This is a genomic window from Streptomyces sp. NPDC093598 (genome assembly GCF_044764825.1).
Classification (GTDB): Bacteria; Actinomycetota; Actinomycetes; order Streptomycetales; family Streptomycetaceae; genus Streptomyces.
The window spans coordinates 540,860-727,632 of sequence record NZ_JBIWIV010000003.1; the positions used below are offsets into that span (position 1 = coordinate 540,860).

General features: G+C 71.6%; 172 protein-coding genes, 2 tRNA genes and 3 pseudogenes. 108 read left to right on the top strand and 69 right to left on the bottom strand.

Annotated elements, in window-relative coordinates; genetic code table 11:
* Nucleotides 1–58 precede the first annotated feature (58 nt).
* From ACIRDU_RS14290 to ACIRDU_RS14305, 4 genes are all read right to left on the bottom strand, one after another.
* The gene (locus ACIRDU_RS14290) at nucleotides 59–724 is read right to left on the bottom strand and encodes a response regulator (RefSeq protein WP_403578552.1); all 666 of its coding nucleotides are present in this window, start codon (nucleotides 722–724) and stop codon (nucleotides 59–61) included.
* A gap of 18 nt (nucleotides 725–742) precedes the next feature.
* On the bottom strand, nucleotides 743–1,672 hold the full coding sequence (locus ACIRDU_RS14295) for a hypothetical protein (protein ID WP_403578555.1): 930 nt from the start codon (nucleotides 1,670–1,672) through the stop codon (nucleotides 743–745).
* 1 nt (nucleotide 1,673) lies between these two features.
* A complete protein-coding gene (locus tag ACIRDU_RS14300) occupies nucleotides 1,674–2,300 on the bottom strand; it encodes a hypothetical protein (RefSeq protein ID WP_403578558.1) in 627 nt (208 codons plus the stop codon).
* 103 nt (nucleotides 2,301–2,403) lie between these two features.
* Nucleotides 2,404–3,237: a PhzF family phenazine biosynthesis protein gene (locus ACIRDU_RS14305; RefSeq protein WP_403578561.1), complete on the bottom strand. Its 834-nt coding sequence runs from the start codon at nucleotides 3,235–3,237 to the stop codon at nucleotides 2,404–2,406.
* Between the two features lie 172 nt (nucleotides 3,238–3,409).
* Between ACIRDU_RS14305 and ACIRDU_RS14310 the strand changes: the two genes are divergently transcribed.
* Nucleotides 3,410–3,934, top strand: a complete 525-nt coding sequence (locus ACIRDU_RS14310; RefSeq protein WP_403578564.1) for an SgcJ/EcaC family oxidoreductase — start codon at nucleotides 3,410–3,412, stop codon at nucleotides 3,932–3,934.
* A gap of 6 nt (nucleotides 3,935–3,940) precedes the next feature.
* Here the strand turns inward: ACIRDU_RS14310 and ACIRDU_RS14315 are convergent, their stop codons facing one another.
* Nucleotides 3,941–5,299 (bottom strand): sensor histidine kinase, encoded by a 1,359-nt coding sequence (locus ACIRDU_RS14315; protein ID WP_403578567.1) that lies wholly within the window; start codon nucleotides 5,297–5,299, stop codon nucleotides 3,941–3,943.
* Nucleotides 5,296–6,006, bottom strand: a complete 711-nt coding sequence (locus tag ACIRDU_RS14320) for a response regulator transcription factor (RefSeq protein WP_403578570.1) — start codon at nucleotides 6,004–6,006, stop codon at nucleotides 5,296–5,298. Before ACIRDU_RS14320 ends, ACIRDU_RS14315 begins: the two co-directional genes overlap by 4 nt.
* A 234-nt stretch (nucleotides 6,007–6,240) precedes the next feature.
* On the opposite strand from ACIRDU_RS14320, the gene ACIRDU_RS14325 reads away from it, so the two are divergent.
* The 4 genes from ACIRDU_RS14325 (at nucleotide 6,241) to ACIRDU_RS14340 (ending at nucleotide 10,855) form a co-directional block, all read left to right on the top strand.
* A complete protein-coding gene (locus ACIRDU_RS14325) occupies nucleotides 6,241–7,518 on the top strand; it encodes an aspartate kinase (protein WP_031140483.1) in 1,278 nt (425 codons plus the stop codon).
* Nucleotides 7,518–8,603, top strand: coding sequence for an aspartate-semialdehyde dehydrogenase (locus ACIRDU_RS14330; RefSeq protein ID WP_403578573.1), 1,086 nt, complete (start codon nucleotides 7,518–7,520; stop codon nucleotides 8,601–8,603). The genes ACIRDU_RS14325 and ACIRDU_RS14330 overlap by 1 nt, the downstream gene beginning before the upstream one ends.
* A gap of 522 nt (nucleotides 8,604–9,125) precedes the next feature.
* Nucleotides 9,126–9,701, top strand: a complete 576-nt coding sequence (locus tag ACIRDU_RS14335; RefSeq protein WP_010032008.1) for a SigE family RNA polymerase sigma factor — start codon at nucleotides 9,126–9,128, stop codon at nucleotides 9,699–9,701.
* 116 nt (nucleotides 9,702–9,817) lie between these two features.
* Nucleotides 9,818–10,855: a hypothetical protein gene (locus ACIRDU_RS14340; RefSeq protein WP_403578577.1), complete on the top strand. Its 1,038-nt coding sequence runs from the start codon at nucleotides 9,818–9,820 to the stop codon at nucleotides 10,853–10,855.
* 57 nt (nucleotides 10,856–10,912) lie between these two features.
* Here ACIRDU_RS14340 and ACIRDU_RS14345 read toward each other — a convergent pair whose 3' ends face one another.
* Nucleotides 10,913–11,707: an SURF1 family protein gene (locus ACIRDU_RS14345; protein ID WP_403578580.1), complete on the bottom strand. Its 795-nt coding sequence runs from the start codon at nucleotides 11,705–11,707 to the stop codon at nucleotides 10,913–10,915.
* 426 nt (nucleotides 11,708–12,133) lie between these two features.
* Here ACIRDU_RS14345 and ACIRDU_RS14350 point away from each other — a divergent pair, with 426 nt between their 5' ends.
* Nucleotides 12,134–13,993 (top strand): prolyl oligopeptidase family serine peptidase, encoded by a 1,860-nt coding sequence (locus ACIRDU_RS14350; protein WP_403578583.1) that lies wholly within the window; start codon nucleotides 12,134–12,136, stop codon nucleotides 13,991–13,993.
* 199 nt (nucleotides 13,994–14,192) lie between these two features.
* On the opposite strand, the gene ACIRDU_RS14355 is transcribed toward ACIRDU_RS14350, so the two are convergent.
* A complete protein-coding gene (locus tag ACIRDU_RS14355; protein WP_403578586.1) occupies nucleotides 14,193–16,082 on the bottom strand; it encodes an NAD-binding protein in 1,890 nt (629 codons plus the stop codon).
* 176 nt (nucleotides 16,083–16,258) lie between these two features.
* On the opposite strand from ACIRDU_RS14355, the gene ACIRDU_RS14360 reads away from it, so the two are divergent.
* The 5 genes and pseudogenes from ACIRDU_RS14360 to ACIRDU_RS14380 all read left to right on the top strand — a co-directional run bounded on the left by ACIRDU_RS14360 (nucleotide 16,259) and on the right by ACIRDU_RS14380 (nucleotide 20,908).
* The gene (locus ACIRDU_RS14360; protein ID WP_403578589.1) at nucleotides 16,259–17,299 is read left to right on the top strand and encodes a permease; all 1,041 of its coding nucleotides are present in this window, start codon (nucleotides 16,259–16,261) and stop codon (nucleotides 17,297–17,299) included.
* Complete coding sequence (locus ACIRDU_RS14365) at nucleotides 17,296–18,000, top strand: TIGR03943 family putative permease subunit (protein WP_403578592.1); 705 nt, start codon at nucleotides 17,296–17,298, stop codon at nucleotides 17,998–18,000. Before ACIRDU_RS14360 ends, ACIRDU_RS14365 begins: the two co-directional genes overlap by 4 nt.
* Before the next feature lie 66 nt (nucleotides 18,001–18,066).
* Entirely contained in the window at nucleotides 18,067–18,474 is a 408-nt protein-coding gene (locus tag ACIRDU_RS14370) for a hypothetical protein (protein ID WP_403578595.1), read from the top strand.
* Between the two features lie 596 nt (nucleotides 18,475–19,070).
* Nucleotides 19,071–20,033 (top strand): annotated as a pseudogene (locus ACIRDU_RS14375) (site-specific integrase); the annotation flags it as partial.
* 221 nt (nucleotides 20,034–20,254) lie between these two features.
* Nucleotides 20,255–20,908 carry a hypothetical protein gene (locus ACIRDU_RS14380; RefSeq protein WP_403578598.1) on the top strand — a complete coding sequence of 218 codons (654 nt, stop codon included), beginning with the start codon at nucleotides 20,255–20,257 and terminating at the stop codon, nucleotides 20,906–20,908.
* A gap of 560 nt (nucleotides 20,909–21,468) precedes the next feature.
* Here the strand turns inward: ACIRDU_RS14380 and ACIRDU_RS14385 are convergent.
* Both ACIRDU_RS14385 and ACIRDU_RS14390 read right to left on the bottom strand, forming a co-directional pair.
* Nucleotides 21,469–22,566, bottom strand: coding sequence for a hypothetical protein (locus ACIRDU_RS14385; RefSeq protein ID WP_403578601.1), 1,098 nt, complete (start codon nucleotides 22,564–22,566; stop codon nucleotides 21,469–21,471).
* Nucleotides 22,567–22,774: 208 nt separating this feature from the next.
* Nucleotides 22,775–23,191 (bottom strand): hypothetical protein, encoded by a 417-nt coding sequence (locus ACIRDU_RS14390; RefSeq protein WP_403578603.1) that lies wholly within the window; start codon nucleotides 23,189–23,191, stop codon nucleotides 22,775–22,777.
* Between the two features lie 550 nt (nucleotides 23,192–23,741).
* Between ACIRDU_RS14390 and ACIRDU_RS14395 the strand changes: the two genes are divergently transcribed.
* The 3 genes from ACIRDU_RS14395 (at nucleotide 23,742) to ACIRDU_RS14405 (ending at nucleotide 26,262) form a co-directional block, all read left to right on the top strand.
* On the top strand, nucleotides 23,742–24,041 hold the full coding sequence (locus tag ACIRDU_RS14395) for a transposase (RefSeq protein ID WP_158012931.1): 300 nt from the start codon (nucleotides 23,742–23,744) through the stop codon (nucleotides 24,039–24,041).
* Nucleotides 24,038–24,910 (top strand): IS3 family transposase, encoded by an 873-nt coding sequence (locus ACIRDU_RS14400; protein ID WP_403578606.1) that lies wholly within the window; start codon nucleotides 24,038–24,040, stop codon nucleotides 24,908–24,910. Before ACIRDU_RS14395 ends, ACIRDU_RS14400 begins: the two co-directional genes overlap by 4 nt.
* Before the next feature lie 95 nt (nucleotides 24,911–25,005).
* Nucleotides 25,006–26,262 carry a pentapeptide repeat-containing protein gene (locus tag ACIRDU_RS14405; protein ID WP_403578608.1) on the top strand — a complete coding sequence of 419 codons (1,257 nt, stop codon included), beginning with the start codon at nucleotides 25,006–25,008 and terminating at the stop codon, nucleotides 26,260–26,262.
* Nucleotides 26,263–26,450: 188 nt separating this feature from the next.
* Here the strand turns inward: ACIRDU_RS14405 and ACIRDU_RS14410 are convergent.
* From ACIRDU_RS14410 to ACIRDU_RS14420, 3 genes are all read right to left on the bottom strand, one after another.
* A tRNA-Pro gene (locus tag ACIRDU_RS14410) sits at nucleotides 26,451–26,524 on the bottom strand.
* A 47-nt stretch (nucleotides 26,525–26,571) separates the two neighbouring features.
* Entirely contained in the window at nucleotides 26,572–27,342 is a 771-nt protein-coding gene (locus ACIRDU_RS14415) for a Pr6Pr family membrane protein (protein ID WP_403578611.1), read from the bottom strand.
* A gap of 82 nt (nucleotides 27,343–27,424) precedes the next feature.
* On the bottom strand, nucleotides 27,425–28,351 hold the full coding sequence (locus ACIRDU_RS14420; RefSeq protein WP_403578613.1) for a metallophosphoesterase: 927 nt from the start codon (nucleotides 28,349–28,351) through the stop codon (nucleotides 27,425–27,427).
* A 135-nt stretch (nucleotides 28,352–28,486) separates the two neighbouring features.
* Between ACIRDU_RS14420 and ACIRDU_RS14425 the strand changes: the two genes are divergently transcribed.
* Complete coding sequence (locus ACIRDU_RS14425; RefSeq protein ID WP_403578616.1) at nucleotides 28,487–28,951, top strand: GatB/YqeY domain-containing protein; 465 nt, start codon at nucleotides 28,487–28,489, stop codon at nucleotides 28,949–28,951.
* A 130-nt stretch (nucleotides 28,952–29,081) separates the two neighbouring features.
* Here ACIRDU_RS14425 and ACIRDU_RS14430 read toward each other — a convergent pair whose 3' ends face one another.
* Nucleotides 29,082–31,382 (bottom strand): transglycosylase domain-containing protein, encoded by a 2,301-nt coding sequence (locus ACIRDU_RS14430; RefSeq protein ID WP_403578619.1) that lies wholly within the window; start codon nucleotides 31,380–31,382, stop codon nucleotides 29,082–29,084.
* A gap of 408 nt (nucleotides 31,383–31,790) precedes the next feature.
* Here ACIRDU_RS14430 and wblA point away from each other — a divergent pair, with 408 nt between their 5' ends.
* A complete protein-coding gene (gene wblA / locus ACIRDU_RS14435) occupies nucleotides 31,791–32,129 on the top strand; it encodes a transcriptional regulator WblA (protein ID WP_352115483.1) in 339 nt (112 codons plus the stop codon).
* Nucleotides 32,130–32,257: 128 nt separating this feature from the next.
* Here the strand turns inward: wblA and ACIRDU_RS14440 are convergent, their stop codons facing one another.
* On the bottom strand, nucleotides 32,258–33,613 hold the full coding sequence (locus tag ACIRDU_RS14440; protein ID WP_403578622.1) for an ArsA family ATPase: 1,356 nt from the start codon (nucleotides 33,611–33,613) through the stop codon (nucleotides 32,258–32,260).
* A gap of 49 nt (nucleotides 33,614–33,662) precedes the next feature.
* Nucleotides 33,663–34,640 carry an ArsA-related P-loop ATPase gene (locus ACIRDU_RS14445; RefSeq protein WP_403578625.1) on the bottom strand — a complete coding sequence of 326 codons (978 nt, stop codon included), beginning with the start codon at nucleotides 34,638–34,640 and terminating at the stop codon, nucleotides 33,663–33,665.
* Nucleotides 34,641–34,747: 107 nt separating this feature from the next.
* On the opposite strand from ACIRDU_RS14445, the gene ACIRDU_RS14450 reads away from it, so the two are divergent.
* The 4 genes from ACIRDU_RS14450 (at nucleotide 34,748) to ACIRDU_RS14465 (ending at nucleotide 37,147) form a co-directional block, all read left to right on the top strand.
* Entirely contained in the window at nucleotides 34,748–34,906 is a 159-nt protein-coding gene (locus tag ACIRDU_RS14450) for a DUF4177 domain-containing protein (RefSeq protein ID WP_403578628.1), read from the top strand.
* Nucleotides 34,906–35,367 (top strand): RidA family protein, encoded by a 462-nt coding sequence (locus ACIRDU_RS14455; RefSeq protein WP_175433869.1) that lies wholly within the window; start codon nucleotides 34,906–34,908, stop codon nucleotides 35,365–35,367. The genes ACIRDU_RS14450 and ACIRDU_RS14455 overlap by 1 nt, the downstream gene beginning before the upstream one ends.
* A gap of 83 nt (nucleotides 35,368–35,450) precedes the next feature.
* Nucleotides 35,451–36,320 carry an NUDIX hydrolase gene (locus tag ACIRDU_RS14460; protein WP_403578631.1) on the top strand — a complete coding sequence of 290 codons (870 nt, stop codon included), beginning with the start codon at nucleotides 35,451–35,453 and terminating at the stop codon, nucleotides 36,318–36,320.
* A complete protein-coding gene (locus tag ACIRDU_RS14465) occupies nucleotides 36,317–37,147 on the top strand; it encodes an MBL fold metallo-hydrolase (protein ID WP_403578633.1) in 831 nt (276 codons plus the stop codon). The genes ACIRDU_RS14460 and ACIRDU_RS14465 overlap by 4 nt, the downstream gene beginning before the upstream one ends.
* Nucleotides 37,148–37,152: 5 nt before the next feature.
* Here the strand turns inward: ACIRDU_RS14465 and ACIRDU_RS14470 are convergent, their stop codons facing one another.
* A complete protein-coding gene (locus ACIRDU_RS14470) occupies nucleotides 37,153–37,974 on the bottom strand; it encodes a nucleotidyltransferase (protein WP_403578636.1) in 822 nt (273 codons plus the stop codon).
* 114 nt (nucleotides 37,975–38,088) lie between these two features.
* A complete protein-coding gene (locus ACIRDU_RS14475) occupies nucleotides 38,089–38,763 on the bottom strand; it encodes a Crp/Fnr family transcriptional regulator (protein WP_010031945.1) in 675 nt (224 codons plus the stop codon).
* Between the two features lie 335 nt (nucleotides 38,764–39,098).
* Between ACIRDU_RS14475 and nth the strand changes: the two genes are divergently transcribed.
* The 3 genes from nth (at nucleotide 39,099) to ACIRDU_RS14490 (ending at nucleotide 42,124) form a co-directional block, all read left to right on the top strand.
* Nucleotides 39,099–40,100 carry an endonuclease III gene (gene nth, locus ACIRDU_RS14480; RefSeq protein ID WP_403578638.1) on the top strand — a complete coding sequence of 334 codons (1,002 nt, stop codon included), beginning with the start codon at nucleotides 39,099–39,101 and terminating at the stop codon, nucleotides 40,098–40,100.
* Between the two features lie 115 nt (nucleotides 40,101–40,215).
* The gene (locus ACIRDU_RS14485) at nucleotides 40,216–40,911 is read left to right on the top strand and encodes an NUDIX hydrolase (protein WP_403579010.1); all 696 of its coding nucleotides are present in this window, start codon (nucleotides 40,216–40,218) and stop codon (nucleotides 40,909–40,911) included.
* Between the two features lie 13 nt (nucleotides 40,912–40,924).
* Nucleotides 40,925–42,124 carry a MarP family serine protease gene (locus ACIRDU_RS14490; protein ID WP_403578641.1) on the top strand — a complete coding sequence of 400 codons (1,200 nt, stop codon included), beginning with the start codon at nucleotides 40,925–40,927 and terminating at the stop codon, nucleotides 42,122–42,124.
* A 51-nt stretch (nucleotides 42,125–42,175) separates the two neighbouring features.
* Here the strand turns inward: ACIRDU_RS14490 and ACIRDU_RS14495 are convergent, their stop codons facing one another.
* The 6 genes from ACIRDU_RS14495 to ACIRDU_RS14520 all read right to left on the bottom strand — a co-directional run bounded on the left by ACIRDU_RS14495 (nucleotide 42,176) and on the right by ACIRDU_RS14520 (nucleotide 50,369).
* The gene (locus ACIRDU_RS14495; protein WP_403578644.1) at nucleotides 42,176–42,358 is read right to left on the bottom strand and encodes a hypothetical protein; all 183 of its coding nucleotides are present in this window, start codon (nucleotides 42,356–42,358) and stop codon (nucleotides 42,176–42,178) included.
* A 127-nt stretch (nucleotides 42,359–42,485) separates the two neighbouring features.
* Nucleotides 42,486–43,424, bottom strand: a complete 939-nt coding sequence (locus tag ACIRDU_RS14500; protein WP_403578646.1) for an alpha/beta fold hydrolase — start codon at nucleotides 43,422–43,424, stop codon at nucleotides 42,486–42,488.
* Nucleotides 43,421–43,909, bottom strand: a complete 489-nt coding sequence (locus ACIRDU_RS14505) for a phage holin family protein (protein WP_403578649.1) — start codon at nucleotides 43,907–43,909, stop codon at nucleotides 43,421–43,423. The genes ACIRDU_RS14500 and ACIRDU_RS14505 overlap by 4 nt, the downstream gene beginning before the upstream one ends.
* A 121-nt stretch (nucleotides 43,910–44,030) precedes the next feature.
* A complete protein-coding gene (gene nhaA, locus ACIRDU_RS14510) occupies nucleotides 44,031–45,467 on the bottom strand; it encodes a Na+/H+ antiporter NhaA (RefSeq protein WP_403578652.1) in 1,437 nt (478 codons plus the stop codon).
* Between the two features lie 198 nt (nucleotides 45,468–45,665).
* Complete coding sequence (gene acs / locus ACIRDU_RS14515; protein ID WP_403578654.1) at nucleotides 45,666–47,621, bottom strand: acetate--CoA ligase; 1,956 nt, start codon at nucleotides 47,619–47,621, stop codon at nucleotides 45,666–45,668.
* 378 nt (nucleotides 47,622–47,999) lie between these two features.
* Nucleotides 48,000–50,369, bottom strand: coding sequence for a bifunctional SulP family inorganic anion transporter/carbonic anhydrase (locus ACIRDU_RS14520; protein ID WP_403578657.1), 2,370 nt, complete (start codon nucleotides 50,367–50,369; stop codon nucleotides 48,000–48,002).
* A gap of 290 nt (nucleotides 50,370–50,659) precedes the next feature.
* On the opposite strand from ACIRDU_RS14520, the gene ACIRDU_RS14525 reads away from it, so the two are divergent.
* Together ACIRDU_RS14525 and ACIRDU_RS14530 are read left to right on the top strand one after the other, a co-directional pair.
* A complete protein-coding gene (locus ACIRDU_RS14525) occupies nucleotides 50,660–51,925 on the top strand; it encodes a hypothetical protein (RefSeq protein ID WP_403578660.1) in 1,266 nt (421 codons plus the stop codon).
* A 90-nt stretch (nucleotides 51,926–52,015) separates the two neighbouring features.
* Entirely contained in the window at nucleotides 52,016–52,840 is an 825-nt protein-coding gene (locus tag ACIRDU_RS14530) for an oxidoreductase (protein ID WP_403578663.1), read from the top strand.
* 336 nt (nucleotides 52,841–53,176) lie between these two features.
* Here the strand turns inward: ACIRDU_RS14530 and ACIRDU_RS14535 are convergent, their stop codons facing one another.
* On the bottom strand, nucleotides 53,177–54,010 hold the full coding sequence (locus tag ACIRDU_RS14535; RefSeq protein ID WP_403578666.1) for an HAD family hydrolase: 834 nt from the start codon (nucleotides 54,008–54,010) through the stop codon (nucleotides 53,177–53,179).
* 576 nt (nucleotides 54,011–54,586) lie between these two features.
* On the opposite strand from ACIRDU_RS14535, the gene ssd reads away from it, so the two are divergent.
* From ssd to ACIRDU_RS14570, 7 genes and pseudogenes are all read left to right on the top strand, one after another.
* A complete protein-coding gene (ssd, locus tag ACIRDU_RS14540) occupies nucleotides 54,587–55,699 on the top strand; it encodes a septum site-determining protein Ssd (protein WP_403578669.1) in 1,113 nt (370 codons plus the stop codon).
* A complete protein-coding gene (locus tag ACIRDU_RS14545) occupies nucleotides 55,696–56,916 on the top strand; it encodes a TadA family conjugal transfer-associated ATPase (protein WP_403578672.1) in 1,221 nt (406 codons plus the stop codon). The genes ssd and ACIRDU_RS14545 overlap by 4 nt, the downstream gene beginning before the upstream one ends.
* A complete protein-coding gene (locus ACIRDU_RS14550; RefSeq protein ID WP_403578675.1) occupies nucleotides 56,900–57,772 on the top strand; it encodes a type II secretion system F family protein in 873 nt (290 codons plus the stop codon). The genes ACIRDU_RS14545 and ACIRDU_RS14550 overlap by 17 nt, the downstream gene beginning before the upstream one ends.
* Entirely contained in the window at nucleotides 57,769–58,560 is a 792-nt protein-coding gene (locus tag ACIRDU_RS14555; protein ID WP_403578678.1) for a type II secretion system F family protein, read from the top strand. The genes ACIRDU_RS14550 and ACIRDU_RS14555 overlap by 4 nt, the downstream gene beginning before the upstream one ends.
* A 70-nt stretch (nucleotides 58,561–58,630) precedes the next feature.
* A complete protein-coding gene (locus ACIRDU_RS14560; RefSeq protein ID WP_403578681.1) occupies nucleotides 58,631–58,840 on the top strand; it encodes a DUF4244 domain-containing protein in 210 nt (69 codons plus the stop codon).
* Complete coding sequence (locus ACIRDU_RS14565; RefSeq protein ID WP_403578684.1) at nucleotides 58,827–59,186, top strand: TadE family type IV pilus minor pilin; 360 nt, start codon at nucleotides 58,827–58,829, stop codon at nucleotides 59,184–59,186. Before ACIRDU_RS14560 ends, ACIRDU_RS14565 begins: the two co-directional genes overlap by 14 nt.
* 77 nt (nucleotides 59,187–59,263) lie before the next feature.
* Nucleotides 59,264–59,632, top strand: a pseudogene (locus ACIRDU_RS14570) (Rv3654c family TadE-like protein); the annotation flags it as partial.
* On the opposite strand, the gene ACIRDU_RS14575 reads toward ACIRDU_RS14570, so the two are convergent.
* The gene (locus ACIRDU_RS14575; protein WP_403578687.1) at nucleotides 59,577–62,120 is read right to left on the bottom strand and encodes a DEAD/DEAH box helicase; all 2,544 of its coding nucleotides are present in this window, start codon (nucleotides 62,118–62,120) and stop codon (nucleotides 59,577–59,579) included. The pseudogene ACIRDU_RS14570 and the gene ACIRDU_RS14575 overlap by 56 nt on opposite strands.
* A gap of 78 nt (nucleotides 62,121–62,198) precedes the next feature.
* Here ACIRDU_RS14575 and bldG point away from each other — a divergent pair, with 78 nt between their 5' ends.
* The 12 genes from bldG to ACIRDU_RS14635 all read left to right on the top strand — a co-directional run bounded on the left by bldG (nucleotide 62,199) and on the right by ACIRDU_RS14635 (nucleotide 78,929).
* Complete coding sequence (gene bldG / locus ACIRDU_RS14580; RefSeq protein ID WP_003991900.1) at nucleotides 62,199–62,540, top strand: anti-sigma factor antagonist BldG; 342 nt, start codon at nucleotides 62,199–62,201, stop codon at nucleotides 62,538–62,540.
* Between the two features lie 120 nt (nucleotides 62,541–62,660).
* The gene (locus ACIRDU_RS14585) at nucleotides 62,661–63,098 is read left to right on the top strand and encodes an ATP-binding protein (protein WP_403578689.1); all 438 of its coding nucleotides are present in this window, start codon (nucleotides 62,661–62,663) and stop codon (nucleotides 63,096–63,098) included.
* A 273-nt stretch (nucleotides 63,099–63,371) separates the two neighbouring features.
* Nucleotides 63,372–65,777, top strand: a complete 2,406-nt coding sequence (locus ACIRDU_RS14590; RefSeq protein ID WP_403578692.1) for a sodium-translocating pyrophosphatase — start codon at nucleotides 63,372–63,374, stop codon at nucleotides 65,775–65,777.
* A gap of 193 nt (nucleotides 65,778–65,970) precedes the next feature.
* The gene (locus tag ACIRDU_RS14595) at nucleotides 65,971–66,561 is read left to right on the top strand and encodes a small secreted protein (RefSeq protein WP_403578695.1); all 591 of its coding nucleotides are present in this window, start codon (nucleotides 65,971–65,973) and stop codon (nucleotides 66,559–66,561) included.
* Nucleotides 66,562–66,635: 74 nt separating this feature from the next.
* Nucleotides 66,636–68,165 (top strand): methyltransferase, encoded by a 1,530-nt coding sequence (locus ACIRDU_RS14600; RefSeq protein ID WP_403578698.1) that lies wholly within the window; start codon nucleotides 66,636–66,638, stop codon nucleotides 68,163–68,165.
* 302 nt (nucleotides 68,166–68,467) lie between these two features.
* The gene (locus ACIRDU_RS14605) at nucleotides 68,468–68,665 is read left to right on the top strand and encodes a hypothetical protein (RefSeq protein WP_403578701.1); all 198 of its coding nucleotides are present in this window, start codon (nucleotides 68,468–68,470) and stop codon (nucleotides 68,663–68,665) included.
* A 246-nt stretch (nucleotides 68,666–68,911) separates the two neighbouring features.
* On the top strand, nucleotides 68,912–71,743 hold the full coding sequence (topA, locus tag ACIRDU_RS14610; protein WP_403578703.1) for a type I DNA topoisomerase: 2,832 nt from the start codon (nucleotides 68,912–68,914) through the stop codon (nucleotides 71,741–71,743).
* Nucleotides 71,744–71,897: 154 nt separating this feature from the next.
* The gene (tmk, locus tag ACIRDU_RS14615; RefSeq protein ID WP_403578706.1) at nucleotides 71,898–75,164 is read left to right on the top strand and encodes a dTMP kinase; all 3,267 of its coding nucleotides are present in this window, start codon (nucleotides 71,898–71,900) and stop codon (nucleotides 75,162–75,164) included.
* Between the two features lie 130 nt (nucleotides 75,165–75,294).
* Nucleotides 75,295–76,500, top strand: coding sequence for a DNA polymerase III subunit delta' (locus ACIRDU_RS14620; protein WP_403578709.1), 1,206 nt, complete (start codon nucleotides 75,295–75,297; stop codon nucleotides 76,498–76,500).
* A 108-nt stretch (nucleotides 76,501–76,608) separates the two neighbouring features.
* The gene (locus ACIRDU_RS14625) at nucleotides 76,609–78,231 is read left to right on the top strand and encodes an alpha/beta hydrolase (protein ID WP_403578712.1); all 1,623 of its coding nucleotides are present in this window, start codon (nucleotides 76,609–76,611) and stop codon (nucleotides 78,229–78,231) included.
* 107 nt (nucleotides 78,232–78,338) lie between these two features.
* Nucleotides 78,339–78,415: transfer RNA gene (locus ACIRDU_RS14630), tRNA-Thr, on the top strand.
* A gap of 361 nt (nucleotides 78,416–78,776) precedes the next feature.
* Complete coding sequence (locus tag ACIRDU_RS14635; protein WP_403578716.1) at nucleotides 78,777–78,929, top strand: hypothetical protein; 153 nt, start codon at nucleotides 78,777–78,779, stop codon at nucleotides 78,927–78,929.
* A 14-nt stretch (nucleotides 78,930–78,943) separates the two neighbouring features.
* Here ACIRDU_RS14635 and ACIRDU_RS14640 read toward each other — a convergent pair whose 3' ends face one another.
* From ACIRDU_RS14640 to ACIRDU_RS14650, 3 genes are read right to left on the bottom strand one after another with little or no spacing between them, the layout of a single operon-like run.
* Nucleotides 78,944–79,204: a hypothetical protein gene (locus ACIRDU_RS14640; RefSeq protein WP_403578719.1), complete on the bottom strand. Its 261-nt coding sequence runs from the start codon at nucleotides 79,202–79,204 to the stop codon at nucleotides 78,944–78,946.
* A gap of 55 nt (nucleotides 79,205–79,259) precedes the next feature.
* Complete coding sequence (locus ACIRDU_RS14645; protein ID WP_403578722.1) at nucleotides 79,260–81,761, bottom strand: FtsX-like permease family protein; 2,502 nt, start codon at nucleotides 81,759–81,761, stop codon at nucleotides 79,260–79,262.
* Nucleotides 81,755–82,513, bottom strand: coding sequence for an ABC transporter ATP-binding protein (locus ACIRDU_RS14650; protein WP_403578725.1), 759 nt, complete (start codon nucleotides 82,511–82,513; stop codon nucleotides 81,755–81,757). The genes ACIRDU_RS14645 and ACIRDU_RS14650 overlap by 7 nt, the downstream gene beginning before the upstream one ends.
* 250 nt (nucleotides 82,514–82,763) lie before the next feature.
* Between ACIRDU_RS14650 and ACIRDU_RS14655 the strand changes: the two genes are divergently transcribed.
* Nucleotides 82,764–83,546, top strand: coding sequence for a thioesterase II family protein (locus tag ACIRDU_RS14655; RefSeq protein ID WP_403578728.1), 783 nt, complete (start codon nucleotides 82,764–82,766; stop codon nucleotides 83,544–83,546).
* On the opposite strand, the gene ACIRDU_RS14660 is transcribed toward ACIRDU_RS14655, so the two are convergent.
* Nucleotides 83,530–84,168 (bottom strand): DedA family protein, encoded by a 639-nt coding sequence (locus ACIRDU_RS14660; protein WP_403578731.1) that lies wholly within the window; start codon nucleotides 84,166–84,168, stop codon nucleotides 83,530–83,532. The two genes, ACIRDU_RS14655 and ACIRDU_RS14660, sit on opposite strands and share 17 nt — an antisense overlap.
* Before the next feature lie 172 nt (nucleotides 84,169–84,340).
* Between ACIRDU_RS14660 and ACIRDU_RS14665 the strand changes: the two genes are divergently transcribed.
* On the top strand, nucleotides 84,341–85,612 hold the full coding sequence (locus ACIRDU_RS14665; protein ID WP_403578733.1) for a sensor histidine kinase: 1,272 nt from the start codon (nucleotides 84,341–84,343) through the stop codon (nucleotides 85,610–85,612).
* A gap of 24 nt (nucleotides 85,613–85,636) precedes the next feature.
* Nucleotides 85,637–86,302, top strand: a complete 666-nt coding sequence (locus tag ACIRDU_RS14670; protein WP_403579013.1) for a LuxR C-terminal-related transcriptional regulator — start codon at nucleotides 85,637–85,639, stop codon at nucleotides 86,300–86,302.
* Nucleotides 86,303–86,367: 65 nt separating this feature from the next.
* On the opposite strand, the pseudogene ACIRDU_RS14675 reads toward ACIRDU_RS14670, so the two are convergent.
* Nucleotides 86,368–86,537 (bottom strand): annotated as a pseudogene (locus ACIRDU_RS14675) (IS481 family transposase); the annotation flags it as partial.
* A 73-nt stretch (nucleotides 86,538–86,610) separates the two neighbouring features.
* Between ACIRDU_RS14675 and ACIRDU_RS14680 the strand changes: the two are divergent.
* Together ACIRDU_RS14680 and ACIRDU_RS14685 are read left to right on the top strand one after the other, a co-directional pair.
* On the top strand, nucleotides 86,611–87,615 hold the full coding sequence (locus tag ACIRDU_RS14680; protein ID WP_403578736.1) for a GlxA family transcriptional regulator: 1,005 nt from the start codon (nucleotides 86,611–86,613) through the stop codon (nucleotides 87,613–87,615).
* A complete protein-coding gene (locus ACIRDU_RS14685) occupies nucleotides 87,612–88,376 on the top strand; it encodes a DJ-1/PfpI family protein (RefSeq protein ID WP_403578739.1) in 765 nt (254 codons plus the stop codon). The genes ACIRDU_RS14680 and ACIRDU_RS14685 overlap by 4 nt, the downstream gene beginning before the upstream one ends.
* A gap of 54 nt (nucleotides 88,377–88,430) precedes the next feature.
* Here ACIRDU_RS14685 and ACIRDU_RS14690 read toward each other — a convergent pair whose 3' ends face one another.
* Nucleotides 88,431–89,312, bottom strand: a complete 882-nt coding sequence (locus ACIRDU_RS14690; protein WP_403578742.1) for a helix-turn-helix domain-containing protein — start codon at nucleotides 89,310–89,312, stop codon at nucleotides 88,431–88,433.
* Nucleotides 89,313–89,530: 218 nt separating this feature from the next.
* On the opposite strand from ACIRDU_RS14690, the gene ACIRDU_RS14695 reads away from it, so the two are divergent.
* Complete coding sequence (locus tag ACIRDU_RS14695; protein WP_403578744.1) at nucleotides 89,531–90,424, top strand: glycosyltransferase family 2 protein; 894 nt, start codon at nucleotides 89,531–89,533, stop codon at nucleotides 90,422–90,424.
* A gap of 334 nt (nucleotides 90,425–90,758) precedes the next feature.
* The gene (locus ACIRDU_RS14700) at nucleotides 90,759–93,719 is read left to right on the top strand and encodes a BTAD domain-containing putative transcriptional regulator (protein ID WP_403578746.1); all 2,961 of its coding nucleotides are present in this window, start codon (nucleotides 90,759–90,761) and stop codon (nucleotides 93,717–93,719) included.
* Here ACIRDU_RS14700 and ACIRDU_RS14705 read toward each other — a convergent pair whose 3' ends face one another.
* Both ACIRDU_RS14705 and ACIRDU_RS14710 read right to left on the bottom strand, forming a co-directional pair.
* A complete protein-coding gene (locus ACIRDU_RS14705) occupies nucleotides 93,720–95,426 on the bottom strand; it encodes a bifunctional 3'-5' exonuclease/DNA polymerase (protein ID WP_403578749.1) in 1,707 nt (568 codons plus the stop codon).
* Nucleotides 95,427–95,480: 54 nt separating this feature from the next.
* Nucleotides 95,481–96,221: a Clp protease N-terminal domain-containing protein gene (locus ACIRDU_RS14710; protein ID WP_403578752.1), complete on the bottom strand. Its 741-nt coding sequence runs from the start codon at nucleotides 96,219–96,221 to the stop codon at nucleotides 95,481–95,483.
* Nucleotides 96,222–96,318: 97 nt separating this feature from the next.
* Here ACIRDU_RS14710 and ACIRDU_RS14715 point away from each other — a divergent pair, with 97 nt between their 5' ends.
* On the top strand, nucleotides 96,319–97,419 hold the full coding sequence (locus ACIRDU_RS14715; RefSeq protein ID WP_403578755.1) for a DUF2786 domain-containing protein: 1,101 nt from the start codon (nucleotides 96,319–96,321) through the stop codon (nucleotides 97,417–97,419).
* Nucleotides 97,420–97,456: 37 nt separating this feature from the next.
* Here ACIRDU_RS14715 and ACIRDU_RS14720 read toward each other — a convergent pair whose 3' ends face one another.
* The 4 genes from ACIRDU_RS14720 to rpmB form a co-directional block, all read right to left on the bottom strand.
* Nucleotides 97,457–97,984 carry a DUF4232 domain-containing protein gene (locus ACIRDU_RS14720; protein WP_403578758.1) on the bottom strand — a complete coding sequence of 176 codons (528 nt, stop codon included), beginning with the start codon at nucleotides 97,982–97,984 and terminating at the stop codon, nucleotides 97,457–97,459.
* Between the two features lie 789 nt (nucleotides 97,985–98,773).
* Entirely contained in the window at nucleotides 98,774–99,319 is a 546-nt protein-coding gene (locus ACIRDU_RS14725) for a hypothetical protein (protein ID WP_403578761.1), read from the bottom strand.
* Between the two features lie 114 nt (nucleotides 99,320–99,433).
* Complete coding sequence (gene rpsN, locus ACIRDU_RS14730) at nucleotides 99,434–99,739, bottom strand: 30S ribosomal protein S14 (RefSeq protein WP_062928325.1); 306 nt, start codon at nucleotides 99,737–99,739, stop codon at nucleotides 99,434–99,436.
* A complete protein-coding gene (gene rpmB / locus ACIRDU_RS14735) occupies nucleotides 99,739–99,975 on the bottom strand; it encodes a 50S ribosomal protein L28 (RefSeq protein ID WP_403578764.1) in 237 nt (78 codons plus the stop codon). The genes rpsN and rpmB overlap by 1 nt, the downstream gene beginning before the upstream one ends.
* Before the next feature lie 65 nt (nucleotides 99,976–100,040).
* Here rpmB and rpmG point away from each other — a divergent pair, with 65 nt between their 5' ends.
* The 5 genes from rpmG to ACIRDU_RS14760 all read left to right on the top strand — a co-directional run bounded on the left by rpmG (nucleotide 100,041) and on the right by ACIRDU_RS14760 (nucleotide 102,999).
* Entirely contained in the window at nucleotides 100,041–100,205 is a 165-nt protein-coding gene (gene rpmG, locus ACIRDU_RS14740) for a 50S ribosomal protein L33 (protein ID WP_403578766.1), read from the top strand.
* A 2-nt stretch (nucleotides 100,206–100,207) separates the two neighbouring features.
* Nucleotides 100,208–100,456 carry a type B 50S ribosomal protein L31 gene (locus tag ACIRDU_RS14745; protein WP_403578769.1) on the top strand — a complete coding sequence of 83 codons (249 nt, stop codon included), beginning with the start codon at nucleotides 100,208–100,210 and terminating at the stop codon, nucleotides 100,454–100,456.
* Between the two features lie 4 nt (nucleotides 100,457–100,460).
* Nucleotides 100,461–101,663: a CobW family GTP-binding protein gene (locus tag ACIRDU_RS14750; RefSeq protein WP_403578772.1), complete on the top strand. Its 1,203-nt coding sequence runs from the start codon at nucleotides 100,461–100,463 to the stop codon at nucleotides 101,661–101,663.
* Nucleotides 101,664–101,667: 4 nt separating this feature from the next.
* Nucleotides 101,668–101,901: a 30S ribosomal protein S18 gene (gene rpsR, locus ACIRDU_RS14755; RefSeq protein WP_403578775.1), complete on the top strand. Its 234-nt coding sequence runs from the start codon at nucleotides 101,668–101,670 to the stop codon at nucleotides 101,899–101,901.
* Nucleotides 101,902–102,783: 882 nt separating this feature from the next.
* The gene (locus tag ACIRDU_RS14760) at nucleotides 102,784–102,999 is read left to right on the top strand and encodes a DUF397 domain-containing protein (RefSeq protein WP_283968392.1); all 216 of its coding nucleotides are present in this window, start codon (nucleotides 102,784–102,786) and stop codon (nucleotides 102,997–102,999) included.
* Between the two features lie 86 nt (nucleotides 103,000–103,085).
* Here the strand turns inward: ACIRDU_RS14760 and ACIRDU_RS14765 are convergent, their stop codons facing one another.
* A complete protein-coding gene (locus ACIRDU_RS14765) occupies nucleotides 103,086–103,580 on the bottom strand; it encodes an ATP-binding protein (RefSeq protein ID WP_403578778.1) in 495 nt (164 codons plus the stop codon).
* A 364-nt stretch (nucleotides 103,581–103,944) separates the two neighbouring features.
* On the opposite strand from ACIRDU_RS14765, the gene ACIRDU_RS14770 reads away from it, so the two are divergent.
* The 6 genes from ACIRDU_RS14770 (at nucleotide 103,945) to ACIRDU_RS14795 (ending at nucleotide 109,420) form a co-directional block, all read left to right on the top strand.
* Nucleotides 103,945–104,769, top strand: a complete 825-nt coding sequence (locus ACIRDU_RS14770) for a helix-turn-helix domain-containing protein (RefSeq protein WP_381037918.1) — start codon at nucleotides 103,945–103,947, stop codon at nucleotides 104,767–104,769.
* A gap of 96 nt (nucleotides 104,770–104,865) precedes the next feature.
* The gene (locus tag ACIRDU_RS14775) at nucleotides 104,866–106,329 is read left to right on the top strand and encodes an aldehyde dehydrogenase family protein (RefSeq protein ID WP_403578780.1); all 1,464 of its coding nucleotides are present in this window, start codon (nucleotides 104,866–104,868) and stop codon (nucleotides 106,327–106,329) included.
* A 105-nt stretch (nucleotides 106,330–106,434) separates the two neighbouring features.
* The gene (locus ACIRDU_RS14780; protein WP_403578783.1) at nucleotides 106,435–106,986 is read left to right on the top strand and encodes a DinB family protein; all 552 of its coding nucleotides are present in this window, start codon (nucleotides 106,435–106,437) and stop codon (nucleotides 106,984–106,986) included.
* 10 nt (nucleotides 106,987–106,996) lie between these two features.
* Nucleotides 106,997–107,638, top strand: a complete 642-nt coding sequence (locus ACIRDU_RS14785) for a PadR family transcriptional regulator (RefSeq protein WP_403578786.1) — start codon at nucleotides 106,997–106,999, stop codon at nucleotides 107,636–107,638.
* A 73-nt stretch (nucleotides 107,639–107,711) separates the two neighbouring features.
* Nucleotides 107,712–108,662 (top strand): ATP-binding cassette domain-containing protein, encoded by a 951-nt coding sequence (locus tag ACIRDU_RS14790; protein ID WP_403578789.1) that lies wholly within the window; start codon nucleotides 107,712–107,714, stop codon nucleotides 108,660–108,662.
* Entirely contained in the window at nucleotides 108,659–109,420 is a 762-nt protein-coding gene (locus ACIRDU_RS14795; RefSeq protein WP_403578791.1) for an ABC transporter permease, read from the top strand. Before ACIRDU_RS14790 ends, ACIRDU_RS14795 begins: the two co-directional genes overlap by 4 nt.
* Before the next feature lie 205 nt (nucleotides 109,421–109,625).
* On the opposite strand, the gene ACIRDU_RS14800 is transcribed toward ACIRDU_RS14795, so the two are convergent.
* On the bottom strand, nucleotides 109,626–111,032 hold the full coding sequence (locus ACIRDU_RS14800) for a glutamate decarboxylase (protein ID WP_403578794.1): 1,407 nt from the start codon (nucleotides 111,030–111,032) through the stop codon (nucleotides 109,626–109,628).
* 34 nt (nucleotides 111,033–111,066) lie between these two features.
* Complete coding sequence (locus tag ACIRDU_RS14805; protein ID WP_403578797.1) at nucleotides 111,067–112,353, bottom strand: ion channel protein; 1,287 nt, start codon at nucleotides 112,351–112,353, stop codon at nucleotides 111,067–111,069.
* A gap of 102 nt (nucleotides 112,354–112,455) precedes the next feature.
* Between ACIRDU_RS14805 and ACIRDU_RS14810 the strand changes: the two genes are divergently transcribed.
* Nucleotides 112,456–113,217 carry a MerR family transcriptional regulator gene (locus tag ACIRDU_RS14810; RefSeq protein ID WP_403578799.1) on the top strand — a complete coding sequence of 254 codons (762 nt, stop codon included), beginning with the start codon at nucleotides 112,456–112,458 and terminating at the stop codon, nucleotides 113,215–113,217.
* A 19-nt stretch (nucleotides 113,218–113,236) separates the two neighbouring features.
* Here ACIRDU_RS14810 and ACIRDU_RS14815 read toward each other — a convergent pair whose 3' ends face one another.
* Nucleotides 113,237–113,602: a YbjQ family protein gene (locus ACIRDU_RS14815; protein ID WP_403578802.1), complete on the bottom strand. Its 366-nt coding sequence runs from the start codon at nucleotides 113,600–113,602 to the stop codon at nucleotides 113,237–113,239.
* A gap of 135 nt (nucleotides 113,603–113,737) precedes the next feature.
* Here ACIRDU_RS14815 and ACIRDU_RS14820 point away from each other — a divergent pair, with 135 nt between their 5' ends.
* A complete protein-coding gene (locus ACIRDU_RS14820; protein WP_403578804.1) occupies nucleotides 113,738–114,622 on the top strand; it encodes a VTT domain-containing protein in 885 nt (294 codons plus the stop codon).
* 70 nt (nucleotides 114,623–114,692) lie between these two features.
* On the opposite strand, the gene ACIRDU_RS14825 is transcribed toward ACIRDU_RS14820, so the two are convergent.
* On the bottom strand, nucleotides 114,693–116,390 hold the full coding sequence (locus tag ACIRDU_RS14825; protein WP_403578807.1) for a threonine/serine exporter ThrE family protein: 1,698 nt from the start codon (nucleotides 116,388–116,390) through the stop codon (nucleotides 114,693–114,695).
* A 120-nt stretch (nucleotides 116,391–116,510) separates the two neighbouring features.
* A complete protein-coding gene (locus ACIRDU_RS14830; RefSeq protein ID WP_033310291.1) occupies nucleotides 116,511–117,002 on the bottom strand; it encodes an inorganic diphosphatase in 492 nt (163 codons plus the stop codon).
* Between the two features lie 79 nt (nucleotides 117,003–117,081).
* On the opposite strand from ACIRDU_RS14830, the gene dacB reads away from it, so the two are divergent.
* The 6 genes from dacB (at nucleotide 117,082) to folE (ending at nucleotide 124,868) form a co-directional block, all read left to right on the top strand.
* Complete coding sequence (gene dacB, locus ACIRDU_RS14835) at nucleotides 117,082–118,668, top strand: D-alanyl-D-alanine carboxypeptidase/D-alanyl-D-alanine-endopeptidase (protein WP_403578810.1); 1,587 nt, start codon at nucleotides 117,082–117,084, stop codon at nucleotides 118,666–118,668.
* Nucleotides 118,669–118,891: 223 nt separating this feature from the next.
* A complete protein-coding gene (locus tag ACIRDU_RS14840; protein ID WP_403578813.1) occupies nucleotides 118,892–120,019 on the top strand; it encodes a zinc-dependent metalloprotease in 1,128 nt (375 codons plus the stop codon).
* A gap of 196 nt (nucleotides 120,020–120,215) precedes the next feature.
* Complete coding sequence (tilS, locus tag ACIRDU_RS14845; protein WP_403578816.1) at nucleotides 120,216–121,280, top strand: tRNA lysidine(34) synthetase TilS; 1,065 nt, start codon at nucleotides 120,216–120,218, stop codon at nucleotides 121,278–121,280.
* Between the two features lie 62 nt (nucleotides 121,281–121,342).
* Nucleotides 121,343–121,903, top strand: a complete 561-nt coding sequence (hpt, locus tag ACIRDU_RS14850) for a hypoxanthine phosphoribosyltransferase (RefSeq protein ID WP_030845937.1) — start codon at nucleotides 121,343–121,345, stop codon at nucleotides 121,901–121,903.
* Nucleotides 121,904–122,089: 186 nt separating this feature from the next.
* Nucleotides 122,090–124,135 carry an ATP-dependent zinc metalloprotease FtsH gene (gene ftsH, locus ACIRDU_RS14855; protein ID WP_403579017.1) on the top strand — a complete coding sequence of 682 codons (2,046 nt, stop codon included), beginning with the start codon at nucleotides 122,090–122,092 and terminating at the stop codon, nucleotides 124,133–124,135.
* A gap of 127 nt (nucleotides 124,136–124,262) precedes the next feature.
* Nucleotides 124,263–124,868 carry a GTP cyclohydrolase I FolE gene (folE, locus tag ACIRDU_RS14860; RefSeq protein ID WP_403578819.1) on the top strand — a complete coding sequence of 202 codons (606 nt, stop codon included), beginning with the start codon at nucleotides 124,263–124,265 and terminating at the stop codon, nucleotides 124,866–124,868.
* Nucleotides 124,869–124,877: 9 nt separating this feature from the next.
* On the opposite strand, the gene ACIRDU_RS14865 is transcribed toward folE, so the two are convergent.
* The 6 genes from ACIRDU_RS14865 to ACIRDU_RS14890 form a co-directional block, all read right to left on the bottom strand.
* On the bottom strand, nucleotides 124,878–125,366 hold the full coding sequence (locus ACIRDU_RS14865) for a DUF3180 domain-containing protein (protein ID WP_403578822.1): 489 nt from the start codon (nucleotides 125,364–125,366) through the stop codon (nucleotides 124,878–124,880).
* A 59-nt stretch (nucleotides 125,367–125,425) separates the two neighbouring features.
* Nucleotides 125,426–126,037: a 2-amino-4-hydroxy-6-hydroxymethyldihydropteridine diphosphokinase gene (folK, locus tag ACIRDU_RS14870; RefSeq protein WP_403578825.1), complete on the bottom strand. Its 612-nt coding sequence runs from the start codon at nucleotides 126,035–126,037 to the stop codon at nucleotides 125,426–125,428.
* Nucleotides 126,034–126,393: a dihydroneopterin aldolase gene (gene folB, locus ACIRDU_RS14875; protein WP_403578828.1), complete on the bottom strand. Its 360-nt coding sequence runs from the start codon at nucleotides 126,391–126,393 to the stop codon at nucleotides 126,034–126,036. The genes folK and folB overlap by 4 nt, the downstream gene beginning before the upstream one ends.
* Before the next feature lie 236 nt (nucleotides 126,394–126,629).
* Nucleotides 126,630–127,136 carry a nuclear transport factor 2 family protein gene (locus ACIRDU_RS14880; RefSeq protein ID WP_366717884.1) on the bottom strand — a complete coding sequence of 169 codons (507 nt, stop codon included), beginning with the start codon at nucleotides 127,134–127,136 and terminating at the stop codon, nucleotides 126,630–126,632.
* On the bottom strand, nucleotides 127,133–128,014 hold the full coding sequence (gene folP / locus ACIRDU_RS14885) for a dihydropteroate synthase (RefSeq protein WP_403578831.1): 882 nt from the start codon (nucleotides 128,012–128,014) through the stop codon (nucleotides 127,133–127,135). Before folP ends, ACIRDU_RS14880 begins: the two co-directional genes overlap by 4 nt.
* A 73-nt stretch (nucleotides 128,015–128,087) precedes the next feature.
* A complete protein-coding gene (locus ACIRDU_RS14890) occupies nucleotides 128,088–129,923 on the bottom strand; it encodes a phosphatidylglycerol lysyltransferase domain-containing protein (RefSeq protein WP_403578834.1) in 1,836 nt (611 codons plus the stop codon).
* 232 nt (nucleotides 129,924–130,155) lie between these two features.
* On the opposite strand from ACIRDU_RS14890, the gene ACIRDU_RS14895 reads away from it, so the two are divergent.
* Nucleotides 130,156–131,274, top strand: a complete 1,119-nt coding sequence (locus ACIRDU_RS14895; protein ID WP_403578836.1) for an alpha/beta hydrolase — start codon at nucleotides 130,156–130,158, stop codon at nucleotides 131,272–131,274.
* A 134-nt stretch (nucleotides 131,275–131,408) separates the two neighbouring features.
* On the top strand, nucleotides 131,409–132,698 hold the full coding sequence (locus ACIRDU_RS14900) for a hypothetical protein (protein WP_403578839.1): 1,290 nt from the start codon (nucleotides 131,409–131,411) through the stop codon (nucleotides 132,696–132,698).
* 71 nt (nucleotides 132,699–132,769) lie between these two features.
* Here ACIRDU_RS14900 and ACIRDU_RS14905 read toward each other — a convergent pair whose 3' ends face one another.
* Nucleotides 132,770–134,104 (bottom strand): PH domain-containing protein, encoded by a 1,335-nt coding sequence (locus ACIRDU_RS14905; RefSeq protein ID WP_403578842.1) that lies wholly within the window; start codon nucleotides 134,102–134,104, stop codon nucleotides 132,770–132,772.
* Nucleotides 134,101–134,631, bottom strand: a complete 531-nt coding sequence (locus tag ACIRDU_RS14910) for a PH domain-containing protein (protein WP_403578845.1) — start codon at nucleotides 134,629–134,631, stop codon at nucleotides 134,101–134,103. Before ACIRDU_RS14910 ends, ACIRDU_RS14905 begins: the two co-directional genes overlap by 4 nt.
* Nucleotides 134,632–134,662: 31 nt before the next feature.
* Between ACIRDU_RS14910 and ACIRDU_RS14915 the strand changes: the two genes are divergently transcribed.
* A complete protein-coding gene (locus ACIRDU_RS14915; protein WP_030845901.1) occupies nucleotides 134,663–135,814 on the top strand; it encodes an NADH-quinone oxidoreductase subunit D in 1,152 nt (383 codons plus the stop codon).
* A gap of 16 nt (nucleotides 135,815–135,830) precedes the next feature.
* Here the strand turns inward: ACIRDU_RS14915 and ACIRDU_RS14920 are convergent, their stop codons facing one another.
* On the bottom strand, nucleotides 135,831–136,841 hold the full coding sequence (locus tag ACIRDU_RS14920) for an SAM-dependent methyltransferase (RefSeq protein WP_403578848.1): 1,011 nt from the start codon (nucleotides 136,839–136,841) through the stop codon (nucleotides 135,831–135,833).
* A 118-nt stretch (nucleotides 136,842–136,959) separates the two neighbouring features.
* Here ACIRDU_RS14920 and ACIRDU_RS14925 point away from each other — a divergent pair, with 118 nt between their 5' ends.
* Complete coding sequence (locus ACIRDU_RS14925) at nucleotides 136,960–138,150, top strand: sensor histidine kinase (protein WP_403578851.1); 1,191 nt, start codon at nucleotides 136,960–136,962, stop codon at nucleotides 138,148–138,150.
* A gap of 55 nt (nucleotides 138,151–138,205) precedes the next feature.
* Nucleotides 138,206–138,874, top strand: coding sequence for a response regulator transcription factor (locus ACIRDU_RS14930; RefSeq protein ID WP_033310325.1), 669 nt, complete (start codon nucleotides 138,206–138,208; stop codon nucleotides 138,872–138,874).
* Nucleotides 138,875–138,892: 18 nt separating this feature from the next.
* On the opposite strand, the gene ACIRDU_RS14935 is transcribed toward ACIRDU_RS14930, so the two are convergent.
* A complete protein-coding gene (locus ACIRDU_RS14935; RefSeq protein ID WP_403578854.1) occupies nucleotides 138,893–139,999 on the bottom strand; it encodes a DUF5937 family protein in 1,107 nt (368 codons plus the stop codon).
* Nucleotides 140,000–140,159: 160 nt separating this feature from the next.
* Between ACIRDU_RS14935 and ACIRDU_RS14940 the strand changes: the two genes are divergently transcribed.
* Complete coding sequence (locus ACIRDU_RS14940) at nucleotides 140,160–140,363, top strand: hypothetical protein (protein WP_403578857.1); 204 nt, start codon at nucleotides 140,160–140,162, stop codon at nucleotides 140,361–140,363.
* Here ACIRDU_RS14940 and ACIRDU_RS14945 read toward each other — a convergent pair.
* Nucleotides 140,356–141,555 carry a threonine aldolase family protein gene (locus ACIRDU_RS14945; protein ID WP_403578860.1) on the bottom strand — a complete coding sequence of 400 codons (1,200 nt, stop codon included), beginning with the start codon at nucleotides 141,553–141,555 and terminating at the stop codon, nucleotides 140,356–140,358. The genes ACIRDU_RS14940 and ACIRDU_RS14945 overlap by 8 nt on opposite strands.
* 181 nt (nucleotides 141,556–141,736) lie before the next feature.
* On the opposite strand from ACIRDU_RS14945, the gene ACIRDU_RS14950 reads away from it, so the two are divergent.
* The 10 genes from ACIRDU_RS14950 (at nucleotide 141,737) to ACIRDU_RS14995 (ending at nucleotide 149,993) form a co-directional block, all read left to right on the top strand.
* Nucleotides 141,737–142,666 (top strand): Rossmann-like and DUF2520 domain-containing protein, encoded by a 930-nt coding sequence (locus ACIRDU_RS14950; RefSeq protein WP_403578863.1) that lies wholly within the window; start codon nucleotides 141,737–141,739, stop codon nucleotides 142,664–142,666.
* Nucleotides 142,663–143,664: a pantoate--beta-alanine ligase gene (gene panC, locus ACIRDU_RS14955; protein WP_403578866.1), complete on the top strand. Its 1,002-nt coding sequence runs from the start codon at nucleotides 142,663–142,665 to the stop codon at nucleotides 143,662–143,664. Before ACIRDU_RS14950 ends, panC begins: the two co-directional genes overlap by 4 nt.
* Nucleotides 143,661–145,373: an L-aspartate oxidase gene (locus ACIRDU_RS14960; protein WP_403578868.1), complete on the top strand. Its 1,713-nt coding sequence runs from the start codon at nucleotides 143,661–143,663 to the stop codon at nucleotides 145,371–145,373. Before panC ends, ACIRDU_RS14960 begins: the two co-directional genes overlap by 4 nt.
* 5 nt (nucleotides 145,374–145,378) lie before the next feature.
* Nucleotides 145,379–146,353 (top strand): carboxylating nicotinate-nucleotide diphosphorylase, encoded by a 975-nt coding sequence (gene nadC / locus ACIRDU_RS14965; RefSeq protein WP_403578871.1) that lies wholly within the window; start codon nucleotides 145,379–145,381, stop codon nucleotides 146,351–146,353.
* A gap of 15 nt (nucleotides 146,354–146,368) precedes the next feature.
* The gene (locus ACIRDU_RS14970) at nucleotides 146,369–147,166 is read left to right on the top strand and encodes a type III pantothenate kinase (RefSeq protein ID WP_403578874.1); all 798 of its coding nucleotides are present in this window, start codon (nucleotides 146,369–146,371) and stop codon (nucleotides 147,164–147,166) included.
* Between the two features lie 231 nt (nucleotides 147,167–147,397).
* The gene (locus tag ACIRDU_RS14975; RefSeq protein ID WP_403579020.1) at nucleotides 147,398–148,018 is read left to right on the top strand and encodes a hypothetical protein; all 621 of its coding nucleotides are present in this window, start codon (nucleotides 147,398–147,400) and stop codon (nucleotides 148,016–148,018) included.
* 18 nt (nucleotides 148,019–148,036) lie between these two features.
* A complete protein-coding gene (locus tag ACIRDU_RS14980) occupies nucleotides 148,037–148,225 on the top strand; it encodes a hypothetical protein (protein WP_403578877.1) in 189 nt (62 codons plus the stop codon).
* A gap of 182 nt (nucleotides 148,226–148,407) precedes the next feature.
* The gene (locus ACIRDU_RS14985; RefSeq protein ID WP_403579023.1) at nucleotides 148,408–148,845 is read left to right on the top strand and encodes a BlaI/MecI/CopY family transcriptional regulator; all 438 of its coding nucleotides are present in this window, start codon (nucleotides 148,408–148,410) and stop codon (nucleotides 148,843–148,845) included.
* A 9-nt stretch (nucleotides 148,846–148,854) separates the two neighbouring features.
* The gene (locus ACIRDU_RS14990; RefSeq protein WP_361297564.1) at nucleotides 148,855–149,388 is read left to right on the top strand and encodes an amino-acid N-acetyltransferase; all 534 of its coding nucleotides are present in this window, start codon (nucleotides 148,855–148,857) and stop codon (nucleotides 149,386–149,388) included.
* A gap of 266 nt (nucleotides 149,389–149,654) precedes the next feature.
* Nucleotides 149,655–149,993, top strand: a complete 339-nt coding sequence (locus ACIRDU_RS14995) for an Lsr2 family protein (protein ID WP_403578880.1) — start codon at nucleotides 149,655–149,657, stop codon at nucleotides 149,991–149,993.
* 9 nt (nucleotides 149,994–150,002) lie between these two features.
* Here the strand turns inward: ACIRDU_RS14995 and ACIRDU_RS15000 are convergent, their stop codons facing one another.
* Complete coding sequence (locus tag ACIRDU_RS15000) at nucleotides 150,003–150,668, bottom strand: SCO3374 family protein (RefSeq protein ID WP_403578883.1); 666 nt, start codon at nucleotides 150,666–150,668, stop codon at nucleotides 150,003–150,005.
* 440 nt (nucleotides 150,669–151,108) lie between these two features.
* Here ACIRDU_RS15000 and ACIRDU_RS15005 point away from each other — a divergent pair, with 440 nt between their 5' ends.
* Nucleotides 151,109–153,634: an ATP-dependent Clp protease ATP-binding subunit gene (locus ACIRDU_RS15005; protein WP_403578886.1), complete on the top strand. Its 2,526-nt coding sequence runs from the start codon at nucleotides 151,109–151,111 to the stop codon at nucleotides 153,632–153,634.
* 68 nt (nucleotides 153,635–153,702) lie between these two features.
* Here the strand turns inward: ACIRDU_RS15005 and ACIRDU_RS15010 are convergent, their stop codons facing one another.
* Nucleotides 153,703–154,335, bottom strand: coding sequence for an HAD family acid phosphatase (locus tag ACIRDU_RS15010; RefSeq protein ID WP_403578889.1), 633 nt, complete (start codon nucleotides 154,333–154,335; stop codon nucleotides 153,703–153,705).
* 440 nt (nucleotides 154,336–154,775) lie between these two features.
* On the opposite strand from ACIRDU_RS15010, the gene ACIRDU_RS15015 reads away from it, so the two are divergent.
* A complete protein-coding gene (locus tag ACIRDU_RS15015; protein WP_403578892.1) occupies nucleotides 154,776–155,474 on the top strand; it encodes a M23 family metallopeptidase in 699 nt (232 codons plus the stop codon).
* 25 nt (nucleotides 155,475–155,499) lie between these two features.
* Here ACIRDU_RS15015 and ACIRDU_RS15020 read toward each other — a convergent pair whose 3' ends face one another.
* Nucleotides 155,500–156,096, bottom strand: a complete 597-nt coding sequence (locus ACIRDU_RS15020; protein ID WP_403578894.1) for a TetR/AcrR family transcriptional regulator — start codon at nucleotides 156,094–156,096, stop codon at nucleotides 155,500–155,502.
* Nucleotides 156,097–156,219: 123 nt separating this feature from the next.
* Here ACIRDU_RS15020 and ACIRDU_RS15025 point away from each other — a divergent pair, with 123 nt between their 5' ends.
* The 3 genes from ACIRDU_RS15025 (at nucleotide 156,220) to ACIRDU_RS15035 (ending at nucleotide 158,891) form a co-directional block, all read left to right on the top strand.
* Nucleotides 156,220–157,803, top strand: a complete 1,584-nt coding sequence (locus ACIRDU_RS15025) for an MDR family MFS transporter (RefSeq protein ID WP_403578897.1) — start codon at nucleotides 156,220–156,222, stop codon at nucleotides 157,801–157,803.
* Nucleotides 157,804–157,944: 141 nt separating this feature from the next.
* The gene (locus ACIRDU_RS15030) at nucleotides 157,945–158,379 is read left to right on the top strand and encodes a helix-turn-helix transcriptional regulator (protein WP_403578899.1); all 435 of its coding nucleotides are present in this window, start codon (nucleotides 157,945–157,947) and stop codon (nucleotides 158,377–158,379) included.
* 65 nt (nucleotides 158,380–158,444) lie between these two features.
* Nucleotides 158,445–158,891, top strand: coding sequence for a VOC family protein (locus tag ACIRDU_RS15035; RefSeq protein WP_403578902.1), 447 nt, complete (start codon nucleotides 158,445–158,447; stop codon nucleotides 158,889–158,891).
* A 15-nt stretch (nucleotides 158,892–158,906) separates the two neighbouring features.
* Here the strand turns inward: ACIRDU_RS15035 and cseC are convergent, their stop codons facing one another.
* The 5 genes from cseC to ACIRDU_RS15060 all read right to left on the bottom strand — a co-directional run bounded on the left by cseC (nucleotide 158,907) and on the right by ACIRDU_RS15060 (nucleotide 163,507).
* The gene (gene cseC, locus ACIRDU_RS15040) at nucleotides 158,907–160,262 is read right to left on the bottom strand and encodes a two-component system sensor histidine kinase CseC (RefSeq protein ID WP_403578904.1); all 1,356 of its coding nucleotides are present in this window, start codon (nucleotides 160,260–160,262) and stop codon (nucleotides 158,907–158,909) included.
* Nucleotides 160,263–160,270: 8 nt separating this feature from the next.
* On the bottom strand, nucleotides 160,271–160,972 hold the full coding sequence (gene cseB / locus ACIRDU_RS15045) for a two-component system response regulator CseB (protein WP_107460307.1): 702 nt from the start codon (nucleotides 160,970–160,972) through the stop codon (nucleotides 160,271–160,273).
* Between the two features lie 128 nt (nucleotides 160,973–161,100).
* Nucleotides 161,101–161,754: a hypothetical protein gene (locus ACIRDU_RS15050; RefSeq protein WP_403578907.1), complete on the bottom strand. Its 654-nt coding sequence runs from the start codon at nucleotides 161,752–161,754 to the stop codon at nucleotides 161,101–161,103.
* Nucleotides 161,742–162,281, bottom strand: coding sequence for a SigE family RNA polymerase sigma factor (locus ACIRDU_RS15055; protein ID WP_053673910.1), 540 nt, complete (start codon nucleotides 162,279–162,281; stop codon nucleotides 161,742–161,744). The genes ACIRDU_RS15050 and ACIRDU_RS15055 overlap by 13 nt, the downstream gene beginning before the upstream one ends.
* A 284-nt stretch (nucleotides 162,282–162,565) precedes the next feature.
* Entirely contained in the window at nucleotides 162,566–163,507 is a 942-nt protein-coding gene (locus ACIRDU_RS15060) for an A/G-specific adenine glycosylase (RefSeq protein ID WP_403578910.1), read from the bottom strand.
* 120 nt (nucleotides 163,508–163,627) lie between these two features.
* On the opposite strand from ACIRDU_RS15060, the gene ACIRDU_RS15065 reads away from it, so the two are divergent.
* Both ACIRDU_RS15065 and ACIRDU_RS15070 read left to right on the top strand, forming a co-directional pair.
* Nucleotides 163,628–165,202, top strand: a complete 1,575-nt coding sequence (locus tag ACIRDU_RS15065) for a sensor histidine kinase (protein ID WP_403578913.1) — start codon at nucleotides 163,628–163,630, stop codon at nucleotides 165,200–165,202.
* On the top strand, nucleotides 165,199–165,882 hold the full coding sequence (locus ACIRDU_RS15070; RefSeq protein WP_403578916.1) for a response regulator: 684 nt from the start codon (nucleotides 165,199–165,201) through the stop codon (nucleotides 165,880–165,882). The genes ACIRDU_RS15065 and ACIRDU_RS15070 overlap by 4 nt, the downstream gene beginning before the upstream one ends.
* A gap of 71 nt (nucleotides 165,883–165,953) precedes the next feature.
* Here ACIRDU_RS15070 and ACIRDU_RS15075 read toward each other — a convergent pair whose 3' ends face one another.
* The gene (locus ACIRDU_RS15075; RefSeq protein WP_403578919.1) at nucleotides 165,954–166,595 is read right to left on the bottom strand and encodes a phosphatase PAP2 family protein; all 642 of its coding nucleotides are present in this window, start codon (nucleotides 166,593–166,595) and stop codon (nucleotides 165,954–165,956) included.
* Between the two features lie 174 nt (nucleotides 166,596–166,769).
* On the opposite strand from ACIRDU_RS15075, the gene ACIRDU_RS15080 reads away from it, so the two are divergent.
* The gene (locus tag ACIRDU_RS15080; RefSeq protein WP_403578921.1) at nucleotides 166,770–167,624 is read left to right on the top strand and encodes a hypothetical protein; all 855 of its coding nucleotides are present in this window, start codon (nucleotides 166,770–166,772) and stop codon (nucleotides 167,622–167,624) included.
* A 118-nt stretch (nucleotides 167,625–167,742) separates the two neighbouring features.
* Here the strand turns inward: ACIRDU_RS15080 and disA are convergent, their stop codons facing one another.
* Nucleotides 167,743–168,867, bottom strand: coding sequence for a DNA integrity scanning diadenylate cyclase DisA (gene disA / locus ACIRDU_RS15085; RefSeq protein WP_361949538.1), 1,125 nt, complete (start codon nucleotides 168,865–168,867; stop codon nucleotides 167,743–167,745).
* An 80-nt stretch (nucleotides 168,868–168,947) separates the two neighbouring features.
* Complete coding sequence (gene radA / locus ACIRDU_RS15090; protein WP_107460301.1) at nucleotides 168,948–170,357, bottom strand: DNA repair protein RadA; 1,410 nt, start codon at nucleotides 170,355–170,357, stop codon at nucleotides 168,948–168,950.
* Nucleotides 170,358–170,554: 197 nt separating this feature from the next.
* On the opposite strand from radA, the gene ACIRDU_RS15095 reads away from it, so the two are divergent.
* On the top strand, nucleotides 170,555–172,279 hold the full coding sequence (locus ACIRDU_RS15095) for a hypothetical protein (RefSeq protein ID WP_403578925.1): 1,725 nt from the start codon (nucleotides 170,555–170,557) through the stop codon (nucleotides 172,277–172,279).
* Between the two features lie 8 nt (nucleotides 172,280–172,287).
* On the opposite strand, the gene ACIRDU_RS15100 is transcribed toward ACIRDU_RS15095, so the two are convergent.
* Nucleotides 172,288–173,085 carry a hypothetical protein gene (locus ACIRDU_RS15100; RefSeq protein ID WP_283967905.1) on the bottom strand — a complete coding sequence of 266 codons (798 nt, stop codon included), beginning with the start codon at nucleotides 173,083–173,085 and terminating at the stop codon, nucleotides 172,288–172,290.
* 71 nt (nucleotides 173,086–173,156) lie between these two features.
* On the opposite strand from ACIRDU_RS15100, the gene ACIRDU_RS15105 reads away from it, so the two are divergent.
* The 4 genes from ACIRDU_RS15105 (at nucleotide 173,157) to ilvD (ending at nucleotide 177,621) form a co-directional block, all read left to right on the top strand.
* Nucleotides 173,157–174,089, top strand: coding sequence for a Ppx/GppA family phosphatase (locus tag ACIRDU_RS15105; protein ID WP_403578927.1), 933 nt, complete (start codon nucleotides 173,157–173,159; stop codon nucleotides 174,087–174,089).
* A gap of 81 nt (nucleotides 174,090–174,170) precedes the next feature.
* Nucleotides 174,171–174,995 carry a sugar phosphate isomerase/epimerase gene (locus ACIRDU_RS15110; RefSeq protein ID WP_184560907.1) on the top strand — a complete coding sequence of 275 codons (825 nt, stop codon included), beginning with the start codon at nucleotides 174,171–174,173 and terminating at the stop codon, nucleotides 174,993–174,995.
* On the top strand, nucleotides 174,992–175,627 hold the full coding sequence (locus ACIRDU_RS15115) for a TetR family transcriptional regulator (protein WP_403578929.1): 636 nt from the start codon (nucleotides 174,992–174,994) through the stop codon (nucleotides 175,625–175,627). The genes ACIRDU_RS15110 and ACIRDU_RS15115 overlap by 4 nt, the downstream gene beginning before the upstream one ends.
* Nucleotides 175,628–175,767: 140 nt before the next feature.
* Nucleotides 175,768–177,621, top strand: a complete 1,854-nt coding sequence (gene ilvD, locus ACIRDU_RS15120; RefSeq protein WP_403578932.1) for a dihydroxy-acid dehydratase — start codon at nucleotides 175,768–175,770, stop codon at nucleotides 177,619–177,621.
* A 65-nt stretch (nucleotides 177,622–177,686) separates the two neighbouring features.
* Here the strand turns inward: ilvD and ACIRDU_RS15125 are convergent, their stop codons facing one another.
* The gene (locus tag ACIRDU_RS15125; RefSeq protein ID WP_403578934.1) at nucleotides 177,687–179,813 is read right to left on the bottom strand and encodes a PQQ-binding-like beta-propeller repeat protein; all 2,127 of its coding nucleotides are present in this window, start codon (nucleotides 179,811–179,813) and stop codon (nucleotides 177,687–177,689) included.
* A 181-nt stretch (nucleotides 179,814–179,994) separates the two neighbouring features.
* Here ACIRDU_RS15125 and ACIRDU_RS15130 point away from each other — a divergent pair, with 181 nt between their 5' ends.
* The 8 genes from ACIRDU_RS15130 (at nucleotide 179,995) to proC (ending at nucleotide 185,160) form a co-directional block, all read left to right on the top strand.
* Nucleotides 179,995–180,315, top strand: coding sequence for an SH3 domain-containing protein (locus ACIRDU_RS15130; RefSeq protein WP_386503403.1), 321 nt, complete (start codon nucleotides 179,995–179,997; stop codon nucleotides 180,313–180,315).
* 84 nt (nucleotides 180,316–180,399) lie between these two features.
* Entirely contained in the window at nucleotides 180,400–180,675 is a 276-nt protein-coding gene (locus tag ACIRDU_RS15135; RefSeq protein ID WP_403579026.1) for an SH3 domain-containing protein, read from the top strand.
* 55 nt (nucleotides 180,676–180,730) lie between these two features.
* Nucleotides 180,731–181,042 (top strand): SH3 domain-containing protein, encoded by a 312-nt coding sequence (locus ACIRDU_RS15140; protein WP_142166858.1) that lies wholly within the window; start codon nucleotides 180,731–180,733, stop codon nucleotides 181,040–181,042.
* A 42-nt stretch (nucleotides 181,043–181,084) separates the two neighbouring features.
* Nucleotides 181,085–181,597 carry an EamA/RhaT family transporter gene (locus tag ACIRDU_RS15145; protein ID WP_403578937.1) on the top strand — a complete coding sequence of 171 codons (513 nt, stop codon included), beginning with the start codon at nucleotides 181,085–181,087 and terminating at the stop codon, nucleotides 181,595–181,597.
* Between the two features lie 136 nt (nucleotides 181,598–181,733).
* The gene (locus ACIRDU_RS15150; protein WP_403578940.1) at nucleotides 181,734–182,573 is read left to right on the top strand and encodes a class I SAM-dependent methyltransferase; all 840 of its coding nucleotides are present in this window, start codon (nucleotides 181,734–181,736) and stop codon (nucleotides 182,571–182,573) included.
* 60 nt (nucleotides 182,574–182,633) lie between these two features.
* Nucleotides 182,634–183,467 carry an ABC transporter ATP-binding protein gene (locus tag ACIRDU_RS15155; RefSeq protein ID WP_403578942.1) on the top strand — a complete coding sequence of 278 codons (834 nt, stop codon included), beginning with the start codon at nucleotides 182,634–182,636 and terminating at the stop codon, nucleotides 183,465–183,467.
* The gene (locus tag ACIRDU_RS15160) at nucleotides 183,464–184,243 is read left to right on the top strand and encodes an ABC transporter permease (protein ID WP_403578945.1); all 780 of its coding nucleotides are present in this window, start codon (nucleotides 183,464–183,466) and stop codon (nucleotides 184,241–184,243) included. Before ACIRDU_RS15155 ends, ACIRDU_RS15160 begins: the two co-directional genes overlap by 4 nt.
* Nucleotides 184,244–184,347: 104 nt before the next feature.
* Nucleotides 184,348–185,160, top strand: a complete 813-nt coding sequence (gene proC, locus ACIRDU_RS15165; RefSeq protein ID WP_403578947.1) for a pyrroline-5-carboxylate reductase — start codon at nucleotides 184,348–184,350, stop codon at nucleotides 185,158–185,160.
* A gap of 45 nt (nucleotides 185,161–185,205) precedes the next feature.
* Here the strand turns inward: proC and trpS are convergent, their stop codons facing one another.
* A complete protein-coding gene (gene trpS / locus ACIRDU_RS15170; protein WP_403578950.1) occupies nucleotides 185,206–186,228 on the bottom strand; it encodes a tryptophan--tRNA ligase in 1,023 nt (340 codons plus the stop codon).
* Between the last annotated feature and the right edge of the window lie 545 nt (nucleotides 186,229–186,773).

Here is a 186,773-nt window from a genome sequence, read left to right on the forward strand (position 1 = left end):
CGTCCGGCGGGCCGGGTCGGGGCTCGGAAGAACACACCGCGGCCCCGTACGGCGGCAGTTACCCGTCGGCCGCTCCCGGGAACTCGCCCGCGTCGTGCAGCAGATCGAAGAGCTTCACCGGTGACCACGCCACCCCGTTGCCGCCCGCGGTGGCGATCTCCTCCTTCCTCGCCAGGGTCTTGGTGCTCGCGTAGACGAACACCGGTGTCGTGTCGTCGAAGCTCCGGATCTCGCGGATGAGGTCCAGTCCGGCGTCCGTGTTGTATCCGGCGGGTTCGCTCCGGCCCATGTCCGAGATCACGGCGTCGAAGGGGGGCCGTGCCTTGTGCAGCGCACGGACGCCCTCCCCGGTCGACGTGGCGTGCACCACCTCCACCCCCAGTGACTGGAGTTGGGCGGTCTCATAGGCGTTGTTTGCCGGCTGGTCGTCCACCCACAGCACTCTGCGCAGCACACCGGGCGGCCGCTCGGTCTGCTCGGACGGCTCCTCCTGCCCCTCGCTCGCGCTGACGGCCGTGAGCCGCTGCTGGATGTCCGCAGTGGCCTCCACCAGCTTGTCGGAGAACTGCTGCACGGTCAGCTCGGCGTCCCCCATGCGGACGGTGAAGTTGCCCCTGCCCGCGATGTTCTTGATCACGGGGAACAACCGCCAGACCACGACCGAGGCGAACAGCGGCCAGGCGAGACCGGTGAGGGCCCCGATCAAGGCGCTCGCTTCCTTCATGTCATCCTTCCGCAGGCGTTACAACGAGGGGTCGCGAGGAGGGCCGAGGTCCGGCCCTGGTGGCCCCGCCACCCGCAACCCGATGCTCAGGGGCACTCTGGCGAGGGCCGGCAGTTCACCGATGAACTCCGTCAGCAGTCGGCGCATCCTGAGCACGCCGAACCGCCGTGCCCCCATCGCCATCGCCCCGATCACGTCCAAGTCCGCGACATCGACGGGGGCCGCCGCCTTGAACCACGTCAGCTCGTTCGCCATGGCAAGATCGATCGACTTGGCGTACGCCCGGGACAGCTCGGCCAGCGTGGCGACGTAGGACCGCGCCGAGCGGTCGTCGTCCGCCTCCATAAGGTCCAGGGCCAGTCCCCAGAACATCCGAACGGGCATGGCCAGGGAGCCCACCGGGACCACGCCCACTCGGTGGGGCGACTCGGTGGCGAATCGAGTGAGTGCGGCCCTGGCATCCGAGTCGCGGCCGGCCAGCGAGGCGCATGCCAGCAGCAGATAGACCTGCTGCTGCGGATGGTCCAGAAGGCGGTCTGGCTCGCGTCTCCCAGCGCCGTTCAGGAGTCGTCGAGTCCACTGGGCGAGGGGGGACGGCTCGACATCCTCGCGTGTGACATCCCTGGGTGTGACGTTCTCGGGTACCAGCGAGGCCTGGAGGAACGCGCCGAACGCGAGACCGGCCCTGGTGAACAGTTGGGCTGCCACCGGGAGCGTCTGCAGACGGGCCCCGTCCGGATCGACCAGCAGGCGCCACTGGCCGGCCAGCCGGTAGGCCGAGGCGGCCTCGACCAGGGCACTCCTGCTCGGCCTTCCGGCCGATTCCGACTCCGCTTCCGCAAGGACGAGGCGAGCGTAGGCCTCGTGGAAGTCGGCGGCCATCTCGACCTGTCCGGAGGACAGTTGCAGGGCGCGCAGGGGCGAGGGATCCGACTGCGGAAACGTCATCTCAGACCAGATCCCGGACATTGCTCAGCGCCTCGGGCTCCGTGAAGTGGGGATTGAGGTACTCCCACTCCTTCCGGAGCACTCCCCCCGCGCGGTCCCAGGTCCACTTCTCGCAGCCGCGCACCTGCGTCGCGGGCACGTAGACCTTGGCCGTCACTTCGCCCTCGGTCTGGAACGGCGAATACCTGCGGTAGGTGTTCAGGTCCCGGACCTCCTCGGCGACCCCGGGCACCGACACGGCCGAACGTGGCGCCAACAGCACCCAGCAGGTGTACAGGTAGGCCTCCCGCTGAGTGCCGAACTGGGTGCCGAACCACAGCGCGGTGTGGCGGGCGGTGTGGACGAAGTTGGTCTTCGCCACCGCGTCCCGCTCCACCGTCCCGCACGAGAGGGAAATGAACGGGCTCTCCTCGCAAAACGGCAGACCGGTGGCCGGGTCCCGTCTCTCGAAGTGATTGACGTGCCGGTCCAGGTTCTGCTCGGTGAGCTTGGCCGCGAACTCGGACAGCGAGACCCGGCCGTACTTCAGCATCCAGCGGCTGGAGATCCCGGCCTGTCCGTCGATGAGCGCACGAGCCTCGTCGCCACCCGGCAGCGACAGCCCTTTGATGCACCACTGCACGATCATGGTCGCCTCCCCCGACAGCGATGTGCGCGAGCATTTCAGCGTAGGGCAACGCGCCCCTCAGAAGGGGGCGTTCAACTCGTATTGCTGGGGAGGCTTTCGGTGGTCAGAGGCGTACGGCCGTCCCCGTCACGCCGATTCCCGTGTCCCCCGCCGGTACCGTCACGATGATCGTGCTCGGGCGGCCCATGTCCACGCCCTGGTGGATGGTGAGCTCGGCGGGGGTGGTGACGAGGCCGAGCTCGCGCAGGTAACCGCCGAACGCGGCCGCCGCCGCTCCCGTCGCCGGGTCCTCGACCACACCGCCGGGCGGGAACGGGTTGCGGGCGTGGAAGACGGTGGGTGACTCCCGTTGGACGAGGTCGATCGTGGTCCAGTCCCTGCGGGCCATGAGGGCGGTGAGCGCGGCCATGTCGTAGTCCAGGTCCGTCAGCCGGTCCCGGGTCGCGGCGGCGACGACCGGGTGCCAGGCCCCGGCGAAGGCCACACGGGGCGGCAGGGCCGGGTCCAGGTCCCCGGCGGACCAGCCCAGGATCGCCAGCAGTTCGGCGAGATCGGCCTCCTCGAGCGGGGCGGTGCGCGGGGCGACGCTCACCAGGGTCGCCACGAGTGTGCCGTCCGCCGTCCGGTCCGTGGTGACGGTGACCGGGCCCGCCGCGGTGCGCAGCAGCAGCCGCCCGGTGCCGTGCCGCTCCGCGTGGGCGACGGCCGTGGCGATCGTCGCGTGGCCGCAGAACGGCACCTCGGCGAGCGGGCTGAAGTACCGGACGTCCAGGGAGCCGTCGCCGGACTCCACCGCGAACGCCGTCTCCGAATAGCCCAGTTCGGCCGCCGTCGCCAGCATCACCGCGTCGTCGGCGCCGCTCGCGTCGAGCACCACCCCCGCGGGGTTGCCCCCCTCGGGATCCGTGCTGAACGCCACGTAGCGCAATATCTCCATGGGCCGACGGTAGCGCCCGGCTCCCGGCCACGCAGCGTGATTTGGAGGCTCCTTGTACGGCCCCTGTACGCGGGCTGCACGGCCCCTAACCGGTGAGACGCGAGGCTGGAGTCACTTCCACCGCACAGAACGCGGAGGCAAGCCGACTCCCCACGATCTCACCGGAGATGTCATGAACCGTCGCCCCGCCCGCCGACGCATAGCCGTCGCCACCGCCACCGCAGTCCTGGCCGCCGGCACCTTCGCCCTCGGTGCCGGGGTCGCCGGAGCCGACGCCGGGAGCACGTCCGGGAAGCAGGCCAAGCCGGCGACCAAGGCGCAGGTGCTCGGGCTGTTCGACCAGTGGAACGCCGCGCTGCAGACCGGTGACCCGAAGAAGGTCGCCGACCTGTACGCGAAGGACGCCGTCCTGCTGCCGACCGTCTCCAACCAGGTCCGCACGGACAGAGCCGCCATCGTCGACTACTTCGAGCACTTCCTGCAGAGCAAGCCGAAGGGCACGAAGATCGAGTCCGTCGTCAACGTCCTCGACCGCGACACCGTCATCGACACCGGCGTGTACGAGTTCGCGCTCACCGACCACGACACGGGCGAGAAGAGCACCGTCAAGGCCCGCTACACCTACGCCTACGAGAAGCAGCCGAACGGCACGTGGCTGATCGTGAACCACCACTCCTCGAAGATGCCGCAGGGCTGAGCCGGGTCAGCCGCCGCCCCGGTGGGACGCCCGTAGCGTGATCGTCACGCACAGGCCGCCATCCGGAGCGTCCGTCAGCGCCACGGTCCCGCCGTCGTCCGTCGCCAGCTGTTTGACGACGGCGAGACCGAGGCCGGAGCCGGACTTCCCGGTCAGGCCCTGGCCCCGCCAGAAGCGGTCGAAGGCACGGGACTTCTCGGCGTCCGACATGCCGGGCCCCTCGTCCAGGACCGACACCCCCACCACATCGCCTCTGGGATCCACCCGCACGGTGATCGTCCCGCCGTCGGGCGAGACCTCCAGGGCGTTGGAGAGCACGTTGTCCAGCATCTGGTCCAGATGACCGGGACTGGCCAGCACAGACAGCCGGCCGTCGGCACTCCCCCCGAGCGCGATGGTGACTCCGCGTTCGTCGGCGGCCGGCCTCCACACGGCGAGCCGCTCCCGCACGATGTCCATCAGCGGGAGCGGCTCGGCCGCCGTCACCTTCGCCTCGGCCCGGGCCAGCACCAGCAGCCCGCTGACCAGCCGGCTCATCCGGACGACCTCCGCCGTCGCCTGCTCCACGTCCTCCCGTACGAACTCGTCGTCCACCCCGTCCGCGATGTTGTCCAGGGACAGCCGCAACGCCGTGAGGGGGGTGCGCAGCTGGTGGGAGGCGTCCGCGACGAAGATGCGCTGGGCCGCGATCAGGGTGTCCAGGCGTTCGGCGCCCTGGTTGAGGGTGCGCGCCAGGGTCTGGGTCTCCGGCGGGCCCGTCACGGGGGAGCGGGCGGTCAGATCGCCGTCGCTGAACCTGCTGGCCATGTCGTTGAGCTGGCGCAGCGGCCGGGTGAGGCGCCGGGCCACCGCGACGCCGAGCAGCGCGGCCACCCCGAGGACGAGCACGGCGAGGACCGCGCGGAAGCCCCAGATCCGCCACAGGCGGCTGGTCATCTCGCCGGTCGAGTACACGACCCGTACGGCGCCGACGACCCGGTCCGTGCCGGCCGCGCGGGCGGGCACGGTGATCACAAGCTCGGGGCCCCAGATGAAGGAGGAGCCCCAGTCGGTGGTGGGCCTGCCGTCCTTCAGGGCCCGGGTGAGCGCCGCGTCCGCCGTCGGCCGCGGCAGGTCCGCCGGGCAGCTCGCGGTGCGGGTCACCTGGATCTCGTCGTCGTAGGCCTTGGCCATCTCCTCCAGTGCCTGGCAGGAGGCGGCCCGGCCGTCGCCCAGCAGCAGGGCCATGGCATCGGCCTCGCGCATGACGGCCGACCTGGTGTCATCGCGCAGCTGGCCCGTGAGCGTGAACGCCACCGGCACGGTGAACAGGGCGATGGCGACCGCGACGAGCAGGACGTAGCTGCGGACGAGCTGGCGGATCATGAGGCGCCGCCGCTCCCGCCCGCGTCGGTGTCCCCGGTGATCTCCAGCCGGAAGCCGACCCCGCGCACCGCCTCGATGGTGATCGCCCCCGCGAGCTTGCGCCGCAGCGCCGCCACGTGCACGTCCAGCGTCTTCGTCGGCCCGAACCAGTTCGCGTCCCAGACCGCTTCCATGATCTGCTCGCGCGACATCAGCGCCCCGGGCTCCTCGGTGAGGAAGGCCAGCAGGTCGTACTCCTTGGGCGCGAGGGCGACCTCCTCGCCGTCCAGGCGCACCCGGGCCGCCTTGCGGTCGACGGTCAGGCGCGTGCCGTAGCGGTCGGGGCCCGCGGCAGGCGTGTCCGCGGGGGTGCGGGGCTGCATGCGGCGCATGACCGCCCTGATCCGCGCGATGACCTCCCGGACACCGAACGGCTTGGAGACGTAGTCGTCCGCGCCGAGCTCCAGGCCGACCACCCGGTCCGTCTCGTCGCTGCGGGCGCTGATCACGATGATCGGCACGTCGCCGCGCTCGCGCAGCGCCTTGCAGACGTCCAGGCCGTCGGTGTCGGGCAGACCGAGATCCAGCAGGACGACCTCGTAGGGGCCCTCGTGCCGCAGGGCCGCCTCGCCCGTGGTGACCCACTCGACCTCGAAGCCGTAGCGCCTCAGGCCACGGCGCAGGGACTCGGCGACCGATTCATCGTCTTCCACCAGGAGTACGCGCACATCCGCACCCTAATGCTTGAAAGTTGTCTGATCGGGAACTCGTGGGGGTCGACTGTGACGCCGGGCACTTTCTCGCGTGGCCTGTGCCCAGATGGGCATGAGCGACTCTGGACGGGCGGGCCGAGATCTCACCATGCGATATCGCGGAGGGGTTTTTCGGACGCTCGTTAGACTGAGCCGACCGCGGTACGAATGCGTATGAGCGGACAGAGACGGATTGAGCGAGGAGCGCACGTGGGCCTTGTCGTGCAGAAGTACGGAGGCTCCTCCGTAGCCGATGCCGAGGGCATCAAGCGCGTCGCCAAGCGGATCGTGGAAGCGAAGCAGAACGGCAACCAGGTGGTTGCCGTCGTTTCCGCGATGGGCGACACGACGGACGAGCTGATCGATCTCGCCGAGCAGGTTTCCCCGATGCCTGCCGGGCGCGAGCTCGACATGCTGCTGACCGCCGGAGAGCGGATCTCCATGGCCCTGCTGGCCATGGCGATCAAAAAGCTGGGCCACGAGGCCCAGTCGTTCACCGGCAGCCAGGCGGGTGTCATCACCGACTCGGTCCACAACAAGGCCCGGATCATCGACGTCACGCCGGGCCGGATCAAGACCTCGGTGGACGAGGGCAACATCGCGATCGTGGCCGGTTTCCAGGGTGTCAGCCAGGACACCAAGGACATCACCACGCTCGGCCGCGGCGGCTCCGACACCACGGCGGTGGCCCTCGCCGCCGCCCTCGACGCCGACGTCTGCGAGATCTACACCGACGTCGACGGTGTGTTCACCGCCGACCCGCGTGTGGTCAAGAAGGCCCGGAAGATCGACTGGATCTCCTTCGAGGACATGCTCGAACTGGCGGCGTCCGGGTCGAAGGTGCTGCTCCACCGCTGTGTGGAGTACGCCCGCCGGTACAACATCCCGATCCACGTCCGGTCCAGCTTCAGCGGACTTCAGGGCACGTGGGTCAGCAGCGAGCCGATTACGCAAGGGGACAAGCAGGTGGAGCAGGCTCTCATCTCCGGTGTCGCGCACGACACCTCCGAGGCCAAGGTCACGGTCGTCGGCGTGCCGGACAAGCCGGGCGAGGCGGCCTCGATCTTCCGCACGATCGCCGACGCCGAGATCAACATCGACATGGTCGTGCAGAACGTGTCCGCCGCCTCCACGGGCCTGACGGACATCTCCTTCACGCTGCCGAAGACCGAGGGCCGCAAGGCCATCGACGCGCTGGAGAAGAACAAGGCCGGCATCGGCTTCGACTCGCTGCGCTACGACGACCAGATCGGCAAGATCTCCCTCGTCGGCGCCGGCATGAAGACCAACCCGGGCGTCACGGCCGACTTCTTCACGGCCCTGTCCGACGCGGGCGTGAACATCGAGCTGATCTCGACCTCGGAGATCCGCATCTCGGTCGTCACCCGCGCCGACGACGTGCCCGAGGCCGTCCGGGCCGTGCACTCCGCGTTCGGACTCGACTCCGACAGCGACGAAGCCGTCGTCTACGGAGGCACCGGCCGCTGATGGCCGACCTCCGACAGGACGCCCGGACCGGACGGTCCGGGCGTCCGACGCTTGCCGTGGTGGGGGCGACCGGAGCCGTCGGCACGGTCATGCTCCGGATCCTGTCCCAGCGGGCGGACATCTGGGGCGAGATCCGGCTGATCGCCTCCCCGCGCTCGGCCGGCCGCAAGCTGGCCGTGCGCGGCGAGGAGACCGAGGTGGTGGCGCTCACCGAGGAGGCCTTCGACGGGGTCGACGTCGCCATGTTCGACGTCCCCGACGAGATCGCCGAGCGATGGGCGCCCCTGGCCGCCGCCAAGGGCGCGGTGGTCGTCGACAACTCCGGTGCGTTCCGGATGGACCCGGACGTGCCGCTCGTCGTGCCCGAGGTCAACTCGCACGCCGTACGGATGCGCCCGCGCGGGATCATCGCCAACCCCAGCTGCACGACGCTCTCCATGATCGTGGCCCTGGGCGCGCTGCACGCCGAGTTCGGGCTGCGCGAGCTGGTCGCCTCCTCGTACCAGGCCGTCAGCGGTGCCGGGCGCGCCGGCGTGGAGACCCTGCGGCAGCAGCTGTCCCTGGTCGCCGGAACGGAGCTGGGCACGAACCCCGGTGACGTCCGCCGGGCCGTCGGAGACCACACCGGGCCGTTCCCGGAGCCGGTCGCCCTGAACGTCGTGCCGTGGGCCGGTACGGCGCGTGAGGACGGCTGGTCGTCGGAGGAGCTGAAGGTCCGGGACGAGTCCCGCAAGATCCTCGGCCTGCCCCGGCTTCCCGTGGCCGTCACCTGTGTCCGAGTGCCGGTGATCACCACGCACTCCCTGACCGTGCACGCCCGCTTCGAGGGCGAGGTCACCGTCGACAAGGCACGCGAGATCCTCGCCACAGCGCCCGGCGTCGTGCTGTTCGACAACCCGGCCGCGGGGGAGTTCCCGACCCCCGCCGACGTGGTCGGCACCGACCCGACCTGGGTCGGGCGGGTCCGGCGGGCGCTGGACGACCCCACGGCGCTCGAACTGTTCGTGTGCGGGGACAATCTGCGCAAGGGTTCCGCGCTCAACACGGCGCAGATCGCCGAGCTGGTCGCGGCCGAGCTGACCTGAACCGGTGGCCGCCCCGGTTTTCGTGAAGTTTCGCGGCGCCGGAAACCCCCGGCCGATGTCATAGGCGGTTTGTAGGATCTACGGACGACATGTGAGCCGGTCGATGGTCCGGATCACTTGTCCACGGCGCTTCGGCATCAGAGGATTTATCTCCCCGCCCTCCGCAACCGTGCGGAGGGCGGGGAGCGTCTTTGCGGTCGCCCTTCGGCCGTGGGAGCGCTTCATCAGGCGTGGGGACGCCTGGAACCGGACGTGGGGACGTCCGTTCACATCTGGACATAGGGGAAGAGCGGGACGCATGAGGGCATTTAATGCACCATCGGTTGTGCTGCCTGACGCGGGTAGACCGCCGACGGCGACGGTCGGCGTGAAAGTGATGCCCGGCACGTACAACCCTCACGGGGGTCAGCGTGTCCAACAGGCGTGGCAGAGGTACTCGATTTCAGCGCGGCACGCGGCACGGTCCTTCGACCGCCCCGTCCGGCGGCTCTCCGACCCCGCATGCCCGGTACGCCCGGTGGCATGCCGGTGATCGCGCCCGTGCCCGCAGCGCGGCCGGCCCGCATACCCAACCAGCGCGATGGCGCGGAGGACGGCGTAGCGGCCGGCACCACCGTCGATCACCTCACCGAGACCTACCGGGCGCACTACCGCTCACTGCTGGGTCTCGCCGCGCTCCTCCTCGACGACACCGCCTCCTGCGAGGACGTCGTCCAGGAGGCCTTCATCCGTGTCCACTCCGCCCGCAAGCGGGTCCGCGACCCCGAGAAGACGCTGGCGTACCTGCGCCAGACCGTCGTCAACCTCTCGCGCTCGGCGCTGCGCCGCCGCATACTCGGCCTGAAGCTGCTGTCGAAGCCCATGCCCGACATGGCCAGCGCCGAGGAAGGTGCCTACGACCAGCTGGAGCGCGACTCCCTCATCAAGGCGATGAAGGGCCTGCAGCGCCGCCAGCGCGAGGTGCTGGTGCTGCGCTACTTCGCGGACATGACCGAGGCGCAGGTCGCCGAGACGCTCGGGATATCCCTGGGCTCGGTCAAGGCGTACGGCTCGCGCGGTATCGCGGCGCTCAGGCTGGCCATGGAGGCGCCGGCATGAGTGACGGAGACGGGGCGCGCCGTGACGGGCGCGACCGGCACGAGCCCTTCGAGTGGCACGAGCCGACAAGGCTGCACGGGCAAGATCCGAAGCAATCGCACGCTGGGAACGGAACTGTGAACCACGGCCCCGACGACCAGAGCCCCGACGGGTTCGACTCGGACGAGCTGGACCTGCGCACGATGCTGCACCAAGTGGTGCAGGAGGTGGAACCGCGCGACGGCACCCTGGACTATCTGCGGAAGGCGGTGCCCCAGCGGCGGGCCCGCAAGCGGCAGGCCGTCGTCGGCATGGCGGCCGCCGCCCTCTTCATCGGCACCGCCGTCCCCGCCCTCGTACACGTCTCCAACGCCACCGGCTCCGAGGCCAACCCGGCCGCCATCGGCCACACCTCGGAAACCCAGGGCGGCGCGAGCGAGGGCAAGGGCCCGGACGGCGGCGAGAGCACCGCGGGCGGCTCCTCCGGCAAGACCGAGGGCAAGGAGAAGGGCGACAAGAAGGAGAAGGACGAGGACAAGGGATCCGGCGCCTCCACCGGCGTCTCCCAGGGCGCCGACCCCTCCGCCACCACCGCCGCCGGCATCCCGGCGTGCACCCCGGCCCAGCTCGGCCCCGCCTCCGGAAGCAGCAACGCCCCCGACTCCACGGGCGCGGTCTCCGGCTCCTTCCGCGTCACCAACGTCTCCGGAGCGGCCTGTACGGTCACCGGCCCCGGTTCGGTGAGCGCGCTGCCGCAGGGCGCGGCCGACATCAGCAAGGTCGGTTCGGCCCGGCACACCGCCGGGGACGCGGCGGCCGGAATCCTGCCCGATCCGTCCCTCGAGGCCGCCCAGCTGGTGCTCCAGCCGGGCATCGGCTACGACGTGAAGTTCGCCTGGGTCCCCTCCGAGACCTGCCCCACCCCCGGCGGCAGCGTCGGCGGCCCCGACCCCAGCCCGGACCCGACGCCGTCGGAGGAACCGACGACCACGGCCGGCACCTCCACCGGCGGCGACACGGGCACGACCCCCCAGCTGGCCACGGAGGACGGCACGGTCGACGGCAGCGTGGCAGTGACGTACACCCCGGCCACGGGCTCGGGCGCGAGCTCGGTGACGGTGCCCAACGCGTGCGCGGGGACGGTGTACTGGACGGGAGTGCTGGCGGGGGCGTAGCCAGGGGTACGGCCCGCCCTGGGCCGCGGACCCGACGGGCCCGGGCGAAGGCGCCGCTCACTTCACCGCGGCGTCCACAGCGACAGGCTCCTCATCCGCGGCCAGCCCCAGCTCCGCGTCGCGCGCGAACTCCACCTCACGCCGCAGCAACCGGAACCACATGAAGATCACGAACCCCACGAAGGCGAACCACTCGGCGGTGTAACCCAGGTTCTGGAACGCCTTCAGATCCAGCCCCGAGTCCGGCGGGGCGGCAGCCGGAACCGCCTTCATCCCGGAGTCGGCCTTCGTCAGCGTGACCCACGCGTCGTACACGTCGTACGGCACCAGATTCACCAACGACGCCGCGCTGATCGCCGAGGTCTGGCCGGCCGGCAGCCCGCCCTGCGCGCTGACCCCGTTGTCCCCCGGCGTCTCCGACGCCTGCAACGCCCCGGTGATCGTGACCTCACCGGCCGGCGGGGCAGGGACCTTCACCGCGTCGGCGGCACCGGGCAGCCACCCCCGGACCACCGGCAGCGCCTCACCCGAGCCGGTCCGCAGCAGCGTCAGCACGTAGCAGCCCTGCTTGCCGTCGAGCTCCCGCCCGGGCACCAGCAGCTGCTTGCCGTAGCGCCCGGTCGCGGTGACGAGCTTCCCGGACGTCGCCTTGTCCACCGGGAGCATGTCAGCGAGTGGCCTGGGTGCCTCGTGCCGGGCCTCGGAGACCTGCTCGGTCGCGGTGCGATGGTCCTGCACACGGTCCTCGAACCGGCCCAGCTGCCAGGACCCCATGAAGATGCAGAAGGGGATGGACAACAGCACGAAGACGTTGATCCCCCACCATCGGGGCGTCAGCAGAAACCGGTACACACCCCCACGGTACGGGGCTGCCGGGCAGCCCCGGCCCGCGGGGTCGGCAACGGCGCGGGCCCCTCGGCCGGTTCCGGACGGCGGGGAAGCCGCGTGCTGTCAGCCCTTGGGGGCAACTCGGCGTCCTCGGCCGCGTACCACCCCGGGCCAGTGCCCGAGGCCGGGCAGCCGGCACAGCACGCCGCCGCCGGTGTACACGATGTCCGGCCCAGGACGGGGTGTCGAGGCCGATGCGGCACTGCGGGTGCGGCAGAGAGCGGTTGCCCGACATCACCGAAATCGGCGGGCTCGACGTCGCGCGAGGGGTCCTGACCGGACCGGAGGCGGGTGCGACTCCTGACCTGCTCGGAGGGGGACCGGTGGAGGTTATCCACAGGCTGGGGGCCTCGTCAGCGGATTGTCGGCCGGGGCGGGCACTATGGGGCCATGACTGAGAGCAACGGGCCCGAGGCGCGGGACCAGCACGAGCAAGCGGTACAGGCGGGACAGCAGGAGCGGATGCCGGACTGGGAGAAGCGCTTTCGGGCGCCCCGGGTGTCCTTGCCCGACTGGGCGGACGACGCGCCGGACCGCTCCCTGTTCGTCTCGAACGCGACCGGGACGTACGAGCTGTACGCCTGGGACCGGTCGACGGGCGAGCAGCGCCAGGTGACGGACCGGCCGAACGGCACGACGGACGGCGTGCTGTCCCCGGACGGCGCGTGGATCTGGTGGTTCGACGACAAGGACGGCGACGAGTTCGGCGTGTGGCGCCGCCAGCCCTTCGAGGGAGGCGCCGACGAACCGGCCGCGGCCGGCCTGGAGGCCTCCTACCCGGCGGGCCTCGCCCTCGGCCGCGACGGGCGTACGGCGGTCGTGGGCCGCTCCACGGACGAGGACGGCACGACCATCCACCTCGTGCGCACCGGCGAGGACCCGGTGGAGATCTACCGCCACCGCGAGTCGGCCGGTGTCGGCGACCTCTCCCACGACGGCTCGCTCATCGCCGTCGAGCACACCGAGCACGGCGACGCGATGCACTCGGCGCTGCGCGTCCTGCGCCCCGACGGCACGGCGGTCGCCGACCTCGACGACACCGAGGGCGGCACCCGCGAGCTGGGCCTGGAGGTCCTCGGCTTCGCCCCCGTCGACGGCGACACGCGCCTGCTCATCGGCCACCAGCGCCGCGGCCGCTGGGAGCCCCTGGTGTGGGACGTGGCCACCGGCGAGGAGACGGACCTGGCGCTGGAGCTGCCCGGCGACGTCAGCGCCGAGTGGTACCCGGACGGCAGCGGCCTGCTCATCGCGCACAGCTTCGAGGCCCGCAGCGAGCTGTTCCGCTACGACCTGGCCGGCCGCGCCCTCACGGAGATCCCCACCCCGCCCGGCACGGTCTCCGGCGCGACGGCCCGGCCCGACGGCAGCGTGGAGTACATGTGGTCCTCGGCGGCCGAGCCGTCGGCGGTCCGCTCCACGACGGGCGGTGTCGTGCTCGACCCGCCCGGCATGAAGTCGCCCGGCTCGGTGCCCGTGGAGGACGTGTGGGTGGAGGGCCCGGGAGGCCGCATCCACGCCCTCGTGCAGAAGCCGCAGGGCAGCACCGGCCCGCTTCCCACGGTCTTCGACATCCACGGCGGCCCCACCTGGCACGACAGCGACTCCTTCGCGGCGGGCCCCGCGGCCTGGGTCGACCACGGCTACGCGGTGATCCGTGTCAACTACCGCGGCTCAACGGGTTACGGCCGTGCCTGGACGGACGCCCTGAAGCACCGCGTCGGCCTCATCGAGCTGGAGGACATCGCCGCGGTCCGCGCATGGGCCGTCGGCTCCGGCCTCGCCGACCCCGACCGCCTCGTCCTCACCGGCGGCTCCTGGGGCGGCTACCTCACCCTCCTCGGCCTCGGCGTCCAGCCCGACGCGTGGACCCTCGGCATCGCGGCGGTCCCCGTCGCCGACTACGTCACGGCGTACCACGACGAGATGGAAGCGCTGAAGGCGATGGACCGCACGCTCCTGGGCGGCACCCCCGAGGAGGTCCCCGACCGCTTCGAGGCCTCGTCCCCCCTCACCTACGTCGACCGGGTCAAGGCCCCGGTCTACATCTCGGCCGGCGTCAACGACCCGCGCTGCCCGATCCGCCAGATCGAGAACTACGTCAAGCGCCTGGAGGCGAGGGGCGCGGTCCACGAGGTCTACCGCTACGACGCGGGCCACGGCTCCCTGGTGGTGGACGAACGGATCAAGCAGGTGAGGCTGGAGCTGGAGTTCGCGGAGAGGTACCTGAAGGGGAGGAGGAACGCCCAGTAGCTCGGGGGGCTGGGGTGGTGTGGCGGCTGCGGCTGCGGCTGCGTCGTGGCTGATCGCGCAGTTCCCCGCGCCCCTTGGGGCGTCGATCCGCGGGAGGGTGGGCGCGGGCGGTTTCACGCTGCGCCGGGTTGCGCACCCGAGCCGGCAGCAGCACAGCGCCGGGTGCCTCGTGACGCCGAGCCGCCCAGCGAACCGGCGTTCACGTCCCCGCCCGCTCCCGCCGCCTCCGCCCCAGCAGCTCCGCCAACCCCCGCCGGGTAGCGGCCAGTACCACCCGGTCCGCTGCGCCGAGCACATACGTAGGAGGCAGATCCCACACCAGCCCCGAAGCCGGCACCCGCTCCTCGCCCGAGGTGTCGCCCTCTCCCCGCCGCCCACGGGGAGGTGACGTATTGAGCGCCAGCACCCGCCAGGCCCCGGCCCGGAACGCCTCCGCCACGGTCCGCCCCTCCAACTGGGGATGCCCGGCCACATCCACCTCCGCGAACAGCAGCACCCGCCGCTCCACCGGAATCGCCCCCAGGATCTGCCGCCCCATCATCGCTCCGGCGAACGCGGGCGCGGCCAGATGCGACACACTCCGGCTCCGCGTCAGGGCGAGCGGATGCGCGGCCCGCAGTGTGCGGTACACGGCCGTCGCGAAGTCGTCGTCGTACAGCCGCAGCACGACCCGCAGATCGGGCCGCACGGACCGGGCGTACAGCGACGCCTCCAGATTCGTCGTGTCCGCACTGGTCAGCGCCAGCAGCGCATGCGCGCGGTGGATCTTCGCGGCCTCCAGCACCCCCTCCTGCGTGACATCCCCGAGCACCACCGGCACCCGCAGCCGCCGCGCCGTGGCCATCCCCCGGGCGTCCGGATCGGACTCCACGCACACCACCGGAATGTGCAGCTCCCGCAGCCGCGTCAGCACCCGCGTCCCGATCTTGCCGAGCCCGAGCAGCACCACATGCCCGCCGAGCCCCCGCGGCGGCTTCCGCAGCGCCGAGGCGCTGCGGAACGTGCCGAGTGCTTCCAGCACCGCGGCCAGCAGCACCGGCAGCAGCAGCAACCCGACCAGCCCGGACAGCAGTTGCAGCACCTGTTCCCCGGTCGACTCGTGGAACGCGGGATCGTTGATGCCGAAGAGGTCGAGGAGCGTGACGTACGTGGCGTACAGGGGATGCTCATCGGTCACGATCATCAACGCGACGGCGAGCGCGAGCACACACCCCACCAGCCCGGCCAGCGACCACCGCAGCCGCCGCGAGAACAGCGAGGCGAACGGCGGCACACCGCCCCGCCCGGCGGGAAGGGACGGCCCGGAGTACGACACCTGCTCCAGGACCACGGTCCCGCGCCCGGTCGCCGACGCCACCGCCGCCTCGTCCGGCAGCAGGTGCGGCCCGTGCTCCCCGCTGCCCTCCGAACCGTCCGCACCGGCCGGGTCGTTGCTCGTCGCGGACAGCAACGCCAGGGTGCACAGCCCCGGGTCGGCCACCTCGCCCGGCCGCGGCGGCTGCCGCTCCACCGCACGCAGCACCAGCCCTTCCGTCTGGACGACCTTGCTCGTACCGGCGAGGGCCGTGGCGGCCAGCGCGGGCGCGGCCGTGTCGGCGTCGGACAGTACGGTCGTCGACGCGTCGAGAGCCGGGCCCGGTCCCGTCCCGGTGGCCACCGCGGCCGTCTGGTCGAGCAGTTCCTCGATGTGCTGCCCCAACCGCCGGTTGTAGAGCCGCAGTACGAGGCGAAGGCGGGGGTTGAGCCGACGGGCGGTGAGCGCGGCCCGGATGTTGGTCTCGTCGTCGTCGTAGACGAGCGCCAGCGCGGCCGCCCGGTCGGCGCCCACCTCGGTGAGCACGGCCTCGGTGACCTCGGCGGCCTCCACGACCTGCTCGTTCGAGGCCGGTTCGCCGCTCGCGCCGGACCGGTTGACGGCCGCGCTGACCCGGTCGAGCAGGGCCGCCGAGGCGGCACGGGCCCGTCCGACCACGGGCTGGCGCACCCGCCTCCCCGAGGGTGGTACGACGAGCGTGACCTGCTCGGCGTAGACACCACGGAGTTCGGCGGCCAGCCGGTGCGCGAGACCGTCGTCACCGCACACGATCATGTGCGTGGCCGGATCACCTGGCTGACCTTGGTTCGGAACGCTCCCCACGAGGGAGAAGACTGCCTCACCGGGACGGCTGGTTCCAGAAGGGGACCACGGTGGCTGAACGCCCGCCGTGGCCCGGCCGTATGGAAGGGGAGGCAATGCCCGTGCGCACGAGCGGAGGTACCGGGCCCGTGGCCACCACGAAACCCGCCCCGCGGGCAACCGGCGAGACCCACGAGAACGAGGTCGGGAAGCCGGCCTCGGGCAACGGGCCGGAAGACGGCCGGCACCTCAGCTCGCCCCTCCTGCTGACGCTCCTGCTGCTCACGGCCGTGATGCTCCAGGACCCGATCCGCGGGGCCCTGTCGGCGCCGGTGATGCAGAGCTGGATGACGGTGTTCGTCGCGGTCATGGTGCAGGCGCTGCCGTTCCTGGTGCTCGGCGTGCTGCTGTCGGCGGCGATCGCGGTGTTCGTGCCGCCGTCCTTCTTCGCCCGGGCCCTGCCCGATCGCCCGGCCCTCGCGGTCCCGGTCGCGGGCGCGGCGGGCGCGGTCCTGCCGGGCTGCGAGTGCGCGTCGGTGCCGGTCGCCGGAGCACTGGTCCGCCGAGGCGTCACACCCGCCGCCGCCCTGGCCTTCCTCCTCTCCGCACCGGCCATCAACCCGATCGTGCTGACGGCGACGGCCGTGGCCTTCCCCGGGAACCCCGAAATGGTCCTGGCCCGTTTCGTCGCGAGCCTGCTGGTGGCCTGCGCGATGGGCTGGCTCTGGCACCGCCTCGGCCGCACGGACTGGCTGCGGGTCCCGGACCGGGCATCGTACGAGGGGCAGGGCAAGGGGGCCGCGTTCTGGGGGTCGGTGCGGCACGACGTGATGCACGCGGGCGGTTTCCTGGTGGCCGGCGCGATGGCCGCGGCCACGCTGAAGGCGGTGGTACCGGCGGAGTGGCTGCGCGCGGCGGCCGGGAACCCGGTGTTCTCCGTGCTGGCCCTCGCGGTGCTGGCCGTCCTGTTGTCCATCTGCTCGGAGGCGGACGCGTTCGTGGCGGCGTCCCTCACCCAGTTCTCCCTGACGGCCCGTCTGACGTTCCTGGTCGTGGGGCCGATGATCGACCTGAAGCTCTTCGCGATGCAGGCGGGCACCTTCGGCCGCGCCTTCGCCCTGCGCTTCGCCCCCGCGACCTTCGCCCTGGCCGTCGTCGTGTCGGCCCTGACCGGAACGGTCCTGCTGTGAACCGCACGGCCCAGTCGGCCCTCCTGTTCCTGCTCGGCGCGACGCTCCTGCACGCCGCCACCACCGACCTCTACCTCCGCTACGTCAAGGCGGGCCTGCGCCCGCTGGTCCTGCTCGCGGGCGTGGTGCTGATCGCGACGGCGGCGGCGACGCTCTGGTACGAACGCCGCCGCGCCGGCGCGCGACAGCACCATCACGAGCCCCGCGTCTCCTGGCTCCTCACCCTCCCCGTCCTGGCCCTGATCCTGGTCTCACCGCCGGCCCTCGGCTCCTACAGCGCGTCCCACACGGGCACGGCCCTGACCAAGCCCTTCGGCTTCGCCGACCTTCCCGCGGGCGGACCCCTCCGCCTCGGTGTGGCCGACTACGCCGGACGCGCGGTCTACGACGACGGGCGCTCCCTGCGCGACCGCGAGCTGAAGATCACCGGCTTCGTCACGCTGGACCGCGCGGGCACCCCCTACCTGGTCCGCATGGGCCTCAACTGCTGTGCGGCGGACGCCCAGCCGGTCAAGATCGCCCTGACCGGCAACCTCCCCCCGGTCCTCAGCCCGGACACCTGGCTGGAGATCAGCGGCAGGTACTCGCCCCGCCGGACCGAGGACCCGGTCAACGACGGCCCGATCCCCTACCTCGAGGTCACCAGGGCCAAGCCCGTGCCCACACCGCACGATCCGTACGACGAGACGTGGAACACGTGAGGGCGGCGTAGCGCAGCCCATTCCGGGTACTCGGAAAAGCCGCGGATCAGCGAGGGGGAGGGGACGATGACCACGCTCGGAGGCGGGCGCGCAACCGAACTGAACCGGCAACCCCTGACCGAGGCCCGCGAGGAACTCGCGAAGGCCGACAGCCGCGCCGCACTGATCCTGGCCACCCTCGGCGCGACCCTGACCGCCCTCCTCGTGGCGATCACCGCCGGCGTCATCACACCCGCTCAGTACGCCGTGATCCCCCAGCTCCTGGTATGGACCGGCTGCGCCGCCTGCGCCCCGTCCCTCGTCCTCCTGAGCCTGGCCGCGAAGCCCCGACCGGGCACCGAAGACGAGACCCGGCCGGAGACCCTCCCCCGCACCGCCTGGACCAAGTACCGCTGCATACGCCACGCGACGGCCTGGGGCGCCGCCTTCCTCACCCTGACCCTGGCGGGGACGCTGACCGGGCTGCTGTCCTAGTGGGTGTCGTCCGGCCCGGTGGGTCTGGAGCGTAACTGGAGTCTCGCTCGTGAGGGCAGCGTCTGTAACGCTCGGCAGAGAGACAGAGAGACCTCCCATGTCTCGAAACTCTGACGGGGAGTTCCGCATGCCCAATGCCGTTCCCTCCACCATGAGTCCGGCCGATTGCTCCGCAGTGCCTTCCTCCGAAACCGCCACCGGAATCACCCTGCGGCGGTTGGTGCTGGCGGCCGGGCCGCTCAACGTGCTCCAGATCGGCTGCCCGTACGAGTCGTCGACCGCCGGGCTCGGACGATACGCGCAGGTGCGGGTGGGCAGTCCCGAGCGGTCGCCGGCGACCGTCCCCGGGACTGTCGATCTGCTCCTGCTCGGTGGTCCGTCGAAGTCCTTCCTGACGCAGCGGGTCGTTTTGGGAGCCGTTTGGGAGCCGAGTCTGGTCCATCCCGGCCATCAACCAGGCTCAGGCCAAGGGACGGGACGGGTTCGAGTTCACCGCCCCGAGTTGTCGAGGTCGACTACCTCGCCCTCGGAGTCACCGGCGCGGCCCGCTGGTCGCCTACCTCTACCGCGTCGACCGCGCCAAGCCGGTCCGCCGGAACGCGCTGCGTGCCCCGGTCTACGCCGCACGGCTTGCCCTGCAAGCCCCGACCGGCGCCGCCCGGTTCGTGGGCGGCACGATGCGGTGGGTGGCCGACCGTGAGGGCGAGCCGGTCCGACTCGCCGCGGTCCGCCGCGAGGACGCAGCCGAATATCTGAAGCTGTCGCGGCAGCGCGACGGACGCGTCCGACTGCGCACCCTCGTGACCGTGCTCGCCAGCACTCACTTGGAGCAGGCGAAAGCTGTGCTCGCCGCCGCGCGTCCATCGCGGCTGTACGCCTATGTCGTGCTGTCGCTCCTCAGCGGTGTGCGCACGGAAGAGGCGCGGCCCCTCACTCGGGATCACGTCTTCCTGGAGACCACGGAAGGTATCCCGCCTCATGTCGCGGTCTGGCGTTCGGTGCGCAAGCGTGGCGAGACCAAGACCCGACGGAGTCGCAGGACAATCGCTCTGCCGAAGCAGGTGGTGGACGTCCTCGAAGAGCACATGCGATGGCAGAAGCAAGAGCGGGAAGCGCGAGGAATGGAGTGGAGCCCGGCAGGTCGTGTCTTCACGACTCGGAGCGGCGAGTCGCTGGACGCGGCCAATGTCCGGCGAGACTTCAAGGCCATAGTGAAGAGGGCCGGACTGAAGCCTGAGTGGACCCCGCGGGAGCTCCGGCACAGCTTCGTGTCCCTGCTCTCCGACCACGTCATCCCCCTGGAGCGGATCGCGCTCTTGGTCGGTCACAGCAGCCAGACGACCACAGAGGCTGTCTACCGCAAGCAGCTCCGGCCCGTGATCACGCAGGGTGCCGAAGCGATGGATGAAATCTTCGCTGTTGGCCGAGATGCCGCCACGTTGCTTGATCAACGTGATTCCTGTTTGACCCCTCCCTCACTCCCTTGCGTCGACCACCCTGGTGGTCGATTGACTCTGTGGGCAGTAAGTCGCGCACTGAATGCCGAGGGAGGGGTCTAAACGCACGCAGATGAGCAACTCTTATCGTCACATCTACTGCACGGTTTGTAGACGCAGGTAGTAGCCGAGTTAAGGGTTCGTGGATCTTTCTTGATGGCTTTAAGTAATCCTAGAATCCCTTGGCGGTTCCAATGCTCGGGAAGGCGGCAAATTGAATGTCTGTTCCAAGTCCTTCGGGTACTCCCGATCCTTCTCCGACGCCCATGCCGGACCCCGCGCCCATGCCGGACCCCGCGCCCACGCCGGACCCCGCGCCCACGCCGGGGCCCGGCGCGCTCTCCCTGCTCGAGCGATGGAGCCTTGGACTGCAGGGCATTGTGGGTGCATTAACACTTGTCACGCTGGTCTTCTTGGGTTTTCAGACGGTTGCTGCCATTGAGGGAGCCGAGCAGGCGACAAAGCAGAGCAAGGAGGCCGCTAGGCAGAGCGCGGAAGCTGCCAAGCAGAGTACAGCCCAGCGTCTTGATGGCACGTACGAGCGCCTGATGGAAAGGAAGCACTATCTCGCATCCCAAGAGAATGTAAGAGTTACTGACCATATATTCCGCGGAACGCCGCTAGAAGATATAAAGGATAAGGCTGAGCGGAGTCGAGTTGAAACTGCTTTAGTGTGGGACTTGGTGTATGTCGACTATCTGTATGAGATGCTGCCGGGTTTGATAGATTGTGCGCCCGAAGATCGGCATCTCGTATTGCGGAAAAAGTCTTCGGAAGAGGTCATCCAGTGCGATGATTGGGCTGCATGGAGCGAGTACATTGCCGCAGTCTTCGAAGACACGAGGCAGTGTCGGCTACTGAAGGATACTGAGGCTACTTACGGAGTCGGATTGGTCAGCGTACTTCGCAACGCAGGTTTGTGTAAGGGCATTCTTTGAGAGGGGCCCCTTGGGAATCCATGCGGCAATGTTGCGATCGCCCTGTCTCCCGGATCAGTGAGCGTCTGCCGCTGCACTGTGAGGTAAGCCACACAGTCACCGCAGTCTGTCGACCTCAGCGAGTTGTGTCGCAGTCTCGCGCTCCGTCGGCTCTGTCGGGTCCAGGCGAACAGGTCGACCTAAAAAGACGATCGATGTGGCCCGCTGGAGGGACTGCCGGCCGTTGGTCCTCAGGTGGCTGACAGATTGAGCTGCCCGGGGGAGGTGGCGTCGGGGCTGGATCAACTTCGGTTGGCCCCCGAGCACGACAGAGGCCCATTCGCGATCATGCGAATGGGCCTCTGACCAGCGTCGGGGTGGCGGGATTTGAACCCACGACCTCTTCGTCCCGAACACGATCAGTCCCCTTGTGACCTTGGCTCGGTGTCGCTGGCCTGCTCGTTCGTCTCCGGGACAGTCCACTACTGTCCGGGACTATCCATATGTGGCTGCACCGTTTGGCCCCCCGTTTGGCCCCTACTCAGGCGGCGCGCAAGAACGATGGCGCCTGACTGGCTGATTCAGACAGTCGGACACTGCTCCACATACGCCCGGACGTACGTCCAAGCGCTGTCGTTGCCCTGTACGTCGGTCGCGCGCAGGGCGTAATACTGACGCCCCTGATCTACCCTGGAGACGACGATTTCGTTCACCACAGAGCCGGAGAGCGGAATTGGGGACCATGTGTTTCCGTCGGCCGAGTGGTACAGGTTGTATTGGGTTATGCGGTTCACCGCGAAGGGCTTCCACGTCAGACTGATCTGCCCCGGCGCGGCGCCGCAATGCCAACTCGGATTCAGTAGGAACGGCGGCGTGTCCGCCAGATGCTGATTGCTGATTAGAAAGCTATTCAGCTGGCCGGCTAGGTCGTCCGCCTGCTCAGTGGACAGGTCCGGACACCTCTTGAGGGTCAGCGACATGAACGACTTGACCGTGGTCACGGCCCGGAGGTCCGCCCTGCCCAAGTGTGAGCTCAGCGCCACCTCGGGAGTACCGAGGCGGGTGGCTTGCGCGCACAGCTCGTCGGCTAGGTCGAGCACTCCTTGACGGGTGATCCCTGCCGCCCCACTGGTGTTGAAGCCGATCGCCGTAGAATCGGCGACTTTCTCGTCCGTGTCGATGGGTGGTGGGAACACCGTGTTGTCGTACACCTGGCGGCTGGGATACGACGTCTTGTAGTCCGGAGTCAGGTAGGGCAGCGACTGGACCGCAGGAAGTAGGGTGCTCATCCCACATTTGTTCTTGGCGAAGTCGAGAAGGGTGGACGATCCACTGCCGAAGAGATTGCCCAGTTGGCCGAGACCGGGTCTGCCGGATATCTTGGCGATGCCCTTGACGATCCCGGCCACCGTGATTTCCAAGGTTTTTTTCCCGGCGGGGTACCAACTGGAGTTACTCCAGGTCGTCACTCTCAGCTTCTCGCACGTGTCGGCGACCAGATCAGACGGCTCTGTCACCGCGGTCGCGCCAACTGGCGGCGCCAGCAGTGCATCAGACGGCTCTGTCGCCGCGGTTGCGCCGACCGGCGGCGCCAGCAGCGCCAACACAGCCGCTGTCACGGCAATTGGGCGACGGCGGCGGCAACGGCCCGAGACAGCGGTACGCATGTGGAAGGACATGGCTTCACGCCCCTTGGTCTTACTGAGCAGCAAGGGAGGGCTCAAACGTCCGCTATCAGTCTAATCCCGGCGGCCTACGACGGCGCGTCGACCCAGACGAACAGCTCCAGACGGACCAGTCTGCGACTTCTGCCGCCAGTCCTCCAGGGACGTACCAACTGCATCAGAGCCCCGTGTCGGCTGAGTGGAGCGGGATTACAGTAGTGACTCACGGGGGCATGAAGCCGGGTTTCTGCTCGGCTAGCGAGTGAAGCCGTGCCAGGTAGTCCTGTGCCGTCGGCTCCGAGCTGTACCGGCGCCGCATTTCGGCGGCCAGTTCGCGACTGGTCATGATGAGTGATGGCACCGACTGACGGTCGCCTTCAAGAGCGCGCTCTCCCATGGTGAGTGCCTGCTCCAAGTCACCCTCACGCGCCGCCGTGACTCCGAGCGTGACGCGCGCTTCCGCGTTGCGCATCCGTGAACGCTCGGTGCCGTCGAAGTCTGTTTCTGCCCTCAGCACCTCTTCGGCGAGTGTGCGCGCAAGCTTGTCTTCGCCGACCAGGCGATAGCAGTCCATCGCGTAGAAATCGAACTTGGCTGGGTCCACCACGAAGTGGTTGTCCAGGTTCTCGGGGTACGGCATCCCTTCGAGCAAACGCCGCCCTTGTCCAAGGCCACCTCGACTTGCCGGCGGTCCCCGATCCGCGCCCACGCTTTGGCCTCCTGGCCAGCGAGCTGTACGGCAATGCCAGCGTGCGGAGCCCTCTCGGCTCCGGCCTGGGCCGCTGCAATCACGCCCCGGTAGTCGCCGGTAGTGAGAGCGAACCAGGCCCGCATCTCGTGCGCCCACCCGGCGACCTCCGCATGGTCAGCCTCGGTCGCGAGCGAGAGTGCCGCCTGTCGCGTCGACTCGGCCGCGTGGCGGGCGCCCGTGTCGTACTCGACACAGCCGACGAGTAGGGCGAGCCAACCAGACAGTGCGAGCACTTCGCGGTGCTGCGCGAGCGTGAGGCTCTTCGTGTGGAGTTCGACGACACGGCGCAGCCACTGCCGCCCCTCGATAAGAAGCTGCTCGCTCGGCATGAACGGGTACTCCGAGGCGAGCCGGTCTGCCGTGATCCTGGGCTTGATCCGCTTTAACGGACATCCGAGATCAGGGGTTCAGCCCCGGGAGGATGTCCATCATGGGGAGCATGGGGAAGAAGAAGCCTCGCCCTCGCCGTTCGTTCACGCCGGAGTTCAAGGCGGAGATCGTCGAGCTGTGCCGACGCGGTGACCGTTCGGTCGGGCAGATCGCCAAGGACTTTGATCTGACCGAGACCGCGGTGCGTGACTGGGTGAAGCAGGCCGAGGTCGATGCGGGCGAGCGAGACGGCCTGACCAGCAGCGAACGGGAGGAACTGGCCGCACTGCGGCGGGAGAACCGCCGTCTGCGTGAGGACGTCGACATCCTCAAGCGAGCCACGGCTTTCTTCGCGAAGGAGACCCGGTGACGGTGCACCCGTTCATCGAGGCGGAGAAGCGTGCAGGTCACAGCGTCAAACGAGCGTGTGAGCTGTTGAAGGTCTCCCGGACCGCCTTCTATGCCCGCCGCGCTGCCAAGCCTGGTCCCCGCGCGGTCCGTGACGCCGAGCTGGCGGAACAGATCGCCGACGTCCACACGAGATCGCGGGGCACCTACGGCGCCCCGCGCGTCCATGCCGTGCTCAAGCGGGCAGGCGCCGGATGCGGCCGCCGACGTGTCGCGCGGCTGATGCGGGCTGCCGGCCTGCAGGGCCGACACCGCAGACGACGGCGCCTGACGACGATCCTCGATCCACGAGCTGCCCTGCGGCCCGATCTCGTCCTCCGGGACTTCCAGCCCGACCCCGCCAGCCTGGATGCCCGCTGGTGCGGCGACATCACCTACATCGCCACGGAGGAGGGCTGGCTCTTTCTGGCCACCGTCATCGACATCGCCTCCCGTCGCGTGGTCGGCTGGGCAACGGCCGACCACCTGCGGACCGATCTGGTCGCCGATGCCCTCACGGCCGCCTGCCGGAAGCGCCGCCCCACCGGTCCGGTGATCTTCCACTCGGATCGCGGCTGTCAGTACACCAGCCAGCAATTCGCCACGCTGGCAGACCAGTTGGGAGTGCGTCTGTCGGTCGGCCGCACCGGGCAGTGCTGGGACAACGCACTCGCCGAGTCGTTCTTCGCCACCATCAAAAGGGAGCTGCTCGACACGAGTTCCTGGCTCAGCCGGGCCGCCGCCCGCACCGCGATCTTCGATTTCATCGAGGGCTGGTACAACTTGCACCGTCTGCACAGCAGCCTCGGCTACCTCAGTCCCGCCGAATACGAGACCGCACTCGCAGCCTGACCATCACACCGATGGTGTCAAAGCGGTACAAGCTCAGAGGCAGCAGTCGTGGAGTGGCCGCAACCAAGGCGGCCACTCCCGGCATGTAGGCGGGTATGAAAAGAGTTGCCCTTCACAGGCGCCAGGTCCGCGCCCGGCTCCTCCGTCGCGCGAAGCGTATCGGTACCTGGGCTCTTGCCGCGGCCATCGGCGGTCTTGTGTTGATAGGCCTGCCCTGGCTTGTGTGGCGCGGCCCGTATCTCCTCGACGCCCCATACATCAACACCGACACCGTCGGTGACGGCACCGGATCCGCGGCGCTCATCACCGGGCTGCGCAATTCCATCGTTACGTGCGCAGCTGCCATCGGCGCTGGTGTCGCCCTCGTATACACGGCCCGCACCTACCGCCTGACACGCCGCGGGCAAGTCACCGAGCGGTTCATCAAGGCGTTAGAACGTCTGGACTCCGAGCAAATGTATGTGAGAGTCGGCGGGGTGGTGGCGCTTGAGCAAATTGTTCAAGACGACGCAGATCAGGCGATACATGCCGCTCAAGTTATCGGCGAATTTGTGCGTTACCGCGCCCCCGAGAGCAGAGCTGTAGCCCGATCGGGGGGATACCGGCCAACGATTGGGGAATTGCCCGACGCCCCAGACGCGGATGTGCAGATCGCGTTGAGCGCTCTGACGCGACCGCAATCACGCAGGCAGGTCGCCGGACGAGGAGTGCTTACCCTCACTGAGCTGCATCTTGAGGGAGCCAAACTATCCCAGGCAGACCTCACTGGCGCTCTCCTGCGTGAAGCAGATCTCAGTGATGCACAACTGATCCGAGCAGATATGACTGAGGTCGTAGCGCCACAGGCCCGCTTCTCGAACGCCGACCTGAGCGTGGCCAACCTCACGCGGGCAGTGCTATGGGAGGCCGATCTTTCCCACGCCGCACTGCTCTTCGCGGACCTCCGTCATGCCGTACTGCTCGGTGCTGACGTTTCGCATGCCGACCTACGTGCGGCAAAGCTGACCTCGGCCCTGCTGCACGGTGCCGACTTAACTGGGGCCGACCTGCGCGAGGCCGACCTGCGCGAGGCCGACCTGCGCAAGGCTGACTTCCGCAAGGCAGCAGACGCTGGCTTACCGCTATCGGACAGGCTCACGTGGACGCTGACAATCGGAGCGCGATCCGGTCCTGACGCGGACACCATCCTGCCCCGAGCAGACCTGAGCAAGGCGAATCTCACCCGTGCGAACCTAAAGGGAGTGGACCTCACAGACGCCAAGGGGCTGACCGCCGCTCAGGTCAGGTCGGCGTACACAGGCGCGGACACCAAATTGCCCCCTGACCTGCAAGCGGAGGTACGGTCACCCTGATCCCGAGCAGGGGGACGGTGGGTCTGGCTTGTCTCGCCCTCTCTCAGGAAAGCCACGGCACCTTCTACGGCTACCTGCCAGCCCTTAGCATGATCCACCCAGTGACCAAACACGTTTGGCCCCCCGTTTGGCCCCCAGAGCACAACAGAGGGCCAATCGCGATCATGCGATTGGCCCTCTGACCAGCGTCGGGGTGGCGGGATTTGAACCCACGACCTCTTCGTCCCGAACGAAGCGCGCTGCCAAGCTGCGCTACACCCCGATGTCGCTGCTGTCGCGGCGACGACGTTTACTTTAGCCCACCGGTGGCTAGAGACGAAATCCGGTTTTCCACCGGTGACGCAGGGGGTTCGGGCGGGCGTGGTCGAGGGCCACGAGGAGCACGGCCAGGGCGTAGAAGGAGAGGCCCAGGAGGAGCGCGTTGCCGAGGACGCGCTTGAAGCCGTCCTGGCCGACGTCCAGGAACGGGTAGAGGTAGCGGTCGGGGGTGCCCGGGAGGAGCAGCTCGCCTCGGAGGAGGCAGAAGGCCAGGTAGGCCAGGGGGTAGAGGAGCCAGCTGCTGGCCTGGCGGAGGTGCAGCCGGCCGGGGGCCGTGAGCAGCAGCCAGTCCAGTACCGCCGCTATCGGGGTCAGGGTGTACAGCACCCCCTGGGAGAGGGCGTGCCAGCCGGTCGGGGTGGCGGCCTGGCCCGTGAGGGAGAACGGGCTCGCCTCGTTCGCGAGGAGCAGGTGGTGCACCAGGGCCGCGATGAGGACGTAGAGCAGCGTCGCACCCAGGATGGCACCGGGCAGGGGGCGGCTGGCCGTCCACGCGCGGCGGGCCGAGAGGGCCATGACCAGCGCCAGCAGCATGTTGCTCTGGATCGCGAAGTGGCTGAGGGCCCGGGACGGGTCGCCCAGGAGCAGTTCGAGCGTCACGCCCCCGGCCGCCACGCATGCGACCAGGAGGCGGAAGGCGGCGGCCGCGGGGCGGCGGACCGGGGTGACGACGGCCGTGGCGGGAACGGGGGCGGGTCTCAGTGCCGGAGGGGACGGGATCGCTGGGAGGTCCGGGATGTCCCGGGGTATCGGGGCGGTCATGCCCCCACGCTGACAGAAAAGGACAAAGGGGGCGATGCGGCCGGGCTGTGTGGGTTACTCCCGGCCCGTTACTCCCGCCGCGTCACCCCCGGCCCACCAGTGTCAGCAGCGTCGCCTCCGGCGGGCACGCGAACCGTACCGGTGTGTAGCGGTTCGTGCCGCAGCCCGCCGACACGTGCAGGTACGACGTACGGCCCTCCGCCGTGTGCGTCGACAGGCCCTTCACGCGGTCCGTGTCCAGGTCGCAGTTGGTGACCAGGGCGCCGTAGAAGGGGACGCACAGCTGGCCGCCGTGGGTGTGGCCGGCCAGGATCAGGGGGTAGGCGTCGGCCGTGAAGGCGTCCAGGGTGCGCAGGTACGGGGCGTGTACGACGCCCATCGAGAAGTCCGCCGCCTCGGACGGGCCGCCCGCCACCTGCGCGTAGCGGTCCCGCTTGATGTGCGGATCGTCCAGGCCCGTGAGCTCCACCGAGACGCCCTCGAGCTTGAGCTCGCCGCGCGCGTTGGTCAGGTTGAGCCAGCCCGCCGCGTCGAAACCGTCCCGCAGGTCCTCCCACGGGTTGTGCACCACGCCCTCGGCGGGCGCGTTGCCGTTGAGTCCGTGACGGCCCTGGGCCTTCTCCAGCAGGTAGCGGGCGGGGTTGCGCAGCTTGGGGCCGTAGTAGTCGTTGGAGCCGAAGACGTACGCGCCCGGGAACTCCATCAGGGGGCCGAGGGCGTCCAGGACCTCCGGCACGCCCTCCGGGTCGGAGAGGTTGTCGCCCGTGTTGATCACGAAGTCGGGGCGCAGGCCCGCCAGGGACCGCAGCCAGCGCTGCTTCTTGCGCTGGCCGCCGACCATGTGGATGTCGGAGACCTGCAGCACACGCAGGGGGCGCATTCCCGGAGGCAGGACCGGGACGGTGACCCGGCGGAGGCGGAAGGAGCGGGCCTCGAAGCCCGCCGCGTACAACAGACCGGCGGCACCAGCCGCCGCGATTCCCAGGGGGACTCCGTATCGCGCGCGCATACGACCATCGTGTCAGACCGCGGCCGCCTCCCGTGCCCGGGCGGTGCCCGAAATCCCCTGACGACACCGGTTCTTAGGCGACGGCCCCACAAATCGAGGGGCGCCGGTCGTCCCGCACCTGCGACAATCGACCCCATGACCACGCTCAAGTCGAAGCTGCAGGATGACCTCAACGTTGCGATCAAGGAGCGCGACGAGCTCCGCTCCTCGACGCTCCGGCTGACGCTCGCCGCGATCACCAAGGAGGAGGTCGCGGGCAAGGAGAAGCGCGAGCTCTCCGACGACGAGGTGCAGAAGGTGATCACCCGGGAGGCGAAGAAGCGGCGTGAGGCGGCCGACGCCTTCGCGCAGGGTGGTCGTGCCGAGCAGGCCGAGCGGGAGAAGGCGGAGGGCGAGGTGCTCGCCACGTACCTGCCGCAGCAGCTGTCGGACGAGCAGCTCCAGGAGATCGTCGCCCAGGCCGTCGAGGAGGCCAGGGCGGCCGGTGCGGAGGGGCCGCGGGCCATGGGCGCGGTCATGAAGATCGTGAACCCGAAGGTGGCCGGGCAGGCCGAGGGCGGCCGCGTCGCCGCCGCGGTGAAGAAGCTGCTGGCCGGCTGACCCCTCGGCCGGACGGAGACGGCCGGCGGAGACGGTCGTACGGAGACGGTCGTACGGAGACGGCCCCCTCTCACCCGCGCGGGTGAGAGGGGGCCGTCTCCGTTCAGGCGCGTTCCGTCACGCCGACCGCTCAGCCGAACCGGCCGCCGTTGCCGTTCCCGCCGCCGTTGCCCTGGCCCCGGAAGAAGCCCTCCGGGATGGAGAACGAAGGCGTCGGGAAGGGCTCGCCGCCTCCGCCGTTGTTGTTGCCGCCGACCAGGCCACCGACGAAGCCGTCGCCGCCACCGTTGCCGCCATTGTCGCCGTTGCCCCCGTCTTCACGGTCGCCGCCGCCCCCGTCACCGCGGTCCCGGGGCTTGCTGTCGGGGATGTGGACGGTGTTGAAGTTCTCGACGGGCTTGCCCTCCAGCGCGCCGGACATCATGTCGCGCCAGATCGGGCCGGGGACCTCACCACCGAAGACCTTGCCGTACGACCGGCCGCCGATGGTGATGCCGGACATCTTCCGCTTGTGCGCGGGGTCGCCCACCCACACCGCGCCGGCCATGTTCGGCGTGTAGCCGACGAACCAGGCCGCGTAGCGCTCGTCCGTCGTACCGGTCTTGCCGGCGCTGGGGCGGCTGCCGAGGCCCGCCTTCGTGCCCGTACCGTCCTCGACGACGCCCTTCAGCAGCGCGTTGATCGTGTCGGCGGTGTTCTCCGACATGGCGCGCGAGCAGGTCGACTTCGGGACCTGGAGCGACGTGGTCTTGTCACCGACCCTCCGGCTGACCGACTCGATGGCGACCGGCGTGCAGTGCATGCCGCGCGCGGCGAAGGTCGCGTACGCGTTCGCCATGGTCAGCGGGGACATCTCCTGGGTGCCGAGGGCGATGGAGGGCACCTGGGGCATCTTGTCGCCGTCGGCCCGCACGACGCCCATCTTCTTCGCCATCGTCGTCACCGGGCAGATGCCGATGTCGCTGATCATCTGCACGTAGTAGGTGTTGACCGACTTGGCGGTCGCCTCCCGCATGTCGTACGGGCCGACCTCGGAGGAGTTCTCGTTCTCCAGCTTGGCCGGGTTGTTGGGGTCGTTCACCCACCGCTTGCCGTCGCAGGCCGAGACCGGGCTCGGGTACGGCATCTGGTACGGCGAGGAGTAGACCTTGTTCGCGGGCATGCCGTCCTCGAGGGCGGCGGCGGCCACGATCGGCTTGAACGTCGAACCGGGCTGGTAGCCCATGCCGCCGCCCATCGACTGGTCGACGGAGAGGTTGATCTGCGTCTCGTTCTTCTTGAAGCCGTACGGACGCGACTGGCCCATGGCGAGGATCTTGCCGGTGCCCGGCTGGACGAGGGAGACGGCGGTGGCCACCTCGTCGCTCTTGTAGACGTGCTCCTTGATGGAGCGCTGCGCCGCGTTCTGGGCCTGCGGGTCCATGGTCGTGCGGATGGTGAGGCCGCCCTGGTTCCAGATCTTCGCGCGCTGCTCCTTGGTCTTGCCGAAGACCGGGTCGGTCAGGAAGACCTCGCGCACGTAGTCGCAGAAGAAGCCGGCGCCCTTGACCGCGGTGATGCAGCCGTTCTTGGGCTTGCTGACCTTCAGGCCGAGCGGTGCCTTCATCGCGTCGGTGGCCTGCGCCTGGGAGATGTCGCCGACGGCCGCCATGCGCTGCAGCACGGTGTTGCGGCGCTTGGTGGCCTCCGCCTCGTCGTTGACGGGGTCGTACCGGCTGGGCGACTGGACGATGCCGGCGAGGAGGGCCGACTGCTCGATGCTGAGGTCCTTGGCGGACTTGGAGAAGTAGCGCTGGGCGGCGGCCTCGACGCCGTAGGCCTGCTGGCCGAAGAACGTGATGTTCAGGTAGTTCTCGAGGATCTTCTTCTTGCCCAGCTCCTCCTCGACCTGGATCGCGTACTTGAGCTCGCGGATCTTGCGGCCGATGGTCTGCTGGGTGGCCTGCGCGACCTTCGTCGGGTCGTCGCCCGCCTCCTCGACGAAGACGTTCTTCACGTACTGCTGCGTCAGGGTGGAGGCGCCCTCGGAGACTCCGCCGGTCTGCGCGTTCTTGTTGAGGGCGCGCAGGACGCCCTTCAGGTCGACCGCGCCGTGCTGGTAGAAGCGCGAGTCCTCGATCGCGACGATCGCCTTCTGCATGTACGGCGAGATGTCCTTGAGGGGGACCACCGTGCGGTCGCGCGAGTAGACCGTGGCGATCTGGCCGCCGTCGGCGTCGAGGATGGTGGTGCGCTGACTCAGCGGCGGGGTCTTCATGGTGGCCGGGAGCTCGTCGAAGCTCTCGACCGATCCCTTGGCCGCCAGCCCCAGCGCGCCCACGGCGGGGAGCGCGATGCCGGCCAGCACGGCTCCCGCGAGGACACTGACACCGAGGAACTTGGCGGCCTGCTGCGTGGGAGACAGACCACCGCCCGAGCGCTTGTTTGGCATGAGGGCAGCCTACGTTCTCATTCGCCGGACAGGCGTATAGGCCTTGGCCTAAGCTGCTCTCAACTGTCACAGCAGTGAGGCCACGTATCAATACGTCCGGCGACCCCGAATCGTTCCGGGTGTTCCCCAACTTTTTTGGTGGAGCCGTGTCCGAATCCGCCTTGTGTGTCATACGGCGTCCGTTGTGACGCAACTGAACTGTCCCGGTTTGCCGGGAGAGTTACGTATGTCGCCAGCTCACTCCCCCGGGTGATCTGCCGCTTACCCATAGTCCGTTCGGGCCATTCAAGATTGGGCCCGAAGGGGGTGTTGCGCTGTGCCCACCTTCCGTAACGTCCTCAACTGGCGGCGGTGCATATGCCGCTGCCGCCGTGGGGGAGCCTCGATTCGGGAGAGGACGGCGCCGGTATGGGCTGGGTAACCGACTGGAGTGCGCAGGCGGCCTGCCGCACTACCGATCCGGATGAACTGTTCGTTCAAGGAGCAGCGCAGAACAGGGCCAAGGCGGTGTGCACCGGATGCCCGGTGCGCACGGAGTGCCTGGCCGACGCGCTCGACAACCGCGTCGAGTTCGGCGTGTGGGGAGGCATGACGGAGCGGGAGCGCCGCGCACTGCTGCGCAGGCGTCCCACTGTGACCTCCTGGCGCCGGCTGCTGGAGACGGCGCGCACGGAGTACGAGCGGGGGTGCGGTGTCATGCCCCTCGACGACGACGAGATCTACGAGAACTACGCGGCGGTGAGCTGAGGGCTCCCTCCGGGGAGTTCCCCGGGTCCTCCGGGAGTTCCCCGGTCCTTCGGGAGTTCCCCGGTCCTCCGGGAGTTCCCAGGTTCTGCGGGAGTTCCCTCAGGTCACGTGCCCTCGCCGGATTGCTGTCAGGCACTCGCCTCGGGCGACTCCGGCTGGTCGGCGGGGTCGGGAAGCTCGCGTTCGTCGGCCGCGAGCCGGTCGCCGATGTCGCGCAGTCCCGCGAGGTCGTGCACGTCGCCGGGCAGCGCGGCCACTTCCGTCACGGCCACCTCGGGGTGGAGCGCGGTGAAGCGGTCACGCGTGCGCTGCTCACGGGAGAGCAGCTGCATGCGATCGGCGTGCAGCCTCAGCAGGCCTGCCGTGAGCTGGTCGACGGACCGCTCAGGGTCTTCGGCGAGCTCGGGGTCCTCGGTGCCTTCGGTGTCTTCGTCTGAACTGTCCTGTGCTTCGGGGGAGTTACGAAGTACTGCTTTCCCGCCCTCCTGATCCACAATGCGGGGCTCTTCAAGATTTTCCGCGGCGGCGAGCGCCCGCTCGGCCGACAGCCGGTCGGCGGCGCTGCCATGCACCCGGTTGAGCACAAGACCGGCGAGCGGCATGTCCTCCGCGGCCAGCCGCTCCACGAAGTAGGCGGCCTCGCGCAGCGCGTCCCGCTCCGGGGCCGCGACCACCAGGAACGCCGTACCGGGCGCCTGGAGCAGCTTGTACGTCGCGTCCGCGCGGGTGCGGAAGCCGCCGAAGGTCGTGTCCATCGCGGACACGAACGTCTGGACGTCCTTGAGGAGCTGACCGCCGAGCAGCTTGCCGAGGGTGCCGGTCATCATCGACATCCCGACGTTCAGGAACTTCATCCCGGCGCGGCCGCCCAGCTTCGCCGGCGCCGTCAGCAGCCGGATCAGCCGGCCGTCCAGGAACGACCCGAGCCGCTTGGGCGCGTCCAGGAAGTCCAGCGCCGAGCGGGACGGCGGGGTGTCGACGACGATCAGGTCCCACTCGTCCCGGGCGCGCAGCTGCCCGAGCTTCTCCATCGCCATGTACTCCTGCGTGCCCGCGAAGCCCGCCGAGAGCGACTGGTAGAAGGGGTTGCCCAGGATGGCGGCCGCCCGCTCGCGGTCCGCGTGCGCCTCGACGATCTCGTCGAAGGTGCGCTTCATGTCGAGCATCATCGCGTGCAGCTCGCCGCCCGCGGAGTCGTCGATGCCCTTCACCCGGCGCGGGGTGTTGTCCAGCGAGTCGATGCCCATGGACTGGGCGAGCCGGCGGGCCGGGTCGATGGTCAGGACGACCACCTTGCGGCCCCGCTCGGCCGCGCGCAGGCCCAGGGCCGCCGCGGTCGTGGTCTTGCCGACCCCGCCCGAGCCGCAGCAGACCACGATCCGGGTCTTCGGGTTCTCCAGCAGCGGATCGATGTCGAGCAGACGCGCGGGGGCGAGGTGCGGGCGGGCCGGGTCGTGGGTGTGGGCCGGGTCCGGACGACTCATGACATCCCCTGCTTCCGACTCGTGACGGGCCTTGCCTGTCTGTCCTGGCTCATGACACGCCCTGCTCCCGCAGCTCGCGGGCCAGCTCGTACAGCCCCGCCAGGTCCATGCCCTCGGCGAACAGCGGCAGTTCGTGCCGCTGCAGGCCCAGCTCGGCCAGGACCGCGCGCTGCTCGTGCTCCAGCGTGTACCGCTCGGCGTACTCCTCGGCCTGCGCGAGCAGCGGGTCCACCAGCCGCTCGGCGTGCCCGCCGCGCCGCGCGCCGCCGAGCCCCGCGGACGACAGGGACCGCGCGACAGTGGAACGCGGGACCGTGCGTACGAGTTCCAGGTCGGTCTCGTCCAACACCTCCGGCCGGACCATGTTCACGATGATCCGGCCCACCGGCAGCCGGGCCGAACGCAGCTCGGCGATGCCGTCCACGGTCTCCTGGACGGGCATCTCCTCCAGCAGCGTCACCAGGTGCACGGCCGTCTCCGGCGACTTCAGCACCCGCATCACGGCCTGCGCCTGATTGTGTATCGGGCCGATCTTGGCGAGGCCCGCGACCTCGTCGTTGACGTTCAGGAAGCGCGTGATCCGCCCGGTCGGCGGCGCGTCCATCACGACGTAGTCGTACGCGAACCGCCCGCTGCGCTCCTTGCGCCGCACCGCCTCGCAGGCCTTGCCGGTCAGGAGGACGTCCCTGAGGCCGGGCGCGATGGTGGTGGCGAAGTCGATCGCGCCGAGCTTCTTCAGGGCCCGTCCGGCGCTGCCCAGCTTGTAGAACATCTGGAGGTAGTCCAGAAGGGCCAGTTCGGGGTCGATGGCGAGTGCGTACACCTCCCCGCCCCCGGGAGCGACGGCGATCTTCCGTTCCTCATAGGGCAGCGCCTGTGTCTCGAAGAGCTGCGCGATGCCCTGACGGCCCTCGACCTCGACGAGAAGCGTCCGCTTCCCCTCCGTGGCGAGAGCCAGTGCTAGTGCGGCGGCCACCGTGGTCTTACCGGTTCCGCCCTTGCCGCTGACGACCTGGAGCCTGCTCACGTATTCGAGCCTAACCAGTCCGCGCCCGGGCTACGCGGGAGGCTGTGGACAACCCGTGCCGTGGTCGGCCGCGTGGCCTCCCTGGGGCAGCGGCTAGAGTCGGCCGCATGACTAAGTGGGAATACGCAACCGTGCCGCTGCTCGTCCACGCCACGAAGCAGATTCTGGACACCTGGGGCGAGGACGGCTGGGAGCTCGTCCAGGTCGTGCCGGGGGCGCACAACCCCGAGCAGCTCGTGGCCTACCTGAAGCGGGCGAAGCAGTAATGGGCGCCGTCGAGGCGAAGCTGGCCGAGCTCGGCCTGAGCCTGCCCGACGTGGTCCCGCCGCTCGCCGCGTACCAGCCGGCCGTGCAGTCCGGCCCGTACGTCTACACCGCGGGGCAGCTCCCGATGGTGGAGGGCAAGCTTCCGGTCACCGGCAAGGTCGGTGCGGAGGTCACCCCGGAGGAGGCCAAGGAGCTGGCACGCACGTGTGCGCTGAACGCCCTGGCCGCCGTGAAGTCCGTCGCCGGTGACCTGGACCGCATCGCGCGCGTGGTGAAGGTCGTCGGTTTTGTGGCCTCGGCCTCGGACTTCACGGGCCAGCCCGCGGTGCTGAACGGCGCGAGCGAGCTGCTCGGCGAGGTGCTCGGCGACAAGGGCGTGCACGCGCGCAGTGCGGTGGGCGTGGCGGTGCTGCCGCTGGACGCGCCGGTGGAGGTCGAGATCCAGGTGGAGCTCGCGTAGCGGCCTCTTCCGTGGCCTCAGCTGCGGAATCCGTCCCCGGGGGCCACTCGAACATCCGCCCGTCACCAGATAGCCTCGCGCCCATGGCGAACGGTCAGTGGTACCCCCCGGAGTGGCCGGACCGGATCCGCGCACTCGCGGCCGGCACCCTCACCCCGGTGACCCCGAAGCGCGCGGCCACCGTCATGCTCCTGAAGGACACCGGCAGCGGCCCCGCCGTCCACATGCTGCGCCGACGCGCCTCCATGGCCTTCGCCGGAGGCGCGTACGCGTATCCGGGCGGCGGTGTCGACCCGCGCGACGACGACCATCACGTCCGCTGGGCGGGCCCCACGCGCACGTGGTGGGCGGACCGGCTCGGCGTCGACGAGACGGCGGCCCAGGCGATCGTCTGCGCGGCCGTACGGGAGACGTACGAGGAGGCGGGCGTGCTGCTCGCCGGGCCGGCCTCCGACTCGGTCGTCGGTGACACCACGGGCGACGACTGGGAGGCGGACCGGGCCGCCCTGGTCGCCCGGGACCTGTCCTTCGCGGAGTTCCTGGACCGCCGCGGCCTGGTCCTGCGCTCCGACCTGCTCGGCTCCTGGACCCGCTGGATCACCCCGGAGTTCGAGGCCCGCCGCTACGACACCTGGTTCTTCGTGGCTGCGCTCCCCGAGGGGCAGCGCACCCGCAACGCCTCCACGGAGGCCGACCGCACGGTGTGGATCGCCCCGAGCGAGGCGGCGGACGGGTACGACAAGGGCGAGCTGCTGATGATGCCGCCGACCATCGCGACCCTGCGCCAGCTGACGGCGTACGAGACGGCCGCCGGGGCACTCGAAGCCGCCCCGGGGCGTGACCTCACGCCCGTCCTGGCCACCGCCCGCCTGGTGGACGGCGAGATCGTGCTCTCCTGGCCGGGCCACGACGAGTTCACCAAGCACATCCCGACCGGTGGAGCCACCGCATGACGGACGCAAGCGCCCTTCCCGGCCAGCCCCGCGGCGGGGTCCTCTCGGGACCCGCCACCGCGCGGGCCGTGAACGTCCTGGCGCCCAACGCGTCGGCGATGACCCTGGACGGCACGAACACCTGGATCCTCGCCGAGCCGGACTCGGACCTGGCCGTCGTCGTCGACCCGGGCCCGCTGGACGACACGCACCTGCGCCGGGTCGTCACCACGGCCGAGCAGGCCGGCAAGCGCGTCGCCCTCACCCTGCTGACCCACGGCCATCCCGACCACGCGGAGGGCGCCGCCCGGTTCGCCGAACTGACCGGCACGCGCGTGCGTGCCCTCGACCCGGCGCTGCGCCTGGGCGACGAGGGCCTGGCCGCCGGAGACGTGGTCACCACCGGCGGCCTGGAGCTGCGCGTCGTACCGACCCCGGGCCACACCGCCGACTCCCTCTGCTTCCACCTCCCGGCCGACCGGGCGGTCCTCACCGGCGACACGATCCTCGGCCGCGGCACGTCGGTCGTGGCCCACCCCGACGGCCGCCTCGGCGACTATCTGGACTCCCTGCGGCGGCTGCGCTCCCTCGCGGTCGACGACGGCGTCCACACGGTCCTGCCGGGCCACGGCCCGGTCCTGGACGACGCCCAGGGCGCCGTCGAGTACTACCTCGCCCACCGCGCCACCCGCCTCGCCCAGGTGGAGACGGCCGTGGAGGACGGCTACCGCACCCCGGCCGAGGTGGTCGCCCACGTCTACGCGGACGTGGACCGCTCCCTGTGGCCGGCGGCGGAACTGTCGGTGCGGGCGCAGATGGACTATCTGGTGGAGCACGGGCTCATCTAGAGCCCTCAGGGGCGCGGCGCTTTGACGCCGTGCACGCGCGCGTACTCCTCGGCGAGCCAGGGTCCGAGATCGCCGACGTACGACGCGAGCACGGCGGCGTCCCCGGTCGGCTCCCGCCCCAGGACGGCCGCGGCCCGCATCTGCTCGCCCCGCTCGGGGTAGAACCCGGCGAAGGCCTCGGCCATCTCGTGCAGGTCGCTGGTCCAGCCGTTCCAGCGGGGCATGACGAGCGTGAAGCCCGTACGGACCAGGTGCCGGGACATGAAGCGGACCAGGGGCCGGCGGGCCTCCTCCGTGTCGCCCGCCTCGGCGATCCGCCGGCGCCAGCGCGCCAGGAGCCGGGCCAGGTCGCCGTTGGTCTCGCGGGCCAGCAGCGAGTCGGGGCGGTAGCGCGGCAGGCACGTGGCCAGGTCCTCGCCCAGCAGCGGTGTGCACAGGCAGGCGACGAACCACCCCAGGTCGTACCTCTCCAGGTCGCTCAGCAGCCTCGCCCGGCTGAACAGCAGGGTGCCGTGCCCGTCGATCTGCTCGAACTCCTCGTCCAGGGCCGCGCCGAGCGCCCGGGCGTCGTCCCGGTCCGCCCCGGTCGGCTCCTCGTGCAGGGCGAGCAGCAGATCCAGGTCGCTGCGGCCCACGCGCGCGGTGCCGCGCGGTATCGACCCGTAGAGGTACGCGCTGTGCAGCCGGGGCCCGAACACCTCGGTCAGCCGGTCGCGCGTCGCGGTGACGACCGGGCGGAAGGCCCGGGGCACGCGTGCGAGGGAGCCCTCCCGGGTGAGGAAGCCCTGCGTGTCCAGTCCCGGGCGGTGGACGGCGCTGCCGGTCATGCGCTCACTGTGCCGCGAGCGGGACGCCCGGGGGCGCGTTTTCCGCTCCCTTTACGACGTCGGGCCCCGTCTCATGAGGAGACGGGGCCCGATGACGTACGGCCAGGTGTGCGGTCAGCGGGAGCGCTTGGCGAGGCGTTCCACGTCCAGCAGGATCACCGCGCGGGCCTCCAGGCGCAGCCAGCCGCGCTGGGCGAAGTCCGCGAGGGCCTTGTTGACCGTCTCACGGGACGCGCCGACCAACTGGGCCAGCTCCTCCTGCGTGAGGTCGTGGACGACGTGGATGCCCTCCTCGGACTGCACGCCGAACCGGCGGGACAGGTCGAGCAGGGCGCGGGCGACACGGCCCGGTACGTCCGAGAAGACGAGGTCGGACATCGCGTCGTTGGTCTTGCGCAGCCGGCGCGCGACGGCGCGCAGGAGCGCCGTGGCCACCTCGGGGCGGGCGTTCAGCCAGGGCTGGAGATCGCCGTGGCCGAGGCCGAGCAGCTTGACCTCGGTCAGGGCCGTGGCGGTCGCGGTGCGCGGGCCCGGGTCGAACAGCGACAGCTCGCCGATGAGCTCGCCGGGGCCGACCACGGCCAGCATGTTCTCGCGGCCGTCGGGGGACGTGCGGTGGAGCTTCACCTTGCCCTCCGTGACCACGTACAGGCGGTCACCGGGGTCGCCCTCATGGAACAGCGAGTCACCGCGGGCGAGGGTCACCTCACTCATGGAGGCGCGGAGCTCCGCGGCCTGCTCGTCATCGAGCGCCGCGAAGAGCGGATTGCGCCGCAGAACGTCGTCCACGAGTTCTCTCCTATTCGACCTGCTCAGGGGATCTTGCTCCCCCGTGTACCGAGGGACCGTGGTGCCCATTTTGTCGGGCGGTCCAAACAGTGTGATCTGTCACAAGGATGCCGCACACGTGTCCCGGGGTACGCGGCAGGGGTCCAATTGGGCGCCGATCTTCAGGGGCCGGGCCGGATGTCGGTGCCTGGCCTTAGGCTGGCCGGGTGTCCAAATCGCCGGTGAGAGCACAGGCCGAGGGGGCTGCGCGGGTGGTTGTACGTCGCGATTCCGCTGTGGGCGAACAGAGCCCCGATGGCGGTAGGAAAACGGCGAAAGAGAACAAGACGGAACCAGTGAAGAAGGCCGCTTCCGCGAAGAAGGTGCCGTCCGCGAAGCAGGCTGCCTCCAAGGCGTCCGCCGCGAAGAAGGCTGCCTCCAAGGCGTCCGCCGGGAAGAAGGCATCGAAGGGCGCCGCCGTGAAGAAGGCACCCGCGGCCAAGAAGGTCGCGGTCGCGCCCAAGAAGGCCACCGCCCGCCTCAAGGGCACCGCCCCCGCCAAGGCCGTCGTCCACCCGCCGGGCGACGAGTCGCCCACCGCCCTGGTCCGCCGGGCCCGCCGTATCAACCGCGAGCTCGCCGAGGTCTATCCGTACGCGCACCCCGAGCTGGACTTCGACAACCCCTTCCAACTGGTCGTCGCCACCGTCCTGTCCGCCCAGACGACCGACCTGCGCGTCAACCAGACGACACCCTCCCTCTTCGCCAAGTACCCGGCCCCGGAGGACCTGGCCGCCGCCAACCCCGAGGAGGTGGAGGAGATCCTCCGCCCGTGCGGCTTCTTCCGGGCCAAGACGAAATCGGTCATAGGGCTGTCGAAGGCCCTGGTGGAGGACTTCGGCGGTGAGGTGCCCGGCCGGCTGGAGGACCTGGTCACGTTGCCCGGCGTCGGCCGCAAGACCGCGTTCGTCGTGCTCGGCAACGCCTTCGGGCGCCCCGGCATCACCGTCGACACGCATTTCCAGCGCCTGGTGCGCCGCTGGCAGTGGACCGGGGAGAGCGACCCGGACAAGATCGAGGCCGCCATCGGCGCGCTCTTCCCGAAGAGCGACTGGACGGATCTCTCGCACCACGTGATCTGGCACGGCCGCCGCATCTGCCACGCCCGCAAGCCCGCGTGCGGCGCCTGCCCGATCGCCCCGCTCTGCCCGGCCTACGGCGAGGGCGAGACCGACCCGGAGAAGGCGAAGAAGCTCCTGAAGTACGAGAAGGGCGGCTTCCCCGGCCAGCGTCTGAAGCCTCCACAGGCCTACCTGGACGCGGGCGGCACACCGGCGCCGCCGCTGGGGGCCGGATGAGCTGCCCGAGCCGCCCGAACAACCCCACGCGCCGCCCTTTCAGGGGATCCCGGGCGTTCGAGGAACGATCTCGGGCCCGTCGCGCGTTGGATGCGGCAGGACGACGGGGGTGGCGATGAGGCGGGCGAGCGACACACAGGGCGGGCAGGTCACGGTGAGCAAGGAGGGCCTGCCCGGCTGGCTGGACCCGGTGGTGCACGCCGTGGAGACGGTCCGGCCGAGGCAGCTGAGCCGGTTCCTGCCGCCGGAGGACGGGGCGGGGCGGCAGTCCGCCGTGCTGATCCTGTTCGGTGAGGGCGCGCGCGGGCCGGAGCTGCTTCTCATGGAGCGCGCGAGCTCCCTGCGTTCGCACGCCGGCCAGCCCTCCTTCCCCGGCGGCGCCCTCGACCCGGAGGACGGCGACCCGTCCGGCGACGGCCCGCTGCGGGCCGCCCTGCGCGAGGCGGAGGAGGAGACCGGCCTCGACCCCTCCGGCGTCCAGCTCTTCGGCGCCCTGCCCCGGCTGTACATCCCCGTCAGCGGCTTCGTCGTCACACCCGTGCTGGGCTGGTGGCGCGAACCCACCCCGGTCGGGGTCGTCGATCCGAACGAAACCGCCCGGGTCTTCACCGTGCCCGTGGTGGATCTCACGGATCCCGGCAATCGAGCGACCGCCGTCCACCCCAGCGGCCACCGAGGTCCGGCATTTCTGGTCGAATCAGCCCTTGTCTGGGGTTTCACGGCCGGAATCATCGACCGGCTGCTGCATTTCGCGGGCTGGGAGCGGCCCTGGGACCGCGAGAAGCAGGTCCCGCTCGACTGGCGCGCATGACAGGGTGGCCTCCGTGAACGTGCTGGACATCTTGTTGCTGGTCGCCGCTGTGTGGTTCGCGGTCGTGGGGTACCGCCAGGGGTTCGTCGTCGGCATCCTGTCGGTGATCGGCTTCCTGGGCGGCGGCCTCGTCGCGGTCTACGTGCTGCCCGTCATCTGGGACGCGCTGACGGACAACGCGGAGGTGAGCACGACCGCCGCCGTCGTCGCGGTCGTCGTCGTCATCGTCTGCGCCTCCGTCGGCCAGGCCCTCACCACCCACCTCGGCAACAAGCTGCGCCGGCACATCACCTGGTCCCCGGCCCGGGCCCTCGACGCCACCGGCGGCGCCCTGGTCAACGTCGTGGCGATGCTCCTGGTCGCCTGGCTGATCGGCTCGGCCCTCGCGGGCACGACGCTGCCGACGCTCGGCAAGGAGGTCCGCAACTCCAAGGTGCTGCTGGGCGTCTCGCAGGCCCTGCCCGACCAGGCGGCCACCTGGTTCGCGGACTTCTCCTCCGTCCTCGCGCAGAACGGCTTCCCGCAGGTCTTCAGCCCGTTCTCGAACGAGCCGATCACCGACGTCCGGCCCCCGGACCCGGCCCTGGCCGACAGCCCGGTGGCGAACCGAGCCCAGCGCTCCATCGTCAAGGTCATGGGCACGGCCCCGAGCTGCGGCAAGGTCCTGGAGGGCACCGGCTTCGTCTTCTCCGACCGCCGCGTGATGACCAACGCGCACGTGGTGGGCGGAGTCGACGAGCCCACCGTGCAGATAGGCGGCGAGGGCAGGAAGTACGACGCCAAGGTCGTGCTCTACGACTGGCGGCGCGACATCGCCGTCCTCGACGTGCCGGATCTCAAGGCACCCGCGCTGCGGTTCACCGAGAAGGACGCGAGCAGCGGCGACGGCGCGATCGTCGCGGGCTTCCCGGAGAACGGGGCGTACGACGTGCGGGCCGCACGTGTGCGCGGCCGCATCACGGCCAACGGCCCGGACATCTACCACCGCGGCACGGTCCGCCGCGACGTCTACTCCCTCTTCGCGACCGTCCGCCAGGGCAACTCCGGCGGCCCGCTGCTCACGCCCGACGGCAAGGTCAACGGCGTGGTCTTCGCGAAGTCGCTCGACGACACCAAGACGGGATACGCACTGACCGTGGACGAGATCCAGCAGGACATCGCCAAGGGGCGCACCGCCGACCAGCAGGTGGGCAGCGACAGCTGCGCCCTCTAGAAGCGGCCCTGGAGCGGGAGGTGTCGGGGTGTCACTCGCGCGAGCGACACCTCAGTCGCGTGTATGACGCAGACGTACGGAGACCCAGCGGGCCCGGCGGCGGAGGATACGCGGAATCCCGACCCGGGGGTCCGCGGTCACCATCTGCGGTGCGCCGCTTCGCCGGTGGGGGTTCGCACCGCCCGCCGAGCGGCGATTGCGGGTTGCGTCACTGAAGTCGTGCGTCCAGCCCATACCCCGACGTGTGCCCCCGACCCATGGTCGATAACCGCTCCCGGGGCGTCCAATTGGCCTATGCGCCGGGCAAGTGGCCGTTCGTAGGACAAGCGTTCAGGTGCCGGTACCGCACGGGGTCGACCGGTCACCGGTCGGGTTCGGGATCCCGCAGCCAGTTGATGAGTTCCGAGGAGAACGCGACCGGGTCCTCCTCGTGCGGGAAGTGCCCGAGGCCGTCGAACAGGCGCCAGCGGTAGGGAGCTTCGACGTACTCACCGGACCCGGCCGCGCTGCGCGTGCGCATCACGGGGTCGAGCGAGCCGTGCAGATGGAGGGTCGGCACCCGCACGGGCCGCTTCATCCGCCGGTTGAACTGGATGCCGTCCGGACGGGCCAGGGAGCGCACCATCCAGCGGTACGGCTCGACCGCGCAGTGCGCCGCGGAGGGGATGCACATGGCGCGGCGGTACGTCTCGAGCGCCTCGTCCTCGGGCGGGCGCGGCCCGGACCACTCGTGGATCAGCTCCGCCACGAGCGCCCCGTCGTCGGCGGTGAGCTGCCGCTCCGGGATCCAGGGCCGCTGGAACCCCCAGATGTGTGAACCGGCGCGGGTCTGCTTGACGTCTCTCAGCATGGCCGAGCGCCAGCGCCGCGGGTGCGGCATGGACGCGACCGCCAGCCGCCGCACCAGCTTGGGGCGCATCGCGGCCGCCGTCCACGCGAGGTATCCGCCCAGGTCGTGGCCGACGAGCGCGGCGTCCGGCTCGCCGAGGGAGCGGATGACGCCGGTGACGTCGAGCGCGAGGTTGGCGGGGTCGTAGCCGCGCGGTGTGCGGTCGCTGCCGCCGACGCCCCGCAGGTCCATGGCGACGGCCCGGAAGCCCGCGTCGGCGAGCGCCACCAGCTGGTGCCGCCAGGTCCACCAGAACTGCGGGAAGCCGTGCAGCAGCAGCACCAGCGGCCCGTCGCCCAGCTCGGCGATGTGGAAGCGGGCGCCGTTGGCGGCGACGTCGCGGTGGCTCCAGGGGCCGTCCAGCAGGACGGCCGGAGCCGGGGGTTCCGAAGATGTGGCGGGGTCCGTCATGAGGACGAGCGTGCCACAGCCTCGATGGCCTCGGGGACCCGGTCCTGCGGGAGCTCCGGCCGCGGGTGCGGCTTGGCCTTCTGCAGCACGACCGCGGTCTTCTTCATCGACGCGGCGACCTTCTGCGGCCCCTTGCCCTTCTTGGCCTTCTTGGCAAAGGCCACGCCGACCAGTGCGAGGACGAGCGCGACCAGCACGTTCGCCGCGAACGACAACAGGAAGCAGACCGCGAGGTTCCAGTCGCTCCAGGTGCGGATGCCGTACGCCAGCGCGAAGTTCAGCATCGGCAGGGAGAAGATCAGCACCGCGCCGGCCGCCGAGAAGGCGCCTCCGCTGGTCGCGCCTCGCTTCACGTCCTGCTTGAGCTGCGCCTTCGCCAGCGCGATCTCGTCGTGCACCAGTGCCGACATTTCCGCCGTCGCCGAGGCGAACAGCTGGCCGATGCTGCGTTCGGCGCCGACCGGGTTGCCGTCGGGTGCGCTCATCGCGGTCTCCCTCTTCTGCGTACGGTCCGATGTCCGCGTCTTCTGCCTGACTTGTGCGCAGTCGTCCGACTGCGCACGGCATGACTGCGTACGGTCCCGTCTTTTGTACCGTCTCGTCAGATCATGCCGGACGGTGGTGGTCCTCGCCTGCCCCGCCCGGTACTTCGGCAAGCCCGTGGCGCGCGGCTGCCTTCTCCTGGGCGATCCGGCGGTGTTCGGCGGCCTTGCGCTCGTAGAGGGCGGCGAGCCGCAGGTGGTACGCCGGGTCGTCCTCCTCGTAGACGTCCGGGACGCCGTCGGCGTCCTCGTCGCGCTCTTCTTCCTCCCACAGACGGCGGTACTTGGCGTTCCGCATCTTCAGCAGAACGGTCGCGAGTGTCGCGGCGATGAGCGAGCCCAGCAGGACGGCGGCCTTGACCTGGTTCGTCAGCGTCTGGTTGTCGGCGAAGGCGAGTTCGTCGATGAGCAGCGACACCGTGAAGCCGATGCCGGCGAGACTCGCCACCGCGAACACGTCCGCCCAGGCGAGGTCGTCGCTGAGCGAGGCGCGGGTGAAACGGGCCGTCAGCCACGTGCCGCCGAAGATGCCGAGCGCCTTGCCGACGACGAGCCCGAGGACGACACCGAGGGTCTCGGGCGTGGTGAACACCTCGGCGAGCGCTCCGCCGGACACCGCGACACCCGCGCTGAACAGCGCGAACAGCGGGACGGCCAGCCCCGCCGACAGGGGGCGTACGAGGTGCTCGATGCGCTCGCCGGGGGAGCGGTCCTCGCCCTCGTGGCGGTGGCAGCGCAGCATCAGGCCCATGGCGACACCGGCGACGGTGGCGTGGACACCGCTGTTGTACATCAGCGCCCAGACGACGAGGGCGAGCGGCACGTACACGTACCAGCCGCGTACGCCCTTGCGCAGCAGCAGCCAGAAGACCACCAGTCCCGCGACGGCGCCGCCGAGCGCGGCGAAGTTCAGCTCGGCGGTGAAGAACACCGCGATGATCAGGATCGCGAAGAGGTCGTCGACGACGGCGAGCGTGAGCAGGAAGGCCCGCAGTGCGCTCGGCAGGGACGTGCCGATGACGGCGAGCACGGCGAGCGCGAACGCGATGTCGGTGGCGGTCGGCACGGCCCAGCCGGCCAGGGAGCCACCGCCGGCGACGGCGGTGACGGTGTAGACGAGCGCCGGTACGGCCATGCCGCAGAGCGCGGCGACGACGGGGAGCGCGGCGGCCTTGGGGTCGCGCAGGTCGCCCGCCACGAGTTCCCGTTTGAGCTCGATCCCGGCGACGAAGAAGAAGACCGCCAGCAGTCCGTCGGCGGCCCAGTGCGCGATGGACAGGTCGAGGCCGAGGGCGGCGGGGCCCAGGTGGAAGTGGGAGACGCTTTCGTAACTGTCACGCAGAGCGGGGATGTTCGCCCAGAGCAGCGCGGTGACCGCGGCGGCGAGCAGCAGCACCCCGCCGACGGTCTCGGTGCGCAGTGCCTCCACCACGTAGGTCCGCTCGGGCAGCGACAGCCGGTCGAGAACCTTGCGGGGAGTGGTGGAGCGGGGCGCGGTCACGAGGGAGACCTCCGGTCGGTGGGCAGGACGGAACACATGCCGACCAGACTTCCCGGCGCACCATGGAGCACTTGTTTTACTGAGTTTAGGTAAACGTGCGGCTGTGCGCATCCGGCGGTCTTCGCCGCCGGGGCGCCCTGACGGAGGGCACCCGGTGATCGGATGCCCTCCGTCAGCTCCGCCATGCCGGTGGCGCGATCAGTCCTCGCTGGGGGCGGCGGGCAGCTTGGCCTGGATGAGCTCCATGACCGTGGAGTCGGTCAGCGTGGTGACGTCACCCAGCTGGCGGTTCTCGGCGACGTCCCGCAGCAGCCGGCGCATGATCTTGCCGGAGCGGGTCTTGGGCAGCTCGGCGACCGGCAGGATCCGCTTGGGCTTGGCGATCGGGCCGAGGGTTTGGCCGACGTGGGTGCGCAGCTCGGCGACCAGGTCCTCGGTCTCCGATGCCGTGCCGCGCAGGATCACGAACGCGACGATCGCCTGCCCGGTCGTCTCGTCCGCCGCGCCGACCACGGCCGCCTCGGCGACCGAGGGGTGGGAGACGAGAGCGGACTCCACCTCGGTGGTGGAGATGTTGTGCCCGGAGACGAGCATGACGTCGTCGACCCGGCCGAGCAGCCAGATGTCGCCGTCGTCGTCCTTCTTGGCGCCGTCACCGGCGAAGTACTTGCCCTCGAAGCGCGCCCAGTACGTGTCGATGAAGCGCTGGTCGTCGCCCCAGATGGTGCGCAGCATCGACGGCCACGGCTCGGTCAGCACCAGGTAGCCGCCTCCGCCGTTGGGGACCTCGTTCGCCTCGTCGTCGACGACCGTGGCGGAGATGCCGGGCAGTGGCGTCTGCGCTGAACCGGGCTTGGTCGCGGTCACGCCCGGCAGCGGGGTGATCATCATCGAGCCGGTCTCGGTCTGCCACCAGGTGTCCACGACGGGGGTGCGGTCGCCGCCGATGTTCTTGCGGTACCAGATCCACGCCTCGGGGTTGATCGGCTCGCCCACCGAGCCCAGCACGCGCAGGCTGGACAGGTCGAACTTGGCGGGGATGTCGTCGCCCCACTTCATGAACGTACGGATCGCGGTCGGGGCGGTGTAGAGGATCGTCACGCCGTACTTCTGCACGATCTCCCAGAACCGGCCCTGGTGCGGGGTGTCGGGTGTGCCCTCGTACATGACCTGCGTGGCGCCGTTCGCCAGCGGTCCGTAGACGATGTACGAGTGGCCGGTGACCCAGCCGACGTCGGCGGTGCACCAGTAGACGTCGGTCTCCGGCTTGAGGTCGAAGACGGCGTGGTGGGTGTAGGCGGTCTGGGTGAGGTAGCCGCCGGAGGTGTGCAGGATGCCCTTCGGCTTACCCGTGGTGCCCGAGGTGTAGAGGATGAACAGCGGGTGCTCGGCGTTGAAGGCCTGCGGGGTGTGCTCGGCGCTCTGCCGCCCCACCAGGTCGTGCCACCAGACGTCGCGGCCCTCGGTGAAGGCGACCTCCTGACCCGTGCGGCGCACGACCAGGACGTGTTCGACGATGCCCGCCTTCTCGACGGCCTCGTCCACGGCCGGCTTGAGCGCGGAGGGCTTGCCGCGCCGGTAGCCGCCGTCGGAGGTGATGATCACGCGGGCGTCGGCGTCCTGGATGCGGGTGGCGAGCGCGTCCGAGGAGAAGCCGCCGAAGACGACCGAGTGCGCGGCGCCGATCCGGGCACAGGCCAGCATCGCGATCGCCGTCTCGGGGATCATCGGCATGTAGACGGCGACCCGGTCGCCCGCCTGGACTCCCAGTTCCAGCAGGGCGTTGGCGGCCTTGGAGACCTCGTCCTTGAGCTCGGCGTAGGTGATCGCGCGGCTGTCGCCGGGCTCGCCCTCGAAGTGGATGGCGACCCGGTCGCCGTGCCCGGCCTCCACATGCCGGTCGACGCAGTTGTAGGCGACGTTGAGCTCGCCGTCCTTGAACCACTTGGCGAACGGCGGGTTCGACCAGTCGAGCGTCTCGGTGGGCTCCTTGGCCCAGGTCAGCCGACGGGCCTGCTCGGCCCAGAAGCCGAGCCTGTCAGCCTTGGCCTGTTCATACGCCTCCGCGGTGACGTTGGCGTTCGCGGCCAGGTCGGCGGGGGGTGCGAACCTGCGCTCTTCCTTGAGCAGGTTGGCCAGGCTCTCGTTGCTCACGGCATCTGCCTTTCCCAGGGTGTCCGTTGTGTCCCAGGCCACAGCTCATCAGACCCGGGGGTGCGATGACAAGGGCCGACCGCCGATTGGTTTAGACCTGTCCGGCAGTACTGTCGGCGGCCGGGGTCATCCGTACCCACGGACGCCGACCAGGGAAAGTTCACCGTGTGTGCTGCCCGTCACCTGGGCCGCGGCGGAGCCGAGGCAGGCCGTTGGCGGTGTTCACGGTCCGGGCGAGCGGCCGGGCCCGGGCGGCGGTCGGCAGCCGCCCGGGGCGCGGTGCGGTCCGGCGGGCCACGGGGCGTGTCCCAGGGGGGCGATCGGGGACACGCCCTCATCCGGTGCCGGGCGGGAACACACCTTGGCCCGGCGCCGGGCTCACGCCGTCAGGTCCGATTCCCTTACACGGTCGAAGACGTGACCGGCGTCCGTCTCGGTGAGCAGGTACGCCTCGGCCTCGCCCACGTGGAAGTACATCCCGTGCAGCTCCAGGGTGCCCTCACGGAGGGCCCGGGCCACCGAGTCGTGGGCGCGCAGGTGCTCCAGCTGCTGGACCACGTTCGTCAGGCAGAGCTGCTCGACCGCGTCCTCGGGGGACCGACCGGCCAGGCTGCCCCCGGGCAGGCTGTCGTCGGACATGCGCTCCAGGCTCGGCAGCCCGTGCCGCAGCCACCGCTTCAGCGGGGTTCGGGCGCCGCCGGGCTCGGAGTTGAGCAGCGCGTGCATGGCGCCGCATCCCGAGTGCCCGCACACCGTGATGGACCGCACCCGCAGTACGTCCACGGCGTACTCGATCGCGGCCGACACCGAGTCGTCGCCGCTCTCCTCGCCCGGGCGGGGGACGAGGTTGCCCACGTTGCGCACGACGAACAGGTCGCCCGGACCACTGGAGGTGATCATCGATGTGACCAGCCGGGAGTCGGCGCAGGTCAGGAAGAGCTGCGAGGGCCGCTGCCCCTCACGCGCCAGCCGGGCCAGCTCGTTGCGCACCAGGGGTGCGGTGTTGCGCTGGAACGCGCTGATGCCACGCGCCAGTTCGTGCCCGCTGGCTCCGCCGGTGCCCGTCGGGTCCGGCTCGGAGCGGTCCGACCCGCCCGGGTTCTTCTCGGCAGGGGGTACGGACTGAGGGCCGTCGCACTGGTGGTTGCGCCAGGGTGTCCAGGGCCGGCAACGGCAGTCGGTGCGGGCCTGGGGCTCGGAGATGCGGGTGCCGGGGTGCCGGCCGGTGATCTGCACGGTGCCGCCCTGCGCGGTGTGCGTCTTCTGCCAGTCCTGCAATGTCTCGTACGCCGCGTGGTCCATGAACGAGCCGTCCAGCTCGACGACGGTGTCGGCGCCATGGGGCACGCGATGCAGGACCCGGCTGAGCCGTGGCACCGCGAGGAACGTCAACTGTCCTCTGACGTGTACGTGATGGACTCCTTCCCTCTCTTCGTGCGTGATGCGGGTGCGGGTGAGGCGGTGCAGGGCGACGCCGACGGCCGTGGCGATACCGAGCGCCACGCCCTCCAGGACGCCGAGCGAGACCACGCCGAGGGTGGTGACGGCGTAGACCCACACCTCCCGGTGGCGGGTCACCGTGCGGATGTGGTTCAGGGACACCATCTGGATGCCGACGGCCATCACCAGGGCGGCGAGCGAGGCGAGCGGGATGAGCTCCAGGATCGGGACCATCAGCAGCGCGGCGATCACTACGAGAACGCCGTGCAGCATCGTGGAGTTCCGGCTCACCGCACCCGCGTGCACATTCGCCGAACTCCGTACGGCCACCCCGGCGATGGGCAGTCCGCCGAGCGAGCCGGAGACGATGTTGGCGGCGCCCTGCCCGAGCAGTTCGCGGTCGAGGCGGGCGCGCCCGACCTGGGCGGACAGTCCGGGGCGGCCGGCCACCAGCTTGTCCACGGCGACCGCGCCGAGCAGCGACTGCACACTGCACACCAGCGTGGTGGTGAGCACGGCGGCGACCAGGCCGAGCACGGGGCCCTCGGGCAGCCCGGCCAGGGCGTGGTTGCTCCAGGACGGCAGGTCGACCTTGGGCAGGTGGAGACCGGCGAGGACGGCGACCGCGGTGGCCCCTGCGACGGCGACGAGCGCGGCCGGGACTTTGCGCAGCAGGCGTCCTGCCCGGCCGGGCAGTCTCGGCCAGAGCAGCAGCAGCACCAGGGTCAGTACGCTCACCGACACCGAAGCGGGACGCATGTCCGCCAACTGGGCCGGCAGCGCGCGCAGGTTGTCGGGTACGGAGCTCTGTGGTGTGCCGCCGAGCACGATGTGCAGCTGGGCGACGGCGATGGTGACGCCGATCCCGGCGAGCATGCCGTGCACGATGGCGGGGCTGACGGCGAGGGCGCCACGGGCCACGCGCAGGCAGCCCAGGCCGAGTTGGGCGAGGCCGGCGAGGACGGTGATGGCACACGTCGTCCGCCAGCCGTAGCGCTGGATGAGGTCTGCGGTGACGACGGTGAGTCCTGCGGCGGGTCCGCTCACCTGGAGCGGGCAGCCGCCGAGCCGCCCGGCGACCAGTCCGCCCACGGCGGCGGCGACGAGGCCGGCCTGCAGAGGGGCGCCGGTCGCGAGGGCGATGCCCAGGGACAGGGGCAGAGCGATCAGGAAGACCGCGATCGAGGCCGACACGTCGGCACCCGCGATGCGGAATCGGCGCGGTCCGGTCGGCGGCGGACTGTGGGGCCGGTGGGTGCGCTCGGTTCGGTTCGGGTCGGCGGCGCGTGTGGGGACGCAGGCTGACATGGTTTCCCGTCTCCTCCGGGGCTGCGCGGTCGCGTAACTGGGGGTCCCGCTCGGGGCGGGATTCGGTCGCGGCGGTCACGGCGTAAATCGGCGGGATGAATCAACGCTCGGTAAACGGATCGTAATGCAGAGTAAAGGACGAGCATAGACTTTACGGGCAAATGGGTGAATAGATCATCCCGAAGAGTGAAGTGGCCATTTGATCGGCTTGTCGTACTAATTCCTTCTCGGTCTCGTGCGAATTTGGCGGCGCTGTCCGCACCCCAGAGAAGGAAGAAGGTGGGCGGAACATGGCCGCCACCCACAGGATCACCGCGGGCTCCGTGATCGCCGTGGTCTGCGTCGCATCGCTCGCCGGTTGCGCGACCGGCACCCCCCGGCAGGAGAACCCCGCCCCGCGGAAGGCGACCCCGGCACAGGCGCCGAAGAGCGCGGTCCGGCTGATCGGGGACGGCTCCACCGCCTACACCGGTGCCCAGCCGCACCTGCCCCGACCCGAACGCCTGCGGCCCGGCCAGAAGCCCCCGCAGTTCGTCGTCTTCTCCTGGGACGGCGCGGGCGAGGACAGCCAGAAGCTGTTCTCCCACTTCCGCAAGGTCGCCAGGGAGAACAACGCGACCATGACGTACTTCCTGAGCGGCGTGTACATGCTGCCCGACGAAGAGCGTGACCAGTACCGGCCGCCGCAGCACTCCCCGGGCCGCTCCGACATCGGCTTCAACGACCGCCGGGGCATCGCCGCCACCGTGAAGCAGCTGCGCCTGGCCTGGCTGGAGGGCAACGAGATCGGCACCCACTTCAACGGCCACTTCTGCGGCAGCGGCGGCGGCGTCGGCGAGTGGTCGGTGCAGGACTGGAAGGACGAGATCTCCCAGGCCAAGCGGTTCGTGAAGACCTGGAAGACCAACACCGGCCTGAAGGGCGCGCCCCCACTGCCCTTCGACTACGACAAGGAGCTCATCGGCGCCCGCACGCCCTGCCTCGAGGGGCAGCGCAACTTCATGAGGGCGGCCCGCGACCTGGGCTTTCGCTACGACACCAGCGGCGTCAACGACCAGGTCTGGCCGAGGAAGAAGCAGGGCCTGTGGGACGTGTCCATGCAGCTCGTGCCGTTCCCCGGCCACTCCTTCGAGCAGCTCACCATGGACTACAACTTCATGGTCAACCAGTCGGGCACCAGAACCCAGGGCAACCCCGCCAAGTTCGACTTGTGGGGGGATCAGATGCGCGACGGCCTGCTCAGGGGCTTCTCCCGGGCCTACAACGGCAACCGCGCGCCTCTGATCATCGGCAACCACTTCGAGTCCTGGAACGGCGGCACCTACATGCGGGCCGTCGAGGAGGTCATCGAGACGGTGTGCACCAGGAAGGAGGTGCGCTGCGTCTCGTTCCGGCAGCTCGTGGACTGGCTGGACGCGCAGGACCCGAAGACGCTGGAGAAGCTGCGCACCCTGCGGGTGGGAGAGGCGCCGAGGGAGGGCTGGGCGTCCTTCCTGTCGGACCGGCCCGCCCCGGCGCCCAGGGGCGTGCCCGGGGCTCCGGCGGCCAAGGGGTAGTTCTTCGGGTGGACGTCGCCGGGCGCACGCGCGCGTGAAGAAGGCCACTCCGCCGTGGGGCGGGGCCCCGGGGTGCGTAGGGTCGTACTCATGAGTACAGCAGGCGCGAGCGCCGATCCTCTCGCGGCCCTGGGGGCGCTGCCCGGAGTGGCCGATTCCGTGGAGTCCGTACGCAGGGCTGTGGACCGGGTCTACGGGCACCGGGTCATGCGGCGGCGCAGCAACGCGATCACCTCCGAGGCCGCTCTGCGCGGCGCCCGCGGCTCGGCCGCGCTGGCCGGCGCGGACTGGGCCCTGGAGGAGGTGCGCCGCCGTACGGACTTCAGTGGCGACGACGAGGCCCGCACGGTAGGTGCCGCCCTACGGCTCACCGCGGAGGCGGGCCAGCTGCTGTCGATCTGGCGGCAGTCGCCCCTGCGGGTCCTGGCGAGGCTGCACCTGGTGGCCGCCGCGGACAAGGGCGACCAGGTGGGACGGCCCCGCAAGGAGGGTGAGCCGGTCGACGAGCCGCTCGTCGGGCTGCCGCTGCCGAGCGCCACCGAGACGCACGGCCGGCTGGACGGGCTGGCCGGGCTGATCATCGCGGGCGGCTCCGCACCGGCACTGGTGACGGCCGCCGTCGTGCACGGCGAACTTCTCGCCCTGCGCCCCTTCACGTCCCACAACGGCCTGGTCGCGCGCACGGCCGAGCGCATCGTCCTGGTGGGCAGCGGGCTGGACCCCAAGTCGGTCTGCGCGGCCGAGGTCGGCCACGCGGAGCTGGGACGCGACGCCTACCTGGAGGCCCTGGGCGGGTACGTCTCCGGTACCCCTGAGGGCGTGGCCGCCTGGATCGCCCACTGCGGCAGGGCGGTCGAACTGGGGGCCCGCGAGTCGATGGCGGTGTGCGAGGCGCTGCAGCGCGGAGCGGCCTGATGTCGCCCGGCCGGAAAAGTGATGCGGCGGTACGAGTTCTCGTACCGCCGCTGGCATGAGCATCTGGTTACCAAGCGTCCTCGATATATGCCCATCAGGCCGGGAGCTTTGCCCGTCACCTGGTGTGGCTGGCCCGTATTCGACGGGTCGACGTCGCGTGGGTGCCCGGTGTTCATGCTCGGTCCGTGGGGCCAAATGCGTTTAAAAGGTGATCCTCTCGGATGTCCTTGGTCTCGCGGGCCGTTGAGTCCTTTGTACTCCTGCCCCGGAGTAAGCGGAAGTCCAGGCTGCACTTCTTTACTTTTGGGTTCAAATAGGACGGTGCACCGTCGCAGGTCAAGCGACCGTCGTCCGGCGCCTGTTCGCGTACCAGACGAGTCCCGCGGTGGCCGCCGCGGCGCCTATCGCGGCGACCGCGACGAGCGCCGGGCGCGGCGGTACGGAGAACGCGGGGATGCGCTGCTTGAGCCGGACCGGGCGGTGGAAGTCCAGGATCGGCCACCCGCGTGCGAGCGCCTCGCGGCGCAGCGCCCTGTCCGGGTTCACGGCATGCGGATGGCCGACGGACTCCAGCATCGGCACATCGGTCGCCGAGTCGCTGTAGGCGTAGCAGCGGCTGAGGTCGTACCCCTCGGACTCGGCCAGCTCCCTGACGGCCTCGGCCTTGGTCGGGCCGTACGCGTAGTACTCCACCTCGCCGGTGAAGCAGCCGTCGTCGCCCACGACCATGCGGGTGGCGACCACGCGGTCCGCGCCGAGCAGCTCGCCGATCGGCTCGACCACTTCCGCGCCCGACGTGGACACGATCACGACGTCGCGGCCGGCGGTGTGGTGCTCCTCGATGAGGGAGGCGGCCTCGTCGTAGATGATCGGGTCGATCAAATCGTGCAGCGTCTCGGCGACGATCTCCTTGACCTGCCGCACGTTCCAGCCGCGGCACAGGGCGGACAGATAGGCGCGCATGCGCTCCATCTGGTCGTGGTCGGCGCCGCCGGCGAGGAAGACGAACTGGGCATATGCGGTTCGCAAGACGGCCCTGCGGTTGATCAGACCGCCTTGGTAGAACGACTTGCTGAACGTGAGCGTGCTCGACTTCGCAATGACCGTCTTGTCCAGGTCAAAGAAGGCGGCTGTGCGGGGCAACGAGTGGTTTTCCACGCCCCAGAGCATAGGGGCAGCCCATTCGGCGTAAGGTGGGGCGCGTGGGTTTGCCTGAGAAGGCTCTCGGGTACACCATGGAAGTCACGGATCGTTCGCGACCGTGCTAACCCGGCCCGACTCCTCCCCCCCCGAGTCGGCCGTGGGGACGACCCCCGCTCTCCCCCCCGGCGGGGGTCGTCGCATGTCCGGGTGGGTTTTCTCCTCCTTCGCACGGCCTGACAGCCGCTCCGATGTGGCTCCGTTGAGCGCATTGACATGTTCATGCTCTGTGACGGTGTGTAGTTGCCGGACTGCTCTGTGGAACTCGCACGGAGAGCCTGGGCGGCTCACCGGTGTGGGTGACGCCGATATTCACAACCCCCCGGGGCGTCCACAGTTATCGACCAAGATCCACACGATTTCCGGGATCGCTGCACCGTGATTCCAGCGCCTCCCGCTCGCGGCGAGTTCATGGCCGGTTCCGAGTACCCGGGGGCGTTTGGCCGGCTTCTGTCGGCCGTTCACAGGGAGGCCGCTTGCCGGCTCTTCCCACGTTTGGGAATCGCGGGGCCGCAGGGGCTCGCGCGAGTCACGCAGCGAAGGGGGATGGAAACCGTGGCCGGAACCGTCACACACGACCCGCCACCGGCCGCCGGAGGGCGGCAGGGCGGACCGCTGATCGTCACCGAGGACACCGACCTCCTCGACGATCTGCTGCGCCTGTGCGCGGCGGCGGGCGCCACACCCGAGGTGCACCACGGAGTGCCGGAGCGCAGAGGCAGCTGGGAGGCCGCGCCGCTGGTCCTGGTCGGCGACGACGCCGCGCGGCGGGTGCGAGGCGCCGTGCGCAGAAGGGGCGTCGTCCTCGTCGGCCGGGACCAGGACGACTCCGGGGTGTGGCGGCGGGCCGTCGAGATCGGCGCAGAACACGTCCTGATGCTGCCCGACGGCGAGCAGTGGCTGGTCGACCGGATCGCCGACGTGGCCGAGGGCGTCGGCCGGCCCGCCCTCACCGTGGGCGTCATCGGAGGCCGGGGCGGGGCCGGAGCGTCCACGCTCGCGTGCGCTCTCGCCGTCACCTCCGCGCGGGAGGGACTGCGCACCCTCCTCGTGGACGCCGATCCGCTGGGCGGCGGACTCGACGTACTCCTCGGCGGTGAGACGGCCGAAGGGCTGCGCTGGCCCGCTTTCGCCTCCTCGCGCGGGCGGGTCGGCGGGGGAGCCCTGGAGGAGTCGCTGCCCGAGCTGCACTCGCTGCGGGTGCTCAGCTGGGACCGAGGCGACCGGATCGCCGTCCCGCCGCAGGCGGTGCGCGCGGTGCTCGCGGCGGCCCGGCGCCGGGGCGGCACGGTCGTGGTCGACCTGCCGCGCCGGATCGACGACGGCGTCGCCGAAGTCCTCTCCCAGCTGGACATGGGCGTGCTGGTGGTCCCCGCCGAGCTGCGGGCCGTCGCGGCCGCGGGGCGGGTGGCCTCCGCGGTCGGCATGGTCCTGCGGGATCTGCGCGTGGCGGTCCGGGGGCCGTACCCGCCGGGGCTCGACGACCGCGAGGTGGCACGGCTGCTCGGACTGCCCCTGATCGGCGAGGTACCGGCCGAACCCGGGCTGTCGCGCCCGGACGAGGGCCCGGCGCCACCGGGTGCGGCCCCGCGCGGACCGCTCGCCCGGTTCTGCAGGGAGTTCTGGGAGCGGGCGCTCGTCGAGGCGGGTGCGGCATGAGCACCTCGGCCGGACTCGACGGCGCGGCGTTGCTCGACGGGGTGCGGCGATGGCTGGCCGAGAGCGGGGCCGAGCCGACCCCGTCGCGCGTGGCGCAGGCCCTGCGGGAACAGGGACGGGTCCTCGGGGACGCCGAAGTCCTGGGGGCCGCCGCACAGTTGCGGTCCGAACTGGTCGGCAGCGGGCCGCTGGAGCCGCTCCTCGCCGATCCGTCGGTGACGGACGTGCTGGTGTCGGCCCCGGACCGGGTGTGGGTGGACCGGGGAGGTGGACTGGAGCTGACGTCGGTGCGGTTCGCGGACGCGGCGGCCGTACGACGGCTCGCCCAGCGCCTCGCCGCCGTGGCCGGACGCCGTCTGGACGACGCCCGGCCCTGGGCCGACGCCCGGCTGCCCGACGGGACCCGGTTGCACGCGGTGCTGCCGCCGGTGGCCGTGGGCTGCGCCTGCCTGTCGCTGCGGGTCGTGCGGCCGCGTGCCTTCACGCTCGGCGAGCTCGTCGCGGCGGGCACGGTGCCGCCGGGCGGGGACCGCGTGCTGCGCGCCCTGCTCGACGCCCGGCTGTCCTTCCTCGTCAGCGGCGGGACCGGCACCGGCAAGACCACCTTGCTGAGCGCCCTGCTGGGGCTGGTGCGCCCGGACGAGCGGATCGTCCTCGCCGAGGACTCGGCGGAACTGCGGCCTGACCATCCGCACGTCGTGCGTCTGGAGACCAGACCCGCCAACCAGGAGGGCGCGGGCCTCGTCACCCTCGAGGACCTGGTGCGCCAGGCACTGCGGATGCGGCCCGACCGGCTGGTCGTGGGCGAGGTGCGCGGGCCCGAAGTGGTGCATCTGCTGGCCGCGTTGAACACCGGCCACGAGGGCGGCTGCGGGACCGTGCACGCCAACGCCGCCGCCGATGTACCGGCCCGGCTGGAGGCGCTCGGCACGGCCGCCGGGCTCGACCGGGCCGCGCTGCACAGCCAACTGGCGGCCGCCCTCTCCGTGGTCCTGCACCTGGTGCGCGACCGGTCCGGGCGGCGGCGGATCGCCGAGGTGCACGTGCTGGAGCGGGACCCGTCGGGGCTGGTGCGGACGGTCCCGGCGCTGCGGTGGGGAGCGGAGGCGTTCGTGCGTGAGCGGGGGTGGGATCGGCTGCGGGGGCTGCTTCGGGGTGAGGCGAGCGGGCCGGGTGAGGCCGAGGTGGAAGGGGTGAGTCATGACGGGGGTGCGTGAGATGTCGACGGGGGCGGCGGTGGTGTGCATGGGAGCGGCTGTCTGGCTGCTGGGCGAGCGGGAGGAGGCGGCACGGCGGGCGCGGTTGCTGCTCGCCGGTGGCGGAGCCGTCGCGAACGGACCGCCCGGGTGGCGGCGGCTGACCGGTGGGCTGCGGCGCATCCGTGGGCGGCTGGGGGCCGAGTGGTGGTCGCCCGTGGCCGGTCTGGTGCTGGCGGTGCTCGGGACGTCGGTGCTGCCGGTCGTGCTGGGGGCGGCCGGGGTGCCATTGCTGCGGCGGGCACGGCTGGCCGGCCGGGCGCGGCGGGACCGGGAGCACCGGGGCGACGCGGTGATCGCGTTGTGCGGCGCGCTCGCCGGGGAGGTGCGGGCCGGACGCCAGCCGGGTGAGGCGCTGCTGAGGGCCGCGCGGGACTGCGGCGGACTCGCGGACGCGCAGGCGACGGTCCTGGCGGCGGCGCGGTTCGGCGGTGATGTGCCGGACGCGCTCGCGACGGCGGCACGGCAACCCGGTGCCGAGGGACTGCGGGGACTCGCGGCGTGCTGGCGGGTGGCCGTGGACCAGGGCGCGGGGCTCGCGGCCGGACTCGACCGGCTCGCCGCCGCCCTGCGCGCCGAACGGGACCAGCGGTCCGATCTGCGTGCCCAGTTGGCGGGGGCTCGGGCCACGGCGGTGATGCTCGCCGGGCTGCCGGCCCTGGGCCTTGCCATCGGCACCGCCCTCGGCGCCGATCCCCTCCACGTCCTGCTGCACACCGGGGCGGGGCTGGGCTGCCTGGCGGCCGGCGGGGTGCTGGAGGGCCTGGGGCTGTGGTGGGTGCGGCGGATCGTGCGGAGCGCGGAGGAAGCGGCATGAGCGGGGAAGTCGTCCACAGGCTGGGGGTGGCCGTGGGGATCGCTTCGGCCTGCGCATGGCTGGCGCGCCGGCTGGTGGAGTCGCGGCGCAGCCGCAGGACGCGCCGGCGACTGACCGCGCTGCTGGGGATCCGGGAGGCGCCTGCTCCTGTCCCACGCCTGACCCTGCGCGGGGTCGCGCGGACATGGCCGGCCCCTGTGGGCGTGGCGTGCGCCGGATGGGCGCTGGTCGGGGGCCTCGCCGGTGTCGCCGTGGGGTTGGCGGGCGCGGTGGTGTGGTGGCGGTGGCGGCTGAGGCAGGAGACGGCCGGCGCGGACCCGCGGGCACCCGACCTCGCCGAGGCGGCACGGCAACTGCCCCTCGCCGCCGACCTGCTGGCGGCCTGCATCGCGGCGGGCGCCGGCCCGGTGATCGCGGCGCAGGCGGTGGGTGAGGCCCTCGGCGGCCCCGTGGGCGATGCCCTCGCCCGGGGTGCGGCGGAGGTGCGGCTGGGCGGCGAACCGGGCGTGGCCTGGCGGAGATTGGGTGCCCTTCCGGGCGCCGGAGGTCTGGCCCGGCTGCTCGAACGGGCCGATGTGTCCGGACTGCCAGCCGCCGCACCGGTCGCACGGCTCGCCGCCGAGGCCCGTGCCGACTGGGGCCGCGCCGCGACGGCCAGGGGCCGGCGGGCGGGCGTGATGGTCAGTGCGCCGGTCGGGCTGTGCTTCCTGCCCGCGTTCATCGCGGTCGGCGTGCTGCCCGTGGTGATCGGGCTCGCGGGCGGGGTGCTGGGCGGGGGTGGTGGATGACGCGGAGACGGACCGGAAGCAAGTGAGCGACACCAAAGAGAAGTTCGGACTCTTTCCTACGGGGGTTGAGATGTATCAGGCGGTACGGGCACGGCTGCGTGCCCTGGTGTGCGGGTTGCGTGCGGCGCGGAGGGACGCGGGGATGGTCACCTCCGAGTACGCGATGGGGATCGTCGCGGCGGTGGCGTTCGCGGTGGTGCTCTACAAGGTCGTCACGAGCGGCCCGGTCAGTGCGGAGCTCCAGAGCATCGTGAGGGGAGCCCTCGATGCGCGGATGTGAGCGGGGCGCGGACCGGGGGTTCGTCACGGCGGAGTCGGCCGTGGTGCTGCCCGTGCTGGTGATGTTCGCGATGGCTCTGGTGTGGGGGCTGCTGGTCGTGGCCGCGCAGATCCAGTGTGTGGACGCGGCGCGGACGGGGGCGCGTGCGGCGGCCCGCCAGGACCCGCCCGGCGCGGTCGTGGAGCTGGCCCGCGAGGCGGCGCCGCCGGGCGCGAAGGTGACCGTCAGCCGGGACGCGGAGCAGGTTCGGGTGGTCGTCGTGGCCGAGCCGCCGGTGCTGCGCGGTCTGTCCTTCGCCGTGCGCGAGGAGGCCGTGGCGTCGGTGGAGGAGGCGGTGGGCACGTGAGATGCCGCCGGGTGAAGAGCGGTTCGGGCCGGGGGCCGGCCACCGCCGGGAGGGGTGATTCGGGCCGGGCATCGGTCATCGTCGCAAGCCCCGGTTCGGACCGGGGATCCGCCACCGTCTGGAGCGTGGGGGCCATCGCCGTCCTGTGCGTGGTGTTCGGAGTGGTCCTCGCGCTCGGGCAGGCCGTCGTGATCCGGCACCGTGCGGCGGGCGGTGCGGATCTCGCGGCGCTCGCCGCGGCGGACCACTGGGCCGAGGGCGGTTCGGCGGCCTGTGCCCGGGCCGGCCGGGTGGCCCGGGCACAGGGCGCGCGGCTCGTGCGATGCGAGGTCGCCGGGGAGATCTCGGATGTGACGGCGGCGTCGGGACGGGGGCCGTTCACGGCGGAGGTCAGGGCGCGGGCGGGGCCTCCGACGGGTCTCCCGTCGGCTGCTCGGGCGGTCCCCCCTCTGCGTCCCCGTCCTCCGGAACCCCCGCCTCCTCCTCCTGGGGAGCCCCCTCCAGCAGCACCGTGAGGAGGCGTACCGCCCCCCTCTTGTGCAGCGGGTCGTTGCCGTTGCCGCACTTGGGGGACTGGATGCAGGACGGGCAGCCGGCCTCGCACTCGCAGGAGGCGATGGCCTGGCGGGTGGCGGTCAGCCAGGTGCGGGCCGTGTGGAAGGCGCGCTCCGCGAAGCCCGCGCCGCCCGGATGACCGTCGTAGACGAAGACCGTGGGCAGGAGCGTGTCGGGGTGGAGCGGGATCGACACGCCGCCGATGTCCCAGCGGTCGCAGGTCGCGAAGAGGGGCAGCAGGCCGATCGAGGCGTGTTCGGCGGCGTGCAGGGAGCCGCCGAGGATCTCCGGGTTGATCCGGGCCCGGTCCAGCTGGTCCTCGGTGACGGTCCACCACACGGCGCGGGTGCGCAGGGTACGGGGAGGGAGGTCGAGTTTGGTCTCACCGAGCACTTCACCGGTGATGAGCCGTCTGCGGAGGAAGGAGACGACCTGGTTGGTGACCTCGACGGAGCCGTAGCAGAGGCGGCCGTCACCCCAGGGGATCTCGACGTCGGTCTCCAGGACGGAGATCGACGTCGTGTCCCGGGCGACCGTGGAGTACGGCGGGGCGGCCTCCTCGACGAGGGCGACGGACTCCTCCAGGTCCAGCGACCGCACCAGGTACGTGCGGCCCTGGTGGAGGTGGACCGCCCCCTCGTGCACCGTCGAGTGCGCGGCGCCGGCGTCGACCGTGCCGAGCAGCCGGCCCGTGCCGGTCTCGACGACCTGGACCGGCTGTCCGCCCTCACCGCGGATGTCCGTCAGGTCGGCGGCGCGCTCGCGGCGGGTCCAGTGCCAGGCCCTGGTGCGGCGGCGCAGCAGCTTCGCGGCCTCCAGCTGGGGCAGCAGGCCCTCGCTGGCCGGGCCGAACAGGTCGAGGTCCTCCTCCGTCAGGGGCAGCTCGGCGGCGGCCGCGCACAGGTGCGGGGCCAGCACGTAGGGGTTGTCGGGGTCGAGGACGGTCGATTCGACGGGCTGGTCGAACAGGGCCTCGGGGTGGTGGACGAGGAAGGTGTCCAGCGGGTCGTCACGGGCCACCAGGACGGCGAGCGCCCCCTGCCCGGACCGTCCGGCCCGCCCCGCCTGCTGCCACAGGGAGGCGCGCGTGCCCGGATAGCCGGCGATGACGACCGCGTCGAGGCCGGAGATGTCGATGCCGAGTTCGAGGGCGTTCGTCGCGGCGAGGCCCAGCAGTTCACCCGAATGGAGGGCTTGTTCGAGTGCCCGGCGCTCTTCCGGGAGATAGCCGCCCCGGTACGCCGCGACACGCCGGGCCAGCGAACGGTCCACCTCGGCCAGGCGCTCCTGGGAGATGACCGAGATCAGCTCGGCGCCACGCCGGGAGCGGACGAAGGCGACGGAGCGCACGCCCTGCACGGTGAGGTCGGTCAGCAGGTCGGCGGCCTCGGCGGTGGCCGTGCGACGGACGGGGGCGCCTCTCTCGCCGTGCAGCTCGGTCAGCGGCGGTTCCCAGAGGGCGAACACCAGTTCACCGCGCGGGGAGGCGTCGTCGGCCACCTCCAGCACCGGCACGCCGGTGAGGCGGCGGGCGGCCACCGCGGGCTCGGCGGCGGTCGCGGAGGCCAGCAGGAACACGGGCGAGGCACCGTAACGGGCGCACAGACGCCGCAGCCGGCGCAGCACCTGGGCGACATGGGAGCCGAAGACGCCGCGGTAGGTGTGGCACTCGTCGATGACGACGTACTTCAGCGACTTCAGGAAGGAGGACCAGCGGGGGTGGGACGGCAGGATGCCGCGGTGCAGCATGTCCGGGTTGGTCAGGACGTAGTTGCCGTACTGGCGGATCCACTCGCGTTCCTCGAACGGAGTATCGCCGTCGTACACGGCTGCGCGTACCGAATGGCCCAAGGGTTGTGAAAGTTCCTTCACGGAACGGCACTGGTCCGCCGCGAGCGCCTTGGTGGGAGCCAGGTAGAGGGTGGTCGCGCCGCGGCCGTTCGGAGCCTCAGCGCCCTCCAGAAGGGTGGACAGGACCGGCACCAGGTAGGCCAGGGACTTGCCGGAGGCCGTGCCGGTGGCGACGACGACCGAGTCGCCGTCCAGGGCGTGCTCGGCCGCGATTGCCTGGTGGGCCCAGGGATGCTCGATGCCCGCGGCTCGCACGGCCGCGACGACCTCCGCGCGGATCCGGTCCGGCCAGACGGCATGCCGACCCGCACGCGGGGGCAAGTGCTCCGTATGAGTAATGCGCGAAGCCCTGCTCGGACCGGACGCGAGCCGGTCCAGGACCGCGCCCGGCGCGGGTCGGGAGGCGGGGTCCGTCGGGGTTCGATCGGATCGGTGATTCTTGGCCATCGGCACCGAGTGTGTCACTGGCGTGACGGACAATGGAGCCAAGGCGTCGTGCACGCCTGCCGGTAAGTGATTGAATGCCATCGCGGCTGGCGAAGCGTCCAGGGGCTGAAGCCGAATGCCCCTAGGGCGACCGCTCGATAGCAAGGTGCTGGAGGATCCGTGGACCTGTCCCTGTCGACCGAAACCATGGGCGATCGCACGATCGTCAGGGTCGGTGGCGAAATCGACGTATATACCGCGCCCAAGCTGCGCGAGCAGTTGGTCGAGCTGGTGAACGACGGCAGTTTCCACCTTGTCGTCGACATGGAGGGCGTGGACTTCCTCGACTCCACCGGGCTCGGCGTACTGGTCGGCGGCCTGAAGCGTGTGCGGGCCCATGAGGGCTCCCTGCGCCTGGTCTGCAACCAGGAGCGCATTCTGAAGATCTTCCGCATCACCGGCCTCACCAAGGTGTTCCCGATTCACACCTCGGTCGAGGAAGCGGTTGCGGCCACCGACTGACACCGGTCCCGGGCCATGTGCCCGGGCCGGCCGGCTTTCGGCAGAAGTGAAGACCGAGGGGCCCGGGTTTCGTCGGCCCGGAGCCTCTCGACAGCACGCCCGTAGTTGCGAGGGGGATGCATGGCCACCGTTGAGCTCCGCTTCAGCGCGCTGCCCGAGCACGTCAGGACCGCCCGGCTGGTGGCGGCAGCAGTGGCGCGCAGGGCCGGAGTGGACGAGGCCGTCCTCGACGAGGTCAGGCTCGCCGTCGGCGAAGCGTGCACCCGAGCCGTCGGGCTGCACCAGACCGGCGGGATCTCGGCACCGGTGAAGGTGCTGCTGATCGAGGAGGAGAAGCAGTTCTCCATCGAGGTCGGCGACGAGGCCCCGCACGCGGTCACCGGCGAGCGCGGCCCCGGCGCCGGACCCGGTGACTCCGACGGGGAGGCGGACGAGGACGAGATGGGCCTCGCGGTCATCAGTGGACTCGTCGACGACGTCGAGGTCAGCGCGGGAGAGCACGGCGGGCGGATCAAGATGACCTGGCCGACCTCACCACCGCCGACGATTCTGGTCTGACCCCGCCGCCGCACACACCGTTCTTCCGAAGGGCCCCACCCGTGGGGCCCTTCGTCATGTGCGGGTGTCAGTGCTCGCCTTTACAGTAGTTCCTGTGCCGTTCATCGCGTGAATTCGTTCACGATCATTCGCGTGCTCCACGGCAGCCTGAGAATGCTTTCAGGGCATTACCTCGGAAGACCAATTCCGTTTATCGCGCTCTGTTTTGATCAGGTTCCGGTACCTACAATCCCGTCCACATCTTGAGCTCAGCCCAAGCGTCAAGGAGGACGAATGGCGGGGCTTTCCCTCTCACAACAGTCGGGCCATCCCACCGACCTCGCAGCCGCCGTGCTGACCGATGGCAACCGCGTTCTCATCGTGGTCATCGCGGTCGTCGCACTGGCGGCACTGGCGGTCGCGGGCGTCCTGGTGCGCCAGGTACTCGCGGCCGGCGAGGGCACCGACAGCATGAAGAAGATCGCGGCAGCAATCCAGGAGGGCGCGAACGCCTATCTGGCCCGCCAGCTGCGCACGCTCGGCGTATTCGCCGTGGTCGTGTTCTTCCTGCTCATGCTGTTGCCCGCGGACGACTGGAATCAGCGTGCCGGGCGTTCGGTGTTCTTCCTGATCGGAGCGGCGTTCTCGGCGGCCACCGGCTATATCGGCATGTGGCTCGCCGTACGCAGCAATGTGCGTGTCGCAGCGGCGGCGCGTGAAGCCACCCCGGCTCAAGGCGAGCCGGAAAAGGATCTGACCGCCGTCTCGCACAAGGCGATGAAGATCGCCTTTCGCACGGGCGGCGTGGTCGGCATGTTCACGGTGGGCCTCGGCCTGCTCGGCGCCTCCTGCGTGGTGCTGGTGTACGCGGCCGACGCGCCGAAGGTGCTCGAGGGCTTCGGCCTCGGGGCCGCGCTGATCGCGATGTTCATGCGTGTCGGCGGCGGCATCTTCACCAAGGCCGCCGACGTCGGCGCCGACCTGGTCGGCAAGGTCGAGCAGGGCATTCCGGAGGACGACCCGCGCAATGCCGCGACCATCGCCGACAACGTGGGCGACAACGTCGGCGACTGCGCGGGCATGGCGGCCGACCTCTTCGAGTCGTACGCCGTGACCCTCGTCGCCGCGCTGATCCTGGGCTCGGCGGCCTTCGGCGACGCCGGACTCGGCTTCCCGCTGCTGGTGCCGGCGATCGGTGTGATCACCGCCATGATCGGCATCTTCGCCGTGGCGCCCAGGCGCGCGGACCGCAGCGGCATGAGCGCCATCAACCGCGGGTTCTTCATCTCCGCGGTGATCTCGCTGGTGCTGGTGGCGGTGGCCGTCTTCGTCTACCTGCCGGGCAAGTACTCAGAGCTCGACGGGGTCACCGACGCCGCGATCCTGGGCAAGGACGGCGACCCGCGGGTCCTCGCGCTCGTCGCGGTGGCCATCGGTATCGTGCTCGCCGCCCTGATCCAGCAACTGACCGGCTACTTCACCGAGACCACCCGCCGGCCGGTCAGGGACATCGGCAAGAGCTCGCTCACCGGCCCGGCCACCGTCGTCCTCGCCGGTATCTCCGTCGGTCTCGAATCCGCCGTCTACACGGCCCTGTTGATCGGCCTCGGCGTGTACGGGGCGTTCCTGCTCGGCGGCACGTCCATCATGCTGGCGCTGTTCGCGGTGGCGCTGGCCGGCACCGGCCTGCTCACCACGGTCGGTGTGATCGTCGCGATGGACACCTTCGGGCCGGTCTCCGACAACGCGCAGGGCATCGCGGAGATGTCCGGCGACGTCGAGGGCGCGGGCGCGCAGGTGCTCACCAATCTGGACGCGGTCGGCAACACCACCAAGGCGATCACCAAGGGCATCGCGATCGCCACGGCCGTGCTCGCTGCGGCGGCGCTGTTCGGGTCGTACCGCGACGCGATCTTCACCGGCGCGCGGGACGTGGGCGAGAAGCTCAGCGGGGAAGGTGCCCCGATGAGTCTGATGATGGACATCTCGCAGCCCAACAACCTCGTGGGTCTCATCGCCGGCGCGGCGGTCGTCTTCCTCTTCTCGGGGCTGGCGATCAACGCCGTTTCGCGCTCGGCGGGTTCCGTGGTCTACGAGGTGCGGCGGCAGTTCCGCGAGAGGCCCGGGATCATGGACTACAGCGAGAAACCGGAGTACGGCAAGGTCGTCGACATCTGCACCAAGGACGCCCTGCGCGAGCTCGCCACCCCCGGGCTGCTGGCCGTGATGGCGCCCATCTTCATCGGGTTCACGCTCGGCGTCGGAGCGCTCGGCGCGTTCCTGGCGGGCGCGATCGGCGCGGGCACGCTGATGGCGGTGTTCCTCGCCAACTCCGGTGGCGCCTGGGACAACGCCAAGAAACTCGTCGAGGACGGCCATCACGGCGGCAAGGGCAGCGAGGCCCACGCGGCGACCGTGATCGGAGACACGGTCGGCGATCCCTTCAAGGACACCGCGGGCCCCGCGATCAACCCGTTGCTGAAGGTCATGAACCTGGTGTCGCTGCTCATCGCGCCCGCGGTGATCAAGTTCTCCTACGGCCCGGACGAGAGCATCGCGGTGCGGATTCTTGTCGCCGCCCTCGCGTTCGTCGTGATCGCCGGGGCGGTGTACGTGTCAAAGCGGCGAGGAATCGCCATGGGTGACGAAGACAACGCCGAGCCGAAGCCCAAGTCGGCCGACCCGGCGGTGGTTTCGTAGGGAGGTCCTCCGAGTCCCAGCTCAAGGTGCGGGCGGGCGGCGCGCGTTGACGCGTCGCCCGCCCGCTCTTTGTGGGTACACGATCACGCGTGAGCCTTCTCTCGCTTGGTGCAAAAGGTTACAAAACGGTCTTAATAGACGTTCGACGTGCGGTTGTCGTGCATCCTGCGTGTATGTTCCGGGGCCGAGAGCCATGGAAGGGACCAAACCGGTGAACAAGAAGCTCGCGGCCGCACTGTCCGGCGGTGCGGTACTGGTACTGGCGCTGTCGGGCTGCGGCGGCGACGACAGCAACGAGAAGCTGGACTCCTGGGCCAAGCAGGTCTGTGACGCCGTGCAGCCGCAGGCCAAGAAGATCGAGTCGGCCAATGCCGCGATCCAGAAGGAGACCTCGGACAACAGCACGCCGGAGGACGTCCAGAAGACCGACGCACAGGCCTTCCAGGACATGTCCGACGCCTACAAGGCGATCGGGACCGCCGTGAACAAGGCCGGGGCGCCGGACGTCGAGAACGGCGAGAAGAAGCAGCAGGACGCGGTCAAGGAGCTCAACTCGATCTCCGCCTCGTACGCCTCCCTGAAGAAGCAGGTCGACGGGCTCGACACCAAGGACCAGGGCAAGTTCGCCGACGGCCTGAAGGACATCGCCACCGAGCTGGACAAGCTCAGCCAGAGCGGGAACGACGCCCTCAGGAACCTGGAGGAGGGCGAGGTCGGTCAGGCCATGGCCCAGCAGTCCAGCTGCAAGGCGGCCACGGCATCGGCAGGGGCCACGCAGAGCTGAGGGAGCCGCAGCAGCGGAGGCGATTCCCAGGGCACGGACACGTGCGACACCGTACCGGCGGCCACAATGGAGGCGTGAGTAACGCCAGCCAGTCACCCCTGCCCCCGCTGCCCGCCTCCGACCGTCCCGATGTCGCCGCCCGGCTCCGGGACGCCCTGCTCGCGGCCTCCTTCACCGCCGACGGACTGCTCGAACTGCTCGGCGCCCCCGCGTACGCGGCGCTGGCCCGGAGCGAGACCGTGCCCGCGCTCCGGGCGACCCGCGGGGACACGCCGCTGGAGATGCTCGTCCGGCTGTTCCTGCTCCAGCAGCCCGTGCCGCACGCGCGCGTGGCGGACGTCCTGCCCGTGGACGCCTGCCTGGAGACCGGCTGGCTGGCCCGGGCCGGCGAGGACGAACTCTCCGCCACGGTGGACGTCCGGCCCTACGGCGGGCCCGGCGGCGAGGACTGGTTCATCGTCTCGGACCTCGGCTGCGCGGTCGGCGGCGCCGGTGGCATCGGCCGGCGGGACGAAGGGGTCGTCCTCGGAGTCGGCGGGGCCTCCACGACCCTCGCCGGCATCACCGTCCGCATGCCCGTCGCCGCCGCGCTCGACCTCGGCACCGGCTCCGGCATCCAGGCCCTGCACGCCGCGCAGCACGCCACGCGCGTGGCGGCCACCGACCTCAACCCGCGCGCCCTGCACATCACCGCACTCACGCTGGCGCTGTCCGGCACCGCGGCCGTCGAGCTGCGCGAGGGCTCCCTCTTCGAGCCGGTCCGGAGCGACGAGACGTACGACCTGATCGTCTCCAACCCGCCCTTCGTGATCTCTCCCGGTGCACGGCTCACCTACCGCGACGGCGGGATGGGCGGGGACGATCTGTGCCGCACGCTCGTTCAGCAAGCGGGCGACCGCCTGAACGAGGGCGGGTTCGCGCAGTTTCTCGCCAACTGGCAGCACGTGGAAGGGGAGGACTGGCAGGACAGGCTCAGGTCATGGGTGCCCCGGGGCTGCGACGCGTGGATCGTGCAGCGCGAGGTGCAGGACGTGAATCAGTACGCCGAGCTGTGGCTGCGTGACGCGGGCGACCACCAGGGCGACGCGGCGGAGTACCAGGCGCGGTACGACGCATGGCTCGACGAGTTCGAGGCGCGCAAGGTGAAGGCCGTCGGCTTCGGCTGGATCACCCTGCGCAGGACCAGTGCCGCCGTGCCCTCGCTCACGGTGGAGGAGTGGCCGCACCCGGTCGAGCAGCCGCTCGGCGACACCATCCGTGCCCACTTCGACCGGCTCGACCACCTGCGCGACCACGACGACGCCGCGCTGCTCGAAGGGCATTTCCGGCTCGCCGCCGAGGTCGTGCAGGAGCAGGTCGGACTGCCCGGCGCCGAGGACCCCGAGCATGTCGTGCTGCGCCAGAACCGCGGCATGCGCCGGGCGACGCGGGTGGACACGGTCGGCGCGGGCTTCGCGGGCGTGTGCGACGGCACGATGAGTGCGGGCCGCATCCTCGACGCCATCGCCCAGCTGATCGGAGAGGACCCGGTGCTGCTGCGCGACCGCACACCGGCCCAGATCCGGCTGCTGGTCGAGCAGGGGTTCCTGGAGCCGGTCCGCTAGAGGTCAGCCGTCCGCTGAGAGGTCAGTCGTCCGGTGAGAGGGCGGCCGGTCCGTTCAGAGGCGAGCCGGAGGGGCACCGTCCGCTGGGAAAGCGACCTCACGGGAGCCCGTCGAGGATGCCCGCCGACAAAATTCGAGTCGATTTGAACACCTCGTCCGAAACGGGTCACGAGGAACCGGACGCCCTCGATCCACTGCTGTGCCGCCCCGGCGTTCACCTCGGGTTCGCCTGCCCGCCGCCCGCGCGTGTCAGCCTCCCGGGGCTGACAGCGCGGGGACAGGGACAAGGGGCACGGCGGGCCATGGAGAGCGAACCGGCGATCTTCGCGGGAGCGGTGTTCTCCCTGTTCGGAGGCGGGCTGCTGGCCTGGACCGTGACGCGCGTGGGCCGGCGCCGGCCCGTCGCACAGGGGGTGAGGCCCGTCCCCTCGGCGACCCTCGCGAGCGTCGTCGCGGTGCTCGCCCTGGCGATCGGAACATGGTGCTTCAGCCGCCTCTGAGGCCCGCTCCGGCGAGGTGCCTGCCGGTGACCGGGGGGTCGCACTCCGCATAGGGTCCGGCCTGCTCCCGGTACTCGAGGCGGCAGGAATGGTGGTAGTCGGGTTACCGTTCGAGTGGCCGTTGCGGGCTTTTCCCGTTTGACACGAGGGCGGGATGTACCGTCACACTCCGCAGCGTCACCACGTATCCAGCCCCGGTAAGCGACTCCGGGGAGGCCCCAGCGTCGACCGGAGAGAAGAGCGAAGTTGTCCCCGACCAGCGAGACCGCAAAGGGCGGCCGCCGACTCGTCATCGTCGAGTCGCCTGCCAAGGCGAAGACGATCAAGGGCTATCTCGGCCCCGGCTACATCGTCGAGGCGAGCGTCGGGCACATCCGCGACCTTCCCAACGGCGCCGCCGAGGTGCCCGAGAAGTACACCGGTGAGGTCCGCCGCCTCGGTGTGGACGTCGAACATGACTTCCAGCCGATCTATGTGGTCAATGCCGACAAGAAGGCGCAGGTCAAGAAGCTCAAGGACCTGCTGAAGGAGTCCGACGAACTCTTCCTCGCCACCGATGAGGACCGCGAGGGCGAGGCCATCGCCTGGCACCTCCAGGAGGTGCTCAAGCCCAAGGTCCCGGTCAAGCGGATGGTCTTCCACGAGATCACCAAGGCCGCGATCCAGGCCGCCGTCGCCAACCCGCGCCAGCTCAACCAGAAGCTCGTCGACGCCCAGGAGACCCGCCGCATCCTCGACCGCCTGTACGGCTACGAGGTCTCGCCGGTCCTGTGGAAGAAGGTCATGCCGCGGCTGTCCGCGGGCCGTGTCCAGTCGGTCGCCACACGACTCGTCGTGGAGCGGGAACGCGAGCGCATCGCGTTTCGTTCGGCTGAGTACTGGGACCTGACGGGCACCTTCGCGACCGGCCGCGCGGGAGACTCGTCCGACCCGTCGTCGCTGGTCGCGCGCCTGCAGACCGTCGATGGCAGGCGGGTCGCACAGGGCCGCGACTTCGACTCCCTGGGACAGCTGAAGAGCGCGAACACCCTCCACCTCGACGAGGCGAACGCCCGCGCCCTGGCCGCCGCCCTCGAGGACACGCGGTTCGCGGTGCGCTCCGTCGAGTCCAAGCCGTACCGCCGCTCGCCGTACGCCCCGTTCCGTACGACGACGCTGCAGCAGGAGGCCAGCCGCAAGCTCGGCTTCGGTGCGAAGGCCACCATGCAGGTCGCGCAGAAGCTGTACGAGAACGGCTACATCACCTACATGCGTACGGACTCCACGACCCTGAGCGACACGGCGGTCTCCGCCGCCCGCGCCCAGGTCACGCAGCTGTACGGGGCCGACTACCTGCCGCCGCAGCCGCGGACGTACGCCGGGAAGGTCAAGAACGCGCAGGAGGCCCACGAGGCGATCCGCCCCTCGGGTGATCGTTTCCGCACTCCCGCCGAGACCGGGCTGACCGGTGACCAGTTCAGGCTGTACGAGCTGATCTGGAAGCGGACCGTCGCCTCCCAGATGAAGGACGCCACCGGCAACAGCGTCACGGTGAAGATCGGCGGCACGGCGGCCGACGGCCGGGACGTCGAGTTCAGCGCGTCCGGCAAGACGATCACCTTCCACGGCTTCCTGAAGGCCTACGTCGAGGGTGCCGACGACCCGAACGCCGAGCTGGACGACCGCGAGCGCCGGCTGCCCCAGGTCTCCGAGGGCGACGCCCTGAGCGCCCAGGAGATCACGGTCGACGGGCACGCCACCAAGCCCCCGGCCCGCTACACCGAGGCCTCCCTGGTCAAGGAGCTGGAAGAGCGCGAGATCGGCCGTCCGTCGACGTACGCGTCGATCATCGGCACGATCCTCGACCGCGGCTACGTGTTCAAGAAGGGCACGGCCCTGGTGCCGTCCTTCCTGTCCTTCGCCGTGGTCAACCTCCTGGAGAAGCACTTCGGGCGGCTCGTCGACTACGACTTCACCGCCAAGATGGAGGACGACCTCGACCGCATCGCCCGCGGTGAGGCGCAGTCCGTGCCGTGGCTGAAGCGGTTCTACTTCGGCGAGGGCACGGTCAGCGGCGGCGCGGCCGACGCCGGCAACGGCGACGGGGACCACCTCGGCGGCCTCAAGGAACTGGTGACGGACCTGGGCGCGATCGACGCGCGCGAGGTGTCGTCGTTCCCGGTGGCCAACGACATCGTGCTGCGGGTCGGCCGCTACGGGCCGTACATCGAGCGCGGCGAGAAGGACACCGAGCAGCACCAGCGCGCCGACATCCCCGACGACCTGGCGCCGGACGAGCTGACCGTCGACCTCGCGGAGGAGCTGCTCGCCAAGCCGAGCGGCGACTACGAGCTGGGCACGGACCCCGCCACCGGCCACACGATCGTCGCCAAGGACGGCCGTTACGGCCCGTACGTGACGGAGGTCCTCCCCGAGGGCACCCCGAAGACGGGCAAGAACGCGGTCAAGCCGCGCACGGCGTCCCTGTTCAAGACGATGTCCCTCGACACGGTGACCCTCGACGACGCCCTGAAGCTGATGTCGCTGCCGCGCGTCGTCGGCGCCGACGCCGAGGGCCAGGAGATCACCGCCCAGAACGGCCGCTACGGCCCGTACCTGAAGAAGGGCACGGACTCGCGCTCGCTCCAGGCCGAGGAGCAGCTCTTCACGATCACCCTGGAGGAGGCGCTGGCGATCTACGCCCAGCCCAAGCAGCGTGGCCGGGCGGCCGCCAAGCCGCCGCTGAAGGAGCTGGGCACCGACCCGGTCAGCGAGAAGCCGGTCGTGGTCAAGGACGGCCGCTTCGGCCCGTACGTCACCGACGGCGAGACCAACGCGACCCTGCGCTCCGGCGACAGCGTCGAGGAGATCACACCGGAGCGCGGTTTCGAGCTCCTCGCCGAGAAGCGCGCCAAGGGACCGGCGAAGAAGACCGCGAAGAAGGCGGCCAAGAAGGCGCCGGCGAAGAAGACGACGACGGCGAAGAAGACCGCGGCGAAGAAGACCACCACCGCGAAGAAGACGACGGCGAAGAAGACCACCACGGCGAAGAAGACGGCCGCCAAGACGGCGACCGCCTCCAAGTCCGCGGAGGACTGAGGTCGTTCGAGTCCTGTTCGGAAACCCGGGCGTCGCGTCCGGATCTTCGCCCAGGGTTCGGAAAGCGAACGCCCCGGCAACACTTCGGTGTCGGGGCGTGCGCATGCCAGGCCGCGCCCTCCAGGGTGTCGGTGGCTCCCGATAGGCTGAACGCATGACGCGAGCCGACCACCCAACGGCCCCTCAGCCCGCCCCCGACGACGCCCTGGTCGCGGACTCCCGCGAGCGCGCCGTCCGCGCCCTGCTGCGCCGACCGCAGCTGAAGCGGTTGTGGAGCGCACAGCTCGTGGGCGGCGTGGGGGACACCCTCGCCCTTCTCGTCCTGGTCGTCCTCGTGCTCCAGGCGGCCGTCGCCGAGGGCTCGTTCGGGGGCGGCTACCGGGGCGTGGCGTTCGCAGTGGCGACCGTTTTCGGGGTGCGCATCCTCGCGACGCTCCTGTTCGGCGCCGTTCTGCTCGGCCCGCTCACCGCGCTCACCTCGCAGGACGGCCCGCTCGACCGCCGCTGGACCATGGTGGGCGCCGACGGGCTGCGCGCGGCGCTGCTCATCGTCGCGCCCCTGTGGATCGACTGGACGCCCGAGGACGCGCTGGCCGTCCTGCTCGTCACGGCCTTCGTGACCGGGGTCGCCGAGCGGTTCTGGACGGTGTGCCGCGAGAGCGCGGCCCCCGCGCTGCTGCCCGCCCCGCCGCCGGAGGGCGCCACGGTCCGGCCGCTGCCCGACCACATGGACGCCCTGCGCCGCCTGTCGCTGCGCACCGGCTTCGTGGCGATCCCCCTCGCGGCCGTCGCGCTCGTCGTCGCCTCCCTGTTCAACAACCTGCTGGGCGCCGGCATCGACTGGTTCGGCCAGCACCAGGCGGCCCTCGCCTCGTACGTGGCCGCGGGGCTGTTCGCCGCGTCCCTGTCCGTGCTGACCTTCCTGGAGCTGCCCGGCACGCGCACCCCGCGCGCGCGGTCGCCGCTCGAAGGGCTGCGCCGCCCGAAGACCGGCACCGGCGCCGACAAGGGCCGCACCGGCGCGATGCCCCTGCTGGTCCTGTCCTGCGCGGCCGTCGCCGCCGCGGTGTCGGCCGCCGTCGCCGTCGCCGTGCTGCACGCCAAGGACCTGGGCGGCGGCCCGGTGCTCTACGGCCTGTTCGTGGCCGCGCTGACCGGCGGTGTCGTCGTCGGCATCCGCACGGCGCCCACCCTCATGCCCGCCCTGTCGCGCCGCAGGCTGCTCGCGCTGACGATCGCCTTCACCGGTGTCGCCCTGCTGGCCGCCGGGCTGGTCCCGGACGTCACCACCGTGCTGCTGATCCTCGCGCTGGCCGGCGTCGGCGCGGGCATGTCCGCCAACATCGGCCACACGCTGCTCGACCAGGAGACCGAGGAGTACCGGCGCCCCCGTACGACGGAGCACCTGCACGCGGTCGTCCGGGTCTGTGTGGCGCTCGGCGCGGTGATCGCCCCGCTGGTGGCGGCGGCGATCGGCCCGCACCGGCTGGAGAGCGGCAAGTTCGTCTTCGCGCACGGCGGTGCGGCCTTCACGCTGATGCTGGCCGGCGCCCTGCTGCTGCCGGTCGCCGCGCTGGTGCTGGCCAAGGTCGACGACCGTTCCGGTGTGCCCCTGCGGCAGGACCTGAAGGACGCGCTGCTCGGCGGCGACGACCCGGACCAGGGGGCCGCGGCCTCCGGTTTCTTCATCGCTCTGGAGGGCGGCGACGGGGCCGGCAAGTCCACGCAGGCCGAGGCGCTCGCCGAGTGGATCCGCGCCAAGGGCCACGAGGTCGTGCTGACGCGCGAGCCGGGGGCGACGCCGGTCGGCAAGCGGCTGCGGTCGATCCTGCTGGACGTGTCGAGCGCCGGCCTGTCCCACCGCGCTGAGGCGCTGCTGTACGCGGCCGACCGGGCCGAGCACATCGACACCGTCGTACGGCCCGCCCTGGAGCGTGGCGCGGTCGTCATCTCCGACCGGTACATCGACTCGTCCGTGGCCTACCAGGGCGCCGGCCGTGATCTCTCGCCGACCGAGATCGCCCGGATCAACCGCTGGGCGACGAACGGGCTGGTGCCGCATCTGACCGTGCTGCTGGACGTCGCGCCGGAGACCGCCCGTGAGCGGTTCACCGAGGCGCCGGACCGGCTGGAGTCGGAGCCCGCCGAGTTCCACGCGCGCGTGCGCGCCGGTTTCCTCACCCTGGCCGCGGCCGACGCCGGGCGGTATCTGGTGGTGGACGCCGGCCAGGAGCCCGAGGCCGTCACGACCGTCATCCGGCACCGGCTCGACCAGGTGCTGCCGCTGTCCGAGGCCGAGATCAGGGCCCAGGAGGAGGCGCGGAAGAAGGCCGAGGAGGAGGCCCGCCGCAAGGCCGAGGAAGAGGCCGCCCGCAAGGCCGAGGAGGAGCGCCTGGAGCGCGAGCGCCAGGAGCAGCTCGCCAAGCTGCGCGCCGAGGAGGAGGAGCGCAAGCGCCGCGAGCTCGAGGAAGCGCAGCGCCGCGAGGCCGAACGGCAGGCGGAGGAAGCCCGGCGCCGGGCCGAGGAAGCGCGCAAGAAGGCCGAGGAGGAGCGGGCTCGGCTCCTCGCCGAGGAGAAGGCCCGAGCCGAGGAGGAGGCCCGCCGCAAGGCCGAGGAGGAACGGCGCCGCAGGCAGGCCGAGGAGGAGGCGCGCCTGCGTGCCGAGGCCGAGGCGCTCCGCCTGGAGAAGCAGCGCAAGGCCGAGGCGGCGCTGCTGCGGGCCGAGGAGGCCCGCAGGCTCGCGGAGGCGGCTGCCGCCGCGGCCGAGGCCGGGCCGAAGAGCTCACCCGCGCAGGGTGCCGCGCCTGCCGCGGCCGCTCGGGACGCGGCGACCGTGCCCACCCCGGTGGTGACACCGGGCGGTGCGGGGGACGACACGACCGTGCTGCGCCCGGTGCGGGACGAGGAGCGCGGCTCGGGCCGGGCCTCCGGTGAGTCCGACGCCGAGGTGACGGCCGAGCTGCCCAAGCCGCCGGTTCCGCCGGTGGCCGGGGAGCGGACGGAGGTCCTGCCGCCGGTGCGCGACCGGGACCCCTCCGGAGCGGGCGACGAGACGGCGGTGCTGCCTCCGGTCCGCCCGGGGGACGCCGAGGAGACGGCCGTACTGCCTCCAGTCCGGCCGGAGGACGCCGAGGAGACGACCGTCCTCCCACCGGTGCGCGGGGATGAACCGGCGGACCGGTTCCCGCCGGGGTACTTCCGCGAGGACGCCCCGGCCGCCCGGCCCGACGGCACCGAGGACCGTACGCGGGAGATGCCCCAGGTCGACGCCGACGGGGCGCCGCGCCGCCGCCGGTCCGACTGGGCCGAGGAGACGCCGCTGGACGACCTGCCCTCGCTGGCGGACGAGCTGCTCGGACCGCACGACGACGAGCCGGACGACAGGCGCGGACGCCGGGGCAGGGGCGGCCGGGGGCGCTGACGCCTCCGGCGGACCGACGGGGGAGCCCGGCCTCCGCACTGCGAGTCGGGTGGGGGCGGCAGGCGTTGTCAGTGGTCGCCCCCACAATGGATCTCGCAACGCAGCACGTGACGGAAGGGCGGCGTGACCCATGACCGTGTGGGACGACCTCGTCGGGCAGGAGAGGGTGAGCGAGCAGCTGGCCGCTGCCGCCCGGGATGCCGACGCCCTGGTCACCGCGGCCACCACCGGCACCCCGCCGCCCGAGGCGTCGAAGATGACGCACGCGTGGCTGTTCACGGGCCCGCCCGGCGCCGGGCGGAACCAGGCGGCGCGCGCGTTCGCGGCGGCGCTGCAGTGCGTCAGCCCCGACCGCGCGCTCGGCGGCTCCCCGGGCTGCGGCTTCTGCGACGGCTGCCACACAGCACTGATCGGCACGCACGCAGACGTCACCACCGTCGCCGCGGTCGGCACGCAGATCCTCGCCGACGACATGCGCGACACCGTCCGCAAGTCGTTCACGTCGCCGGCGACCGGCCGCTGGCAGATCATCCTCGTCGAGGACGCCGAGCGGCTGAACGAGAAGTCGGCCAACGCCGTCCTCAAGGCAGTGGAGGAGCCCGCCCCGCGCACGGTGTGGCTGCTGTGCGCACCCTCCATCGAGGACGTCCTGCCGACCATCCGCTCCCGCTGCCGCCACCTGAACCTGAGCACGCCCAGGGTCGACGCCGTCGCCGACATGCTCGTACGCCGCGAGGGCATCGAGCCGGACGTCGCCGCCGCCGCGGCCCGCGCGACCCAGGGCCATGTCGACCGGGCGCGCCGCCTGGCCACCGATCCGGCCGCCCGCGAACGCCGTGCCGCGGTGCTCAGGCTGCCTCTGCGCGTCGAGGAGATCGGCGGTGCGCTCAAGGCCGCCCAGGAGCTCGTCGACGCGGCCGCCGAGGACGCCAAGCAGCTCGCGGAGGAGACGGACTCCAAGGAGACCGAGGAGCTGAAGGCCGCTCTCGGCGCTGCCCAGGGCGGCCGTATGCCCCGGGGCACCGCGGGTGTGATGAAGGACCTGGAGGACAAGCAGAAGCGCCGCAGGACGCGCACGCAGCGTGACAGCCTCGACCTCGCCCTGACCGACCTCACGGCCTTCTACCGCGATGTCCTCGCCCTCCAGCTCGGCTCGCGCGTGGCCATCGCCAACGCGGACGCCGAGGACGCCCTGGAGCGTCTCGCCCGGGGCAGCTCCCCGGAGTCCACACTCCGCCGCATCGAGGCGATCGCCGCCTGCCGCGACGCCCTCGACCGCAACGTGGCGCCGCTGCTCGCGGTGGAGGCGATGACGATGGCACTCAGAGCGGGCTGAGGGACCGGCAGGACACACGGATCGGACGTGCGGTTGACGCCGTAACTCGTACGAGGCACGACACGCACGCACGGCACTCATTTCGTCGCGCAGAGTTACGCTCGCTGGATGTACACAGGGCGCACCCCCCGCTCCGCCTCCGGCTCCGGCGGTCTCCACCGCAGGACACGAAACCGGGCCAAGACCGCTGCCGGTCTCCTCGCCACGGCCGCGCTGCTCGTCTCCGCCTGCTCCTCCGGGAGCGCGACGACATCCGCCGCCTCCGCGGCGGCGGAGGCGGCGCTGGTCGCGCTGCCACAGTCCACGCCCGCGGCCCTCTCGTCGTACTACCGGCAGAAGCCGGCCTGGCGCGGCTGCGGCGTCCCCGGCTTCGAGTGCGCCACCCTCAAGGCGCCGCTCGACTACGCCAAGCCGTCCTCCGGCGACGTCCGGCTGGCCGTCACCCGCAAGAAGGCCACGGGCCCGGGCAAGCGGCTGGGCTCGCTGCTCGTGAACCCGGGCGGGCCGGGCGGTTCGGCCATCGGCTACGTGCAGTCGTACGCGGGCATCGGCTACCCGGCCGAGGTGCGGGCCCGCTACGACATGGTGGCGGTCGACCCGCGCGGCGTGGCCGGCAGCGAGCCCGTGGAGTGTCTGGACGGGCCGGGCATGGACACGTACACGCAGACCGACGCCACTCCCGACGACGGGAAGGAGGCGGACGGGCTGGTCGCGGCGTACCGGAGGTTCGCCGAGGGCTGTGGCGCCGATGCGCCCCGGCTGCTGCGTCATGTCTCCACCGTGGAGGCGGCCCGGGACATGGACATCGTGCGGGCGGCGCTCGGCGACCAGAAGCTGAACTTCGTCGGCGCCTCCTACGGCACCTTCCTCGGGGCGACGTACGCCGGGCTCTTCCCGGACCGGGCGGGCCGGCTGGTGCTGGACGGCGCGATGGACCCGTCGCTGCCGTCCCGGCGACTGAACCTCGAACAGACGGCGGGCTTCGAGACGGCGTTCCGGTCGTTCGCGAAGGACTGCGTACGGCAGGCCGACTGCCCCTTGGGCGGCAAGGGCACCTCGCCCGAGCGGGTCGGCGAGAACCTCAAGGCGTTCTTCGAGAAGCTGGACAGGCGGGCCCTGGCCACCGGTGCCTCCGGCGGCCGCAAGCTCACCGAGTCGCTCGCCACGACCGGTGTGATCGCGGCCATGTACGACGAGCGCTCCTGGGAACAGCTGCGCGAGGCGCTGACGACCGCGATGAAGGAGAACGACGGATCCGGGCTCCTCGTTCTCTCCGACAGCTACTACGAGCGGGACGCCGACGGCGCGTACAGCAACCTGATGTTCGCCAACGCGGCGGTGAACTGCCTGGACCTGCCACCCTCCTTCGACACCCCCGACGAGGTGCGCAGGGCGCTGCCCCGGTTCGAGAAGGCGTCGCCGGTCTTCGGCGAGGGCCTCGCGTGGGCGGCCCTGAACTGCGCGTACTGGCCCGTGCACGCCACGGGTGAGCCGCACCGGATCGAGGCCAAGGGCGCGGCGCCCATCGTCGTGGTCGGCACGACCCGGGACCCGGCGACCCCGTACCGCTGGGCGCAGGCCCTGGCCGGCCAGCTCTCCTCGGCGCGCCTGCTCACCTACGAGGGTGACGGCCACACGGCCTACGGCCGCGGCAGCTCCTGCATCGACCGGACGATCAACGCCTACCTCCTGCGCGGCACCCCGCCCACGGACGGAAAGCGCTGCTCATAGCCCTGCTCCTGGCCCCGGAGGGCCTGCCTCCGGGGCCGGTGCGGAGCACCCTCGGAAACTGTGTAGACTTACCGTCGTTGCTGATCGCACCATAGTGCGGACAGCGCGCCGCCTTAGCTCAGATGGCCAGAGCAACGCACTCGTAATGCGTAGGTCTCGGGTTCGAATCCCGAAGGCGGCTCCATCAAACCCCAGGTCAGATAGTCGCTGACCTGGGGTTTTCTGTTGCTCGGGGCCGTGGCGCCGGGAAGCTGTGGGAGAGGGCGCCTTGCCACAAGGCGCCCAAGGCGCTCTCTCTTCGTGTCCGTGCTCTCGGGCTACGCGGCCGGCGGGCCGTCCAGGTGACGGCTCTCTCGACAGCAGCGCGCCATGGTGTGGCTGCGGAAGCCGGCCGGGGCGAAGCGCTTGGCGAACGCGGTGAGGGTGGAGGCCTGTACAGGCTCCGAACCGTTGGCCGCGAACCGCCGGCAGGACAGGTCGAGTTCGGCGAGTTGCTCGTCGGTGATCTGGCGGGCGCACAGTTCGTACGCGGAGTTGGGGCGCAGGTGACCTCCCGGCCCGGGTCGGACGCCGCCCAGTCCAGGACATTCGCGGCGACGGCCTCGCTGGTGAGGACAGCGGCGACGGAGTCCACGCGGCGGCGCTGGTGGCTGTACTGGCCGGGCAAAGAGGACGGGACGGCGACCATGCCCGCGTAGAGGCAGCCGACGACTCACGTTCGTGGGCCTGCCTCCAGGGCCGCGCCAACAGCGCGCTGCAGCTGGCGGGTTCGGGCGCCAACGCACTCGGCGCACTCGCCGGGGGCGTGCTCCTCGACTCCCTCGGCGCGTCCCGCATGGCCGCCCTGCTCGGTGCGGCGATGGGTGTCCTGGCGCTCGTCGCCGCGGCCTCCGCACTGACCCGCCTCCTCGCCTCCGAGGAACAGCAGGCCTCCGAGGAACAGCAGGCCTCTCAGGAACAGCAGCAAGCCCATGCAGCCTCTCGGGCTCGTAGGGATCGGTGGACCGGTCGGTACGTCTCCGGCGGGACTACTCGCGCATGCCCGCCAGCTCCACCGGGCGGGTGCGCAGGGCGAACGACGCGGGCAGGGTGGCCGCGAGGACCGCGAGGAGGGCGCTCGCGGCGATCACCACGCCCACCGTGGGCCAGGGCACGACGATCGCGGAGCGCACGTCGAGCAGGCCGAGGGCGGTGCGGACGCCGAGCAGGTTGACCGCCGAGACGGCGGCGCCCAGCACCGCGCCGACCACCACGACCATCACCGACTCGACGGCGACCAGGCGCAGCACCTGGGGCTTCGTCGCGCCCGTCAGGCGCAGCGCGGCGAGGTCGCGGACCCGGTCCGTGGTGGCCATGACCAGCGTGTTGGCCAGCGCGATGCCCGTGTAGACCAGGGCGATGGCCAGGATCATCAGCAGGCCGAGCCGGGTGGACTCGCTGGAGCGCGGGTAGTGCGCGTCGATCCACTGCCCGGCGCCGAGCACCTCGACGCCGCTCGCCTCGCCCGCCGCGCGCAGCCGCCGGTCGACGGCGGCCCGGTCCGCGTCGGCGGCGACCTTGACGTCGACGCGGTCGACGCCCGCGCCGGCGGCGTTGCGCGCGGTGAGGTACACGCCGTTGTTGCCGGTGCCGATCCCGAGGACCGCGGCGATCCTGAGGTTCACCTTGCGGCCGTCGCCCAGCCAGACGGGCACCCGGTCGCCGACGCGGGTGGTCAGCCATTCTTCGTTGACGACGATGCTGTCGTCATCGAGGTCGGCCAGTCTTCCCGCCACGACGGGGAGGTGGGACACCTCGGACAGGTCCGTGCCGCTGCCGACGGCGCGGGCCTCGGAGCGGACGAGGGCGGTGCCCTCCTCCAGGACGGTCACCCCGGTCGAGCGGGACGTGCTGACCGTGACGCCGGGGACGGCACGGGCCGCCCGGACGAACCCGGCGGGCAGCGCCCGGCCCCCGTCGCCCGACGAGACCACGTAGTCGGCCCGCGTCTGGGTGCGGGCCTCGGCGGCCTTGGCCTCGTTGATGGTGGCGGTCGTGCCCATCAGGGAGCAGGCGAGCGCCACGGTGATGATGACCGGCGCGGCCACGGCCGCCGTCCGGCGCACCCCCGCCGCCGCGTTCTCCCGCGCCAGCATGCCCACGGCGCCCGGCAGCCGGGCGGGCAGCCAGGTCAGCAGCCGGGTCAGCGGCCGCACCAGAATCGGCGCGAGCAGGGCCATCCCCACGATGAGCAGCATCGGCTGGGTGATGTACGTCTTGCGCTTCAGCACGTCGCCGGGGTTGTCCACCAGCGCCGTCACCAGGAGGCCGAGGCCGGTGAGCAGCACGGCGGCGGCCACCAGGAGGCGGCTCCACGGCATCGTGCCGCTGTCGACGGCGGACTCCCGCAGCGCCGCCGTCGGGCCGGTCCGGCCCGCGCGGAAGGACGCCGCGACGACGCCGCACAGGGCCACCGTCAGGCCGGTCCAGAAGGCGACATGGAGCGGCCAGGCCTGCTCACCGATCCGGAACCAGGCCGGGGCGAGGCCCTGTCCCGACATCCACGAGGCGAGGCGAGGCGCGGCCCACCGGCCCAGCCAGCACCCCGCGCCCGAGGCGAGCAACCCGATCACCAGGGCCTCCGCGTAGACCATGCGCCGTACCTGACCGGGTGTCGCGCCCGCCATCCGCAGGAGTCCGAACTCCCGCCTGCGCTGCGCCACCGCGAAGGTGAACGTCGAGGCGACCACGAACACCGACACGAACGCGCTGATGCCGGCCGCGGTGCCGAGCAGGGCGTTCACGGAGACCAGGGCCTCCTTGTCGCGGTCCGGGTCGGGGTCGGCGCGCCGCCGGTCGTCGCCGGTGAGGACGGTCATGCCCGAGCCGGTGCCGAGCGCCGCGCGGACGGCGGCCGGGTCGGCGTCCACCGTCACGCGGTCGATGCGCGGGGACAGGCGCGCGGCCTCGGCGGCGGTGAAGAACACCGCCGACTCGAAGCCGGCCGCCGGCACCGTGCCGACCACGGTGCGGGTGCCGGCGTCCTCGGGTGTGACGACCTGGATCCGGTCCCCGGCGCGCACCTGCGCGCCGGGCCCTGTGGTGACGACGACCTCGCCGGGCGATGTGGGGGCGCGTCCGGAGGTGAGGCGGTACGGCGTGGCCGCGGCGATGGCCCACGAGTGGCCCACGAGCGCGGTGTCCGCACCGACCCGCCGGTCCGCGTCCGGTACCGAGACCGGGAACGTACGGTCCTCGGCGACGGGGCCCACCGTGGCCAGCTCGTCCGCCAGTTTCTGCGGCACCGCACGGGGGTTGGTCAGCGTCGACGTCCGCACCCCGATCGGGGTGTCGGCCTTCACCTCGTCCGTGCCCTGCACCACGACCCGCGCCTCGGCGAACCGTTCGGTGCCCCGCTCCGGCGCGTCGAACGTCGCCGCGAGCGCGAGGCCCGTGGTGGCGATGAGGCCGACCCCGAGCGCGAGCGCGACGAACGAACCGACGAACGTGACCCAGCGGGTGCGCATCCCGCGCAGCGCGAGACTCAGCACGACGCCACCGCCGAGGCCTTCGGCGGGACGGCGCTCAGGGCGGTCATCCGCTGGGCGACCTGCTCCGCCGTCGGCGTGTGCAGCTCGCCCTGGACCGTGCCGTCGGCGAGGAAGAGCACCCGGTCCGCAGAGGAGGCGGCGACCGGGTCGTGCGTCACCATGATCACCGTCTGGCCGCGGTCGACCATCGTCCGCAGCAGCGTCAGCACTTCGCGGCTCGTGGTGGAGTCCAGGGCGCCCGTCGGCTCGTCGCCGAACAGCACCTCCGGCTTGGTGACCAGGGCGCGGGCGAGCGCCACGCGCTGCTGCTGGCCGCCCGACATCTCGCTGGGCCGGTGCCCGGCGCGCTCGCGCAGGCCGACCTGCTCCAGGACGTTCAGGACCTCGGACCGCCTGGGGCGGCGGCCCGCGAGCCGCAGCGGCAGCCCGACGTTCTGCTCGGCGGTCAGCGCGGGCAGCAGGTTGAAGGCCTGGAAGACGAACCCGATGCGCCGCCGGCGCAGCAGCGTCAGCTTCTTCTCGCTCAGCCGGGTCAGATCCGTTTCACCGAGGAAGACCTGGCCCCCGGTCGGCCGGTCGAGCCCCGCCGTGCACTGCAACAGGGTCGACTTGCCGGAGCCCGAGGGGCCCATGACGGCGGTGAAGGTACCCGGCGGGATGTCGAGGCTGACCTGGTCGAGGGCGGTGACCGCGTTGTCGCCTGTCCCGTAGGACCGGGTCACGGAGCGGAGCCGGACGGCTGCTTGATTCATGGTGTCCACTCAATCGGGCCCGCTCGACGGTGACATCGCAGCGGGACGGAGTCTTGGGGGTGGAGGTAGCTCCACCTTCCTGTGCACGATGGCTGCACCCGGCACGGAAAGGGCAGAGCGCAGGGCTCCAGGAACCTGCACCGGCAGCGTCCTGCCGGCGCCGTCCCCGCCCGTGGGCCCGCGCGCGACGGATCATGGCGGGGCCGGGGCCCGCCAGGGGCCGTGCCACGACAGGGGAGGGTGGATTCGTATGGGCGTCGCAGGAGCAGGGGGCGTTGTGGGGGCGGGGATCAGGAGCCGCTGGTTCCGGCGTTACCCGGCCACGGACGGGAGCGTCCGGCTGCGCCTCGTCGGCTTCCCGCACGCGGGCGGCACGGCGACCCTCTTCCACGGCTGGGCGGCCCGCCTGCCACGCGGCGTGGAACTGCTCGCCACCCAGTACCCCGGCCGTCAGGAGCGGCTCGCCGAGCCCTGCGCCGAGACCATGGCGGAGCTCGCCGACCGCATCACCGACGCCCTCGAAGACGTCCTCGGGCCCGGACTCCGCGCCCCTCTCGCCCTGTTCGGGCACAGCCTCGGCTCCGCCGTCGCCTACGAGGTGGCGCGCCGCCTCGACGAGCGGCACGGCATCGTGCCCGAGCGCGTCGTCGTCTCCGGGCGCGGCGCCCCGCACACCGAACGCGGCGGCGCCCTCCACCTCCTCGACGACGACAGTCTGATCGCCTCGGCCCGACGCCTGGGGGACCTCGGCTCCGCCGTCTACGACGACCCCGACCTGCGCCCGCTGCTGCTGCCCTCGCTGCGCGGCGACTTCCGCCTCATCGAGTCCTACCGGCCCGCCCGGCCGGCGCCCCTGCGCGCACCGGTCACGGCGGTCGGCGGCGTGGACGACCCGGGCTGCTCCCTGGCCGACCTGCTGTCCTGGCGGCCGCTGACCACATCCGCGTACGAGCACCAGGTCTTTCCCGGCGACCACTTCTACCTCGTACCGCACGAGGCAGAACTCCTGACGTATCTCAACCAGCGCTGGTGAGCGTGGCGTTCGCCTGGGCCTTCCTGCTGCTGAGGTACGACAGCAGCATCGGCAGGGAGCTGGTCAGCAGCAGCGCGGCGCCGGCGGCGGCGAGCACCCCCGAGCCACCCCACTTCTGCCAGGAGCCGCCCGCGATCAGACCGACCGCCACACAACTGGGCGCCCACAGCAGGCTGCCGAGCAGGGACAGTCCGAGATAGCGGGCCCAGGGCACGCCGGCGGCGCCGCACATCACCGGCACCAGCGTGCGCAGCACCGCGTTGAACCGGCCGAGCAGCACCGCCCGCGCGCTGTAGGCGCCGACGGTGTGCAGCGCCGCGCGGTAGGCGGGCGAGCCGGTCACCCGGGCCGGCAGGTTCGCGGCGAGCCGGGGCCCCCACCGGCGCCCCACCAGATGACCGATCACATTGCCCGCCAGCGCGCCGAGCACCGCCATCGCGATCGCGGCGGGAAGCGGCAGCGCGCCGTGGTGCGCGAGCACGCCGCTCGCCATCAAGGCGGTCTGCGAAGGGAGCAGCATGCCGAGCAGGGGGAGCGCGGGCTCCGCCATCGGAAGCAGGAAGACGATCAGCAGCGTCAGCCACGCGGGCACAGCCGCCAACTGCTCCTGGATCCAGGCCATTTCGGTCCTCTCGCCGCGCCGTCACCCCTCGTCCGGAGCCCTTACAGCAGACCGCGCGGGGGCGCTCCGGCACATCGCAGCCAGGCCCAGACCTGGCCGGTAGCCCGTGCCCACCCCGATGGTGGAGCCAGCTGGGTGGTCCGGGCCGGAGAGGTCTCATAACGTGCGGCCCATGCACCCTCCGACGATCTGGACCCGGCTCCACCTGCGCCGCTACGTACGCAGCGCCTGGCCCTGGCGCGCGGCGCTGTACCTGCTCAGCAGTGCGGTCCTCGGCCTCATCACCCTGCTCACGCTCGTGCTGCTCGCCGTCGCGGGCAGCGTGCTCACCGTGGTCGTCGTCGGCCTTCCGCTGCTGCTCGTCCTCGTCCTCACCGGGGTGCCGCTGGCGTCGGTCGAGCGCCGCCGGCTGCGTCTGATCGACAGCGAGCCGCTCGCCGATCCGCACCGCGAGCCCGACCGCACCGGCCTCACCGCCTGGCTGCGCACCCGGCTCCAGGAACGCGCCACCTGGCGCGAGCTGGGCTACGCGGTGCTCTTCGGCTTCCTGCTGTGGCCCCTCGAAGCGCTGGTCGTGGGCTCCCTCCTCCTCGTCTGCGGCGGGCTGCTCGCGGCGCCGGTCATGCTGGCGGTCGACGGCGAGGAGGCGCGGGTCCTGAAGATGTGGATCGTGGACAGCTGGCCCGGGGCGCTCTCGGCGGCGCTCGCCGGGCTGCTGCTGATGCCCGTCTTCGCCTACCCGCTCGGCGCGATCGCCGCGGGCCGGGCCGCCCTGACCCGCTTCCTGCTGGCCTCGCCGACCGGCGAACTGAACTCGAAGATCAAAGAGCTGGGCCGCTCCCGGGTCCGTCTCGTGGACGCCTTCGAGGCGGAGCGGCGCCGCATCGAGCGCGATCTGCACGACGGGGCGCAGCAGCGGCTCGTCGCCCTGTCCATGACGCTCGGCCTGGCCCGCCTCGACGCGTCGGACGGGCCGCTCGGCCCGCTGCTCGCCAAGGCGCAGGACGAGGCGGCCACCGCCCTCGTCGAGATCAGGGAGCTGATCCGCGGCATCCACCCCCAAGTCCTCACCGACCGGGGCCTGGTGGCGGCCGTGGAAGATCTCGCGGACCGCTCGACGATCCCCGTCGACGTGGAACTCGACCTGCCGGTCCGGCCCCCGGAGGCGATCGAGACGGCCGTGTACTTCGCGGTCAGCGAGGCCCTCGCCAACGTCGCCAAGCACAGCGGCGCGAGCAGGGCCGTGGTGCGGGGCGGCCTGGAGAACGGGCAGCTGGCCGTGGAGGTCGAGGACGACGGTCACGGGGGCGCGGACACCGGGCGGGGGACGGGCCTGCAGGGCGTCGCCGATCGCGTCTCGGTCCTCGACGGCCGCCTGCTGGTGTCCAGTCCGCCGGGTGGGCCCACCGTGTTCCGCCTGCTGGTACCCTGCTCAACCGCCTGATCCGACCCCATGATTGAGGAACTGATGCTGCGCATCGTGCTGGCCGAGGACAGTGTCCTGCTCCGCGAAGGACTCGTCGGCCTCATGGAGCGCTTCGGGCACCAGGTGGTCGCCGCGGTGGGTTCCGCGGACGAGCTCACCGACGCGGTCGCCGCGCACGAACCCGACATCGTGGTGACCGATGTACGGATGCCGCCCGGCTTCTCCGACGAGGGCCTGCGTGCCGCCATCGCCCTGCGCCGCCGCCGGCCCGGACTGCCGATCCTGGTCCTCAGCCAGTACATCCAGCGGTCCTACGCCGAGGACCTGCTCGACTCCTCCGACGGCACCGGGGTGGGCTATCTCCTCAAGGAACGGATCGGCCACGTCGAGGAGTTCGTCGACGCGGTGCACCGGGTCGCGGAGGGCGGCACCGTCGTCGACCCCGAAGTGGTGCGCCAGCTGATCAGGCACCGGCGCGACCCGCTGGCCCGGCTCACCGCGCGGGAGCAGGAGGTGCTCGCGCTGATGGCGGAGGGCAAGTCCAACGCGTCGATCGCCGCGGCGATGGTGGTGAGCGAGGGCACCGTCAGCAAGCACTTCGGCTCCATCCTCACCAAGCTCGACCTCTCCCTCGACGACTCGACCAACCGCCGGGTCCTCGCGGTCCTCGCGTACCTGCGCGGCCGGCCCGGAGTGGACACCGCCTAGGTGTGCCGACCGGACAGGTCGGTGACGCGGCTGGATGGGGTTTGGCCGCCGATGCCCGGCAGGAGAAAGCTCGCCCAGGTGGCCGCCTTCTCATCGGGTAGGTCTTCGGTGTAGGCCAGGCGGGAAGGGGCGTCCGGGGCGGTGCGGAGGAGGCGTATCCGGCGCCGTTGCGGCGGTTCTTGTTCGGGCTGCCGGCCGCGCGGCCCAGCACCTTGTGTCCGCCTCCGTCGGGGATGCAGAACTCTAGGCGGCGGAACTGCCGGACCCCGTGGGGTGGCCATGATGAGGGAGGTGCTGGTATCGCGGGCATGGACACCAGACGGCGCGTCCTCATCGTCGCCTATGACGACGCGCAGATTCTCGACATCGCCTGCCCCAGTGGCGCGTTGGACATCGCCAACCGGTACGGGGCGCAACCGCCGTACTCCATCGAGCTGGCCACCCTCGGCCGTCGGGCGGCTCGCAGCTCGGCAGGGATTCTCGTGGGAGCGGGGCAGGGACTGGAGGCGGTCGCGGGACCGTTGGACACGCTGTTCGTCGTGGGCGGCATCGGCTGTGAGGACGCGGCGGCGGACCAGCGATTACTGGGGCACGTACGCCGGCTGGCCGGACACAGCCGACGCGTGGCCTCCGTCTGCACGGGCGCTTACGTTCTGGCCGCCGCCGGACTGCTGGATCACCGGCGGGTGACGACCCACTGGGGATGGGGGGAGCGGCTTGCCGAGCGCCATCCCGACGTGGCCGTGGACGTCAGGCCGCTCTACGTACGTGACGGCCATGTCTACACCTCGGCCGGCGTCACCAGCGCGCTCGACCTGACGCTGGCGCTGATCGAGGACGACCACGGGCCGACCCTCGCCCGGGCCGTCGCCCGCGAACTCGTCACACATCTGCACCGACCGGCCGACCAGGCGCAGATCTCCCTGTTCCTCGCAGCTCCACCACCGGAGGACCGGCTGGTGCGGGACCTCGTGGGCCATATCGCCGGCCATCTGGCCGAGGACCTCACACCCGCCGCCCTGGCCGCCCGGGCGGGGGTCAGCCCTCGGCATCTGACCCGCCTGTTCACCGCGCACCTCGGCACCACGCCCGCCCGGGCCGTGCGGGCGGCGCGCGCCGAAGCGGCGGCGCACCTGGTGCGGTCCAGCGGACTGTCCATGGCGGCGATTGCCCGCCGGTGCGGGTTCGGGTCGGCCGAGACGCTGCGGCAGGCGTTTCTGGACCACTACGGCATGACCGGGGACAGGCTTCGCAGGATGCCGGACATGCCGACGGCGCGCGTCAGACCGAGGCAGAAGACTCCGCGGCCATGAGGCATTCGACGACACGCAGAAACGTACTGCGCGGGACCGTGGCGGCTGCCGGGCTCGCCGCCACGGCAGCGGCCCCGGCCGGGGCGGCGCACGCCGTCCCGCCCAAGGGTTCGGGGCCGGATATCGGCATCCTGCTGTACGACGGCTACAGCCTGCTGGATCCCACCGGTCCGGCCGAGGTCCTGTCACGCCTGCCCGACGCGACCGTGACGATGATCGCCGAGAAGCGCGGCGCGGTCCGCACGGACACCGCGGACGTGGCCGTGGTCGCCGAGCGTTCCATCGACGAGGTCGACCGGCTCGACGTTCTGCTCGTGCCGGGCGGGGGCGACCGCGGCACCGTGGGGGCGATGAACAACCAGGCCCTCCTGCGCTGGATCCGCGCCATCCACCGGCACAGCCGATGGACGACCTCGGTCTGCACCGGCAGCGTCGTCCTCGCTGCGGCGGGCCTGCTGAAGGGACGGCGGGCGACGACCTACTGGGCCTCCGCCGAGTACCTCCGGTCCACCTTCGACGTGACCTACCTGCCGCAGCGCTACGTGCACTCGGGGAAGATCATCACTGCGGCCGGGGTGTCGGCCGGAGTGGACATGGCCCTGTACCTCGCGTCCTTGCTCACGGACGACGACACGGCCAAGGCGATTCAACTCGCCGTGGAATACGACCCCCAGCCCCCCTTCGACGCCGGCGACGCCACCGAAGCCAGTCCGCAACTGAAGGAAAGGGCACTGCAGTTGCTGGCCTCCTCTCAGGTGTAGGTGCTCCACCGAACCCCAGGCCGGATGGCAGCCGGCCTGGGGTTCTCGCGTGTTTCAGCGGGTGGTCTCCCGCTCCACCGGGAGCCACAGTTCGGCGTCCGCGTCCGTGCCGTCGGGTGACAGGCGGGTGCGGAGGATCTCCGGGCCGGGGCGGGTGCGGTAGGGGTTGGACGGGAACCACTCGGTGAACACGTCGCGCCAGAGTTCCTGGATGGCCCGGGGGGCCGGGCCCGACGTCGTGAAGACCGCCCAGGTGCCGGGCGGGACCGGCAGGGTGGTGGTGCCTTCCGGGGCCGCGGACGAGGCCGGGGCCGGAGTGATCACGGCGTGGTAGTAGTCGAGTTCCGTGCCCTCCGCGCGGCTCGGGTCCAGGTCGTCGCAGACCGAGACGATGCCCCGCGGTTCCTGGTCGGACAGCTTCTCCAACTGGTCCACCGCGGACCTGTCGAGGCCGCGGACGAAGTCGATGATCGCCTGGTTCGGGCCGGAGTGGATCAGGGGGATCCGGGTCTTGAAGCCCGTGACGGTGAAGGCCGGGCGGTCGACGACGCGGTAGTGCATGCTGCTGCTCCCTTCGACGGTGAGGCGGAAGGTCAACCGGGGCTGGGAGACGAGCGCGGCGCCGGTGCGCCGAGCCTCGCCCGGGCCCACGCCGTGCATCTGGCGGAACGCCCGCGCGAACGCCTCGCCGGAGCCGTAGCCGTAGCGGATCGCGATCTCCAGCAGCGTCGCGTCCCCCGACAGCACCTCCGCGCCCGCGACCGTCAACCGACGGCGGCGGATGTACTCCGACAGCGGCATGCCGGCCAGGGCGGAGAACATGCGGCGCAGGTGGTACTCCGAGGTGCATGCCGTACGCGCCAGGTCCGCCACGTCGACGGTGTCGCCGAGGTTCCGTTCGATCCGGTCCATCGCCTGGTTGAGCCGGTCCAGCACGTCCGGTCTCCTTCCTCTTGGTGCTCTCACGCTAGGCAGCGCGGGCCCTGCCGCACCCGACATCCCGTGCCCGCTCCGGTCGGGTGCGGCTCGGGTGCCGCCTGCGCTGAACGGCGTAGGCGAACCGCCGTCCGGCAGGCGTCCTCAAGGGGGCCCTACCGTGAACGGCTAGCATCGCCGGTCAGTCCGTCAGCTGCCGACCGGGACGAGGTGAGGACATGGGGGCGCCCCGGATCGCCGTCGCCGTGGTGACGATGGGCAACCGGCCCGACGAGGTCGACGCCGTGCTGGAGTCCGTGGCCAAGCAGGACGTGCCGCCCGAGCGGATCGTCGTCGTCGGCAACGGCTGCCCGCTGCCCGACTTCGCCCGGCGGCTGTCGCTGCCCGGCGAGGTCACCGCCGTCGAGCTCGACGAGAACCTCGGCTGTCCCGGCGGGCGCAACGCGGCCCTTGCCCGGCTGCGGGAGTTCGGCGACATCGACGTCGTGGTGGATCTGGACGACGACGGTCTGCTCGTCGACCCCGACGTGCTGCGCCGCGTACGGGATCTGTACGCCGCCGACGAGCGGCTCGGCATCGTCGGCTTCCGCATCGCCGACGAGCTCGGTGAGACGCAGCGGCGGCACGTACCCCGGGTCGGTGACTCGGACCCCCTCCGGGGCGGTTACGTCACCGGCTTCCTCGGTGGCGGGCACGCCCTGCGGATGGCAATGCTCGACGAGGTCGGCGACTGGCCCGCCGAGTTCTTCTTCGCGCACGAGGAGACCGACCTCGCATGGCGCGCGGCGGATGCCGGCTGGCGGATCCTGTACGCCCCGGAGCTGCTGCTCCGGCATCCGAGGACCTCGCCCGCCCGGCACGCCATCTACTACCGGGTGAACGCCCGCAACCGGGTCTGGCTGGCCCGCCGCCGGCTGCCGCTCGCGCTCATCCCCGTCCACCTGGGCGTGTGGGTACTGCTCACCCTCGCCCGGAACCGGTCGGGCGCCGGGCTGCGCGCCTGGTTCGGCGGCTTCGTGGAAGGCGTACGGGAGCCGGCGGGGGAGCGGCGGCCCATGCGGTGGCGGACGGTGTGGCGGCTCACCCGACTGGGGCGGCCGCCCGTCATCTGACGCGCTGGAGAGCTGGAGTGGGCCCCGGCCGTTCACCTCCGCCGACCGGGACCCGGATCCGGCCGCGGCGGCGACACTCCCCCGAGTTGCGCGTCCAGACGCGCGTACCGCCGGGCCAGATCCGATGTAGTGATCACATCAGGCTTTGCCAACGGATCGCTAACATGTGGCCAACGGTTGGCCGTTGCGTCGTCCGCCGATCGGCCTGAAGTCGCCGAACCATGGTCGTGGCGGCCAGGACTGCGGCCGGTCCCGGCGGAGCAGGTGAAGATCGGGTCGGCGGAAATCCGCTGCCCAGGGATGGAAACGCGTCAAGGCGGAGGGCACGGGGGGTATGCGGTTCGGGCTGTTGGGGCCGCCGGCGTTGTTCGACGACGTCCGGGGCGGTGGCCGAGGTGAATCCCGGGTCATCGCGAGCCCCAAGTCCCGTGTGCTGCTCGCCGCGTTGCTCCTCGACGCCGGGCGGGTCGTCTCCGTCAAGTCCCTCAAGGACGCACTGTGGGGCGGGGCGCCGCCCGTTTCCGCCCAGGCCTCGCTGCACAATCACATCGCCCGGTTGCGGCGGCTGCTCGACGATCCCGAACGGCTGCGCACCGTGCCGTCCGGGTATGTGCTGCGCGTCGGCGAGGGAGAGCTGGACGTCCACGTCTTCGACGCCCACGTCACCGCGGCGCGTGCCGCGCACACCGGCCGGGACTGGGAGCGGGTCGTGCGCGAGTGCGCGGCCGCGCTCGCGCTGTGGCGGGGCGCGCCGCTCGCCGGACTGCCGCCCGAGGTGGGCGGGTACGCCTTGGCGCAACGGCTGTGCGAGGCCCGGCTGCTGCTTCTGGAATGGCGCTACGACGCCGAGTTGGCGCTGGGAGGTCCGCGGCTCCACGATCTGGTGCCGGAGCTGGCGGCGTTGACCGGCGAGTACCCGCTGCGGGAGGTGTACCACCGCCAGCTCATGCTCGCCCTGCACCGCACCGGCCGCCAGGCCGAGGCCCTGGCCGTCCACCGCGACCTGCGCACCCGCCTCGTCGGCCGACTCGGCATCGAGCCGGGGCCGGGGGTGCGGGAGGCGCATGTGGAGGTGCTGCGGGGGGCTGTGGGGGACGGTGGTTCGGCGGAGCCGCGTGAACCGGGCGGGCCGGGCCCCACGCCCGCCCAATTGCCGCCGCCTCCGCCCCATTTCATCGGCCGCATCGCCGTACGTGACGCCCTGCGCCGCGCTCTCACGGGACCCGATCCGCATCCCATCGCCGTCATCAGCGGCATGGCCGGTGTCGGTAAGAGCGCGCTCGCGCTGCAGGTCGCCCATCAGCTGGCGGAACGCTTCTCCGATGGCCAGCTCCATCTGGACCTGCACGGAGCCACCCCGGGCAGGACCCCCCTCACCCCTGCTCAGGCGCTCACCGCCCTGCTGCGCGACCTCGGGACCGAGCCCTGCCGCATCCCAGAACCTGTGGACGCGGCCGCCGCGTTGCTGCGCTCGTTGCTCGCGCCGACCCGGACGCTTCTGGTGCTGGACGACGCCGCGAGCGCCGCGCAGGTGCGGCCGCTGCTGCCGGGTGGCGCCGGGTGCGGGGTGATCGTCACCAGCCGTTCGCCGCTGACCGCCCTCGACGGCGCGGCCCGGTTCCCGCTCGCCCCGCTGTCGGACGGGGAGAGCGCCGAACTGCTGCGCAGGGCCTCGGGCCGCGACGGCCTGGACGGTACGGACGCCGCCCGCCTCCTCGTCGAACTCACCGGGCGTCTCCCGCTGGCCCTGCGTGTCGTGGCCGCGCGGCTCGCCGCTCGCCGGGCCCTGACGCCCGATGTCCTCGCCGGGCAACTCGTCGCCGCTGAAGGACGGTTGGGCCACCTGGAGTACGACGACCTGAGCGTCCGCCGCTCCCTGGCCGTCGCGCACGACGCGCTCGCCGCCTCCGAGCGCGAGGCCGACCGGGACGCGGCCCGCACCCTGCGCCGTATCGGCGCGCTCGACCTGCCCGCGTACGGCGCGCCGCTGCTCGCCCGCCTCACCGGCATCGGCGAACCCCGCACCGAGGCCGCCCTGGACCGCCTGCTCGACGTGGCACTGCTGGAGGAGACCACGTACGGCCGCTGCGCACCCCATGACCTGGTGCGCGACTTCGCCCGTGAACTGGCCCAAGAGCGCGACCCCGACGACCCCGACGACCCCGTCGACACGGCACTGCACTGGTACGCGGCCGTCGCCGAACGCGTCCTCGTCGCGATCGTGGAACCCGGCCTGGACCTGGACGATCGCCGCCGGCCCACCCCGGCCCAGCCGAGCGGCCACGCGGCCCACCTCGGCACCGTCGCCCCCTTCGCCGGCCCTCATGAGGCCTTCGCCTGGGCGGACAGCGAGATGGAGAACGTCGTCACCCTGGTCGAGCGGTATGCGGACGACCGGTCCGGGCAGCGGGCGGGCCTGGTCTCCACGCTCGTCCGGCTGATCTTCCCGTACGCGCATCGCCGGGGCCGCGTCGCCGAGATGGAGGTGCTCGGGCGGGCCGGCCTCCGGGTGGCGCGGCGGCTCGGTGACGCGGCGGCGGAGGCGTACGCGCTGGTCGACCTCGCCGGGCTGCACTTCCTGACCGGCCGGCAGAACGACGCCCTCGCCCTCAACGACCGCGCGCTCGCCATCTGGCGGCGGCTGGACCACCCCTCCTGGATTCGCCGCTGCCTCAACAACCGGGGCCTGCTGCTGGACGGGCTCGGCCGGCGCACCGAGGCGGGCGAGGCGCTGACGCGCAGCCTGGAGTACGCACGGCAGCTGAACGACCCGTACGGCGAGGCCGTCACCCACAGCCACCTCGGCAACCTCTTCGAGCACACCGACCCACGGGCCGCGATCGCACAGCACCGGCGTTCACTCGCCCTCGGGGACGAGATCGGTGCCGTGATCGTGCGGCACTCCGCGCACTGCAACATCGGGTACGCCCATCTGCGCCTCGGTGAACCGGCCGCCGCTCTTCCGCACTTCGAGGAGAGCCTGCGCATCCTCGGCGGTCATGGCGACTGGCACGGCGAGTCCCAGGCCCGGCTCGGCCTGGTCCGGGCCCTGCGTCTGCTGGGTCGCGAGGGCAGGGCCGCCCGTGAGTGCGCCGAGCTGCTCGGCCGGGCGGACGCCCGCGCCGACCGCTACACCGGCGGTCTCGCCCGCCACCAGCACGGGTTGCTGCTGCGGGAGCGGGGGCACATCGGCGAGGCGCGCGAGGAGTGGGGCTCGGCCCTCGCGGCACTGGAGGGGACGGACGAGCGGGCGGTGGTCACCGAACTGCGTGAGCTGCTGGCCTCCGTCGCCTGATCACTTGGCGTCCGCGTAGCACTCCACCACCGCCGTCGTGAACGGGAAGCGCACCGGCGTCTCGCCGAAGGTCAGCCGCCCGGCCAGGGCCGCGGCCTCGCGGATCGCCGCCACGACCGCCTCCGTCTCCTCCTCGGGGCAGTGCACGATCACCTCGTCGTGCTGGAAGAAGACCAGCTCGGCCGACAGCTCCGCGCAGCTTTTGCGCAAGGCGGCGAGCAGGAGCAACGCCCAGTCGGCCGCACTGCCCTGGACGACGAAGTTGCGGGCGAAGCGGCCGCGGGCGCGGGCGTTGGTGGAGGCGTAGCCGGGCACCCACGGGGCGCCGCTGTCGGGCTGGTCGCCGTCCTCGGAGGCGACGGAGGCGGAGGGGATGCCGGCCTCCTCCGTCGCGTCGTCCGTGCCCCGGGCCGCGGGCGGGCAGGTCCGGCCGAGCCAGGTCCGCACGAGCCGGCCCTCCTCACCGGCCCGGGCGGCGTCGTCGACGTACGCCACCGCCCTGGGGAAGCGGCGTCTGAGCGCGGCGAGGTTCTTCAGGCCGTCCCCGGAGGTCTGGCCGTAGACCGCGCCGAGCACGGCGAGTTTGGCCTGGGAGCGGTCGCCGGAGAAGGCGCGGTCGGAGACGGACTGGTACAGGTCGCTCTCCCGGCCGGCCACCTCCATCAGGCCCGGGTCGCGGGAGATCGCCGCGAGGACGCGCGGCTCCATCTGGTCGGCGTCGGCGACGACGAGCCGCCAGCCGGGGTCGGCGACCACGGCCCGCCGGATCACCTTGGGGATCTGGAGCCCGCCCCCGCCGTTGGTCACCCAGCGCCCGGTCACCGTCCCGCCCGCGAGGAACTCGGGTCTGAACCGTCCCTCGCGGACCCAGTCCTGGAGCCAGGACCAGCCGTGGGCGACCCAGATGCGGTACAGCTTCTTGTACTCGATCAGGGGTTTCACGGCCGGGTGGTCGACCGACTCGAGCTCCCAGCGGCGGGTCGAGGAGACCTTGACGCCGGCCCGGGCGAAGGCCTTGACCACGTCGGCGGGCAGGTCGGGGCGGACCCGTCTGCCGAAGGCGGTGGACACCTCGTCGGCCAGCTCGGCCAGGCGGCGTGGCTCGCCGCCGCCCGCGTACCGCTCGCCCAGCAGGTCGTGCAGCAGCGCGCGGTGCACGTCGGCGCTCCAGGGCAGCCCGGCGCGGTTCATCTCGGCGGCCACCAGCATGCCCGCCGACTCGGCGGCCGTCAGCAGCCGCATGCGGTCGGGGTGCTCGGCGCTCTCGTGGCGCCTTAGCTGCTCGGCGTAGACCGCGAGGAGGTCCGGCAGGGGCAGCTGGACGCCCTGGGGTTCGAACAGCGAGGACTGGGAGCCCGGCTCGGCGGAGCGCTGCGGCGGATCGGGCGGTACGGGGCCGCCGCGCAGCCGGGCCAGGGCGGCCGCGGCCGAGCGTGGTTCCCCGTACCGCCCCTCGTGGCCGAGGAGGAGCGTCTCGGCGGCCTCGATGTCGTAGCACCGCTCGACTCGCACCCCCGTGGCGAGCAGGCGCGGGTAGACCTCGGCGGTGGACCGCCACACCCACCGTGTGACGCCGGGACGGCTCCTCACGGCCTCGGCGGGGTCCGCCTCCCGCCGCACCGGGCCGGAGGGCAGCCCGTCCGGACCGAGGGGGGCGACGTCCACGCCACCGTCCTCGGCCGGAGCGAGCGCCCACCGGTCGGCCATGCTGCGAGTGTGCCAGGGGGGTCTGACAACGCCCCCCGCCACCGCCGGCGAGGGTCAGGACTCGTCCAGCACCTTCTCCTGCGCGCGTGCGATCTTCTCCAGCACCTCGGTGACGTACTGCTCGGTCCGTTCCTTGCCGATGCCCAGGCCGCTGAGGACGCCCTGGCCGTTCTCGTGCTCCAGCAGGGCGAGCAGGATGTGCTCGGTGCCGATGTAGTTGTGCCCGAGGCGCAGGGCCTCGCGGAAGGTGAGCTCCAGGACCTTCTTGGCGGCCTGGCCGTACGGCACCAGCTCCGGGGCGTCGTCGACGGCCGGCGGGAGCGCCGCCGTGGCCGCCTGCCGGACGGCGTCGAGGGAGACGCCCTGTTCGACGATGGCCTTCGCGGCGAGGGCCTCGGGTTCGGCCAGCAGGCCCAGGACGAGGTGCTCGGGCAGGCCCTCCGCGTTGTGCGCGGCCTTGGACGCGTTGTGCGCCGCCATCACCGCGCTGCGGGCGCGCGGCGTGTACCGGTTGAAGCCCTGGTTCGGGTCGAGGTCGGCCGACTCCTTGGGCACGAACCGCTTCTGCGCGGCCTGCCGGGTGACGCCCATGCTCTTGCCGATGTCGGTCCAGGAAGCGCCGGACCGCCGGGCCTGGTCGACGAAGTGGCCGATCAGGTGGTCGGCCACGTCGCCCAGGTGGTCCGCGGCGATCACCGCGTCCTGGAGCTGGTCCAGCGGCTCCTCGTGGACCTTCTTGATGGCCGCGATGAGGTCGTCGAGACGGATGGATGACGTGGGGTCGGGGTTCGTCATGTGTCAACCGTAGGTTGCGCCTTGAGGGCTGTCAACCGTGGGTTGACACTCGGTCGCGGGTTCCGGCTCGTCCGCGACGGCGTGGCACCATCGGCCCGTGAGTACGTCCAGCACCGTCGACCGCGCGTTCGCATCGGCCCTCTACGCGACCGGCGAGACGGCCCTCGACACCGGCGCGTCCCTGCTCGCCGCCGACCCGGCGGCGGATGCCGAACTCGCCCGGCGGGGCCAGGAGTTCATGGCGACGGCCTGGCGGCGCGGCTGGCAGCCTGCCGACGTCGTCCGGATCGTCCGGCGCGAGCTCGACGACGTGCACGTGCTGCTCGCGGCCGCGCTGATCCGTGCCCAGGCGCCCGCCGACGGGCCCCGGGGCCGCCGCTGGAACGCGCAGCTCGCGGACCTGCCCGCCGACGCCCCGCCCCGCACCGACCGCTTCTCGCACGCGACCGCCGTGCTGGAGCTGTACCGCCTGCTGCTGCGGCTGCCGACGCTGGAGGCCCTCGACGAGACGCCCGGGGAGGCACGGACCGAGTCCCGCATGCTCACCCGCATCCGCGCCCTGCTCGCCAAGGCGGAGGCCACGGGGTTCCCGGAGGAGGCCGAGGCGCTCAGCGCCAAGGCCCAGGAGCTGATGGCCCGGCACAGTGTCGACGAGGCGCTGCTCGCGGCGCGGGCGCCCTCGCCGGACACGCCCGGGGCCTGCCGGATCGGTGTCGAGCCGCCGTACGAGCAGGCCAAGGCGGTGCTGCTGGACGCCGTCGCCGGCGTCAACCACTGCCGGGCGGTGTGGAACGAGCCCCTCGGCTTCTCCACCGTCGTCGGCTTCGAAACCGACCTGGAGGCGGTCGAACTCCTCTACACCTCACTCCTCGTGCAGGCCACGACCGCGATGACCAAGGCCGAGGCCGCACAGCGGGCGGGCGGCCGCAAGCGCACCAAGACGTTCCGGCAGTCCTTCCTCGCGGCCTACGCCCACCGCATCGGCACCCGCCTGACAGCGGCCGCGGAGACCCAGGTGACCGACGACCTGCTCCCGGTCCTCGCCTCCCGCGAGGTCGCCGTCACCGGGCGGCTGGACCGGATGTTCCCGGAGACGACCACGACCCGGCTGCGCGGGGTGAGCGACGCGGCGGGCTGGGAGGAGGGCGCGCAGGCGGCGGACCGGGCCCAGGTCCGGCACCGGCCGCCGCTGCGCTGATCTCCTCCGCGCTGACCTCCGGTGCGCTGATCTCCCGTCAGTCGCCCGAGGTCTCGAAGCCGCTCACCGAGGCCTGCGTTCCCGCCGTCCGGGCGACCTCCCCGTACGTCCACTTCAGCTCGTGCGCCGTCCTGGTGTCGCCGGGCAGGGTGAAGGACGCCTTGTGCACGTCGAGGCTGTTCGCGGAGCCCGCCTCGCCCCGGACGTAGGTGATCGTGAAGGACGTGGTGCCGCCCTTCCCGAGGGTCAGCGACTGGGCCTTCGCGCCCTCGTCCGGTGAGACGGACGTCGTGCCGTCCTCGAACTGCAGGTCCACGCCGGGGAAGCCCTTCAGCATGCACTGTGCGCCCTTGTTGGTGAGCGTCACGGTGACGGTGCCGGTGTCCCCGGCGGCCGGGGCGGCGCCGGCGCCGACCTCCACGCCCATGTCGCCGAGCGCGCAGGCCGAAGCGCTCGGCCGGTCCGCGTTCTTGACGTCGTCGCCACCGGTCTTGTCGTCGCTGCAGCCGGTCAGCAGGACCGTCGCGGCGAGGGCGGCGGCCAGGGTGAGGGGGAAGGTACGCATGTGGTCCTCTGGGCGTCTCGAACATCAGCGGCATCGGGCCCCTGGATCATCACGCATGCGACTGCCGCACGGGCACGCACCCCCTGCGATTCCCCCGAACGCCGGACGGGCGAGCCCCCCGGCACGCGCCCTGCCCTTTCAGCGAACGCCGTACCGGCACGCGTGCCACGCCGGTTCCCCGGGGCACGCGCCTCCACTGATGCTCCGAACGCCGTACGGGCACGCCCCCCGGCGATTCTCCGACATGCGTCCCTCCGTGCCCGCGAAGGGCGTACGGCGGAAACGGCAGGGCACGTGCCGGGGGTGCGCGCCCGTACGGCGTGCGCGGGAACCGGCCGCGGCGCCCGCCCATACGGCGGGCCGGGAAAAACCGGCAGAAGCGCCCGCCGCACGCACGGGCGTCCCGGCCGGTTCTCCGGTACTCGTCGCCTCTGCCGGTTCCCGGCATGCCAGACGTGGCGGGCACCCCCGGCGATCCTCCCGGCACGTGCCCCGTGGTTCCGGTGAACGCCGTACGGGCACGAGTCCCCCACCGGTGACCCGGGCACCGTCCCTTCGCTGATTCTCCGAATGCCGTACGGGCACGCACCCCACCGGCGATTCTCCGACATGCGTCCCTGCCGTTCCCGCGAACGGCATACAGGCGGGCGCCCCCGCTGGTAACCCGACACGCGCCCCGGCCGACTTCCGCGAACGCCGTACACACGAGCACCCCTGCGGCATCCGCGAACGCCGGACGGGCCGCGGTGCCCGTAGGCGATCCGCGGCCCGGCCGTAAGGGTTCGGGTGTCAGCCGAGGCTTGCCGTCGGCAGGCCAGTGGGGAGCTTGCCGCCCTCCGCCTTCGTGTACGTCTCCGCGCCGAGGCCGCCCTCCCAGGTGACCTTCAGGCTGCTCTTGTTCACGGAATCGACCATGCCGGTCGCCCGGTCCTTGGAGCCGTCCGTGCACTTCAGGCGGATCATCTTCATGCCGGACTCCTCGCCCGCGGTGCCGCTGCACACGCTCCCGCCGGTGGCGAACAGCGCGGCCTGCTTGCCGGTGATCACCAGGGCCACGGCCTTGCCGCCGGTCGTCGCGAGCCAGCTGCCCGCCAGCTCACCGCCGGCCGACTCCCCGGAGCCGGAGCCGGAGCCGGAGCCGGAGCCGGAGCCGGAGCCGGAGTCCCCGCCCGTCGGAGCGGACGCCGAGTCCGCCGGGGACGGACTGGACGCCGAGTCGTCCCCCGAGCTGCCGTCGCTGCTGCACGCACTGAGCACGAGCACGCCCGCCAGCCCCGCGGCCGCCGCCGCGACGCGCACGGCGCCGGAGCGACGCGAGAAGATCACCGAAGTCACTGCAAGCCCCCAAGCTGTAGCCGGCCGACCGGTCCGGACGGCACCGGCCGGCCTCCTGGCCGGAACGATCGCAGCAAGCTACCAGGGCCCGTCAAGGGCCCCCTCGAACGCCTCTTACCAGGACGACTTGCGCACCCCGGGCAGATACCCCGCGTGCGCCTGCTCCCGCAGACTCACCCGGGACAGCCCGAACGCCCGGAAGTAGCCGCGCGGCCGGCCGTCCACCTGGTCCCGGTTGCGCACGCGCGTGGCGCTCGCGTCGCGCGGCTGCCTGCGCAGCTCCGCCTGTGCGGCGAGCCGTTCGGCCTCCGTCGACGACGGCCGCCGGATGATCTCCTTCAGCTCGGCCCGCCGGGCGGCGTACCGCGCGACGACCTCCTGCCGCCGGTCGTTCTTCGCGATCTTGCTCTTCTTGGCCATCAGACGCTCACTCCCCGGGCGCGGATGCGGGCGACGGCCGCCTCGATCCCGATCGTGTCGACGGTCTTGATCCCCCTGGCGCTCAGCCGGAGCCGGACGTACCGGCCCTCGCTCGGCAGCCAGTAGCGCTTGGACTGGATGTTGGGGTCGAACCGGCGCGACGTGCGCCGGTGGGAGTGCGAGATGCGGTTGCCGAAGCCCGGCCGGGCCCCGGTCAGCATGCAGTGCGCGGACATGGGTGGTGACGTACCTCTCTGCCTCAGGAGATGTAAATGGAATTCATTTTCAGTAGCATAGCGGCATGGCACGCAACGAACTCCGGCCGGTCATCAAGCTCCGGTCCACCGCCGGGACCGGTTTCACCTACGTGACCCGCAAGAACCGCCGCAACGACCCGGACCGACTGACCCTGCGCAAGTTCGATCCGATCGCCGGCCGCCACGTCGACTTCCGAGAGGAGCGCTGACCATGCGCGAGGGAATCCACCCGGCGTACGGCCCCGTCGTCTTCCGCGACCGTGCCGCGAACTACGCCTTCCTCACCCGCTCGACCATGACGAGCGAGAAGACGATCGAGTGGGAGGACGGCCACACCTACCCGGTCGTCGACGTCGAGATCTCCGACGTCAGCCACCCCTTCTACACCGGCACGGCCCGCGTCCTGGACACCGCCGGCCGCGTGGAGCGCTTCGAGCGCCGGTACGGAAAGAAGGGCTGACCCCGTGGCTGTCCCTCCTGGGCTCCCCGTCGTGATCGTCGGCGGGCTGCACGCCGACGCCCGCGGGGCGGCCGTCGCGCGGCTGCTCGCCGACGTGCCCGGCAGCGTCGCCCTCCACCACGACCTGTCGACGGCCGCCGCCGGCACGGTCGTACGGACCATCAGGGACGCCTCCGGCCTCCTCGACGCGGGGGAGGCGCCGCTCGTCAACGACTGCGCGTGCTGCGCCCTGCGCGAGGACCTGGTGCCGGAGCTGGAGCGGCTGCGGGACGCCGGAGCCACCCGGCTCGCCGTCGTCGAACTGTGGGACTCCGTCGAACCCAAGTGCATGGCCGAGGTCGTCACGGCCGGCGGGCTCACGGTCAGCGGCGTGATCACCGCCGTCGACCCGGCCCTGGTCCTGCCGTACCTCGGCAACGGCGACGACCTGGCCGACGGCGGTCTCGCCGCCGCCGCCACCGACCAGCGCACGGTCGCCGACACCTTCGCGCGCCAGCTGGAGTACGCCCCCGTCCTCGCGATCGCCGATTCCCCGGAGGCCGACGAGGAGGACCGCGAGCTGCTGGCGCAACTGCACCCGACGGCCCGCCAGGTGCTCATCGGGCAGGACGTCCCTGCCGAACCGGCCGACGACGGCCTGACCGTGCCGACCCCGCGCCGGCGTGCGCTCTCCCCCCTGGCCCAGGCCGCCCTGGCCGGCTTCGACGTCGAGGCGGCCGCCGCCGCCCAGCACCCGGCCTGCGCCCTGCTCCCCGCCGAGGCCGACGCGCACGGCGTCTCGACCCTGGTCTGGAGCCGGCGCCGCCCCTTCCACCCGGAGCGGCTCTACGCCGCACTGGAGGACCTGACCTGCGCGGCCGCCCGCAGCCGGGGCCGGTTCTGGCTCGCCGACAAGCCCGACACGCTGTTCCACTGGGACGCGGCGGGCGGGGCCCTGTGCGTGGAGAGCGCGGGCCCGTGGCTGGCCTCCCTGCCGGACGCGGCCTGGGAGATGGTCCCGCCGGTGCGCCGTGCCGCCGCCGCGCTGGACTGGCACCCCGAGCACGGTGACCGCGGCCAGCACCTCGTCTTCACCTCGCCCGGCCTCGACCGGGACGGCCTGGAGCGGCTGCTGGAGTCCTGCCTGCTGACCGACGCCGAGTACGCCGCCGGGCGCGATGCCTGGCAGCGGCTGCCGCACGCCTTCGACACCCTCCTGGAGGTCTGACCCCATGCCGCGCAAGCCCGACCGCAAGCCCGCCAAGGACCGGCCCAACCCCCTGGATCAGGCCGGGATCACGTACATCGACTACAAGGACACCGACCTGCTGCGGAAGTTCATCTCCGACCGCGGCAAGATCCGCAGCCGCCGCGTCACCCGGGTGTCGTCCCAGCAGCAACGGCAACTGGCCAAGGCCATCAAGAACGCACGCGAGATGGCCCTGCTGCCTTACGCCGGCCGCTGACCCGCTCCGGACCTGGTGAGGTCCCCCACGCTGACGGGTGGGGGGCCTCCTGCCGTCCCGCGACCGGGCTGGGGGCCGAGGCCGACCGGCGCGGCCGTCGGCGTGCCGGCCGAGGGCTGTAGTGGTTCCGCGGCCGGCCACGGCGTCAGGAACGCACATGAGATGGCCCTGCTGCCCGCACCGGCCGCTGAGCCGCTCCGAACCGGGTGAGGTTCCCCACGCTTGACGGACGGGGAACCTCCTGCGCACGAGGCGCCAACCCCGTCGGTCCACCGGCCCCGTGGTCCGTCCGGGGCGCCCGGACCGGTCCGTACGCCGGCCGGGGCGGGTACCCGGAGGCCGCGGGCCGGAGTGGCCCGGGTGACCGGCGCGCGGGTCGCCGGGGGCCGGAAGCCGGGCGCGGGGTCCGGCGATGGTCCGAGCCACGCACCGGTCACAGGGATGACCCCGCCCTCCTGCGACCGGCCCATTTCTCCCCGTCCCCGCAGGCCGCGGCCGTCTTCCGGATGCGGGTCGGCCGGTCGAACGGCCGTCTCCGGGCCCCTCGCCTCAGCTCCCGCTTCTTCGGTACGGCCCCCGCCCGGACCCTCGCCTCGCCGTCGAGCGGATGCTCCGCCTCCACCGGACCTCCGCCGAACCCACCGACTTCGCCGCAGGTCTCCGGGAACGGGAGGCGGGGCCAAGCCGTCAAACAGTCAAGAACCTTTGGTAAAGCGGTCGTCAAAGCTGTAACCGCAGGACCACCCCGCGTGCACGTGCATCTGCCCATGCATGCGCACGTGAACAGGACTATGATCCGGGTCAGTTGACCACTGCATCAATGGCCACACCAGCCAGTGCACCACCGGGGAGCGACCTGTGGACCACGACGTGTACAACGGTATGGCGGCCGCCGGGCTGCACGGTGTGGCCTGGCAGAAGAGCCGGCACAGCAACTCGCAGGGCTCGTGCGTGGAGTTCGCCCGGCTGCCGGGCGGGGACGTGGCCGTCCGCAACTCGCGCTTCCCCGACGGCCCCGCACTGGTCTACACCCGTGCGGAGATCGAGGCGATGCTGCTGGGCGTGAAGGACGGCGAGTTCGACCACCTGGTGGGATGACCGCCCTGACCACGGCAGGGCGGCCTTCGGCGTCCGATCCGCTGTGACGCGCGTAGAACAGCGACGCGAGGAAGCGCCGCGGTTTCTCATTCCCCGTTCGGCAGCGAACCGGCCCGCGGCAGCCGGAACAGCGCCCAGACCACCTTGCCGTCGAGCGCGCCCGCGAGCGGATGCCAGCCCCAGCTGTCGCTGAAGGAGTCGACGAGGAACAGCCCGCGGCCCGACTCGGCCGAGAAGTCGTCGGTCTCCCGGGCGACCGGACTGTCGTGACTGGGATCGCGCACCGCGCAGACCAGCCGCTCGGTCCATCGCATCAGGTGCAGCCGCACGGGAGGTTCACGGCCGCTGACACAAGCGCTGTTCGCCGGCAGACCGTGCCGCAGCGCGTTGGTGACGAGTTCCGAGACCACCAGACAGACGTCGTCGAACCGGTCGCCCATGTCCCACTGATCGAGGGTTCTGCGGGTGAACCGCCGTGCCTCACGCACCGCTTCGTAGCGGGCGGGCAGAGCGCAGGAGGCGGCGTCGGACACGGCCGCGGGATCCAGCGGCGGAAGGCCCTGCCGTAACGGCTCGAGCATGGTCGATCCATTCGTCCCCATGCGAGGCACTCCCGAGAATTCGCGGTCGGTGCGATGCGGCGGTGGTGCGGCACCATGGTTTCGGATGCGTACAGCAGATGCAAGGGCAGATGCACGTGCACGTGACCGGAATGAGATGTCCCGTACCGCTTGTTGGTCAATTTTTCCGTCATCTTCGCGTCGCTCTTTGGCCGTTCACTTGCCTCCTTCTTGCTCCCGCGCGCGAGCGTCGACCGACTCGATTCCGTTTCCGTAACCGGACGAGTACTGCTCGGAGTGTTTTAGTGGCAGACTGCGGCCCCTGGAAACGTTGGGGAGGCTGGCGAACGTGAGCGCGGGAGAGCCGGGATCGGTGGTGCGGCGCATGCTGCTCGGATCACAACTCAGGCGACTGCGTGAGGCGCGGGGCATCACGCGCGAGGCGGCGGGCTACTCGATCCGCGCCTCCGAGTCGAAGATCAGCCGGATGGAGTTGGGCCGGGTGAGCTTCAAGACCAGAGACGTCGAGGACCTGCTGACCCTGTACGGCATCACGGACGAGCAGGAGCGCGCCTCCCTGCTGTCCCTGGCGAAAGAGGCCAACGTCGCGGGGTGGTGGCACAGTTACTCGGACGTGCTGCCCAGCTGGTTCCCGACCTACGTCGGCCTGGAGGGCGCCGCGTCGCTGATCCGGGCGTACGAGGTGCAGTTCGTGCACGGCCTGCTGCAGACCGAGGCGTACGCGCACGCGGTGGTCCGGCGGGGCATGCAGGGGGCGAGCGAGGCCGACGTCGAGCGGCGCGTGGCGTTGCGGCTGGAGCGGCAGAAGCACCTGGTCGACGAGAGCGCGCCGGACTTCCACATCATCCTGGACGAGGCCGCCCTGCGCCGCCCGTACGGCGACCGCGAGGTGATGCGCGGCCAGCTCCAGCACCTCATCGAGATCTCCGAGCGGCCCAACGTACGGCTTCAGGTGGTGCCGTTCAGCCTCGGCGGCCACTCCGGCGAAAGTGGCGCGTTCACGATCCTCAGCTTCCCGGAGTCCGACCTGTCGGACGTCGTCTACCTGGAGCAGCTCACCAGCGCGCTGTACCTGGACAAAGCCGAGGACGTCGCCCAGTACGAGAAGGCGCTCAAGGAGCTCCAGAGCGACAGCCCGGGCCCTTCGGAGAGCCGGGACCTTCTGCGGGGCCTGCTTCAGCTCTCCTGAAGTACTCCTCCAACTCGCCTGAAACACAAGTACGATGACGTGTGATCAGATCGTGAAGGCGCGATCAGGGGTCTGCCAGGGATCGAGGGGTCACACATGTCGTCGTCGTACTTCACCGACCTTGCACAGCAGTACATAAACGGTGAGTGGCGCCCGGGCACCGGCTCCTGGGACATCATCGACTTCGACCCGTACGACGACGAGAAGCTGGCGTCGATCACCATAGCCACGGTCGACGAGGTCGATCAGGCGTACCGGGCGGCGGCCCGCGCCCAGAAGCAGTGGGCCGCGACCAACCCCTACGCCCGCCGGGCGGTCTTCGAGAAGGCGCTGCACCTGATCGAGGAGCGCGAGGCCGAGATCTCCGAGGCCATCATCGCCGAGCTCGGCGGCACGCGCCTGAAGGCCGCCTTCGAACTGCACCTCGCCAAGGAGTTCCTGCGCGAGGCGGTGCATCTGGCGCTGGCCCCCGAGGGCCGGATCATCCCCTCGCCGGTGGACGGCAAGGAGAACCGCGTCTACCGCGTGCCGGTCGGCGTGGTGGGTGTGATCAGCCCCTTCAACTTCCCGTTCCTGCTGTCGATCAAGTCCGTCGCCCCGGCGCTCGCGCTCGGCAACGCCGTGGTGCTCAAGCCGCACCAGAACACGCCGGTCGTCGGCGGCTCCCTGGTCGCGAAGATCTTCGAGGACGCGGGGCTGCCCGGCGGTCTGCTGAACGTCGTCATCACCGACATCGCGGAGATCGGCGACGCCTTCATCGAGCACCCGGTCCCCAAGGTCATCTCCTTCACCGGCTCCGACCAGGTGGGCCGGCACGTCGCGACCGTCTGCGCCCGGCTGTTCAAGCGCTCCGTCCTCGAACTGGGCGGCAACAGCGCGCTGGTGGTCCTCGACGACGCCGACATCGACTACGCGGTCGACGCTGCCGTCTTCAGCCGGTACGTCCATCAGGGCCAGGTCTGCATGGCCGCCAACCGGGTCCTCGTGGACCGTTCGATCGCGGACGAGTTCACCGAGAAGTTCGTCGCCAAGGTGAAGACCCTCAAGGCCGGCGACCCGCGCGACCCGGAGACCGTCATCGGCCCGGTCATCAACTCCTCGCAGGCGGACGCCGTCTCCGGCGTGGTCGAGCAGGCCCTCGCCGAGGGCGCCACGGCCCTGGTGCGCGGGGGGCGGACCGACAACCTCGTCGAGCCGTCCGTGCTGACCGACGTCCCGGCGGACTCGGCGCTGCTCAGGCAGGAGGTCTTCGGCCCGGTCGCCTTCCTCGTCCCGTTCGACGGCGAGGAGGAGGCCGTACGCCTCGTCAACGACACCCCGTACGGGCTGAGCGGTGCGGTCCACACCGGGAACATCGAGCGCGGCGTGAACTTCGCCAAGCAGATCGACACGGGCATGTTCCACGTGAACGACGGCACCGTCCACGACGAGCCGATCGTCCCGTTCGGCGGCGAGAAGCACTCGGGCATCGGCCGGCTCAACGGCGACACGATGCTGGACTCGTTCACCACGACCAAGTGGATCTCGGTGCAGCACGGCCGCAGCGGCTTCCCGTTCTAGAACCTTCCGGCGCCCGGATCCTTGCGGACAGACCCTGACCGCAAGGGTCCGTAGCTTTGTCGGTGTCAGGGGGAGAAGCCCCCGATGCGGCGAAAGGCGGCGGTCATGGTCACTCACGTCCCGGCAGAGGCACCCGGCGACGAGCGCGGAGCGCTCCTGTCCTTCATCGCCGAGCAGCGCGGCGGCATCCGGCGGGCGCTGCTGGGCCTCACGGACGAGCAGGCGTCCTCTCGCCCCAGTGCCAGCGAGCTGTCCCTGTCCGGGCTGCTCAAGCATGTCGCCGAGGTCGAGCAGGGCTGGATCGCCCGGGCCAAGGGCGAGCCGCCGGCCGTGCACCGGGACGAGTCGAACTGGCACGAGTGCTTCACGCTGGTCGGCGACGAGAGCGTGGAGTCGCAGCTCGCGTACTACGAGAAGGTCGCTGCCGACACGGAGGCGTTCATCCTCGCGGTGCCCAGCCTCGACGACACCTTCGAGCTTCCGGCGACGTCCTGGAACCCCAAGGACGAGTGGCTCTCGATGCGCTGGCTCTGCCTCCACCTGATCCGCGAGACGGCCCGGCACGCCGGTCACGCCGACATCATCCGCGAGTCCCTGGACGGCAGGACGGCCTTCGAGCTGGTGGCCGAGGAACAGCGGGTGGTGGCCGAGGCATAACCTTGGCCGCATGTCAACGATCCGCCTCCTCGTGCTCGGCGCGGTCCGTATGCACGGGCGGGCCCATGGCTACCAGGTGCGCAACGACCTGGAGTACTGGGGCGCGCACGAGTGGTCCACGGCCAAACCCGGCTCGATCTACCACGCGCTGAAGCAGATGGCGAAACAGGGCCTGCTGCACGCCCACGAGATCGCCCCGTCGACGGCCGGGGGCCCGCCGCGCACGGAGTACGAGGTCACCGGGCAGGGCACCGAGGAGTACTTCCGGCTGCTGCGGGAGGCGCTGGTCACCTACGACCAGCGCGCGGACGTGAAGACGGCCGCCGTCGGCTTCGTCGTCGACCTGCCCCGGGCGGAGGCGGTCGCGCTGCTGAAGGAGCGGACCCTGCGGATCGAGCAGTGGCGGGCCGCCGTCCTGGAGCACTACGTGCCCGAGGAGGGGCCCGGGCAACTGGGGCACATCGGCGAGATCATGAACATGTGGGTCCACACGGCCGACTCCGAGGCCGAGTGGACCCGCGGTCTCATCGAGCGCATCGAGGGCGGCGCCTACACCTTCGCCGACGAGGGTGAGCCGTTCGTCGGGGTCCTGGCCCCGGGCGAGGAGAACCCCTTCGCCACGGGGGAGCGGCATCCCGGGGACGACCACTAATCAAGTTTGACGAATGGCTCGGGCGGGGATACCTTCGAGCCTGTAGTCAAGTTTGACTAGAAGGGGAGGCTCAGTGGCCGACGCGGCGATCACCGTCGAAGGCGCGGAGAAGACGTACGGCGACAAGAAGGCGCTGAACGGGCTCGACCTCACGGTCGCGCGCGGCACGGTGCACGGGGTGCTCGGCCCGAACGGCGCGGGCAAGACCACCCTGGTGAGGGTCCTGTCCACCCTGCTGCGACCCGACGCGGGCCGGATCGAGGTGGCCGGACACGACGTGGTGCGCGAGGCGTACGCCGTGCGGTTGCGCATCGGCCTGCTCGGCCAGCACGCCGCGCTCGACGAGGAGCTCGGCGGCCGGCAGAACCTGGAGTTGTTCGGCCGGCTGCACCACCTGGGCGCGAGGCGGGCACGCGCGCGTGCGGACGAACTCCTGGAGCGGTTCGGCCTGGCCGACACCGGCCGCAAGGCGGTCCGGCAGTACAGCGGCGGCATGCGGCGCCGCCTGGACCTCGCCGCCTCCCTGATCACCGAGCCGGAGGTGCTGTTCCTGGACGAGCCCACCACCGGCCTCGACCCGCGTGGCCGCGCCGAGGTGTGGGCCTCCGTCCGCTCCCTGGTCGGCGGCGGTACGACGGTCCTGCTCACCACCCAGTACCTGGAGGAGGCCGACCAGCTCGCCGACCGCATCTCGGTCGTCGACGCGGGCCGGGTGATCGCCGAGGGCACCGCGGACGAACTGAAGGCCGAGACCGGCGGCGACCGCATCGACGTGATCCTGCGCGACGCCGGTCAACTGGGCGCGGCTCTCGCCCTGCTGCCCCTCACCGGGGTGAGCGTGGACGCCGACCGCCGGTTGCTGAGCGCCCCGGTCACCGACCGCATGGAGGCGCTGGCCGGGGTCGTACGGGCCCTTCAGGAGGCCGGGATCGAGGCGGAGGACATCGCCCTGCGCCGGCCGACGCTGGACGAGGTGTTCCTGCACCTCACCGGAGACGACCACCGAGTGAAGGAGGCCGCGTGAGCGCCTACGCCCTGACCGACTCCTGGACCATGACCCGCCGTGAACTGGCCCGCTGGGGACGGCAGCCGGTGCAGCTGGTCGTCAACCTGGTCTTCCCGGTGATGCTGCTGCTGATGTTCGGCTACCTCGTCGGCGGCGGCCGGGGCGTGAGCGGCGAGTACCGCGACTACCTGATCCCCGGCATGCTCGCGCTCACCATGGCCTTCGGCCTGGAGGGCACGATGCTCGCCGTGACGCAGGACCTCAACAAGGGCGTGATCGACCGCTTCCGCTCGATGCCGATGGCCAACGGGGCCGTGCTGGTGGGCCGTTCGGCCGCCGACATGCTCCAGTCGGCGCTGGCCCTGGTCGTGCTCATCGGCGTGGGCACCGCCCTCGGCTGGCGTCCCGGCGGCGGTCCGGCGGCCCTCCTCGCCGCCGCGGGCCTGCTGCTGCTCTTCCGGTTCGCCATGCTGTGGATCGGTATCCACCTGGCCCTGGTGGCCGGCAAGCCGGAGATGGTGCAGGCCGTGCAGATCCTGGTCTGGCCGGTCGGCTTCCTCTCCAACGCCCTGGCCCACCCCGGCTCCATGCCCGGCTGGCTGGGCACGGCCGTCGAGTGGAACCCGATGTCCCACACGGCCACGGCCGTACGGGACCTGTTCGGCGTGCCCGGCGCGGAGCCCGGGCACGTGTGGGCGGCGATCGTCTGGCCCCTGGCCCTGCTGGCGGTGTTCTTCCCGCTGGCGGTACGGCGGTTCGGCCGCCTGAGCCGCTAGGACACCCCGTAGGGGGTGTCCGCAAAGTCCTGCCTGCCCCGCGACGCCCGGCACGCACTCTCGCCGCACCGGGCGAACACCCGAGTACAACCAGTACGCGGGTGCCCGCCCGGCACGCCGAGAGCACGCACCGAACGCCGCGGGGCCCGCCCTCCGGGCGAACGACGCGACTTTGCGGACACCCCCTGGCCCTGGCAGAAGCCACCTAGTGGTGGAAGCCGGTCGCCGTGCCCCTGTCCTCGGTCAGCGGGCGCGGCTGCCGGCGCAGGTCGGGCAGCAGCCGCTCCATGTCCTGCGCGAGCAGCTCCGCGAGGTCGGCGGAGAAGCCGTTGCGGCACACCACCCGCAGCACGGACAGGTCCTCCCGGTTCTCGGGGAAGGTGTACGCGGGCACCAGCCAGCCGCTCTCGCGCAGCCGCCGGGAGACGTCGAAGACGTCGTACGCCGTGACGTCCGGCGCGGTCGTGAAGGCGAACACCGGCAGCTCGTCGCCCCGGGTCAGCAGCCGGAAGTCGCCCAGCGCCTCGACCCGCCCGGCGAGCCCCGTGGCCACGTCCCGCGCGGCCTGCTGGACGACCCGGTAGCCCTCCCGGCCCAGCCGCAGGAACGTGTAGTACTGCGCCACGACCTGCGCGCCCGGCCGGGAGAAGTTGAGCGCGAACGTCGGCATGTCGCCGCCCAGGTAGTTCACCCGGAACACCAGCTCCTTCGGCAGGGCCTCCGCGTCCCGCCACAGCGCCCAGCCGACACCCGGGTAGACGAGCCCGTACTTGTGCCCCGAGGTGTTGATCGACGCCACCCTCGGCAGCCGGAAGTCCCACACCAGGTCCTCGTCGAGGAACGGCGCGACCATGGCGCCCGACGCCCCGTCGACGTGCACGGGGACGTCGAGCCCGGTCCGGTCCCGCAACGCGTCCAGCGCCGCGCACAGTTCGGCGATCGGCTCGTAGGAGCCGTCGAAGGTGGAGCCCAGGATCCCGACGACCCCGATGGTGTTCTCGTCGCACAGCTCGGCGGCGGCCTGCGGGTCCAGGTGGAACCGCTCGCCCTCCATGGGCACCAGCCGGGCCTCCACCTCCCAGAAATTGCAGAACTTCTCCCAGCAGACCTGCACGTTCACGCCCATCACCAGATTGGGCCGGGCCCCCGGGCAGCGGTCGGCGTTGCGCGTCGCCCAGCGCCGCTTCAGCGCCATCCCGGCGAGCATGCACGCCTCGCTCGACCCGGTCGTCGAACAGCCCACGGCCCGCGCCGGGTCCGGCGCGTTCCACAGGTCGGCGAGCATCGCCACGCAGCGCCGTTCCAGCTCGGCGGTGCGCGGGTACTCGTCCTTGTCGATCATGTTCTTGTCCCGGCACTCCGCCATCAGCACCCCGGCCTCGGGCTCCATCCAGGTGGTGACGAAGGTGGCGAGGTTCAGCCGCGCGTTGCCGTCGAGCATCAGCTCGTCGCGCACCAGCTGGTGGGCGGTCGCCGGTGCCATGGGCTGGTCCGGGAGCCGGTGGGTGGGCGGTGACTCGGCCATGGCGCCGAGCGGGTTGGCGGGGCCGTAGAAGGGGTTGACGGACAGGTGGCGTTCGCCGGACCGGGCGGAGCCTTCGTGGAGCGGCATGGGTGCCTCCGGGGGTGGGTTCGAGAGAGGGGCTTCAGTGGACCGGTGTGCCGTCCGCGCGCAGCTGCATCTGCGGACGGCCCGTCACCAGCAGCCAGGCCGGCAGCGAGGCGATACAGAGCACGGCGATGATCCCCGGCGAGGCGACCAGCACCGCGGCGACGAACAGGCTCACCCAGCCCTGCCGGGTGATGGCCAGCAGCAGTCCGAGCACCGCGGCCGAGACCCCGATCGAGGGATGCACCCCGGACACCAGGGCATGGGCCCCCAGGCCGAGGGCGGTGCCGGCGAACACGGCCGGGAAGATGCGCCCGCCCCGGAAGCCGCAGGACGCGGCGACCAGCAGCGCGGCCAGCTTCACGACCGTCAGCAGGGCGTACTCCCCGGCCGACCGGCTGTCCGGGTCGCGCGCGAGCTCGGCGATCTCGTCGAGTCCCTTGAACAGCGTCAGATGCCCGCCCAGGGCCGCGAGGGCGCCCAGCACGAGGCCGCCCGCCGGGAGCATCAGCATCGGGTGGCGCAGCCGGCGGAAAGCGCCGTGCACGTACGGGAAGGACCGCACGGCGGCCATGCCGAGCAGTGCGCCCACGGAGGCGACCACGATCGCCGCCAGCAGGTCGCTCCAGCCGGGCCGTCCGAAGGAGGGCAGGTCCAGGTCGAAGCTCGGATGGTCGATGAGGGTGGCGGTGAGGGCACCGGCCGTGCCGGCGGTCAGCGGTGCGAAGACGTTGTCCCACAGCAGTCCACGCGTCTCCCGCACGGCGAGCGCCTCGGAGATCACCAGGGCCGCCGCGACGGGTGTGCCGAACAGGGCGCCGATCGTCGCCGCCTCGGCCAGCGCCGGCCAGAGTCGGCCCGGCGCCCGCGGCACGAGCCGGGCGCCCAGCCAGGCAGCCAGGGCGACGTTCACGGTGATGACAGGGTTCTCGGGGCCGAGGCTGGGCCCGCCGGCCAGCATCAGCGCGGTCACCAGCAGCAGCCCCGGCAGCACGACGGGCGGCAGTACGGGGGCGTCCAGCCCGATGGTCGCCGGATCCGGGCCGGCGTGCCCCGGCACCTTCCACACCACGAGCCCGACCGCGACGCCCGTCGCGAAGAGCATCACGACCATCCACGCCACGGAGTACCGGCCGATCCCCAGCGCGTCCGGCAGCGGCCCCCAGAGCACGTCCTGGAGCTCCCCGGCGGCGACTTCCACCCCCACCAGGACCAGGCTGGACAGGATCCCCACGGCCAGAGCGGGCAGGATCGTCGGCAGCAGCGTGCGGGCGGGAGTCGCGGGGGTGACGGAGGGCGCCTGCTGCGCGGGATCCTGGACCACGCGCACACCATAAACGCCTCAAAGAAGACAAATCGGAAACACGCTTGCACCTCACGTGGCGTGAGGCCCGACCGTGGAGCACGGAAGAAGAAGGGAGCGGAAGTGAGCTACTCCGTGGGACAGGTCGCGGGCTTCGCCGGCGTCACGGTGCGGACCCTGCACCACTACGACGACATCGGCCTGCTCGTCCCGAGCGAACGCAGCCACGCGGGCCACCGGCGCTACAGCGACAACGACCTCGACCGGCTGCAGCAGATCCTGTTCTACCGACAGCTCGGCTTTCCGCTCGACGAGGTCGCCGCCCTGCTCGACGACCCGGACGCGGACCCGCGCGCACACCTGCGCCGGCAGCACGAACTGCTGACCGCCCGGATCGAGAAGCTGCGGAAGATGGCGGCGGCCGTGGAGCACGCCATGGAGGCACGCAAGATGGGACTCAATCTCACGCCCGAGGAGAAGTTCGAGGTCTTCGGGGGCAAGGACCCGGAGCAGTACGCCGAAGAAGTGGAGGAGCGCTGGGGCGGCACCGACGAGTACGCCGAGTCGCAGCGCCGCACCGCGAGCTACACCAAGGGGGACTGGAAGCGCGTCCAGGCCGAGGCCGCCGACTGGGGCGAGCGCTACGGCGCCCTGATGGCGGCGGACGAGCCGCCCACCGGCGAGGCGGCCATGGCCCTGGCGGAGGAGCACCGGCAGCACATCTGCACGTGGTTCTACGAGTGCTCCTACGAGATCCACCGCTGCCTGGGGGAGATGTACGTCTCCGACGAGCGGTTCAAGGCGTTCTACGACGCGATGCGCCCCGGTCTCGCCGAGCACCTGAGGGACGCGATCGTGGCCAACGCGGCACGTCACACCTCCTGATCCCCGGCCCGGGAGTGCCTCACTCCCGGGTCAGGACCACCGCCGTCCCGTACGCGCACACCTCGGTGCCCACGTCCGCCGCCTCCGTCACGTCGAAACGGAACGCCACGACGCCGTTGGCACCACGCGCGCGTGCCTGTTCGATGAGTCGTTCCATGGCCTGGTTGCGCGTCTGCACGAGCGTCTTGGTGAGCCCGCGCAGCTCGCCGCCGACCATCGACTTCAGCCCGGCGCCGATCTGGCTCCCCAGGTGCCGGGAGCGCACGGTCAGGCCGAAGACCTCGCCGATCACCTCGCGCACGTGATAGCCGGGTACGTCGTTCGTGGTGACGACGAGGACCTCGGGCTCCGGGCCCTGACCGCCGCCGTATTCATCGATGCTCATGGTGCACAGCTTTGACCGGGACCGCGCACAGTGCATCCTGAGTACGCCCATGGAACCTGGGTCGTGACGGCTGCGTTGATACGTTGAGGCAGCCAGCCCCAGCCCGTACCCCACAGCAGCAGGAGCCACATCCCCGTGACCACGCTTGCGCTCGGCCCCGAGTGGCTCAGCCCGGACTACCTGATCGAGACCTTCGCCCTGCCGGGCATCCTGCTCATCGTCTTCGCCGAGTCCGGACTCTTCGCCTTCCTCCCCGGCGACTCGCTGCTGTTCACCGCGGGCCTCTTCGTCGCCCAGGGCCAGTACATCAGCCAGCCGCTGTGGCTGGTCTGCACGCTGATCGTGCTCGCCGCCGTCATCGGCGACCAAGTGGGCTACATGATCGGCAAGTTCCTGGGCCCGAAGCTCTTCAACCGTCCCAACTCCAAGCTCTTCAAGCAGGAGAACCTGGACAAGGCCCACGAGTTCATGGAGAAGTACGGCCCCAAGGCGATCGTCCTGGCCCGCTTCGTCCCCATCGTGCGCACCTTCGCCCCCATCGTGGCCGGCGCCGGCCGCATGCAGTACCGCACGTTTCTCACGTACAACGTCATCGGCGGCATCGCCTGGGGCACCGGCGTCACCGTCGCGGGTTACTGGCTCGGCCAGATCGACTTCATCAAGAAGAACGTCGAGTCGATCCTCATCCTGATCGTCCTGCTCTCCGTCGTCCCGATCATCATCGAGTACCTGCGCGACCGCTCGAAGAAGAAGCGCGCGGCGGCGCAGGCCCCCGCGGAGCGGCAGCAGCAGCCCCCCGCCATGGACGACGCGACGACCCAGCTCCGCCGCATCGCCCCGGACGGCCAGCCGCCCCACCAGCAGCCGCAGCAGCCCCCGTACGGCAACCAGAACGGCTACGACGACCAGCAGTACTACGGCCAGTACCCGCAGAGCCCGGGCTACGGCCAGCAGCAGCCCTACGGCACCCCGCAGCAGCCGTACGGCACCCAGCAGGGTCCGTACAACAACGGCTACTGAGCCGCCCTGCCCGCGGGGGCGGGGCACTGAGCGAACAGCCCCCACAGGCCCACGGCCGCCAAGCCGACCTTCAGAAACCTCTGGTCCGCTTGGCGGCCCGTCGCTTCTCCGCGGACCCGATCCGCAGGAACATGCGGGAGATCTCCGACCCGAGATTCACCCCGATGGCGATGGCCATGGCGAGCGCCACCGCCTTCGACAGCGACACCAGCCCCTCGTCGATCTCGTTCTGCGCGATCGCCAGCAGCCCGAAGTACGTCGCGGAACCCGGCAGCAGGGGCCCGATCGCCGCGGTGGTGTAGGGCAGGGCGGAGGCGAACTGGTACCGGGACAGCAACTGCCCGAACAGTCCCACCAGCCCCGCGGCCGCCGCCGTGGACGCCACCGGCGAGATGTCCCCCACGTAGTGCATCGCGCCGTACACGACCCACGCGACACCGCCGTTGAGCGTCACCCACACCACGGTGGATCGTTCCTGCTGGAGCAGCACCGCGAACGCCAGTGACAGCAGCATCGACGCACCGATCATCATCACCGGGTCGTCGGACGCCCCGAGCGCCTGGTCGGGGTTCAGCCGCGCTCCCAGCTGCACGCCGAAGTACAGCACCAGCAGCACACCCGCGACGATGCCGACGAAGAAGTACAGAACCTCCAGCAGCCGCGCGGACGCGGTGATGTAGAAGCCGGTCAGCCCGTCCTGCACCCCCGCCACCAGCGCCCGCCCGGGCAGCAGCGCGAACAGCCCACCGGTGATCACCGCGGAGGCCTTCACATCCACGTGGCCCAGCGTCAGCGCGACCCCGATCGCGGCCGGCGGCATCGCGGCCACCGTGAACTGGTAGAACTCCGGCAGCCCGCGCCCCGCGCACAGCCACGCAAGCCGGTCACCGAGCATCGCGCCCAGCGCCGCGGCGACGAACACGATCAGGTCGCCGCCCACGAGCACGGAGGCCGCACCCGCCAGCAACCCGCTCGCACCGGTCAGCGCCCAGCCGGGGTAGGGGTGCCGGTTACGGCGGATCTCCGCCAGCCGCCGGTAGGCCTCCTCCAGGGAGACCGCCGTCTCGTCGTCGCTGAGGTCGTCCACCAGCTGGTACACGGCCGCCAGCCGCGTGTAGTCGGTGCCCCGGCGGCGCACGGTCCGCGACGCCGTGATCGGGTCGTCGACGAGGGAGGGCTGGTACGAGATCGCCAGCAGCGTGAAGGTGACGTTGGGCTCGCAGCGGTCCAGGCCGTACGACCGGCAGACGGCGAACATCGCCGCCTCCACGTCCTCGGCTCCCTCACCGCCCGCCAGCAGCAACTCGCCGATGCGCAGCGTCAGGTCGAGCACGCGCGGCACCGCGGGCCCGCTCTCGTCGCTGCCGCGCTGGATCGCCTCGGGCGCCGGGCGCTCCGCCACCGGCATGCGCAGCATCGTGCGCATCCGGTCCTGCCAGGGCACGTCCTTGGTCAGGCTGACCACCGGGATCCCGCTGGGCGGTGTGAAGGCCGTCGGGGCATGCTTCGAGCTGTACGTGCTCGGCGGGGTGAACGCCGACCCCTCCTGCTCCACCGGAGGCGCCGCATGGACGTCCAGCCCCTGCGGTACGGCGAACTCGGACGTCGTCTCGGACTCCGTACCGGCCGCTCTGTGCAGGGCCAGACCCTCGGGGATCGCGAACTCCGACGTCGTCGACATGTCCCCGTCGACGCCGGTCCCGGCCGGAGGCAGGAACGCACTCCTCGCCTCGTCCGACGTCGGCTTGCGGTCCTCCGCGTCCGTCACTGCCTGGCGCTCCCTGTACGACACGTCAGCCTCGTACCCCCCACAGCCTCAGTATGCGCACAGGCGGACGAACGGGCCGCACGCGCAGGCGTGCGGCCCGTGAGCATCAGGGGGAGGGGGTCAGTGACCGCCGCTCTCCTTGAAACGCTTGTAGGACCGCTCGATCTCGATCTCGGCGTCCGTACGGCCCACCCAGTTGGCGCCCTCGACCGACTTGCCGGGCTCCAGGTCCTTGTAGACCTCGAAGAAGTGCTGGATCTCCAGGCGGTCGAACTCCGACACGTGGTGGATGTCCCGCAGGTGCTCCACACGCGGGTCCGTCGACGGCACGCACAACAGCTTGTCGTCGCCGCCCGCCTCGTCCGTCATGCGGAACATGCCGATGGCCCGGCAGCGGATCAGGCAGCCCGGGAACGTCGGCTCGTCGAGGATGACCAGCGCGTCCAGCGGGTCGCCGTCCTCGCCGAGGGTGTTCTCGACGAAGCCGTAGTCGGTCGGGTAGGCGGTCGAGGTGAAGAGTCGCCGGTCCAGGCGGATACGACCGGTCTCGTGGTCCACCTCGTACTTGTTGCGCGAACCCTTCGGAATCTCGATCGTGACGTCGAACTCCACCGGTGGCTCCTCCATGATCAACACATAGTTCTGGTGGTTAAGTGTCCCTCACGCAGGTGTGTGTTCGCGAAAGGGGCTGGTGGTCGTGCCGGAGCTGAGGCCTTGGCGGGCCGCGAGACCGCACGTGGTGCGGCTCGCGGATGCCGTGCGACCGCGCCTGGCCCGCGCCGCAGCGGCCACGAAACCACAGCTCGCGCGGCTCGCGCGAGCCGGGAAACCGCAGGTCGCGCGGGTCACGCGGCCGAAGACCTGGCAGTACACCGCGGGCGCCGCCACCGCCGGGCTCGCACTGGCCGCCGGTGTGGTGACCGCCGCCGGCCCCTGGGACTACTCGGGTCAGCGTACGGCCGAGCGGGACCGGGCAGTGGCCCTGGACCGCCCGGGTGGCACAGATCACGGCAGCGCCCCCGGCGCGCCCGGCCGGCCCCGGCCCGCTCCCAGCGCCGGACCGGTGCTGACCGGTCTCGGCGGCGTCAGCACCGTGAAGTCCGCCCCGAACGGCAAGGCCCTCGCCGGCGTCCTCACGCCCCTGCTGAAGGACCCGGCCCTCGGCCCCCGACCCGCCGCGGCGGTCATCGACGTGACCACCGGCAGGCGCCTGTACGGCAAGAGTCCGGACGCCGCGCTCACCCCCGCCTCCACCACGAAGATCGCCACGGCCGTCGCCGCGCTGTCCGCGATGGGCCCCGACCATCGCCTCACCACCCGCGCGGCACTGGAGCCCGACACCAGGGAAGTCGTCCTGGTCGGCGGCGGCGACCCCACGCTCACGGCCCGCGAGAGCACCGGCGGCGCGGCGAGCCTGCGCACCCTGGCCGCCGGGACGGCCGCCGCCCTCGCCGAGCGGGGCGTCCGCGAGGTGACGCTGTCCTACGACACGACCCTTTATGCGGGCGACGAAATGCACCCGATCGGCGTCGACGGCAACCTCGCCCTCGTCAGCCCCCTGATGGCCGACGAGGGCCGCACGAACGACTCGACGCGAGGCCCGGCCGAGCGCGTGCCCGACCCGGCGGCGGACGCGGCCCGCCGGTTCGGGGATTTCCTGAAGACCTACGGCATCAGGACCACGGCCCCCGGCCCGTCCAAGGCCACGACCCGGGCCAAGACCCTCGCCGCGGTCTCCTCGCCCCCGCTCTCCGCCCTCGTCGAACGCATGCTGACCAACAGCGACAACGACATCGCCGAGGCCCTCGCCCGCCAGACCGCGATCGCCACCGGCCACCCCGCCGACTTCGCCGGTGCCGGCACGGCCGTCGGCTCCCGGCTGCGCAAGCTCGGCCTCCCCCTGAACGGCGCCGCCTTCAAGGACGGCAGCGGCCTGAACCGCGCCGACCGGATGACCCCCGACCTCCTCACCGCGTTGCTCGCGAAGGCGGCCGACCCTTCCCACCCCGAACTCCGCCCGGCCCTCACCGGCCTCCCCGTCGCCGGCTTCACCGGCACCCTGACCAGCCGCTACACGGACGGGGCAGCCGGCGTCGTCCGCGCCAAGACCGGCACCCTCTCGGGCGTCCACGCGCTCGCGGGCACCCTCGTCGACGAGGACGGCCGCCTGCTGGCCTTCGCGTTCATGGCCGCGGACACGGACCCCGGCCGGCCGGCAGCGACCCAGCAGGCCCTGGACAGGATCGCGAGCGAGCTGGCGGCGTGCGGCTGCCGGTAGCCGGCCCGCCCGCGCCGACGCCCCCGTCTCGCGGCGGCCCGTGCTTCTGCCTGAGTTCCGCCCGGCGCAACGGGCGGGCATGGCCCCGGTGCCGCTGTCGTGCCGAGAGGCGGAAGTTCTGTCCGACCTGACCCCGCCGAAAGCCGAGTCCCCGGAACGAACCCGGCATCACCCGGCCCTCGCCGCCCTGCCCCAGCGGCGAGCGCTCACGTACGGTTGACGCATGACGAGCATCGGTGGTGCTTCAACCGGCATGGTCGACTGGAATCTCGCGGTCGCGACCGCGACCCGGCTCGTGCGGCCGGGCCCCGAGGTCAGTCGCGACGAGGCCCGGGCCGTCGTCGCGGAGCTGCGCCGGCATGCCAAGGCCTCGGAGGAACACGTTCGCGGATTCACCCGTCTGGGCACCGAGGAGGGGCACGACACCCCCGTCCTCGTCGTCGACCGACCAGGCTGGATCCGGGCCAACGTCGCAGGGTTCCGGGAATTGCTCAGGCCCCTGCTCGACAAGATGCAGGAACGGCGCGGCGACACCCCGGGCGGCGCGGTCATGAGCGCCGTCGGCGGCAAGGTCACCGGCGTCGAACTCGGCATGCTGCTGTCCTTCCTGGCCTCCCGCGTCCTCGGCCAGTACGAGACCTTCGCCCCGGCCACCCGCGAACTCCCCTCCGGCCAGAACGGCGGCGGCCGACTCCTGCTCGTCGCCCCGAACATCGTGCACGTGGAGCGCGAACTCGACGTCGACCCGCACGACTTCAGGCTCTGGGTGTGCCTGCACGAGGAGACACACCGCACCCAGTTCACCGCCGTGCCCTGGCTGCGGGACCACCTTGAGGGTGAAATCCAGTCGTTCCTGGCAGAGACCGACGTCGACCCCATGACCGTCCTGGAGCGTGTCCGGGAAGCCGCCCAGACCCTCGCCGGAGGCCGCCCCGAGGCCGAGGAGGACGACGGCGGCCGCTCCCTCGTCGAGATCGTGCAGACCCCCGCCCAGCGCGAGATCCTCGGCCGCCTCACGGCCGTGATGTCCCTGCTGGAGGGCCACGCCGACTTCGTGATGGACGGCGTCGGCCCGGCCGTCGTGCCGTCCGTCGGAGAGATCCGCGAGAAGTTCCAGCAGCGCCGCGCCAAGGGCGCCTCCCGCCTGGACCTGGCCCTGCGCAAGCTGCTCGGCCTGGACGCCAAGCTCCGCCAGTACCGGGACGGCGAACGCTTCGTGCGGGCCGTCGTCGACGAGGTCGGCATGGACGGCTTCAACCGCGTGTGGACCTCGCCCAACACCCTCCCCACCAAGTCGGAGATCGCCAAACCGGCGGACTGGGTCGCGCGGGTGCATCGCAGGGCCGAGTAGTGAACACCGCGGGAAAGTCGCGAAAGGAATCCGGCCGACGGCAGGCGAACGCCCCTCCAATCACCCGTCCGAGGGACCGTGAGGCAGGGGTAGGCGTGCAATGCTCGGGGAACGGCCCGGTTCTGTCACCATCTACACACTCTGCGTGACCGGCACGCGGGCTCACCCCCCGAAAACTTCATGAAGGGAACCGGACATGGGTCCCCATCCTGCGGTCGCGGCGATACGCCTGGCGGTCCGCCGCGTCCTCCACGACCTCCTCACCGAACACGACCGCGCCCCCGCCGCGGTCCCGCGCGAGTTTCCCCCAAGCTCTCGGCTGCGCTCGAGCAGGGAGGTACCCCCGCCCCCGCCGCTCGTGCTCGTGGCGTGCTCCGGCGGCGCCGACTCGATGGCCCTCGCCTCCGCCCTCGCCTTCGAAGCCCCGCGGCTCGGCATCGGAGCCGGCGGCGTCACCGTCGACCACGGCCTCCAGCCCGGCTCCGAGGACCGCGCCGCGGAAGTCGTCCAGCGCCTGCGTGAACTCGGCCTCGACCCCGTCGACTCCGTCGCCGTCACCGTCGGCCGCGCCGGCGGACCCGAAGCCGCCGCCCGCGACGCCCGCTACGCCGCACTCGACACCGCCGCCGAACGCCACGGCGCCGCCGCGGTCCTGCTCGGCCACACCCGCGACGACCAGGCCGAAACCGTCCTGCTCGGCCTCGCCCGGGGCTCCGGCATCCGCTCCCTGTCCGGAATGGCCGCGGTCTCGGGGGCCGGCGGCCGTTACCGGCGCCCCTTCCTGGAACTCGACCGGCAGACCGCCCGCAAGGCCTGCATGGTCCAGTCCCTGCCCGTCTGGGACGACCCCCACAACGCCGACCCGGCCTACACCCGCTCCCGGCTGCGCCACGAGGGCCTGCCCGCCCTGGAGAAAGCCCTCGGCAAAGGTGTCGTCGAGGCCCTCGCCCGTACGGCCCGGCTCTCCCGCGACGACGCCGACGCCCTCGACTCCTGGGCCTCCCAGGCCGAGGCCACCGTCCGCGACGCCGCCGGACTCCTGGAGTGCGCCAAGCTCTACGCCCTGCCGCCCGCCGTACGCCGCCGCGTCCTGCGCCGGGCCGCCATCGAGGCCGGGGCGACCGCCGGATCGCTGTTCGCCCGCCACATCGAGGAAATCGACCGGCTGATCACCGGTTGGCGCGGTCAGGGAGCCATCAACCTCCCCGGCAAGGTCGTGGCCCGGCGGCAGGGTGGCAGACTGGTGATTCGGCAAGGCTGAACCACGACCCCTCCCCGCAGTCGCCAGGAGGGGCCGATCGGCCGGTGGGACGACCGAAAGTGATGCGGGTGGACGCGAAAGACATGGGTGCCGACCTCGAGAAGGTGCTCATCACCAAGGAAGAGATCGACGCCAAGCTGGCCGAGCTGGCCGCGAAGATCGACGCGGAGTACGCGGGCAAGGACCTGCTGATCGTCGGAGTCCTCAAGGGCGCGGTGATGGTCATGGCCGACCTCGCCCGGGCGCTGTCCACCCCCGTCACCATGGACTGGATGGCCGTATCCTCGTACGGGGCGGGCACCCAGTCCTCCGGTGTGGTGCGGATCCTGAAGGACCTCGACACCGACATCAAGGGCAAGCACGTCCTGATCGTCGAGGACATCATCGACTCCGGCCTGACCCTGTCCTGGCTGCTCTCCAACCTCGGCTCGCGCGAGCCCGCCTCCCTCAAGGTGTGCACGCTGCTGCGCAAGCCCGAGGCCGCGAAGGTGGCCATCGACGTGGAATGGGTCGGCTTCGACATCCCCAACGAATTCGTCGTGGGCTACGGCCTCGACTACGCCGAGAAGTACCGCAACCTCCCGTTCGTCGGTACGCTCGCGCCCCACGTGTACGGCGGCTGAAACCCCGGCCGGTGTGCCGTGCCGGTGATCGGGAACCCCAGCGGGTTTCCCGCCGTTGGAGCAGGCGTAGGCGGATCGCCAGCTGTCCCACGCGGCTTCAGGTGACAATGCTGGGGTACCGTCCGAAGAACAGTCTTTATCAAACTCACTATGGCAGGAGGGACGGGGCGGCACCGCTCCGTATGGATGGACGTGAAGCGATACTTCCGTGGGCCGGTCATGTGGATCGTGCTGGCCGTCCTCGCCGTGGTCGTGTTGATGCAGGTCGTCGGCTCGTCCGGCGGCTACAAGACGGTGGACACCGGCCAGGTCGTCCAGGCGATCAACCAGAACAAGGTCGAGTCGGCCAAGCTGACCACCGGTGACGAATCGATCATCAAGGTCACGCTCAAGGACGGCGTGAAGGTCGAGGACAGCTCGAAGATCCAGGCGAGCTACATCGGCACCCAAGGCGTGGACCTCGCCAACACGCTGCAGAACAAGTACCAGGACAAGCAGATCCCGGACGGCTACACGGTTTCGCCGTCCAAGCAGAACCCGTTCGTCGGCATCCTGCTCTCCCTGCTGCCCTTCGTGCTGATCGTGGTCGTGTTCCTGTTCCTGATGAATCAGATGCAGGGCGGCGGCTCCCGAGTCATGAACTTCGGGAAGTCCAAGGCGAAGCTCATCACCAAGGACACCCCCAAGACGACCTTCTCCGACGTCGCCGGATCCGACGAGGCCGTCGAGGAGCTCCACGAGATCAAGGAGTTCCTCCAGGAGCCGGCCAAGTTCCAGGCCGTCGGCGCCAAGATCCCCAAGGGCGTCCTGCTCTACGGGCCTCCCGGCACCGGCAAGACCCTGCTCGCGCGTGCTGTCGCGGGCGAGGCAGGCGTCCCCTTCTACTCGATCTCCGGTTCCGACTTCGTCGAGATGTTCGTCGGTGTCGGTGCCTCGCGAGTCCGTGACCTGTTCGAGCAGGCCAAGGCGAACGCCCCGGCGATCGTCTTCGTCGACGAGATCGACGCGGTCGGCCGCCACCGCGGCGCCGGCCTCGGCGGCGGTCACGACGAGCGCGAGCAGACCCTGAACCAGCTGCTCGTCGAGATGGACGGCTTCGACGTCAAGGGCGGCGTGATCCTCATCGCCGCGACGAACCGGCCCGACATCCTCGACCCGGCGCTGCTGCGCCCCGGCCGTTTCGACCGGCAGATCGCCGTCGACCGCCCGGACATGCAGGGCCGTCTGGAGATCCTCAAGGTTCACCAGAAGGGCAAGCCGGTCGCGCCCGACGTCGACCTGTCGGCCATGGCCCGCCGTACGCCCGGCATGACGGGTGCCGATCTGGCCAACGTGCTGAACGAGGCCGCCCTGCTGACGGCCCGCAGCGACAAGAAGCTGATCGACAACCACATGCTGGACGAGGCGATCGACCGTGTGGTCGCGGGCCCGCAGAAGCGGACCCGGATCATGTCGGACAAGGAGAAGAAGATCACCGCGTACCACGAGGGCGGACACGCCCTGGTCGCGGCGGCTTCGCCGAACTCCGATCCCGTCCACAAGATCACGATCCTGTCGAGAGGCCGGGCCCTCGGCTACACGATGGTGCTGCCGGACGAGGACAAGTACTCGACCACGCGCAACGAGATGCTGGACCAGCTGGCCTACATGCTGGGCGGCCGCGCGGCCGAGGAGCTCGTCTTCCACGACCCGACCACGGGTGCCGCCAACGACATCGAGAAGGCCACCGGTCTGGCCCGCGCCATGGTCACGCAGTACGGCATGACCGAGCGTCTCGGCGCGATCAAGTTCGGTGGCGACAACACCGAGCCGTTCCTCGGCCGTGAGATGTCTCACCAGCGCGACTACTCGGAAGAGGTCGCCGCGCTGGTGGACGAAGAGGTCAAGAAGCTCATCGAGACCGCGCACAACGAGGCGTGGGAGATCCTGGTCGAGAACCGCGACGTCCTCGACAACCTGGTGCTGCAGCTGCTGGAGAAGGAGACGCTGGGCAAGGAGGAGATCGCCGAGATCTTCGCCCCCATCGTCAAGCGCCCGCCGCGGCCCGCCTGGACCGGTTCCTCCCGCCGTACGCCGTCCACCCGTCCGCCGGTCCTCTCCCCCAAGGAGCTGGCGCTGACGAACGGGGCGAACGGCGCGACGCCGGCCATCTCCACCGCGAAGAGCACCGCGGCGGAGCCGGCCCCCGCCCCGGCGCCCGAGCGGACCCCGGAGGACCGCCCCGAGAGCTGATCCGAGCTCTCCCGGCGGCCCGCCGCCCCGGAATGGATGCCGCGCCCCCCAGGTTTTAGCCTGGGGGGCGCGGCTTTCCGCCATTTCCGCAGGCCGCCCCGTGAAGGACACAGGAACGAGGCACCAGATGACCGACCCCGTGACGCTGGACGGCGAAGGCACGATCGGCGAGTTCGACGAAAAGCGTGCCGAGAACGCCGTGCGCGAACTGCTGATCGCGGTCGGGGAGGACCCGGACCGCGAGGGCCTGCGGGAGACGCCGACGCGGGTGGCGCGGGCGTACAAGGAGATATTCGCGGGGCTGTGGCAGCAGCCCGAGGATGTCCTGACGACCACGTTCGACCTCGGTCACGACGAGATGGTGCTCGTCAAGGACATTGAGGTGTACTCGACATGCGAGCATCATCTGGTGCCGTTCAGGGGCGTCGCTCACGTCGGGTACATCCCGTCCACCAGCGGCAAGATCACCGGGCTGTCCAAGCTCGCCCGGCTCGTGGACGTCTACGCCCGTCGCCCGCAGGTGCAGGAACGGCTCACCACGCAGATCGCGGACTCCCTGATGGAGATTCTGGAGCCGCGCGGGGTCATCGTCGTGGTGGAGTGCGAGCACATGTGCATGTCGATGCGCGGAATCCGCAAGCCGGGCGCCAAGACGCTGACGTCGGCCGTGCGGGGGCAGCTGCGGGACATGGCGACGCGGAACGAGGCGATGAGCCTCATCATGGCCCGCTGACGCCCTGCGTCACACCGTCGGCGCCGCTCCCGTGCCGTCGGTTTCCTCGTCGTCCGGGAGCTTGCAGACGCGCTCCAGGAAGAGGGCGGCCGCTATGACGCCGATGCCCGCGAGGACGGAGAAGCCGGCGTAGACGGCCTGGTCGCGGCGGGCGGGGATGTCGAGGGACTCCAGGAGGAAGACGCCGGTGCCGCCGTACATGCCGGCGACGAGGGCGGCGACCAGGGCGCTGGCGTGACCGAAGACGACCGCGCGGGCCGCCATGAGGGGGTCGACGCCCTTGGCCTCGGGGCGCCGCTCGCGCTGTGCCTTGAGACGGGCGCGGATCGAGAGCGCCGTGGCCAGCAGGACCACGGCGATCACGGCCAGGACGATGGGGGCGGCCAGGGGGACGCTGGGGAGCGTTCCGACCGAGTTCCACAGGCGGGCGCCCGCCCAGGACAGGACGCCGGCCACGACGAAGACGCCGGCCAGCACCCTGATACGCAGCTCTCTCACGGTGTCCCTTCGGTTCCCCCGGCTTGCGGCCCCGTTCGCGGCCGTCTTGACCTTAACGGCTATTCGGGCAGCCGGAGTTCCAGGTCCTTGCGGGGTGTCACACCGTCCCGGGTGACGGCGTCCAGCAGACCGGCGACCGGGCCGTGGCCGGGCAGCTGCGCCTCGGGGTCCAGGTCGTGCCAGGGCGCCAGGACGAAGGCGCGTTCGTGGGCGCGGGGGTGGGGGAGGGTGAGTCGCGGGTCGTCGGAGACGACATCGGCGTAGGAGACGATGTCGACGTCGAGGGTGCGGGGGCCCCAGTGCTCGTCCCGGACGCGGTGGAAGGCCTCCTCGACCGCGTGCGCGCGCTCCAGCAGCGAGGACGGCGGGAGGGTGGTCTTCAGGACCACGACGGCGTTGAAGTAGGCGGGCTGGCTGCCGGGCTCCACGCCCCAGGGCTCGGTCTCGTAGACCGGGGAGACGCCCTTGACGCGGACGCCGGGCGTGTCCTCGAGGGCGTCGACGGCTCCCTGGAGGGTCTCCAGGCGGTTGCCGAGGTTGGAGCCGAGGGCGACCACGGCCCGTTTGGGGTTGGACAGGGTCGTGTCGGCGGCGTCGACCTTCTCGACGACGGAGGCGGGCACCGGCTGTACGGTCGGGTCGGTCGGACCCTTGATGAAGGGCGCGGTCATACTCGGCTCCGGGTGATGGTGACGGTCACGTCGTCGAAGGGGACGGTGATCGGGGCGTCCGGCTTGTGGACGCAGACCTCGACCTCCTGTACCTCCTCGTGCTGCAGACAGACCTGGGCGATGCGCTCGGCGAGCGTCTCGACGAGGTCGACGGGCTCGCCCTGGACGACGGCCACGACCTCCTCCGCCACGATGCCGTAGTGCACGGTCTTCGCCAGGTCGTCGTCGGCCGCGGCCGGTCGGGTGTCCAGGCCGAGGACGAGGTCCACGATGAAGGTCTGGCCCTCCTCGCGTTCCTCCGGGAACACGCCGTGGTGCCCGCGGGCCTTCAGGCCGCGCAGCGCGACACGATCCACGCGAATCACTCCTGCAATCGTCGGTCAGGGCCGGTCGGTGCCGTGTGCGGTCGGCACACCGGCCTCGGTCGAATCTACCTGCGGGCACGGACGGGGCCGGGCCACGGGGTGGGGGCTTCGGCCGGGTCCGGCAGGATTCATCCGGCGTTTCCCCAGGGGAACCCGTCGGCTCACAGGCTGGTAGCCGCCCCTACCCGCGGGTTCGTGATTCCAACCACTTCCAGGCTCGTACCCACTCAGGCGGGGGTGTCGTCCTGCTCGTCCTCATCGGTTTCGGCGAGGACGGGGGAAGCGTGGTGCGACCAGAGTTTCCACCCCTGGGGCGTGCGCCGGAACACGTTGGTGGCGACCACGAGCTGTCCGACGAGCGGGCCGAGCTCCTCGCCGGCGCCCTCGGGCGCGGGGCCGCCGCTGAGGATGTTCTCCGTGCAGTTCACCAGGGCGGTGTCACCGGTGACGGAGACGTGCACGTCGGTCAGGAAGAACTGGATGTAGTCGGTGTTCGCCATGATCAGCGCGTACGACCGGAGGACCTCGCCGCGGCCGGTCAGCACGGGCCAGCCGGGGTGCACGCAGGAGACCACGCCGGTGTCGGCCGGGTCGTGGTAGGTCTCGTCGACGCCCAGGTCGGAGGGGGTCAGCCAGAGCGACGCCAGTTCCTCGAAGTCGCCCTGTTCGAGTGCCTCGTAGAAGGCGGTGTTGGCGGCCTCGACCTGCTCGACGTCGGTGTGCGGGGCGCTCACCGGGTTCCTTCTGCGCCGGTGCGTGCTCCTTCGATGGCGCGTGCGACCCGTACGGCGTCCGCCGTGGCGCGTACCTCGTGGACGCGGACCGCCCATGCGCCGGAGTGCGCCGCGAGCGCGGAGACGGCGGCGGTGGCCGCGTCGCGTTCGCGTGCGGGGGGTGGCGGGCCGTCGGGGGCGGCGAGGACCCGCCCGAGGAAGCGTTTGCGGGAGGCGGCGACGAGCAGCGGGTGGCCGAGGGCGAGGACCCGGTCGAGGCCCGCGAGGAGGGCGAGGTCGTGCTCGGCGTCCTTGGAGAAGCCGAGGCCGGGGTCGACGATGACACGGTCGGGGGTGATGCCGCCGGCCAGGACGGCCTCCACGCGTGCGTGCAGTTCGTCGACGACCTCGGTGACGACGTCGGCGTACTCGCCCCTGACGTTGCCGCCCTGGAGGAAGCCGCGCCAGTGCATGACGACGAAGGGGGCGCCGGCGTCGGCGACGGCCGGGATCATGCGGGGGTCGGCGAGGCCGCCGCTGACGTCGTTGACGAGGGCGGCACCGGCCGCGAGGGCCCGTTCGGCGACGGAGGCGCGCATGGTGTCGACGGAGACCGTGACTCCCTCGGAGGCCAGGCCGCGGACGACGGGGATGACGCGGCGCAGTTCCTCGGCCTCGTCGACCCGGGTGGCTCCGGGGCGGGTGGACTCGCCGCCGACGTCTACCAGGTCCGCGCCCTCGGTGACCAGGTCGAGGCCGTGCTTGACGGCGGCCGTGGTGTCGAAGAAGCGGCCGCCGTCGGAGAACGAGTCCGGGGTGACGTTCACGACTCCCATGACCGCGCAGCGGTCCCATTCCGGTAGGCCCGCCACGCGCCCGCGTCCGCTCTGGTTGCTCATATGTTCAGCGTAGGCCCCGGCGGGGGCCGTCAGGCGCTGCGGCCCGGGCGACGGCCCCGCGGGAGGGGCCGGGTCACGCCGCCCGGACGTCCCGTTCCGCCCTGGTGCCGTGGGCGCACGGGCGGTGGGCGGCGAGGCGCCGGCGGCGCAGGAAGCGCGGCAGGGGCAGGGCGAGGTTGACGAAGCCCTCGGCCTGCATGGCGGCGAAACCGATGCGGGGCAGGTCGGCGGAGGCGCGGTAGACGACGAAGCGCGGCTCCCAGCGCGGCTGGAACTTGGCGTTGAACTTGTACAGGGACTCGATCTGGAACCAGCGGGAGAGGAAGACCAGCAGTCCGCGCCAGGCGCGCAGCACCGGCCCGGCACCGATCTTCTCGCCGCGGGCCAGCGCCGCGCGGAACATGGCGAAGTTGAGGGAGACACGCGCGATGCCGAACCTGGGGGCGGCCTGGAGGGCGGCCACGATGAGCAGTTCGTTCATGCCGGGGTCGGCCGAGCGGTCGCGGCGCATCAGGTCCAGGGAGGCGCCGTCGGTGCCCCACGGCACGAAGTGCAGGATCGCCTTCAGATCGCCGTAGGGGCCCGGGTGCTCGTCCTGCTTGTGGGCGGTGGCGATGAGGCAGTCGCCGTCGGCGGGGTCGCCGACCCGGCCCAGAGCCATGGAGAAGCCGCGTTCGGTGTCGGTGCCGCGCCAGTCCTCGGCGGCCTGGCGGATGCGCTCCAGTTCGGCGTCGCCGAGGTCACGGACACGTCGTACCCGGGTTTCGTAACCGGCGCGCTCGATGCGCTTGACCATCTGGCGCACGTTGCGCATCGCGCGGCCGGCGAGGGAGAAATCCGCGACGTCCACCACCGCCTCGTCGCCCAGTTCGAGGGCGTCGAGCCCGGTCTCGCGGGTCCACACCTCGCCGCCGGTCTCGGAGCAGCCCATGACGGCGGGCGTCCAGGAGTGGGCCTTGGCCTCGTCCATGAACCGTTCGATGGCGCCCGGCCAGGCCTCGACGTCGCCGATCGGGTCGCCGCTGGCGAGCATCACGCCGGAGACCACACGGTAGGTCACCGCCGCCTTGCCGCTGGGGGAGAAGACGACGGCCTTGTCGCGGCGCAGGGCGAAGTGGCCGAGGGAGTCGCGGCGGCCGTGCTTGTCCAGCAGGGCGCGCAGCCGGGCCTCGTCCTCCTCGGTGAGCTGCGCGGCCGGGTGTTCGGGGCGGAAGGCCAGGTAGATGGTGGTGACGGCGGTGAGCAGGCCGAGGGCGCCGAGGGAGAAGGCGACGGTCCAGGAGGTGCTGCCCTGGTAGTCGACCGGGCCCTCGAAGCCGAACAGGCCGTAGATGACGTGGGTGATGCGGTCGGCGAGGCTCGGGTCGCCGACGATGCGCTCGCCGTGGACGCTGACGATGAGCAGCCCGAGCAGGAGCGAACCGGCGCTCATGAGGACGAAGTTGGCGAGGGCCCGCCAGCGGCTGCGTGGGTCGGGCAGGGCGTTGAACTGGTCGCGGTGGCGCAGCAGGGGTGCCAGCAGTGCCAGGGAGATCAGTACGCCCACCAGCGAGTGCCGGTAGGTGAACTGCGCGACGGCGCCGGCGGGCAGGAGCGCCACCGCGGCCCGCCACGCCCGGCGCTTGCCGCGCTTGAGGCCGTGGGCGAGCAGCAGCAACAGCACGCCGGTGCTGAGGGACAGGGCGGCCGCGAACGGGCCGAGCGCGCCGGGCAGGACCTCGGCGATGGCGTGCATCCGGCTGTGCCGGAAGCGGGGGAAGACGCCCGCGGCGATGTCCAGGACGCCCACCAGGGCGCAGGCTCTGCCGACGAGGAGGGGGACGGCCTCGGGGCGTGGCCCGCGCAGTATCCGGCTCGTGCGGCCCGGACGGGCCGAGCCGCTGCCGCGACTCGGAACCTCGCCCGACATTTCCTCATCTGTCCTGACAGACATCGCATCCCGTAGTTCTGCGAGAGACCTTGGATCCGGTGCCGATTCGGGCATCCGGCGACATTGCGCCCTCTAGGACGGTGTCTCGGGGAGAGAGGTTCACTCCCCATGTCAAAGCCGTATCAAAGGCCGAGGAAAGTCCGGGGCAAGCCCTTGCGAAGGTGTGATCGCCGGGGGGCCCGGACGGAGAGCGCGGACAGGTGACCGACCCATGGGTCTGACGAGCGACGAGGTACTGGTACTGGCGGTGCTGTCCGCCGTGCTGCTGTTCGCCGGCACGGTATGGCTGTGGCCACGGCTGGCCCGGCGCAGTTGGCGTGCCGTGGGCGGGCGCATCGGCCTGCTGCTGGGCACCCAGCTGGCGCTGTTCGCCGCGGTGGGCCTCGCCGCCAACCAGGCCTTCGGGTTCTACGCGAGCTGGGCGGACCTGTTCGGTCAGGAGAAGGACCAGGGCGTGGTCGTCGACCACACGCCGGGCGGCGGCCCGCTGGAGGTGGTCGGTTCGCGCCGGGTGCCGGGGGCGGGCGGGGCGCTGCCCCGGACCGGCGGCCGGATCCAGCAGGTCGACATCGTGGGCCGTACGACGCACATCGCCACGCCCGCGTACGTCTATCTGCCGCCGGAGTACTTCCAGCCGCGGTACCGCACCCACAGGTTCCCGACGGCCGTCGTGCTGACCGGCTATCCGGGTACGGCGTCGGCGCTGGTGGAGAAGCTCCACTATCCGCGTACGGCTCTGGAGCTGGCCCGGGCGGGCCGGGCGGAGCCGATGATCCTGGTGATGCTGCGGCCCACGGTGGCGCCGCCCCGGGACACCGAGTGCGTCGACATCCCGGGCGGTCCGCAGACCGAGTCGTTCTTCGCGAAGGATCTGCCCGACGCGTTGCGCACGCACTACAGGGTGGCCGAAAAGCCGAGCGGTCTGGGCATCATCGGCAACTCCACGGGCGGCTACTGCGCGTTGAAGATCGCACTGCACCATCCCGATGTGTATGCCGCCGGGGCGGGCTTGTCCGCGTACTACAAGGCACCGATCGACGCCACGACAGGTGATCTCTTCCAGGGCGACAAGGGGCTGCGCAATCGCGCCGACCTGTGGTGGTACCTCGCGCACAGGCCCGCTCCCGATACGTCCCTGCTGGTCAGCAGCAGCAAGCGGGGCGAGACCAACTACAAGGACACGCTGAAGTTCATAGAGCGGGTGAAGGGCAACGGGCGGACGGGGATCTCGTCGATCATCCTCGAAAGCGGCGGGCACAACTTCAACACCTGGCGGCGTGAGATTCCGGCGGCGCTGGAGTGGATGAGCGGGCGGCTGACCGGCCGCTGAAATGATCTTGGCAATTGGCCGGGCGGTCGATTCCGGTTCTCTCCGAGTTCTGATGCCGTGTGAACGTTTCGGTGTGGCTTTGTTTTTGCGGGGTGGGTCACCATGATTCGCCTACGCGCGGTAAGTTTCTGGCCATGCCACGTGGACGTCACCGCCATTCCCCGCCCCTGCACAGGATGCTGCCCCCGTCGGCGATCGCAGGCGTCTCCCTCGTCTGCGCCCTGGGGCCCTGGGTGTTCACGGAGCCGATGGTGCTCCGCGTTCTGGCCGCGGCCGCCGCGACGACGGCGGTCATCGGAGCGGTCGTGCTGCGCCATTGGGACACCCAGGCGGGCAAGCGCGTCGCCGATCTCACGCGCGCGCGTGCGAGCGACGAGTGGCGCTTCGAGGAGCGGGTCGCCGAACTGGAGGCCGACCTCGAGGAGTCGCGCGAGCTGCGCGGGAAGCTGGAGCAGCGGCTGCGCGCCAAGCGCACGGAACTGGCAGGGCTGCGCAACGAGCACGCCGCGCTGTTGCGCCGGTACGCCACGGCGGAGGCCGAGCGCGCCAGCGTCCTGGAGGAACGCCGGGTGCTCGAGATCGAGGCGACGGCTCCGGTACGGGCCGCGCTGACGGCGGGGACGTCGGAGGCCGCGGACGCTTCGTCGGGGCCGGGCGAGGCGCCTGCCGCTCTCGCCGTCGAGGAGGAGCCCGCGGTTCCCGCCGTGTTCTCGCCCGAGGGTTCCCGGCTGTTCCTGAGGGCCGCGGCCGCGCTGGCCCGGTTCGACGGTGAGACGGTCCCGGACCCGGACGGCGGTGGTGACGGCGACGGCGACGGCGTTCCGAAGGGGGAGGACGCGGAGCCCGCGCAGGAGCCGCAGCAGGAGCAGGCGGAGCAGCGGGAGCAGGCGCGGGAGGACGAGGAACGGGGCCGGTCCGAGGCGGTCGACGGGCACGAGCGCGCGACCGCCGAGACGTCCCAGCCGGGTGGCGAAACCTCCGTGCCGGCCGCCGAGACGTCCGTGCCCGGCGGTGAGACGTCCGTGCCGGCCGGCGAGACCTCCGTTTCGGGCGGTGAGACCGGTCAACTCCCGGAAGCCGTGCGGTCCGAGCAGCCCGCGGGCCGGCCCTCCGGGCACTACACCGTGCCGACCGCCGTGGCCGTCCCGCCGCAGTCGCCGGTACGGCGTCCACTGGCCGAGGGCGGGTTCGACTTCTTCGGCACGAAGGCGGGCACCTCGCGGGCGGCCCTGGAAGCCGTGCAGAACGAGGACCTCGCCGACGTCGTCGGCCAGGAGGCGCTCGCCCTGCACAAGGCCGAGACCGAGGCCCGGTACAAGCCGGCCGACGAGGAGTCGCGCGGTGTCGGCCAGGTCATCGACCTGACGGCGCACGACGAGACGGAGCAGATCGACGTTCAGGGACTGCGCAGCGCGGTGTCCTGACGCTTGCTCCGACGCTTGTCCTGACGGAGGGCCCCTCGCCTACGGCCGGGGGCCCTCCGCATGGTGGACGGTCATGCCATCCAGCGGTCCGGCCGCGCGTCCCGGCGCCCCGTCCGGGACCGCTCCGCCTGCGCGGCCAGCAGCGCGCGCGCCTCGCCGGCCTCCCGCAGCCGCGCCCGCACCGTCTTGTTCGCGCCCGTGTCGACACACACGTCGGCGACGCCCCGGGCCCGCTCCCACGGCCCCTGCGTCATCCGCACGCTCTGCACCTTGGCGTGCGGAACCAGCGCCAGGCTCCGCCGCAGCAACCCGGACCGGGACGCGAACACCGCGTCCGTGACGGCGAGTCCGTACCCGCGCCACCACAACGGCACGCACCAGCGGGCGCTGCGCGGCGCCGGTGACAGGGCCGCGGGTTCCGGCACGCTCACCCCGGGCAGCACCCGCGCGACGACGTCCTCGGCGATCTCGCGCGGGGCGACCGGCAGCAGCACGGAGTTGGACGAGCCCGCCACGTCCAGTTCCACGCGCACCCAGCCGCGTCGCCGCCACAGCAGCGGTTCCACGATCCGCACGGTCTGGACGCGTCCCGGCGGCACCGTCTCGTGGGCCCGGTCCAGCAGCCCGTGGTCGATGCGCAGGCCGTCGGGTGACTCGCCCACCGTCCAGTCGTACTCGGCGACGAACCGCCCGACGCTGCTCGCGCCCGCCGCGCCCAGCAGCGGCAGGGCGACCGCGAGGACCGTCCACAGGCTGTGGGTGAGCAGCCACAGCACGGGCGGGACGACGAGCGCCGCGGCCAGCGACGCCCAGGTCGCGCCCGTCAGCACCAGCGACAGGGCGAGGACGCCGGGCGGCACCCTCAGCAGCTGCCGGGAGGGGGCCTCGCCGACCTCGTGCGCGGTCTCGGGTGCGAAACCGGCCGCCCGGGCGAGCAGTTCGGCCCGTAGCGTCCGTGCCTCGTCCGCACCGAGGAAGGCCAGTTCGTCCTTCTTGTCGGCGCCTATGACGTCGAGTTTGAGCTTGGCGACGCCCGCGACCCGGGCCAGCAGCGGCTGGGTGACGTCGATGGCCTGGATCCGCTCCAGCCGGATGTGCGCGGTGCGCCGGAAGACCAGTCCGGTACGGATGCGCAGTTCGGTCCCGGTCACCGCGAAGTGCGTGAACCACCAGGAGCAGAAGCCGTAGAGGGCGGCGGCCGGGACGAGCACGGCGAGCCCGATCAGCAGGGTGGTCGTCGTCAGCCGGGTCAGATGGCGCTGCGTGCCGTCGGGGTCGTGCACGGCCCAGCCGATGAGCACGGCGACCGGTGCCCAGGCGCGGCGCAGCGGTGTGACGGGGTGCAGCCTCCGCTCGGTCACCTCGGCGGCGGCCTCCGAGGCCTCGGCGGCCCCCCGCGCCGTCACAGCCCCGCCGACCGGGCTTCGCCCAGCTCGGTGAGCCGGTCGCGCAGCCGTTCCGCCTCGGCCGGGTCCAGGCCGGGGATGGTCGCGTCGGTCGCCGCGGCGGCCGTGTGCAGCTGCACGCTGGCCAGCCCGAAGTGCCGCTCGACGGGCCCGGAGGTGACCTCGACCAGCTGCATCCGCCCGTACGGCACGACCGTCTCCTCGCGCCACAGCACGCCACGGCTGATCAGCAGGTCGTCGGCCCGCTCGGCGTACCGCCAGGAACGCCAGTTGCGCTCGATCATCACCCAGCCCCACGCCATCAGCGCCAGCGGCGGCAGCGCGAAGGCGGCCCAGACGGGCCCGGCCAGCAGCCCCGGCAGCAGCCCGGCGGCCAGGGCGATCAGCCCGAGCCACACCACCAGCAGCAGCCGGCGCATCCTCAGCAGACCGGGTGGCAGCGCGATCCACACCGGCTCGCCCCCGGCCGCCTCGATCGTGCCCTGTGGCCCGTCCGGCCCCGCCTCGTGCGGACTCCCCGTATCCATGGGCCCAGCGTACGTAGGAGAGACTGTGTCCATGACTCCTACGACGGAGACCATGGTCGGAATCGGCGGCGCCGCGGAGAGCACCGACATGGTGCTCAACATCGGGCCGCAGCACCCGTCCACCCATGGCGTGCTGAGGCTGAAGCTCGTCCTGGACGGCGAGCGCATCAGGCACGCGGAGCCGGTGATCGGCTATATGCACCGGGGCGCGGAGAAGCTGTTCGAGGCGCGCGACTACCGCCAGATCATCATGCTCGCCAACCGCCACGACTGGCTGTCGGCGTTCTCCAACGAGCTGGGCGTGGTCCTCGCCGTGGAGCGGATGCTCGGCATGGAGGTCCCCGAGCGCGCGGTGTGGCTGCGCACGCTGCTCGCCGAGCTGAACCGGGTGCTCAACCACCTGATGTTCCTCGGCTCGTACCCGCTGGAACTCGGCGGCATCACGCCGATCTTCTACGCCTTCCGGGAGCGCGAGGAGCTCCAGCACGTCATGGAGGAGATCTCCGGCGGGCGGATGCACTACATGTTCAACCGCGTCGGCGGCCTCAAGGAGGACCTGCCGGCCGGGTGGACCACCCGAGCGCGCGCCTCCGTCGCCGACGTGCGCTCCCGGATGGACCGCTTCGACGACCTGGTGCTCGGCAACGAGATCTTCCGGGGCCGCACCCGGGGCGTCGGCACCCTCACCGCCGAGGCCGTGCACGCCTACGGGGTGAGCGGGCCGATCGGCCGCGCCTCGGGCGTCGACTTCGACCTGCGCCGCGACGAGCCGTACCTCGCCTACGGCGACCTCCAGGACACCCTGAAGGTGGTCACCCGGCAGGAGGGCGACTGCCTCGCCCGCTTCGAGTGCCTCCTGGAGCAGACGCACAACGCGCTGGACCTGGCCGACGCCTGCCTCGACCGGCTCGCCGAACTGCCGCCCGGGCCGGTCAACCAGCGGCTCCCGAAGGTCCTGAAGGCGCCTGAGGGCCACACGTACGCGTGGACCGAGAACCCCCTCGGCATCAACGGCTACTACCTCGTCAGCAAGGGCGAGAAGACCCCGTACCGGCTGAAGCTGCGCTCGGCGTCGTACAACAACATCCAGGCGCTGACGGAGCTGCTGCCGGGGACGCTGGTCGCCGACATGGTGGCGATCCTGGGGTCGATGTTCTTCGTGGTCGGGGACATCGACAAGTAGGGGCTCATTCCTGGGCTCATCCTGGGAACGGGTTCGGGATCCCGACCGGCTGCACCAGCCAGCCGAAGTCGCCGAGACCGCCCGTCGCGGTGAGCTCGGCGGCCTCTCCGGCGCCGGCGAGGGCGCGGACGTACGCGGCGGGGTCGGTGGAGGCCAGCGTGAGCGGGGGGCGGGCGCCGGCCACGCCCAGGGCGCGCAGCGCCTCGCGCTGAGAGAGCACACGCCCGCCGGGCAGCGCGCACGCGTCCAGGGCGACATGGGCGGTGATGTCGCAGGAGCCGTCCGGTACCGGTGTGGTCTCGCGGCCCTCGCGGAAGCCGGTGAGCGTCCCGAACGGCGGCCGGGCGTCCGCCGTGTGCGCGTAGTCCACGGCGACGGCGAGCCCCCGCCTCAGCGTCGCGACCGCCGAGGCCCAGGCCTCGTCCCGGGGCAGGCCGATCTCGGCCCGCAGTCCCTCCTCGCCGGGCAGCGGCCACCACCGCTCCAGCCACCGCGCCCGCGCCCCGTCCACCGGCTCCCCGAGCCGCTCGGCCCCGTCCTCCCGGACCAGCACCAGCCGCGCGACGCCCGTGGCGTCCACCTCCGCGACCTCCACGGGGACGTTGTCCAGCCACTCGTTGGCGAACAGCAGCCCGGTCGTCCCCCGCGGGGGCTCGGCCAGCCACTCGATCCGGTGATCCAGCCCCGGGGGCCGCTCGGCGATCTCGACGGCGTACACGCGCGTGCGGGCCGCCACGTCGGTGGGGAGGGCGGCCAGCACCCCGCCGGCCAGCTCGCCCCGCCCGGCCGCCATGTCGACGAAGTCCAGCACCGCGGGCCGCCCCAGGGCCTCGTCGACCCGGCACAGCAGCCGCGCCACGGCCCCGGCGAACAGCGGCGACGCGTGCACGGACGTCCGGAAATGCCCGGCCGGCCCCTCCACGCGCCGGTAGAAGCCCCCCGGCGCGTACAGGGCGTCCTGCGCCGCCGCACGCCACCCGCGCCACCCGCGGCACTCCTGCCACTCACCCCTCGCCCCTGCCGTCATCGGGCCAGGCTATGCGGACACAACGAACGCAACTCCACCTTGCGGAGTACACGCACCCGGTGCGGATCGGTCCTCCGGTTGACCCCTGCACCTATCGCGCTTCCCTACGCTGGGTTACGTGCAGCGCCTCTATGACTTCCTCCGCAGGCACCCGATGTGGGTCGACGGCACCTGGGCCGTGGTCCTCCTCGGGATGTCGCTGGTGGGCGGGGTGGCGGGCGGTTACGGAAACCCGGCCGCCGCCGTTCCGCTCACACTGCTGCTGTGCCTGGTGATCGCGCTGCGCCGGCGGATGCCGGAGAAGATGCTGCTGCTCGCGGCCGCGGCCGGAGTGGCCCAGCTGATCACCGACGTGGAGATCGGCCCCGCCGACTTCGCGATGCTGGTGATCGTCTACACGGTCGCCGCGGAGGGCGCGCGCTGGGCCTCCCGCTTCGCGCTGGGCGCCGGCCTGTGCGCGGCTCCGCTGGCCCAGGTGCGCTGGCCGAGCGATGAGACCTCCGTCTTCGGCAACATCGTCCTGACGGTCTTCATGACCGTGCCCTTCGCCCTCGCCTGGGTGCTCGGCGACTCCATCCGCACCCGCCGCGCCTACTTCGCGCAGCTGGAGGAGCGGGCCGCCCGCCTGGAGAAGGAGCGCGAGGCACAGTCCAAGGTCGCCGTCGCGGCCGAACGCGCCCGGATCGCCCGCGAATTGCACGACGTCGTCGCGCACAACGTCTCGGTCATGGTGGTCCAGGCCGACGGCGCCGCCTACGTCCTGGACGCCGCGCCCGACCAGGCGAAGAAGGCCCTGGAGACCATCTCCTCCACCGGCCGCCAGGCCCTCGCCGAGATGCGCCGCCTGCTCGGCGTGCTGCGCACCGGCGAGCACCAGGAGGCCGGCGAGTACGTGCCGCAGCCCGACGTGCGGCAGATCGAGGACCTCGTCGAGCAGTGCCGCGGTTCCGGACTGCCCGTCGACTTCAAGGTCGAGGGCACGCCCCGCCCGCTGCCCAGCGGCGTCGAGCTCACCGCCTACCGCATCGTGCAGGAGGCGCTCACCAACACCCGCAAGCACGGCGGGGCCGACGCGGGCGCGAGCGTGCGCCTGGTGTACTTCGACGACGGCCTCGGCCTGCTCGTCGAGGACGACGGCAAGGGCGCCCCGCACGAGCTGTACGAGGAGGGCGGGTTCGACGGCCAGGGCCACGGTCTGATCGGGATGCGCGAGCGGGTCGGTATGGTCGGCGGCACCCTGGACGCGGGCCCGCGCCCGGGCGGAGGATTCCGCATCAGTGCCCTGCTGCCGCTCAAACCCGCGCACTGACACCGGCACACGCCCCTCGCTGACACCTGTAACGACCCGATATGGAAGAGGCCCGATGACGATCCGCGTGATGCTCGTCGACGACCAGGTGCTGCTGCGCACCGGGTTCCGGATGGTGCTCGCCGCCCAGCCGGACATGGAGGTCGTCGCGGAGGCGGGCGACGGCGTCGAGGCCCTCCAGGAACTGCGGACGACCGAGGTCGACGTGGTGCTGATGGACGTCCGCATGCCGAAGCTCGACGGGGTGGAGACGACCCGCCGGATCTGCGCGGACACCGACCCGCCCAAGGTGCTCATCCTGACCACCTTCGACCTGGACGAGTACGCCTTCTCCGGGCTGAAGGCGGGCGCCTCCGGCTTCATGCTCAAGGACGTGCCGCCGGCTGAGCTGCTGGCCGCGATCAGGGCCGTGCACAGCGGTGACGCGGTCGTCGCGCCCTCCACCACCCGGCGGCTCCTGGACCGCTTCGCGCCGATGCTGCCGGGCACCAAGCAGCCGCAGCACAAGGAGCTGGAGCGGCTCACCGAACGCGAGCGCGAGGTCATGGTGCTGGTCGCGCAGGGCCTGTCCAACGGCGAGATCGCGGCCCGGCTGGTGCTGTCGGAGGCGACCGTGAAGACGCACGTGGGCCGCATCCTGACCAAGCTGGGGCTCAGGGACCGGGTGCAGGTCGTGGTGCTGGCCTACGAGACGGGGCTGGTACGGGCCGGCGGGCACGGCTGACCCGCACGCGCGAGCCGGCTACCTGAGGATCCCCTCCAGGAACTCACTGCCGAGCCGCGCCACCACCGTCACGTCCAGCTGGTGCAGGACGTAGCGGCCGCGGCGGCGGGTGGTGATCAGGCCCGCCTTCTTCAGCACGGCCAGGTGCCGGGATATCTCCGGGGCCGTCATGCCGTGCACCTGCGCCAGCTCGCTGGTGGTGTGCGCGCTGCGGGCCAGATGGCGGCACATGCGCATCCGGACCGGGTGGGAGAGCGCGGTCATCCGCATGGCCAGCTGTTCGAGCGTCTGCGGTGCGGTGAGCTCGGGGGAGCCGACCGGGTAGTGCAGCACCGGCTGCCAGCCGTACCGGTGCAGGACCATCAGGTGCGGCCAGCCCAGGCTGGTCGGGACCAGCAGCAGACCGCCGTCGCCCGTGGCCGTACGGCCGTCGCCCAGCTTGTCGACCGTGATCCGGGCGGCCTCCTCGTCGAGCGTGATCGCCGGGGACACCGCGGCCAGCGCCTCGGCCAGGCCTTTGCGCCGCAGGAGGTCCGTCTTGTGCCGGGCGTCCGCCGCGAGCTGGTGGCGCAGCCGGGACCAGGCCTCCGCGAAGAACGCCTCGTCGCAGTCCCGGAGGAACTGCCGCAGCCAGGCCCGGATCCTGGGCGGATCGGCCAGCAGCCGCTCGCCGAAGCGCAGTTGCTGCGGCCCGCGCGCGGCGGCCAGATCCAGCGCCCGGCGGCGCGTCTCCGGGTCCGACAACGCCGTCGGCCCGCACGCGCCGTAGCCGACGGCACAGGTGAACTCCAGCGCCGCGTCGACGAACTGCTCGTCGGACAGCTTGTCGAGCTGGTCCAGCTCCTCGGCGAGGGCGGCGCCCGGGAGCGTGGCGCGGTCCGGCAGGCCCGCCCAGGGCAGGAACAGGTCCGAGAACGTCGTCCGCCACAGGAAGTCCGCCTCGCACATCCGGTCGGCCAGATGCGGATCGAGCCGGGCCGTCACGCCCGTCACCCAGCCCTGCAGGCCCGGGTGGTGCGCCGGCTCGGACAGCGCGTGCAGCGCCATGCCGAGCTCGGCCAGGGGTGACGGCACGACGGCGACCCTCTCCCGCCGCAGCCCGCCGATGTCGATGTGCACGCTCATGAACCTCATGGTGCACCCCGCCACCGACAGCGCCCCCGTCGATTGACGGGTGCCGTCAATCGACGCGACGCCGCCTCCGGAGCGGGCGCACGGTGGGAGCACCGGGGCAGCCGCGGAGCCTTCGGACCTCCATCACCCCGTCCCGCAGAGGCGATCCACCATGAGCATCACGCAGCAGCACCTCCTCGACGCCTACCGCGCCCGGTCCCTCGGCGAGCCCGCCCCGCCCGCGCCCGGCACCCACGACCGGCAGGTCGTACGGGAGTGGCGCGACGAACGGCGATTGCGCGCTGTCCTCGCGGGCCGCCCGGCCCGGCACCGGTTCCGGGACGCCCTGAGGCGGTGGCGGCGGCGCCCTACCTGACCTGCTCCGGCAGCCGCGCCACGAATTCGGCCACCGCCGCCTTCACGTCCTCGGCGGTCCACTCCAGGGCTTCGGCCCGCACATGCACCTCCGTGAGCGACAGCCCGGGACCGCCCCGGTCCCAGGCGCCGCCGAACAGGACGACCCCCGTCTCCTCGGCCGTGCGGACCGCCGCCTCCCCGAGGACGTGCGGCTCGTAGGGCAGCCAGACCTGGAAGTCGTGGGTGTGCGGCACCTCCGGGTGCACGCGCGCCCACGGCACACCGGCCGCCGCGAACCCCTCACGCAGGGCGGCGGCCACCACGCGCGCGTGGGCCACGTACTCCGGCAGCCGGGGCAGCTGCCGCTCCAGCCCGACCAGCACCGACAGCACCGTCGGGAACTGCTGGAAGATCATCCCGCCGTACCGGTGCCGCCAGGCCTTCGCCTCCTCGACGAGCTCCGCCGGGCCGGCGAGCGCCGCGCCGCCGAAGGCCTCCAGGGACTTGTAGAACGACACGTAGACGCTGTCGGCCAGGCCCGCGATCTCCTCCAGGGGCCGGCCGAAGTGGACGGTGGACTCCCACAGGCGGGCCCCGTCGAAGTGCACCACCGCGTCCCGTTCCCGCGCGGCCTCGACGACCGCGGTGAGCTCCTCCCAGGTGGGCAGCAGGAAACCGGCGTCCCTGAGGGGCAGTTCCAGCATCAGTGCCCCGAAGGGCTCCTCGAAGTCCCGTACTTCGGCGGCGGTCGCCAGCCGCGGCTCACTCGTCAGCCGCACCGGGCGCAGACCGCCGACCTCGCTGAACGCGTTCCGCTCGTGCACCTCGGGATGGCTGAGCGCGTGCAGGGCGACCGTCGGGTTCCCGGTGCGGCCGGCCCAGCAGCGCAGGGCCACCTGCTGGGCCATCGTGCCCGTCGGGAAGAACGCGGCGGCCTCGGTGCCGAGCAGCCCGGCGACCTTCGTCTCCAGCGCCTCGACGACACCGTCGCCGTAGACGTCGGACAGCTCGTCCAGGTCGTGGACGTCCGCCGCCGCCTCCAGCACCGCCAGGCGCTCCCGAAGGGTCCGGTGGAAGCCGAAGCGCGCGAACACGCGCCGTGCCGAGCGATGGGCGGCCAGCCGCCGCGCCCGCAGCCCCGCGCCCTGTTCCTCGTCCGCGCCTTGTTCTTCGTCCGCCACCTGTTCGTCCCGCTCCGCTGTCTCCGTCATGCCCCGGATCCTCCCTCGCGCGCGTGTCGCCGGGCATCCGCATTTCCGTACGCCGTCCCGGGAATGCCGCACGGGCATGCACAGCCTGTGGACAACCCAACGTCGCTCGAACCGATCGCGTTAACATGACGAGAAATCGTCCGGTACCCGGAGCGGACTGGAACGGGAAGGCCGCCGTCGAGTGAACACAAGCCCACAGCCAGACCCCAAGGACCGCCCCGCGCGGCTCACCGTCGGCGTCGTCGGCGCCGGCCGCGTGGGTCCCGCGCTCGCGGCGTCCCTGCAGCTCGCCGGGCACCGTCCGGTCGCCGTCTCCGCGGTCTCGGACGCCTCCCGGCGCCGCGCCGGGCAGTTGCTGCCCGACGTGCCGGTGATGCCGCCCGCCGAGGTCCTGGAGCGGGCCGACCTGGTGCTGCTGACCGTTCCCGACGACGCCCTGCCCGACCTGGTCACCGGTCTCGCCGACACCGGATCCGTCCGGCCCGGCCAGCTCCTCGTCCACACCTCCGGGCGGTACGGGGCGCGGGTCCTCGACCCCGCCCTGCGCGCGGGCGCCCTGCCGCTCGCCCTGCACCCCGCGATGACCTTCACCGGCACGCCCGTGGACGTCCAGCGGCTGGCCGGCTGCTCCTTCGGCGTCACCGCCCCCGAGGAGCTGCGCCTGGCCGCCGAGGCCCTCGTCATCGAGATGGGCGGCGAGCCGGAGTGGATCGCCGAGGAGAACCGGCCGCTCTACCACGCGGCCCTCGCCCTGGGCGCCAACCACCTGGTCACGCTGGTCGCCCAGTCCATGGAGCTGCTGGGCGCGGCCGGTGTCGCGGCCCCCGACCGGATGCTCGGCCCGCTGCTCGGCGCGGCCCTGGACAACGCCCTGCGCTCCGGCGACGCGGCCCTCACCGGCCCGGTCGCGCGGGGGGACGCGGGCACGGTCGCCGCGCATGTCACGGAGCTGCGCCGGCACGCCCCGCAGACCGTCGCCGGTTACCTCGCGATGGCCCGCGCGACCGCCGACCGGGCCCTCGCCCACGGCCTGCTGAAGCCGGAACTCGCCGAGGACCTCCTCGGGGTACTCGCCCACGGGACCGACGGCACCGAAGGGGACGCCCGATGACCACCACCCTGCTGCGCACCGCGGGCGAACTGCACGCCCGCGCGCGTGCGGGCCGCCGTGCCGTGGTGATGACCATGGGCGCCCTGCACGAGGGCCACGCCACGCTGATCCGCACCGCACGCGGCATCGCCGGGCCGGACGGCGAGGTCGTCGTCACCGTCTTCGTCAACCCGCTCCAGTTCGGCAAGGGCGAGGACCTCGACCGCTACCCGCGCACCCTCGACGCCGACCTCGAGCTCGCCGAACGGTCGGGCGCGGACGTCGTGTTCGCCCCCGCCGTGGACGAGGTGTACCCCGGCGGCGAGCCCCAGGTCCGCATCACCGCGGGCCCCATGGGCGAGCGCCTGGAAGGCGCCTCCCGCCCCGGCCACTTCGACGGCATGCTCACCGTCGTCGCCAAGCTGCTGCACCTCACCCGCCCCGACGTCGCCCTGTACGGCCAGAAGGACGCCCAGCAGCTCGCGCTGATCCGCCGCATGGTGCGGGACCTGAACTTCGGTGTGGAGATCGTCGGCGTGCCCACCGTCCGCGAGGAGGACGGCCTGGCCCTGTCCAGCCGCAACCGCTACCTCTCGGCAGCGGAGCGGCGCACCGCCCTCGCCCTGTCCGGGGCCCTGTTCGCGGGCCAGGACCGGCACGCCGCCCAGGAGGCGCTGCGGGCCCGGGCCCGCGAAGTGCCCGCCACGCGCGCGCGTGCCGAGGCGCTCAGCGCCATAGGGGAGTCCCGTGCAGCGGCCGACGCGCATGCCGTGGCGACGGCCGTCCCGGGCGGCCCGGCGGCCGTCCGCGCGGCCGCCCGCCAGGTCCTCGACGAGGCCGCGCGCCTCGATCCGCCGCTCGCCCTGGACTACCTGGCCCTGGTCGACCCGTCCGACTTCACCGAGATCGGGGACGACTTCACCGGCGACGCGGTCCTCGCCGTCGCCGCCCGGGTCGGGGCGACCCGGCTGATCGACAACGTCCCCCTCACCTTCGGAAGCTTCGGAGCCGCCTCGTGACCACCACAGGCATACGACTGCACGCGCCCGCCCCCGGGTGGTCCATCGCCGCGGACGTGGTCGTCGTCGGCTCCGGCGTCGCCGGCCTGACCGCCGCCCTGCGCTGCGAGGCCGCGGGCCTGCGGACGGTCGTCGTCACCAAGGCCCGCCTCGACGACGGCTCCACCCGCTGGGCCCAGGGCGGCATCGCCGCGGCCCTCGGCGACGGTGACACCCCCGAGCAGCACCGCGACGACACCCTGGTCGCGGGCGCCGGCCTGTGCGACGAGGACGCGGTCCGTCTCCTGGTCACCGAGGGCCCCGACGCGGTACGCCGTCTCATCGAGACCGGCGCCCGGTTCGACGAGTCCACCGAGGGCAAGCTGGAACTCACCCGCGAGGGCGGCCACCACCGCCGCCGCATCGCGCACGCCGGCGGCGACGCCACCGGCGCCGAGATCTCCCGCGCCCTGGTCGAGGCGGTCCGCGCGCGGGGCATGCGCACCGTCGAGAACGCGCTCGTGCTGGACCTCCTCACGGACGCCGAGGGCCGCACCGCCGGTGTCACCCTGCACGTCATGGGGGAGGGCCAGCACGACGGCGTGGGGGCCGTCCACGCCCCCGCGGTGGTCCTGGCGACCGGCGGCATGGGCCAGGTCTTCTCGGCCACCACCAACCCGTCGGTGTCGACGGGCGACGGTGTGGCGCTCGCGCTGCGGGCGGGCGCGGAGGTCAGCGACCTGGAGTTCGTCCAGTTCCACCCGACCGTGCTGTTCCTGGGCCCGGACGCGGAGGGCCAGCAGCCCCTGGTCTCCGAGGCCGTGCGCGGCGAGGGCGCCCATCTGATCGACGCCGACGGCGTGCGCTTCATGGCCGGACAGCACGAACTCGCCGAACTCGCCCCCCGCGACATCGTCGCCAAGGGCATCATGCGCCGCATGCAGGAGCAGGACGCCGAGCACATGTTCCTCGACGCCCGGCACTTCGGCGCCCAGATGTGGGAGCACCGCTTCCCGACGATCCTCGCCGCCTGCCGCGCCCACGGCATCGACCCGGTCACCGAGCCCATTCCGGTCGCCCCGGCCGCCCACTACGCCTCCGGCGGCGTCCGCACCGACTCCCACGGCCGTACGACGGTCCCCGGCCTGTACGCGTGCGGCGAGGTCGCCTGCACGGGCGTGCACGGCGCCAACCGGCTGGCGTCCAACTCCCTGCTCGAAGGCCTCGTCTACGCCGAGCGCATCGCGGCCGACATCGCGGCGAACGGCCTCCACGCGCGCGTGCCCCAGCCGCTCCCGCACCCGGAGATCCCGGAGCACCCCCTGCAGACCCCCGAGGCCCGCTTCACCATCCAGCGGATCATGACGAGCGGGGCCGGCGTCCTGCGCTCGGCCGGGTCTCTCACCAAGGCCGCCGACCAGCTCCAGCGCCTGCACACCGACGCCCGGGAGGCCCTCGCCGAGAACGGCAAGACGGCCGAGGCCGGGGTCGACACGTGGGAGGCCACCAACCTCCTGTGCGTGGCCCGCGTCCTGGTCGCCGCCGCCCTGCTGCGCGAGGAGACCCGGGGCTGCCACTGGCGCGAGGACCGCCCCGAGCGCGACGACCCGGCCTGGCGCCGCCACATCGTCGTGACCCTGAACCCGGACCGCACGCTGGCCGTGCACACCACGGACACCACACACTTCCCCCCGACGACTTTCCCGCCCCAGGCCCCCCAGGAGCAGTGACCGACGTGAGCACCCCCGACCTTCCCCTCGCCTCCTCCGGAGGCTGCGGAGACGGCTGCGCCTGCGGCGCGGACGACGAGGCATACCTGGAGTGCGGACTGGACCCCGCACTCGCCCAGCTCCTGGCCGACGCCGGCCTCGACCCCGTCGAGGTCGAGGACATCGCCAACGTGGCCCTCCAGGAGGACCTGGCCCACGGCGTGGACGTGACGACGGTGGCGACGATCCCCGAGGACGCGGTGGCCACGGCCGACTTCACCGCCCGCGAGGCGGGCACGGTGGCCGGCCTGCGCGTCGCCGAGGCGGTCATGTCGGTGGTCTGCGAGGAGGAGCTCGAGATCGAACGCCACGCCGAGGACGGCGACCGCGTCGAAGCGGGCCAGAAGCTCCTCTCCGTCACCACCCGCACCCGCGACCTCCTCACGGCCGAGCGCAGCGCGCTGAACATCCTGTGCCGCCTGTCGGGCATCGCGACGGCCACGCGCGCGTGGGCGGACGTCCTGGACGGCACCAAGGCCAGGGTCCGCGACACCCGCAAGACCACCCCGGGCCTGCGCTCCCTGGAGAAGTACGCGGTCCGCTGCGGCGGCGGCGTCAACCACCGCATGTCCCTCTCCGACGCGGCCCTCGTCAAGGACAACCACGTGGTCGCCGCGGGCGGTGTCGCCCAGGCCTTCCAGGCGGTCCGCGAACGCTTCCCCGACGTCCCCATCGAGGTCGAGGTCGACACCCTGGACCAGCTGCGTGAGGTCCTGGACGCCGGCGCCGACCTGATCCTGCTGGACAACTTCACGCCGGGCGAGTGCGCGGAGGCCGTCGCCCTCGTCCAGGGCCGCGCCGCGCTGGAGGCCTCGGGCCGCCTCACCCTCGACAACGCCAAGGCGTACGCGGACACCGGCGTCGACTACCTGGCCGTCGGGGCCCTCACCCACTCCTCGCCGATCCTGGACATCGGCCTGGACCTGCGGCCGGCGGAGTAGGGGCGGGTACGCGTCATGCTGCTGACGATCGACGTAGGAAACACCCACACCGTCCTCGGCCTGTTCGACGGCGACGAGATCGTCGAACACTGGCGCATCTCCACGGACGCCCGCCGCACCGCCGACGAACTGGCGGTCCTGCTCCAGGGCCTGATGGGCATGCACCCGCTCCTCGGCGACGAACTGGGCGACGGCATCGACGGCATCGCCATCTGCGCGACCGTCCCCTCGGTCCTGCACGAGCTCCGCGAGGTGACGCGCCGCTACTACGGCGACGTCCCGGCGGTCCTCGTCGAACCGGGCGTCAAGACGGGCGTCCCGATCCTCATGGACAACCCCAAGGAGGTCGGCGCGGACCGCATCATCAACGCGGTCGCGGCGGTCGAGCTCTACGGCGGCCCGGCCGTGGTCGTCGACTTCGGCACGGCGACCACGTTCGACGCGGTCAGCGCGCGCGGCGAGTACGTCGGCGGGGTCATCGCCCCGGGCATCGAGATCTCCGTCGAGGCACTCGGCGTCCGCGGCGCCCAGCTCCGCAAGATCGAGGTGGCCCGGCCCCGCAGCGTCATCGGCAAGAACACGGTCGAGGCGATGCAGTCGGGCATCATCTACGGCTTCGCCGGGCAGGTCGACGGGGTCGTCAACCGGGTGGCCCGGGAGCTGGCGGAGGACCCCGACGACGTCACGGTCATCGCGACAGGGGGCCTGGCGCCGATGGTCCTGGGCGAGTCGTCGGTGATCGACGAGCACGAGCCGTGGCTGACGCTGATCGGGCTGCGGCTGGTGTACGAGCGGAACGTCTCGCGCATGTGAGCCCTGCCGGGGCCGGGGGGACGGCCGGGCCCTGTCGCGAACGCGGCGCGGCTGTGTGACGCCACGCTCGCGACAGGCCCCGAGGAGTGTCGTTCGGATCAGGCCGGTCGCCGACGGCACGCCCTAGGCGGGACGGGTGGTCCCCGGCGCCACACCCGTCCCCTATGTCGAATTTGTCTGATTAGCGCGTATCGTCGCAGCATGCCCACGCCATACGGATCCCGCGGCGGCATGGCGTTCGGCGTGGAGGAGCTGCGTGTGCTCCGCCGCGCCCTCGCCCTTGCCCTCCATCCCACCCCCGCCTCGGCCGACGACGTCCAGGACTGTCTCCGCCTCGCAGAGTCGCTCGACGAGGCGATGCGGGAGGGGGTTCGGCTGCGCGCCTTCCTCGTGGCCGACCTGGGCCGCTACCGAGCCGCCCTCCCCGGCACCGCCGCCGGCTACCTCGCACTCCTGGACGAGGCGCTGGGCGCCGGCTACCGCCCCCTCCCCGACGACCTCGCCGCCCTGCGCGCCCTGCGCGGCAACCCCACCGCAGCGGCCCTCCTGGACCGCTGCGCGGTCACCTCCCTCAGGGCCGCCGTCCCCCCGGCCGCCGTTCCGGGCTCCCGCACCCGCCTCCTGGCCCTCCCCGGAGGCCGCCGCGCCGCCGGGGACGGCCCGGGCAAGCAGCCCGAGAAGAAGCCCGTACGCAAGCCGGCGGCCCCCAAGCCCGCCCCGGCTCCGTCCCCCGGGCCCGCCCCGGGCACCCCGAAGCCCTCACGCCCGATCCCCACCCCGGGCGAGGTCTTCCCGCGCCGCAAACCGACCCCGCCACCCCCCGCGAACCCCCAGCAGCTCGCCGCGGGCTGACGTGGCTACCCTGGGTCCATGGACTACGTCTCCGCGCTCCTGCCCCCGGCCGTCATGGCCGTCTTCTTCATCGGCGTGATCCGGGTGATCGTGAAGACCCAGGGCGGCGCCAACAAGGCCAAGGAGGACGCGGCCGTGGACGCCGCCCTCGCGCGCGTGGAGGGCGCCCGCCGCCCCGCCGCGACGCCTCCGAAGGCCGACGCCTGACCTCACTCCCACGAGGGCGTACGACTCGGCGAGCCCGCAGCCGCGGCGCCCGCACTTCGGAGTCGTACGCCCTTTTTGTTCCCGTTCGCCGGTGAAGCGCACGTCCGCCACGCCATTACCGGGATCTCCCACTATTGTTCTGAGCTGTGCCTCGCCCATTGGGAGAACTCGAAGACGCGGTCATGTCGCGGGTGTGGAAGTGGAACCGCCCGGTGACCGTTCGAGAAGTCCTGGAAGATCTTCAGAAGGAGCGGTCCATCGCGTACACCACCGTGATGACCGTTTTGGACAATCTCCATCAGAAGGGCTGGGTGCGCCGCGAGGCGGAAGGCCGCGCCTATCGATATGAGGCGGTCTCCACCCGCGCCGCCTACGCGGCGGCCCTGATGAACGACGCCTGGTCGCAGAGCGACAACCCCGCCGCCGCTCTCGTCGCCTTCTTCGGCATGATGAGCGAGGAACAGCGGCAGTCTCTCAGCGACGCCGTACGCATCGTCCAGGGCCCACAAACCCGGGAACCGACCGAACCGTCGGAATCCGCAGAACCGGCCGAACGAGCGGAACCCCGGGAAGGCGGCCCGGAGAACCCCGCCTCCACTCAGGACGACGGCGGGCGATAGCGTCCCGTCATGTCCGCGAAGAGCCCCGAAGCCACCGCAAAAGCCATCACCGTCCGGCGGGCCCGCACCAGCGATGTCCCGGCCGTGCGCCGCCTCCTTGACGCCTACGTCCGCGGCGGCATCCTGCTCGACAAAGCAACGGTGACGCTTTACGAGGACATCCAGGAGTTCTGGGTCGCGGAACGGGACGACAACGCCGAGGTCGTCGGCTGCGGCGCGCTGCACGTGATGTGGGAAGACCTCGCGGAAGTCCGCACTCTCGCGGTGAAGCCCGGACTGAAGGGCGCGGGCGTCGGGCACCGTGTGCTGGAGAAGTTGCTGCAGACCGCCCGCTGGCTCGGTGTTCGCCGCGTTTTCTGTCTCACCTTCGAAGTCGACTTCTTCACCAAGCACGGCTTCGTGGAGATCGGCGAGACCCCCGTCGACACGGATGTCTACGCGGAGCTGCTGCGTTCCTATGACGAGGGCGTCGCGGAGTTCCTCGGACTCGAACGAGTGAAACCGAACACCTTGGGCAACAGCCGGATGCTTCTGCATCTGTGATCGCCGGGCGCTAGTCGGCCGCAAGAGGACCCGCACGGTTCGGCCAGGCATATTCCGCTCCGCCCGCCCCTGCCCAGGTGCCCTATGTCCGAAACGCGTACGTTTCCGGACCGAGCCCGGGCTGCCGGTCTCTGCCGGGGGTTTGTGTTTTTCCGGCAAAAGCGGTTTGCTTTCCGACGTACTGCAGTACTGCATATAACAGGGGACGGCGATACGGCGGACGCCGGCTCACCCCGGCCCTCAAGATATCGATGAAAGGAAATCCGGTGGCACAGAAGGTTCAGGTCCTTCTTGTCGACGACCTCGACGGTGGCGAGGCGGACGAGACCGTGACGTTCGCGCTGGACGGCAAGACGTACGAGATCGATCTCACCACCGCCAATGCGGACAAGCTCCGTGGCCTTCTCGAGCCTTACGTGAAGGGCGGTCGTCGTACCGGAGGCCGTGCTTCGGGCGGGCGCGGAAAGGCGCGCACCGCTGCGAGCGGCGGCAGCCAGGACACCGCGGCGATCCGCGCCTGGGCGAAGGAGAACGGCTACGAGGTCAACGACCGCGGCCGTGTTCCCGCGACCATCCGCGAGGCTTACGAGAAGGCCAACGGCTGAACGGCGGCTCTACCGGCCCTGCGCACGCAAGGCCGGCGGCTGGGCGCACGCGCGCCGCAGCCGGACCCGGTGGCACTGCGTGGCCACCGTGTTCACCAGCCGCACGAGATCGGGGGCTTCCCCACCGCCCCCCAGCGCCGACAGCGTCGGCAGCGAGGCCTCGGCCCCGCATCCCGGCTCGGGGGGCCGCAGCCACACGGCGGCCCCCTGGGAACCGACCCGGCCCGGGGGGCCGGTCGGCAACGTGTCCCTGAGCGGTGTGGCCCCCTCCTCGCGAGACACCGGGGGCGACGGCGCCTCCATGAGGCCGCCCGCCCCGATCGCCACCAGGTCCAGCGGCAGGGTCCCCCAGTCCAGCCACTCCAGCAGCCCCGGAACCTCCTCCGCGCTGCCCGCTGCCACCAGGAGCAGCATCCGGTCGCCGTGCAGGGCGACGGGAGAGCCCGCTGCCGAGTGCCGCAGCGCCGCGCGCCCGGCCTCCGCCGGCACGTCCAGGACGTCGTAGCGCACCCCCACCACCAGCCGCAGCGGATCGCCGGGCACCGTCGGCCACCCCAGTTCGTTCTCGTACCACCGCCGGACCTGACCGCTCGTGCCGGCCGGGTCGAGCGGCCGGCGGGGGAGCGGGACGAGCGGGGGCGCGGACGCGGTCACGGGGTGAGGGGCGCCGAACATGCCAAGCGCAACGGCCGGAAAGGCCTTCGAGTTACGCTGGGTGGTGTCACGAGTGCACACAGTGGCCAGATGGGGGCGTGTGGGGGGTGTGGCGAGGCGCAAGGTTGTTCGCCCGTAGCGGAGGGAACGGGGGCGCTCGGCATGGAAATCCGGTCCGGACGGGTAAGACATGCCTAGTGAGAGGGGGCGACACGCAGGAAAGGACGTCTCACGTTCGCCATCGGCGTACTGGCGAGTGGGGTATCTGCCTGGCCTGCGGGAACATCGTCTCGCACCATCGGGTTGGAGCAGATGTCGGCGTTCGGGGTCAGGAGGCAGCGTGGTTCTCGGTCCGGTGTCGGCAGTTGGAATGAGCGGTCCCCGCTTGCGGGACTAAGCTGCGGAAGGACAGGGAGGGGAAGTTCCCCCCACTGCCTGACCGCTCTGAGGAGCGATTAACGATGTTCGAGAGGTTCACCGACCGCGCGCGGCGGGTTGTCGTCCTGGCTCAGGAAGAAGCCCGGATGCTCAACCACAACTACATCGGCACTGAGCACATCCTCCTGGGCCTGATCCACGAGGGTGAAGGTGTCGCCGCCAAGGCCCTTGAGAGCCTCGGGATTTCGCTCGAGGCGGTCCGCCAGCAGGTGGAGGAGATCATCGGCCAGGGCCAGCAGGCCCCGTCCGGCCACATCCCCTTCACCCCCCGTGCCAAGAAGGTCCTGGAGCTGTCGCTCCGCGAGGCCCTTCAGCTGGGCCACAACTACATCGGCACGGAGCACATCCTGCTCGGCCTGATCCGCGAGGGCGAGGGCGTCGCCGCCCAGGTCCTCGTGAAGCTGGGCGCAGATCTGAACCGCGTGCGGCAGCAGGTCATCCAGCTGCTCTCCGGTTACCAGGGCAAGGAGACCGCCACCGCCGGCGGTCCTGCCGAGGGCACGCCCTCCACGTCCCTGGTCCTCGACCAGTTCGGCCGGAACCTCACCCAGGCCGCTCGTGAGTCCAAGCTCGACCCGGTCATCGGGCGCGAGAAGGAGATCGAGCGGGTCATGCAGGTGCTGTCCCGCCGTACGAAGAACAACCCGGTCCTGATCGGTGAGCCCGGCGTCGGCAAGACCGCCGTCGTCGAGGGCCTCGCCCAGGCCATCGTCAAGGGCGAGGTGCCCGAGACCCTCAAGGACAAGCACCTCTACACCCTCGACCTCGGCGCCCTGGTCGCCGGCTCCCGTTACCGCGGTGACTTCGAGGAGCGCCTGAAGAAGGTCCTCAAGGAGATCCGCACCCGCGGCGACATCATCCTGTTCATCGACGAGCTCCACACGCTGGTCGGTGCGGGTGCCGCCGAGGGCGCCATCGACGCCGCTTCGATCCTGAAGCCGATGCTGGCCCGCGGTGAGCTGCAGACCATCGGTGCCACCACGCTCGACGAGTACCGCAAGCACCTGGAGAAGGACGCCGCCCTCGAGCGCCGCTTCCAGCCCATCCAGGTCGCGGAGCCGTCCCTGCCGCACACGATCGAGATCCTCAAGGGTCTCCGTGACCGGTACGAGGCCCACCACCGCGTCTCCATCACCGACGAGGCGCTGGTCCAGGCCGCCACCCTGGCCGACCGGTACATCTCGGACCGCTTCCTGCCGGACAAGGCGATCGACCTGATCGACGAGGCCGGTTCCCGGATGCGCATCCGCCGGATGACCGCGCCGCCGGACCTGCGCGAGTTCGACGAGAAGATCGCCGGCGTCCGCCGCGACAAGGAGTCCGCGATCGACTCGCAGGACTTCGAGAAGGCCGCCTCCCTGCGCGACAAGGAGAAGCAGCTCCTGGCCGCCAAGGCCAAGCGGGAGAAGGAGTGGAAGGCCGGCGACATGGACGTCGTCGCCGAGGTCGACGGCGAGCTGATCGCCGAGGTCCTCGCGACCGCCACCGGCATCCCGGTCTTCAAGCTGACCGAGGAGGAGTCCTCGCGTCTGCTGCGCATGGAGGACGAGCTCCACAAGCGGGTCATCGGCCAGAACGACGCCGTCAAGGCGCTGTCGAAGGCGATCCGCCGTACGCGTGCCGGTCTGAAGGACCCGAAGCGCCCCGGTGGCTCGTTCATCTTCGCCGGCCCGTCCGGTGTCGGTAAGACCGAGCTGTCCAAGGCGCTCGCCGAGTTCCTCTTCGGCGACGAGGACGCGCTGATCTCCCTCGACATGTCGGAGTTCAGCGAGAAGCACACGGTCTCGCGGCTCTTCGGTTCGCCCCCCGGCTACGTGGGCTACGAGGAGGGCGGCCAGCTGACCGAGAAGGTCCGTCGCAAGCCGTTCTCGGTCGTCCTGTTCGACGAGGTCGAGAAGGCCCACCCGGACATCTTCAACTCGCTGCTGCAGATCCTGGAGGACGGTCGCCTGACCGACTCCCAGGGCCGGGTCGTGGACTTCAAGAACACGGTCATCATCATGACGACCAACCTCGGCACCCGGGACATCTCCAAGGGCTTCAACCTGGGCTTCGCGGCCCAGGGCGACACCAAGTCCAACTACGAGCGCATGAAGAACAAGGTCTCGGACGAGCTCAAGCAGCACTTCCGGCCCGAGTTCCTCAACCGCGTCGACGACGTGGTCGTCTTCCCGCAGCTCAGCCAGGACGACATCCTCAAGATCGTCGACCTGATGATCGACAAGGTCGACGAGCGCCTGAAGGACCGGGACATGGGCATCGAGCTCTCCCAGTCCGCCAAGGAGCTGCTGTCCAGGAAGGGTTACGACCCGGTGCTGGGTGCGCGTCCGCTGCGTCGCACCATCCAGCGCGAGATCGAGGACTCGCTGTCGGAGAAGATCCTCTTCGGCGAGCTGCGCCCCGGTCACATCGTGGTCGTGGACACGGAGGGCGAGGGCGAGACCAAGACCTTCACCTTCCGCGGCGAGGAGAAGGCGGCTCTCCCGGACGTCCCGCCGATCGAGCAGGCGGCCGGAGGCTCGGGTCCGAACCTGAGCAAGGACGCCTGAGCGTAACGACCCAGTGAGAGGGGCCGGTGCTGAACAGCACCGGCCCCTTTCCCATGCCCGGACGCGTCCTAGGACAGCTGCCCGTCGTAGTCCGGCAGCTTGAACGTCTTCTCGGCGTGGCCGCCCGACAGGTCGGTGGCGCTGTTGCCGATGTTCGCGATGATCGTGTAGCCCTTGCGCTCGATGTCGACGCGCTGGGCCGTCTTGTAGTCGGCGACGTTCTTGAAGAGGTCGATGAAGCCGCGGACGTAAAGCCCCGAGACCTGGTAGCCGGACTGCTTCAGGTTGTACTGGGTGAACGAGGCGATGATGTCCGGGCGGGCGGTCACGAAGAACAGGGCGACGCCGCGCTCCTGCGCGTATCTGGCGGCCTCCAGGACCGGCTTGTTGGCCGGCTGCGGGTAGCTGAAGCCGAAGTCGGTCTCCAGCGCCGTGTTGTCGATGTCGAAGACGATCGCCTGCTTCTCGCCCGGCTTCGTGGCCGCGATCCGCTGCTTCAGGTAGGGCAGCGCCTGGTCCATCACGGCCTGGCAGTCCTTCTGCCAGGTGCCGTAGTCGATGTCCGCGGCCGCGGCCGTGGTGGCGGCCGTGGAGGCCCGGGTGGCGGTCGTGGCGTCGGCCGGTGCGGCCATCGCCACGAGGGCCGCCGCCGAGGCGGCGGTCACTGAGGCACGGCGCAACCAGGGGCGTCGGATCTGCATGTCGTGGGGGTCCTCTCACGTCCGTGACGCTGCCAACATGTCAGGTGCATGCTTGTGCTCGAGGGTGGCGCGAGGGGAACCGTAGGGTTACCGGACGGTAGGTGCCTAGAGGCGTGCGCCACATTTCCGGAATGGCCGAAGAGGGCCTCCGGTGACATGCCGCACAGGCGATATGTCCGTTACTAGTCGGAATAGTGGTGAACGGACCGGGAGGAAAGGGATTCTTGCCCCGCAGTACAGGCGGAAGTGCACGCTAATGCCCTGATTCGTCCCGTATGGCTGCTGTGTCAAGAGACGTAGAACACTGAACCAAATTACTAACTAGCGTCGTAGATCACGCTTTTGGGAGTTTGTCGGGCTTCGGGTTACCAAGGGATGGCCATTCGGCGAGCGTCCGTGCGCCGGGTGGTTTTCTCCGTCCCCTTCCACACGAGGTTTCGATGTCCCAGCGCGTCACGTCCCGTTCTTCCCGTACGTCCCAGCTCCGCACCCGTGCGACCGTGCTGGCCGCCGGCCTTGGTGTCTCGGTCGCACTGGGAGCCGGGGTCGCGTCCGCCGCCGACACCACGGCCGCGTCCGGTGCCGCCGGTGCCGTCCAGGCGCAGGCCGCCGCCCAGGCCAAGGCCGCGAAGGTCGAGAAGGCCGCCAAGGCCGCCGCCGCGAAGAAGGCGGCCGCGAAGAAGGCCGCCGTCAAGAAGGCGGCTGCCAAGAAGGCCAAGCCCTCCTGGGTCGACCCGGTGAAGAAGTACAAGCTCTCCGCGAGCTTCGCCCAGAACGGCGGCATGTGGCAGTCCACCCACAGCGGTCAGGACTTCGCCGTGCCGAGCGGTACCCAGGTCGTCGCCACGCACGGCGGCACCGTGGTCAAGGCCGGCGGCAACGGCGCCGGTGACGGTCCCGCGTACGGCAACGCCGTCGTGATCAAGCACGGCAACGGTACGTACTCCCAGTACGCCCACCTGTCGAAGGTCACCGTGCGGGTCGGCCAGATCGTCAAGACCGGCCAGGAGATAGCCAAGTCCGGCAACACCGGCAACTCGAGCGGTCCCCACCTGCACTTCGAGATCCGCACGACCCCGAACTACGGCTCGGCGGTCGACCCGGTGAAGTTCCTGCGCGCCAAGGGCGTGAAGGTCTGACCGGAGGGGTGATCCCCCCGGCCCGCTAGGAGCCCCCGGCTCCCCGGTGGGCCTGGGTCACCAGGTCCGTGGCGACCTCGAGGACGGCTTTGTTCTTCTCCTCGGGGTCGTCTCCCATGTCCTGGAGCAGGAACATGCCGGCGTGCAGCGTGAAGATGGCGCTGGCGCAGCGGACCTGGTCGACCAGGTCCGCGTCCGGGTCGACGATGATGTCGCGCAGACTGTGGACGCGCGCCTTGAAGGAATCGCCGATCCGCAGGTCCCGTACCGTCGCCTGGTTCTCGTGCATGAACCGGAACAGCGGCGCCGCCCCGGCGAGCGTGTCGGCGTAGCGGCGGACGATCTCCTGCTTGGTCGCCAGTGTGGGCGGCTGCTGCCGGCCCCACTCGATCAGGTCCTCGATCGGCTGCGTGAGGTCCTCGAAGATGCTGACGAGGATCTCTTCCTTCGTCTTGAAGTGGTAGTAGAGCGCCGCTTTGGTGACGTCCAGGCGCTCGGCGATCTCGCGCAGGGAGGTCTTCTCGTAGCCGTGCTCCGCGAAGAGTTCGAGGGCCACGTCCTGGATGCGCCGGCGGGTGTTCCCGCGGCGCCGCTGCCTGGTGCCGTCCATGGTGCCGCCCATCCTCCTACGCCCCCCGCTTTCCATAAAACTTACTTGACGCCCGGCTAGTTCCGCGGCTAGCTTCCGAGTGTAGTCACTAGCCGGTCGGCAAGTAAGTAGCGGTAGCTGGGGGAGTGGGAAGCGATGACGGACACGACGGACACACCGGTGGCCGACGCCGTGGGGAAAAAGCCGAAGAGCGTGCGGGTCGTCCTGCTCGCGCTGATGATCGCGATGATGCTCGCGATGCTCGACAACATGATCATCGGTACGGCGATGCCGACGATCGTCGGTGAGCTGGGCGGGCTCGAGCACCTCTCCTGGGTCGTCACCGCCTACACGCTCGCCACCGCGGCCTCCACCCCGCTGTGGGGCAAGCTCGGCGACATGTACGGCCGCAAGGGCACGTTCCTGTCGTCGATCGTCCTCTTCCTGATCGGCTCCGCGCTCAGCGGCATGGCCCAGAACATGGGCGAGCTGATCGGCTTCCGTGCCGTGCAGGGCCTCGGTGCCGGCGGTCTGATGGTCGGCGTCATGGCGATCATCGGTGACCTGATCCCGCCCCGGGAGCGCGGCAAGTACCAGGGCATGATGGCCGGCGTCATGGCGCTGGCGATGATCGGCGGTCCGCTGGTCGGCGGCACCATCACCGACAACTGGGGCTGGCGCTGGGCCTTCTACATCAACCTCCCGCTCGGCGCGGTCGCGCTGGTCGCCGTCAGTGCCGTGCTGCACCTGCCGAAGAAGCGCTCCAAGGCGCGCATCGACTACCTGGGCGCCGCGCTGCTGACCGTCGGCATCACCGCGATCGTGCTCGTCACGACGTGGGGCGGGACGGAGTACGCGTGGAGTTCCGCGCGGATCATGGAGCTGATCGGCATCGGGGTCGCCGCGCTCGTCGGGTTCGTGTTCTGGCAGACCAGGGCCGCCGAGCCGGTGCTTCCGCTGCACATCTTCCGCAGCCTCAACTTCACGCTGATGTCGGTCATCGGCTTCATCACCGGCTTCGTGATGTTCGGCGCCACTCTCTTCCTGCCGCTGTACCAGCAGTCCGTGCAGGGTGCCTCCGCGACGAACTCCGGGCTGCTGCTCCTGCCGATGCTCGGCGCGATGCTCGTGACCTCGATGGTCGCCGGGCGGGTGACCACGAACACCGGCAGGTACAAGGTCTTCCCGATCGTCGGCAGCGCGCTGATGATCGTCGGGCTCTATCTGCTGTCCACGATGGACACCGGGACCTCCCGGCTGACCTCCGGTGTCTTCATGGCCGTGGTCGGGCTGGGCATGGGCTGCCTGATGCAGATCACCATGCTGGTCGCGCAGAACAGCGTGGAGATGAGGGACATGGGCGTCGCGTCCTCGTCGACCACCCTGTTCCGTACGCTCGGCTCCTCCTTCGGCGTCGCGATCATGGGCGCACTGTTCAACCACCGCGTCCAGGACGTCATGACCGAGCGGGCCGGTGCGCTGGGCTCCAAGGTGACCGAGCAGTCCGCCCAGCTCGACGCGAAGAGCCTGGAGAAGCTCCCGGTGCTGGCCCGGGAGGCGTACCAGCACGCGGTGTCCGCCGGCACGCACTCGGCGTTCCTGCTCGGGGCCGTGGTGGCGGTGGTCGCACTCGTGGCGGCCGTGTTCGTCAAGGAGGTGCCGCTGAAGGGAGCGGGACCGAAGGAGGACGGCGAGCCGGACGCCCCGGCGGCGCAGCCGCCCATGGTCGAGGCCCTCTGACCGCGCCGCACGAGGCCCCCGGGAGTGTCCCGCCCGGGGGCCTTCGTCATGCCCGGCCTCCGGGGCCCGCACCGCCCGTCGCGCCCTGGCCCGGTCGCGAGCCGGGGGCCGATGTCAGACCCCCGTGCCACCATCGGTCGCATGGACAAGACGCGCCAGGTCCGGCTCGCCAAGGACGCCATGGACCGGGACTGGGCCGATCCCGGGCTCGACCTGGACACCGTCGCCGCGCACGCCGGGTACTCGCGCTACCACTTCATCCGCGCCTTCAAGGAGGCGTACGGCGAGACCCCCGGCCAGTACCTCACGCACCGCCGCATAGAGCGGGCCGAGGACCTGCTGCGCACCGCCAACCTGTCGGTGACGGAGATCTGCCACCTGGTCGGCTTCAGCAGCGTCGGCACGTTCTCCGCCCGCTTCAAGGCCTGGACGGGCCTGACGCCCAGCGAGTACCGGACCAAGCACGTGGGCCGGGGAGCCGCCCTCATACCCGGCTGTTACGCCATGCTCTGGGCCGGCGGCTTCCGCTCCGCGCCCGGCGCCGGCAAGCAGCGCAATTCCGGAGAAGCGGGCTGACACCCCCGCTGCCTACCGTGGCAGGGCAGGCACAACCGGCCGCATCGCCAGAGCAGGAGCACGCCATGATCAAGGGTCTCGCCATCTCGACCGTCTGGGTCCTCGACCAGGACCGGGCCAAGGAGTTCTACACGGAGAAACTGGGCCTGGAGGTCCGTACGGACATGACCATGGGCGAGGGCGGTATGCGCTGGCTCACGGTCGGCTCGCCGAACCAGCCCGACGTCGAGCTGACGCTGATGGTGCCCGGCGGGCCCGCGATGGACCCCGAGTCCGCCGAGATGCTCCGCAAGCTGGTGACGAAGGGCGCGCTCGGCGCGGGCGTGCTGACCACCGACGACATCCACGGCGACTACAAGAAGCTCAAGGACCGGGGCGTGGAGTTCCTCCAGGAGCCGCAGGAGCGTCCGTACGGCACGGAGGCGCTGTTCCGCGACGACTCCGGAAACTGGTTCTCCTTCACCCAGCCCCGCGAGGGCGGCCTCGACATGGACCAGGACTGGTCCTGCTGATCCGGGCCCCCGGCTCTACGCCCCCGACCCCGGCAGCATCGGGTAGCTCCCCGTGTTCGTCGGCGCGTGTTCCGGCAGCCACAGCACGGCGACCGCGCCCTCGGCCGCCAGATGATCCGGAGTGCCGGGGGTGCGGACGTTGCGGAAGGTCAGCCGGGCGCCCAGCACCCGGGCCTGGCCGGCGGCGATGGTCAGGCCGAGTCCGTGGCCCTGCCCGGCCCGGTCCTTGCTGCCGGTGCGGAAGCGGCTCGGCCCCTCGGCGAGCAGGTCCTCGGGGAAGCCCGGGCCGTGGTCGCGCACGCGGATGACCCGGCCCTCGACGCTGACCTCGATGGGCGGCTTGCCGTGCCGGGCGGCGTTGGCCAGGAGATTGATCAGGACGCGCTCCAGGCGGCGCGGGTCGGTGGTGACCTCCGACTCGTGCACGATGCGCACCTCGATGGCCGGATCCTTGGCCGCCACCCGCCGGGCGACGAACTCGCCCAGCATGATGTCCTGAAGCTCCGCCCGTTCGGAGGCCCCGTCGAGACGGGCCACCTCCAGCACGTCCTCGACCAGCGTGCGCATGGCCTTCGCCCGGTCCAGCACCAGCTCGGTCGGGCGCCCGGGCGGCAGCAGTTCGGCGGCGGTCAGCAGCCCGGTCACCGGGGTGCGCAGCTCGTGCGCGATGTCGGCGGTGACCCGCCGTTCGGCCTCGATGCGCTGCCGCAGCGCGTCCGCCATGGCATCCACCGCGCTGGCCAGGTCGTCCGTCTCGTCCCGCACGACCCCGCCCATGGCGTCCCGCACGCGCACGTCCGTCTCGCCGCCGGCCAGCTGGTTGGCCGCGATGGCCGCCTTGCGCAGCCGCCGCGAGAGATGCCCGCCGATGAGCACCCCGAGCGCGCTGCCCCCGAGGACGACCGCGATGGACCCGATGAGCAGGGCCTGGTCGAGATCCTTGAGGATGTCCGAGCTGCGGTCGGTGAAGCCCGAGTGCAGGGACATCACCTGCCCGTTCTTCAGCGGCACGGCGGCCCATATGTCGGGCACGTCACCCGGCCGGTCGGCCACGTAGGTCGCCCGCTGGCCCGCCTCCACCCGGTCCCGCAGCGCCTGCGGCAGATCCGGGTCGTTGATCTTGGTGTTGGGGAAGTTCATCCTCCCCGACAGCTCGAAGTTGCGCTGGGCGATCATGATGCGCTCGTCGGCGAGGTCGCGCGCGTTGTCCAGCATCGAGACCCGGGCGGCGTTGTGCACGACCAGGCTCAGTGCGATCGCCACCAGTGCCCCGACCAGCGCGATGGCCGCGCTCAGCTTCCATCTGAGGCCCGTGCGGATGCCCGCGCGCTCCAGGCCCGTGGCGACCAGGCGCCGGAAGTGCCCCCTCATACCCCTGCTCAGGCCTTCAACTTGTAGCCGAAGCCACGGACCGTCTCGATCCGGTCCTGGCCGATCTTCTGCCGCAGCCGCTGCACGTGCACGTCGACGACGCGGGTGTCCCCGCCCCAGCCGTAGTCCCACACGCGCTCCAGCAGCTTGTCGCGGGAGAGCACCGTGCCCGGCGCGGAGGAGAACTCCAGCAGCAGTCGCATCTCGGTCGGGGTCAGCGCCACCGGCTGCCCGGCGCGGCGGACCTCCATGCCCTCGGTGTCGACCTCCAGGTCCCCGAAGGCCAGCACCCCGCCGCTCGCCGGGGCCGCCGGCTCCTCGCCCCGGCCGCCGCCCGCGTGCCCGAAGCGGCGCAGCACCGCGCGGATCCGGGCGACCAGGACGGCACCGTCGAACGGCTTGGTCACATAGTCGTCGGCGCCCGCCTCCAGGCCCAGCACGACGTCGATGGAGTCGGCCCGCGCCGACAGCATGATCACCGGCACGGTCGACTCGTCCCGGATGCGGCGGCACAGGCTGACACCGTCGAGGCCGGGAACCATGACGTCCAGCAGCGCGATGTCGGGGCGGTCCGCCCGGAACGCCTCCAGGCCCGACAGCCCGTCGGGCATGGCGGTGACCACGAAGCCGTCCCGTTCCAGGGCGAGCTGCGTGGCCTCGCGGATGACGTCGTCGTCCTCGACGAACAGGACGTGGGTCTGGTCTGCCATCCCGGTGCTCTCAGTCCTTCGTGATCCGTGGGGTGTGTTCTCTCTGCTGGGACGCACGGTCCGTGCGATGCGTTCACCGAGGGATCGGTCCGAGCGGCCCGATCGGTTCACGCGGCTCCGTGCCCGCGTCAGCTCGCGGGCGCCGGTGTCGCGCTGTCGCCGACGACCTTCCCGTAGTCGTTGTGCGTGCGGTACTTCTCAGCGAACCGGCCGGAGGTCCATCTGTACGTGATCACGTTCTCACCGGAGGGACTCGACACCGGGTCGCCCTTCTCGTACACCTGCTTGGTCACCACCAGGTCGCCGCGGTCGATCTCCGCGTAGACCGGCGGTTCCTCGGCCTTGAACACATTCTCGTACCTGCCGTCCTGCTCGCGATAGACGTAACTGCCCACACCTACCGCGTCACCGCAGGTCAGCACATTGACGACGACGTCGTCCGCGGAGCCTCCGGTGAGGTTGCCGTAGGAGACGTCGACCGGGTACTCGTCGGCGACGCACGGCTTCAGCTCGCGTTTCACCTCGGGCGCGACCTTCGGGTCGTCCTTGACGAGTTTGACCGCGTTCACGGTGTCCGGCGTCTTCGACGGCGCGGCGGACGGGGTGGCGGCGGCACCCGCCACCGAGTCGGCGTGGGCCGGGCCCTCGTCGCGGGCGCCGGTGCCGCCGGCACCGCACCCGGACACCAAAAGGGCGAGGGCGGTGGGCACGGCCAGTGCCGCGCTCACCGCCTGAATACTGCCCCGGGTCCGCGCAGAACCCTCGCCGGTCAGGCCGCGCACCGCTCCCGCTCCTCACGCTCCAGCGCGCGTGCGTCCAGATCGCGGGACTCCAGCTCCTCGCGGAGCCGGGCGAGCGCCCGGTGCAGCGTGCTCTTGACCGTTCCGGCCGACATGCCGAGGGCGGCGGCCGTCTCCTCCGTGGACATCTGCTCCCAGTGTCGCAGCACCACGACACTGCGCTGCTTCGGGGCGAGCACCTTCAGGACGTCCATCAGCAGCGCGCGGTCCGCGTGCTGCTCGGTGGCGTCGTCGACCGAGGCGTCCGGGAGCTGCTCGGTCGGGACCTCCTCCAGCTTCCGCGCCCGCCACCACTCCGTGCGGGTGTTGATCATCACCCGGCGCAGATAGGCGTCCGCCAGCCGCTTGTCCTCGATGGTCTCCCAGCGGCCGTACGTCCGTACCAGCGCCGTCTGGAGCAGGTCCTGCGCATCCGTCGGGTCCGGGACCAGGCGGCGGGCACTGCGCAGCAGCGCGTCCTGCCGGGTGCGGACGTACTCCTCGAACTCGAGCACCTCGCCCTGCGCCATGGTGAACCGCCTCCCGTTTCCCCGTTCGGGCCGGCTCCCCGCCGCCCGTGCACTGCCTGTCGTCTTCAGTCGTCCCGTGTCTTCCGGGAACGCATCTGAAGGTACGGAGGCGTTGTCACGGCGCTGTCCGAAGCAGCCTGCGGCCAGCGCTCGGCTGTCCGTCGGTTGTGTAACGGAAGCCGCAACGGGGTAGAGCGGTGGGCGTGTTGGGGTCGGTTCCGGGTGATTTGTCCACCCCGAGCTCCGTTACGGCCGGCGATCCGCGGCTGTGACCTGTCTGTACGTCAGGTCAGCGGCAGCCGGTACGCACCGCCCGCCAGCGGCTCCACCAGACCGTCGGCGACGAGACCGTCCAGGGCGCGGGCACGCTGCACCGGCTCGTGCCACACCCGGTCCAGGGCCGCCTGCGGAACGGGCCCGTGGGCCTCCCGCAACACGGCGAGCAGCCGCCCGCGCACCTGCCGGTCGGTGCCCGCGTAGGTCTGACCGCGGCGCGGCGGCCCGTCGTGCGCCGGCTTGCCCGCCAGCCGCCACGCGCACTGCGCGGCGATCGGGCAGCGGTGGCAGGACTCGCTCTTCGCCGTGCACACCAGCGCCCCCAGCTCCATGGAGGCGGCGGCCCAGCGGGCGGCGGTCGGCTCGTCCTCGGGCAGCAGCGCGCGGGCCAGCTTCCGCTCGGCGGCGGTGGTGGCGTTCGGCGGGTACTGCACGCCGGTGACCGCGCGGGCGAAGACACGGCGCACGTTGGTGTCCAGCACCGGGTGCCGCTGCCCGTAGGCGAAGGAGGCGACGGCGGCGGCCGTGTACTCGCCGATGCCGGGCAGCGCCAGCAGCTGCGCGTGATCGGCCGGTACGTCACCGCCGTGCCGTTCCGTTATGGCGACGGCGGCGCCGTGCAGCCGCAGCGCGCGGCGCGGATAGCCGAGCCGGCCCCAGGCACGGACGGCCTCGCCGGGTGCCTCCTTGGCGAGGTCGGCGGGGCGCGGCCAGCGCTCCAGCCACTGCTCGTAGACCGGCAGGACGCGGCTCACCGGCGTCTGCTGAAGCATGAACTCACTGACCATCACCCCCCACGCCCCGGCCTCGGGGCGCCGCCACGGCAGGTCACGGGCGTGTTCGCCGAACCAGTCGATGACGGGGGAGTGCAGGTTCTCTCCGGAGGGCGGGCCGGAGGGGGTGTCGGCGGGGGCGGCGGTGGGGTGCGGGGGCTTCGTGGGAGCAGTCATGGCGTATCGATGGTGCCACGCAGAACCGTCGATTCGGGCACACCGCCACCCCCGGAGGGCCATCGGTACCTGACGATCGACAGCAGTGCGGGCGGGCCGGGCGCTTGTAGCGTCAGGCGCATGCAACGTCGTGGCCCGGCCTCTCTCGCCCGTGGCGCCCTCCTCTGGGCCGCCTTCGCCGTCCCGGCGCTCACGGCGGACCGGGTGGGGCTGAACGAGCCGCGGCCGGGCTGGCAGCAGGCGGCCGGCGTGGTCGTGCTGGCCGTGGCGGCCGCCCTCGCCCGGCGGGTGCCGCTCGCGTCCTTCGGGCTGGCCGCCGCCCTGAGTCTGGCCGCCGCGCCCTCCCTGTTCACCGTCTCCTACGGCCCCGCTCTCGGCGTGTGCGCGCTGCTGCTCGGGCTGCGGGCGGGCCGGGCGCGCCCCGCGGTGGCGTGCTTCGCGGCCGTCGGCTGCGCGGGCACCGCCCGGATCGTGTTGACCGGGGTCGACCCGGCCCCCGAGTGGCTCGTCATGACGGGCACGCTGCTCTTCGGCTGTGTCTTTCCCTGGCTCGGCGGGCGCTACTGGCGGCAGAGCCGCGCGCTGGCCGAGGCGGGATGGCTGCGCGCCGCCCGGCTGGAGGACGAGGCCCGCTTCGCCGAGGAGCGCGCCCGGCTGCGCGAGCGGGCCCGGATCGCCCAGGACATGCACGACTCCCTCGGACACGAGCTGAGCCTCATCGCCCTGCGCGCGGGCGCCCTCCAGGTCGCACCAGGCCTCGGCGACGAGCACCGCGCCGCGGCGGCCGACCTGCGCGCGGCCGCCGCCGACGCCACGGACCGGCTGCACCGCATCATCGGCGTCCTGCGCGAGGACGACGACGAGCCGGTGCCGTTGGCCCCGGCGGGCGAGACCCTGGAGCAACTGGTGGCCCGCGCCGCCGAGTCGGGCCTCCCGGTGCGCTGGGAGCCCGCCGGGCGGGACCCGGCCGCGGAGCCCGGCGGGGTCGCCGAGCGGCTGCTGCACCGCGTGGTCCGGGAGGCGCTGACCAACGCGGCACGGCACGCGCCGGGCGCCCCCGTGGTCGTGGCGGTCACGGGGCGGGCCGCGGGCACCTCCGTCACCGTCACCAACGGCCGGGCGACCCAGGACGGTTCCCCGCCCTCCGGAGGCGGTTCGGGCCTGCTCGGGCTGCGGGCCGCGGTGACCTCGGTGGGCGGGGAGCTCGAGGCCGGCCCGCACGGGGAGGGCTTCCGGGTGCGGGCGTACGTCCCCGGGCAGCAGCCCGCGCTCGCCCCGGCGCGCCCCGCCCGGGCGCCGTTCACCCACGCCCGTCGCCGGGTCGCCGTCGCCCTCGGCACCGCGGCGGGCGTGGGTGTGGTGCTCGTCGGCGCGGCGTTCGGCTGGTACGCGTACGCCGAGACGCACTCGGTGCTCGACCCCGCCGCCTACGCGCGACTGCGCCTGGGCGCCCCCGCCGCGGAGGTCGAGCGCGTGCTGCCCGAGCGTGATGTGAACGACCCGCCCCATGAACGGGCCCCCGCCCCGCCCGGGGAAGCCGACTGCCGCTACTACCGCGCCAGCGGTGAACTCTTCGTCTCCGTCGACCACTTCAGGCTGTGCTTCGACGCCGGACGGCTGGTCGCCAAGGACGTGGTCCCCGGCGTCGGCCTGTCCGGCGAAGGCCGGGAAGAGAACGAGGAGTTCGCACGATGAGCACAAGGAACGCGAGCAGGACGCCGATCCGTGTGCTGCTGGCCGACGACGAGGCGATGGTCCGGGCCGGCGTGCGCGCCATCCTCGGCAGCAGCGGCGAGACGGAGGTCGTCGCCGAGGCGGACGACGGCCGCGAGGCGGTCGAGCTGGCCCGTGCCCACCGCCCGGACGTGGCCCTGCTCGACATCCGCATGCCGCGTCTGGACGGGCTCGCCGCGGCGGAGCAGATCGTACGGACCGTGCCCGGCACGGCCGTCGCGATGCTCACCACCTTCTCCGAGGACGCCTACGTGACCCGCGCTCTCGGCGGCGGTGCCACCGGCTTCCTGCTGAAGTCCGGGGATCCGTACGAACTCATCGCCGGCGTACGGGCGGTGGCCGCCGGCGCCGCGTTCCTCTCACCGAAAGTGGCCCGGTACGTCATCGACGAAGGCCTCGGCGGCGGCCGCCTCACCCGCGAGGCCCAGGCACGCGCGCGAGTGGCGGTCCTGAGCCCCCGCGAACGCGAGGTGCTCGGCCTGGTCGGCGCGGGACTGTCCAACCCGGAGATCGCCGCCAGGCTGCATCTGGTCGAGGGCACCGTGAAGGCGTACGTGAGCGCGGTCCTGGACCGGCTGGGCGTACGCAACCGGGTGCAGGCGGCGATCGTCGCGTACGAGGCGGGGCTCGTGGAGCCGTGACGGCCGGGGCACGGCGGCGCCCGTGCATCGCGGACGAGCGCTGCGCGCGGCGGTGCGCCGCCCGTCCCGGCTCACCGGCGCGCGGCCGTCTCGTACGACGGGACGGGCGCCGGGCCCGGCCCCATTACCCACCGCACGGCAGGGGCCGACGAGGTGCGCAGCGCCCCGGCCAGCCGCGTCATCGGGCCCGCACCCAGCCGTACGGCTGCGAGGGCGACGAGTGTGCCGAGCGCCAACCCGGCGACGACGTCGTGCGGATAGTGCACGCCGACGAAGACCCGGGAGAAGGCCATCAGCAGAGCGAGCGGGGCCGTCAGCCACAGCAGCGTGCGCCGGACCAGGGCCAGGGCGACCGCCGAGGCGCCCGCGATCGTGGCGTGGTTGGACGGGAAGGACCAGTCGCCGTGCGGCGGGCACGCGGCCAATGACACGGCCGCGTCGGCCACCGCCCGGCACGGACGCTCCTCCGTGACAGCGGACTTGAGCACCTCACTGCACCCATACGCCACAGCCGTGGCCAGAGGTGCAAGGGCCGCTGTCGCGAACGCGTGGGGGCTGTCGCGGCGGGCACGCCACCAGGCCGTCGCGAACAGCCAGGCGAACACGAGCAGTCCGGCCTCCGTCCATGTCCCGGCGCCGTGCTGTACCCACATCGGGGTGTCGTGGGCGAAGTCGGTGATGTCTCGGTAGAGCGTGCTGTCCTCGGAGTTCATGGTCACGGACGGTAGGCGGAGGGCCGATACCGTCACACCCCGCGATCGTCGCGTGCCGTACCTGACGAAAGACAGGGGTGTGGCCGGGATTCCAGAATGATGATCCGGAAAAGTTGTGGCCTCGAGCGGCGGGTGGGACAGGCGAACGCGCCGATCTCTCGTAAGGTTTGCGCCGTGGGATCTCTGCGCAATCCGGTCGGGCCGCTTCCCTCCTCCATCTACTGGCGTCGGAGGGTCGTACTGGTGTCTGTGGTCGCCCTGTTGGCGCTGCTGACCACCTGGATCGTGACCATGGGCGGCGGAGGCGGCAAGGACGGCGACAACGGCGCCAACGGCAAGAATCCCGCGCCCTCCATCACGCCCGGCCCGTCGAGTTCGGGCCCGGCCATCAGCCAAGCCCCCGGTGGACGCGGCGAGTCGGACGGCGGCGGTTCCGGCGGCTCGTCGTCGGGGTCCGGTGACGGCTCGGGTGACGGGTCAGGAGACGGTTCCGGCTCGGGCTCGGGTTCCGGCGGCGGTTCCGGCTCGGGTGGATCCGAGGGCTCGGGCGGCTCCGGCGGCTCGGGGGGTGGCACCACCGCGGGCGGTGTCGGCGCGGGCGACACACTGCCGGCCGGGTCCACCCTGCCCAACTGCACCGCGAGCGCGGTCAAGTTCAGCCTGCGCAGCCGGCACAACACCTACGACCCCGAGCAGACGCCCACGTTCCTGCTGACCGCGCGGAACATCTCCGGCAGCGACTGCAAGATCGATCTCGGGCCGAAGAACGCGGTGTTCACCATCGCCCCGGCGGACAGCGACGACGACTACTGGTCCTCGAAGGACTGCCCCAGGACCGCCGCGCACCAGCTGTACCGGGTCGCCGCCGGCAGCGGCATCACCTACACGGTGAAGTGGGACCGCAAGCCGAGCGCCCCCGAGTGCGCCACACCTCCGGCGGGTTCGGCCGGGGCGGGCACGTACCTGGTGCAAGCCAAGGCTCCGGGCTTCGCGAAGGTGCAGACGTCGTTCGTGCTCTCGGCCGACTAGGGCAGCGGCGGCGGAGGCAGAGGCAGCGGCGGAGACGGAGGCAGAGGGCTCAAGCGCCCGAGGGCGGTACCCCTTGCCGGGTACCGCCCTCAGCCGTTCCAGCCAGGTGTCCTGCGCGTCAGACGTACCGCTCCAGGATCGACGACTCCGCCAGCCGCGAGAGCCCCTCGCGGACGCTGCGCGCCCGGGCCTCGCCCACGCCGTCCACCGTCTGCAGGTCGTCGACGCTCGCGGCGAGCAGCTTCTGCAGCCCGCCGAAGTGCTCGACCAGGCGGTCGATGATCGCGCCGGGGAGCCGGGGCACCTTGGCGAGGAGGCGGAAGCCGCGTGGCGAGACCGCCGAGTCCAGCGTCTCGGGCGCGCCGGTGTAGCCCAACGCCCGTGCCACCGTGGACATTTCGAGCAGCTCGGCGTGGCTGAGGGCGTCGAGTTCGGCGAGGGCCTCGTCGACCGTGCGGGAGCGCTTGGCCGTGGGCTCGGGGACGTAGTCCCGCACGACCAGCTCGCGCTCGGGCTCCACGCCCGCGATCAGCTCGTCGAGCTGGAGGGCCAGCAGCCGGCCGTCCGTGCCCAGCTCCACCACGTACTCGGCGATCTCCGTGGCGATGCGGCGCACCATCTCCAGGCGCTGGGCGACCGCCGAGACGTCCCGGACGGTCACCAGGTCCTCGATCTCCAGCGCCGACAGCGTGCCCGCGACCTCGTCGAGCCGGAGCTTGTAGCGCTCCAGGGTGGCGAGCGCCTGGTTGGCCCGGGACAGGATCGCGGCCGAGTCCTCCAGGACGCGGCGCTGGCCGTCGACGTACAGGGCGATCAGCCGCATCGACTGGGAGACCGAGACCACCGGGAAGCCGACCTGCTTGCTGACGCGGTCCGCGGTGCGGTGCCGGGTGCCGGTCTCCTCCGTCGGGATCGTCGGGTCCGGCACCAGCTGCACGCCCGCGCGCAGGATCTTCGACAGGTCCGACGACAGCACGATGCCCCCGTCCAGCTTGCACAGCTCGCGCAGACGCGTCGCGGTGAACTCGACGTCCAGTACGAAACCGCCGCTGCACAGCGCCTCGACCGTCTTGTCGGAGCCGAGCACGATGAGCCCGCCGGTGTTGCCGCGAAGCACGCGCTCGAGGCCGTCACGCAGCGCGGTGCCGGGTGCCACGGCGCTCAGGGAGGCGCGCATCAGGCCATCGGTACCGGCGCTCCCGCCGGATTTTCCGGGAGCTGATGCCCGGTCGTTGGCTGCCACTGCACTCCTCCGGTCGCAGGTTCTGGGCGCCCCCGTGTCGCGCGCTCGGTTCGCACGGACGGGCGAGACCAGGGCAAAGTCTACCGGCGACCCTCCTCGTCCCGGGGGGCCTCTCTGCGACGGGAGCGGGGAAGGACCCGCAGGGCGTCCCCTATGTCCGCGACTTCCAGGACCTTCATGCCCGCCGGGACCTTGCCCGGATCGCCCGGCACCAGGGCATGTGTGAAGCCCAGACGGTGGGCTTCCGCCAGCCTGCGCTGCACTCCGGTGACCCGTCTCACCTCGCCCGCGAGGCCCACTTCGCCGATCGCGACGAGGTTCTTCGGGAGAGGTGTGTCACTCGCCGCGCTCGCCAGGGCGAGGGCGACGGCCAGGTCCGCGGCCGGCTCGGAGAGCTTCACACCGCCGACCGTCGCGGAGTAGATGTCCCTTTTGCCCAAGGCGCTGATCCGCCCGCGCTGTTCCAGCACCGCGAGCATCATCGAGACGCGGGAGGTCTCCAGGCCCGAGGTGGTGCGGCGCGGGGAGGGGATCTGCGAGTCGACCGTGAGCGCCTGGACCTCGGCGACCAGGGGGCGGCGGCCCTCCAGGGTGACGGTGAGGCAGGTGCCCGGGACCGGCTCGGCCCGGCGGGTCAGGAAGAGCCCGCTCGGGTCGGCCAGGCCCGTGATGCCCTCGTCGTGCAGCTCGAAGCAGCCGACCTCGTCGGTGGTGCCGTAGCGGTTCTTGACGCCGCGCACGAGACGCAGGCGGGCGTGCCGGTCGCCCTCGAAGCTCAGGACGACGTCCACGAGGTGCTCCAGCAGGCGCGGACCGGCGATCGCGCCGTCCTTGGTGACGTGGCCCACCAGCAGGGTGGACATGCCGCGTTCCTTGGACGCCCGGATGAGGGCTCCGGCGACCTCCCGCACCTGGGCCATGCCGCCGGGCGCGCCGTCGATCTCGGGGGAGGCCACCGTCTGCACCGAGTCCATGATCAGCAGGGACGGCTTCACCGCGTCCAAGTGGCCCAGCACCGCCGCCAGATCCGTCTCCGCCGCCAGGTACAGGTGGTCGTCGATGGCGCCGATGCGGTCGGCGCGCAGCCGGACCTGGCTCGCCGACTCCTCACCCGTGACGTACAGCGTGCGGTGCTCGTCGCTCGCGGACTTGGCCGCCACGTCGAGCAGGAGCGTCGACTTGCCGACGCCCGGTTCGCCCGCGACCAGCACCACCGCGCCGGGGACCAGTCCGCCGCCGAGCACGCGGTCCAGCTCGGGCACGCCGGTGGGGCGGGCGGTGGCCTGGCGGCCGTCCACCTGGCCGATGGGCAGGGCGGAGGTGGTGACCCGGCCCGGAGCCGTCGTACGCACCGCGGGCGCGCCGTACTCCTCGACCGTCCCCCAGGCCTGGCACTCGGGGCAGCGGCCGAGCCACTTCGCCGTCTGCCAGCCGCACTCCGTGCAGCGGTAGGACGGGCGGTCCTTGGTGGTCTTCGTACGGGCAGCCATGGACGAAACCGTAGCCGCCGGCACTGACATCGCGGCGACCGGCCGACGGCGGCCACCTGTGCGCCACGGGTCCGCCACCCCGCGCCAGCGGCGGAACCACCGGTTCATGTCCCCGATTGAGGGATCGTTTCACCCGTACGGATTAAATGTGCTCAAGCCGCCGGAAGGTGCCACTCCCGGCCCCCTACGGTCGCCGAATGATGAGCGGTACTCCGGAGATCTCGACCCGCACGACCCGCACGGCCGGGGCACACCGGGCGCACCGGGAAGCGCGTGACCGCGGGGCTGCGCGCACGCTGGCGCAGCGGCCGCCGGCACGCTACGAGCCCTACCTGGACGGCCTGTTCACCTACTGCCTGTCCGTGCTGTGCGACCACGACGCCGCGACCGCCGCCCTGGGCGACGTCCTCGCACTCGCCGAACGCCGCGGCCGGCACGTCCCCGGGGCGTCCGCGGACCGCAGGGCCTGGCTGTACGCGCTGGCCCGCTGGGCGTGCCTGCGCAAGCTGGCCGAGGCCAAGCAGAAACGTACGAGCAGCCACGCCGCGGGCCGCACCGGCCGGCAGCGCGCCGACCGCCCGGCCGCCCCCGTCCCCTCCGAGGAGGTCCAGGAGCGGCGCCGTGGCGAACTGGCCCTGCTCGCCTGGCCGGAGGCCGCCGGCACCACCCCGGAGCAGCGGGAGGCGCTCGAACTGGCCGTGCGCCACCACCTCGCCGCCCACGAGGTCGCCGCGGTCCTCGGCATGGACCCGGCCGCCGCCCGCGATCTGCTGGCCTCCGCGGCCTGCGAGGTGGAACGCACGCGTGCGGCCCTCGCCGTGGTCGAGACCGGGGCGTGCCCGAGCGTCGCGCACCTCGTCGGCGACGACCGGCTCGTCCTCGGCACGGCCCTGCGCCGCGAACTCGTCCGGCACGTCGACGACTGCCCGCGCTGCCGCCGCACCGCCGAGCGCGCCATCCCCGGCCGCTGGCCCGGCACCAGCGTCACGCCCGCGGAACTGCCCGTCCTGCCGGCGCCCCGTGCGGCCCTGCACGTCGCCATGGCCCACCACCCGCGCACGCGGAACGCCGTGCCCCGCTTCGACCGGCGCGGCTTTCCGATGGACCCCAAGGACCACGCCGCCCGCAGGGACCGTCTCCGCGCGCGTGCCGTCACCACGACCGTCGTCGCCACCGTCGTGGCCGCCCCCGTGCTCGCCCTGTGGGCGGCCTACCGGGGCACCCCGGTCGGCGAGGGCCATGACGGCCGCTCGGCCTCCGCGCGCGAGGCGGACGACCCGTTCGGCCTGGACGGCGAGATGGCCGGCGGTGGCTACGAGAACACCGGCAACGCGAGCACCCGGCCCGGCCCCCGCTTCGGCGAGGACGGCAAGGCCGACGTCTCCGTGGAGGTCATCGGCGTCGCCGGCGCCGGCCGCACGACCGCCCTGGAGGTCACGGCGGACAACAGCGGCGACACCACCCTCGTCACCCTGACCGCCACCGGCTCGGCCCCGGTCCGCTGGTCCGCCTCCACGGGAGCCCACTGGCTCTACCTCAGCCAGTCGTCGGGAACGCTCAGGCCCGGCGAGTCGTTGACGATCAAGGTGTACGTCGACCACCTGCGGGAGCCCGCCGGCCCCTGGCACGCGCAGGTGGCGGTCGCACCCGTAGGTGCCGTCGTCCACATCGAGGGCTACGGCACCGCGCCCAGCCCCTCCGCCCCCGGCCCGGCCCCCCGGCCCGGCGGCCCGAGCGACCCGGACCCGACCCCGCCCGACCCGACGCCCACGACCTCCGCACCGGACCCGGACCCGACGCCGACCACCCCGCCCCCGTCACCCGACCCGGACCCCACCCCCACGGATTCGGGCCCGGCCGACCCGACGGACTCGACGCCACCGCCGTCGGACAGCGGCGACCCGAGTCCGGCCATGCCGTAACCGGCCCCTCAGGTCACCGGATCCGCGGGATGCGGTGCCAGCAGCGGCAGCTGGGAGGCCAGTCGCTCCTCGCACAGCTCGACCAGCCGGTCGTAGCCGGCCTTGCCCATCAGCTCGATCAGCTCCGGCCGGTAGGAGACGTAGACGGGATCGCCCGCGCCGTGCGCCGAGGTCGCCGACGTGCACCACCAGTGCAGGTCGTGGCCGCCCGGGCCCCAGCCCCGGCGGTCGTACTCACCGATCGACACCTGGAGGACGCGCGTGTCGTCGGGCCGGTCGATCCACTCGTACGTCCGCCGCACCGGCAGCTGCCAGCACACGTCCGGCTTGGTCTCCAGCGGCTCTCGGCCCTCCTTCAGAGCGAGGATGTGCAGCGAGCAGCCCATGCCGCCCGGGAAGCCGGGCCGGTTCTGGAAGATGCACGAGCCCTGGAAGGGCCGCGTCTGCCGCTCGCCGTCCTCGTCCTCGGAGACCCAGCCGCCCCGCGTGCCCTCGGCATGGTGCTGCCAGATGTCCGGCGTGAGCCTGGCCACATGCTCGGCGACGCGCTTCTCGTCGTCCTCGTCGGAGAAGTGGGCACCCAAGGTGCAGCACCCGTCATCCGCGCGGCCCGCCTGGATGCCCTGGCAGCCGCTGCCGAAGATGCAGTTCCAGCGAGAGGTCAGCCATGTCAGGTCGCAGCGGAACACCTGCTCGTCGTCCGCCGGATCGGGAAACTCCACCCACGCGCGAGCGAAGTCGAGCCCCTTCTCGTCGGGGACGAGGCCCGGTGATTTGTCGCGCTTGGCCTTTTTCGTCTTTGGCACGCCTCCAGGGTACGGGCCTGGTACCCCCACCGAGGACGGCGGACAGCACAGCGGGCAGTAGCGTTCCGTTCATGAGACTCGGTGTCCTCGACGTGGGATCGAACACGGTGCATCTGCTCGTGGTGGACGCGCATCCCGGCGCGTGCCCGTTGCCCGCGCACTCGCACAAGGCGGAACTGCGCCTCGCCCAGCTCCTCGAAGAGGACGGCTCGATCGGCCCCCACGGCGTCGACCGGCTGGTCTCCGTCATTCAGGAGGCGCTCCAGGCAGCCGAGGACAAGGGCGTCGAGGACCTGCTGCCGTTCGCCACCTCCGCCGTACGCGAGGCCCGCAACGCCGACGACGTCCTGGCGCGGGTGCGCACCGAGACCGGCGTGGAGCTCCAGGTCCTCACCGGCGAGGAGGAGGCCCGCCTCACCTTCCTCGCCGCCCGCCGCTGGTTCGGCTGGTCGGCCGGGAAGCTGCTGGTCCTGGACATCGGCGGCGGCTCCCTGGAGATCGCCTACGGCATGGACGAGGAGCCCGACGCGGCCGCCTCGCTGCCGCTGGGCGCCGGCCGCCTCACCGCCGGCTGGCTGCCCGGTGATCCGCCCGACCCGGACGACGTCCGCGCCCTGCGCCGCCATGTGCGGACCGAGATCGCCCGCACTGTCGGCGAGTTCAGCCGCTTCGGCACCCCCGACCACGTCGTCGCCACGTCGAAGACCTTCAAGCAGCTGGCCCGCATCGCCGGCGCGGCCCGCTCCGCCGAGGGCCTCTACGTCCAGCGCGAACTCAAGCGGGAGTCCCTGGAGGGCTGGGTCCCGCGCCTGGCCGCCATGACGGAGCGGGAGTGCGCGGAGCTGCCGGGCGTCTCGGAGGGCAGGGCCGGCCAGCTCCTGGCGGGCGCCCTGGTGGCCGAGGCCGCGATGGACCTCTTCGGCGTGGAGCGCGTCGAGATATGTCCCTGGGCGCTGCGGGAGGGCGTGATCCTGCGTCGCCTGGATCACATGGAGTCCGTGTAGGGGGCCATCCGCTATGGCAAACACCACAACGGCGAAGAGGACCCCCACCTCACCCCGACCACACCCCGTAATCTGTCCTGCATGGCAGAGCCAGCCGTAAAGATCCCGGACGCGAAGGTCGCCCTGTCGACGGCCTCGGTCTACCCGGAGTCGACGGCCACGGCCTTCGAGATCGCCGCGCGCCTCGGCTACGACGGAGTCGAGGTCATGGTCTGGACCGACCCGGTCAGCCAGGACATCGAGGCCCTGCGCAGACTCAGCGACTACCACCGGATCCCGATCCTCGCCGTCCACGCCCCCTGCCTGCTCATCACGCAGCGCGTGTGGTCCACCGACCCCTGGACCAAGCTCCAGCGGGCCCGCGCGGCGGCCGAGAAGCTCGACGCGAGCACGGTCGTCGTCCACCCCCCGTTCCGCTGGCAGCGCCAGTACGCCCGGGACTTCGTCGCCGGCATCTGGCGCATGGCGAACGAGACGGACGTACGGTTCGCCGTCGAGAACATGTACCCCTGGCGGTACCGCGACCGCGAGATGCTCGCGTACGCCCCCGACTGGGACGTCACGAAGGACGACTACCGGCACTTCACGATCGACCTCAGCCACACCGCGACGGCCCGCTCCGACGCGCTGGACATGGTCGACCGCATGGGGGACCGCCTCGGCCACGTCCACCTCGCCGACGGCCGGGGCTCCGCCAAGGACGAGCACCTGGTGCCCGGCCGCGGCACCCAGCCCTGCGCCGAGGTGCTGGAGCGCCTCGCCCTGACCGGCTTCGACGGGCATGTCGTCATCGAGGTCAACACCCGCCGCGCCATGTCGAGCGCGGAGCGCGAGGCCGATCTGGCCGAGGCCCTGGCCTTCACCCGCCTGCACCTGGCCTCGGCGGTGAAGGTGCCGCGGCGATGACCGACCGCCCCCCGGCCGGCACCGGACCCGGCACCACCACCCCCCGCCGCCGCGGCCGCCCCCCGCGCACGGAGTCGGCCGACACCCGCGACCGCATCCTGACCGCCGCCCGCGACGAGTTCTCCGAGCGCGGCTACGAGAAGACGTCCGTCCGCGGCATCGCCAAGTCCGCCGGCGTCGACTCGGCCCTGGTGCACCACTACTTCGGCACCAAGGAGCAGGTCTTCGAGGCGGCGATCACCCAGTCCTTCGGGCCCGTCCTACAGGCCCCGAAAGCCATCGAGGAGGGGCCGCTCGACGGGGTGGGGGAGCGCCTGGCGCGCTTCTTCTTCGGTGTCTGGGAGAACCCGGCGACCCGCGCGCCCCTGCTCGCCATCGTGCGGTCCGCCCTCACCAACGAGACCGCGGCCGCCGTCTTCCGGCGGATCGTCGCCACCCAGGTACTGCGCCGCATCGCCGTACGGCTGGAGCTGCCGGACGCCGAGCTGCGGGCCGAGCTCGCCGCCGCCCAGCTCGTGGGCACCGCCCTCATGCGGTACGTCATCAAGATCGAGCCGCTGGCCTCGGCGGACCCGGAGCAGGTCATCGCCAGGCTGGCCCCGGTCGTCCAGGGACACCTGACCGATCCGTGAGGCCCGCGGGTGCCGTCGTCCGAGACGGCCATCCCGCATTCCGGACACCCCGTCCCGCCCACTGGATGACCGGCGTACGCTCGGTAGCAGTCAGAAGTGTCCAAATCCTCTGACGCCGTCTGTCGAAGGAGCGAGCGACGATGCCCGAGCTGAGGTCCCGCACAGTCACCCACGGCCGCAACATGGCGGGCGCCCGCGCCCTTATGCGCGCCTCCGGTGTACCGGGTGCGGACATCGGCCGCAAGCCGATCATCGCGGTCGCCAACAGCTTCACGGAGTTCGTGCCGGGGCACACGCACCTGGCGCCGGTCGGCCGGATCGTCAGCGAGGCGGTCGTCGCGGCCGGCGGCATCCCGCGCGAGTTCAACACGATCGCCGTCGACGACGGCATCGCCATGGGCCACGGCGGCATGCTCTACTCCCTGCCCTCCCGCGACCTGATCGCGGACAGCGTGGAGTACATGGTCGAGGCGCACTGCGCCGACGCCCTGATCTGCATCTCCAACTGCGACAAGATCACCCCGGGCATGCTGAACGCCGCCCTGCGGCTCAACATCCCCACGGTCTTCGTCTCCGGCGGCCCCATGGAGTCCGGCCGCGCCACCCTGGTCGACGGCACCGTCCGCACCCTCGACCTGGTCGACGCGATCTCCGACGCCGTGAACGACAAGATCTCGGACGAGGACATCCTCCGCATCGAGGAGAACGCCTGTCCGACCTGCGGCTCCTGCTCCGGCATGTTCACCGCCAACTCGATGAACTGCCTGACCGAGGCCATCGGCCTGTCCCTCCCCGGCAACGGCTCGGTCCTCGCCACCCACACGGCCCGCAAGCAGCTGTACGTCGACGCGGCGAACACGGTCATGGACATCACCCGCCGCTACTACGAGCAGGACGACGAGACGGTCCTGCCGCGCAGCGTGGCGTCCTTCGCGGCCTTCGAGAACGCCATGGCCCTCGACATCGCCATGGGCGGCTCGACCAACACGATCCTGCACCTGCTGGCCGCCGCCCAAGAGGCCGGCGTCCCCTTCGGCCTGGACGAGATCAACGCGGTCTCGCGCCGAGTGCCCTGCCTCGCGAAGGTCGCCCCGAACGTCGCCAAGGACCGCACGTACTACATGGAGGACGTGCACCGCGCCGGCGGCATCCCCGCCCTGCTCGGCGAGCTGCACCGGGCCGGCCTGCTCAACGAGGACGTCCACTCCGTGCACAGCCCGTCCCTCGCCGACTGGCTGAAGACCTGGGACGTGCGCGGCGGCTCCCCGTCCGCGAAGGCGGTCGAGCTGTGGCACGCGGCCCCCGGCTGCGTCCGCTCCGCCGAGGCCTTCTCCCAGTCCGAGCGCTGGGAGGCCCTGGACGAGGACGCCGAGGGCGGCTGCATCCGCTCCGCCGAGCACGCCTACTCCAAGGACGGCGGCCTCGCGGTCCTCAAGGGCAACCTGGCCGTGGACGGCTGCGTCGTGAAGACGGCCGGCGTCGACGAGTCCATCTGGACCTTCGAGGGCCCGGCGGTCGTCTGCGAGTCGCAGGAGGAGGCCGTCCAGAAGATCCTCACCCAGCAGGTCAAGGACGGCGACGTCGTCGTCATCCGCTACGAGGGCCCCAAGGGCGGCCCCGGCATGCAGGAGATGCTCTACCCCACCTCGTACCTGAAGGGCCGCGGCCTCGGGAAGACCTGCGCGCTGGTCACGGACGGCCGCTTCTCCGGCGGCACCTCCGGCCTGTCCATCGGCCACGCCTCGCCCGAGGCGGCCGCGGGCGGCACCATTGCCCTGGTCGAGGACGGCGACCGCGTCCGCATCGACATCCCGAACCGTTCCATCGAACTGCTGGTGGACGACGCCGAGCTGGCCCGCCGCGAGCAGGCACTGAACGGCGTGTACGCCCCGAAGAACCGCGACCGCAAGGTCTCGGCGGCGCTGCGGGCCTACGCGGCGATGGCGACCAGCGCGGACAAGGGCGCGGTGCGGGACGTGTCGAAGCTGGGGTGATCCCTTCTCGCGCCGAGGGCCGTCTCCCGCGCTGCGGGAGGCGGCCCTCGCGCATGCCCGGCCGGCTACCAGGCCGCGGGATCACGCCCGTTCACGGCGAAGACAGTCCCGTCCGGCGCACTGCCGTAGACCCGGTCGCCCACGACCACGGGCTCGGGCAGCGCGGCCGGAATCCGGTCCGACCGGTCGCCCAGCCGGGGAGACGTCTGCCCGGCGACCTTCCCGCGCCGCGCGTCGACGGCGAGCAGCCGCCCGTCCGACGCGGTCACGTACACGTACCGGTCGCCGGCGGCCGGCGTGGACCCCCGCATCGTTCCCGTCTCCAGATTCCACAGCTGCTCACGCGCCTCGAGATCGACGGCCACCAACGAACCCCCGGTTCCCATGAGATAGGCCAGGTTCCCGCGCACGGCGCCATGAGCCTGCTGGAGAGGGACGGCGAGGGGCACCCGTCGGGTCTCACCCGTCTGTGGGGTGTAGCGGACCACGGCCCGCGCATCGCCGTGCACCGCGTCGACGGACAGGAGAAACACCGATCCGTCCGACGCGCCGAAGGGCTTCAGCGTCCCGTCGAGCCGGGCGTCCGACCGCACGTCACCCGTCTGCGGATCCACCACGGTGAGCCGGGTGCTCTTCCCGTCCTCCGACGCGCTGGTGGCGTACGCCAGCGGGTCACCGGCGAACGTGGCGAAGTACGGCATCTCGTGGCCGGGGATCCGGTGGCTCCACCGCGGGTCACCGAAGGCGCCGTCCACGCCGGTGACCTTCCCGTCGGCACCCGTGACCAGGAGCATGCCGCCGGCGTACACCGCACTGCCGGCCTCGGGTATGTCCCGCTGCCAGCGCGCCTTGCCCGAGACCGGATCAAGCGCCTCCAGCTGACGCCCCTGGTCCGTCGAGGGCTGCACGAGTCCACCCGCCAGCACCGGCGGTTCCCTCCGGGGCCCCTTGCCGACGGGGTGCCGCCACAGCAGGTGCCCGTCGGACGGATCCAGGGCGAAGACCAGTCCGGACGTGGCACAGAGCAGCCGACCGGCCCCGTGGGAGCACAGGGGTGCGCTGTCGCCGGCCGCCGGTGTCGTCTGCCACCCGCTGAACGCGGCGGACGTGGTCCGCGGGGAGGCGGGCTGTGGTGAGCCGCCGTCACCGTCGAGCAACGGGAGCGAGACCAGAGCACCGACGACGGCCAGGCCGAACGCCCCGGCTCCGAGGACCGCCCGCCTGCCGAGCCGCCGTCCCCTGCCACGGCCGGGTTCCGCCGCACGGACGGGTTCCACCGCACGGACGGGTTTCCCGGCGGGCGGCCACGAACGTTCGGTGTCCCCGGTCCGCTGCGCCGGTATGAACGTCTGCGTGTCGTAGGAAGCCGCGACGGAACGCAGCTCCCGCATCAACTCGTCCGGCGTCGGCCGCTCCTCCGGCTCCTTCGCGAGACACCGCAGCACCAGCGGCGCGACCTCCTCCGGCACACCGGTCAGGTCGGGCTCGTCGTGCACCACCTGGTAGGCGACGATGTACGGGCTGTCGGAGTCGAACGGCCCCTGCCCCGTGGCCGCGTGCACCATCACCGAGCCGAGCGCGAAGATGTCGGCGGCCGGACCCACCTCGCGCGGACGCCGGAACTGCTCGGGTGCCATGAAGGGCGGCGTACCGATCAACCTCCCGGTCTCCGTGCGCAGTTCGCTGTCCAGCGGCCGTGAGATACCGAAGTCGATGACCTTCGGCCCGTCGTCGGCGAGCAGGACGTTGCTCGGTTTCAGATCCCGGTGGACGACCCCGGCACGATGGATGTCACGTAGCGCCTCGGCCAGCCCCGCCATCAGGCGCCGCAACTGGGCCGGCTCCATGGGGCCGTTCCGCTTGACCTGGTCGGACAACGTCGGCCCCGGGATGAACAGCGTGGCCATCCACGGCCGTTCGCTGTCCGGGTCGGCGTCGACGACGGGTGCCGTGAAGGCGCCGCTCACCCTCCGCGCCGCCGCCACCTCCTGCCGGAAACGCCCCCTGAAGTCAGGGTCCTTGGCGAACTGGGCGTGCACGACCTTCACCGCGAGCTTCATCCCGGAGGTGCTCCGGGCCAGATGCACGACACCCATGCCGCCCGAGCCCAGGCGGGACTCCAGACGGTAGTGACCGGCGTATTCGGGAAGTTCCGCTTCCGCGCCCGCTCCGGCGTTCCGCTGTGGCGCCATGGGACCACCCCCGTGCTGTTCGTCCGCGCGCGCGACGCACGGAGCCTAGTCGAAGACTCGTACGGGACCGAGGCGGCTTGCTAGCCTCCACGCACGAGTTGCGCACATGTGTTTCATGGTGTGATTCGGGGGAATCAACGGGACCCCATGGCAGTCATGGGGCTCAACGGGGGGAAGTTTCATGTCTGTCGACCATGTCGAGGAACTCGAAGGCAGAGGCGAGGGCGAGGCCGTCACCATGGCGGCGTCGGCCCTGCGCTCGTACGCCGTCGCCCCGGGCGTCCGCCTGAACGTCCGCAGCGGCCCCGGCACCGGCTACGCCCTCGTCCGCGTCCTGCCCGAGGGCGCCAGGGTCACCATCTTCTGCCAGCGACCCGGTACAACGGTGGCGGGTCCGTACGGCACCACGAACATCTGGGACAACATCGACGACGGCGAGTACGTCTCGGACGCCTACGTGAACACCGGCAGCGACGGCTACGTCCGCCCGCGCTGCTCCTGACCACCCTCACCACCCAGGGGAATCTCGATGTCGTCCCTCAAGCGCAGATCAGCCGTGCTCGCCGGTGCCGCCGGAGCCTTCCTCATGGCGATGGCCCCGACGGCCGAGGCGCTGACCTACTACTCGGTCGCGCCGGGCCACCGGGTCAACGTCCGCAGCGGCCCCGGCACCAACTACACCGTCGTCCGGGTCCTGCCCGTGGGGGCGAAGGTCCCGATCCACTGCCAGTCGCCGGGCACCACGGTGACGGGCCCGTACGGGACGACGAACATCTGGGACAACATCGACAACGGTCAGTACGTCTCGGACGCCTACGTGAACACCGGCAGCGACGGCTACATCCGCCCGCGCTGCTCCTGATCCGACCGCCACTACGCCGGGACCACTCATGACATCGCTGAAACGCAGATCCGTGATGCTCGCCGGACTCACCGGAGCCCTCCTCATGGTGGGCGCGGCCACGGCGGAGGCAGCAGCCGTGCGCTACTACCCGGTCGCGCCCGGCGTCAGCCTCGCCGTCCGCACCGGCCCCGGCACCTCCTACGGCATCGTCCGCTACCTTCCGGTGGGCGCCCAGGTGCCGATCTACTGCCAGACACCCGGGACCACCGTCACCGGCACGTACGGCACGTCGAACATCTGGGACAACATCAGTAACGGCGAGTTCGTCGCGGACGCCTACGTGAAGACGGGCAGCGACGGCTACGTCGCCTCCCGCTGCGGCTAGCCCGCCCGGAGCCCGCGGCCCGGCAAGGGCCATAATCGACCCGTGAGTGCAGACGACAGCACCCCCGCCACCCCCGCGGGCTCCAAGGCCGAGACCCTCGGCCCCCGCCCCGAGCCCCTGCGCTTCTTCGGCACGACCTGGCTGAACCACGACAACGGCTACACCGCGCGCCGTATCGCCGTGGCCGCCGGCTCCCTGGCCGCCGCCGTCGCCTCCTGCCTCGTCCTCCGCCTCGCTTACCAGGGCCTCCAGATCGCCGCCATCGGCGGCTTCGTCACGCTCCTCATGGTCGTGATGTTCGCGATCTGCAGCGCGATGGCCTTCCGCCACACCTGGGACGCCTTCACCCGACGCCCCGACCCGGACCGCCAGGCATCCCTCCGCGGCCTCCTGACCGTCGGCTTCGTCGGCTCCCTCCTCGCCTACTTCTTCCGCTCCCTCACCGAGGCCCCCGGAGAGAAGCTCCACCGCGAGGAGTACGAAGAAGCCCGCAAGCAGTACGAGAAGCGCACGACCCGCCGCTCGGGCAACCCGAAGAACCGCCGCCGCGCATAGCCCCGTCGGACCGCGACCGCGCCCAGGGCCGCCGCGACCCGGGGTTGTGCCCAACTGCCCGGCGAACCGCCCTCGCCCCCGGCGATCTCACCGAAATCTCACCGCACCCCCCACCACCCCCGGCCACCATGGCCGTATGACCACTCCTCCTTCCGCCCACCACCCCACCGGAGCCGACCCCACCCCCGAACCCCCCGCCGGCCGTCCCACCGCCGAGCCCGCACGATCCGCCCGTGCCCACTCCTTCAACACCGCCGCGGCCCAGTACGCGGCCAACCGCCCCTCCTACCCCCCGGCCCTCTTCGACGCGATAGAAGACCTGACCGGTCGCCCCCTCACCGGCACCCGCGTCGCAGACATCGGCGCCGGTACCGGCATCGCCACCGCCCTCCTGCACGCGAGGGGCGCGAACGTCATCGCCGTGGAACCCGGCGACGGCATGGCGGCCCAGTTCAGCCGTACCCTGCCCGGCATCCCGATCATCCGCGGCACGGGTGACGACCTCCCCCTCGCCGGCGCCTCCGTCGACCTCGTCACCTACGCCCAGGCCTGGCACTGGACCGACCCCGCCCGCGCCGTCCCGGAAGCCCTGCGCGTGCTGCGCCCCGGCGGCGCCCTCGCCCTGTGGTGGAACACCGACGCCCTCGACGTCCCCTGGATCGCCGAGGCCGCCGCCCGCACCGGCCGCCACTTCGGCATCGACATCTCCGCCGAGAAGCGCAGCGTCGACTACAGCACCGCCGACCCCAGCGGCGTCCTCGACTTCACCCGTCGCACGGTCCGCTGGAGCCGTCGCGTCCCGGTCGACACCCACCTCGCCAACATCGGCAGCCACTCGGTCTTCCTGGTCCACGGCCCCGACCACACCGCAGCGTTCCTGGCCGACGAACGCGAGCACCTCCTCCGGGCCTTCCCGGACGGCGTCGTGGAGGAGGTCTACGAGGTCGTCCTCCTCCTCGCCGAGACCCCGGCCTGACGCGCACCCGCTCGTCGCACCCGCTTGACGCGTCCGACCCCCGGGAGCATTATTCATCACATGATGAATAATGCTCCCGGTTCACCACGCCCGAGCCCGGCACCCACCCCCGGCCAGTCCCCGACCCCGGACACCGCAGCCGTCCACGCCGAGAACCTCACCGTCGTACGCGGCCCCCGCACGGTCCTCCGCAACCTCGGCTTCACCGTGCCCCGAGGCCAGATCACCGGCCTCCTCGGCCCCTCCGGCTGCGGCAAGTCGACCCTGATGCGCGCCCTGGTCGGCACCCAGGCCAAGGTCACCGGCACCCTCGACGTGCTCGGCCACCCCGCCGGCCACCCCACCCTGCGCACCCGCATCGGCTACGTCACCCAGGCCCCGTCCGTCTACGACGACCTGACCGTCCGCCAGAACCTCGACTACTTCGCCGCGATCCTCGACCCCGGCCGCGCCTCGGCCGACCGCCGCCACGACAACGTCACCCGCGCCATCGCCGACGTCGACCTCACCACCCACGCCGACGCCCTGGCCGGCAACCTCTCCGGCGGCCAGCGCAACCGCGTCTCCCTCGCCGTCGCCCTCCTCGGCACCCCCGAACTCCTGGTCCTCGACGAACCGACCGTCGGCCTCGACCCGGTCCTGCGCCGCGACCTGTGGAACCTCTTCCACGACATCGCGAGCCGCCGCGGCGCGACCCTCCTGGTCTCCTCCCACGTCATGGACGAGGCCGAGCGCTGCCACCGCCTCCTCCTCATGCGCGACGGCGAACTCCTCGCCGACGACAGTCCCGACGCCCTGCGCACCCGCACCGGCGCCGACACGGTCGAAGAGGCCTTCCTGCACCTGGTGGACGAGGCAAAAGCAGCAGCCCGCGCAAAGGAGACGACCCGATGACCATCACCCCGCCCCGGACGGTCGCCCCACCCCGGGCCCTCAGCGCCTCCCGCACCACCGCCACCGCCGCCCGGGTCCTCCGCCAGCTCACCCACGACCCCCGCACCATCGCGCTGCTGATCCTCATCCCCTGCGTGATGCTGTTCCTGCTCCGCTACGTCTTCGACGGCAGCCCGCGCACCTTCGACAGCATCGGCGCGTCCCTCCTCGGGATCTTTCCGCTGATCACGATGTTCCTGGTGACGTCCATCGCCACCCTGCGCGAACGCACCTCGGGCACCCTCGAACGCCTCCTCGCCATGCCCCTGGGCAAGGGCGACCTGATCGCCGGCTACGCCCTCGCCTTCGGCACCCTGGCGATCATCCAGTCCGCCCTGGCCACGGGGCTCGCCCTCTGGTTCCTCGACCTCGACGTCACCGGCAGCCCCTGGCTCCTCCTCCTGGTGGCCCTCCTCGACGCCCTCCTCGGCACGGCCCTGGGCCTCTTCGTCTCGGCCTTCGCCGCATCGGAATTCCAGGCGGTCCAGTTCATGCCGGCGGTGATCTTCCCCCAGCTCCTCCTGTGCGGCCTGTTCACCCCACGCGACAACATGCACCCGGCCCTGGAGGCCATCTCCGCCGTCCTGCCCATGTCCTACGCCGTCGACGGCATGAACGAGGTCCTCCGCCACACGGACATGACGGCCACGTTCGTCCGGGACGCCCTGATCGTCGCGGGCTGCGCACTCCTGGTCCTGACCCTGGGCGCGGCCACCCTCAGGCGCCGGACGGCGTAGCCGCCCCGGACCGGCATCCCGCCCAGCGGACAACCGAGCCGCCGACCACGCCCCGGTGCGAGGATGGACCCCGGACGACGCACCCTTCGGAGGCACCCAGCGCCATGACCCAGAAAGTCGCAGTCCTCGGCACCGGCAAGATCGGTGAAGCCCTGCTCAGCGGAATGATCCGGGCCGGCTGGACCCCGGCCGACCTCCTGGTCACCGCCCGCCGCCCGGAACGAGCCGAAGAACTCCGCACCCGCTACGGCGTCACCCCGGTCACCAACCCCGAAGCCGCCAAGACCGCCGACACCCTGATCCTCACGGTCAAACCGCAGGACATGGGCACCCTCCTCGACGAGCTCGCCCCCCACGTCCCCGCCGACCGCCTGGTCATCAGCGGCGCCGCCGGCATCCCCACGGCCTACTTCGAGGAACGCCTCGCCCCCGGCACCCCGGTCGTTCGCGTCATGACGAACACCCCCGCCCTCGTCGACGAGGCGATGTCCGTCATCTCCGCCGGCACCCACGCCACCGCCGACCACCTCGCCCACACCGAGGAGATCTTCGGCGCCGTCGGCAAGACGCTCCGCGTCCCCGAGTCCCAGCAGGACGCCTGCACCGCCCTCTCCGGCTCCGGCCCGGCCTACTTCTTCTACCTGGTCGAGGCCATGACCGACGCCGGCATCCTCCTCGGCCTGCCCCGCGACAAGGCCCACGACCTGATCGTCCAGTCCGCCATCGGCGCCGCGACGATGCTCCGCGACAGCGGCGAACACCCGGTCAAGCTCCGCGAGAACGTCACGTCCCCCGCCGGCACGACGATCAACGCCATCCGCGAACTCGAGAACCACGGCGTACGGGCCGCCCTCATCGCCGCCCTCGAAGCCGCCCGCGACCGCAGCCGCGCCCTGGCCTCCGGCAACAACAGCTGACCACCGGGGGGCGGGCCCGTCACCCGCCCCCGCAGCGGCGTCACCTCACACGCCCACCGGGGCCTCAGCCGCCACGGCCGGCAGCAGCCCGATCGCGCGATACGCGGCATCCACCGTCGGCCGGGCCATCCCCCGAGCCCGCTCCGCACCGTCCCGCAGCACCCCCTCCACATAACCGGGATCGGCACACAACTCCTTGTGCCGCTCCTGCAGGGGCCGGAGCACCTCGACCACAGCCTCCGCGGTGTCCTTCTTCAAGGCCCCGTACGACGTGTACGCACCGCTCAACCGCCCGGGCTCCCCACCCGTGCACGCCGCGAGGATCTCCAGCAGATTGGCGAGCCCCGGCCGGGCCTCCCGGTCGTACACGACCTCCCGCCCGCTGTCGGTCACGGCCCGCATCACCTTCCTGCGCACCACGTCCGGCTCGTCCAGCAGATAGACGATCCCCGGCCCGACGTCGTCGCTCTTGCCCATCTTCGACGCCGGATCCTGCAGATTCATCACCCGCGACGCCACCCCCGGCCGCGTGGCCCGCGGGATCACGAACGTATGCCCGTACCGCTGGTTGAACCGCACCGCCAGATCCCGCGTCAGCTCGACGTGCTGCACCTGGTCGTCCCCCACCGGGACCTCGTCGGCCCCGTACGCCAGGATGTCCGCCGCCATCAGCACGGGATACGTCAGCAGCGACAGCCGCACACTCCCGCCCCGCCGCTGCTCCCGCGCCGCCTTCTCCTTGTACTGGATCATCCGCCGCATCTCACCGTCGTTGGCCACGCACTCCAGTACGTACGACAGCCGGGCGTGCTCGTCCACATGGCTCTGCACGAAGACCGTGCAGAGCTCCGGATCCAGCCCGGCCGCCAGCAGCAGCGTCGCCGACTGCCGGCTGAGCCTGCGCACCCGCGCGGGATCGTGGTCCACGGTCAGGGCGTGCAGATCGACGACGCAGAACAACGCGTCGGCCTCGTGCTGGTCGACCGCGGCCCACCGCCGCATGGCCCCCAGATAGTTCCCCAGCGTCAGATGCCCCGTCGGCTTGACCCCGCTGAAGACCCGTGTCATCTCTCCTCCTCCTGGCCGGGACCGCCGCCTCCGGGCGGCCGCCCCTCCGTGGTGCGGAGGGAGAAACGAAAACGGCCGCCGAAGCGGCGGCCGTCGAGTGCATACGTGAGGACGGCCGCCTTCAGGCGGCCCACCACAGCTGGGTGCACGTACGCGTCGTCATGCGGCCCAGAGTACGCCCCCGGAGCGCCGTCCGCCCTTGAGTTGACACGCCCAGACCCGGTCCGTAGTGTGCTCCGAGTTGCCCGACGTGAGCGCCGACTCCGGTCGGTCCCCGGGCAGCCAATCCGCAGGTACCCACCACTATTCGACGTGCAGCATGTCTGTCGCCGTTTCATTGGCATGTGTATTCACGGAATGAGGAATCCCCGTTCGAAAGGACGCGGCCCCCGATTGGCTCGGGAGCCGAGGAATCCGCTAAAGTCTCACTCGTCGGAACGGCCCAAGGGTCGCGAAGACAAACCCCGCTGACCGGGGATCAGGCCCGAAAGGATCTGATAGAGTCGGAACCGCCGGAAAGGGAAACGCGAAAGCGGAAACCTGGA

Excerpts from the sequence above, each read along its gene's own strand:
- ACIRDU_RS14290 (WP_403578552.1), bottom strand. The coding sequence starts at position 724 with ATGAAGGAAGCGAGCGCCTTGATCGGGGCCCTCACCGGTCTCGCCTGG.
- ACIRDU_RS14295 (WP_403578555.1), bottom strand. The coding sequence starts at position 1,672 with ATGACGTTTCCGCAGTCGGATCCCTCGCCCCTGCGCGCCCTGCAACTG.
- ACIRDU_RS14300 (WP_403578558.1), bottom strand. The coding sequence starts at position 2,300 with ATGATCGTGCAGTGGTGCATCAAAGGGCTGTCGCTGCCGGGTGGCGAC.
- ACIRDU_RS14305 (WP_403578561.1), bottom strand. The coding sequence starts at position 3,237 with ATGGAGATATTGCGCTACGTGGCGTTCAGCACGGATCCCGAGGGGGGC.
- ACIRDU_RS14310 (WP_403578564.1), top strand. The coding sequence starts at position 3,410 with ATGAACCGTCGCCCCGCCCGCCGACGCATAGCCGTCGCCACCGCCACC.
- ACIRDU_RS14315 (WP_403578567.1), bottom strand. The coding sequence starts at position 5,299 with ATGATCCGCCAGCTCGTCCGCAGCTACGTCCTGCTCGTCGCGGTCGCC.
- ACIRDU_RS14330 (WP_403578573.1), top strand. The coding sequence starts at position 7,518 with ATGGCCGACCTCCGACAGGACGCCCGGACCGGACGGTCCGGGCGTCCG.
- ACIRDU_RS14335 (WP_010032008.1), top strand. The coding sequence starts at position 9,126 with ATGCCGGTGATCGCGCCCGTGCCCGCAGCGCGGCCGGCCCGCATACCC.
- ACIRDU_RS14350 (WP_403578583.1), top strand. The coding sequence starts at position 12,134 with ATGACTGAGAGCAACGGGCCCGAGGCGCGGGACCAGCACGAGCAAGCG.
- ACIRDU_RS14355 (WP_403578586.1), bottom strand. The coding sequence starts at position 16,082 with ATGATCGTGTGCGGTGACGACGGTCTCGCGCACCGGCTGGCCGCCGAA.
- ACIRDU_RS14370 (WP_403578595.1), top strand. The coding sequence starts at position 18,067 with ATGACCACGCTCGGAGGCGGGCGCGCAACCGAACTGAACCGGCAACCC.
- ACIRDU_RS14380 (WP_403578598.1), top strand. The coding sequence starts at position 20,255 with ATGCCGGACCCCGCGCCCACGCCGGACCCCGCGCCCACGCCGGGGCCC.
- ACIRDU_RS14385 (WP_403578601.1), bottom strand. The coding sequence starts at position 22,566 with ATGTCCTTCCACATGCGTACCGCTGTCTCGGGCCGTTGCCGCCGCCGT.
- ACIRDU_RS14390 (WP_403578603.1), bottom strand. The coding sequence starts at position 23,191 with ATGCCGTACCCCGAGAACCTGGACAACCACTTCGTGGTGGACCCAGCC.
- ACIRDU_RS14395 (WP_158012931.1), top strand. The coding sequence starts at position 23,742 with ATGGGGAAGAAGAAGCCTCGCCCTCGCCGTTCGTTCACGCCGGAGTTC.
- ACIRDU_RS14405 (WP_403578608.1), top strand. The coding sequence starts at position 25,006 with ATGAAAAGAGTTGCCCTTCACAGGCGCCAGGTCCGCGCCCGGCTCCTC.
- ACIRDU_RS14415 (WP_403578611.1), bottom strand. The coding sequence starts at position 27,342 with ATGACCGCCCCGATACCCCGGGACATCCCGGACCTCCCAGCGATCCCG.
- ACIRDU_RS14420 (WP_403578613.1), bottom strand. The coding sequence starts at position 28,351 with ATGCGCGCGCGATACGGAGTCCCCCTGGGAATCGCGGCGGCTGGTGCC.
- ACIRDU_RS14425 (WP_403578616.1), top strand. The coding sequence starts at position 28,487 with ATGACCACGCTCAAGTCGAAGCTGCAGGATGACCTCAACGTTGCGATC.
- ACIRDU_RS14430 (WP_403578619.1), bottom strand. The coding sequence starts at position 31,382 with ATGCCAAACAAGCGCTCGGGCGGTGGTCTGTCTCCCACGCAGCAGGCC.
- wblA (WP_352115483.1), top strand. The coding sequence starts at position 31,791 with ATGGGCTGGGTAACCGACTGGAGTGCGCAGGCGGCCTGCCGCACTACC.
- ACIRDU_RS14440 (WP_403578622.1), bottom strand. The coding sequence starts at position 33,613 with ATGAGTCGTCCGGACCCGGCCCACACCCACGACCCGGCCCGCCCGCAC.
- ACIRDU_RS14450 (WP_403578628.1), top strand. The coding sequence starts at position 34,748 with ATGACTAAGTGGGAATACGCAACCGTGCCGCTGCTCGTCCACGCCACG.
- ACIRDU_RS14455 (WP_175433869.1), top strand. The coding sequence starts at position 34,906 with ATGGGCGCCGTCGAGGCGAAGCTGGCCGAGCTCGGCCTGAGCCTGCCC.
- ACIRDU_RS14460 (WP_403578631.1), top strand. The coding sequence starts at position 35,451 with ATGGCGAACGGTCAGTGGTACCCCCCGGAGTGGCCGGACCGGATCCGC.
- ACIRDU_RS14465 (WP_403578633.1), top strand. The coding sequence starts at position 36,317 with ATGACGGACGCAAGCGCCCTTCCCGGCCAGCCCCGCGGCGGGGTCCTC.
- ACIRDU_RS14470 (WP_403578636.1), bottom strand. The coding sequence starts at position 37,974 with ATGACCGGCAGCGCCGTCCACCGCCCGGGACTGGACACGCAGGGCTTC.
- ACIRDU_RS14485 (WP_403579010.1), top strand. The coding sequence starts at position 40,216 with ATGAGGCGGGCGAGCGACACACAGGGCGGGCAGGTCACGGTGAGCAAG.
- ACIRDU_RS14495 (WP_403578644.1), bottom strand. The coding sequence starts at position 42,358 with ATGGGCTGGACGCACGACTTCAGTGACGCAACCCGCAATCGCCGCTCG.
- ACIRDU_RS14500 (WP_403578646.1), bottom strand. The coding sequence starts at position 43,424 with ATGACGGACCCCGCCACATCTTCGGAACCCCCGGCTCCGGCCGTCCTG.
- ACIRDU_RS14505 (WP_403578649.1), bottom strand. The coding sequence starts at position 43,909 with ATGAGCGCACCCGACGGCAACCCGGTCGGCGCCGAACGCAGCATCGGC.
- ACIRDU_RS14520 (WP_403578657.1), bottom strand. The coding sequence starts at position 50,369 with ATGTCAGCCTGCGTCCCCACACGCGCCGCCGACCCGAACCGAACCGAG.
- ACIRDU_RS14525 (WP_403578660.1), top strand. The coding sequence starts at position 50,660 with ATGGCCGCCACCCACAGGATCACCGCGGGCTCCGTGATCGCCGTGGTC.
- ACIRDU_RS14530 (WP_403578663.1), top strand. The coding sequence starts at position 52,016 with ATGAGTACAGCAGGCGCGAGCGCCGATCCTCTCGCGGCCCTGGGGGCG.
- ACIRDU_RS14535 (WP_403578666.1), bottom strand. The coding sequence starts at position 54,010 with ATGCTCTGGGGCGTGGAAAACCACTCGTTGCCCCGCACAGCCGCCTTC.
- ssd (WP_403578669.1), top strand. The coding sequence starts at position 54,587 with ATGGAAACCGTGGCCGGAACCGTCACACACGACCCGCCACCGGCCGCC.
- ACIRDU_RS14545 (WP_403578672.1), top strand. The coding sequence starts at position 55,696 with ATGAGCACCTCGGCCGGACTCGACGGCGCGGCGTTGCTCGACGGGGTG.
- ACIRDU_RS14550 (WP_403578675.1), top strand. The coding sequence starts at position 56,900 with ATGACGGGGGTGCGTGAGATGTCGACGGGGGCGGCGGTGGTGTGCATG.
- ACIRDU_RS14555 (WP_403578678.1), top strand. The coding sequence starts at position 57,769 with ATGAGCGGGGAAGTCGTCCACAGGCTGGGGGTGGCCGTGGGGATCGCT.
- ACIRDU_RS14560 (WP_403578681.1), top strand. The coding sequence starts at position 58,631 with ATGTATCAGGCGGTACGGGCACGGCTGCGTGCCCTGGTGTGCGGGTTG.
- ACIRDU_RS14565 (WP_403578684.1), top strand. The coding sequence starts at position 58,827 with ATGCGCGGATGTGAGCGGGGCGCGGACCGGGGGTTCGTCACGGCGGAG.
- ACIRDU_RS14575 (WP_403578687.1), bottom strand. The coding sequence starts at position 62,120 with ATGGCATTCAATCACTTACCGGCAGGCGTGCACGACGCCTTGGCTCCA.
- ACIRDU_RS14585 (WP_403578689.1), top strand. The coding sequence starts at position 62,661 with ATGGCCACCGTTGAGCTCCGCTTCAGCGCGCTGCCCGAGCACGTCAGG.
- ACIRDU_RS14590 (WP_403578692.1), top strand. The coding sequence starts at position 63,372 with ATGGCGGGGCTTTCCCTCTCACAACAGTCGGGCCATCCCACCGACCTC.
- ACIRDU_RS14595 (WP_403578695.1), top strand. The coding sequence starts at position 65,971 with ATGGAAGGGACCAAACCGGTGAACAAGAAGCTCGCGGCCGCACTGTCC.
- ACIRDU_RS14605 (WP_403578701.1), top strand. The coding sequence starts at position 68,468 with ATGGAGAGCGAACCGGCGATCTTCGCGGGAGCGGTGTTCTCCCTGTTC.
- tmk (WP_403578706.1), top strand. The coding sequence starts at position 71,898 with ATGACGCGAGCCGACCACCCAACGGCCCCTCAGCCCGCCCCCGACGAC.
- ACIRDU_RS14620 (WP_403578709.1), top strand. The coding sequence starts at position 75,295 with ATGACCGTGTGGGACGACCTCGTCGGGCAGGAGAGGGTGAGCGAGCAG.
- ACIRDU_RS14625 (WP_403578712.1), top strand. The coding sequence starts at position 76,609 with ATGTACACAGGGCGCACCCCCCGCTCCGCCTCCGGCTCCGGCGGTCTC.
- ACIRDU_RS14640 (WP_403578719.1), bottom strand. The coding sequence starts at position 79,204 with ATGGGCTTGCTGCTGTTCCTGAGAGGCCTGCTGTTCCTCGGAGGCCTG.
- ACIRDU_RS14650 (WP_403578725.1), bottom strand. The coding sequence starts at position 82,513 with ATGAATCAAGCAGCCGTCCGGCTCCGCTCCGTGACCCGGTCCTACGGG.
- ACIRDU_RS14655 (WP_403578728.1), top strand. The coding sequence starts at position 82,764 with ATGGGCGTCGCAGGAGCAGGGGGCGTTGTGGGGGCGGGGATCAGGAGC.
- ACIRDU_RS14660 (WP_403578731.1), bottom strand. The coding sequence starts at position 84,168 with ATGGCCTGGATCCAGGAGCAGTTGGCGGCTGTGCCCGCGTGGCTGACG.
- ACIRDU_RS14665 (WP_403578733.1), top strand. The coding sequence starts at position 84,341 with ATGCACCCTCCGACGATCTGGACCCGGCTCCACCTGCGCCGCTACGTA.
- ACIRDU_RS14670 (WP_403579013.1), top strand. The coding sequence starts at position 85,637 with ATGCTGCGCATCGTGCTGGCCGAGGACAGTGTCCTGCTCCGCGAAGGA.
- ACIRDU_RS14680 (WP_403578736.1), top strand. The coding sequence starts at position 86,611 with ATGGACACCAGACGGCGCGTCCTCATCGTCGCCTATGACGACGCGCAG.
- ACIRDU_RS14685 (WP_403578739.1), top strand. The coding sequence starts at position 87,612 with ATGAGGCATTCGACGACACGCAGAAACGTACTGCGCGGGACCGTGGCG.
- ACIRDU_RS14695 (WP_403578744.1), top strand. The coding sequence starts at position 89,531 with ATGGGGGCGCCCCGGATCGCCGTCGCCGTGGTGACGATGGGCAACCGG.
- ACIRDU_RS14700 (WP_403578746.1), top strand. The coding sequence starts at position 90,759 with ATGCGGTTCGGGCTGTTGGGGCCGCCGGCGTTGTTCGACGACGTCCGG.
- ACIRDU_RS14705 (WP_403578749.1), bottom strand. The coding sequence starts at position 95,426 with ATGGCCGACCGGTGGGCGCTCGCTCCGGCCGAGGACGGTGGCGTGGAC.
- ACIRDU_RS14710 (WP_403578752.1), bottom strand. The coding sequence starts at position 96,221 with ATGACGAACCCCGACCCCACGTCATCCATCCGTCTCGACGACCTCATC.
- ACIRDU_RS14720 (WP_403578758.1), bottom strand. The coding sequence starts at position 97,984 with ATGCGTACCTTCCCCCTCACCCTGGCCGCCGCCCTCGCCGCGACGGTC.
- rpsN (WP_062928325.1), bottom strand. The coding sequence starts at position 99,739 with ATGGCCAAGAAGAGCAAGATCGCGAAGAACGACCGGCGGCAGGAGGTC.
- rpmB (WP_403578764.1), bottom strand. The coding sequence starts at position 99,975 with ATGTCCGCGCACTGCATGCTGACCGGGGCCCGGCCGGGCTTCGGCAAC.
- rpmG (WP_403578766.1), top strand. The coding sequence starts at position 100,041 with ATGGCACGCAACGAACTCCGGCCGGTCATCAAGCTCCGGTCCACCGCC.
- ACIRDU_RS14745 (WP_403578769.1), top strand. The coding sequence starts at position 100,208 with ATGCGCGAGGGAATCCACCCGGCGTACGGCCCCGTCGTCTTCCGCGAC.
- rpsR (WP_403578775.1), top strand. The coding sequence starts at position 101,668 with ATGCCGCGCAAGCCCGACCGCAAGCCCGCCAAGGACCGGCCCAACCCC.
- ACIRDU_RS14760 (WP_283968392.1), top strand. The coding sequence starts at position 102,784 with ATGGCGGCCGCCGGGCTGCACGGTGTGGCCTGGCAGAAGAGCCGGCAC.
- ACIRDU_RS14765 (WP_403578778.1), bottom strand. The coding sequence starts at position 103,580 with ATGCTCGAGCCGTTACGGCAGGGCCTTCCGCCGCTGGATCCCGCGGCC.
- ACIRDU_RS14770 (WP_381037918.1), top strand. The coding sequence starts at position 103,945 with ATGCTGCTCGGATCACAACTCAGGCGACTGCGTGAGGCGCGGGGCATC.
- ACIRDU_RS14775 (WP_403578780.1), top strand. The coding sequence starts at position 104,866 with ATGTCGTCGTCGTACTTCACCGACCTTGCACAGCAGTACATAAACGGT.
- ACIRDU_RS14780 (WP_403578783.1), top strand. The coding sequence starts at position 106,435 with ATGGTCACTCACGTCCCGGCAGAGGCACCCGGCGACGAGCGCGGAGCG.
- ACIRDU_RS14785 (WP_403578786.1), top strand. The coding sequence starts at position 106,997 with ATGTCAACGATCCGCCTCCTCGTGCTCGGCGCGGTCCGTATGCACGGG.
- ACIRDU_RS14800 (WP_403578794.1), bottom strand. The coding sequence starts at position 111,032 with ATGCCGCTCCACGAAGGCTCCGCCCGGTCCGGCGAACGCCACCTGTCC.
- ACIRDU_RS14815 (WP_403578802.1), bottom strand. The coding sequence starts at position 113,602 with ATGAGCATCGATGAATACGGCGGCGGTCAGGGCCCGGAGCCCGAGGTC.
- ACIRDU_RS14840 (WP_403578813.1), top strand. The coding sequence starts at position 118,892 with ATGACGAGCATCGGTGGTGCTTCAACCGGCATGGTCGACTGGAATCTC.
- tilS (WP_403578816.1), top strand. The coding sequence starts at position 120,216 with ATGGGTCCCCATCCTGCGGTCGCGGCGATACGCCTGGCGGTCCGCCGC.
- hpt (WP_030845937.1), top strand. The coding sequence starts at position 121,343 with ATGCGGGTGGACGCGAAAGACATGGGTGCCGACCTCGAGAAGGTGCTC.
- ftsH (WP_403579017.1), top strand. The coding sequence starts at position 122,090 with ATGGACGTGAAGCGATACTTCCGTGGGCCGGTCATGTGGATCGTGCTG.
- folE (WP_403578819.1), top strand. The coding sequence starts at position 124,263 with ATGACCGACCCCGTGACGCTGGACGGCGAAGGCACGATCGGCGAGTTC.
- folK (WP_403578825.1), bottom strand. The coding sequence starts at position 126,037 with ATGACCGCGCCCTTCATCAAGGGTCCGACCGACCCGACCGTACAGCCG.
- folP (WP_403578831.1), bottom strand. The coding sequence starts at position 128,014 with ATGAGCAACCAGAGCGGACGCGGGCGCGTGGCGGGCCTACCGGAATGG.
- ACIRDU_RS14890 (WP_403578834.1), bottom strand. The coding sequence starts at position 129,923 with ATGTCGGGCGAGGTTCCGAGTCGCGGCAGCGGCTCGGCCCGTCCGGGC.
- ACIRDU_RS14895 (WP_403578836.1), top strand. The coding sequence starts at position 130,156 with ATGGGTCTGACGAGCGACGAGGTACTGGTACTGGCGGTGCTGTCCGCC.
- ACIRDU_RS14900 (WP_403578839.1), top strand. The coding sequence starts at position 131,409 with ATGCCACGTGGACGTCACCGCCATTCCCCGCCCCTGCACAGGATGCTG.
- ACIRDU_RS14910 (WP_403578845.1), bottom strand. The coding sequence starts at position 134,631 with ATGGATACGGGGAGTCCGCACGAGGCGGGGCCGGACGGGCCACAGGGC.
- ACIRDU_RS14915 (WP_030845901.1), top strand. The coding sequence starts at position 134,663 with ATGACTCCTACGACGGAGACCATGGTCGGAATCGGCGGCGCCGCGGAG.
- ACIRDU_RS14920 (WP_403578848.1), bottom strand. The coding sequence starts at position 136,841 with ATGACGGCAGGGGCGAGGGGTGAGTGGCAGGAGTGCCGCGGGTGGCGC.
- ACIRDU_RS14930 (WP_033310325.1), top strand. The coding sequence starts at position 138,206 with ATGACGATCCGCGTGATGCTCGTCGACGACCAGGTGCTGCTGCGCACC.
- ACIRDU_RS14935 (WP_403578854.1), bottom strand. The coding sequence starts at position 139,999 with ATGAGCGTGCACATCGACATCGGCGGGCTGCGGCGGGAGAGGGTCGCC.
- ACIRDU_RS14940 (WP_403578857.1), top strand. The coding sequence starts at position 140,160 with ATGAGCATCACGCAGCAGCACCTCCTCGACGCCTACCGCGCCCGGTCC.
- ACIRDU_RS14945 (WP_403578860.1), bottom strand. The coding sequence starts at position 141,555 with ATGACGGAGACAGCGGAGCGGGACGAACAGGTGGCGGACGAAGAACAA.
- panC (WP_403578866.1), top strand. The coding sequence starts at position 142,663 with ATGACCACCACCCTGCTGCGCACCGCGGGCGAACTGCACGCCCGCGCG.
- ACIRDU_RS14970 (WP_403578874.1), top strand. The coding sequence starts at position 146,369 with ATGCTGCTGACGATCGACGTAGGAAACACCCACACCGTCCTCGGCCTG.
- ACIRDU_RS14975 (WP_403579020.1), top strand. The coding sequence starts at position 147,398 with ATGGCGTTCGGCGTGGAGGAGCTGCGTGTGCTCCGCCGCGCCCTCGCC.
- ACIRDU_RS14980 (WP_403578877.1), top strand. The coding sequence starts at position 148,037 with ATGGACTACGTCTCCGCGCTCCTGCCCCCGGCCGTCATGGCCGTCTTC.
- ACIRDU_RS14985 (WP_403579023.1), top strand. The coding sequence starts at position 148,408 with ATGTCGCGGGTGTGGAAGTGGAACCGCCCGGTGACCGTTCGAGAAGTC.
- ACIRDU_RS14990 (WP_361297564.1), top strand. The coding sequence starts at position 148,855 with ATGTCCGCGAAGAGCCCCGAAGCCACCGCAAAAGCCATCACCGTCCGG.
- ACIRDU_RS15000 (WP_403578883.1), bottom strand. The coding sequence starts at position 150,668 with ATGTTCGGCGCCCCTCACCCCGTGACCGCGTCCGCGCCCCCGCTCGTC.
- ACIRDU_RS15005 (WP_403578886.1), top strand. The coding sequence starts at position 151,109 with ATGTTCGAGAGGTTCACCGACCGCGCGCGGCGGGTTGTCGTCCTGGCT.
- ACIRDU_RS15010 (WP_403578889.1), bottom strand. The coding sequence starts at position 154,335 with ATGCAGATCCGACGCCCCTGGTTGCGCCGTGCCTCAGTGACCGCCGCC.
- ACIRDU_RS15015 (WP_403578892.1), top strand. The coding sequence starts at position 154,776 with ATGTCCCAGCGCGTCACGTCCCGTTCTTCCCGTACGTCCCAGCTCCGC.
- ACIRDU_RS15020 (WP_403578894.1), bottom strand. The coding sequence starts at position 156,096 with ATGGGCGGCACCATGGACGGCACCAGGCAGCGGCGCCGCGGGAACACC.
- ACIRDU_RS15025 (WP_403578897.1), top strand. The coding sequence starts at position 156,220 with ATGACGGACACGACGGACACACCGGTGGCCGACGCCGTGGGGAAAAAG.
- ACIRDU_RS15030 (WP_403578899.1), top strand. The coding sequence starts at position 157,945 with ATGGACAAGACGCGCCAGGTCCGGCTCGCCAAGGACGCCATGGACCGG.
- ACIRDU_RS15035 (WP_403578902.1), top strand. The coding sequence starts at position 158,445 with ATGATCAAGGGTCTCGCCATCTCGACCGTCTGGGTCCTCGACCAGGAC.
- cseC (WP_403578904.1), bottom strand. The coding sequence starts at position 160,262 with ATGAGGGGGCACTTCCGGCGCCTGGTCGCCACGGGCCTGGAGCGCGCG.
- cseB (WP_107460307.1), bottom strand. The coding sequence starts at position 160,972 with ATGGCAGACCAGACCCACGTCCTGTTCGTCGAGGACGACGACGTCATC.
- ACIRDU_RS15055 (WP_053673910.1), bottom strand. The coding sequence starts at position 162,281 with ATGGCGCAGGGCGAGGTGCTCGAGTTCGAGGAGTACGTCCGCACCCGG.
- ACIRDU_RS15060 (WP_403578910.1), bottom strand. The coding sequence starts at position 163,507 with ATGACTGCTCCCACGAAGCCCCCGCACCCCACCGCCGCCCCCGCCGAC.
- ACIRDU_RS15065 (WP_403578913.1), top strand. The coding sequence starts at position 163,628 with ATGCAACGTCGTGGCCCGGCCTCTCTCGCCCGTGGCGCCCTCCTCTGG.
- ACIRDU_RS15070 (WP_403578916.1), top strand. The coding sequence starts at position 165,199 with ATGAGCACAAGGAACGCGAGCAGGACGCCGATCCGTGTGCTGCTGGCC.
- ACIRDU_RS15075 (WP_403578919.1), bottom strand. The coding sequence starts at position 166,595 with ATGAACTCCGAGGACAGCACGCTCTACCGAGACATCACCGACTTCGCC.
- radA (WP_107460301.1), bottom strand. The coding sequence starts at position 170,357 with ATGGCTGCCCGTACGAAGACCACCAAGGACCGCCCGTCCTACCGCTGC.
- ACIRDU_RS15095 (WP_403578925.1), top strand. The coding sequence starts at position 170,555 with ATGATGAGCGGTACTCCGGAGATCTCGACCCGCACGACCCGCACGGCC.
- ACIRDU_RS15105 (WP_403578927.1), top strand. The coding sequence starts at position 173,157 with ATGAGACTCGGTGTCCTCGACGTGGGATCGAACACGGTGCATCTGCTC.
- ACIRDU_RS15110 (WP_184560907.1), top strand. The coding sequence starts at position 174,171 with ATGGCAGAGCCAGCCGTAAAGATCCCGGACGCGAAGGTCGCCCTGTCG.
- ACIRDU_RS15115 (WP_403578929.1), top strand. The coding sequence starts at position 174,992 with ATGACCGACCGCCCCCCGGCCGGCACCGGACCCGGCACCACCACCCCC.
- ilvD (WP_403578932.1), top strand. The coding sequence starts at position 175,768 with ATGCCCGAGCTGAGGTCCCGCACAGTCACCCACGGCCGCAACATGGCG.
- ACIRDU_RS15125 (WP_403578934.1), bottom strand. The coding sequence starts at position 179,813 with ATGGCGCCACAGCGGAACGCCGGAGCGGGCGCGGAAGCGGAACTTCCC.
- ACIRDU_RS15130 (WP_386503403.1), top strand. The coding sequence starts at position 179,995 with ATGTCTGTCGACCATGTCGAGGAACTCGAAGGCAGAGGCGAGGGCGAG.
- ACIRDU_RS15135 (WP_403579026.1), top strand. The coding sequence starts at position 180,400 with ATGGCGATGGCCCCGACGGCCGAGGCGCTGACCTACTACTCGGTCGCG.
- ACIRDU_RS15140 (WP_142166858.1), top strand. The coding sequence starts at position 180,731 with ATGCTCGCCGGACTCACCGGAGCCCTCCTCATGGTGGGCGCGGCCACG.
- ACIRDU_RS15150 (WP_403578940.1), top strand. The coding sequence starts at position 181,734 with ATGACCACTCCTCCTTCCGCCCACCACCCCACCGGAGCCGACCCCACC.
- ACIRDU_RS15155 (WP_403578942.1), top strand. The coding sequence starts at position 182,634 with ATGATGAATAATGCTCCCGGTTCACCACGCCCGAGCCCGGCACCCACC.
- ACIRDU_RS15160 (WP_403578945.1), top strand. The coding sequence starts at position 183,464 with ATGACCATCACCCCGCCCCGGACGGTCGCCCCACCCCGGGCCCTCAGC.
- proC (WP_403578947.1), top strand. The coding sequence starts at position 184,348 with ATGACCCAGAAAGTCGCAGTCCTCGGCACCGGCAAGATCGGTGAAGCC.
- trpS (WP_403578950.1), bottom strand. The coding sequence starts at position 186,228 with ATGACACGGGTCTTCAGCGGGGTCAAGCCGACGGGGCATCTGACGCTG.